Here is a 226,789-nt window from a genome sequence, read left to right as displayed (position 1 = left end):
GGGCTTCACCCGCACGCTCCAGGACGAGGTCACGGCGGGTCGCGTCGGCGAGGCCCGGATCGACGACGCGGTGTCCCGGATCCTCACCCAGAAGTTCACCCTGGGCCTCTTCGAGCGGCCGTACGCGGACACCACCCACCTCGGCCGGATCGGCTCGGCCGAGCACCGCGCCGTGGCCCGCGAGGCCGCCGCCAAGTCCCAGGTCCTGCTGAAGAACGACGGCGCGGTACTCCCGCTGAAGGCCTCGCAGAAGGTGTACGTCGCCGGGTCCAACGCCGATGACATCGGCAACCAGGCCGGCGGCTGGACCATCAGCTGGCAGGGCTCCTCGGGCCGGACCACCCCGGGCACCACGATCCTGGAGGGCATGCGCAAGGCAGCCCCGGACGCCACGATCACCTACTCCAAGGACGCCTCCGCCGCCACCGCGGGCCACGACGTCGGCGTCGTGGTCGTGGGCGAGACCCCGTACGCCGAAGGATTCGGCGACGTCGGCAACGGCCACGACCTGGAGCTCACCGACGCCGACCGGGCGGCGGTCGACACGGTGTGCGCGGCCATGCCGTGCGCCGTCCTGGTGGTGTCCGGCCGGCCGCAGCTCATCGGCGACCGGCTGGACCGCATCGACGCGCTGGTCGCCTCCTGGCTGCCCGGCACCGAGGGCGACGGCGTCGCCGACGTCCTGTACGGCAAGCGCCGGTTCACCGGCCGGCTCCCCGTCACCTGGCCCAAGTCGCAGGAGCAGCTCCCGATCAACGTGGGGGACGCCGCCTACGACCCGCAGTTCCCCTACGGCTGGGGCCTGACCACCCGCACCGGGCCTCCGGCCGGCGACGGCGAGGCCGCCCTGAAGGCCATCGCCGTCGCGGCCAGGGCGCTCCAGGCGGCCGGCCTCGGCCGCTCCGAGCAGGGCGCCGAACTGGTCGGCCGGGCCCGGCACATCGTCCAGGCCAGGATGGCGGGACACATCACCGAGGCCTCCGCGAAGCCGTTCGCCGACGCCGACCACCTGCTGCTGACGGGCGACCTCCCCGGCGCGGTCGCCAAGCTGACCGCGGCCTACCGGGCCGTCTGAGCACCGCCGGCACGGCACGACCCGGACGTACACGACGGGGCGCGGGCACACCGTCCGCGCCCCGTCATGCGTCCCGGCCCGGACGGGCCCGGTCCTGTCCCGTCCGGACGGGCCCGGTCCGGTCCGGTCCGCCGGGCGCACAGGACAGGAGCATGTGCGGTAACGGAATGTCGCGATTCGGTAACACCGTGGAAGGACCGGGAGAGTAGGCAATACCGTCTGTTGCTGCGTCAGATTCCCGCTATTCGCCAGAGTGTGGCCACCACGTGTCTTTTCACGAACGGAAGTTCATATGCCCCGTGCCTTTCTGCCTCCGGCGACGCCCGGTCCGTCCGGGGCGAGCGCGTCAGGAGCCTGACGGCTGAGGGGTTCCCCGCCGCACCGGTCGTGACCGAGGACCGACCACGCACCACGCACCACGCATGCACGGATCGACGCATCACGCACGACACATCACGCACGACGCACCAACGGGCAGGCGGGCGCGCGGACGCGCCGCTGCCGGCCGCAAGAGTGAACGGGGCCCCTCGCCATGCTTCTGGACAACCTGTCGAAACGAGCCCTGGCCGCCTTCTCGGCTCGTACAGTGGGGGACGACGGACGATTGGGCGGGGGCCTGATGGATCCACTTGTTCTGGCTGCGACGTCGGCGTCGATCGTGGGGGCCCTCGCCACCGACGCCTGGCAGCCCGTCCGGGACCGGATGGTGGACCTGGTCCGTCACGCCCAGCCCGACGAGGCCGACAACGTCTCACTGGAGCTGGAGGAGGCGCGCGAACTCATCCTGGCCGCCCGGGACGACGACGACGCCCGGGTGGAACACGAACTGACGGTCACACTCCAGCGCCGGTTGCAGGACCTGGTGGGCGACGACCCCGCGGTCGACCCCAATGTGCTGCGGCTGCTCGGCCAGCTCCTGGTGTCGTCCCGCAACACCCTCCTGTCCCAGCCGGCCTCCCTGTCGCAGCCGGCACCGCTGTCGGTGCTCACCGCCTGGGCGACACAAGGGACCGGCGTCCCCGTCCTGCCCCTGCCGGGTCTGCTGGGACCCGCCGCTCCCCTGACCCTGCCCGAGGGCGATCCCTCGGCCGTCGCCGCGGCGTGCCTGCCCGTCCCCACGGTGTTCGACCGGCTGGGCCCCGCGCGCATGCTGCCGCGCGACGTGTCGGCGTTCACCGGCCGTGAACCGGAGATGGAGCAGTTGCTGGAGGCGGCGGACGCGACCGACGAACCGTCCGTCTGCCTGGTGCACGGCATGCCCGGGGTCGGGAAGACCGCGCTGGCCGTGCACACCGCCCACCGGGTGACCGACCGCTTCCCCGACGGCCAGCTCTTCATCAACCTCCGGGGCCACGATCCCGGGGACACCCCCGCCTCGCCGTTCCAGCTCCTCGGCACCCTGCTGACGGCGGCCGGTTTCCCCGCCGGGGTGCAGCCGGCCAGCGTCCACGGTCGGGCCGGCATGTGGCGCAGCTACCTGTCCTCGAAGCGCATGATGATCATCCTGGACGACGCGGCCGACTTCTCCCAGGTGGAACCACTGCTGCCGGGCTATCCCGGGTGCCTCACCCTGGTGACGAGCAGACTCCGGCTGGAGGCCGCCGAGGTCACCAGATCCGTCCCGGTGGACGAGCTGGCCCCCGACGCGTCGGCCCGGCTCTTCGACCGTCTGCTGCGGCACCGCGGTTACGAGGGCGAGGCGGGCAACGCCCACGAGGTGGCCCGGCTGTGCGGCAACCTGCCGCTGGCCCTGGTGTTCGCCGCCAGCGTCCTGCTCGCCCACCCCACATGGCGCGTCCCGCACCTGGTCGACGACCTGTCCCGTTCCCAGCGGCGGCTCACCCGCCCGGCCGGCGGCCGCGCGCCGGTGTCCGAAGCCCTCGACACCTCGGTCCGCACCCTCGACGACACGGAGCGGCACTTCTTACGGCGGCTGGGCATGCACCCGGGCCCCGAACTGGAGAAGCGCGCGGCCGCCGTGCTGGCCGGCACCTCGGTCGAGGACGCCGACCAGTTCCTGGACTCGCTGTACCGGCACAGCCTCCTGACGGAGGTCTCCCCCGGCCGCTTCCGGATGCACGTGCTGGTCTCGTCGTACCTCCGGGCCGCGCCCGCCGAGCAGTTCGCCCGCGCCGGCGCGCCGGACGACACCGTGGACGAGGAGGAGGTGCGGAGGCGCCTCGTCGACTACTACCGCCGTACGGCGACGGCCGCCTACCTGGTGGAGACCCGGCAGGAGACGCCCGACGCCGTGCGCGGCTCGCTCCCGGAGCGCGCGCCGTCCCTCAGCGGCCCGTCCCAGGCGGCGGCCTGGCTCGCCGCCGAGCTGGACAACCTCGCCGCCTGTACGCAGTACACCGCGGACCACCCGGAGGTGGTCGCCGACCTCGCCACGGTGGTGACGGCCTACCTCCTGCGCCGGGGGGACACGGGCGTCCGGACCGCGCGGGAGCTCGTCGAGGCCGGTCACCGGAGGGTGACCAGCCGCGGTGACGTCCGCGCACAGGCGCTGTTCACGCATCTGTCCGGCCTGCTGGCCCTCGCCGAGAACGACATCGCCGCCTCGGTGGCCGACCTGGAACGGGCGGTGCGGACCAGTCTCGCCGACGGCTGGACGCTGGGCGCGGCCCGGGCGCTGTACGGCCTGTACCTGGCCCAGCGGCTGAGCGGCCGGTACGACCGCGCCCTCTCCGCCCTGGACGAGGCGGCGGAGCTGTTCACGGAGGCCGGCGACCGGTACGGGCAGCGGAAGACGTACGAGCAGGGTGCCCGGCCGGCCGACGCGCTCCCGGCCACCGGCGCCGACCGCACCGTACCCCCGCCGATGACGGTGGACTCCGTCTCCCGTCCGGCACCCGACGACTTCCTCACGCAACTGGAGAACCTGGCCCTGGGGTTGCGGGCGCGCCGCGTACCCGACGAGGCACCCCCGGGGGCGGCGTCGCGGGGGGACGTACCACGTGACACCGGCCCGGAGGAGGCCGGTCCGCACCATGCGGCCGGTTCCCGGGGCGGCGGGGACGACGAGCCGCCCAGCACCCCGACGGGCCCACCGGGGCCCGCCGACGATGAGGGAGACCACGGCGGCGGCGACGGGGACGACAGGGACGACGCGGACCTCACCGACACCGCAGCGGAGGCCGAGGCGGACCGCACCGACGACGGCGACACCGAGGACCCCGAGGACCCCGAGGACATCGACGACCGTACGGGGGACACCGGAGCCGACCTCGTGGCGCGGCGGCGCGAGACGGCCGAGCGGCACGTCCCGTCCAGCGAGGAGACGGCCGAGCGGCACGTCCTGCCCAGCGAGGAGCTGGACGCGGTGGACGCCCAGCTCGTCAACTTCTGGTTCACGGACGACGGCACCGCCGGCGATCCGCCCCTGCGGGTCGCGGAGAGACGTACCGGATGTTTCCAGGTCGGCCCCGACCACCCGGACAACCTGGCGGCCGGCGACCGGGTCGTCCCGCCCCACGACATCCCCGCCGCCGGACTGCTCACGCACTGGGTCGTCTGGTCCTCTACATGCGAACTGGCCCTCCCCGACGACGCGGACCCCTCCTTCGGTTCGGGCATCAGCGTCAGCGGCGACGCACAGCAGTGGAACGTCGACTTCACCCTGCTGATCCCGCCGCACGGCCCGTCCGAGGAACGCCCCGTCATCGTCACCCCCCGGCAGGCCGGCACCGCCCGCATCGACGCGCTGGTGCTGGTCGACGGCGACCCCTACCGCGAGCTGACCATCGAGTTCCCGGTGGACGAGGCGGACCCGGGCGAGCCGCGCGACGGGCTGCGCGCCGGCTCCCCGAACCAGCCGTCCGGCGACCCGCCCCCGGACCCGGAACCGGCCGGCCTCCCGCACCAGCGCCCGCCCGCCGCGGCGCCCCCCGCCGACGAACCGAAACCCGCGGCGGCCCAGGTCGCCCGCGCGTTATGCCCGCCGAGGAGCCCCCGCCGCCGGCACGGCTCCGTCCAGGTCCGGGCACGGCAGCACGTACCGGCCCGGGAGACCGCCCCGCACCCCGCGCAGGGCTGGCAGCGGGAGGCCCGCCGCCTGTCCCTGTACGTGAACCCGCCGGGCGTCTGGTGGTGCAGGCAGGTCACCGGCACACCCGGTGAGCAGACCGCCTCCACCGCCTGGAAGCCCCAGGCGGCGGCCCACCAGTACATCCGTGACGCCCAACTGGCCCTGGACGCCTACTGGCAGAGCCGGGCGCAGCGGTACAACGACATCACCGCGTCCGACGTCGCCAAGCGCCTCGAGGCGTTCCGCCCCAGCACGGACTGGTCGGCGCCGGGCGTGCCGTCCCTCCGGGACGAGGACGAGGAGGCGTGGCACGCGGACGCGCTCAGCCAGGAGGTCCGCGACCTGGCCCTCGCCGGACACCACCTGTTCCAGGCGATGTTCCCGGACGCCCAGCTCAGCAGGATGGTCAGGGAACTGGAGCCCGGCGACCGGCTGACCATCCACTGGGAGAACTGCGACCCCCAGCACGTGCCCTGGCCCCTGATGTATCGCGGTACGCTGCCCCGCCCCGGGCAGCCGGTGCAGGCGCACGACTTCCTCGGTCTCCGGCTGCGGATCTCCCACGTCTCGCACCCGTCGTTCGACACCACCCGGGCGCTCGACGACGACGCCGTGCGGGCGCACCTGATGTACTGGGGCGGCAAGCCGAACGACGAGACGCTGCTCGCGGCCGAGGAGCACGCGCGGGAACTGTCCGGGTGGCGCCCCAAGGTGCTGCCCGCGACGAGCGAGGGCCGCAAGGCCCAGCTCGCGGAGTTCCTGTGGGACCCCTCGCCCGTCTCCCTCATCTACGTGTTCTGCCAGGCGTCCACCGGGGCCGGCAACAAGCCCAGTCTGCGGTTCGGCAGCACCAGCGACGCCTGTGACGTCCTCCAGCTCACCGACATGGGCATCGCTCCCATGACGGACCGGCCGCTGGTCTTCATCAACGCCTGCGAGACGTCGGCCGCCGAGCACACCTACAGCAACGAGTTGCAGAACACCTTCCTCAAGCGCGGCAGCCGCGCCTACATCGGCAGCGAGTGCAAGGTGCCCACCAACTTCGCCGCCCGCTTCGCCAGTGTCTTCTTCCACTTCCTCTACACGCGCGAGCACGAGGGCTCGCCCACGTCCGCGGGCGAGGCCCTGGCCCAGACGCGCAAGTTCTTCTGGGACGAGTACCGGAGCATCGGCGGACTGTTCTACAGCTACGTCAACGACTACCACGTCCGCATCGCCAAGCCCCACGAAGTGGCCGCCCTGCACCGGCCCGATCCCCGCACACCGCAACCGCAATCGCAATCGCAACCACATCCGCAACCGCAGACCCGAGCGAGGCAGGCGTGACGACACCGCACCACCCGGACGGCGTGAGCGAGCGCTTCCTCACCGCGGACACCCGCACCCGGATGGCCCTCGTCCGGGACCCGGACACCGCACCGGCCCTGCGTGATCTCCTCGGCGACGCCGCCCACGACGAACTCGTCCGGCTGGCCGGCCCCACCCCGGCGCACCACCTCGGCGACGGCCCCGTCAACCTGGTCTTCGTCCCGGGCGTCATGGGCAGCGTGCTCGCCAGCACCGGGCTGGGCGGCATCTGGTGGCTGGACATCAGGTCCCGGCGGCGCATCGACAGCCTCGCCCTGGCCGCCGACGGCCGGAGCGACGCCCATCCGTCCTTCAAGATCCAGCCGGTCGCCGTCGACGCCTCCTACGAAGGGTTCCTGTTCGCCGCCGAGCGGAAGGACGGCATCCAGCACCTCACCTTCCCGTACGACTGGCGCAAGCCGCTCCACACCAGCGCCGACCGCCTGTACGACATGGTGGTGGCGGCTCACTCCGGCGACGGGCCCCGGGAGCCCGTCCACCTCGTCGCCCACAGCATGGGCGGCCTCGTCGTGCGCACCGCGCTGATGCGCCACCCCGATCTGTGGGACCGCGTGGGGAAGGTGGTGTTCCTGGGCACTCCGCACTACGGCTCACCGGCCATCGGCGGGTACCTCAAGAACCACCTGTGGGGGCACGAGTTCCTCACGCTGCTGCGCTCGTACCTGTCCCGTGAGACGTTCCGCTCGCTGTCCGGTGTCCTGAGCCTGCTCCCCGCCCCGGCGGGTGTGTATCCCGGCACCGGGGTCAAGGACGGACCCGAGTACGACCACCCGTGCGCCAACTTCGACCTCTACGACGCCGCCGCCTGGCGCCTCGGGCTCGGGCCCGCCCAGCACCTGGCCCTCCAGTCGCTGCTGGACGCCACCGCCCGGCACCACCACGACCTGCACGTGTGGCACCACTCCCTCGACCAGCGGCAGCGCGACCGGATGGCGGTCATCGCCGGCACCGGCTTCAACACGCTGTTCCGCCTGGCGTACAACAAGCGTCTGGGCTTCCTCTGGCAGCACATGGACCGCATCACCAGCCGTGTCCCCGACCACCCCGACCGGGACGGCGACGGGCGGGTCCCGCTCACGTCGGCGAAGCTGCCCTGGGTCGGCGAGACCCGTTACGTCAACGGCGAGCACGGCAGCCTGCCCAGCCTTCCGGACGTGCAGGAGGACGTCTGGCGTTTCCTGGCGGACCGGCCCATGCGCCTCGGCACCAGCCCGGCGGCGGCGATGGGGCGCCACCTCGCCGGGGCGTCCCCGGCGACCTCCCCCCTGGCGCTCCCCGACCCCGCCGCTCCGCGGTCCCCGGAGGACCCCGGCTACCTCGACATGACGGCTCCCACGGCGGCCGAACTCGCCGAGCTGGAAAGGCGGCTTGACGCGGGACTCCTGCCCGGCTTCATCCGGACGCGCCTGCTGTAGCCGGGCCGTCGGCCGTGGCGGGTGACGGTGGTACGGGCGGCAGGCGGTCGAGGACGATCCCGAAGTGGTCCCGGTAGGCGGCCAGGGTCTCGGCGTCGCCCTCCAGCACCCGTTCCGTGCGGCGCCCGTCGACGGTGGTGATCAGCTTGCGGCCGCTCAGCGTGGTCCGCCCGGTCCCGGTGAGGAGGGAGCAGATCAGGGACCGGGTGAAGTGCGAGGCCGGAGAGGTGCGGTGGTACCAGGCTCCGGCCGCGAAGTCGGACAGCTCGCGCGGCCGCCGCTCCAGGCGGTACTGCGGCCGCCCGTCGCGCAGGACGTCCAGGTCGCCGTCGGGGGTCTCCCGGATGTGGAACGAGCCGCCCGGGTCCTCCTGCTCGCCCCGCTCGTCCAGGGCCAGCGGGTGGTGGCTGTGGTCGCCGAACCCGACGTCCGCCAGCCACGGTCCGGTGCCGTCGTCCGTCTCGACGGCCAGCGCCAGGTGGTCGTAGGGGATGCCGGGGCGGCCCTCCTCGGCGAAGGTGCGCGCCTGGAGGAAGGCCACGCGGAAGCCCAGGGCGCGCAGCAGGGCGGCGAAGGACCCGCCCAGCTCGTAGCAGAAACCGCCGCGCCGGGCGTGGACGACCTTGTCGAGGAGCGCCTTCTCCTCCAGCACGATCTCCTCGCCCAGATGGATGGAGAGGTTCTCGAACGGCACGGTGCGGAGGTGGCGCAGATGCAGCTCGCGCAGGGCGTCGGCGTCGGGACGTGCGGGGCGCGTGGCGCCGACGCGGTGCAGGTAGGCCTCGGTGACCGGCTCGGTGATCATGGCGACAGTCTCGCCGCCGGCGCGGCTGCTGTCATGGGGCCGGAGGCCTAGGCCCTCCGGCCGGTCCGGTGGCCCGGACCGGCGCGCGCGCCCGGTCAGGGCGTGCCGCAGCCGTCGTCCTCGTCGTCCGCCGGGCCGGACGGGGGCAGCGGGATGCGGGTCTGGCCGTCGATCGGTGGCGGGGTCCGCTCGCCCAGCCGGTCCTCGAGCTCTTGCAGCCTGGTGCGCGCTTCCGGAGTCGTCATGCTTCCCTCATCACCACTTCGGCGGCCGGGAATCGTCCCGGTGGTGCCGGCCGCCCCGGTCCGGCGTCGGCCGGGCCCTTGGGTCACGGGCCCGGCCTGCGTCATGGTGCTTTCCGGCGGCCCGTCAGACGCGGTCGGCGGCGATCAGGACGTACTGGAACGAGCCGTCCTTGTAGGAGTTGATGAACGCCTCCTCGATCCCGGTGACGAGGGACGAGGTGGCCCGCAGCTCCCAGTAGGGCAGGGTCGCGGCGGTGAGGTCGACCACGGCCTGCGGGACGAGACGGTTGTCGGCCATGGCACGCAGGTACTCCCGGCGGGAGTGGATGTTGCACTCGAAGTGGGCGTTGATCTGGGAGACCCACTTGGAGGGCTGGCCGTAACGCGGGTTCCAGCAGCCGGTGATGGTGACGTAGCGGCCGCCGACCCGGAGGATGCGGGAGTGCTCGGCGAAGAGGTCGTGCAGGTCGACGTACATGCTCGACTCGTTGTTCCACGAGGCGGCGGCCTGCCCGGTCGCGAAGGGCATGTCCAGCATGTTGCACACGCGGGCGCCGACGTGGTCCTCGATGCCGAGTTCACGGGCGCGACGGTTGGCGAACTCGGCCTGCTTGGCGGACAGGGTCACGCCTTCGACCGTGCACCCGAAGCGCTGGTGGGCCATGACCATGGAGCCGCCCCGGCCGCAGCCGGCGTCGACGAGGGTGTCGTCACGGCCGATGGAACCGAGGTTGTCCAGCAGGACGTCGGTCTGTGCCGACTCCAGGCGGTGCAGCTCGGCGATCAGCTTCTTGTCGTACTCGCTGTCGGCGCTGTCGCCGAGGGCGGCGTGGTCGACCTCGCCGATGCCATAGTGGTGGTGGTAGAGCCCGTCGACGTCGCCGAGGCGCAGGTTGACGGGCCTGGCCTCCTGGTCCCAGTAGCGGGCGATGTCACCCTGGTAGGGCGACGCCGGGCCGGGGACGAACGCGGAGGTGCCGTTGGCGTTGGTGAGCTCGGTGCTGGTCACAGATGAATCCTTCTTACCAGAAATCGGGCAGGCTGTAGCGGTACGTGTTGGTCATGTGCCAGTAGTGGTTGCCGTCGACCCAGGCGGCCACGCCCCGCAGGAAGCGCAGCACGTTCGGCACGGGGCAGGCGGCGGCCAGCGCGGCGGCTTCCGCCTCGAAGGCGTGCATCAGGTCGTTGTGGACCTCGACCGCCTTGAGGTAGGCGTCCCGTTCCGAGGCGTCCTCGCGGTCGGCGATCACCACGGGCAGGTTGAGGTGCCGGCCCGGGCTGGCGAGTTCCTTGGTGTACGAGTAAAGGTCGTTGACGATGGTGGTGGCGTTGCCGGCGAGCGCGATGACCCGTTGCATCGCGGGCCGGGCGTGCAGGTCCGCCGGCAGCTCGTACCCTCCGACGGTGTCGGTGATGGTGGGGCAGGGGCGGAAGTTGTTGAACTGGCGCATGGCCAGGTACTCCCAGACCTCCGGGACATGGTCCGTCTCGGCCCATGCCGCCTCGGCGAGGTAGCCCATGTGCAGGCGGGCCATGTCGTGCCGGTACCGGTCGGCCTGGGAGGGGGTGGCCTGCTGGACGAAGTACTCCATCGCGGAGCGGTAGGCGCGCCGGGGGGCGTCCGCGTGGAGGGACTCCGCCCAGTCCGGCTCGTACTCCTTCGTGGTGTGCAGCGGGTCGAGGGCCGTGTGGGCCAGCAGCAGGCGGCTGCCGAGGCCGACGGGTGAGCCGCCGTGGTCCTCGCAGTAGCAGTCGTCGGCGGCGTTCTCGGCGACCATGAGCCGGGTGGCGAGCATCAGGTGGTCGACGGTGGGGGCGTCCGGGTGGCAGGCGACCATGTAGCGGCCGACGGAGAAGCCGTCGAACTGGTCCTCCCACTCGGGCGGGAACGCCTGGACCTCGTCCACCGCCCAGGACTTGATCCTGCGGCTGACCTCCGCGACCCGGACCGGGTCGGGTTCCGGCACCGGGTGGTGGTAGAGGCCCGGGATGGGCCGGCCCTCCGCGGCGGCCCCGGGCGACGCTGCCGGCGGAACCCCGGGCCGCTCGTCGTGCCGGAAGAAGCGCAGGCCGGCGGTGCCGAGGCCGCTGGGACCGCGCATGATCCGTTCCAGCGCGGGGTTCGCCCCCCGGACCGCTCCGGCACTCTCCAGCCCGTCCGGGACGACCGGCTCGCCGCCCGGGCCGCCGTGCGGCACGGACCCGGCGGTGGGCAGGGTGGTGGACACGGACCCGGCGGTGGGGGGCGCGTCCCCCTTGGCGGGCAGGGACACGGGCGGGGAAGGCGGGCCGGGCAGCACGGTCCGCGCGGGGGCGGCCTCGGCGGCGGCGTCGGCAGCGGCCTCGGCGCCGGTGGTGCGGGCCTGGCCGAGGACGTGCTCTCCGAAGCGGGCGGCAGCGGCGGGCAGGCTCGACTGCGCGGGAGAGAGCCCAGGTTCGGGCATCCGAAACTCCTTGCTGGGGGGGGTGGGTTGGGCCGCCCCCGGATCCCGGGCGTGCTCGCCCTCCCCGGGGGTGTCCGGGCCGTTGCGGGTGCGTCGTCGGTTCCGCTAGGGCGTGTTTCGAAAGTAGCGTCGTCCGCCCGGAGGGCGGGGCCGGGGGCGTCCGGTGCGTGCGATCGGAAGGCGGAGGGTGGGGGCACCTCCCGCGCCGCCAGGCGCGGGGGGAGAGAGCGCAGCGGGCTGCGCCGACGACCGACAACGCGGCGAGCGGGCGTGCCGGACGCCCCCGGCCAGACGGGACTTTCGACACACGCCCTAGTCGCGCCTGCGGGCGATCTGCACGTTCTCCAGCACACCGAGCGCGTCGGGCACCAGGATCGCGGCGGAGTAGTAGGTGGTGACCAGGTACGAGACGATCGCCTGCTCGCTGATGCCCATGAAGCGCACCGACAGGCCCGGTTCGTACTCCTCCGGCAGGCCGGTCTGGCGCAAGCCGATCACGCCCTGGTTGTCCTCGCCCGTACGCATGGCGAGGATGGAGCTGGTGTTCTCCTTGCTGATGGGGATCTTGTTGCAGGGCAGGATCGGGACCCCGCGCCAGGCCGGCACGTGCTGCCCGCCGACGTCGACGTGGTCGGGGTAGATCCCGCGCGCGTTCCACTCCCGGCCGATGGCCGCGATCGTCCGGGGGTGTGCGAGGAACAGCCGGGTGCCGCGGCGGCGGCAGAGCAGCTCGTCGAGGTCGTCCGGGGTGGGCGGGCCGGAGTGGGGCTGGATCCGCTGCTTGAAGGCGGCGTTGTGGAGCAGCCCGAACTCCCGGTTGTTGATCAGCTCGTGCTCCTGGCGCTCGCGCAGCGCCTCGATGGTGAGCCTGAGCTGCTCCTCGGTCTGGTTCATCGGCCCGTTGTAGAGGTCGGAGACCCGGGTGTGCACGCGCAGCACGGTCTGGGCGACGGAGAGTTCGTACTCGCGCGGGTTGAGTTCGTAGTCGACGAAGGCGCCCGGCAGCTCGGCCTCGCCGACGTGGCCGGCGGACATCGCGATCTCGGCCTCGCCGTGGCGGTTCTGCCGTTGCCGGGGCAGCGAGCTGAAGCGCCGGATGTGGTCCCGGAGGGCGGGCGCCCCGGCCATCACGGCGGCGAAGTCGGCGCGGGAGAGGGTGAGGAGCGTGCCGGAGGTCTCGGCGGTCGCCGTGCAGTCCCAGGTGGCGTCGGCGTCCAGCAGGGCGTTCTCGCCGAACCGGTCGCCGTCGCCGAGCACCGCGACGGTGACCTCGTCGCCGTACTTGCCGACGGACGTCCGGTTGACCCTGCCGTGGGCGATCAGGTGGATCCGGTCGGCGGGGGCGTCCCGCTCGACCAGGACCTCACCGGCCCGGAAGTCGCGCTGGACGCACCGGCCGGCGATCGCGGTCAGCACCTCCACGTCGTCGAAGCCGCGCAGCAGGGCCAGTTCGCCCAGCTCCCGGGGGATCACCCGGACGTCCGCACCGTCCTGGACGAACTCGATGCACCCGTCGCCGACGGTGTACGTCAGTCGGCGGTTGACCCGGTAGACGCCGCCCTTCGTCTCCACCCACGGCAGCATCCGCAGCAGCCAGCGGGAGGTGATCTCCTGCATCTGCGGGGCGGACTTGGTCGTGGTGGCGAGGTTGCGGGCGGCCCCGGTGCTCAGGCTGGACTGCCGGGGCGGCTCCGCTTGCGCTTCCGGGCGGGTCTCCACGGTCATCGGGTGGGTTCTCCTTCGCGATGGTGGTGATCGGCGGACGGGCACGCCACACACTCCCGAGGAGGAGATACGGGAGGAAAGAGGAGCAATCTCGGGGAATCCGTCCAGATCCTCGGGAACACTAACGGCCCGTGAGCTCCGCTCGCTCCCCGCGACCACGCGCATTACCTCGATGCAGTGATCTTGGTTCGCAGGGGTTTAACGGGGTCACCGGCGACATTCGGACGATCCGGCCGAGGGCATGGCGACGGGACCCGTGGCGGGTGCACCCGCACGCGGGAAGGAGGTGTACGCCAGGGGCCCGAGGGGACGGCGGCCTCGGGTGCGCCCGGCCGGGCCGTGGTGGCGGTGGATGGCGGGCGGGAGCGGTCAGACGTCCTGGACGCGCCGGAAGGGGCGGTCCGCCTCCAGGGCGAACGCCACCTCCAGGAGCGTCCGTTCGGCGCCGGGGCGGCCGGAGAACATGACGCCGACGGGCAGCCCGTCCGCCGTCACGACCGGGGCGGGGACGGAGATCGACGGTGTGCCGACGACATTGTCGAGCGGCGTGAAAGCGACGTACGCGAGGATCCGCTCGATCAGCGTGCGGTAGGGAACGACCGGGCTCAGGTGGCCGATCGGCGGGGTGGTGTGCGCGAGCACGGGAGACAGCACCAGGTCCAGTCCGCGGAACGCCGCCGCGTGCGTGCGCCCGGCGCCCTTCAGCCGCCGGAGCACGCCGGGGGTGCGCCGCCAGTTGCGCAGGTACTCCTCGCGCAGCCCCCGGCTGAGGCCGTCCATGCGGCGGCGGTCGAAGTCCGCGCCCAGGGTCCGGCCCGTGACGCCCAGGAGGAAGGACAGCATCCCCCAGTAGGTGAGGAAGTCCCCGGTGAAGCGGGGGTCCACCCGCAGTTCCACCGGTTCCACGGTGTGGCCGTGGCGTTCGAGAACGGCCACCGTCTCCGTGACGGCCGCGCGGGTCGTGGCGTCGGAGGGGACGCCGCTCGGCGAGTCCAGCAGGAACCCGATGCGCAGCCGCCGCTCCGAGGGGCCTTCGACCAGGCCCAGGGGCGGCAGCTTCGGGTTGCGCCAGTACGTCTCGGCCGCGGCGAGGAAGGCGGCGGTGTCCCGGACGGAGCGGCTGAGGATGCCGTCGGAGACGATGTCGAGGGGCAGTTGGCGGCTCTGGGCGTTGGCCAGGACCCGGCCGCGGGTCGGCTTGAGCCCCACGAGGCCGCAGCAGGCGGCGGGGATGCGGATCGATCCGCCGCCGTCGTTGGCGTGGGCGATCGGCACCGCCCCGGCGGCGACGAGCGCCGCGCTGCCGCCCGACGAACCGCCCGCCGAGAAGCCCGTGTTCCAGGGGTTGCGGACGGGCTCGGCGCCCTCGTACTCCGTGGTCGGGCTGAACCCGAACTCCGGCAGCCGGGTCTTGCCCAGCACGGTGACGCCGCTGCTGAGGAACTGCCGGGCGAACGGCGCGTGCCGGCGCGCGGCGCGCGGGGAGAAGGCCGCGCTGCCGTGGCCGGTGGGCAGCCCCAGGTAGTCGGTGTTGTCCTTGACGAAGGTGGGGACGCCGGCGAGGGCTCCGCCGGCCGGCGCCGGGTGGGCCGGGGGTTCGGCGTGCACCTGGACCGCGCGGAGCCGTTCCTCGACCGCCCGCACCCGGTCGGCGGCGGCCCGGGCCGCCTCGGCCGCGCCGACCTCACCGCGCCGGATGGCCTCGGCGAGGCCGACGGCGTCATGCTCCCCGAGGGCGTCGTCCCGGAAGGCGTGCACCGTGGTCCGTTCGTCGAAAGTCGTCACCGCTACCTCAGCCCCGGCCGTGTGGATGGTTGCCCGCCATCATTCCCTACCAGCAAGTAACGGGCGAGGGTCCCGCGCCCGTTCGTCCAGCGGCCGCGCGTGCCGGGTGAGGCAGCCCACACGACGACGGGGATCCATTAAATAGGAATATCGCATGCGCATTTGCTAGCGTCCGGACCGTGAGGCTGACGAAGTTCACCGACCTGGCGCTGCGCTCGCTCATGCGCCTGGCGGTCTCGAAGGACGGCGAGGCCCTGACCACGCGGGAGGTGGCGGAGGTCATGGACGTGCCGTACACCCATGTGGCGAAGGCGATCTCGCGCCTCCAGCACCTGGGAGTGGTGGAAGCCCGGCGCGGCCGCGGCGGCGGACTCTCGCTGACCGGCGCCGGCCGGCAGGCCTCGGTCGGGCGGCTGGTCCGGGAGCTGGAGGGCGACGGCGAAGTGGTCGCCTGCGAGGGCGACACGCCCTGCCCGCTGCGCGGGGCGTGCCACCTGCGGCGGGCGCTGCGCGACGCCCAGGAGGCGTTCTACGCCACGCTCGACCCCCTCACGGTGACGGACCTGGTGGCCTCGCCCACCGGGCCGGTACTGATCGGACTGGTCGGCCGCCCCGTGGAACGGCCCGCACCGGAATAGCCCCCGCCGGGGCGGGCCGCACGCGGACGCACGTCCGCGGCGAACCGTTCCCCTTAAATGCGAAGATCATCAACCAATTAAGGAGTCGCTGTGCTCTCCGAGCAGTCCACCCCTGTCGTCCGGGCCACCCTGCCGGTGGTCGGCGCCGCCATCGGGGACATCACGGCCCTGTTCTACCGCAAGCTGTTCGAGGCCCACCCGGAGCTGCTGAAGGACCTGTTCAACCGGGGCAACCAGGCCAACGGCGAGCAGCAGCGGGCGCTGGCGGGCTCCATCGCGGCGTTCGCGGGCATGCTGCTGGACGGACCGGACGACCGTCCGGACGCGATGCTCGCCCGGATCGCGCACAAGCACGCCTCGCTGGGCATCACCTCCGACCAGTACAAGACCGTCCACCACCACCTCTTCGCCGCGATCGCCGAGGTGCTCGGTGACGCCGTCACGCCCGAGGTCGCCGCCGCGTGGGACGAGGTCTACTGGCTGATGGCCAACGCCCTGATCGCCATCGAGGCCCGCCTCTACCAGGAGGCCGGTGCCGCCGAGGGCGGCGTCCGGCACCGCATGGAGGTGGTCGAGCGGCGCGAGGAGACGCCCGACGCCGCCTCCTTCGTCCTGCGCCGCGCCGACGGCCGCCCCGCCGGTCCCTTCCGGCCCGGCCAGTACGTCGGCGTCCAGGTCGAGTTGCCCGACGGGGCACGGCAGATCCGCCAGTACAGCCTCTCCGCCGCTCCCGGCCGGCCCGACTGGCGCATCACGGTCAAGCGCGTGGCCGGCGGCCCGGCCCACCCGGACGGCGAGGTGTCGACCTGGCTGCACGAGCACGCACGGCCGGGCGACGTGCTCACCGTCTCCGCCCCCTTCGGCGACCTGGTCCTGCCGGAGGGGGACGGACCGCTGCTGCTGGCGTCCGCCGGCATCGGCGTCACCCCGCTGCTGTCCGTGCTCGGCCACCTCGCCTCCACCGGCTCACCCCGTCCGGTGACCGTGGTCCACGCCGACCGCTCCCCCGCCGACCACGCCCACCGGGACGAGCAGGCCGCGCTGGTCCGGGCGCTCCCGGACGCCCGGCTCCACCTCTGGTACGAGCGGCCCGGCGACGGGGCCCCGCACGCGGCGGCCGGCCGGGCCGACGTCTCGGGCCTGGACCTCCCCGGCGACGTGACCGCCTACCTGTGCGGCCCGCTCCCCTTCATGCGGGCCGTGCGCGGCGACCTGCTGCGGCGCGGCGTGCCCGCCGAGAGGATCCACTACGAGGTCTTCGGCCCGGACCTCTGGCTCGCCCGGTGACGGGGACCGGACGGCGGTGGCCGGGTCACCCGGCCGGTCCACCGCCGCCGGTCCCGCCCGGGTGGGGGGCCTCGGCGCGGGCGGCGGCGCGGCGGGCGTAGGCACGGGCGATCGGTTCGGCGCTCAGCCCGTGCAGCAGGATGCTCACCATGACCGTGATCACCATGACGCGGGTGATGAACGCACCGCTCTCGTCGGGCAGTTCGACGGCCGCCAGGAGCCCGAAGACGATGGACGTCGCCCCTCGCGGCCCCATCCACCCCAGGAACGCCTTGTCACGCGACCGCATCCCCGTTCCGTGGAGCACCAGCACGACCGGGACCATCCGGACCAGGGTGACGGCGACGACGGCGTACAGCACCACCGTCAGGTGGAAGCCGTCCCAGAACTCGTCGTTCACCATCTGGCCGAAGAGGAACCACAGCGCCAGGGCCAGCAGGGCGGTCAGGTCGTCGGTCGTCTCCACCGCGTCCTCGGGCAGGTGCCGCATCGCGGGTGCCAGGCAGACACCGGCGACGAAGGAGGCGACGAATCCGTTGCCGCCCAGCGCCACGGAGAGGCTGTAGGCGGCCACCGGAACGGTCAGCACGCCCAGTCTCGCCGCCGCGGGCTGCGTCCAGCCGTGCGCCCAGGAGCGGCGCAGCAGCCACCCGGCCGCCCAGCCGACGGCCGAACCGGCGGCCACGGCCCAGCCCGCCGCGACGACCGCCTCCAGCAGCGCGTCCGTGTAGTCGGCGCTCTTGGTGTGCGAGGCGCCGGCGGCGGCCACGCACAGCAGGAAGACCGGCGAGATGATGCCGTCGTTGATGCCCCCCTCGACGTTGAGCACCTCACGCAGCCGCGCCGGGATCCGCCGGTCCCGGACGACGGCCGAGGTCGGGGCGAGATCCAGGGGGACGACGACCGTCGCCAGCACCGCCAGCACCCAGCCGGGCCGGTCGGGGAAGAACGCGAGGGCGGCCAGGAACGCGGCGCCCAGGGTGAGCGGCAGCGCGCCCCCGAGCAGACGTGTGACGGTGCCCTTCTCCCGGCCGATGGCGCCGCGGGGGACCTCGGTCGCGTCGACGAAGAGGATCAGCGCCAGGACCACTTCGACAGCGTGCTCCACGGCGGCGGTGTCATAGTCGAAGTACATCGGGGGGTCGTCCCCGCGGGTGAGCAGGATGCCGGCCACCATCATCGCGATGGGCGCCGAGATGCTCCAGCGGGCCAGCCGGTGCGACAGGACGGCCCACGTGAACAGAATGCCCGCGATGACGGTGACGGCAAGCATGACGTCCTGCGCTTTCCCGCCGGGTCCCTCCCGGCCTGCGCAGCTTAGGGCCGGACCGCCGCCCGTCCGCGCCCGCGCGCCGGGGGACGGCATGTCGCTCACTCCACCAGGACCTGTTCCGGCGGTGGCGTCGTCCGCCCCAAGGGCGGCGGGGCCGGGAGCGCCCGGCGGGCGCGGCCCGCGGTTCGGCGCGCGGCGGTTCCGTGACGGAACGACGCCGGCTCAGCGCACGGTGATCTCGTAACGGAAGAACGCCGGCTCACCGCCCGGCGTCTGCGCCGCGCCGGCCGTCGGGACGGGTACGGCGCTGGCCCTGGCCGCGGCGACGCTGCCGCAGCGGGCCAGCGGGCAGTGCAGCAGGGTCACCGTCGTCGTGCCCTCGGCGCGGGCGGTGAAGTCGAAGTACGCCGTGCCGTCGCCGCCGCCCGCGACGTCCTCGTCGGTGCCTTCGATGTCCTCGTGGGTGCCCCCGTAGGCGAGGACGTCGGCGTCCGGCGCCGGGTCGGCCAGGTACCAGTGCTCGCCCATGTAGGGGCGGGCGGGGACCTCGAGGGTGAAGTCGTCGCCGGCCGCGACGGTGATGCGGCGTTCGGCGGGTCCGTACGCGGTCGGGCCGACCACGTGGGTGACCGTGTGGCCGGCGCGGTGGGATCCGCCGGCGGCGAGGACGAGGAGGGTGGCGACGACGGCCACGGCGGCGACGAGCAGGCAGCGGGCCGTCAACGAGGCCGGTATCAGACGCTTGATCATGTCGGCCGGGAATCTAGCACGGTGGCCGGAGGTGGCGGTCCTCGGCGCGGGTCCTCAGTACGGGGCCTCCGTACGGGTCCTCACTGGAGGTCTCAGTGGAGGTCCTCCGTCTTACGGCCGCTCACCACCAGGTCGCCGTCCGGGGTGCGCCGGGCGAGCATGCCGGTGCGGAGGTAGCCGTCGGGCGTGAAGGAACGGGCGTCGTGGCCGGGCGCCCGGTAGTAACCGCGCGGAACGGACGGCCCGCGGGCGAGGAGTTCACCGGTCCGCCCGTCGGGCACGTCCTCGCCGTCGGGGCCGGCGACCCGGAGCTCGTCGTCCGGCGACAGCGGCCACCCCTGGGTGTGCGGCACCGTCCCCTCCGGACCGGCGGGCCGGGTGAGCGTCACCACCCCCTCGGGCAGGGCGAACACCCGTTGGAGACGGCCGCCCCACGCACGGGCCGTCCGTTCCGCGAGCGCCCGGTCCAGGGGTGCGCCGCCGACCGGCCGGCGGCGCGCTGTGACCCGGGGAGCACCCCACCGCCGTTCCTGACCCCGGCAGTTCAGTCCGCCCGCCCCCGCGTACGCAATGCGCTGTCCCGACCAAGGACGCCGCAGCCGCTCGGCGGAAGGACCAAGGGACGCCGCCGACCAGCGGCGACGGCCGGCAGCGGGCGGGCGGTCCGTGCCCATCTCCCGTTGTGCGGCGGGGCGTTCGGGGGGACGATGACTGCTGTCATGGAACGACCGAGTGAGATCATCGACCGCGGGGACGTGACGCTCCGGCGCTGGCGCGGGGAGCACGACGTCGCCGCGGCGTTCCTGCTGATCGAGGAGTCCCTGGAGCATCTGCGCCCGTGGATGTCGTGGGTGGCCGGCCACAGCGAGGCCGGCACCCGGGCGCTCCTGGCGACGTGGGAGTCGCGGTGGGCGAGCGGCGACGCGTACAACTACGCCGTCGTCGTGGACGGGACCCCCGTCGGGATGTGCCAGGCCCACCGTCTGCCCGGCACCGGGGGGTGGCGGGCCGGGTACTGGCTACATCCCGCCGCCACCGGGCGGGGGATCGCCACCCGTGCGACGGCGGCCGTGGTGACCGAGATGTTCGCCCTGCCGGACGTCGAGTACGTCGAGGTGGCGCACGACCTGGCCAACACCCCCAGCGCCGCCGTTCCGCGCCGCCTGGGTTTCACCGAGGTGCGGCGTGAGCGGCCGGCCCGGCCGGAGGCCCCCGCGTGCAGCGGCGTCGAGGTGGTGTGGCGGCTGGACCGCCCGGCGCCGTCCCCCGGTACGACCGGCGAGACACCCTCTGACTAAGCGGCCTTCTTCCAGATGTTCATGCCCAGTTGCAGGAAGGCGGCATCTCGCAGGGCCGTCTGCTTGACCTGGATGGTGAGCACCGCGATGTCGCCGGAGGCGTTCTTGACGCAGAGCTGGGTGCCGTCGTCCGCCGCCGCGAGCGACCAGGTGCGGTACTCGGAGCCGGTGGCGCCGCCGAGGAGGTGGCGGCAGGCCGCCAGGGACCCGGCTTTCCCGTTGAAGAGCTGCACGAACACGCTGGTGTCGCTCCGCAGCGCGCAGTCGGCGTCGTCCTCGCAGTCGAGACGGATGTCGCCCGCGCGGTCAGCGCGCAGCATCGGCTTGCGGAGGCTCAGGGAGTTCTTCTCGTCCAGCCACACGGGGGACAGTACGTGGGCTCCCGGCGCCGGGGAGGCGTTCGGGGCGGGTCCCGACGCCCGGAGGGCGCCGCCGGGGGTGGGCGGGGTGGGCGACGGAGGCGCCGTGGAGCGGGCGGACCTCGTCGGGCCGGGTCGCGGGACGGGCGCGTCCGCGGCCCGCTCGCCGAGGCCGAGGCCGAACCGGTCCCCGGCGAGCCAGGTCAGGCCCGTGAGGACGAGAGCGCCCGCCGTCACGGCGGCGGCCGTGACCATCGCGGTACGCCGTCGGCCAGCCCGGCGCCGGGCGGGTGCCAGCAACCGGGTCGCGGCCTCGGTGGACGGGGCCACCGGGGTGCGTACCGGATCCGGGACGGTCGCCTCGGGTCCGGTGACCTCGCGCCAGACGGCCGGCCCGGTGCCCGCGTCGGCGTCCGTGTCCAGTCGCCGTCGGCACCACTCGACGACCTCCGCCGGAGTGGGCCGCTCCCCCGGGTCGGGGGCCAGGCACCGGGCGAACAGCGGGCGCAGCGGCTCGGGCAGCCGGGACAGGTCGGGTTCCTCGTGCACGATCCGGTAGAGCACGACGGGTGCGATGCCGTCCCCGTACAGCGGTTCGCCCAGCGCCGCGAAGGCCGCCGTCTGGGCCAGCGCGAAGACGTCGGTCGCCGGGGTGACCTCACCGGCGGTCGCCTGCTCGGGGGCCATGAAGTGGGGTGTGCCGACGGTGGAGCCGGTGGCCGTGTACGAGGAGAGGTCGGCGCCGATCGAGATGCCGAAGTCGATCACGCGCGGACCGTCGGCGGCCAGCAGCACGTTGGACGGCTTGAGGTCCCGGTGCACGATCCCCGCCGCGTGGATCGCCTGGAGCGCCTCGGCCACGCCGGCCATCAGCCACAGCACGGCGGCCACCGGCAGCGGGCCCCGCCGTGCGACGGCCCCGGTGAGGGACGGCCCGGGCACGTACAGAGTGGCGAGCCAGGGGGGCGCGCCGTCGGTGTCGGCGTCGACGAGTTCCGCGGTGTAGGCGCCCCTGACCCGGCGGGCGGCCTCCACCTCGCGGCGGAACCGCCGCCGGAAGGCGGGGTCGTCGGCCAGTTCCGGCCGCACCACCTTGATCGCCACCGGGCGGCCGCCCCGGGTGTGCGACAGGTACACCCGGCCCATGCCGCCCGCGCCGAGCCTGGCCGCGAGGCGGTAACCGGCCACGACGGGAGGGTCGTCCGCCTGGAGCGGCTGGAACACCCCGGTGGTGCTGCTCATCGGCCTGTCGTCCCCCTGATCCCCGACCGGCCGGCGGGCCGGCCCGGGACAGAAGCCTAGACGGCCCCGTGCACCCCGCTGACCTGGGACGGGCGGAGGACGTCCAGGCCGGCGAGTTCGTCCTCGGACAGGAGCGGGTAGCCGCCGGCCGTCCTCGGCACTGTCCTGGCCCGTCGGCGTGGGCGGTGGTCAGTCGACGGAGACCATGAAGTCCAGCATCCTGCGGTTCATCTCCTCCGCGTGATCGATCTGCGGCCCGTGGCCCGTGCTGGAGATGATCTCGGCTCGGGCACCGGGGATCAGCCGCGGCACACGCTCCGCCTGCCGCTGCGGGTGCACGAGGAGGCTTCGCTTGCCGAGCACCAGATAGAGCGGAGTCCGGATGGTGGACAACTCCTCCTCGGACAGGGGAAGCGGCGCCGGACGGCGTATGCGGTAGGCGCGAACCGCCGCTCGGATCATCGCGCGTAGTTCCGGCACGACGAGGACCGGCTGTTCGAGCCAGGCCGCCAGTCGCGGGCGGAACGCCTTGGGCGCGAAGGTCGCGAAGAGGCTGGCGAAGATCCAGACGAAGAAGCGCAACCCCACCTTCTCCAGGCCGCCGGGGTCGAGCAAGGTGACCGAGGCGAGGCGACCGGGCCTGCGGTGCGCCTGGTTCAGGGCAAGCCAGCCACCGTAGGAGGAGCCGACGAGGTGGACGCGGTCGAGTCCGAGCCCGGCGAGCGTCTCATCCAGCCACTGCGCCGCATGTTCGGGCTGGTGGATGGGTTCGCGCTGCACGCTGCGACCGGGATCGCCCAGGGTATCGATCGCGTAGACCGGGCGGTCCGCGCCGAGAGCGGGGGTGTTCGGGTACCACATGGCGGAGCAGGAGCCCGCCCCGTGCACCAGGACGACGGGGGTGCGGTCCCGGACAGCCTCGTCGGCGGAGCCGTAGCGGTAGACGTGCGTCGTACCGAAGGAGGTCTCCACGTCCTCTTCCGCGAGCGCGGGCGCCCCCAGTGCGTAGACCGCGTCGCAGGCCGTGAAGTAGCGATCCCGCCAGGCATCGCTCACATAACGGCCGACATCGGCCTGGGGTCGGGCAGCGGTCTCGGGCATGGCCACCTCCAGCACTCCGGTTTTGTGATACGAACGTACCACGGAGTTGGTACAGATGTACCATCAAGGGGTTCATGGGAGCCGCAGTGGGAACGACGAGCGGAGAACCGGCCGATGCCCAAGCGCGTGGACCACGCAGAACGGCGCACCGAGATCGCCGAGGCCCTGATCCGGGTCGCCGGCCGACGCGGGCTGCATGCCGTCGGCATGCGCGATGTGGCAGCGGAGGCGGGCGTATCGCTGCGGCTGGTGCAGTACTACTTCCAGACCAAGGAGAAGTTGCTGCTTTTCGGGCTCGAGCTTCTGGCCGAGAGATTCGGGGAACGGGTCTCCGCCCGGGTACGGGCCGCCGGGAACAGCCCGGGTCCGCGCGCGATCGTCGAGGCGCTGCTGATGGCGGCGCTGCCGACGGACGACGAGAGCCGCACCTTCCACCACCTCTACACCTCATACGCGGTCCTGGCCGTGAACGACCCGGCGCTCGCGGCCCAGCCCTTCATCAAGAACCCTGATGCCGCCGAAGACGCCCTGACCGAACTCCTCCGGCAGGCGCAGGAAGCGGCACTGCTCGAGCCCGGGGTGGACCCGCGGTTGGAGGCAGCCGGCCTGCTTGCCATGTCTGCGGGACTCGGCACGAGCATCCTCGTCGGCCAGCGCAGCGCGGAGTCCGCGAACACGGTCCTGGACCACCACCTGAGCCGAATCTTCCGCACCGGTAAGGCGGTCGCGACATGAGTGACCCGAGCCCAGCAGCCGTCGAGCTGCGGACCGCCCGGCTGTTGCTGAGGCGTCCAACCGCAGCCGATGTCGACGCGATCTTCGCCGTCCACCACGATCCCGGGACGTGTACCCACAACCCGTCCGACGCGCTCGCCCGGTTCGAGGAAGCAGAGGCGCTTTATCAGCGTTGGGACAACCAGTGGCAGCAGTACGGTTATGGGTACTGGGTCGTCCGGCACCACGGCTCCGCCCAGCAGCTCGGATTCTGCGGAATCAAGCCCATGGAACTGCACGGGGCCCCGGTCCTGAATCTTTTCTACCGCTTCGCCACCTCAGCCTGGGGCCAAGGCTTCGCCGGTGAAGCCGCAGCCGCGGTTGCCACCTGGGCATCCCATCACCTGCCCGACCTCCCGCTGATCGCCCGCGTCCGACCGGCCAACGTCGCTTCTCAGCGCGTGGCGATACGCGCGGGGCTCAGCCGAGCACAGCATCTCGACACCGAGGGATACGACGGATTCGACTGGATCTACATGGCCCAGGACGCGAACAGGGCCACAGACGGGTGCGGTCACCCACCAGGACTCCGAGAGCCGAACGAAGCTCCCGGATCGATGGCGGCCACAGACCCCTGGCGAATCGATCCCACTGCCACGGCGTAGCCATCGCGGAAGCGCGCTCGCACCCCACAGGAGTCGGCGACGGCCCTGCCTTCCGGGCCCCTCCTCGCGCGGGCCGGTGCGGGTGGAGGTGGCCTGCGGGGCACAGGACCGCCCCGTAGGGTGGCCCGTGGGGCGGCGAAGATCGACCGGGTGGGAAAGCACCCTGGGGGGACGGGAACGTGGCGGGACTGGTGGGCAGATCGGCGGAACTCGAACGGCTGGACGCCGTGCTCGCCGGCCTGGGCCGTTCCGGGCCGGCGCAGGTCGTCGACGTCGTCGGTGAACCCGGCATCGGCAAGAGCAGGTTGCTCGACGAGGTGTGCGCGCGGGCCCGCCGGGCCGGGGTCACCGTCCTGCGCGGACGGGCCACCCAGTACGAACAGCATGTTCCCTTCCAGCTCTTCACGGACGCGTTCGCCGATACCGACCCCGGCGCACGGGCCGCCTTCGCCGACCCCGCCTTCGCCGAGGCGCACGCGGTGCTGCACGGCGTCCGGCCGGCCCCGGGCGACGGTTCCACCGAGAGCGCCGCCGCCCGCTTCGGGCTGCATCGTGCGATCGCCGCCTTCCTGGCGCGGCTGGGCGAGCGCGGTCTGGTGCTGGCCCTGGACGACGTGCACTGGGCCGATCCCGCGTCGCGCGAGCTGGTGGACCATCTGATCCGGCACCCCGCGCACGGAGGCGTCCTGCTGGTGGTGGCCCGGCGGACCCGGCAGACGCCGACCTCCCTGACCGCGGCGCTGACGCGCGGCGCGGACAGCGGGACCGTGCTCCACCTCCCGCTGGAGCCGCTCTCCGAGCGGGAGTCCCTCCTGGCACTCGCGCCCGACATCGCCGAGGACCAGGCCAGGCGGCTGCACGCCGCCAGCGAGGGCAACCCCTTGTACCTGCTGGCGCTGGGGCACGCCCACCGCACCGGGGCGTCCCTGCCGGGCCTCACCCCGGGCACCGCACACGACGGCGCCACGGACGCGGGGTACGCCGGGTCCGCCGCCGACGTGCCCGGTGGGCTCGCCGCGCTGCTGCTCGACGAGTTGGGCACGCTCACCGGGTCGCAGCGCCGGCTGGTCGAGGCGGTGGCGGCGCTCGGCGACCACGCCTCGTCCGCCCTGCTGGCCGTGGTGAGCGAACGGTCCGTGCGGGACGTGGAGCGGGAGACCGGGGCCCTGGTGGCGCGTGACGTGCTGCGGGCCGGGCCGGGCGGCCGGTGGACGTTGCGCCATCCGCTGGTCCGGGCCCTGGTCTACGAGAGGACCGCGCCGGGGCCGCGAGCCGCGTTCCACCGCCGCGCGGCGCGGGAACTGGCCCGCGGCGGCGCTCCCGCCACCGAGCGGGCCGGCCACGTCGCCCGCTCGATGACCGGCTGGGACGCCGAGGCGGCGGAGGTGCTCGTCGAGGCGGCCGCACGGTTCGCGTCGACGGCGCCGGCCACCGCCGCCCATCTGCTGGACGTCGTCCTGACCCATATGCCGGACACCCCCGACCGCTCCGCGCGGCGCGGCGAACTGGTGCTGGCGCGCGCACGCGCGCTCGGCGTCAGCGGGCACCTCCGGGAGAGCCGGGACCTGCTGCACACCCTGATCGAGACCGCCGGCGAGGACCATCCGGAACTGCGGACGCGGGCCGTCGCCCAGTGCGCCGTGATGGAACGGCACCTCGGCCACTCCCCCGAGGCCACCGCCCTGCTGCGCCGGGAGCTGTCCCGCGACCCCGGCCCGGCCCCCGCCCAGGCGGTCTCCCTGCGCCTGGCCCTCGGCATGTCCGCCCTGCTGACCGCGTCCTATCCACAGGCACGCGCGGACGTCGCGCAGGCCGTCGCCGTCGCCCGCGCCGACGGTGATCCCGCCGGCGAGGCGGCGGCGCTCGCGCTCGCGGCCCTGGGCGAGGCGTACGAGGGGGAGACGCAGGCGGCGGCCCGGTTCGCCGACTCCGCCGCGTCCCTCGCGGACGCGCTGACCGATCCCGGCCTCGCCGGTCCGTGCGAGGCCCTGGTCTGGCTGGCCTGGGCGGAAACCCTGCTGGAACGGTACGGCGACGCCGAGCGGCACATCACCCGGGGGCTGGGCATCGCCCGTCGCACCGGACAGCTCCACCTCCTGCCCCACCTGTTGGTGAGCCGCGCCTTCGTCCACCTCACCACGTGCCGTCTGCCGTCCGCGCTGGAGGCCGCCGAGGAGGCGGAGTCCATCGCCCGGGCGGCGGGCAGCGACGACCTGCTGGGCTTCGCCCTGGCCATCAAGACGCTGGTGCTGTTGCTGGCCCGGCCGCTGGGCGACGGAAGCGCCCTGGCCACCGGTGAGGAGGCCACCGCCGCGGCCGGCCGCGGCAGGGGCTGGTGGTCGTCGCTGGCCTGGTGCATGCTCGGGCACGCGGCCTTCGTCGGCGGCGACCCCCATCGCGCCCAGGAGGCCATCACGACGGCCGGCGGCGGCCCCGGACTGCCCCTGCTCCAGCCGTCGATCCGTCCCGGCCAGCTCGACACCCTCGCCGCGGCGGCCCTGACCGCCGGGGACGTCGAGGCGGCCGGCCGCTGGGTCGCCCAGGCCACCCGCGAGGCCGACCGGCTCGGCCTCGACGGTCAGCGGGCGGCCGCCCTGCGCGCCCAGGCCGCACTGGCCGAGCACCACGGCGGGACGAGCAGGGCCGTACGGCTCCTCGACGCGGCGACGGAGGAATACGTCCGCTGCGGACAGACCCTGTGGGAGGCGTACTCCTTGCTCCGGGCGGCGCCCCTGGTGCGGCGCACCGGGCAGGGAGCCCGGGCCGCCGCGATGTGGCACCGGGCCCACCGCATCGTGACCGGCGGCGGCGCACGCCTGCTGGTGGACCTCGCCGAACTGATCCGCCCGCAGGTGATGGCGGAGACACCCGCGCTCCCGGCGCGGCTCGCGGAACTGACCGCTCGTGAGCGGGAGGTGGCCGAGCTGGTGGCCCAGGGGCTGAGCAACCAGGAGGTCGCCGACCGGCTCCACCTCAGCCGGCGCACCGTCGAGACCCACCTGTCCTCGATCTACCGCAAGGCGTCGGTGCCGTCCCGGGCGGCCCTGGCCGGACTCATGACCCGCGTCGGCCTGGGAACGGGGTCGTGAGCTCCCCGTACAGCGCCGCCGCCACGCACACGGGACGCATCTGACCCGGCCCGGCACCCAGGGCCCGGCACCCAGAGCCCAGGGCCCAGCACCGCGCGACAGGGCGAAACCCGTAGGCGATTGCGTGTTTCCCCTGAGGCCGCTGCCCCCCGCCGCCGTCTACGTTCGACCGGTCGGACAACTCGAGCGGTGCAGAGGGGATTGCGTGAGAGGCAACACCCATGGCGTACGGAGCGGTTGGGTGCCGCTCCTGGTGACGGGGAGTCTGCTGGCCGGGTGTTCGGCCCAGGCGGCGGACGGCGGATCCCCGCGGCGGACCGGGGCGTCCGCGCACACCGCCTCACCGCGCTCCACGGCACCCCCGTCGGGCGGGCCGGCCGCCGCCCCGGTCCACACCCCCGACGCCTCCCCGGTGCCCCGGACCCCGGAGGAGGGGCGGAGGCTGGTGGAGTCGGTGGTGTTCGCTCCGGGTAACTGGGGGCGGGGCTTCGTCGCCCAGGATCCGGCCGAGAGCCGGCCGGGCACCTGGGCCGTGCTGGACGACGACTGCCGCTGGGATCGGGAGAAGGCTCCCAGGGGAGTACTGGCCGGCCTGTCCCGCTACAGCCTGCTGCCCGCCGGCGGCTCCAAGGGTGCCGTCAGGGTGACCGCCGCGGCCACCGCGCACTCCTCCGTCCTCGGCGCCGACGAACAACTGAGCACCACCCTGGAGGAAGTCCTGCGCTGCCCGGAGCAGCACCCCCGGGCCGGCGCCCGGATCACCGGGCTGAACTCGCTCGGCACCCCCTTCGGCGCCCGCGAGCAGGACTACGCCGACGACTCCGTGCTGGAGGCCGGGCAGTACGTCGAGAAGGACGGCGCGGCCCGGCCGTACCGGTGGATGGTCGCCCGGCTGGGCACGGTCGTCGTGGCCGTCTCCGTGACGGGCGGGCAGGGACACACCGAGCAGGAACTCCACCGGCTGGGCGCCGACGCCCTGGGGCAGATGCTGGCGCGCGTCCGGCAGCGCGCGAAGGAGAACTGATGGACCCGCTGCGTACCTCCGACCCGTCCGCTCTGGCGGGTCATCGGCTGCTCGGACGACTCGGCGCGGGCGGCATGGGCGTGGTCTACCTGGCCCGCTCGGCCGGCGGTTCCCTGGTCGCGCTGAAGGTGATCCAGCCCGATTACGCCGAGGACGCCGGCTTCCGGGAGCGGTTCCGCAGGGAGGCGGAGACGGCCCGCCGGATGACCAGTCCCTGGGTGGCGTCCCTCGTCGACGCGGACCCGGACGCGCCGCGGCCCTGGCTGGCCACCGCGTTCGTGCCGGGACCCTCGCTCGGTGAGGCCGTCGCGGCCCACGGGCCGCTGCCCCTGGGGAGTCTGCGCGTACTGGGGGCGCGGCTCGCCCAGGCTCTGGGGGACCTGCACGACGTCGGCCTCGTGCACCGGGACGTGAAGCCGGGCAATGTGCTGCTGGCGCTCGACGGGCCCCGGCTGATCGACTTCGGTGTGGCCCGCGACCCGCGGGACACCGCGCTCACCTCGACCGGGGTGGTGGTCGGCACCCCCGGCTTCGTACCGCCCGAACAGGTGCGGGGCACGGCCGCGCCGGCCGCGTCCGGCGACGTCTTCTCGCTCGGCTGCGTGCTGGCCTTCGCGGCCACCGGCCGTCCTCCGTTCGGCACCGGCTCGCCGGACGCGCTGTTGTACCGCACGGTGCACGACGCCCCGGACCTGGAGGGCGTACCGCGACCGCTCGCCGAGGTGGTGCGCGGCTGCCTGGAGAGGGACCCTCGGCTGCGGCCCACGGCGGAAGCGCTGTCGGAGACGCTCACGGTCGCCGTGTCCGGAACGGCACCCGATCCGCGGGAGGCGCTGCGGGCGGTGCGTCCGGCGCCGCCGCGGGACTCCGACGCGGCGGACGCGGTGGCCGACGGTGCGGCCGCGCGGACGGCTGACGCACACGTCCCCGCGGACGACGGCTGGTTGCCCGAGCCGTTGGTCCGGCTGATCGCGGAACGCTCGGCGGCCGGGCTCGCCCTGCCCGCCGTCGACGGGACCGAGGTCGACCCCACGTCCGCCGGCCCCGTCCCGCCGGACACCGCGGCCGCGCGGCCGGCGGCCGGTGCCGTCGGCAGACGCCGGCTGCTGCTCCTGGCCGGAGGCGCGGCGGTCGCCGCGGCGGGGGGTGGACTGGCGGCGTGGGCAGCGCTCGACCGTGGCGGGGAGGGCGACGCCACGCGGGCCGCCACCGGTCCGGTGCACACCCTCGGCCTGCACGCCGACCTGACGGGTGACCAGAAGGCGGTCGGACGGGCGCAGGAGCGGGGGCTGCGGCTCGCCGTCCACGAGTTCAACTCCCGTGCGGACAAGCCCTTCACGCTCGCCGTGAAGACGGTGGACGACGCGGGCGATCCGGCCCGGGCACCCGAGGCGGCCGGGGAACTCGTCGCCGACCGTTCCGTGCTGGCGGTGATCGGTCCGACCACCGACGCCACCGCCCTGGCCTCGCTGGGGACGTACGACGCCGCGTCGCTGCCGCTGATCGCGGTGACGCCCGGCGCCACCGTGCTGCAGGTGATGGACAGCCGGTCCTTCCTGCACGCCCGGGTGCCGGACACACTGCTGCCCCTCTACCTGGACGTGTACCTGCGCGGGACGGCGAAGTCGCGCACGGTCGGGATCGTCGACGACCGGGCGGCGGACGCCTACGCCTGGGAGATCAGCAGCACGCTCGCCACCGTGCTGCGCGAGGTCCCGCTGCCCGCCGTGCCCAAGGTGGTCAGCGCACTGCGCACCGACTTCGGGCCGACCCTGGACGCCCTGCTGGCGGGGGGCGCCGACTCGGTGGTCTTCGCCGGTCACCACGACCGGGCCGCGCTGCTGGCCCGGGAACTCCACCGCCGTGGCTTCCCCGGTGCCAGGCTCGCCGCGCAGGGGGTGCTCGACGCCCGGTTCCTGACCGCCGCGGGGGACGCGGCCGACGGCTGGGTGATCGTCGCCCCGGCCATGGACGCGACCGTGGCACCCGGGGCCAGGGCGTTCCGAGCCGCCCACCGCACGCTCTTCGGCGCGGAGCCGGAGCGGTACGCCGTGGAGACGTACGACGTGGCGCGGTTCGCCGTGAAGACGCTGCGGTCGCTGGGCGCCGGGCGCCGCACCCGGCAGACCCTGACGACGGCACTGCGGTCCGGGTCGCACCGGGGCATCGCCCGGAACCTCGCGTTCGCCGAGGAGACCGGGGCGCTGGTGCCCGACGGCAGCGGGGTCCACCTGTGGCGGGTCGAGGGCGGCAGGTTCGCGTACCAGGGCCCGGCGCCGTACCGGGTGGCCACGTGATGGGGCGCTGATGGAGCCGTTGCGCGGAGCCGACCCGGCCAGGATCGCGGGCCACCGGCTGCTGCGCCGCCTCGGCGCGGGCGGCATGGGCGTGGTCTACCTGGCCCGCACCGGGGGAGGTTCGCTCACCGCGGTGAAGGTCATCCGCGCCGCGTACGCGGACGACCCGGGCTTCCGGGCCCGCTTCCGCCGCGAGGTGGACGCGGGCAGCCGGGTGGCCAGCCCCTGGGTCGTCCCTCTGCTCGACGCGGACCCCGACGCGGAGTCGCCGTGGCTGGCCACGGAATTCGTGCCGGGGCCGTCCCTCGCGGAGGCCGTGGAGGAGTGCGGTCCCCTGCCGTACCGGAGTGCCCGCGTCCTGGGGGCGCGGCTGGCCGAGGCGCTGACGGCGGTGCACGGGGCGGGTCTGGTGCACCGGGACGTCAAGCCCGCCAACGTACTGCTGGCGGTCGACGGGCCGCGGATGATCGACTTCGGGATCGCCCGGCCACCGGAGGACACCGCGCTCACCGCGAGCGGGGTGGTGGTCGGCTCCCCCGGGTTCCTCTCCCCCGAGCAGGCCCAGGGGCGGGGCCGGGAGATCGGGCCGGCCGGCGACGTCTTCTCGCTCGGCTGTCTGCTGGCGTACGCGGTGACCGGCGAGCGCCCCTTCGGGTGGGGCTCGGCGGCCGAGGTGCTGGTGCGCACGGTCCACGACGAGGCGGACCTGGACGCCGTACCGGCGCCGTTGCTGCCGCTGCTGCGGGCCTGCCTGGCGAAGGAGCCCGGTGCCCGCCCCACCGTGCCCGAGATCCATGCGGCTCTGGACCGTACGGGCGAGGACGGCGGCTGGTTGCCGGAGGCGCTCACCCGGCTGATCGCCCGCCGTTCCGCCGCCGTCCTCGCTCTGCCGGCGGTCGAGGCGACCGAGGTGTCCGGCGCCCCGGCGGCCGCCGACACGGTGCCGGACGCGCGGGAACGACCCAAGGGCGTCACCCGGCGCCGTCTGCTGACGCTGGGTTCGTTCGCCGGGATCGTGGCGGCGGGCGGCGCCACGGCCGCCTGGTGGACCGCCGACCGCCCCCGCCGTACGCCGGTACGCGGGGGCGGCGCACCGCTGCCCCGGCGGGTGATCGCCCTGCACGCCGATCTGACGGGAAACGGGAAGGCCGCCGGCCTGGCGCAGGAGAGGGGCGTCCGGCTCGCCGTCGACCACCACAACTCCCGTACCGGCCGCGGCTTCGACCTCGCTCTCCAGGTGCACGACGACGCGGGCAGCACCACCCGGGCGCAGCGGATCGCGCGGCGGCTGTCGGCCGACGAGCTGGTCCGCGCGGTGATCGGGCCGACCACCGACGCCTGTGCCGAGGCCGTCCTGGAGCAGTACCGGACCGCGCTGCTGCCCATGGTCTGCGTGTCGGTCGGGCTCGACGGGGTGTCCGCCGAGAGGTACCGGACGTACGCGGCCACCCGGCCCCCCGACCGCGATCTGGCGGTACCCCTGGTCGCCCATCTCGTCCGCACCGTCCGTACGCGCCGAACGGTGCTGGTCGACGACGCGGCCGAGGGCGACGTCAGCTGGGAGCTCTGCGCGGACGTCGCCCAGGCGCTTGCCTCCGGACAGCGCGCCACGACCCGGCGCACCCTCGCCGCCGAGGGCGCCACGTCAGGCGACGTCCGTGCCCTGGCCGAGTCGGTGGCCGACTGGAGGGCGGACGCGGTGGTGTTCGCCGGAGGAGGCGCACGCGCGGCGGAACTGGCGCGAGCGCTGCGCGCGGCCGGCTGGTCGGGAGCCCGGCTGGCCACCCACCGCGCTCTCGACACACGCTTCTTCACCGTGGCCGGCGACGCCGCCGAGGGCTGGGTCTTCGCGACCACCTTCCTCGATCCCACCCGCGTGGCGGCCGCGAAGTCCTTCGTCACCGCCTACCGCCACCGCTTCGGCACCGCCCCGCCCTGGTACTCCGCGGAGGCCTACGACGCCACGCTCTTCCTGGCGCGTGCGCTGACGGCACCGGGCCCGTCCCCCGCCGAACGGGGCCCGCTCGTGAGCCGGTTGCGGGAGACCGACCACCAGGGCGTCACCAAGCGGCTGCGCTACACGGGCCCGAGCACCGGCTACGCCACCGAGGCGATGTACCTCTTCCGGGCAACCGGCGGCCGCTTCCGCTACCTGGGCCACTTCGAGGACGCCACCACCTGAGCCGCTCGGCGGGACCGATCGCGCGGGCACCCGGCGGGCGGCGCGTGCGGGTCCACACGCCTACGTACGTGCCCTACGTGGTTCTCCGGATGCCGGGGCCATGGGGCCGCTGCGATGATCACTCCTCCAGCGGTATCAGGAAGGGCAACGCATGAACCCCGGTCAGCAGATGGAATTCCACGCCTCCTGCGGGCATCTGATCTCGGCTCCGGCCGACCGGGCGGGGCTGGACGCCCGCTGCCCCTACTGCCATCACGTGGTCCGGGTCCCGCGGGCCGACGTTCCGTACGCCTCACCCGTGGCGGCTCCCGCGCCGGCTCTCGCTCCCGCGCCCGCGTCCGCGCAGGCCGGTGCCCCCGAGCCGGTCGCGCTGACGGCGCTCTACGTGACCGCGCTGATCGTCGGCCTCACCGGGGCCGGGGTCGTCTACATGGTCATGTTCGACGCGTTCTCGGAGTCCGAACTGGTCGCGATCACACCGCTGTGGTTCTTCCCCGTCGTCTTCGGGCTGTACGGCTTCGTCTCCCAGCGGCTGCTGCGCCGTATCGCCTCCGGGCGCGCCGGCACCCTGGGGGAGGCCGCCCGCATCAGCATCGACGTGGCCGGGCATTGGGCGGCCCTGGTCCTGTTCCCGTTCCTGGTACTGAAGTGGCGCAGCTCCCTGCTCGTGTCACTGGCCGCGGCGCTCTTCTGGGCCGTCCTGCTGTGGCTGTTCTTCACGGCCGTGTTCCCCCGCCTCTGAGCCCGGCTCCCATTTCGGGGCGCCGGGCCCGGCGAGTGCGACGAGGTCCGGAAGGATCCCGGCCAGTTCCTCCAGCAGCCTGTCCGGGTCCACCACGTCCGGCAGCGGGTGGTGGACGAAGCAGATCCCGTCGTTCGTCACCGAGACCGCCGGTGCGGCGAGCTCGACCAGGCGCTCCGGCAGCCGCGAGGCGTAGAACCGCTCGGTCGTCCCCGCGCGGTCGTCGCTCATCGGCAGGTACGGCGCGTCCCGGTGGAAGGTGAGCCCGAGCTCCGCCGCACTCCAGTGGCGCTCCAGCCGCAGGTTCGGCCGGCGGCCCGGCACGTCGAACACACAGACCAGCCAGTGGGCGTCGACCTTGCCCGTCAGGTTCTCGACGAACCTGGCGACGGTGACCCGGTGGTCGCCGAGCGGGCCGGTCACGGTGGTTCCGGGCCGCGCCCGCAGCAGCCACGGGAAGTGGACCGCATGACCGGCCCACCGCGCCCCGTCCTCGTCGCGCTCGACCCGCTGCCAGCCGGGACGAGCGGCCAGGGCACGCATCGCCCGGTCCGCCCTGCCGACCCGCCGGGCGGTACGGACCGAGAGGGTCAATCCGATCAGGGACGGGGCCATGATGACCGCGAAAAAGATGATCCAGCCCATGACGTGGCCCCTTCTCTCGGGTCCGGGGAAGCCCGTTCGTCCGCATCCTCGCGTCCCGGGCCGCCGCAGGACATCGGGGGAACCACGTAGAGGTCCACCGAATCCACTGCGGGCCCCCGCGTGCGGCCCCGACCGCCCGGCCCGGGGCCGCCCGGCGAGGGCTCGCGGGCGGCGAGCGGCCGGGTCGGCGGGGCCGCCGCGCCCGGCCGGCGAATCAGTCCGTCCACCTCCAGTCGGCGACTTCCGGCAGGTCGGTGCCGTACTCGCGGATGTAGGCGTGGTGGCGGGTGCGGGCGTCCTCCATGCGCTGCCGCACCACCGCGGCCTTCACCGCGAGGCCCGGAACGCGGTCGATCACGTCCATGACGAGCCGGTAGCGGTCGAGGTCGTTGCGCACGACCATGTCGAAGGGCGTGGTGGTGGTACCCATCTCCTTGTAGCCGCGGACGTGCAGGTGGGCGTGGCCGGCGCGGCGGTAGGCGAGGCGGTGGATGAGCCAGGGGTAGCCGTGATACGCGAAGATCACCGGCTTGTCCGGGGTGAAGAGCGCGTCGTACTCGGCGTCGGTCATGCCGTGCGGGTGTTCCTCGTGCGGCATCAGCCGGGCCAGGTCGACCACGTTGACCACCCGCACCGCCAGGTCGGGCAGTTCGGCGCGCAGGAGGGTGACCGCCGCGAGGACCTCTTGCGTCGGGACGTCCCCGGCACACGCCAGGACCACGTCGGGCTCACCCGCGTGCTTCTCGGTACCCGCCCACTCCCAGACGCCGGCGCCGCGCGCGCAGTGGGCGCGGGCCTGGTCGAGGGAGAGCCAGTCGAAGCAGGGCTGCTTGCCGGCCACCACGACATTGACGTGATCACGGCTGCGCAGCACATGGTCGGCGACCGACAGCAGTGTGTTGGCGTCCGGCGGCAGGTAGACCCGTACGACGTCGGGGCTCTTGTTGAGGACGTGGTCGACGAAACCGGGGTCCTGGTGCGAGAAGCCGTTGTGGTCCTGGCGCCACACATGGGACGTCAGCAGGTAGTTGAGCGAGGGGACGGGCGGCCGCCATGGGAGGTCACGGGACGTCTTCAGCCACTTGATGTGCTGGTTGACCATGGAGTCGACGATGTGGACGAAGGCCTCGTAGCAGGAGAACAGCCCGTGGCGGCCGGTCAGGAGGTACCCCTCCAGCCATCCTTGGCACAGGTGCTCGGAGAGGACCTCCATGACCCGGCCGTGCCGGTCCAAATGTTCGTCCGTATCGAGGGTCCGCTCCTGCCACGCCTTGCCGCTCGCCTCATAGACGGCCTCCAAGCGGTTGGAGGCCGTCTCGTCCGGGCCCACCAGACGGAAGTCGCGGCGTGTCGCGGTGTCCGCCATCACCTGTTCGAGCAGCGCGCCGAGGACTCGGGTCGGCTCGTGGCGGTCGGTGCCGGGCTTGTCGACGGGGACGGCGAAGCGCTCCAGAGGGGCGATCGGCAGGTCCCGGGTGAGCAGCCCGCCATTGGCGTGCGGGGTGGCCCCGAGCCTGCGCCGCCCCTCCGGTACGCGTTCCAGTACCCGGGGGCGGGGACGGCCCAGGTCGTCGAAGAGCTCTTCGGGGCGGTACGAGCGCAGCCACGCCTCCAGTTGTGCCAGGTGCCCGGGGTCGTCACGCACTCCGGACAGGGGCACTTGGTGCGCACGCCAGGTGCCCTCCACCGGCGAGCCGTCCACTTCGGCGGGGCCCGTCCAGCCCTTGGGCGTCCTGAGGACGATCACGGGCCAGCGCGGCCGGCGGGTGACGCCCTGCTCGCGGGCGGCGGCCTGGATGCCGGCGATCCGGTCCAGGGCCTGGTCCATGGCGGCGGCCATCGCCCGGTGCACCTCGGCCGGGTCGTCCCCGGTCACGTGCAGGGGGTCGTGTCCGTAGCCGCGCAGCAACGCGTCCAGCTCGTCCTGCGGCAGGCGGGACAGGACCGTCGGGTTGGCGATCTTGTAGCCGTTGAGGTGCAGAACGGGCAGCACCGCGCCGTCGTGGACGGGGTCGAGGAACTTGTTCGCGTGCCACGAGGCGGCCAGGGGCCCGGTCTCCGCCTCGCCGTCGCCGATGACGCAGGTCACCAAGAGGCCCGGGTTGTCCAGTGCGGCGCCGTAGGCGTGGGCGAGGGAGTAGCCCAGTTCGCCGCCTTCGTGGATCGAGCCGGGGGTTTCCGGAGCGACGTGGCTCGGCACGCCACCGGGGAACGAGAACTGCCGGAAGAGCCGCTCCATGCCGCTCGCGTCCCTGGGCACGTCGGGGTAGACCTCGCTGTAGCTTCCCTCCAGCCACGAGTTGGCCAGTACGGCGGGACCGCCGTGGCCGGGCCCCCAGACGCACAGGGCGTCCAGGTCCCGGGCCTTGATCACCCGGTTGAGGTGGGTGTGCACCAGGTTGAGGCCGGGGGACGTTCCCCAGTGCCCCAGCAGTCGCGGCTTGATGTGTTCGGGCCGCAGGGGTTCCCGCAGCAGGGGGTTGCGCATCAGGTAGATCTGGCCCACCGCCAGGTAGTTCGCCGCGCGCCAGTGGGCGTCCAGGGCGTCGAGCTCCTCCGCCGGCAGGGTGGTACGGGCGGATGCGCCGTCACTCATGAGCTTCTCCGTTCGTGGGCCGGACCAAGGCAAGGATGCGTCGTGTTCGTGCGTGCCGCACGGCCGGGTCACCCCAGCGTTCCGTCCCGGCCGCGGCCGGGGCAGGGGCCGGTCGGCCCCGCGGACGGTCCATGAGGTCCCCCTTCCGGGCCACGGGCCGATCATGCGCGGCGGGGGTGAAGACGACCGGAACCAGTGCCCCCGACAGAGCCCGCGGGGGCCCCGGAGGACAGTGCCGAGGTCCTGGGGTTCGCCTTCCGGGCGTACGGCGGCGCGAGGTGCCGCCGTACGCGCGGTACGGGTACTGCCCCACCGGCCCCGCCAAGGGGGCCGTCAGGCCCTGGCACCGGACGGCGGATGGGGAAACGCTTGACGTCGGAACCAGAGGATCCGGCCCCAGGGCCGCAGTGAAGGGTGCGCACGATGAACGACTACGCGCGGGATGCGGGGGTTCGCCGTGAGGTGGCGCCTCGGCATCCGACGCCGCTGTCCCGGACCGAGGCGCTGCGGCTGCTGGGGACCGTTCCCCTGGGGCGGATCGTCTTCACGCATCAGGCGTTGCCCGCGGTGCGTCCCGTCAACCACTGCCTCGACGGCGACGTCGTCGTCGTCGGCATCCACGACGGTACGACGCTCGCCTCCCTCACGGCTCCCGCGGACGGCCCGGGCCTGGTCGTGGCGTACGAAGCCGACGTGATCGACCTGGACACCCGGCTCGGCTGGAGCGTGGTCGTCACCGGATACGCGCGCCCGGTGGCGGATCCCGATCTGCTGGACCGCTACCGGTCCGCCCTCCGGCCGTGGGTGGCGGGGGCCATGGATCACGCCCTTCGCATCCGGCCCGGCATCGTCACCGGCTTCCGGCTGACGGCCGGCCCGCCGGCCGTGACCGCGCCCGTGACCGCCGGCGCCACCGGCGTACGGCTCCCCCTGGGCTGAGGGCCGCGGCCGGCCCGGAGTCAGGCGCCACCCGCGCCGCCCAGGGGGGCACGCCATACGAGCCGGGTGCCGCTCCCGGCCGATCCTTCGATCACGAACGTTCCGCCGACCGCACGCGCCCGCTCCCCGAGGTTTCCCAGGCCGCTGCGCCGGCCGCCCTCGGGGATGCCCCTGCCGTTGTCGGCCACCGTCAGGATGACCTCGTCGGCCGTGGCCTGCACCGTGACCTCCACCCGTGTCGCATGCGCGTGCCTGGCCACGTTGCTGAGCGCCTCCGTGAGCGCCGCCATCACGTGGTCCGCCACCCGCGCCGGCACATCGGTGTCCAGCAGGCCCTCCATGCTGAGCCTGGGCGGGTGGCCGAGTGCCGAGGCGGCTTCCCCGACGGCTCGGGCGATGTGTGCGCGGAGGCTGGGCCCGGTGTCCTCCTCGCGGGCCCGGAGGCCGAAGATCGTCGACCGGATGATCTTGATGGTCTCGTCCAGGTCGCCCACGGCCCGCTCGACGCGCTCCGCGGCGCCCTTGTGCTCGACCAGCCGCGCCGCGCTCTGCAGGGTCATCCCGGTCGCGAAGAGCCGCTGGATGGCCAGGTCGTGGAGGTCACGGGCGATGCGGTCGCGGTCCTCCAGCAGGGCGAGTTGCTCGGCGTCGTGCCGGCGCTCGGCCAGCTCCAGCGCGAGGGCGGCCTGGCCGGCGAAGGCGAGCAGAGGGTCGAGTTCCTCGTCCGCGAACAGCGCTCCGTCCGCGGCACGTGCCAGCAGCAGGACGCCGCGTGTGTCCTTCGCCCCGGTGCCCAGCGGCACCGCCACGGCCGGTCCCAGTCCCTCGAACCGACGGGGCCCGGCGTGGTAGCGCGTGTCGTCGGCCAGCGAAGCCGTGGTCACGGGGCTGCCGGAGGTGTACGCGGCGCCGGTCAGCGTGCCGTCGACAGGAACGACCAGGCCTCGCCGTCGGCCCTCGTCCGCTCCTGTCGCGAGCTCGACCACCAGGTCGTCGGTGCCCTCGACGGGCACCGACACGTCCGCGAGCCGGGTTCCGGTGATCTCCTGTGCACGCCGGGCGATCAGTTCGAGGACCGCGAGCCGGGGGCTGCCGGAGAGGAGGCTGTTGGTGATCTCGGCGTTGGCCTGGAGCCACCGCTGCTGGCGCTGCGAGTCCTCGTACAGCCGGGCGTTGTCGATGGCCACGCCGGCGGCGACGGAGAGGGTGGAGATCACCGACTCGTCCTCGGCGTCGAAGTCCTGCCCGCCCCGCTTGTCGGTCAGGTAGAGATTGCCGAACACCTGATCGCGGACGCGGATCGGCACGCCGAGGAACGAACGCATCGGCGGGTGGTGCGGCGGGAAACCGTATGACGCCTCATGCGTGCTGAGGTCACGCAGCCGCAGCGGTTCGGGATTGTGGATGATCTCGCCGAGCAGTCCGTGACCGGCCGGCAGGTGACCGATCTTCGCGATCTCCTCCGGTGTGAGCCCGGTGGTCAGGAACTGCGACAGCGTCCGGCCGTCCGGCCCGATGACTCCCAGGGCCCCGTAGCGCGCGTCCACGAGCTGGGCGGCGGCCTCGACGATACGGCGCAGCACCTGCGCCAAGTCCAGTTCGCGGCCCACCGAGACGACGGCTTCCAGCAGGCTGTGGACACGGTCCCTGGTCCCGCGAGCGGCGTTGATGCGTGCCTGCAGCTCCTCCAGCAGCTCGTCCAGCCGCAACTGAGGCATCCGCGACAACGACTCCTCCACGCCCACAGGCCCCTCCTCGGAGCGTCACACTCTGTCCTCCCTCCAGCCTATCCAGCCGTGTCGCTCCTCCGGTGCCGGTGGCGGAAGCGGCCGGAATCCACCGTCGGAGCCGGCGGCGAGGGCTGCCGGGCACCCGGATGACACCTGTCGTCCGCGGCCGCCGCTCGGCCGGCAGCTCCGCCGGATCGGTCAGGGATTCTCAGCGCGGTGGGCGGGGGTCCTGTTTCCGGCGGGACATCCGGGTGGCCAGGACGGCGGCCTGCACGCGGCGCTCCACGCCGAGCTTGGCCAGGAGGCGTGAGATGTTGTTCTTGACGGTCTTCTCGGCGAGGTAGAGGCGCTTGCCGATCTCCCGGTTGGTCAGCCCCTCCCCCACCAGCGCCAGGATGTCGCGCTCCCGCTCGGTGAGCCCGGCGAGTCCCGGCTGCTCCTCCTCGCGGAGGTCGCCACCGCGCAGCCGGGCCATCACACGGGCGGTCGCGCCGGGGTCGAGCAGGGACTGGCCGGACGCGACGGTGCGTACCGCTGAGACGAGGTCCGTTCCCGTGATCTGCTTCAGGACGTAGCCCGACGCGCCGGCCATGATCGCGTCGAGGAGGGCTTCCTCGTCGTCGAACGAGGTCAGCATCAGGCAGTGGAGCTCCGGCATCCGGGAGCGCAGTTCGCGGCAGACGCTCACGCCGTCACCGTCCGGCAGGCGCACGTCCAGGACCGCCACGTCGGGGCGCAGGGCGGGAACGCGAGCGAGGGCCTGCTCGGCGGTGCCGGCTTCTCCGACCACCGTCAGGTCGGGCTCGCCGTCCAGCAGGTCGTGCACACCACGGCGTACCACCTCGTGGTCGTCGAGGAGGAAGACCTTGACCGGTCCTCGCGTCGGGACGCCGGGGGTGTTGTCCGTCATCATGCGGCTCCGTCATTCCTGTCCGGTCCCCCGGGAACGGGGTCCTCCTGCAGCTTCCCTCGGACGCGGGTCGAAGGGCCAGGGCCGGACGGCCCTTCTTACGGATGTGCCCCGCGCACCGGACTCACACCTCCGGCGTTTGCCGGTGCCGGGCAGCGGCGTGCGGTCCTGTTCTCCGGCGGCCATGACGCGCCGGCCCGCTTCACCGCCGGCCGTGACGACGTGCGGCGGCAGGGCCTGGACGCCGTGCCCTTTCTTCCCCAATTCCGGTTGAAGGACCGGCTCCACGTCGCCGAGGATGGCCCGTTCCAGCTCGGCGCCTCGCTCGCGCTGCGCCGCCTGGGGCGGTACGGGCTCGTCGCGGTCGACGCCTCGCCGGACTTCCGGCACCCGGGCCACTCCGGCCTGATCGGCGCGGCCGGCGGCGAGGAGGTCGCGCTGGCCACCGGGCGCGGGCAGGACGACCTGACGGATCTGGAGGGGCTCAAGCCCTATCTGCGGGACGAGGACGTGCGGTTCTTCGGGATCCGCGACGCCTTCCGGGACGACGAGGACTGCGTCGAACTCGCCGCCCTGAAGATCCCCGTGGTGACCGTCGGCGACCTGCGCGAGTGGGGCGCGGAGGCACTCGCACGGGCCACCGCGCGGTCCTTCGCGAGCCCGGACGTGTCCGGCTTCTGGGTCCACTTGGACGCCGACGTCCTGGACCCGGGCGTCATGCCCGCCGTGGACAGCCCCGACGCCGACGGACTGCTGCCCGACGAACTCGTCGCCCTGCTGAGGCCGTTGCTGGCCTCCCCGCTCTGTTCCGGGTTCAACGTCACCATCTACGACCCCGATCTCGACCCGGACGGCACGGCGGGTGCGCTGCTCGCCGACATCGTGGTGGACGCCTTCGCCCGCTGACGACGCTCCGTCCGCGGCGGAGCGGCAGGGCCACCGCCCGCGGGCCCCCATGGTGGCGGCGCGCATCCCGGCACACAGAACTATGGTGTCCCACCACATACGCCTCTGACCTGCACGTTCCTACGGTATGGCGACACGGAAACGTCCCCGCCAACTGTCCGGAAGTGGTGTTCATGGCCGCCCCCGCATCCGCTCCACCAGACCCGAACTCGCTGAAGCGCATCGTCGCCGCGAGTCTCATCGGGACCACCATCGAGTGGTACGACTTCTTCCTGTACGGGTCAGCCGCCGCGCTGGTGTTCAACAAGCTGTTCTTCCCCGGGTCCGACCCGCTCGTGGGCACCCTGTTGTCCTTCCTGACGTACGCGGTCGGGTTCGCCGCGCGGCCGTTGGGGGCGTTGGTGTTCGGGCACTTCGGGGACCGGCTCGGGCGGAAGAGGCTGCTCGTGCTGAGCCTGCTGCTGATGGGCGGGGCGACCTTCGCCATCGGGCTGCTGCCGACGCACGCCACCATCGGTACGGCCGCGCCCGTACTGCTCACCGTGCTGCGGCTGGTGCAGGGCTTCGCCCTCGGGGGTGAGTGGGGCGGAGCCGTGCTGCTGGTGTCGGAGCACGGGGACGCGGGAAGGCGCGGGTTCTGGGCGTCGTGGCCGCAGACCGGGGCGCCGGCGGGGCAGTTGCTGGCGACCGGGGTGCTGTCCGCGCTGACGGCCCTGCTGTCCGACGAGGCGTTCGTCTCGTGGGGGTGGCGCGTTCCCTTCCTGCTGTCGGGTGTGCTGGTAGTGGTCGGGCTCTGGATCCGGCTGTCCGTCGACGAGTCACCCGTCTTCAAGGCCGCTCTGGCGCGGGCCGAGGCCCGGAAGGCGGAGTCGGCGGCGGTGGAGAAGATGCCGCTGGTCGCCGTGTTGCGCCACCACTGGCGTGACGTGCTGATCGCGATGGGTGCCCGGATGGCGGAGAACATCAGCTACTACGTCATCACCGCGTTCATCCTGGTGTACGCGACGACGTCGACCGGACTGAGCAAGCAGACCGCGCTCAACGCCGTACTCGTCGCCTCCGCCGTGCACTTCGCGGTGATCCCGGCGTGGGGGGCGCTGTCGGACCGGATCGGGCGCCGTCCGGTCTATCTGATCGGCGCGGTCGGTGTCGGGGCCTGGATGTTCCCGTTCTTCGCGCTCGTCGACACCCGGAGCTTCGGGAGTCTGCTGCTCGCCGTGACCGTGGGGCTGGTGCTGCACGGGGCGATGTACGCGCCGCAGGCGGCGTTCTTCTCCGAGATGTTCACGACCCGGGTGCGCTACTCGGGCGCTTCCATCGGGGCACAGTTCTCGTCCGTCGCGGCCGGTGCCCCGGCGCCGCTGATCGCGACCGCGCTGCTCGCCGAGCACCACAGTGCGACGCCGATCGCCCTGTACGTCATCGCCGCCGCGCTGATCACCGTGGTCGCCCTCGCGTGCGCCCGGGAGACCCGCGACCGGGACCTGGCCGCCGACGAGGCGGAGGACGAACGGGTGGTGGCGGGACGCTGAGCCCACGGGCGCTGAGCCTGCGGGACGCTGAGCCCAAGGGCGCTGAGCCCAGGGCGCTGCCCGCGGGACGCTGAACCCCCGGGCAGCGCCCACGGGCCGTGAGCACGGCCGGTCGCCCACCGGGGCGGCCGGCCGTTTCAGCGTGCGACGGCGGCGGACATCGCGTACAGCCGCAGCGCGAGCTGGATCTCCAGGGTCCGGGGCGGCGACTGCCAGTCCGGGCCCAGGAGCCGGCCTATGCGCTCCAGCCGCTGTGCCACCGTGTTGACGTGGACGTGGAGTTCGTCCTTCGTACGGACCGGGCTCATCCCGCTGGCGAAGTACGCGTCCAGCGTCCGCACCAGGTCGGTGCCCCGGCTCCGGTCGTAGGCGACGACCTCGCCGATGGTGCGCGTCACGAAGCCGGTGATGTCCCGGGTGTCGGCCAGCAGCAGCCCCAGGAAGCCCAGGTCCGAGGCGGCCGCGCCCTCGCCGGAACGGCCCAGCAGGCGCAGCGCCTCCAGGCAGCGGCGCGCCTCCTCGTACGCCGGGGCGATGGCGCCCGGGCGGGTGGCGGGCGCGTCGACCGGGGAGGAGGCGCCGACGGTGACCGGCTCGCGGAGGGTGCCGCCCAGGTGCTTGGCGGTCTGCCGGGCGAGGTCGGCCGCGCAGTCGCCCGGCCCCAGCGGAAGCAGCAGCACGGTGCCGCCGTCGCGCGCGGAGGCGAGGCCGTGGCGGGTGGCGGCCAGGTGCGAGGCGGCCGACCACAGGCGCTGCCGGTCGGCGCCGTCCCGCTCGGCGCCCTCCCGGCCGGCGCCCTCGCGGGCAGTGCCCTCCCGGACGGGGGCGTGCGGGTCCGTGGGCGGGGCGGGCCGGTCAATACGGGCCGCCAGCACCACGTGCGGAGCGTCCAGGTCGGTGCGGAGGCGCGCGGCACGCTCCCTGAGCAGGCGCCGGTCACGCTCGGGCGCGTCGAGCAGGTCGTCCAGCAATTCCCCGCGCACCCGCTGTTCGGCCTCCCCGGCGGAGCGGCGGGCGAGGAGCAGCAGGGAGGTGACCATCGCCGCCCGCTCCAGGGTCCGCTGGTCGACCGGGTCCAGGTCGGGGTGGCCGCGCAGCACCAGGGCACCGAGGGCCTCGCCGCCGGCCGACACGGCCGCCACCCAGTCGTCGCCGCGCCGGGTCGCGTGACCGTCGACGCACTCGGCGGGCAGCGGCCCCTCGGTGAACTCGACCGCCCCGTCGAGGACTTCGGCCACGGCCGCCGCCACGTCGTGGACGCCACCGCCCCGGAGCACCAGCTCGGTCAGCCGGTCGTGGACCTCCGAGGCGCGTTCGATGACACCGCTGTGGGCGCGGATGATGCCGTTGGCCCGCTCCAGCTCGGCCAGTGCCGACCGGGTCTCCGCCAGCAGGTTGGCGGTGTCGATCGCGACGGCCGCGTGCGCGGCGAACGAGCCGAGCAGCGCGACCTGTTCGCGCTCGAAGACCCGGGCGCGCCGGTCGGCGGCGAAGAGCACGCCGATCACCTGGCTGCCCAGGGTGAGCGGGACGCCCAGGATCGCCACCAGGCCCTCGTCCCGTACGCCGGAGTCGATCGCCCGGGTGTGCAGGAACCGCTCGTCGTCGAAGTAGCTCTCCGTGACGTACGGCCGGGCGGTCTGGGCGACGAGGCCGCCGAGGCCCTCCCCCATGCCGAGCCGCAGTTGCTGGAAGCGGGCCGACACCGAGCCCTCGGTGACCCGCATGTAGGTGTCACCGGCGACCGGGTCGTGCAGGCTCAGGTAGGCGACCTCGGTGCCCAGCAGCGACCGCGCGCGCTGCACGATGGCGCGCAGGACCGCGTCGAGATCGCGGAGCCCCGCGAGGTCGTGCGCGGTCTCGAAGAGCGCGGACAGCTCGGCCTCGCGGCGCCGCCGCCCCTCCAGCTCGGCCCGGACGCGCAGGGCGAGCCGCTTGGCCCCTTCGAGCGCGGCGAGCGCGGCCGGACCGGCGCCGTCGGCGCGGGCGAGCAGCACGGGCCGGTCGTACGCCTCGGCGGCCGCCCCGCGCGCGAGGAGCCCCAGGTAGACGGCCGGGTCGGCGCCGGGCTCCGGCTCACGCGGCTGTTCTTCGGACATGGTCACAGGGATACCTGTCGTACGGGTGGTCGCACCAGCCCTGTGGACGGCCGGCGGCCCGGTCAGTGCGCGGTCCAGCCGCCGTCGAGGACGAGGGAGGTGCCGGTGATGAACGAGGCGGGCGGGGAGCAGAGGTAGGCGACGGCCTCGGCGACCTCCTCGGGTTCGACGAGCCGCTTGAGCGCCGAGTCCTTGAGCATGACCTCGGTGAGGACCCGCTCGGGCGGGATGCCGTGTGCCCGCGCCTGGTCGGCGACCTGGGCCTCGACCAGTGGGGTGCGGACGTAGCCGGGGTTCACACAGTTGGAGGTGACGCCGTGGGGCGCGCCTTCGAGGGCGGCCGTCTTGGAGAGTCCTTCCAGGCCGTGTTTGGCGGCCACATAGGCGGACTTGTAGGGGGAGGCGCGCAGCCCGTGGACGGAGGAGAGGTTGACGATACGGCCCCACCCTTGCGCGTACATGTGCGGCAGCGCGCCCCTGATCAGGCGGAAGGGCGCTTCCAGCATCACGGTGAGGACGGTGTGGAAGACGTCCGGGGGGAATTCCTCGATGGGGCGGACCAGTTGCAGTCCGGCGTTGTTGACGAGGATGTCGGTGCCCGCCGCCAGGCGCTCGGCCGCGTCGAGGTCGGTCAGGTCCACCAGGTGGGGTTCGACCGGCCCGCCCGTCGTGGGCGCCGCGTCGGCCAGGGCTTCGAGGCCCGGGGCGTCCCGGTCGGCGGCCCGGACCTTCGCCCCGGCGGCGGCCAGGCGCAGGGCGCAGGCCCGGCCGATGCCGCTCGCCGCGCCGGTGACGAGCGCGGTGCGGCCGCCGAGGTCGAGGGTGGTGACGGTGTGGGGTGCGGTCATGCCTGGCACCCTATGGAGGACCGGCGGCCCGACCGATGTGGTCCGCGCCCATAGTTGGGTTCAGTCGGCCGTGGTGGCGAACCATGTGGGGGCGTCGGTGAGGGCCCGCTCGATCCGGAACAGCTCTCCGGCGCGCAGCGGCGGCAGCGCGTCCAGGGGGAACCAGCCCACCTCCAGCGACTCGTCGTCGTTGACGCGCGCCTCCCCGCCCACGGCCCGGCAGCGGAAGCTGGTGTCCATGAACTGGCACCGGTCGCCGTTGGGGTAGGTCACCGGCGGCAGCGTCTCCACCAGGACGACGCGTTCGACGACGCACTCGACGGCCGTCTCCTCGTACACCTCGCGCACCACGGTCACGGCCGGCTGCTCCCCCGGCTCCGCGATCCCGCCGATCAGCGACCAGCGGCCGTTGTCGACGCGCCGGGCCAGCAGCACCCGGCCCTCGTCGTCCAGGACGACGGCGGTGACGGCCGGCAGGAACAGGAGCTGTTGTCCGGCGGTGGCCCGCAGAGTCCGGATGAAGTCAGGAGTTGCCATGGACCCGTCCCCGGTCGGTGGCGGAGCTCCGGCGGCGTGCGGCCCCGTACGCCACCCGGCCGAGACCGGCGGCGGCGAGCAGGACCAGGAGCGCCTCGGGGAGCGTGCCCATGCGGGTCGCGGGCGTCAGGGAGGACCGCAGCGGCACCTCGGCGACCAGGGCGTCCGGGGTGAACATACGGCTCTCCCGGACGATGGTGCCGTCCGGGCGGATGATCGCGCTGACGCCGCTGGTGACGGGCACGACGACGGAACGGCTGTGCTCGACGGCCCGCACCCGGGACATGGCGAGCTGCTGGTAGGTCATCTCGCTGCGGCCGAAGGTGGCGTTGTTGCTGGGTACGGAGATGAGGCGCGCGCCGTGCGTGACGGTGTCCCGCACCGCCCAGTCGAAGGCCGCCTCGTAGCAGGTGGCGAGACCGACCTTGGTGCCGGCGAGGTCGAAGACGCCGACCTCGGTGCCGGGGCCGAAGTCACGGCTGACCCGGTCCACGTCCTTGTTGAAGATCCGCACGAAGGACCGCATCGGGATGTACTCGCCGAAGGGCTGGACGTGCCGCTTGTCGTACGTCGCGACCGGCCCGCGCCGCGGGTCCCACTGGATCAGGGTGTTGCGGAGGGGCCCGGTCTCGGGGGTGAGGACGGCCCCGACGACGGTCGGTACGCCGATGGCGGTGACCGCCCGGTCGATGACCATCCGGGCGTCGTCGTTGCGGTAGGGGTCCAGGTCGGAGGAGTTCTCCGGCCACAGGACGAAGTCCGGCCGGGGCGCCCGGCCCGCCGCGACGTCGGCGGCCAGTCGCTCGGTGCGGCGAGCGTGGTTGTCGAGGACGGCCCGGCGCTGGTCGTTGAAGTCCAGGCCGAGACGCGGCACGTTGCCCTGGATCGCGGCGACGGTCGCGGTGCCGGCCTCGGCGGTGTCCGACACCAGCGGCCGGGCGGCGAGGGCGGCGGTGACCGGTACGAGGAGGGACAGGGCGGCGGCGGCGAGGGGGCCGCGCGGGAGGGCGCCGGTCCTCCGGTACGCGCGGAGGACCCGTACCGCCTCGTGGAGGCCGAAGCCGCACAGGGCGACGGCGAAGCCGAGGACGGGCGTACCGCCCACCGCGGCGAGCGGTAGGAAGAGGCCGTCCGCCTGGCCGAAGGCGATCTTGCCCCAGGGGAAGCCGCCGAAGGGCACGCGGGCGCGTACCGCCTCGCCCGTGATCCACGCGGCGGCGGCGAACACCGGCCACGCGGGGAGCCGCGACACGGCGGCGACGAGCAGGCACGTGGCGGCGACGAGGAGCGATTCGGCGGCGACGAGCGCCAGCCACGGCCCGGCCCCGACCTCCTCGCCGGTCCATACCAGGAGGGGCAGGAGGAAGCCGAGCCCGGCGAGGTACCCCAGGCCGAAGCCGGCCCGCAGGCGCCGGCCCCGCAGCGTCCACCCGAGGAGCGCGAACCCGGGCAGGGCCAGCCACCACAGGGGGCGCGGCGGGAAGCTCAGGAACAGCAGGACCCCGGCCAGGACCGCGGCCGCCGGCCTCACGAACCGCCGCGGCAACCGGCCCCGCCGCTCATCGGGGGCGGGGGGAGGGACATCGACGGTGGTCATGGTGGCGCTCACGTGCGGAGTCTACGGCGACCACCTGTGCGAACCCCAGCGCGCTCCACGAGCACGACGCCGCCGCCCCGGCCCGGCCCGGGCTGCGGCGGGCGGCGGGGCGGCCCGGTGCGGCCGGAGGCGGAGGGGCGCAGGAGGCCTAGGGAGCGCAGGAGGCGGAGGGGCGCAGGAGGCCTAGGGAGCGCAGGAGGCGGAGGGGCGCAGGAGGCCTAGGGAGCGCAGGAGGCGGAGGGGCGCAGGAGGTGGAGGGGGCGCGGGGGGGCGGAGGGAGCGCAGGAGGCGGAGGAGAAGGCCGAGGGGACGGCGGTGCGGTGGGGGCACACGCCGCGGTCCGCGGCGTCAGGGTGGGCCCGGGGGCGGTGGGGGGCCGGGGACGGGGGTGGTACCGGGGCCCGGGGCGGGGTGGCCCGTCGGGGCCGGGCGGTGGCGGTGGCGGAGCCGGAGGCGGTGGCGGATGACGTGGACGGCGGTTTCCGCGTCGTCCACCGTGACCGTGAAGGTCCGCCCGTCGCTCAGGGTCAGGACGAGGCCCTCTCCCCGGCGGACGACCACCGCCGTGCCCTTGTCCGGCAGCCACCGGTAACCCCACCCGCCCCACTGGCACGGTGTGACCGAGGGGATGAACTCGGCGCCCGCCACGGTGTCCAGCGGGATGCGCCGGCGCGGCAGGCCCAGGTGGCCGCAGCGCACGTCGAGGGCGTGCAGGTCCACCGTGATCTCGACGTGGACGAAGGCGAGCGTCCCGAACAGGACCAGCAGCCCCGCCGCGACACAGCCGACCACCGCCATCAGCAGGGCGGCCGTGCCGGAGGCCCACGACAGTTCGACGCCCAGGGCGACGCCGAGGGCCACGCAGGCCGCGCCCGCCGCGGCGAGCGCCCACTGGGCGCGGTTGGTGGCCCGTCCGGTCCAGACGTCGGGCACCGGCGCCGCCGTCGCCACCAGGCCGGGGCCGCCGGCGGCGGGGGCCGAACCGGGGCCGGGGCCGACCGCGGAAGCGGGGGCGGGCTCCGGCGCCGGGTCCGGACCAGGGGGGAGCGGCTCGTCGCGGGAGTGGTCCCTCATGCGTAGCAGCGTACGCACGTTCCGCCACCGCGCCCCGTCGTCGGGGGCCGTCCGGACGAGCGGCCCGGGCGCCTCAGCGGGTGGTGGGCGCGGCCGCCCGGAGGAGGCGGCCCTCCGCGTAGGCGAGGGCCGCGGCGGGCAGCTCCGCCTCGCGGCCGCTGAGCAGCACCGTGAGGTCGGTGCCGGGGGTCGCGTCGGGCGCGGGGAGGGCGCCGGCGCGGCGCAGGGCCTGGGCGGCGACCGCGTCCGCCGAGCCGTACAGCTCCAGGGGCGGGTGTCCGGCGGGCCGGAGGGCCGCGCGGATGCGTTCGGCGACCAGCTCGTAGTGGGTGCAGCCCAGGACGACGGAGGTGACGTCGTCGGGGGTGAGCGCGGCGGCCGCGGCGACGGCCCGGTCGATGGCCTCCTCGTCGGCGTACTGGACCGCGTCCGCGAGGCCGGGGCAGGGCACCTCGGTGACCCGGACCGAGCCCGCGAAGTCCCTGATGAGGTTGCGCTGGTAGGGGCTGCCGGTGGTGAGGGGGGTGGCCCAGATGGCGACGGGTCCGCCGCCGGCCGCGGCCGGCTTGATCGCCGGGACGGTCCCGATCACCGGGATCGCGGGTTCCAGCGCGGCGCGGAGGGCCGGCAGGGTGTGGACGGAGGCGGTGTTGCACGCCACGACGAGCGCGTCGGGCCGGTGCGCCGCCGCCGCCCGGGCCACGGCGAGGGCGCGGGTGGTGAGGTCGTCCACCGTGCGCGGGCCCCAGGGCATGCCGTCGGGGTCGGAGGAGAGGACGAGAGCCGCGTCCGGCCGCAGCCGACGCACCGCGGCGGCCGCCGCCAGCAGGCCGATTCCGGAGTCCATGAGCGCGATCTTCACCCGGTCACCCTAGCCGACACCCTTGCGCTCCGGCCGTTGTGGGGCAGACTGCGGCGAATGAGCACCATTGCGTGGATCGCCCTGGGGTCGGTGGCCGCCTGGGCGTGGCTGCTGCTGGGGCAGGGCTTCTTCTGGCGCACCGACCAGCGGCTGCCGCGCCGCGCCGACCCGGACCGGTGGCCGTCGGTCGCCGTGGTGGTGCCGGCCAGGGACGAGGCGGAGGTGCTGCCGCTGGCCCTGCCGTCGCTGCTGGCCCAGGACTATCCGGGCCCGCTGGAGATCTTCCTGGTGGACGACGGCAGTGCTGACGGTACGGGGGACGTGGCCCGCGCCCTGGCCGTGCGGTGCGGCGGGCCCCCGCTGACGGTGACGTCGCCCGGTCCGCCCGAGCCGGGCTGGACCGGCAAACTGTGGGCGCTGCGGCACGGGATCGCCCTGGCACGCGCGCGTGGCGGGGCGGCGGCCGGTCCGGCGGGGGCACCGGCCGGCGCGGGCGGCCCGGAGTTCCTGCTGCTGACGGACGCGGACATCGCACACGAGCCGGACAGCCTGCGCGAGCTGGTCGCGGCGGCCACCACGAACGGCCTCGACCTGGTGTCGCAGATGGCGCGGCTGCGGGTGGTGACAGGCTGGGAGCGGCTGATCGTTCCGGCGTTCGTCTACTTCTTCGCCCAGCTCTATCCGTTCCGCCGCGTGAACCGGGCGGGGGCGCGGACGGCGGCGGCCGCGGGCGGGTGCGTGCTGCTGCGCACGGACACGGCGGTGCGGGCGCGCCTGCCGGAGTCGATCCGTCAGGCGGTGATCGACGACGTGTCGATGGCCCGGGAGGTACGGCGGGCCGGCGGCCGGATCTGGCTGGGGCTGGCCGACCGGGTGGACAGCGTGCGCCCGTATCCGCGGCTGGCGGACCTGTGGCGGATGGTGGCGCGCAGCGCGTACGCCCAGTTGTGGCACAGCCCGGTGGTGCTGGCCGGGACGGTGGCGGGGCTGGCGGTGGTCTACCTGGCGCCGCCCGCCGCGGTGGGTGCGGGGCTGTTCGCGGGTGACGCGGCGGCCGGTGCGCTGGGCGCGGTGGCGTGGGCGATCATGGCGGGGTCGTACGTCCCGATGCTGCGCTACTACCGGCAGTCGCTGTGGCAGGCGCTCCTGCTGCCGGTGACGGCGTCCCTCTATCTGTGCATGACGGTCGATTCGGCGGTGCTGCACCACCGGGGCCGCGGGGCCACGTGGAAGGGCCGGACCTACCCGCGTCCCGGGGCGGCCCCGTGGGCCAGGAGTGCCGGCGAGGGGTGACGGGACGTCAGGACGGGGACGTAAAGCCGGAGTCGGCGCCGCTGCGCACCTTTCCCGGCACGCGGAGTAGCGCCGGTCCGTAAGCCCGGTCCAATTTCCCTGGTGATGAGTGATCCATTTTAAGCATGGACATGCGGAACGGACGTCCGGCGATCATGCGGGGATTTCTGTACGGGCCACCTTGCCGGCCTTCCGCGATGCGCGACCGACCTGCCGGTAACCCCCCATCAGCCTGGCCTTTACACGGACCGTGACCGTTTTTCCCAGGTTCGCTCGTATTGGCGATCCGCTGCCACTCACACCGCGTAAAAGAACCTGCTTATCGGCCTCCCCATACGGCACATCGTGGGCTTACCTTATGTGCCATGACCTCCCCCCGTTCCTACGGCGGCGCTTACTACAACGCGCCGTCGTTCCCGGACACCCCGATCTACGACTCCCTCGTCGCGGAACGGGGCACGCCTCAGATCGCGCCGATCCGAGTGCCCGCCGCCTACGACACCGGCAACTCCTACCTGCCGGCGCTGCCCGCGGCCCTCCCCGCCCTTCCGGCCGCCCCCTCCCAGCCCATGCCGTCCTACGGCGGCGGGGCGTACGGCTATCCCCAGCAGGCGGCGCCGCAGCCCGCCCCGTTGCAGCACATGCCGGCGCCGTACATCCCGCAGCAGCCGACCGCTCCCCGCGGCGGCTACGGCTACCCGGGGCCGCAGCCCCAGCAGCAGCGGCCGGTCCCGGCCGGGTACGAGGCGATGCGCCCGGCGGCGCCCCGGCCGGTGCCCACGCCGTCGCCTTACGACGACCCCTACAACCGTCCCTACCAGGGCGGAGGGTACTGACCGGGCCGCTTCGGCCGGTCCGAGGGACGTCATCGGTGCTGGCAGGATGAGGCCATGCCGACTCCTGTCCTGCAAGCGCTGCACATCCGTCCGGTCAAGTCCCTCGGCGGGTCCTCACCCGTCACCGCGGCGGTCGAGCCATGGGGGCTCGCCGGGGACCGCCGCTGGATGCTGATCGACACCACGGCGAAGGTGGTCACCCAACGCCAGCACGCGCGGCTGGCGTTGGCGTTCGCCGAACAGTCGCAGGACGGCGGGCTCCGGCTGTCCGCGCCGGGCACGGAGCCGCTGACCGTCACCGTGCCGGAGCCCGCCGCGACCGTACCGGCGGAGATCTTCGGCACCACGGTGGAGGCGGTGCCCGCCGGGGAGGCAGCGGACGCATGGTTCAGCGCCTATCTGGGCGAGGCCGTACGCCTGGTGCACCTGGACGACCCGGCCCGCCGCCGCCCCATCGACCCGGTTCACGCGCTGCCCGGCGAGACCGTCAACTTCGCCGACGGCTACCCCCTGCTCGTCACCTCCGTCTCCTCGCTGGACGCCCTCAACTCCCTCATCGCCCGGGGCGACCACCCCGACGAGGGCCCGCTGCCCATGGACCGGTTCCGGCCCACCGTGGTCGTCGAGGGCACCGACCCCTGGGACGAGGACCACTGGGGCCGCCTCGCGATCGGCGAGGTCACCTTCCGCGTCGCCAAGCCGTGCGCCCGCTGCGTCGTGACGACCACCGACCAGGCGACGGCACGGCGCGGCAGGGAGCCGCTGCGCACGCTGGCCCGGCACCGCCTCATCGGCAAGAAGATGGTCTTCGGCCAGAACCTGGTCCCCGAGGGGACCGGCGCCATCCGGGTGGGCGACCCCGTGAGGATCCTCGACCGGCGGCCCTCCTCCGCCCGGTCGTCCGCCCAGCCGTCCGTCCGGCCCTCCGCGTGATCCGTCCGCCGCGCCCGTGAGGCCGCCGCGCCCGTGACGCCGTCGCGCCGCCGTGCCCGTGCGGACGTCGCGCCACCGGCCCCGTGAGACCGTCGCAGCGCCCCGCCCCCGCCCCCGCGCCGCATAGGCCGTGCCGGGGCGGGAACCCGGGAGCCCGGCACACGCGTTGACGGACACGAAGGGGGTGCGGACCCGTGCGTGCGGTCGTCGGGCTCTGGCGCTGGCGGCACAATCCCCTGTGCCGGGCCACCGATCTCACCGAGGCGTGGGTGGCGCTCGCCGCCCTGCTGCTGATCTGCCTCGCCGCCCCGGCCACCGGCTGGGTCGCCGGCGCCCTGACCAACGCCTCGCTCCAGCAGTCGGCGCGGCTCCAGCAGGAACAACGGCATCCCGTTACCGCCCGGGTGCTGGACCCCGCCGGGGGCACCCGGGCGCGGGACGCCGGGCCGGCGGGCGACCACCGCCCCCGCCGGCCGGTGGCGGCCCAGTGGACCGCGCCCGACGGCACCCGGCGCACCGGGACCCTGACCACCTCGCCGGCCGGCGCCGCGCCGGGCGACACCTTCCGGATCTGGACCGACGACCGGGGCCGGCCGGTCGACCGCCCGCTGACCGCGGCCACCGCCCGCGACCACGCCGTCCTGGCCGGCATCGGCACCATGCTGCTGACGGCCGGGCTCGTCGAGGCCGTCCGGCGGACAGTCGTTCGGGGGCTGGTCCGACGGCGGTACGAGCGGCTGGACCGGGCGTGGGCACGGTCGGGCCCGGACTGGGGCCGGACGGGGGCGGGCGGTTGACCCGCCGTCGCCAGCGGGTCGGCCGACCGGTCAACCCGCCCCCGCCGCGCGCGCTACGGTGGTGCGATCGTCCGGGAAGACGCGCGGCGCACGAGGTGGGGGCAAGGCAGCACCATGGCACAGGGCACGGTCCAGGTGACGCACACCGGCACATCGCGGTGGCGGCGCCGCACGGGCGAGTACGCCTCCCTCGCGGCGGCCCTGGAGGCCGCCGGTGACGGTGATGTCCTGACCATCTCCCCCGGCACGTACCGGGAGAACCTGGTCGTCCAGCGCGCCGTCACCCTGCGCGGCGCGGAGGGCGCGGTGGGCCCGGTGCGGATCGCCCCCGCCGACGGGGTGCCGCTGACCGTGCGCGCCTCGGCGACCGTGCGGGACCTGCACGTCGAGGGGCAGGACACCTCGGCGCCGGCGCTGCTCGTCGAGGACGGCACGCCGGAGCTGCTGGACCTGCGGATCGTGACCCGCTCGGCGGCCGGGGTGGAGGTCCGGGGCGCGGCGCGGCCCACCGTGCGGCGCTGCACGGTCGACAACCCGGCGGGCGTCGGGATCGGCATACTCGACGGCGCGGGCGGGGTGTTCGAGGAGTGCGAGGTGGTCTCGGCGGGCCAGTCGGGCGTCTCGGTGCGCGGTGGGGCGCATCCCCGGCTGGAGCGGTGCCGGGTCCACCACGCCTCGGGCGCCGGGCTGTCGGTGACGGGCGAGGGCAGCGGCCTGGAGGCCATCGGCTGCGAGGTGTACGAGATCAAGGGCAGCGGCGTCCAGGTCACGTCCAGGGCGGCGGCCCACCTCACCGACTCGTCCGTGCACCGGACCACGGCCGACGGGATCACCCTCGACACGGACGCGGTGCTGACCCTCTCCGACTGCGACATCCACGACGTGCCGGAGAACGCGGTCGACCTCCGGTCCCGTTCCGTGCTGACGCTGACCCGGTCGACGGTACGGCGGTTCGGCCGCAACGGCCTGTCCGTGTGGGACCCCGGCACACGGGTGGACGCCAACCAGTGCGAGATCCACGACAGCACCGGTGACTACCCGGCGGTCTGGGTCAGCGACGGCGCGACGGCCGTGCTCGACGCGTGCCGCGTCCACGACGTGCCGGACGCGCTGTTCGTCCTGGACCGGGGGTCGCGCGCCGACGTCGTCGACAGCGACCTGTCCCAGGTGCGCAACACCGCCGTGTCGGTCAGCGACGGCGCCACCGCCCAGCTCGACGACTGCCGTATCCGGGAGGCCTCCACGGGGGCCTGGTTCCGCGACCACGGCAGCGGCGGCACCCTGAACGGGTGCACCATCGACTCCGTGCAGACCGGGGTGATCGTCACCAAGGGTGCCGACCCGGCGATCGAGCGGTGCACGGTCACCTCCCCCGCGGAGGCCGGGTTCTACGTGTCGGCGGAGGGCCGCGGCACGTTCCACGGCTGCCGGGTGACGGACAGCGGAGGGTACGGCTTCCATGTGCGGGACGGCTGCCGGACGACGCTCCGGCGGTGCCGTACGGAGCGGTGTGCGCGAGCCGGGTACGAGTTCGGGGAGGAGGGCCCCGTGGTGGAGGACTGCACCGGTGACGAGAGCGGGGTCCTGGCCGCCTCCGCCGCGAGCACGGTGCCGTCCGCGCCCCTGTCGGCCGGCGGACTGCTCGGTACGGCGGCCTCCGCCTCCGCTCCCGTGCCGGCCCCGGCACCGGCCCCTTCCCCTGCCGCCGCCGTACGGGTGCCGGGGCAAACCACCGCCGGGCCGGAGCCGGCCGCCGTACCGTCCGTGCGCGGCTCCGACGACGTACTGGGCGAACTCGACGCGCTGGTGGGCCTGGACAGCGTCAAGCGCGAGGTGCGCACGCTCACCAACATGATCGAGGTCGGCAGGAGGCGCCGCGAGGCCGGGCTCAAGGCCGCGTCCGTCCGCCGCCACCTGGTCTTCACCGGCTCCCCCGGCACCGGCAAGACGACCGTCGCCCGGCTGTACGGCGAGATCCTGGCGTCCCTGGGCGTGCTGGAGCGCGGCCACCTGGTGGAGGTGTCCCGGGTGGACCTGGTGGGCGAGCACATCGGTTCCACCGCGATCCGCACCCAGGAGGCGTTCGACCGGGCGCGCGGCGGGGTGCTGTTCATCGACGAGGCGTACGCCCTGTCCCCGGAGGACTCCGGCCGGGACTTCGGCCGCGAGGCGATCGACACGCTGGTGAAGCTGATGGAGGACCACCGGGACGCCGTCGTGGTGATCGTCGCCGGGTACACGGAGGAGATGGAGCGGTTCCTGACCGTCAACCCGGGTGTGGCGTCCCGTTTCTCACGGACGATCACCTTCAGCGACTACGTGCCGGACGAGCTGCTGCGGATCGTGGAGCAGCAGGCGGAGGAGCACGAGTACCGGCTCGCGGCGGGGACGGCCGACGCACTCCTCAAGTACTTCACCGAACTGCCCAAGGGGCCCGCGTTCGGCAACGGCCGCACCGCCCGCCGGACGTTCGAGTCGATGGTCGAGCGGCACGCGGGCCGGGTCGCCGGGCTCGCCGAGACGAGCACCGACGACCTGACCCTGCTCTACCCGGAGGATCTGCCGGAGCTGCCCTGACCCTCGCCGGGCGGGCCAGGGTCGGCCGGCCCCTCGGGGACCGCTCCGGCCCGCTGCCCGGGCAGCGGCGCCCCGACCGGGGCGGGCGGGGTGGCCGGGAGCGGCAGCGCGGGCGGCAACCGGTCGAGCAGGACGGCCCGTTCCTTGGCGAACACCGGGTCGGCCTGGTAGTCGCCGTGGCCCAGGATCGGCTCGGGCAGCGGGTGCTCATGGGTGCGGCCGTACACCACCGGGTCGCGCAGCGCCCGGTGGTCGACCTCGGGTTTGTCGCCCTCGGCGGGGAGGTTGACCGGGCCGCCGATCGGGTCCGTGCGGCGCCACAGGTTGCGCCAGCAGTGCAGCTCCCGGTGGAGGGCGCCGAGGGGGCCGGGGCCGAAGTAGGCGGGGAACCAGCGCCCGTACAGCCGCTCCAGCGGCGATCCGTAGGTGAGCAGGGCGACCCGGCGGCGGGTGCCGGCCGGGAGCTGCCACACGGCGGCGGCGGCCAGCACGCTGCCCTGCGAGTGGCCGGAGATGACCAGGCGGCCGCCCGTGCGGCCGGTCCACGACGACATGCGCCAGGCCAGGTCGGGCACGGCCCGCTCGGCGTAGCAGGGCGGTGCGAACGGGTGGGCGGCGCGCGGCCAGAACGTCCCGACGTCCCAGAGGATGCCGATGGTGCGGCGGGCCGAGGCGTCCTTGTAGGCGCGGCGGCCCCAGGTGACGAACAGTATGAAGCCGAAGCCGATGAGCCAGGACCCCAGTGCCTGCGCCGCCTCGGCCGCGTTCTCCACGAACGGGGGGCCGCCGGTGAAGGCCCGGCCGGGCACCGTGCCGCTCGTCCAGGCGCCGGCGAGGGCACCGGCGCCCAGCAGCAGCGTGGCGCCGGAGACGATGCCTACGAGGACGGGGGCCGCGTCGGTGAGCGCGGCGCGGGCCCGGGTGGCGGCGATGCGCCGGGTACGGACGGCGTCCGGCTGCTCGCCCTCGTACTCGGCCTCCACCACGGGCGCGAGGCGGCGGGCGGTGAGCGCGGTGCGGACGGCGAGGACGACGGCGGGGACGAGCAGCAGGAGCAGCAGGACGGGGATGACGGAGGCCTGCCAGCTCAGCAGCACGGGCGGCCCGATGGGGTTGCCGCCGGTGCCGGGGGTGGCCGGGCCGTCGAGCCAGTCGGCGACGCGCTGGGCGACGCCGCCGCTCATGACACCGCCGAGGGCGCAGGCGAGCATCGCGACGGCGGGGCCGCCGAGCCCGTACAGCACCGTCCGGGCATGGGGGGCGCGCCGGTGCAGGCGCAGCGCCACGACGGCGAGCGCCAGGACGAGGACCCCCTGGGCGAGGGTGATCACGCTGAAGGTGGTGTCCCCGGGGAGGGTGCCGGTGGAGCGCCAGGCGGGGCGGGACCAGGCGGCGTAGAGGACGGCGAGGAGCAGCAGGGCGGCGGAGGCGCCGGGCAGCGAGGTGACGACGGCGCGGTCGAGCCGGTTGTCGATCCGCTTCTCGCTGCGGCCCCGGCGGCACACCACCGCCACCACGACGGCCCCGCCGAGCAGCAGGGCAACCTCCAGGGTCCGCCCGAGCGCCTCGCGGACGCCGCCGGAGGCGTGCCGGTCGTACCGGGCGGCGGCCCCGCCGACGGCCGCGGCGACGGTGAGCAGCCCGGCGGCGGTGTGCGCGGCGCGCAGCCGGGCGACGAGGCGGCGGCCGTACCAGAAGCCGGGCCGGCCCAGGGCGGGCCGCGGCGCCCGGCCGGCCGGGCCGTCGCCGTCCAGCCCGTCCCGAGGCGGGCGCTGGGCCTCGTAGGCGCTCCAGGTGCGGTTGGACAGGTACCACAGGAGGCCGACGAGGGCGGTGGGGACGAGGGCGGCGAGGGCGAGCCGGCGGCCGGGCTGGGACCACCAGCCGCCCTGGGCGGCCGACAGGAAGCCGAGCCAGGACCGGTCCCCGGCGCAGCGGGCGGACCCGGCGCACTGCCAGGCCGTCAGATCCAGGGCGACCTCGCAGGCGGCGGCGGTGAGCAGCACGGTCAGGCTGAGGGCGACGAGCCGCACCAGCACGCCGTAGAGCCGGAGGGAGGCGGCCTGCCGTTCGGCGGGCGGGCGCATCCAGTGGGCGAGGTTGACCACCATGAACGGCAGGAGCAGCAGCCATAAGGCGCGCGATCCGTTGCCGGAGGTGAGGTTGCACCAGCAGTACGCCTCGGGGACGGGCCGGCCGTCGGCGAACCGCTCCGGTTCGCGTTCCGCGTACTGGTCGGCGGTGCGCCGGTGGATCGCCGCGGTCCCGTCTCCGGTGATCCGTACGGTCCGGGGGTCGTCGAGCATCAGCTCGGGTGTGGTGCCGCCGACGCCGTGGACCAGCAGTTCCAGCGCGGCGCCGGGGCGCGTGGGCTCCTCAGTGGCAGGGGGCACGAGCGGGCTCCCCTCTCGGGTGGGGTTCGCGTGGGGTGGCGGGTGACCGGTCGTGACCGGACGTGACCAGGATCGTGGAAGGGGGGCCGGAAAGGCAGGGTTCTCACGGAATCTCCCCCGGTCCGTCGCCGGAGGGGCCGTGGCAGGATGATGACCCTTGGCCAGCGGTGGTACGAGGGAAGGACCGGCCCCAGCGGTGAGCGACAACCAGAACCTCCTCGCGGAGCAACGGCGTGCCCTGATCCTGGACGAGGTGAGGCGGCGCGGCGGGGTGCGGGTCAACGAGCTCACCCGCCGGCTCAACGTCTCCGACATGACGGTCCGCCGGGACCTGGACGCGCTGGCGCGGCAGGGCGTCATCGAGAAGGTGCACGGGGGCGCGGTGCCGTCGGCCGAGGCGAGCACCCACGAGCCGGGGTTCGAGGCGAAGTCGTCGCTGGAGCGGAGCGCCAAGGAGGACATCGCGCGGGCGGCCGCGGCCATGGCGGCGCCGGGCAGCGCGATCGCCCTCTCGGGGGGTACCACGACGTACGCGCTGGCCCAGCACCTGCTGGAGGTGCCGGACCTGACGGTGGTGACCAACTCGGTGCGGGTGGCGGACGTGTTCCACACCGCCCAGCGCTCCGGTTCGGGCGGTGCGCCCCGGGCGGGCGCGGCGACGGTGGTGCTGACGGGCGGGGTGCGGACGCCGTCGGACTCGCTGGTCGGTCCGGTGGCCGACCAGGCGATCCGCTCGCTCCACTTCGACGTGCTGTTCCTGGGCGTGCACGGTGTCTCCGTGGCGGCCGGCCTGTCGACCCCGAACCTGGCGGAGGCGGAGACCAACCGGCGTTTCGTCCGTTCGGCGCGGCGGGTGGTGGTCGTGGCGGACCACACCAAGTGGGGCACCGTGGGGCTGAGCTCGTTCGCGCGGCTGGACGAGGTGGACGCCCTGGTGACGGACGGCGGGCTGTCGGACGGCATCCGCGCCGAGATGGCGGAGCACCTGCCGGGCCTGGTCGTGGCCGGCGAGGAGGACGCGGGCTGACGCCGGGCGGGGCGGCGGCCGGGAGGGCGGGGGCCGGGGGCTTACGATCCGGGGATGGCCCTGTTGCGGATCGCGCGTGCCGTCCCGATGTCCGCCGCCGAGGCGTGGCGGCGGCTCACCGACTGGCCGGCGCACGCGGCGCTGGTGCCGCTGACCCGTGCCACGGCGATGACGCCGGGCCCGGTGCGGGCCGGGAGCCGGTTCACCATGCGCACCGGTGTGGGGCGGGTCGCGTTCGACGACCCGATGGAGGTCGTACGGTGTGAGCCGCCCGGGCCGGACGGTGCGGGCGCGGGTGTGTGCCGGCTGGAGAAGCGCGGCCGGGTGGTCGCCGGGTGGGCCGAGATCGAGGTGCGGGAGACGGCACCGGGGGCGGTGCGGGTGACGTGGACCGAGGAGGTGCGTGTACGGGGGCTGCCCCGGGCGTGCGACCCGGTGGTGGCGTTCGTGGGGCGGCGGCTCTTCGGGCGGGCCCTGTCCGGTCTTCTGGCGGACAACTGACGGGCCGCCAGCTATGGTGTGGGGCCCAGGTCGTGTCCGTGTGTGGTCCCCGTCCGCCGGGCGGTGCCGCACCACGCCCGTCCTCGCCGCCGTCACCGGCCGCCATGGCCCCGCTCCGGCGGGTGCCCCCTGCCGGGGGGTGTCCGCACGCCGTTCGTCCGGCCCGCCGGACGGAGCGGGCGGCCGGACGCGGGCGGACGCTCCGGGCGGGCGCACCACCGCACGGGCGCGACGCCATCCCTTCGCCTGCTGGAGGTACGGTCCATGGCACGCCGACTGCGCCCGGTGCGGCTCGACTTCCTCGAGTCCGCGCCCCTGCGCCTGGTCTTCGACACGGAAGTGACCGCGCCGCCCTCGGCGGTGTACCGCGCCCTGGCCGACGAGGTCGCCGACAGTCCCTCCTGGTTCACCGCCATCGCCGCGGCCCGGCCGACCGCCGGGGGCGCCGGCCGGGAGATACGGCTGCGGGGCGGTGTGGTCTTCCAGGAGCGGATCCTGGTGACGGACGCCGGTGCGCGCTACGCCTACCGCGTGGAGGAGACCAACGCCCCCGGGGTAAGGGCCCTGATGGAGGAGTGGCTGCTCACCCCGGCGGCGGGGGGCACCGGCACCCGGGTGCGGTGGACCATGGCCGCCGAGGGCGTCGCGCCGTTCCGTCTGGTGATGCGGCTGGCCCGGTCCGGTGTGGGCCGCTCCTTCCGGGACGCGATGCGCAACCTGGACCGCCGGCTGGCGTCCTCCCCGGCTCCCTGACGCACCGTCAGGCGGCGGACGGTCCGTCCGGCCAGACCCCGCTGCCGAGGAACGCGTCGATGGCGGCGGCGTACGGGGCGATGTCCAGGCCCTGTCCGGCGAGCCAGTCGTCGGAGTAGTACTTGTCGAGGTAGCGGTCGCCGGGGTCGCAGATCAGCGTGACGACGCTGCCGGTGCGGCCCTCGGCCACCATCTCGGCGACGATCTTCAGCGCGCTCCACAGGCCGGTCCCGGTCGAGCCGCCCGCCTTGCGCCCGATGGCGTTCTCCAGGGCGCGTACGGCGGCGACGCTCGCCGCGTCGGGCACCTTCATCATCCGGTCGATGGCGCCGGGTACGAAGCTGGGCTCCATCCGGGGCCGGCCGATGCCCTCGATGCGTGACCCGCAGTCGCTGGCGGCGTCCGGGTTGCCGGTGGTCCAGCCCTCGAAGAAGCAGGAGTTCTCCGGGTCGGGGACGCAGACGCGGGTGTCGTACATCATGTAGTGGACGTAGCGGGCGATGGTCGCCGAGGTGCCGCCGGTACCGGCCGTGGCGACGATCCAGGCGGGTTCCGGATAGCGCTCCAGGCGTAGCTGCTGGTATATCGACTCGGCGATGTTGTTGTTGCCGCGCCAGTCGGTGGCCCGCTCCGCGTAGGTGAACTGGTCCATGTAGTGGCCGCCCGTGGTGGCCGCGAGGGCGGCGGACTCCTCGTACATCTTCCGCGAGTCGTCGACGAAGTGGCACCGGCCGCCGTGGATCTCGATCAGCCGGATCTTCTCCGGGCTGGTCGTGCGCGGCATGACGGCGATGAACGGCACCCCGATGAGGTTCGCGAAGTACGCCTCGGAGACGGCGGTCGAGCCGCTGGACGCCTCGATGACGGGCTTCCCGGGCCGGATCCAGCCGTTGCACAGCCCGTAGAGGAACAGCGAACGGGCCAGGCGGTGCTTGAGGCTGCCGGTCGGGTGGGTGGACTCGTCCTTGAGGTACAGGTCGATGCCCCACTCCTCGGGCAGCGGGAAGCGCAGCAGGTGTGTGTCGGCGGACCGGTTGGCGTCGGCCTGCACCTTGCGTACGGCTTCTTTCAGCCACTCCCGGTAGGCCGGGTCGCTGTGGTCCACGTCGACCGTCCGGCCGGTCCGTCCTGCTTGCTCGATGGTGCTCACGCGCCGCTCCTCGTCGTTCTCCGTCCGGCCGCGTTCCCCGTCCGGCTGCCCCCACCTCGAACATACCTCCCTCACCTGCACAAACGATGACTTTGATCCCCCATAGGGAACGCTTGCAGGGTGCCCCGGCGGCCGGGGCGGGGCGGGGGTCGCACCCGCCGGGGGTACGCGTCAGGGGGGCGCACCGAGCGGGGCCGCGCGGTACGGGGGGCGCACCTCCCGGCGGGCACGCGGCGCAGGGGGCGCATCCGTCCACGCGCCCTGGCGCGGAGGCGACCACTTGTGCAGACTGACCGGCATAAACCTGCGCGAAGGGGGCTGGGTACGGCATGGCCGAGGCTGATTTCACTGCCACAGGCGTACGGATCGAGCGGTGGCCGCGTTCGCTGACCCGGGCGGGCGAGGTCCTGGTCAAGGACGGCAGGCTGGCGCTCCTCACCAGCTACGGGCGGGTGATCGACAGCGCACCGGTGCGGGCGGTGAGGGCGAGCAGGCCCTGGTTCGCGGGGCGCGAGGACGCCATGGTGGCGACCCTGAACGGTACGCGGTACCGGCTGACCATGGGCCAGCGGGACCGGAGGCCGGACGGTCCGGCGGCGACGGCGCTGGCCGGCCGCCTGCTGGAGACCGTCCGCCGCGCGGGTGCCGGCCAGGACTGACAGGACGTACAGCAGTGACGGAGGTACCGGCAGGGGCCGGGGGGTAACCGCTTGCCGCGAGTTGCGGAGCGGTCGGCCGTGGTCCACGCTGGACTGACATCACTACCCAGGGTGCACCGGCGGTGACGCTGCGATCCAGCCCGCCGGACCGAACAGCCAGCCATCTTCTGGATCCGATCTCCGTCTTCTTCCGGACCTATTTCGGGGAGTCGCAGCCGTGATCAGCCAGGCAAGCAGGCAGTGCACGGTAGAGCTCCAAGCCCTGCCGTCGCGGATCGGTCAGGTCCGCAGAATCGTTTCAGCGCAGTTGCGCTACTGGAATCTCGACGCATTGATCGAGAAGGCCGCGCTCGGTGTCACCGAGCTCCTGACGAACGTTCACCAGCACGCCCAGCCCGACAAGGTGTGCACCGTCGAGATCGAGCTGATGCTCGACCGGCTGACGGTCTCCGTCCACGACCACGACCCCCGGCTCCCCGCGGTCAACAGGTCCGACCCCATGGCCACTTCGGGGCGGGGCCTCGCCTTGATAGAGGCGTTCAGCGAGAGTTGGGGCGCAAGGCCGCAGGGCGAGTCCGGGAAGGTCGTCTGGTTCACCCTCCCGGCACCCTCGTCCTCCCCCCTGCCGATACCGCCCCTGCCCGTGTACGGGGCCGCCACCAGTGGTCCCTTCACGGGTGCGGTGCCCTTCGGGGACATGGCGGACGCGGCCGACACGGTCCGCGAACGGGCCGCCGCCCGGCCGGCCGTGGCGGGCTGACCGGGAGGCGGGCCGCCGCCGACCGGTCCGCCGGGGCCGGTGGTCAGCCCTTGCCGGGCCGGCCGGTCCCGCCCGCCGTGGCGCGGCCGAACTGCTCGTCCAGGACGGAGAGCCGGCGCCAGTACTCCTCCTCGTCGATCTCGCCCGCCGCGAAGCGGTGGCCGAGCAGGGCGATGGGCGACTGCTCGTCGGGCACGCTCCGGCCGTGGTGACGGTACCGGCGGGCGCGGCGCAGCAGGGTGACCGCGGTGAACACCACCGCGGCCCAGAACAGCGGGAAGAAGAGGGCCCACGGGCCGGGCCCGTCGTGGGCGAGCGTGGTCATGCCGGTCATCCCGATCATCTCCTCGGTGTACGTGGTCGCGGTCCGCGACGTGTTCGAGACTGCCCCCGCGGGGGTGGTCCCGTCGTCGTACGGCCGGCGACAGCCCGGGTACGACCGGCGGAGTACTCTCGCGCCGGCGGAGGGGGAAGGTCATGGGGCGAGGACCGCGGGGACGTGGTCGTGCACCGGCGGCCCGGCCGCCCGTACCGCGGGAAGCTGCGGCTCCAAGCGCGGTGCCGACCGTGCGCGTCGCCAGGACGGCCTGGTGAACCCGTCACCGCGGCGGTTGCCGGAAGCGGTGGGCGGGCACGAGCCGCACGCACGCCCCGCACGCGTGACGGGGCCGGCGGGCCGGACCGGCGGCGCACCGGGAGCGGCGTCACGTTCCCCGGTCGCCGGGGCGGCGGTTCACGCGGCGGGGCGGCCCAGGGCGGCGAGGGGGTCGTCCAGGACCGGCTGCCAGGCCAGCTCGGCCGCGCCCGCGAGGCTGTTGTGGTCGAGGGTGCAGCCCAGGATCGGCACGCCGCCGCTGCGCCCCCACAGGCTGCGGTCGGCGACGACCGCGCGGAGCCGTTCGGGGTCGGCCGCGAGGAGCTCACGGTGCAGCCCGCCGAGGATGATCCGGTCCGGGTTCAGGATGTTCACCAGGCCCGCCAGCCCCAGGCCCAGCCGGTCGATCAGCTCCTGGGCCGCCGCCCGTACGCCCGCGTCGTCGGCGTGGTCGCGCAGCAGGTCGCGGCACTGCTGGAGCAGGGAGACCTCGGGGCCGGGGGTGCGTCCGGCGACCGTGAGGAAGGCCAGCGGGTCGGCCTCGACGTCGAGGCAGCCACGGCTCCCGCAGTAGCAGGGGCGGCCCTGGGGGTTCACCGTGAGGTGGCCGACCTCCAGGGCGAGCCCCGAGCTGCCGGTGTGGAGGCGCCCGTCGAGGACGAGGGCGCCGCCGACGCCCCGGTGCCCGGTGGCGACGCACAGCAGATGCTGGGCGCCCCGGCCCGCGCCGTGCCGGTGCTCGGCCAGGGCGGCGAGGTTGACGTCGTTGCCGGTGAAGGCGGGGCCGTCGATGCCGGCCGCCCGGACCAGTCCGGCGAAGACGTCCCGCACGGGGGCGCCGGCGGGCCAGGCGAGGTGCAGCGGATTGAGGGCGGTGCCCTCCGGCTCGGCGACGGCGGACGGCACGGCCAGACCGGCCCCCACGCAGCGGCGCCCGCTCTCGCGCAGGAGTCCGGCGCCCGCCTCGACGACGGCCGCGAGGACCTGGGCGGGGTCGGCGGAGACGGTGACGCAGCCGGGTGCCGTGGCCACGATGCGGCCGCCGAGGCCGACGAGGGCGGCGCGGAAGCCGTCGGCGTGGATCTGGGCGGCCAGCGCGACCGGCCCGTTCTCGTCGACGAGGAGCCGGTGCGACGGCCGGCCCTGGGAGCCGGCGGCGGCACCGGGGCGGGAGTCGACGCGGATCAGACCGAGTGCTTCCAGTTCGGCGGCGACGGCTCCTGCGGTGGCGCGGGTGACACCCAGCTCGGCGGTGAGGACCGCTCGAGTGGGGGCGCGTCCGGTATGCACCAGTTCCAGTGCGGGCCCGAGCGCGCTGCGGCCCCTGTCCAGCCGTGATCGGGTCGTGGTCGCCTTGCCGTTCATGGGGGCGAGTCTCCCATGATCCCGGGGGCCGCCCGGCCCGGCGGTGCTGTTTCGGCCGGACGTGGACGGGTACTGCGGGCGGCAGGATCGCCGAGGCCGGGACCGCCACCGGCCGAGCTCCTGGAGGTCTCATGGCACGCCCCGACAGCGGGACGATCGTCCGGGCCCTGCTCGACGAGGAGGGCCGCACGTACGCGGAGCGGGCGGGGATCCGCCTCAAGGACACCCCCGGGCCGCTGTACCGGCTCCTCGTGCTGGCCCACCTGCTGAGCGCCCGGATCCGGGCGGACGTCGCGGTGGCGGCCGCCCGTGCCCTGTTCGACGCGGGGATGCGGGACGCCCGCCACATGCGCGACGCCACGTGGCAGCAGCGGGTGGACGCCCTCGGGAAGGGCGGCTACCGGCGTTACGACGAGCGGACGTCGACCCAGCTCGGCGAGGCCGCCGAGCTGGTGCTCGACGCGTACGGCGGCGATCTCCGCCGGCTGCGCGAGAAGGCGGGCGGCGACGTGGCGGAGCTGCGCGCGCTGCTCCAGGAGGCGCCCGGGATCGGCCCGGCCGGCGCGGACATCTTCCTGCGGGAGGTGCAGGGCGTCTGGCCCGGGCTGTCGCCGTACCTGGACGACAAGACGCTGGACGGAGCGGAGCGGCTCGGCCTGCCGGCCGACCCGGAGGCGCTGGCCCGTCTGGTGCGGAAGGAGGAGCTGCCCGCGCTGGCCGCCGCGCTGGTGCGCGCCGCGCTGGACGGGCGCGTCGTCGACCACGTCCACGGGACCGTCAACGAGACACAGGGAGGATCCGGATGACCCCCGACCGAGGAACACTTCCGCTGCCCGATTACGACGACCTGACCGTCGGCACGCTGGAGCACCGCATCCGGTCGCTCGGCGTCACGGAGCTGGACCAGTTGCTGCACTACGAGCACGAGCACGCCGACCGTGCCATGGTCGTCCAGGTCCTGACGGCCCGGAAGCGGCAACTGGACGCCGGAGCCCCCCTGTCCGGCGGCAACCCGGCCGCGCCCAGGCCCGAGGCGGCCGGCGACGCCCAGGGCGGTTCACCCGTCTCGCCCGCGACGTCGCCGGAGCCCATGAGCCCGCCGCCGCACGGCACACCCGACCAGCGGGGCAAGCCGAAGGGCGACCGCACCGGCTGAGCCGCCGGCATCCCCGGTTCCGGCGCCCCGCTCCCCGGGTCCCGCCCCGGGCGGGCGCGGGACCGGCGGCTGCGGAGCCCGCCGGGCTCCGGGTCCGGGGCGGGGGCGCGCCGGGGAACCGGGGCCGGCGGTGCTGCCGGTGGTGCGGCGCGGGCGGAACCGGGAGTGCGGGGTGACGGGGCACACGCCACCGCGCGGTGCCGGCGTGGTTGAAGGGCGCCCGCGCGGACCCCTATGCTGAGTTTGTGCCGCACCTAAACAAACTACGGACGGCCCTGCCCGGGGGGCCCGGCGGAGACACCGCCGCGCGTTCCCTGGTCCGCCTCCGCACCGCCCTGACCCTGTTCTTCGCCCTCGACGGTTTCCTGTTCGCCGGCTGGGTGGTCCGCATCCCCGCCATCAAGCAGCAGACCGGCGCCTCGGCCGGCGACCTCGGGCTCGCCCTGCTCGGCGTCTCGGCCGGCGCGGTGGTGACGATGACGCTGACCGGCCGCCTGTGCCGGCGCTTCGGCAGCCACCCCGTGACCGTCGCGGCGGGCGTCCTGCTCAGCCTGAGCATCGCGCTGCCCCCGCTGACCCACTCGGCGCTCGCGCTCGGCCTGGTGCTCCTGGTCTTCGGCACCGCGTACGGCGGCATCAATGTGGCCATGAACAGCGCCGCCGTCGATCTGGTGACCGCGCTCCGGCGTCCCGTGATGCCCAGCTTCCACGCCGCCTTCAGCCTCGGCGGCATGGTCGGGGCCGGGCTCGGCGGGCTCGTCGCGGGCGGCCTCTCGCCCACGGCGCACCTGCTCGGCCTCACGGTCGCGGGGCTGGCGCTGACGGCCGCCGCCGGTTCCGTACTCCTGCGGTACCCCTCCCCCACGGTCCCCGAGGCGGTGCCCGGCGACGAGCGCGCGCCGGGCCGGCTCGACGGCAGGTCCCGCCGGCTGGTGGCCGTCTTCGGCGTGATCGCACTGTGCACCGCGTACGGGGAGGGCGCCCTCGCCGACTGGGGGGCGCTCCACCTGGAGCAGGACCTGCACGCCCACCCCGGCGTGGCGGCGGCCGGTTACTCGATGTTCGCCCTCGCCATGACCGCCGGGCGGTTGTCCGGTACGGCGATGCTGGAGCGGCTCGGCCAGACCCGCACCCTGGTGGCGGGCGGGGCGACCGCGGCGGCCGGCATGCTGCTGGGCTCCCTGGCCCCGACGGTGTGGCTCGCGCTGCTCGGCTTCGCCGTGACGGGGCTGGGCCTGGCGAACATCTTCCCGGTGGCCGTCGCCCGGGCGGGCGCGGTCGCGGGGCCCGGCGGTGTGGCCGCGGCCTCCACCCTGGGGTACGGGGGGATGCTGCTGGGGCCGCCCGCGATCGGGTTCCTGGCCGACTGGTTCTCGCTCCCGGTCGCGCTGACGACCGTGGCGGTGCTGGCCGGCGGCGCGGCACTGATCGGGTACGCGGCGCGCGGGGCGACGGCGGCGCGCTCCGAGTGACGCACGGCCGCCGACGCGCCCGGCGGGGCCGCTGGCAGAATCGCGACATGGAGATCATGGAGCACATCAAGTCCCTCGCGGAGGAAGGCCGGTTGCTCGCCGACGCGGCCGAGGCGGCGGGGCCGGACGCGCCGGTACCGACCTGTCCCGACTGGCGGGTGCGCGACCTGCTGCGGCACACCGGCATGGTGCACCGCTGGGCCACCGCCTTCGTCGCCGAGGGGCACGCCTCGTACCACCCGGCCGAGGATCCGCCCGGCCTGGACGGGGCGGAACTGCTCGCCTGGTTCCGGGAGGGGCACGGGCTGCTGGTCGCCGCGCTGACCGGGGCCGACGACGCGCTGGAGTGCTGGACGTTCCTGCCCGCGCCCTCACCGCGGGCGTTCTGGGCGCGGCGCCAGGCGCACGAGACCACCGTGCACCGGGTGGACGCGCAGTCCGCGGCGGCCGGGCCGGTGGCGGAGGTGGCGCCGCCGTTCGCCGCCGACGGGATCGACGAGCTGCTGTGCGGCTTCCACGCCCGGGAGAAGAGCCGGGTGCGTACGCCGGAGCCGTCGGTCCTGCGCGTACGGGCGACCGACACCGGTGACGTGTGGACCCTTCGACTGTCCGACCGGGCGCCGCGGGTCGAGCGGTCCGGCGAGGGGCCCGCGGACTGCGAGGTGAGCGGCCCGGCGGCGGCGCTCTACATGACGCTCTGGAACCGGCTGCCCGACGGCACCCCGGGCACGGCCGTCTCGGTGTCGGGCGACGAGCGCCTGGCACGGCTCTGGCGGGAGACGTCCGCGGTCACGTGGTAGTCGCGGGGGCGCGGGCGCCCCTCGTCGGCGCCCCCGTCACGTGTGGGGCGCCGAGGGCCGGGCGGGACTTTCGAAACACGACTCAGGACCGCGCGGCGAGCATCCGGCTCAGCACGGCACGCTGGAGGGGCAGCACTTCGGCGTGGCGTGCGCGGCCCTCTTCGGTCAGGAGCACCCGGACTCCGCGCCGGTCCTCGCTGCACATACCGCGGGCCACGAGCCCGTCCTTCTCCAGCCGCGCGACCAGCCGCGACAGGGCGCTCTGACTGAGGTGCACCCGGGAGGCGAGCTCCTGGACCCGGTAGGCGGCGCCGCCGTCCTCCGGAGCCCCTTCGGCGAGCACGTCGAGCACCTCGAAGTCGCTGGCGCCGAGTCCGTGGGGATGCAGCGCGCGGTCCAGTTCGCACGTCGTGCGGGCGTGCAGGGCGAGCACGTCGCGCCATTGTTCCACGAGCGCGCGCTCGGACTTCGTCGCAGCCATGCACCCACGTTAGCAGGGAGGACACCGTTTGTTGCATCGGAATTAAATGCATTTGCATTCAATGCATGCGCATGTAGTGTGCTGCGCATGACCTCTCCGCTCAACGTCCCCTCCCCCACCGTGGGTTCGGCCACGGAAGACCGCTGGAGCCCCCGCCTGTGGGGCACCCTGCTGGTGCTGTGCGCCGCGATGTTCCTCGACGCCCTCGACGTCTCCATGGTCGGCGTCGCCCTGCCGTCCATCGCCGGCGACCTCGGCCTGTCGACCGCCACGCTCCAGTGGATCGTCAGCGGCTACATCCTCGGGTACGGCGGTCTGCTGCTGCTCGGCGGCCGTGCGGCCGACCTCCTGGGCCGCCGCCGCGTCTTCCTGATCGCCCTCGCGGTCTTCGCCCTCGCGTCGCTGCTCGGCGGCCTCGTGGACTCCGGCCCGCTGCTGATCGCCAGCCGGTTCATCAAGGGCCTGAGCGCCGCGTTCACCGCTCCCGCCGGTCTTTCGATCATCACCACCACGTTCAAGGAGGGCCCGCAGCGCAACCGGGCCCTGTCCATCTACACCACCTGCGCCGCCACCGGTTTCTCCATGGGCCTGGTGCTGTCCGGGCTGCTCACCGAGCTGAGCTGGCGCTGGACCATGCTGCTGCCCGCGCCCATCGCGCTGATCGCCCTGGCCGCCGGCCTGCGGCTGATCCCGCACAGCGCCCGTGAGGACCGGCGCGGCGGCTACGACGTCCCGGGCGCCGTCACCGGGACCGCCGCCATGCTGCTGCTGGTGTTCACCGTCGTCGAGGCGCCCGAGGCGGGCTGGGCCTCCGCCCGTACGCTGCTGTCGTTCCTGGCCACCGCCGTCCTGCTGGCCGCCTTCGTGACCATCGAGCGGCGCAGCGCGAGCCCGCTGCTACGGCTCGGCGTCCTCCGCTCCGGCTCCCAGCTCCGCGCCCAGCTCGGCGCCGCCGCCTTCTTCGGCTCGTACGTCGCCTTCCAGTTCATCGTCACGCAGTACATGCAGTCGCTGCTGGGCTGGAGCGCCCTCCAGACGGCGCTCGCGTTCCTGCCGGCCGGCGTGCTGGTGGCGGTGTCCTCCACCAGGATCGGTGCCGTGGTCGACCGGTTCGGCACGCCCCGGGTGATCGCGACCGGCTTCACCTTCCTGGTCGCCGCGTACGCGATCTTCCTCCAGGTCGACCTCACCCCCCGCTACGCGGCGGTCATCCTCCCCTCGATGCTGCTGCTGGGCGCGGCCTGCGCCCTGACCTTCCCGTCCCTCAACATCCAGGCCACCAACGGCGTGGCCGACGACGAGCAGGGCATGGTCTCCGGGCTGCTGAACACCTCCATCCAGGTGGGCGGCGCGGTGTTCCTCGCCGTCGTGACCGCCGTGATCACGGCGGGCGGCCACGAGGGCGGCTCGCCGCAGGCCGTGCTCGACAGCTTCCGGCCGGGCCTGGCCGTGGTGACCGCGATCGCGCTCGCCGGACTGCTGATCACCCTGACCGGGCTGCGGCGCACCCGCCGGACGGCGGGACGGTCGGTGGTCGTCGCCTCGTCGGCCGGCGCCACGGGGAAGGCCGCCGGCACCGAGGACGCCACCGCCGCGGAGCGGCCCGAGCCCGTGGGCGCACGGGACTGATCCGCCGGAGCGGCGTGGCGGCCGGTGGGCGAGGTCCTTGCCCACCGGCCGCCCGCTTGTGACACTCGGGCCATGGGGAAGCGCACGCAGGACCAACGGGACGCCATGACGGTCGAGATCGGGTACGCGCTGCTCACCGGCGCGTTCCTGGCGGCGGGGCTGTTCGTCCTGTGCGCCGCGCCGGTGCTCGTGCTGGGTCTGGAGGGCGGCGCGGCGAAGAGCGTGGCCGTGGTGGCCGCGACGGTGGCGGGACTGGGGTTCGCCTACCGGGTGGTGCGGGTGCTGTGGCGGTTCGGGGGCGGGCCGGGCGTTCAGCCCAGCCAGCCGGGCCGCACGAGCCCCGACTCGTAGGCCAGGACGACGAGTTGGGCGCGGTCACGGGCGCCCAGCTTCACCATCGTCCGGCTGACGTGCGTCTTGGCGGTCAGCGGGCTGACGACCAGCCGCCGGGCGATCTCCTCGTTCGACAGGCCCATCCCGACCAGGGCCATCACCTCCCGCTCCCGCTCCGTGAGCCCGTCCAGCCGCGCGTCGCCGGCGGGCCGCTTGGAGCGGGCCGCGAACTCCGCGATCAGCCGGCGGGTCACCCCGGGCGACAGCAGGGCGTCGCCGGCCACCACCGCCCGTACGGCGCGCAGCAGTTCGTCCGGCTCGGTGTCCTTCACCAGGAAGCCGGAGGCGCCGGCGCGGATCGCCTCGAAGACGTACTCGTCGAGCTCGAACGTCGTCAGCATCACCACCCGCACGCCGTCCAGCCGCGCGTCCTCCGTGATGCGCCGGGTGGCGGCCAGGCCGTCGAGCCGGGGCATCCGGATGTCCATGAGGACGACGTCCGGGAGCAGTTGGCCCACACGGCCCAGGGCCTCCTCACCGTCGGCGGCCTCCGCCACGACTCCGATGTCCGGCTGCGCGTCGAGCAGCGCCCGGAAGCCCGCCCGGACGAGGGCCTGGTCGTCGGCGAGCAGGACACGGATCACGGTGACTCCCGGGGGTCGAAGGGCAGGGTGGCGCGGACGCGGAAGCCGCCGTCCGGGCGCGGGCCGGCCTCGATGCCGCCACCGAGGGAGGCGGCCCGCTCCCGCATCCCGGCCAGCCCGTTGCCGGTGCCGCCCGCGTCGGTGCCGGTGGCGGGCCCGTCGTCGTCGACCCGCAGGTCGAGGCGGCCCGGCGCGTGGCGGAGGTGGACGCGGGCGGTGCGCGATCCGGAGTGGCGGACGACGTTCGTCAGGGCCTCCTGGACGATCCGGAAGGCGGCGAGGTCGGCACCGGGTGGCAGCGGGACCCGGGTGCCTTCCGTGGTCACCTCGACGGCCAGTCCGGCGCTCGCCGCCTGCTCGACCAGTTCGGGGAGCCGGTCCAGGCCGGGGGCGGGGGTGCGGGGCGCGGTACCGGTCTCTCCCGGCGTACGGAGGGTGTCGAGTACCTGGCGCACCTCGCCGAGCGCCTCCTTCCCGGCGGCCTTGATGGTGGTGAGCGCGGTGCGTGCCTGCTCCGGGTCGGAGTCGAGCAGGGCGAGGCCGACGCCCGCCTGGACGTTGATCACCGAGATGGAGTGGGCGAGGACGTCGTGGAGTTCGCGGGCGATGCGCATCCGCTCCTCGTCGGCGCGGCGCTTCTCGGCGGCCTCGCGCTCCGCGCGCCGCCGGGCCCGGTGCGCGCGGCGTTCGCGGGCGAGTTCGGACAGGGTGACGAGGGCGACGACCGACGCGGTGAGGGGCAGCTCCTGGCCCCAGGACGCGGCCGCGTCCCCGCCGGGCGGCAGGTACCGGTAGAGCCAGTGCGCGATCAGCAGGTGCCCGCTCCACAGCAGGCCCAGCGCCCACCAGGCCGCGTGGCGGTGCCCGGCGAGGACCGCGGTGAAGACGGCCACGGCGACCGTGAGCAGGGCGGGGCCGTACGGGTAGCCGGCGCCGACGTAGACGAGGGTGGTCGCCGTGACCCCGTACAGCACGGTCACGGGGTACCGGCGGCGCAGCAGCAGCATCGCCGGGCCGGCGAGCAGCAGCACCCGGCCGAGGGCGTCCAGCGGCTCCCGGCCGGGCTGGTTGCGGGCCGCGAAGGCGGTGCCGACCAGGACGAGGACGGCGAGCAGGAGGCTGGACCGCCACGGCGGCCGGGCGCCGGGGGCGTCCGCGTCCCCCGGCCAGTCCCGCAGCCAGGGCGGACCGGTGCGCCCCCGCCGGCCACGGGCGCACGGGGGGCCGTCGCCGCGGCGCCGGCGCGTCCGTCGTTCGTCGCTGTCTCGGCCTCGCATACGGCCACGCTAGACGCGGTGGGGCGGGCCGGGCGTCAGCCGTGCGTCGTGATCACCGGTACTCCCCCGGGAGTACGGCGCTCCCGCGCGCGGGCGGTGCCCCCGGGACCCGCGAAGGGGCCGGACGCGGCGAAGGTCACGGCGGCGAAGCGCTCGCCGATGCGGCGGTGGGCGGCGGCGTCCGGGTGGAGACCGTCGGGCAGCGGGAGGTCGGCGTGGTCCGCCTCGCCGTACAGCTCGCGCCCGTCCAGGACGTGCAGGTGCGGGTCGTGGGCCGCGCGCTGCGCCACGATCCGGGCCAGCTCCTCACGGATGGCGCCCAGGGTGAGTTTGCCGGCCGCGCGCTCCGCCGGATCGCCCGTGGCGCGGAAGCGCAGCCGGCCACCGGCGAGCGCGGCGGGGTCGAACGCCGCGGGACCCGGTGTGTCCTCGTGGATGGGGCACAGCAGGGGGGAGACGACCAGCAGCGGAGTGGTGGGGTGGCCGTCGCGGAGGGTGTCGAGGAAGCCGTGGACGGCGGGCCCGAACGCACGGAGGCGCATCAGGTCGGTGTTGACCAGGTTGACGCCGATCTTGACGCTGATCAGGTCGGCGGGGGTGTCCCGCATCGTCCGGGCGGTGAACGGGTCGAGCAGGGCGCCGCCGCCGAAGCCCAGGTTGACCAGCTCCACGCCGCCGAGGGAGGCGGCGAGCGCGGGCCAGGTCGTGGTGGGGCTCGCGGCGTCGGAGCCCTGGCTGATGGAGCTGCCGTGGTGCAGCCACACCCTGCGCCCCCGGTCGGCCGGAGGCTCGACCGGGGCGTCGGTGCGCAGGGCGATGAGCTCCGTGGTCTCGTTGTGCGGCAGCCAGATCTCGACGTCCTTGGCGTGGCCGGGCAGACCGGTGAAGCGGAGGGTGCCGGGCGGGCCCGGCCGGTGCTCCGCGGTACCGGTGGCCATGTCCATGGTCACGGTGTCGCCGCCGGTGATCCCGCCCTGCCCGGCGAGCCGGCCGTCGACGAGCAGGTCGTAGACGCCGTCGGGGCGGGACGGGAGGCCCGGGTAGACCCGTTTGGTGGGCCGGGCGTCCAGCTCGACGACGGTGGCCCGGGTCCGGAAGGCCAGTCGTACGCCCGAGGGCTGGGCCTCGGCCATGGCCAGTCGGCCGTCGGCGCACTGGGCGCGGGCCCGGGCGGGGAGCCGGTGCGGCAGCACACCGTGCGCGGTGCGCTCGACCTCGACGGCGCCGCGCAGGAGGTCCGCGGTGACGGGGGTGGTGATCCGCTGGTCGGTGGGGTGCATGGCGTCGGCCTGTCGGTAGGGGGTGGGGGGCGGTTCACGGGGCGGTGGGAGGCCGGGTGGTCCGGCACGGGCCGGCGGTCCGGACGGTCGCGGTGCCGGCGCCGCCGGGCGGGTCACACGGCGGGCCGGTTCCGCAGCAGGGCGTCGAGGGCGTCCGGAGTCCACGGCGCTGCCGAGCGGCCGTACCGCTTTCCGGTACGTCGGGGCCCGGCGGCGCCGGGGGTCACGCGGGCTTCGTCACGGCGGTGAACTCGACGGCCACGTCGTAGAGACCCGGGTTCGGCGTGATCGGCGCCGGCGCGTCCTCACGGGCGGCGCGGGTGCGCTCCTGGAACTCGGTGTCCGCGGTCGCGGCCTCCCAGGCCTCCCGGCTCTCCCAGTGGGAGACGTTGACGAGCTGGAACCTCGCCCCGGCCGAACGGGCCCGGTGCAGGCGGGAGTCGAGGAAGCCGGGCTTGGCGCTCATGAGGGCGGCGCGCCGCTCCCACTGGGCGACGAAGGCGTCGACCTGGTCGGCGTCGATCTCGAAGACGTTGATGAAGGTGACGGAGGAGCCGGGGGTGGCGTCGGAGGTGCGGTCTGCGGTCATGGTGGCCTCCAGGAGGGGCCGCCGCGCGCCGGACGGTCACCGGCCCGGGCAGGCCGGTGGCCCGTAACTCACCGGTCGGCACGACGAGTTGAACACGGTCACCCCACCCTAACCACGCGGCCTTGCCCGGCCGTGGCGGGGGCTGCCCGCCTCCCGCCGTCACGCGGCTCGCGCGCCCGGTCCCGCCGAGGAAGTCGAGCACCAGAGGGGTGGCGGTGCCGGCGAACTCCTCGAAGTAGGCGTGCCGCGCCCCCGGCAGGAGGTGCAGCCGGGCGCCCGGGATGCGGCCGGCGAGCAGGGGGGCGTTGGCCGCCGGGTTGAACGTGTCGTCGGTGCCGTGGACGACGAGGGTCGGCGCGGCGATGCGGGGCAGGGCGTCCCAGGCGTCGTGGCGGGCGCTGGCCCGCAGGTGGCGGCGGCGGGCGTGGGCGGGCATCGCCGGGTCGCCGAGCGTGTGGAACGTACGGCCCGGGTGGGCGTCCAGCCAGGCGGGCGTGTACATCAGCTCCAGCAGGGCGCGGCGGGCCGCGTCGGCATCCGGCTGGGTGAGGGCCCGGCGCACCTCCGGGCCGCGCTCGACGCCGTGCGGGGCGCCGGCGGACGTCACCGGGGCCCGGGCCGGCGGGCCCGCCGCCCGTGGGCGGCGGGCAGCGGGTCTACAGCCGGCGGTCCAGGGCGTCCAGGGCGCGGCGGGCGAGGGACGAGCCGCGGACGAGCCCTCCCAGGGTGGTGACGCCCCGGGTGATGTCGGCGAACGCCCGCCACGCGGGCCGGAAGCCGGTGATCGTCGCGTGCAGGAGGCCCGGCCGCTTCTCGAACATGGCGAGCATCCGCCGCCCGACCGCCATCTCCACGCCCAGGCCCGCCTTGATGGCGAACGCGTAGTTCAGCGCCTGGCGCCGGGCGTCCACGGCGTCGCCCGCCTCGGCGATCCGTACCGCCCACTCCCCCGCCAGCCGCCCGGACCTCAGCGCGAAGGAGATGCCCTCGCGGGTCCACGGCTCCAGCAGCCCGGCCGCGTCGCCGCAGACCAGCACCCGCCCGCGGGACAGCGGCGAGTCGTCGCTGCGGCACCGCGTCAGGTGCCCCGACGAGATGGCGGGCTCGAACCCGGCCAGCCCCAGCCGGGCGATGAAGTCCTCCAGGTACCGCTTGGTGGCCGACCCCTCACCGCGCGCCGAGATGACGCCCACGGTCAGCGTGTCGCCCTTGGGGAACACCCAGCCGTAGCTGCCGGGCATCGGCCCCCAGTCGATGAGCACCCGCCCCGCCCAGTCCTCCGCGACCGTGGCCGGAACCGGGATCTCCGCCTCCAGGCCGAGGTCGACCTGGTCCGTCTTCACCCCGACGTGCGCCCCTATCCGGCTGGCACTGCCGTCCGCGCCCACGACCGCCCGGGCGAGCACGACCTCGCCGTCGGCCAGCACCACGGCGACCGTGCGCCGGTCCGGTACCGCCGTGCCGTGCTGCTCGACGCGCGACACGGTCGCGCCCGTGCGCAGCTCGGCGCCCGCCTTCTGCGCCTGCTCGACCAGCCCCGCGTCGAACTCGGGCCGGTTGACCAGCCCGAACAGCATCCGCTTCGAGCGCCGCGTCCGGGCGAACCGGCCGTTCAGCGAGAAGGTGACCGCGTGCACCCGGTCCTGCAACGGCAGTTCGAACCCCGGCGGCAGGGCGTCGCGCGACGGGCCGATGATGCCCCCGCCGCACGTCTTGTAGCGCGGCAGGTCCGCCTTCTCCAGCAGCAGCACCCTGCGGCCCGCGACGGCCGCCGCGTACGCCGCGGACGCTCCCGCCGGTCCCGCGCCGACCACGACGACATCCCACACCGGCGCGGAGTTCTCGTTACCGGCGTCTGCGTTCTCGCTGCTCACGATGTGCTTCTGCTCCTGATCCCGACCCATGGCCCATGCTTGTGATCGCATCCTACGGCGCGGGCCGTCCGGGGCCCCTGTGGGAGGATCGGACGCGCGTTCGCCGTACATCGACACGCAACGCCCGACCCGCCGTCGCACCCACCAGGAGCGTGCCCATGACCGCCCAGCCGACCCGGCCGATCGCACCGATCGCCGAGACCGTCGCCTCCCTGATGCCCCGCGCCAAGGCGGAGCTGACGGAACTGGTGGCCTTCCAGTCGGTGGCGGACCCGGCCCAGTTCCCGCCGAGCGAGTGCCGCGCGGCCGCGGCCTGGGTGGCCGACGCGCTGCGGGCGGAGGACTTCCAGGACGTGTCGGTGATCGACACCCCGGACGGCTCGCAGGCGGTGTACGGCTACCTGCCCGGCCCCGAGGGCGCGCCGACGGTCCTGTTGTACGCGCACTACGACGTGCAGCCCCCGCTGGACCCGGCCGGCTGGGACACTCCGCCGTTCGAGCTGACCGAGCGGGAGGACGGCCGCTGGTACGGGCGCGGCGCCGCCGACTGCAAGGGCGGGTTCATCATGCACCTGCTCGCGCTGCGCGCCCTCAAGGCGAACGGCGGGGTACCGGTCGGCGTCAAGGTCATCGCCGAGGGGTCGGAGGAGCAGGGCACCGGCGGCCTGGAGCGGTACGCGGAGGCGCACCCCGAGCTGCTGGCGGCGGACGCGATCGTGATCGGCGACGCCGGGAACTTCCGGGCGGGCCTGCCGACCGTGACAGCGACGCTGCGCGGGATGACGATGGTGCGCGTCACGGTGGACACCCTCCAGGGCAACCTGCACTCGGGGCTGTTCGGCGGGGCGGCGCCGGACGCGCTGGCGGCGCTGATCCGCGTACTGGACTCGCTGCGCGCCGAGGACGGCTCCACCACCGTGGACGGGCTGGCGGCCGACGGCGCGTGGCAGGGCCTCCAGTACCCGGAGAAGGACTTCCGCAAGGACGCCAAGGTGCTCGACGGGGTCGGGCTCATCGGTCACGGTGCGGTCGGCGACCGGCTGTGGGCGCGCCCGGCTGTCACCGTCATGGGCATCGACTGCCCGCCGGTCGTCGGCGCCACCCCGTCCGTGCATGCCACCGCGCGGGCGCAGGTGAGCCTGCGCGTGCCACCGGGCCAGGACGCGGCGGAGGCGACGAAGCTGCTGACCGCCCACCTGGAGGCGCACACCCCGTGGGGCGCGCGGGTGACGGTGGAGCAGGTGGGGCAGGGCCAGCCCTTCCGGGCGGACGTCACGAGCCCGGCGTACACCTCGATGGCCGAGGCGCTGGGGGCGGCCTACCCGGGCCAGGAGATGCAGATCGCCGGCATGGGCGGGTCGATCCCGCTCTGCAACACGCTGGCGGCGCTGTACCCGGACAGCGAGATCCTGCTGATCGGGCTGAGTGAGCCCGAGGCGCAGATCCACGCGGTGAACGAGAGCGTGTCGCCGGACGAACTGGAGCGCATGTCGGTCGCGGAGGCGCTGTTCCTGGTGAACTACGCGGCCGCCGGGCGGGGCTGAGCGGGAGCGCGGGCCGACCGGGACCGGGGCGTTCGGCCGGCGGCCGGATCCGCTGGCGGCGGATCCGCCCTCGGCGGATCTGCCGACGGCAGAGCGGACGGCCCCGGGCGGCCGCGGGTGCCTACGCTCGCCGCATGATCGTTAACGTGGACGTCCTCGAGGTACGGCCCCGGCTGCTCATGCTGCGCTTCCCCGTGGGGCAGGCGTACGTGTGGGTGGACGGGGACGACGACCTGACGCTGATCGACGCCGGCTGGGCCGGCACGGCACCCCTCATCGCGGCGGCGCTACGGAGCCGGGGCCTGGTCCCCGAGGGCCTGCGCCGGATCGTGCTCACCCATGGCCACGGGGATCACGTGGGCGCGGCGGAGGAACTGGCTTCGCGGTACGGCGCCGAGGTGCTGGCGCACGCCCTGGACGCCCCGGTCGTCCGGGGCGAGGCGCCGGTCCCCGACCCCGTACTCCTCGACTGGGAGGTGCCGCTGTACGAGCACGGGCTGACCGTCCCGGTCGCGCCGCCCACCCGGGTGGACCGGGAGGTCGAGGACGGGGACGGGCTCGGGTTCGGCGACGGGGCGGTGGCGGTCCACACACCGGGCCACACGGACGGTTCGATGGCGGTGCACCTGCCCCGGCACGGCGTGCTGTTCACGGGCGACACGGTCGCGTCGGTGGGCCGGGTGACGCTGGGCGTGTTCCATGTGGACCGGGAGCGCGCCAAGGCGTCGGTGCGGCGGCTGGCCGGCCTGGCACCGGACACCCTCTGCTGCGGGCACGGGGACCCGGTGACCGGCGGGGCGGCGGCGGAACTGGCCGCGGCGGCGGCCCGGGACGCCGCCGCCGGCACCGTACGCCCGTAGCGTCACCCGCCGGCGCCCCGGGCGGCCGGAGGCGACCGAGCGCCGGCCACCCCCGGCGTCCCGGTGTGCCGGCCGAGCGCGCCGGAAGCCCGGCGCGTCAGCCGACCGGGACACCCGCCTCCAGGTTCAGCACCGTGCCGCGTTCGCGGGCGCGCAGGGCCCAGCGAAGCCGTTCGAAGCGGTTCGGGGGGAGCATCCCGGAGGCCTCGCCCTCGGTGACGAACCGCCAGCCGCGCAGTTCGGCGCCCGGCAGCAGCACCCGTCCGGCCTGGGCGGCGGTGAGCCGGCCGCCGTCGAAGAGGAGGCGGAGGCCGCCGTAGCCGGGCGGTTGTGGGGGCTCCCAGTCGACGAGCAGCAGTCTGGGCACGGCGTCCAGGTGGAGCCCGATCTCCTCGGCGACCTCCCGCATCCCGGCGCGGGCGGGCGGTTCGCCGCGTTCGACCACGCCTCCGGGGAATTCCCAGCCCGGCTTGTAGGTGGGGTCGACGAGGAGCACCCGGTCCTGCTCGTCGAAGAGGAGGACGCCGGCGGCGAGGGTCTCACCGGTCGGCTCCGGCGTCTGCACGATCCCGCACGCGGGCGCCGCGCCCGTGCGGATCGCGTCGGCGACGGTCCGCGCGGTCTCGGCGGGGGTGAGGCGGCTGTTGTCGACGGCGTGGGCGTCGGCGGCCAGCCAGCCGCCGAGCGCCGCCCGGTAGGGCTCGATGTGGTCGTACGCCCACTGCCGGACCCGCTCGTCGCCCTCGGGGTCGTCGTCGAACTCCACGCGACCGGCGATACGGCTGCGCAGTATCGTTTCGTCCGGTGTCAGCAGCACATGGTGCACGGCGATGCGACGGGCGGCGAGCCCGCCGAAGATCTCGTCGCGGTACTCCTGGCGCAGCAGCGTCATCGGCACCACCAGGACGCCGCCGACCTCGGCGAGCATCGCGGCCGCCGCGTCCACGACCATGCGCCGCCACATCGGCAGGTCCTGATAGTCGGTCACCTCGGCGAGCCTCTTCTGCGGCAGCAGGTGGCGCAGCGCCCCGCCGACGATCTCGGGGTCGTAGACGGTGCTGTTCGGGATCAGATCGATCAGTTCGCGCGCGGCACTGGTCTTGCCGGCGCTGAACGCACCGTTGATCCAGACGATCACGGTTCCCCCTCCTCCGTAGCCCCCAGTGGCTTGCCCGCAACACCCTGCCACGGAAACCCGCGAGGGCACGCGGGTGTCCGGCCGGGGACGGAACTGTGGCCGGGCTGTTGCGCTTCCGTCGCCGACGACGGGGCATACGGAACGTCTCACTGTATGAAGACATACCCGCACAGGCCGTAACGGCCCGGCAGGGGGTGTCGTTGGAGCAGGTGATGGACAGGGGGTGTGCGATGGCACGCATGGTGTTGGAGAGGTTCCCGGCGGGAGGCCCCCGGGGTTCGTGGCCGGCCGAGGAGTTCGCCCGGGCCCGCCGGGACGAGGGCCTGGCGGCGGAGGTCGTGATGGACATCGACGCGGACGCGTTCCTGGTGGTCGTCCCGCAGCCGCGCGGCATGGACCTCCGCGCCGATCACCGCTCGGGGCACCGCACCCCGGCCGCCGCCCACTGACCCGGCGGGCCGGGTCGCCGCCGGGCGGGGCGCCCGGCCGGTGACGCCGGTCCTTCCCGGGCGGAACCCCCGGGCGGTGACGCCGGTTCCCTCAGGGCGCGGCGTCGGACGGTGATCCGGTCCGTCCCTCATGGACGCGGCGCGGCGCCCCGTCGTAGCGGGCCCGGCGCCCGCCGGGTTCAGGCGGGGAGGCCGGCGGCCGGCGCGGGGCGGGCGGGGGTCACGGCGGCGGCCGCGCCGAGGAGACCGGCGTCGCCACCGGTGAGCGCCGGGGCGACCGTCAGGCGCCGGACGAAGGACAACGTGGCGTAGTCCCGCAGGGCCCGCCGCAGCGGGGCGAACAGGACGTCGCCCGCGCCCGCGACGCCCCCGCCGATCACCGCGATGTCGATCTCGACCAGCGTCGCCGTGGCCGCGATCCCGGCCGCGAGCGCCCGCGCGGCGCGCTCGAAGGACGCGGTGGCGACGGGGTCCCCGGCGCGGGCCGACGCGGCCACCGCGGCGGCCGTGGTGTCACCGTCCGGGCCGGGCCGCCAGCCGTTCTCCAGGGCCCGGCGGGCGATGTTGGGCCCGCTGGCGATCCGCTCCACGCAGCCGCGCGCCCCGCAGGGGCAGGGGTCACCGTCCAGATCGACACTGATGTGACCGATGTGACCGGCGTTGCCGGTGGGTCCCGGATGCAGACGGCCGTCCAGGACGAGCCCGCCGCCGACGCCCGTGGAGACCACCATGCACAGCGCGTTGTCGTGCCCACGGGCGGCACCCTGCCAGTGCTCGGCGGCGGTCATCGCCACACCGTCGCCGACCAGAGCCACGGGCAGACCGCCGACCGCCCGGCGCACCCGCTCCACCAAGGGGAACTCGCGCCACCCGGGCACGTTGACGGGGCTGACCGTACCGGCCGAGGCGTCCACCGGTCCCGCGCTGCCGATCCCCACGGCCGTGACGCCCGGCCACAGCGGCGACGCCGAGAGCTCGGCGAGGACCGCCTCGACGGCACCCATCACCGTCTCGGCGCCCTCCCGCGCCGGGGTGGGCCGCCGCACCCGCAGGCGCATGCCGCCGCCACCGTCCACCAGGGCGCCGGCGATCTTGGTGCCGCCGATGTCCAGCGCGGCGACGAGGTCGGAATGCATCGGTGTCGGATCCCCCGGTGAGAGCGTGAGCATGCGCACGGGCGCCAAAGCGGCGCGGCGCGGACGCGCGGGGCGCGACCGGCGCGGCCGGCGGACGTGCGCGGGGCGCCGTTCGAGAACGGTTCAGGAACGACCACCTAGTCTCCCCCGCGATGACAACGTTGTCCAGGGCCTATGCTCGACGCCACAGCCTTGCACACCCACCCGCACCACGGACGACGAACGACAGGACAGCGCACCGTGCCCGAGACCGCCCGCCGCCCCGCCCACCGCTACGGCAACCGGCCCACCATGAAGGACGTGGCCGCCCGCGCGGGCGTCGGGCTCAAGACCGTGTCCCGCGTGGTCAACGGCGAGGCGGGAGTCACGCCCGACACCGAGCGCCGGGTCCAGGAGGCCATCGAGGCGCTCGGCTTCCGCCGCAACGACAGCGCGCGGGTGCTGCGCAAGGGGCGCACCGCCTCCATCGGGCTGGTCCTGGAGGACCTCGCCGACCCGTTCTACGGGCCGCTCAGCCGGGCCGTGGAGGAGGTCGCCCGGGCGCACGGGGCGCTGCTCATCAACGGCTCCAGCGCCGAGGACCCGGACCGGGAGCAGGAGCTGGCGCTCGCGCTGTGCGCCCGTCGGGTCGACGGGCTGATCGTCATCCCGGCCGGTTCGGACCACCGTTACCTGGAGCCGGAGATGCGGGCGGGCATCGCGACGGTGTTCGTGGACCGGCCGGCCGGGCGGATCGACGCGGACGTGGTGCTGTCCGACAGCTTCGGCGGCGCCCGCGCCGGAGTGGAACACCTGATCGCGCACGGGCACCGCAGGATCGGGTTCATCGGTGACCGGCCGCGCATCCACACCGCCGTCGAGCGGCTGCGTGGTTACCGCGCGGCGATGGAGGACGCGGGCCTGGTGGTGGACGAGGCCTGGGTGTCGCTGGGCCCGACCGATCCGGAGCGGGTACGGGCGGCCACGGCCGCGATGCTCGCGGGCCCCGACCCGGTGACGGCCGTCTTCGCCGGAAACAACCGGGTGACGGTGACCGCCGTGCGGGAGCTGGCCGGGCGCGAGCGGCCGGTGGCGTTCGTCGGCTTCGACGACATCGAGCTCGCCGACCTGCTGGGCATCACGGTGATCGCCCAGGACGCCGCCGCGCTGGGGCGCACGGCGGCGGAGCGCCTGTTCCGGCGGCTGGACGGAGCGGACGACGCCCCGGCGCGCACCGTCCTGGACACGGTGCTCATCCCGCGCGGCTCGGGCGAGATCCCGCCCGCGTAGGAGACGGCCTCGCGACGGGCCCCCGCCCGGCCCGCACCGGCCCGCACCGGCCGGAACCGGGCGATGACCTCGCGGCGCCGGGCACGGCATCGCGACGCGCCCGGGTGAGGCCCGGCGGGTGGCCGGGTCAGCAGAGGGGCAGGCCCGGTACCGGCTGGTCGTTGGCGCCGCCCTTGATGTAGACGTCGCTGATGTACACGCCGGTGTTGCCGCTGTCGTCGTCCGTCCTGGCCCACCACACGTTGGTCCACTCCCCCGAGGTCTCACGGCGGCCCAGGTCGCTCTGGCAGTAGAAGTAGTTGGTGCCGGCGTTGAGGACGCCGGCCTCGCCGCCGTCGGCCCGGTAGGACGTGGCGGTGCGCCACACCTGGCAGTCGTACTTGCCGCCGCCGATGGAGTGGCACGCCGGGGCGGGCTCCCCGCCGCCGCCGGTGGTCGTCGTGGACCCGCCGTCGCCGGCGGTGCCACCGGTGGAGCCCGGTCGCGAACCGGTGCCCGTACCCGAGCCGGCCCCCGTCGTTCCCGCCGCGGAGCCGGTCGAACCGCCCGCGTCGGCAGCGTCCTTGCCGCCGCCCGTGGCCGCGCCGGTGCCGGAGGCGGGCGTCCCGTGCGTCGGCGTGGCGGACGTCGCGGCCGCCGGCGCGGAGGCGGCGGGACCGGCGCCGGGCGTGCCGCCGCTCGCGGCGGGGCCGGCACCGGGGTCGAGCGCGCGGCCCGGGTCCGGGCTGCCGGAGCCGTCGGCCCGCCCGCCGGCCGGCTCCCGGCCGGCCGCCACGGCCGGCTCCTCGTCGCCCATGAAGGCGTACGACACGCCTCCTCCGGCGAGCAGCACGGCGGCCGTCGCCGCCGCGACGAGCAGCTTCCCGCGGCCTCCGCGCTCCCGCTCCCGGGGAGTCACCGCGGCCGTCGGGACCGTAGCAGGCGCCCCCGGCGGAGGGACGGGAGACTCCTGGGGTGCCACGGTCGCCGGTCCGAAGCCCTGGGGCCGGTGGGGCAGGACGGTGCGCTCGGTGGGGACGTACACCGGAGCGGGCGACCCTTCGCCGGCCGTCCCGGCGTCACGGCCCTCCGCGACCGCCGCCAGCAGCCCGGCCGCGGTCGCCGCGTCCGGCCGCCGGGCCGGATCCTTGTGCATCAGCAGCCCCAGTACGGGGCCGAGGGCGCCCGCCCGGCGGGGTTCGGGCAGCGGCTCGCTCACGATCGCGGTGAGCGTGGACCACGTCGACGTACGCCGGAAGGGCGAGGCGCCCTCGACCGCCGCGTAGAGCGTGGCGCCCAGCGCCCAGACGTCGGACGCGGGGCCCGGCTGGTGGCCCTGGGCGCGCTCCGGGGCGAGGTAGTCGAGCGAGCCGACGATCTCGCCGCTGCGGGTCAGGTGCGTGGTGGAGCCGTCACCGGGGTCGTCCATGGCGGCGATGCCGAAGTCGGTGAGGACCACCCGGCCCCCGCGGTCCAGCAGGACGTTGCCGGGCTTGACGTCGCGGTGGAGCACGCCGACCGCGTGCGCGGCGTCGAGCGCCTCCAGCACCTTGGCGCCGATCGCGGCGGCCTCGCGCGGGTCCATGACGCCGCGCTCGGCGAGGACGTCGTCGAGGGACGGCCCGTCCACGAACTCCATGACGATGACCGGCCGGCCCATGTGGTCGGCGACGTCGTGGACGGAGATGACCCCGGGGTGGCGGACCCGCGCCGCGGCCCGGGCCTCGCGCTGCATCCGCAGCCGCAGATCGGCCAGCTCGTGGCCGGAGGAGTCCGTGAACGTACGGAGCTCCTTGACGGCCACCTCGCGGCCGAGGACCTCGTCGACGGCGCGCCAGACGACGCCCATGCCACCGCGCCCGAGCTGCCGGACCACCCGGTAGCGCCCGGCGATCAGTTCGTTCTCCCCCGAAGACACCGCTGCCCCGTTCCCTGTGTCGTGTTCCCGTCCGAACGCGTACAGGGTACGGGGCAGCGATGACGGGCCCCGACGGCCGCCCGCCGCTACTGGGCGGTGGCCGTCAGGTCGCCTCGGCGCGGGGCGGCGAAGCCGTCGAGGTCCGCGCGGGTCAGTCCGGTGAGGCGGGCGACCTCGTCGGTGTCGAGGGCGCCGCAGTCGATGCCGCGCAGCAGGTAGGAGCTGAGGGCCTTGGCGGTGGCGGGCTCGTCCATGACGTCGCCGCCGGCGTGGTTGGCGTAGGCCGACAGGCGGGCGGCGGCCTGTTCGAAGCCCTCGCGGTAGAAGGCGAAGACGGCCGCGTACCGGGTGGGCAGGTGGCCCGGGTGCATGTCCCAGCCCTGGTAGTAGGCGCGGGCCAGGGCGCGGCGGGTGAGGCCGTAGTGCAGGCGCCAGGCGTCGTGGACCTTCTCGGTGGTGCCGACCGGGAGGACGTTGGTGGAGCCGTCGGAGACGCGTACGCCGGTGCCGGCCGCGGCGACCTGCATGATCGCCTTGGCGTGGTCGGCGGCGGGGTGGTCGCTGGCCTGGTGGGCGGCGGAGACGCCGAGGCAGGCGCTGTAGTCGAAGGTGCCGTAGTGCAGGCCGGTGGCGCGGCCCTCGGCGGCGTCGATCATGCGGGCGACGGTGGCGGTGCCGTCGGGGGCGAGGATGGCCTGGCTGGTCTCGATCTGGATCTCGAAGCCGAGGCGGCCGGCGTCGAGGCCGTGGGCCTTCTCGAACGCCTCCAGGAGTCGTACGAAGGCGCTGACCTGCTCGGCGTAGGTGACCTTGGGGAGGGTGAGGACGAGGCCGTCGGGGAGGCCGCCGTGTTCCATGAGGCCGCTGAGGAAGACGTCGGTGGTGCGGATGCCCCGGTCGCGTACGGCGGCCTCCATGCACTTCATGCGGATGCCCATGTACGGGGCGGCCGTGCCGCCGGCGTACGCCTCGGAGACGAGCCGGGCGGCGCGGGCGGCGTCCGTGTCCTCGGCCGTGCCGTCCTTGCCGCCGTAGCCGTCCTCGAAGTCGACGCGGAGGTCCTCGACGGGTTCGCGCTCCAGCTTGGCGCGGACGCGGGCGTGGACGTCGGCGGCGAGCGCGTCGGGGAGGCCGAGGACGGCGGCGAAGGAGGCGGCGTCGGGGGCGTGCTCGTCGAGCATGGCGAGCGCCCGGTCGCCCCAGGAGCGGATGGTCCCGGCGTCGAAGGCCTCGCCGGGTACGTACACGGTGTGGACCGGCTGGCGGGTGCCGGGGTCGCCCGGGTAGCGGCGTGCGAGCTCCTCGTCGACCGGGACGAGGGAGGCGCTGATGCCCTCCCTGACCGCACCGGTGAGGCTCGTCGCCACCTTCTCCTGCTGACCCATTCCCACACCCTCCAGTTTTCCACTCCACGGAATCAACAATCCGTATGGTGAAGTTAATGGGTGTCCCGGACCTGCGTCAATGGTCGCCCCGACGACACGGGGCCGCGCGGTGGAATCCACCGCGCGGCCCCGGAGCCGGTCGTGTGCCGCGGTTCGACCGCGGCCGTCCGTGGGTCAGCCCTTGCGGGACTTGATCTCCTCGGTGAGCTGGGGGACGACCTGGAACAGGTCGCCGACCACGCCGTAGTCGACCAGGTCGAAGATCGGGGCCTCGGCGTCCTTGTTGATGGCCACGATGGTCTTCGAGGTCTGCATGCCGGCGCGGTGCTGGATCGCACCCGAGATGCCGGAGGCGATGTAGAGCTGCGGGGAGACCGACTTGCCGGTCTGGCCGACCTGGTTGGTGTGCGGGTACCAGCCGGCGTCGACGGCGGCGCGGGAGGCGCCGACGGCGGCACCGAGGGAGTCGGCGAGGTCCTCGATGATCGAGAAGTTCTCGGCGCCGTTGACACCGCGGCCGCCGGAGACCACGATCGCGGCCTCGGTCAGCTCGGGACGGCCGGTCGACTCGCGCGGGGTGCGGGAGACGACCTTGGTGCCGGTGGCCTTCTCGGAGAACGAGACGGACAGGGCCTCGACGGCGCCCGCGGCCGGGGCGGCCTCCACGGGAGCCGAGTTCGGCTTGACCGTGATGACCGGGGTGCCCTTGGAGACACGGGACTTGGTGGTGAAGGAGGCGGCGAACGCGGACTGCGTGGCCACCGGGCCCTCGTCGCCGGCCTCGAGGTCGACGGCGTCGGTGATGATGCCGGAGCCGATGCGGACCGCGAGGCGGGCCGCGACCTCCTTGCCCTCGGCGGAGGACGGGACGAGCACGGCGACCGGGGAGACGGCCTCGTGCGCGGCCTGGAGCGCGTCCACCTTCGGGACGACCAGGTACTCGGCGAACTCGGGGGCGTCGGCGGTGAGGACCTTGACCGCGCCGTGCTCGGCGAGCGTGGCGGCGGTGGCCTCGGCGCCGGAGCCGAGCGCGACGGCGACGGGCTCGCCGATGCGGCGGGCCAGGGTCAGCAGCTCCAGCGTGGGCTTGCGGACGGCACCGTCCACGTGGTCGACGTAGACGAGAACTTCAGCCATGGGACTTCAATCTCCTGCGATGCGAAGAGTCTGGGGGCGGTGAGTGGCTCGCGCGAGCCTTAGATGAACTTCTGGCCCGCGAGGAACTCGGCCAGCTGCTTGCCGCCCTCGCCCTCGTCCTTGACGATCGTGCCGGCCGTACGGGCCGGACGCTCCGCAGCCGAGTCGACCTTGGTCCAGGAGCCCTCCAGGCCGACCTCGTCGGCCTCGATCTCCAGGTCCTCGAGGTCCAGGGACTCCACCGGCTTCTTCTTGGCGGCCATGATGCCCTTGAAGGACGGGTAGCGGGCCTCGCCCGACTGGTCCGTCACGGACACGACGGCCGGCAGGGACGCCTCGAGCTGCTCCGACGCGGTGTCGCCGTCACGGCGGCCCTTGACGGTGCCGTCCTCGACCGAGACCTCGGAGAGCAGCGTGACCTGCGGAACGCCCAGGCGCTCGGCGAGGATGGCCGGGAGCACGCCCATGGTGCCGTCGGTGGACGCCATGCCGCAGATGACCAGGTCGTAGCCGGTCTTCTCGATCGCCTTGGCGAGCACCAGCGACGTGGCCATGACGTCGGAGCCGTGCAGGTCGTCGTCCTCGACGTGGACGGCCTTGTCGGCGCCCATGGACAGCGCCTTGCGCAGCGCGTCCTTGGCGTCCTCGGGGCCGACGGTCAGGACGGTGATCTCCGCGTCGTCCGCGTCCTCGGCGATCTGGAGCGCCTGCTCCACCGCGTACTCGTCCAGCTCCGACAGCAGGCCGTCGACGTCGTCGCGGTCGACGGTCAGGTCATCGGCGAAGTGCCGGTCGCCGGTGGCGTCGGGCACGTACTTCACACAGACAACGATCCTCAAGCTCACGCCGGCTCTCCTACACATCGTCATAACTGGGCTGCCTTGTTGCACGCAGCATAGGCGCCTGATGGGACGGTTTCCGCTCGGGGCGGTGGACGCCCCTCCCGAAATATTACTCGTCAGTACACCGATTGCTTTCCCGGTAAGCAAGCGCTTTGAACTGTGACCTTGCCAACGCTCCGTAACTGGGATTTCTCAGTCGCGCAGAGCGTTGAAGCGCCCTTCGTGGTAGAGCAGCGGACGCCCGGCGCCGTCCGGATCGCCGGCGACGACCTCGGCCACCACCAGGCGGTGATCACCGGCCGGGACGCGGGCGACGATCCGGCACACCAGCCAGGCCGGCACACCCTCCAGGACCGGTACGCCCTCGGGGCCGGTGTGCCAGCGCGTCGGCGCGGCGAAGCGGTCGGCGCCGCTGCGGGCGAAGGTGGCCGCGAGGTCGCGCTGGTGCTCGCCCAGGACGTGCACGCCGACGTGTCCGGACTCGGCGATGACCGGCCAGCTCGAGGAGGACGTCCCTACGCCGAACGAGATCATCGGGGGCTCGGCGGACACCGAGGTGAGCGAGGTGGCGGTGAAGCCGACGGGGCGCTCCCCCCGCGCGGTGATCACCGCGACGCCCGCCGCGTGGCGCCGGAAGGCGGAGCGGAGCAGGTCGGGCGTGGCGAGCCGGGCGGCCCGGGGGGCCGGGTCGGCGGCGAGGGACGGGACCGTCATGGGTGGTTCCTTCTTCGGGGGGCGCGGGGAGGGGGTCCGTGGCTGCTCAGACACCCGGACAGCGCGCGCTCGCGCCGCGGGCCGGGTCGACGTCCGCCCGCCCGTGGAGAAGGAGTTCCTGGGGCACGGCGTCAGCCTGACGATCGGTAGCCCGCACAGTCAAGGCCGCCCGGGGATGTGCGACGTGCGTCACGGCGGGTCACACCCCGCTACCCGGTGGGCGCCGGGTCACACCCCCGGCACCGGGGGCGGGAGGGGCGGGCGGGAGCGGCACGGGGGTCACACGGCGTGGCCGAGGGCGGCGATGACGTCGGCCCGGCGGGGCTGGCCCGCGGCCAGGCGGACGATCCGGCCTTGGCCGTCGAGCACCAGCACGGTGGGGGTACGGACGATGCCGAGGTCGCGCACCAGGCCGAGGTTGTGCTCCGCGTCGACCTCCACATGGGCGACGCCGTCGACCATCCCCGCCACCTCGGCCAGCGTGCGCCGGGTCGCGCGGCACGGCTGGCAGAAGGCGCTGGAGAACTGCACGAGCGTCGCCCGCTCCCCCAGCTCCGCACCCAGTTCGGCCGCCCCGAGCACCCGCCCGCGCCCCTCGCCCTCCCGCACTCCGCTCTCCCGTCCCTCGCCGTGCCGTCCGTCAGCCGTGCCATGCCGTCCGTCCATCCCCCGGTGCAGCGCACCGGGGGCGCACAGGATTCCCGATACAGGCATGAAACCGCTCCTGAGCGGACATGACGTGACGAGAATCTCGCTGTCCGGAGTCGTCAGGACTGGCCTGTACGGCGCACATGGTGCACGATCGGCCCCATGCCGGATACCTACGGCTGCGTAACTTCCGCCGGGAGAACCCTCCCCAGGCACTGAAGAAGGGTCTTCCTCCAGATGGCAGAACTCGTCTATCGGCCGGTCATCGGCGCCGCCCTCACGATGTTCAAGGCGCTCGACCTGAAGATCGACACTCAGGGTTCGGAGAACATCCCGCGGACGGGCGGGGCCGTGCTGGTGAGCAACCACATCAGCTATCTGGACTTCATCTTCTCCGGTCTGGCGGCACTGCCGCAGAAGCGGCTCGTGCGGTTCATGGCCAAGGACTCGGTGTTCCGGCACAAGATCTCCGGTCCGCTGATGCGGGGCATGAAGCACATCCCGGTGGACCGCGCGCAGGGCGAGGCCGCCTACCACCACGCGCTGGAGTCGCTGCGCGCCGGCGAGATCATCGGGGTCTTCCCCGAGGCGACCATCTCGCAGTCCTTCACGCTCAAGAGCTTCAAGTCGGGCGCGGCCCGGCTGGCGCAGGAGGCGGGCGTCCCGCTGATCCCGATGGCGCTGTGGGGCACCCAGCGGCTGTGGACCAAGGGGCGGCCGCGCAACTTCCGGCGCAGCCACATCCCGGTGACGATCCGGGTGGGCGAGCCGGTGGAGGCGCCGACCGACCAGTACGCGGGCGCGATCACCCGCAGGCTGCGCGAGCGGGTGCAGGAGCTGCTGGAGGCGGCGCAGCGCTCGTACCCGGTGCGACCCAAGGACGCGGCCGACACCTGGTGGGTCCCGGCGCACCTCGGCGGTACGGCCCCGACCCCGGCCGAGGTCCGCGAGGCGGGCTGACGGTACGGCCCGGGGCCCGGGTCCGGCGGCGCGGGCCCGGACCGGCGTGGGCCCGGCGCCGGCGCGCCGCACGGGCGCGTCAGACCGGCGGGCGGACCGTGACGAAGGCGCCGGGGCTGAGCTTCTCCAGGGATTCGGCCAGTTCGGCGCCCGCGGCCTCCAGCTCGCCGCGCGTCAGCGGCGCGAGGCCCTCCAGGAGGAACAGCGCGTTCACCGACCGCTCGGTGAGCCGGGTGCGGACGCCTTGGCGCCAGTTCCAGCGCCGGCAGGTGACGCCCTCGTCGTCGCACCAGACCACCTCGCCGGCCTCCGGGTGCTCGGTGACCTCCTCGCCGCCCGCGGCGGTGGCGAACGGCTCCGTGCCGGTGGCGCGGACCAGCCGCATCCCGCCGCGGATCCGGTCGGCGTCCTCGCCGCCGACCGGGACGAGGTGCGCCACGCTGACCGCGTTGTAGGCGTCGACCAGCCGGTTGATCCGGGGCAGGCCACCGTCGGCGAGGGCCCTCCTGGCGAGCGCCTCGGCGGAGTTGCGGGTACGGGACGGCTTGGCGCCGAAGGCGCCGTAGGCCGCGCGCCAGGCGGCGATGTGCGGGTCCTCGTGCGGGGCGCGGCCCCCGAGGCGCTCGGCGAGCCGCCGGGCCGCATCGTCGAGGAGGGCCGCGCTGGTCCCGTCGCTGGGCCCGTTGACCAGACCCCGGGCCTCGACGGCGAGGTGGGTGAAGCCGGGGACGAGCGTGCGTACCTCGTCGGAGACGGTGAGCGTCAGGGTCATGGTCGGGCCGTTCCGGGTCAGCGGGTGGGTGGCAGGTGCGTGGGCAGCGTGCCGTCCAGGTGGCGCCGGTCGCGGGCGGCCTTCAAGGCGTCCAGGACGACCGGATGCGGTTCAGCATACAGCACCGGATAGTCCACTTCATTGAACTCGGGTCGTACGGTGAAGGCGACCTGCTCCCGGTCGGCCCGGAACCGGGCGGCCGCACCCGGCCCGCCGCCCCGCGGATCCTGGCGCACCCAGCCCGCCCCGCCGGGGAGCCGCACCGCGACCAGACCGTGCAGGGCCTCGAAGCCCTGGTAACACAGGGCCGTAGGGATGGACCGGGCACGCAGCAGAGCTGCCAGGGCATGGCACTTGGCGTAGCAGATCCCGGTGCGCCGCTCCAGCACGTCGGAGGCGCGCCAGGTGACGCGCGGGTCGTCGGTGTCCTGCGAGTGGGGAATGGTGTCGCGGACGAACGCGAAGGCGGCCTCCGCGTATGAGTATGCGTCCGGATGATCGACGGCGAGGCGCTTCACCACCGCCCGCACCCGCGGGTGCTCATGGTCGATGACGTCGTCCGCCGCTACGTATGCGGAGAGTCGGGGCACCTGCTGGATGAGCTCCATGCTGCCCGACCATAGGCAGACGGCCGACCGGAGTCAATCACTTTCCGGTCGGCCGCATAGTTATTCACTTCTAGCCGTGCGCCATCTCTTCCTTCAGCGCCAGCAGGAACGCGTCGACGTCGTCCTCCGTGGTGTCGAAGGAGCACATCCAGCGCACGTCGCCGGCCGCTTCGTCCCAAAAGTAGAAGCGGAACCGCTCCTGGAGGCGCCGGGTCACCGCGTGCGGAAGCCGTGCGAACACGGCGTTCGCCTGCACCGGGTAGAGGATCTCCACCCCGTCGACCGCGCGCACGCCCTCCGCCAGGCGCTGCGCCATCGCGTTGGCGTGCCGGGCGTTGCGCAGCCACAGGTCCTTGGCGAGCAGCGCCTCGAACTGCACCGAGATGAAGCGCATCTTGGAGGCGAGCTGCATCGACATCTTGCGCAGGTGCTTCATGTGGCTGACCGCGTCCGGGTTGAGCACGACCACGCACTCGCCCCCGAGCATGCCGTTCTTGGTGCCGCCGAAGGACAGCACGTCGACCCCGACCGCGTTGGTGAACGCCCGCATCGGCACGTCCAGCGAGGCGGCCGCGTTGGCTATCCGGGCGCCGTCGAGGTGCACCTTCATGCCCAGACCGTGGGCGTGCTCCACGATCGCCCGGATCTCGTCCACCGTGTAGAGGGTGCCCAGCTCGGTGTTCTGGGTGATCGAGACGACCTGGGGCATGGCGCGGTGCTCGTCGTCCCAGCCGAACGCCTGCCGGTCGATGAGCTCGGGCGTCAGCTTGCCGTCCGGCGTCGGGACCGTCAGCAGCTTCAGCCCGGCCATGCGCTCGGGCGCGCCGCCCTCGTCCACGTTGATGTGCGCGGACTCGGCGCATATGACCGCGCCCCAGCGGTCGGTGAGCGCCTGGAGGGCGGTGACGTTGGCGCCGGTGCCGTTGAACACCGGGTACGCCTCGGCCGTCGGCCCGAAGTGGCTGTGCATCAGCCGCTGGAGGTGGTCGGTGTACACGTCCTCGCCGTAGGAGACCTGGTGGCCTCCGTTGGCGAGGGCGATGGCCGCGAGGATCTCGGGGTGGACGCCCGCGTAGTTGTCACTGGCGAAGCCCCGCACCGCCGGGTCGTGGCGACGCTTCGCGTCCGTCCTGGCGGTCTGGGGGGTCACGGCTTGGGGGTCAGCCACAGGCGCTGTCCATTCACTTCCCGGGCGGGCTTCTCCCAGACGGCGGCGATCTCGTCGGCCAGATCCGTGACGTCCGTGAAGCCCGCGAACTTGGCGTTCGGGCGCTCGGCGCGCATGGCGTCGTGCACCAGAGCCTTCACGATCAGGATCGTAGCCGCGGCCTTCGGGCCGTCCTCGCCGCCCGCCTTGCGGAAGGCGTCGCCGAGCGCGAGCGTCCAGGCCTCGGCCGCCGCCTTGGACGCGGCGTAGGCGGCGTTCCCGGCGGTGGGCTTGCTGGCGCCGGAGGCGCTCACCAGCACGTAGCGGCCGCGGTCGCTGCGCAGCAGCCCGTCGTGGAAGGCGAGGGAGGTGTGCTGGACGGTGCGGATCAGCAGCTTCTCCAGCAGGGCCCAGTCGGCCAGGTCCGTGGCGGCGAAGGTGGCGCTGCCGCGCCAGCCGCCGACCAGGTGGACCAGGCCGTCCACCCGGCCGAACTCCTTCTCGGTCTTGTCGGCCCACTCCCGGGTCGCGCCCAGGTCGAGCAGGTCGACGGTGTCTCCGACGACGGTCGCCCCGCCGTGCGCGTACCGGGCGGCGTCGACCGCCTCGGCGAGCCGGGCCGGGTCCGCGTCGGAGGCGACCACGGTCGCGCCGGCCTCCGCGAGCCGCAGCAGAGCGGCCCGGCCGGCCGCGCCCGCCGCTCCGGCCACCGCGATGACGGCACCCTCGAGCGGGCCGCCGTTTCCGTTGCCCTTGCCGTTCATGGTCGTCGTCTCCTCCGTACGAGAGCTCACGCGGCGACCCTCTCGGCCTTCTCGGCGGTGATGCCCTTGGTGGAGGCGATCACGTTCTTCAGCTTCTTGGAGAGGGCCTCATAGAACATGCTCAGCGGAAACTCGTCCGGAAGCACGTCGTCGACGAGCTTGCGCGGCGGCAGGCTGAGGTCGAGCGCGTCGGGGCCCTTGGCCCAGCGGGAGCCGGGGTGCGGGGCGAGGTAGTCGGAGACCAGGTCGTACGCGGCGAACCAGTGGACCAGCTTCGGGCGGTCGATGCCGTCGCGGTAGAGCCGCTCGATCTCGTCGCAGAGCTGGTTGGTGACCAGCGGGGCGCGCTCCCAGTCGATCTTCAGCGTGTTGTCGGTCCAGCGCAGCACGTCGTGCTTGTGCAGGTACGCGAAGAGGAGCTGGCCGCCGAGGCCGTCGTAGTTCCGGTTGCGGTCGCCGGTGACCGGGAAGCGGAACATCCGGTCGAACAGCACGGCGTACTGGACGTCACGGCCGTGGGGGTTGCCCTCGGCGTCGAGCTTCACGGCCTCCTTGAAGGCGGTGAGGTCGCAGCGCAGCTCCTCCAGGCCGTACATCCAGAACGGCTGGCGCTGCTTGATCATGAAGGGATCGAACGGCAGGTCGCCGTGGCTGTGGGTGCGGTCGTGGACCATGTCCCAGAGCACGAAGGCCTTCTCGCAGCGCTCCTGGTCGCCGAGCATCTCGCGGATGTCCTCGGGCAGTTCCAGACCGAGGATGTCCACGGCCGCCTCGGTGACGCGGCGGAAGCGGGCGGCCTCGCGGTCGCAGAAGATGCCGCCCCAGCTGAAGCGCTCGGGGGCCTCGCGCACGGCGATGGTCTCGGGGAAGAGTACGGCCGAGTTGGTGTCGTACCCGGAGGTGAAGTCCTCGAAGGTGATGCCGCAGAACAGCGGGTTGTCGTAGCGGGTGGCCTCCAGCTCGGCGAGCCACTCCGGCCAGACCATGCGCAGCACGACCGCTTCGAGGTTGCGGTCCGGGTTGCCGTTCTGGGTGTACATGGGGAACAGCACCAGGTGCTGGAGGCCGTCCATGCGGTTGGCGGCCGGCTGGAAGGCCAGCAGCGAGTCCAGGAAGTCCGGCACCGCGAAGCCGCTGTCGGCCCACTTGCGCAGGTCGGCGACGAGCGCGCGGTGGTACGCGGTGTCGTGCGGGAGCAGCGGGGAGAGCTGCTCGACCGCCGAGACGACCCGGTCGAGGGTGGTGTCGACGAGGGCACGGGAGGGGGCGCCCTCGGCCGTGAAGTCGATGGAACCGTCCGCCGACTGCCAGGGGCGGATCTCTTCCACGGCATTCTTGAGCTCGGGCCAGGCCGGGTGCTCGATCACCCTGGCGTCGGCGGTCACGTCCCCGCCGGCAACATCCTGCACAAGAATTTCCGTCATCACACTTCCTCCACGGGAGAACCTCGCGTCAGAGCACCGTATCCATGGGTGGTTCTCCGCCACAAGGGGAGCAGGAAGAAAATATCCTGTCCACCCCCCACTCAGGCCGCTGTTTTTCCTGTCCGGCATGGGGGAAGCAGCGTCATCCACGGATTGTCAACGGCCGTACGGGGTACCCGCACCGGTCGTCGGCATGCCTCGCCCGCACCCCGCCGGAGCACCCCCGCGACACGCCCACGCACGGGTGAAGCGGATGGCGGCACGCCGGGCGCCGCCGGTAGGACGGTGGGGTCCCGTCCCCTGCCGGAAGTCCCGTGCCATGAGTCTCCGCGCCGTCCTGGCCGCCGCCGTCCTGACCGGTTTCCTGCTGGGCGTCGCCGCGCCCGGGGTGGAACACTCCGCCTCCTCGCGCGGGACGGGTTCCGTCCCGGCCGCGGATCGTTAGGCTGCGACGGTGCCGCGGGTGGCACGGCACCGCGCGGCAACCGCCGTCGACGGAAGCGAGAAGATCTTGAGTTTCCTCACCATCGGTCATCGCGGAGTCATGGGTGTCGAACCGGAGAACACCCTGCGGTCCTTCGTCCGCGCGGAGCACGCGGGCATGGACGCCATCGAACTGGACCTGCACCTGAGCAAGGACGGCGCGCTCGTCGTCATGCACGACGCCGAGGTGGACCGGACGACCGACGGCAGCGGGCGCATCGCCGAGAAGACCCTCGCCGAGCTGCGGGAGCTCGACGCGGGGCTGGGCGAGCGGATCCCGGTGTTCGAGGAGGTCCTGGACGCCGTTCGGACGCCGCTCCAGGCGGAGATCAAGGACGTGGCCGCCGCCCGGGCGCTGGCCGAGGTGATGCGGCGGCGCGACCTGGCCGGGCGGGTGGAGGTCTCGTCGTTCCACGACGAGGCGGTCGCCGAGATCGCGCGGCTGGTGCCGGGCGTACGGACGGTGCTGATCGCGAGCCACTGGGGCGACGACATCGTGGCGCGGGCGCGGGCCGTGGGCGCCGCCACGTTCGCGCTGAACGTCCGCCGCCTCACGCTGGAGACCACGGAGCGGGCCCGCGCGGGGGGACTGCGGGTGATCGCCTGGGTGGTGAACACCCCACAGCACCTCCGGCTGGTCCGCGCGCTCGAACTGGACGGCGCGACGACCGACCACCCCGAGATCCGGCGTACCGGCCGCTTCATCGCCTGAGCGGCGGCACGGAGCCGCTGTGCGTACCACCCGTCACAGGTGTAACCGGAATGCGCTCGGGAACCCGCGACCTGGATCCGACAGGTCTTCTCGTACAGCGTGTCCCGGCCACACCGGACACCGGAACGGACGCATATGAGCAGCGGTTTCATGGGTCCGGAGGGTTACGGCTCCGACCCGTTCAGCGAGTTCCTGGCCCGTTTCTTCGGGGGCGGGTCCGGATCGTCCCCGGCCGCCGGCGGGCGGCCCATCCCCCGGTACATCGACATCGGCCGTCTGATGAGCGAACCCGCGCGCCGGATGGTGGGTGACGCGGCCTCCTACGCGGCCGAGCACGGCAGTACCGATCTGGAGACCGAGCACCTGCTGCGGGCCGCCCTCGCCACCGAGCCGACCCGGGACCTGATCGCCCGCGCGGGCGCCGATCCGGACGCCCTGGCCGAGGAGATCGACCGGACCGCCGGCGAGGGGCCCCCGCAGTCCCGGATCGCCGTGACGCCCGCCGTCAAGCGGGCGCTGCTCGACGCCCACGACCTGGCGCGGCACACGGGCGCCTCGTACATCGGCCCCGAGCACGTGCTCGCGGCGCTCGCCTCCAACCCGGATTCGGCGGCGGGGCGGATACTGAACGCGGCCAAGTTCGACCCGGGCGCCGTCCAGGGCTCCGGCCCCGGGCGCGGCGGCCCGGGCCCCTGGGTGGGCGACACCGACCAGCGGCCGGCGCCCCAGCGCGGCACGCCCACGCTGGACAAGTACGGCCGCGACCTGACCGACATGGCCCGGGCGGGCCGCATCGACCCGGTGATCGGCCGGGACACGGAGATCGAGCAGACCGTCGAGGTGCTGTCCCGGCGCGGCAAGAACAACCCCGTGCTGATCGGCGACGCCGGAGTCGGCAAGACGGCGATCGTGGAGGGACTGGCCCAGCGGATCGCCGAGCACGACGTACCGGACACGCTGCGCGACCGGCGCCTCGTGGCGCTCGACCTGTCGGGCGTGGTCGCCGGCACCCGCTACCGCGGCGACTTCGAGGAGCGGCTGAACAACATCATCGAGGAGATCCGCTCCCACTCCGAGGAACTCGTCGTCTTCATCGACGAACTGCACACCGTCGTCGGCGCCGGAGCCGGCAGCGGGGGCGGCGACAGCGGGCCCATGGACGCGGGCAACATGCTCAAGCCCGCGCTCGCCCGGGGCGAACTGCACGTCATCGGCGCGACCACCATGGAGGAGTACCGCCGCTACATCGAGAAGGACGCGGCGCTCGCCCGCAGGTTCCAGCCCATCCTGGTGCCCGAGCCGGCCCCCGAGGACGCGCTGGAGATCCTGCGCGGCCTCCAGGACCGCTACGAGGCCCACCACCAGGTCCGCTACACCGAGGGGGCGCTGAGCGCCGCCGTCGAGCTGTCCGACCGGTACCTGACCGAACGCTTCCTGCCCGACAAGGCCATCGACCTGATCGACCAGGCGGGCGCCCGGGTGCGGCTGCGCACCCACACCGACACCGACGTCCGGGCGCTGGAGCGCCAGGCGGAGCAGCTGGCCCGGGACAAGGACCAGGCAGTGGCGGCCGAGCAGTACGAGCGGGCGACGGAGCTGCGCGACCGCATCCAGGAGATCGGTGAACGGATCAAGGCGGGGCGCGGGGCCCGGCCGGCCGGGGACGGACGGGTCGTGGAGGTCACGGCGGAGGACGTCGCGGAGGTCGTCAGCAGGCAGACCGGCATCCCGGTCAGCAGCCTCACCCAGGAGGAGAAGGACCGCCTCCTGGGACTGGAGGAGCACCTGCGGCAGCGGGTGATCGGCCAGGACGAGGCCGTCACCGCGGTGTCCGAGGCGGTACTGCGCTCGCGCGCCGGCCTGGCCGACCCGCGGCGCCCGATCGGCAGCTTCCTCTTCCTCGGCCCGACCGGGGTGGGCAAGACGGAGCTGGCGCGGGCGCTGGCGGACGCGCTGTTCGGCAGCGAGGAGCGGATGGTGCGCCTGGACATGAGCGAGTTCCAGGAGCGGCACACCGTCAGCCGGCTGGTCGGCGCGCCGCCCGGGTACGTGGGGCACGAGGAGGCCGGGCAGCTCACCGAGGCGGTGCGCCGCCACCCGTACTCGCTGCTGCTGCTGGACGAGGTGGAGAAGGCCCACCCGGACGTCTTCAACATCCTGCTCCAGGTGCTGGACGACGGGCGGCTGACCGATTCGCAGGGCCGCACGGTGGACTTCAAGAACACGGTCGTCGTGATGACCAGCAACCTCGGTTCGGAGGCCATCGGCACCGGCCGGGGCGTGCTCGGTTTCGGCTCGGCGGAGTCCGGCGCGGAGGACGAGGCGATGCGGGAGCGGGCGCTGCGGCCGCTGCGGGAGCACTTCCGCCCCGAGTTCCTCAACCGCATCGACGACATCGTCCTGTTCCGGCGGCTCGACGAGGAGCAGCTCCACCGGATCACCGACCTGCTGCTGGAGGAGACCCGGCGCCGGCTGCGCGCGCAGGACGTCACGGTCGAGTTCGCCCCGGAGGCCGTCGACTGGATCGCCCGCCGCGGCCACCAGCCCGAGTACGGGGCCCGTCCGCTGCGGCGCACCATCCAGCGGGAGGTCGACAACCGGCTGTCCCGGCTGCTGCTGGACGGCCGGCTCCCGGCGGACTCGCGGGTGCGGGTGACGGTCGGCGACGGCCGGCTGGCGTTCGCCACGGACCGGCCGGGGGCGCCGGGTGACACGGGGCGCCCGCCTGGCGGGGAACCGGCCGGGCGGGAGCCGGTCGACACCGGTTCGCTGGGCAAGCCGGGGTCGATGGACCGTCCGCCGGGGTCGACCCGGAGCGACCGGGCCGCCCCTCCCGGCGGACCGGAGGGACGCGGCGGATCAGGAGGACCGGGCGAGCCGGGCGAGCCCGGTCTGCCGGGGACCGCGGCGCGGGACGTGTGAGCGGCGGGCGGCCCCCCGGTCCCGGGTCGTGTCGGCGAAGTCCCGCCCGGCCCGCGGTGTCCCTCAGGCGCGCGGCGGTACGAGGTCCTTCACCAGGAGCTCGAACTCCAGGTCGTCGCGGAGCGGGAGGCCGAAGCGCTCGTCGCCGTACGGGAACGGGGTCGTCCGCCCGGTGCGGCGGTAGCCGCGCCGCTCGTACCAGGCGATCAGCTCGTCCCGGACCGAGATCACCGTCATGTGCATCTCGCGCACGCCCCACCCGGCGGCGGCGAGCCGCTCCGCCTCGGCGATGACGCGCCGGCCCAGGCCGCCGCCCTGGAGGCCGGGGCGGACGGCGAACATCCCGAAGTAGGCGGCGTCCCCCCGGTGTTCGAGCTGGCAGCAGGCGACCAGGGTGCCCTCCCGCTCGGCGATCAGCAGCCGCGAACCGGGCGTGGCGATGACCTCGCGGACGCCCTCGGGGTCGGTGCGCTGCCCGTCGAGGATGTCCGCCTCGGTGGTCCAGCCGGCCCGGCTGGAGTCGCCCCGGTAGGCCGACTCGACCAGTTCGACGAGCGCGGGCACGTCGGCCTCGGTGGCGTCGCGGTAGGTCAGTGCGTCCGCGTCCTGGGGCAGTGCGGTGTCCATGGCTCTCCCTCGAAGCTGTCCGGGCCCTCGTGTCCGTGCGGTCCCGCCGTGCAGCGTAACGCGCCGTGTTCACGCTCCCCCGGTACGCCCCTGCGCTCGCGTGCACCCCGCCCGGGCCGGGCATCGTCCCAGCAGCCGTCGTCCCGCGAGGGGGAGGTACGTCGTGCACGGACCCGCGATGCCCGGCTGGCTGCTGGTGGCGCTGTGCCTGTGGACCGGCGCCGTCTGCCTGGCGCGGACGAGGAGCTGTACGGGCGCCGGGCGCCGGGCGGCCGTGGACGAGGCGGTGATGGGCGTGGGGATGGCCGCGATGGCGGTGCCGGCCTCGGCGGCGGGGCCGCCGCAGTGGGTGTGGACCGGGTACGCGGTGGTGTTCGGGGCCGCGGCGCTGCGGGCGCTGTGGTCGGTCCGCGGCGGTGCCGGCCACCATCTGCACCATCTGGTGGGCTCGCTGGCCATGGTGTACATGGCGCTGGCGATGACCGGGGGAGGGACGGGCCCGCACACGGCGCACGGCGGCGCCGCCGGGGCCGGGGCGGGGGGCGGGGTGCCGCTGGTGACGGGGGCGTTGCTCGTCTATTACGCGGTGTACGTGCTGCGGTCGGGCCTGCGGCTGGTGCCCGCGCCGGCCGGGACCACGGGGACGGCGGGGACGGGGACGGCGGGGACGGGGACGGCGGGGACCGTGCCCGGCGGGCGGTGGTCCGGGCCGGAGACGGCGCCGGCGTGCCGGGTCGCCATGGGCCTGGCGATGCTGGCCATGCTGGCCATGCTGGCGGCGGTATGACGGGGGCGGGGTGCGCGAACCGTGACCGGTGCTGCGGATTCCGTGGTGTGCGTCACTTGCCGCGCAAGGTCATACCGATGAGTAGTGCCCCGCTCCTATGGTGAGTCCATGCTGGTCTCCCTCGCGCTGCTCGGGCTCGGCCTTCTCACCGCCGTGGCGGCTCCGCGTCTGCTGGCGCGGGTCGACTGGCCGGAGCGCGAGCCGGTCGTGGCGCTGTGGGTGTGGCAGTGCGTGGTGGCGGCGGTGTTGCTGTGCTTCGCGCTGTCGATGACGTTCAGCGCGGCGACCGCCTGGCAGGCGGTACGGGGGCACGTGTTCGCGCCCGCCCCGCGCGCGGTGGTCGAGGCGTACGAGCTGGGCGCGGACGGGCCCTGGTCGGCCGTGCTCGCGGTGCTGCTGGCGTGCGGCGGGCTGTGGACCGGGGCGATGCTCACCCGGGAGGTGCGCAGGGCCCGGGCGCGGCACCGGCGACGGCGCGCCGAACTCCTCGTACGCTCCCCGCTGTTGCCGGGCGAGGAGCCTGGCGCCGACGCGCTGGTGCTGCTGGAGGGCGAGCGGCCGGACACCTGGTGGCTGCCCGGATCGGCGCCTCGGCTGGTCGTCACCACGGCCGCGCTGCGCCGCTTGAAAGGACACCAGTTGGACGCGGTCCTCGCCCATGAGCAGGGGCACGCGCGGGCGCGCCACCACTGGCTGCTGCACTGCTCCACGGCGCTGGCCACCGGGTTCCCGCGGGTTCCGGTGTTCGCGGCGTTCCGGAACGAGATGCACCGGCTCGTGGAGCTGGCGGCGGACGACGTGGCGTCGCGGCGGTACGGGCGGCTGACGATCGCGCTGGCGCTGGTGGAACTGAACGAGGACCGGGGGGTGTTCGGGCCGTGCCCGGCCCCGGACGCCCAGCTTCCGCACCGGGTGAACCGCCTGCTGGCCGCCGCGCCCCGCCTCACCGCCGGGCGGCGCCTGCGGCTGACGGCGGCCGCCGCGTTCGTCCCGGCGGTGCCGCTGCTGGTGGCGTTGGTCCCGGCGCTGAAGGCGCTGGGGTGAGCGGTCGCCGGGCGCTGAGGGCGCGGCGGTGAGTGGTCGCCGGGCGCTGAAGGCGCGGCGGTGAGTGGTCGCCCGGCCGTGCCGCGACGCGCCGGGTCGGCGGGCGCACGGGGATAGTCCGGGGAAGGCCGGGGAGGATCACCCCATGCACTCCCCCACCCGTTCCCGCACCCGCTCCCCTTCCGCCTCGGCCGTCGCCCTGTGGTCAGGGGCGCTCTCGGCCGTCCTGCTGGCGTTCGTCGCGGCCGAGTGGGGGCCCTTGATCACCCTGGACCGTGCGGTGGCGGAGGGAATGCACGATTCGGCGGTGCGCAGTCCGGCGCTCACGCAGGCCAACCGGATCCTCAGTGACTGGGTGTGGGATCCGTGGGCCATGCGGGTGCTGGTGGCCGTAGGGGTGGTGTGGCTGTGGCGGCACGGGGAGCGGCTGCTGGCGGTGTGGGCCGCGTCGGTGAGCGTGCTGGGCTCCGCCGTGCAGCAGGTGCTGAAGGCGGCGGTGGGCCGCGAGCGGCCGCAGTGGCCCGATCCGGTGGACTCGGCGCACTTCTCGGCGTTCCCGTCCGGGCACGCGATGACGGCGGCGGTGACCTGTGGGCTGCTGCTGTGGCTGCTGTCGCGTTCCGGCGCGGGCCGGCGCGTGCGGGCCGTGGTGCTGCTCGTCGGCCTGGTGTCGGTCGTGGGGGTGGGTCTGTCGCGGCTCTACCTGGGGGTGCACTGGGCGTCGGACGTCCTGGGCGGCTGGCTGCTGGGGACGTGTCTGGTGGCCGTCGCGATCCTGACGTACGAGCGGACGGCCGCGCGCGGAGCGGCGGGACGGGACGGGCGGGACGGGAAGGGCGCCGAGCGGCGGGGCGGCTACGTGGCCTGACCCCGCCCCCACACGTCGGTGCAGGCCGACGGGACCAGGCGATCCCCCGCGTCGCCCGGTCCGGCCGGCCTTGCCCCGAGTATATTGGCTGTGAGCCAGTCAACGCAGGAGTTAAGCATGTCCCCGCGCAGCGCATCGGTCAATGAAGAGCTGCGACGGCGTTCGCGGGAGCGGCTGCTCCAGGCGACGGTGGAGCTGGTCGCCGAGCGGGGGTACGAGGCGACGACGCTGGCGGACATCGCCGACCGGGCGGGTTCGGCGCGCGGGCTGGTGTCGTACTACTTCCCGGGCAAGCGGCAGTTGCTCCAGTCCGCGGTGCACCGGCTGATGCACCTGACCCTGGAGGCGGCGCTGGAGCGCGAGCCCCGCAGCGAGGACGGGCGGGAGCGGCTGGCGCGGGCCATCGACGCGATCCTGGGCCTGGCGATGGAGCAGCCGCTGCTGATGCGTACGCACATGGCGGGGATCCTCCAGGCGGAGGGGTTCGTCCAGGGCCCGGAGCAGCAGCGGCTGGCGTCCCTGCTGCGGGACACGGTGGACCGGTACGGCTCCCGGGACGTGGACGCCGACTATCCGCTGCTGCGGGCGCTGCTGATGGGCGCGGTCTTCGCGGTGCTGCTGCCGGGGGCGCCCATGGCGCCGGCGCGGCTGCGCGCCGAGCTGTTCCAGCGGTACGGGCTGGACTGGGAGCTGGGCGTGCCGCCGGACGGTGGTCCGTCCGGCGGCACGGGTGGGAGCGGCGGTCAGTCGTCGTCGAAGTCGTCGAAGTAATCGGGCTGCGTCTGCACGTTGAGCCGGTGCATCCGCAGCCGCTTCGCCGGGTCGGTGCGACGGTCGTCGAGCCGGAGGACGTCGAAGCCCTTGACCATGTCGTTCGAGTAGATGTGGCCGTTGTAGTAGTACGCCGACCAGGAGCCGCCGGTCACCAGCTTGTCGGTGCTGAGCGGGCCGCGCTCGAAGTAGGCGATCTCCTTGGGCCTGGTGGAGTCGGTGAAGTCCCACACCGAGACGCCGCCCTGGTACCAGGCCTGGACCATGATGTCCTTGCCCTTGACCGGGATCAGCGAGCCGTTGTGTGCGACGCAGTTCTCGGTGTCCGCCTGGTGGCGGTCGATCTTGAAGTAGCTGCGGAAGACCAGCTTGCGCTTGTCGCCCTTGCCGACGATGTCGTAGATGCCGTCGGCGCCCCGGGTGGGTCCGGTGCGCTCGTTGCAGGTGGCACCGACCCCGCCGCCCAGCTCGTCGGTGAAGACGACCTTGTCGGCCTTCTGGTTGAAGGTGGCGGAGTGCCAGAAGGCGAAGTTGACGTTGTCCTGCACCCGGTCGATGACCTGGGGGTTCTCCGGGTCCTCGATGGAGAACAGGATGCCGTCGCCCATGCAGGCGCCGGCCGCCAGGTCCTTGGAGGGCAGCACCGTGATGTCGTGGCAGCCGGTGGTCTTGGAGACGCCGGGGTTGGTGGGCGCGCCCGGGTTGCCGCCGCCGTCGGGGCCCTCGCCCGGGAAGAGGACGGGGAAGTTCACGATCGCGGCCCTCTCGGGGGCCTTGCGCGGCACCTTGATGACCGAGATGCCGTCGTGGGGCGGCCGGCAGTCGGGGAAGGCGGCGTTGGGCGAGTACGAGGAGACGTAGACGTAGACGTTCCGGCCGTCCGGCACCAGGGTGTGGGTGTGGGAGCCGCAGGCGGTCTCGACGGCGGCGACGTACCGGGGGTTGCGCTTGTCGCTGATGTCGAAGACCTTGATGCCCTCCCAGGAGGACTTCTCGGTGGCGGGCTGCGTGGTGCTGGTGCAGGAGTTGTCGCTGCGCGAGGAGTCGGTGGAGAGGAACAGGAGGTTGCCGGAGACGGACACGTCGTTCTGGGAGCCCGGGCACAGGACCTGGGCGACCGTCTCCGGAGCGGTGGGATCGCTGATGTCGAAGATGCGGAAGCCGTCGTAGTTGCCGGCGAAGGCGTAGCGGCCCTGGAAGGCCAGATCCGAGTTGACGCCGGTGAACGCCTCGCGCGGGACGTTGGCGAGGTGGGTGATGTTGGCGCTGTGGACGGTCTCGTCCACCCCGGGCACCTCACCGGAGGCGATGGCGGTCCGGGCTTCGTCCCGCTGTTGCGAGGAGACGGTGCCCGGCGGGGCGGGTGCGTCCCCGGGGTCGGGGATGGCGGCGGCGGGGCCGGCCGTCAGGAGTGTGGCGAGAAGTCCGGCCGCGGCGGTGGCCACGCCCAGTCGTCTGCGTCGCACATGAGTGGTGCGCAACGAGGTCACTGCGTCGTCCTCCCTTGTGTCCGTTCGTATCCGATCGGGTGACGGACTCCGGCAGTATCGGCCTCTACATGTACATCTCAACAGGTCCAACACAGACTTAATCGAGGAGTCCGAGCGCAGCGGCGGTCCCGGCATCACCCGTGCACTGGAGGTTTCGTGTTGAAGCGCAGCTCAAGCGTCGTGGCGGCGGTCGCCCTCACCGCCGTCCTCTCCCTGGCCGGCTGCGAGGCCGGGCCCCCGGGGGGCGGTGCCGAACCGCAGCCCAAGGCGGCGGGCGGGGGCGGCGGCCCGGTGGTGGTGGCTCCCGGCGGCCCGGGTGAGCCCGCGCGGACCCTGTCGCCGGAGCAGGCCCGTGCGGCCGTTCCGCCGGACACGCCCAATGCGGCGGATTTCGCCTATGCGCAGATGATGATCGTCCACCATGGCCAGGCCCTGGAGATGACCGCCCTCGCGGCGAAGCAGGCGGCGTCGACCCAGGTGAAGCAGGTGGCCGCGCGGATCGCGGCGGCGCAGGAGCCGGAGATCGGCGCGATGCGGGGGTGGCTGAAAAACAACGGTGGGCCCAGGCCCCACTCGGGCCACGACCACGGCACGATGCCCGGTATGGCCACCGAGGCCCAATTGACCCGGTTGCGCCAGGCGCGCGGCCGCGCCTTCGACGAGCTGTTCCTGGAGCTGATGATCACGCACCACCAGGGGGCGGTCACCATGGCCGCCGAGGTGCTGGCGCAGGGGAACGCCGTCCAGGTGGAGGAGATGGCCAACGACGTGATCGCCCAGCAGACCGCCGAGGTCGACCGCATGCGCGCGATGTGACGCGGCGACCCGCCGGGGGCCCCGGGGCCCGGGCGATGGCGAGCGGGGCGGGCGGACGTTAAGATCATCATTTACAGCGGAAAATGCATGATCCTGCATATCCGGCACTATAAACATCGGATCCTCCCCGTCCGTCGTGGCACGCGCACGCGTGCCACGGTCGGCGCACGCCGCGCCCGCCCACTCCCGCCCCGGGCGCCGCGGTGCGATCCTGGGAGTCCCTGCGGGAAGGAGCGCACCCGTGCTTCGTGTCGCCGTCGTCGGTTCCGGGCCCAGCGGGGTCTACACCGCGCAGTCCCTCGTCGAGCAGACCGCGGTACCGGGTGTACGCGTCCACGTCCTGGACCGGCTGCCGTGCCCGTACGGGCTGGTGCGCTACGGAGTGGCACCGGACCACGAGAAGATCAAGTCCTTGCAGAACAACCTCCGCACGGTCCTGGAGCACGAGCGGATCGGATTCGTCGGCAACGTCGAGGTCGGGGCGCGCGGGCTGACGCCCGAGCGGCTGCTGGAGCTCTACCACGCGGTCGTCTACTGCGTGGGCGCGGCGCGCGACCGGCGGCTGGACGTGCCCGGCGAGGACCTGCCCGGCAGCTACTCGGCCACCGAGTTCGTCTCCTGGTACAGCGCCCACCCGGACGCGGTCGCCGGCGGGTTCGTCCTCGGCGCCCGGTCCGCGGTGGTGATCGGTGTCGGCAACGTGGCCGTCGACGTGGCCAGGATCCTGGCCCGCGGCCCCGAGGAGCTGCATCCCACCGACGTACCCGAGACCGCGTTGGGCGCACTGGCCGCGAGCCGGGTGCGGGAGGTGCACATGGTGGGCCGGCGGGGCCCGTCCCAGGCCAAGTTCACCACCAAGGAGCTGCGGGAGCTGGGCGCGATGCCGCGAGCGCGGGTGGAGGTCGAGCCGTCGGACCTGGCCCTGGACCCGGCGTACACCGATCCGGCGGGGCTCCCGGCGGTCAACCGGCGCAACGTGGAGGTGGTCCGCGCCTGGGCGGGGGCAACCGGCCGGGACCCCCGGGAGCGGGTGATCCGCGTGCGCTTCTTCCTGCGGCCGGTGGAGGTGCTGGAGCGCGACGGCCGGGCGGCCGGGGTGCGTTTCGAGCGCACGGTCCCGGACGGTGCGGGCGGGGTGCGCGGGACGGGGGCGTACGAGGACGTCGAGGGGCAGCTCGTCCTGCGGGCGGTCGGCTACCGGGGGGTGCCGCTGGAGGGCTTGCCGTTCGACGCGGCGCGCGGGACGGTCCCGCACGCGGCGGGGCGGGTGCTGCGGGACGGGAGGCCGTCCCAGGGCGAGTACGTGGCGGGATGGATCAAGCGCGGCCCGACCGGGGTGATCGGCACCAACCGGCCGTGCGCGAAGGAGACGGCCGGCTCGCTGCTGGCGGACGCCCCGGCACTGGCCCGGCGGGCGGTGGCGGAGGACCCCCTCGCCACGCTGCGCACCTGGGGCCACCGGCCGGTGGAGTGGCCGGGCTGGCTGTCGATCGAGGAGGCGGAGTCGGCACTCGGCCACACCCTGGGCCGCGGCTCGGTCAAGATCCCCGACTGGAGCGGGCTGCTGGCGGCCGCCGGGCAGGACTGATCCGGTCCGGACGGACCGGTGCGTCCAGGCGGTTCGGACGGCCCTGGCGGCCCGGGCCGTCAGGGCGGACGGGGTACGGGGGGGGTCAGGCGCCGGCCAGCCGCGCCTCCTGGCCCTCGGCCGCGGCCAGGACGGTGTCCAGCAGGCCCGGGAAGAGGGCCTCCAGGTCGGTCCGGCGCAGGGCGTTCATCTTGGCCGTGCCGCGATAGGTCTGGCGGATGACGCCGCTTTCGCGGAGGACGCGGAAGTGGTGCGTGGTGGTCGACTTGGTGACCGGCAGCTCGATGTACGAGCACGCCACCTCCGTACCGGACGCCGCCAGTTCGCGGACGACGCGCAGCCGCATGGGGTCGGACAGCGCGTGGAGCACGCCTTCGAGGCGGATCTCGTCGCGCGCGGGGTGCGCGAGTGCGCGCGGGCTGGTCGCGGTGGTCACGGCGGCTCCAGGTCGGTCGGTTCCCCCCATTGTACGAGGAGCCTCGTAGTTTGACAGGTGACGTACTACGATGGTTATCGTACGAACCGTAACCGGCCCCGCCCTGACTGGAGTCCGCCGTGAGCGCACTGTTCGAGCCCCGCACCCTGCGGTCGCTGACCATCCCCAACCGCGTCTGGATGGCACCGATGTGCCAGTACAGTGCCGAGGCCACGGGGCCGGACGCGGGCGTGGCGAACGACTGGCACTTCGCCCACTACGCGGCCCGCGCCGCCGGCGGCACCGGCCTGATCCTGCTGGAAGCGACCGCGGTGGCGCCCGAGGGCCGCATCAGCCCGTACGACCTCGGCATCTGGAACGACACACAGGTCGAGGCGCTGCGCCGGATCACGGGCTTCCTCAAGGGCCAGGGCACCGTGCCCGGCATTCAGATCGGCCACGCCGGGCGCAAGGCCTCCACCGACCGGCCCTGGAAGGGCGGCGCCCCCGTCGGCCCCCAGGCGCACGGCTGGCAGCCGGTCGCCCCCAGCGCGGTGCCGTTCGACGAGGGCCACCCCGTCCCCGGCGAGCTGACGCCGGAACGGATCCAGGAGATCACCGGCGAGTTCGCGGCGGCCGCCCGGCGCGCGCTGGACGCGGGCTTCCAGGTGCTCGAGATCCATGGCGCGCACGGCTACCTGATCGGCGAGTTCCTCTCCCCGCACAGCAACCACCGCACCGACGCCTACGGCGGCTCCTTCGAGAACCGCACGCGCTTCGCCCTGGGCGTCGTCGACGCGGTGCGGGAGGTGTGGCCCGAGGAACTGCCCCTGTTCTTCCGGATCTCCGCCACCGACTGGCTGGAGGAGGCGGGCTGGACCGCCGATGACACCGTCCGTTTCGCCGCGCTGCTCAAGGAGCACGGCGTCGACCTGCTCGACGTGTCGACCGGCGGCAACGCGCCGCGCGTCCGCATCCCCGTCGGCCCCGGCTACCAGGTGCCGTTCGCGGCGCGGGTGAAGGAGGAGACGGGGCTGCCGGTCGCCGCCGTGGGGCTGATCACGGAGGCCGAGCAGGCCGAGAAGATCGTCGCGAACGGCGAGGCGGACGCGGTGCTGCTGGGCCGCGAGCTGCTGCGCAACCCGTCCTGGGCGCGGCACGCGGCGCGGGAGTTCGGCGGTGACGCGCACGTGCCGGACCAGTACCACCGCTCGGTCTGACGCGCCCGCCCCGACCAGGGCGGACGCCGCCTCCGGGCGCCGGTGTCAGTGGGCGGGTGCACACTGGCCCGTATCCGCGACAAAGGCGTCCAGGAGGTGTCGGCGATGACCGACGTACTACTGACCGTAGGCACCCGCAAGGGGCTGTTCACCGGCCGCAGGCGCGGCGGCCGGTGGGAGTTCCAGGGCCCTCACTTCAACGCGCAGGCCGTGTACGCGGTCGGTATCGACATGCGCGGGGCCACCCCGCGGGTGCTGGTCGGCGGGGACAGCTCCCACTGGGGTCCGTCGGTGTTCCACTCCGACGACCTGGGCGCCACATGGACGGAGCCGGTGCGGCCCGCCGTCAAGTTCCCCAAGGACACCGGGGCTTCGCTGGAGCGGGTCTGGCAGCTCCACCCGGCCGGGCCCGCGGCGCCCGGCGTGGTGTACGCGGGCACGGAGCCGGCCGCGCTGTTCCGCTCCGAGGACGGCGGGGAGAGCTTCGAGCTGGTCCGGCCGCTGTGGGAGCACCCGACGCGGTCCCGGTGGGTCCCGGGCGGCGGTGGCGAGGGACTGCACACGGTCGTCACGGACCCCCGGGACCCGGACGCGGTGACGGTCGCGGTCTCCACGGCCGGGGTGTTCCGCACCCGGGACGGCGGCGCGAGCTGGTCACCGTCGAACCAGGGGGTGTCGGCGGTCTTCCTGCCGGACCCCCACCCCGCGTTCGGCCAGTGCGTGCACAAGATCGCCCAGGACGCGGGCGACCCGGACCGGCTCTACCTCCAGAACCACTGGGGGGTGTACCGCAGCGACGACGCGGGCGGCACCTGGACCGACATCGGCGCGGGGCTGCCCTCCGACTTCGGCTTCGCGGCGGCCGCGCACCCGCACCGCGCCGACGTGGCGTACGTCTTCCCGATCACGGCCGACTCCGACCGGGTCCCGGCGGAGCGGCGGTGCCGGGTCTACCGTACGAGTGACGCGGGCGGGAGCTGGGAGGCCCTGTCGGACGGCCTGCCGGACGGCGACCACTACGGGACGGTGCTGCGCGACGCGATGTGCACGGACGACGCGGATCCGGCCGGCGTCTACTTCGGCAACCGCAACGGCGAGGTGTACGCCAGCGCCGACGAGGGCGAGAGCTGGCGGCTGTTGGCCTCCCACCTGCCGGACGTGCTCTGCGTGCGGGCGGTGGTCGTCGGGTGAGGCGCCCGCCCGCTGCGCCAGTAGAGTGACGGCCGTGGCAGCACGACCGTTGAAAGAAATCGTCGAGCCGGGGTGGGCCGAGGCCCTCGCGCCGGTGGCCGAACGCATCGCCGGAATGGGTGACTTCCTCCGTACGGAGATCGCCGCCGGACGCACCTACCTCCCGTCCGGGCCGAACGTGCTGCGGGCGTTCCAGCAGCCGTTCCACGAGGTCCGGGTGCTGATCGTCGGACAGGACCCGTACCCGACGCCCGGGCACGCGGTGGGGCTCAGCTTCTCCGTCGCGCCCGAGGTGCGGCCGTTGCCGGGCAGCCTGGAGAACATCTTCCGGGAGCTGCACTCCGACCTGGGCCTGCCCAGGCCGTCGAACGGCGACCTGACGCCCTGGACGCGCCAGGGGGTGCTGCTGCTCAACCGGGCGCTCACCACGGCTCCCCGCAAACCGGCCGCCCACCGGGGCAAGGGCTGGGAGGAAGTGACCGAACAGGCCATCAAGGCGCTCGTGGCCCGGGGCAAGCCCCTGGTGTCCGTGCTGTGGGGACGCGACGCCCGCAACCTCCGTCCGCTGCTCGGCGACCTCCCGGCCATCGAGTCGGCCCACCCCTCGCCCATGTCGGCGGACCGGGGCTTCTTCGGCTCCCGGCCGTTCAGCCGGACGAACGAACTGCTGGTCGGCCAGGGATCGCGGCCGGTCGACTGGCGGCTGCCGTGACGGTCCCCGCGACGGCCGGATGAGCACCGGGACCTGGGTGCTCGGCGTCGACTCGGGCGGCTCCGGACTGCGGATCGCGCTCGGGACGGCCCCGGGCGCGTCCGGCGGGGGCCGGGTCGCCGGCGGCGTCACCTCCGGCGACCCGGTGCCCGTCGGCCCGGACGGGATCGACGCGGCTCACCTGCTGGAGCGGCTCGTGCCGGCGGCCGAGGCGCTGCTGGAGCGGGCCGGGGCCGGCCGGCTCGCCGCGGTCGCGGTCGGGGCGGCCGGGATGGCGACGCTCGGGGACGCGGTGCGCGCCACCCTGCCGGAAGCGCTGCGCCATTCCCTCGGGGTGCGCCGGCTGGCCCTGGCCGCCGACGCCGTGACCGCGTACGCGGGTGCGCTCGGACAACGGCCCGGGGCGGTGGTCGCCGCGGGCACCGGTCTCATCGCGGTCGGTACGGACCTGTCCCGCTGGCGCCGCGCGGACGGCTGGGGGCATCTGCTGGGCGACTGCGGCGGCGGGGCCTGGATCGGCCGTGCCGGCCTGGAGGCCGCCCTGCGCGCCCATGACGGACGGCGCGGTGGCTCCACCGCGCTCCTGGCGCGCCTGGAGGCGGTGTTCGGCCCCCCGGCGACTCTCCCCGGCCGGCTCTACCCGCGGACCGACCGGCCCGCCGTGCTCGCGTCGTTCGCGCCCGAGGTCGGCAGGTGCGCCGCCGAGGGGGACCCGGTGTCCGCCGGCATCCTGGCGCGGGCCGCCCGGCACATCGCGGAGGCCGCGGCCGCCGTCTGCCCGCGCGAAGGGAACGGCGGGACGGACGGGGACGACGGGACGGGCGGCGCCGGGGACACGAGGGGCCACGGCGGTGCGAGCGGTGGCGGGCCCGGCGGCGGAGGAGGTGAAGTCGCGCTGACGGGCGGACTGTTCGGGATGGGCGACCCCCTCCTCGTACCGTTGCGTGCCGAACTGGCCGCCCAGCTCCCGCACGCCCGCCGGGTACCCGCCGCCGGGGACCCGCTCGACGGCGCGCTCGCCGTCGCGGGGGCCCTCGCGACGGGCACGCTCCGACTGCCGCGCGAGCCGGGCATGCTGGAGACAATCACCCCCGGACCGACGACTCGGACATAGCTGGACAGAGGGCGCCTGACCGCCCCCTCCCCAAGCGTCGAAGCAGGTAAAGCCAGTAGCATGCGGCGCCATGAGCTCCCCCACTGGGCCCGCTTCCGGCCTGCCTGTACGAATGCCGCGACCCCGACAGTCCGGGCGGCACCGTCGCCCTGAACCCGTGGCGGCCCCCGAGGGCGCGCCCGCGCTCGTCCTCGCCGTTCCCGGCACCCCTTCCGCCGCCGTCCGCGGTCTGGCCGAAGAGGTCGTGAGCATCGCTCGTTCCGAGCTGCCCGGCCTGGAGGCCGCGATCGGTTTCCTGGACGGCGACGGGGTGGAGTACCCCCTGCTGTCGGCGGTCCTGGGGCGGGCCGCGGAGCTGCGTGTCGAGCGGTACGAGCTGGCCAGGGCCGCCGGCCGCGAGGTCGCCGAGCCCCAGGGCCCGGCCGCCGTGGTCGTCCCGCTGCTGGCGGGTCCCGACCGGACGCTGACGGACCGCATACGGCAGGCCGTCGCGGACAGCGGCGCGGCCGCCGAGCTGACCGACGTCCTCGGACCGCACCCGCTGCTCGCGGAGGCGCTGCACGTGCGCCTGTCCGAGGCGGGCCTCGCCCGCGCCGACCGGGCGCGGCTGTTCACGGTCGCCACGGCGGCGGACGGCATCGTGCTGGCGACGGTCGGCGGTGAGGAGGCCGTGCAGGCGGCCGGGATCACCGGCATGCTGCTGGCCGCCCGGCTCGCGGTCCCGGTGATGGCGGCGGCGCTGGACCAGGAGGGCTCGGTGGCGGCGGTGGCGCAGCAGCTGCGCGGCTCCGGTTCGCTCCAGCTCGCGCTCGCGCCGTACCTGATCGGCCCGGAGCTGGGCGAGGGGCTGCTGGAGGAGGCCATGAAGGCGGCGGACTGCCCGGTGGCCCAGGCACTGGGCGCCTACCCGGCGGTCGGCAAGCTCGTGCTGTCGCAGTACACGACGGCGCTGGGCATCGCACCGCAGCCGCAGGGGACCCCGGTCCGCTGACGGTCCGCCGGCCCGCCCGCCGGCCCGCCGACATCGAGGGCCCGTACCGGAGACGTCCGGCACGGGCCCTTCGCGCCGCCCGGACGGCGGCACCCGCCCGTCCCCGGGCCCCGGGCCTCGGCTCCGGTAGGGCCCGGGCCCCGTTTCTCAGGTGAAGACCACACAGGACGCCGCCGGCACCTCGATCGAGCCCACCCGGCTCGGCACGCCGGTCGTGGGGTCGAGGTCGAACCAGGTGACGTCGCCGGAGCGCTCGTTGGCCACGTACAGGCGCCGCCCCGAGGGGTCCAGGGCGAGGGCACGGGGCCAGTGGCCCCCGCACGGCACGGTGGTGACGGGCCGCGGCCGCTCCCGGGTGCCGTCCAGTTCCAGGACGGCGACCGTGTCGTCCCCGCGCAGCGCCGCCCACAGGAACCGGCCGTCGGGCGAGGCGACGATCCCTGAGGGGTACGTGACGGCGTCCGCCCGCGTGGGCAGGGCGGCCGGGCGGCCCACGGGCTCCAGGGCGCCGGTGGCGGCGTCCCAGCGGCAGGCGGCGATCACGGGGGCCAGTTCGGCCAGTACGTAGACGTGGCTGCCGGACGGGTGGAAGGCGAGGTGGCGCGGACCGGTGCCCGGGCCGAGCGCGGTCTCGCCGTGCGGGACGAGCCGGCCCGTGGCGGGGTCGAGGGCGTGGACGCGTACGGAGTCGGTGCCGAGGTCCACGCCGAGGACCCAGCCCCCGCCCGGCGCGGGCACCACCTGGTGGGCGTGCGGGCCGGTCTGCCGCTGCGGGTGCGGGCCCGAGCCCCGGTGCGTCAGCACCTGGGCGGCGGGGCGTGGCGTGGCGTCCGGCGCCAGAAAGAGGGCGCTGACGCTGCCGGAACCGTAGTTGGCGGTGAAGGCGCGTCCGCCGGCGAGCGCCAGATGGGTCGGGTGCTGCCCGCCCACCGGCACCGGGGCGCCGAGCAGCCGCGGGGCCGGCCCGGTGACGTCGAAGGCCGCGAGGGCGCCCTCCTCGGTCTCGCTGACCGCGTACAGCACGTCGCCGCCGGGCGCCACGGCCAGGAAGGACGGGTCCACGACCTCGTCCGACGCGCCCGTGACGACCGGCGCGCCCGTCCGGGAGTCCACGGTGGCGGCGACGATCCCGCGCCCGCCGGCCGAGGTGAACGACCCGATGTAGGCCCGCCCCCCGTTCCGCCCGCCCGGCCCTCCGCCCCGCCACGCCTCGTCCGCCACCGCGATGCCCCTCTCCGCCCAGCCCGCCGACCTCGGTGCGCGCCCGACGCTAGCAGGTCTAGACCAACGGCGTCGCGGGTGGCGTGATCACGCCCGACCGGAACGTGGCGGCGGGCGGGGAGCGGCGGGCGGGGCGGGGCGCGGCGGCGGGCCGCAGACGGGAGCGGTGCGCGGTGCGCGGCGGGGAGCGGCGCGCGGCTACGCGCCGATCAGCGGTTCGCGCGGGGAGGTGCGCAGGGGGGTGGCGAGCTCGGTGAGCGCGCGCTCCAGGCTGTGGAGGTGGGCGAGCGCGGGTTCGGTGGCGGGCCCGGCGGCGCGCGGGACGTCGGCGGGGGCCGTGCGGGCCTCGCGGGCCCTCTCCGGCGTGGTGAGCGCCTCCACGGCCGTTTCCACCCGCCAGCAGGCGGCGGCCAGCCGGGCGTCGTGGGAGGCCTCGGGGTCGGCCGCGATGGAGGCCAGGCCCCGTACCTCGCGGGCGCACGCGTCGAGCAGGGCGAGGACCTGCCGCGCCCGGGCCTTGCGGGCCCGCAGCGGGCTCAGCGGGTGCACCAGGGGCGCCAGGGAGAGACGTACCCGCCCGAGCAGTGCCTCCAGTTCGGTGACGTGCGGGGACGGGTCGGCGCCCGGCGTCCCCGACAGGCGCGCGGCGGCCTCCGCGGTGCAGACGTGGACGCAGCGCAGGGCGCGCTGGATCCACGCGTCGGTGGTCGCGTGGGTGGTGATGGGCAGGACGAAGAGCACGGCCAGCACGGCCCCGAGCGCCCCGACACCGGTCTCCATGGCCCGCAGCGCGAGGAGGGCCGGGTCGAGCACGCCGAGGAGCCCGTACAGCGCCCCCGCCATCAGCGTGACCGACAGCATCATCCAGGTGTACGAGACGGCGGCCGTGTAGAAGATGCCGAACACGCACCCGGCGACCAGGACGGCCGTGGGCACGACGGCGCCGTCCAGCGGGACGACCACCACCAGCCCGACGGCGATGCCGATCAGCGTGCCGAGCACCCGGCGGAAGCCGCGGACCAGCGTCTCCCCGCGCGAGGTGGTGTTGACGAAGATCCACCAGGTGGCGCCGACGGCCCAGTACCACCGGTCCCCGGAGAGCATCTGGCCGATCACCAGCGCGACGGCTCCGCCGACGGTCGCCTGGACGGCCTGGCGCGTGGTCGCCCGGGCCAGGCCGCGCCCCTCGGCCGGCGGCTGCGCCGGGGGCGGGGGCAGGCGCCGCTCGTAGCACCACAGGCCGAAGCGGACGGCCGAGGAGGACAGCAGGGACAGCGCGACCGCCGCGTACAGCTCGGGGAGCTGGCCGGGCAGCGTGTGCAGGAACTGCGTGACGAAGAACGTCATGAACGCGAAGACGCCGAGGGAGTGTCCGCGCGGCCCCCAGCGGCGGGCGTACACCCCGGCCCCCAGGACGGCGAGGAAGGCCGCGTCCCGGGCGGCCGGGTGGTCGTGGAGGACGGCGGCCAGGGCGAGCACGGGGAACCCGACGGCGGGCAGCAGGGCGGTGGTGACCGCCTGAGCCCGCACGGAGGCGTCCGTGACGGTGAAGAGCGCGAGGAGCGCGGCCAGGCCACCGGTGATGGCCGCCGCAAGGGAGTGTCCGGCGAGCCCGCACACGGTCACCGCCACGCTGATGCCGAGGACGGCCCGGGTGGCGCCGCGCAACCGCAGCCGGCCCGGATCCGGAGCCACGAACACCCTCTTCAGCACAGTTTCCCGCCCCTTTCGACACGTCCGGCGCCTTCCGGCGTTCCGGCATGAAAAAGGCGCCACGGGATCCGCAGCGCCATCGACGCCCCCATGACACCACTTTCCAGCCCGATGGCTCAACTCAACCGCAGCCGACAGGGCCATTGGCCCAGGTGCATCGACAGCGGTACGGGACCGAGCGGGCCAATGGGCCAGTGCACCGGCCGACTCAAGGCGGCGGGCGGCCCCGGCCGATGGAGAAAGGCGGAAGCAGGTCGTCCGCCTGACCGGCGCCCGCGCCGGCCGCGGGAGCCCGTACGAGGGGAGTGCGCATGCCGAGCACGACGAGGTCCGGCCCGGTACCCGGCCGGCCGCCGGAGCCTGTGCCTCCGCCCGGCGGGGGCGACGGGATCGACACCAGCCGCCGGCGCGGCGGCACGCCCGCGCCGTTCGCCGTCCGCCACCGGCGGCTCGTGTGCGTCGTGGCGCTGCTGCTGATGGCACTGGCGGCGGTGGGAGGGCACGGGGTGGCCGAGCGGCTGTCCTCGGGAGGCATCGTGCCGCCCGGGGCCGAGTCGCTGCGCGCGGAGGAGGTCCTCCGGCGGGACTTCAAGGAGGGCAGGCCCGGGATGGTGCTGCTGGCCCGCACGCACGGGGCCCCGGTGGCCCGCGCGCACGGGACCCCGGTGACCCGCACGCACGGGACCCCGGGCGCGGCCGCCCCGGCCGCCGTTCCGGGTGCGGCCGCCCTGGCCCCCGTGGACGCCCCCGCGGTCGTCGCGGCGGCCCGGGCGGTCGAGCGCCGGCTGGCCGCCGAACCCGGGGTGGTCCGCGTCCGCTCGTACTGGAGCACCGGGCGGATGCCGGCCCTGCGGGCCCGGGACGGGCGCGGCGCGCTGGTCCTGGCCTGGCTCCGCGGCGGGGACCACGAGCGCGGCAGGACCGCCGAGCGGGTGGTGCCCGGCGTGACCGGACGGTTCGGGCCCCTGGAGGTGACGGCCGGGGGCGAGGCGGCCACCCGCGTCGAGGTGGCCCGCCAGGCGTCCCGTGACGCGCGGAGGAGCGAGCTGGTCGCCCTGCCGGTCACCGTGACCCTCCTGCTGCTGGTGTTCGGCTCCCTGGTGGCCGCCGCGCTGCCCGTCCTGGTCGGGGTGTTCGCGGCGCTCGGCACCACGGCGCTGCTGCGGAGGCTCGCCGACCACACCGAGGTCTCGGTGTACGCGATCAACATCGGCACCGCCCTGGCCTTCGCCCTGGCCATCGACTACAGCCTGTTCCTCGTCAGCAGGTACCGCGAGGAGCGCGCGAACGGGGCGGGCACGGCCGGGGCCCTGCACACCGCCCTGCGCACCGCCGGGCGGGCGGTGGCGTTCTCCGCCGGCACCGTCGCGTGCAGCATGGCCGCCCTGCTCGTCTTCCCGCACCCGCTGCTGCGTTCGCTCGGCTGCGCGGGCGTGGCCGTGACGGTCATGGCGGCCGTGGGCAGCCTGGTGGTGCTGCCGGCCGTGCTCGCGATGCTGGGCGACCGGCTGGACCGCCTGGACGTGTTCGCCCGGTGGCGCCGCCCCCGGCCGGACAGGGCCACGCCGCCGGGCGGTCACCGGGCGGGCCCCGGCGGCCGCGGAACGCCCCTGGGCGGGTGGGGGCGGGTCGCCGTCCTGGTGATGCGGCGGCCGCTGGTCACCGGGGTCCCGGTCGCGTGCCTGCTGGTGCTGCTGGCCGTCCCGTTCGCCGGCGTACGGTTCGCGGTGTCCGACGACCGTGTGCTGCCCGCGGGCACCGCCGCGGGGGGCGTGGGGGCGGCGCTGCGGCGGGACTTCGCCGACCCGCCGGTCGACGTCACGACCGTCGTCCTGCCGGACCTGGACGCCCGCGCCCGCCCCGGGGCCGTGGCGCTGGACCACTACGCGCGCCGGGTGTCCGCCGTGCCGGGCGTGCGGCGGGTGGACACGGCCACCGGGACCTACCGCGAGGGACGGCGCGGCGCCCGCCCGTCGCCGGCCTCCGCCCGCTTCGTGGCGCGCCACCGGGACGCCGGGGGCGCGTACCTGTCGGTGGTCACGGCCGGGGCGGCGGGGGACCCGGCCAACGCCGACCGGGTCGGGGCGATCCGTGACGTGCCGGCGCCCGCACGCGCGTGGGTGGGCGGGCCCGGCGCGAGGGTCGCCGATGTGCGCGGGGCGGTCGGGGAGCGGCTGCCGCTCGCCCTGACCCTGGTGGGCGCGTCCATGTTCGTCCTGGTGCTGGGGCTGACCCGGAAGCCCGTCCTGGCCGTCAAGGCCCTCGCCCTGAACACCCTCAGCCTCTGTGCCACGTTCGGCGCCCTGGTCCTGGTCTTCCAGAGGGGGCACCTGGGGTGGCTGGTGGGCGACTTCGCGGCGACCGGGTCCCTCGACGTGCAGATTCCGGTGGTGACCTTCTGCGTGGCCTTCGGCCTGTCGATGGACTACGAGTGCATGCTGCTGTCCCGCGTCGTGGAGGAGCACCGGGCGGGCGCGGACACGGAGACGGCGGTGGCCGTGGGCCTGGACCGCACCGCCCGGCTCTTCACCTGGTCGGCCACCATCCTGGCGGTGGTCATGGTGGCGCTGGCGACCTCCGGGCTGGTCTTTTTGAAGGCCGTGGGCGTGGGGCTGGCGCTGGCCGCCGTCCTGGACGCGACCGTGGTACGCGGCCTGCTCGTCCCGGCCGTGATGCGGCTGGCCGGCCGCGCCAACTGGTGGACGCCCGCGCGGCCGCGGAGCCGGCCGGGGCGGGATGGGCCATTGGTACCGTGAACGGTGGAAGTGCCGTACCAACAGGGGGCGACGGACCATGGCAGTGGACGAGCTGGACACCCGGATCCTCCGGTTGCTGATCGAGCAGCCGCGCACCAGCGTGCGGGAGTACGCGCGGATCCTCGGCATCGCGCGCGGCACCCTCCAGGCACGGCTGGACCGGCTGGAGCGGGAGGGGGTCATCACCGGGACGGGGCCGGTCCTCTCCCCCGCCGCGCTCGGGCACCCGGTGCTGGCGTTCGTGCACATCGAGGTCACCCAGGGGCACCTGGACGAGGTGGGTGACGCGCTCGCCGCCGTTCCCGAGATCGTCGAGGCGTTCTCGATCACCGGCGGCGGCGATCTGATCACCCGGGTCGTGGCCCGGGACAACGGGCACCTGGAGGACGTGATCCAGCGGCTGATCCAGCTCCCCGGTGTGGTGCGTACGCGTACGGAGATGGCGTTGCGGGAACGGGTGCCGCACCGGCTGCTGCCGCTGGTGGAGGCGGTGGGCCGGGCGGCCGGTCCGCAGCGCGGCTGAGCGACCGGTCCGCGGCGCCCGACGGGCGGCGGCGACGGACGGCGGCGGCGATGGCCGGGGGCGCGCGGGGGCTTGGCATGCTGGGGGCATGAGCACCTCCCGCGTCGCGGTCGTCTTCGATCTCGACGGCACACTGGTCGACAGCGAGCCGAACTACTACGAGGCGGGCCGCCGGCTCCTGGAGCACTACGGGGTCACGGACTTCGGCTGGGACCGCCACACCGACTTCATCGGCATCGGGACGCGCGAGACCCTGGAGGTCCTCAGGGAGGAGTACGGGATCGAGGCACCGGTCGACGAGCTGCTGGCCGGCAAGAACCGGTACTACCTGGAGCTGGCGCGCGCGGCGACGGAGGTGTTCCCGCAGATGCGGGCGTTCGTGGAACGCCTCCACGCGGAGGGCGTGCCGATGGCCGTCGCGTCCGGTTCGTCGCGCACCGCGATCGAGGCGGTCCTCGGCGGTACGGGGCTGGACGCCTACCTCACCACCCTGGTCTCGGCCGAGGAGGTGGAGCGGGGCAAGCCCGCGCCGGACGTGTTCCTGGAGGCGGCGCGGCGGCTCGGGGTGGAGCCGGCGCACTGCGTGGTCCTGGAGGACGCCCCGCCGGGCGCGGCGGCGGCCCGGGCGGCCGGCATGCGGTGCATCGCCGTGCCGTACGTACCGGGCACGGCCGACGACCCGGCGTTCGGCGGCGCGGAGCTGCTGATGCGCGGCGGGCAGGCGGAGTTCACGGCGGCGGCCGCGTACGACTTCGTGATGGCGGGCCGCCCGGACGCGCGCCGCTGACGGCCGGCGACCGGACCCGGCGGGGCCCGGGGCCGTCAGGAGCGGCGGACCACGCCGTTCCCACCCAAGGCCGTCATGAGCGGCGGACCTCACGCCGTTCGCACCCCGGGGCCGTCCTCGGAGCCCCGCCCGTGGCCGCTGTCGCCCGGAGCCCCGCCCCTGGCTGTCGTCGCCCGGCGTGAGCCGTCCCCGCTCCTGCCGCGAAAACACGTTGCCCGGCGGGGGCGGGGCGGGGGAGGCTGCCCGTCATGTCCGAAGCGATGACGGGCGGTTCACGTGATGTGGCCGCCCTTTTCTCCCGAGGCCGCCTGACGGCCATTCCGCGCAAGCCGGCCCGCCGCGAGCAGTTGCTGGTCCACCTCACCGAGACGCTGTTCGAGCGGGACCGGTCGTACACCGAGCCCGAGGTGAACGCGGCCCTGCGCACCGTGCACGAGGACTGCTCCGCGCTGCGCCGCTATCTGGTGGTCGGCGGGATGCTGACCCGCACCCGGGACGGCGCCGCCTACCGGCGAGCCGGATAGCGGTCAGAACCGGGCGTGGGCGGTGATGTCCGCGCCGAACCGGTCGATCATCTCCGGCGTCACGGTGGGCCGGCACTGCGCGATGGCGGCCAGGTAGTCCTCGGTGCCCGCGCCGGGCGTCCGCGACCGCTCCTGGTCGCCGAGGTCCCGCTCGAAGGCGGCCTGGGCGGCGATCCGGGCGGCGTGCTCGATGTCGGCCGGGGTGAACAGGTCGCTGGCGGCCACCAGGGCGGACACGTCCACGTCCGGCCGGCCGTCGGTGTACCGGGACCAGATCGCGGCGCGGGCGGCCCTGTCCGGCGTACCGATCGGGATGAGGTAGTCGAACCGGCCGGGGCGCAGGAACGCCGGGTCGAGGGACCGTACGGAGTTGGTGGCGCACACCAGCAGGCGCTCGTCGCCCTCGCGGAAGCGGGGGATCAGCTTGAGCAGTTCGTTGGTGACCCCGTGCATGCCGCCGGGCTGCGCGGGCTCGGTGCGTACGGGGGCGATCTCCTCCACCTCGTCGATGAAGACGAGCACCCGCTCCAGCTCGGAGATCCGGGCGAACGCGCTGCGCAGCGCCGCCGCCAGGTTGCCCCCGTCGGCCAGCCGGGACGGCAGCAGCTCGACGAAGGGCCAGCCGAGCCGGGAGGCGATGGCCCGGGCGAAGGTGGTCTTGCCGGTGCCGGGCGGCCCGAACAGGGTGATGGTGCGCGGTGGCCGGACTCCGTGCCGGGCGGCCCGTTCGGGCTGGGCGAGCGGCAGGACGACCCGTCGCTCGATGAGGTCCTTCTCCGCCTCCATGCCGGCCACCCCGGCCCACAGGTCGCCGGCGGGAAGCCGCCGCCGAGGTCCTCCAGCACGTTGGCGGCGGGCCCGTGCAGCGGCTCGACCTTCTCGAAGTAGGCCACGGCGGGCTGACGGGTGTAGCCGGCGTTGAGCAGCCCCTCGCCGACGAGTTCCTCCTCGGGCAGGACGTAGGCGATCCGCCCCACCCGGGCGGCGACAAGACGCCGCTCCAGTTCCACGAGGAGCGCGCTCGCCAGCCCCCTGCCGCGCCAGGCCGGGGAGATGGCGATGCGCATCACCCACGCGCGCTCCCCCGCCACGCAGCCGAGCGCCGCCCCGATGGGCACGCCCTGGTGGACGGCGACCACCGCGGGCTGACGGCTCGTCAGCGCGCCGATGCACTCGGCGAGTGAGAAGACGGACTCCTGTCCGAGCTCGGCCGTGGTGTCGATCAGATGGACGACCGCCGCGAGATCGCTCTCGCGGTAGTCGTGGATCAGCCAGTTCACCGGTACCACCCCTCGTCGTGCTGTTCCGGCGAGGCTAGAAGCCGCGCACCGGCCGGTTCCTGTGCCGAGGTGCACAAGGGCGGAGGGGTGACTACGACGTCCTGGACGTTGTGGTGAGCGCATCGGCGGCCGCATGACGGTGGACGCGGTGCCCGGGCGCCGCCAGGATCGCGGTGACGCACCATCTCCGCGACCGACGACGGGACGTACGAGGCATGGCGAAGCACTGGGCGGACTTCCAGTACGAGATCTACCTGAACGGGACCACCGGCGCCGTACCGCGGCTGCCCACCGATCTGACGCGCCTGGAGGAACTGGTCGAGCGGCGCCTCGGCCCCGGCCCGGCCGGTTACGTGGCGGGCGGCGCGGGCAGCGGGAGCACGGTGGCCGCCAACCGGGCGGCGCTGGAGCGGCGGCGGATCGTGCCGCGGATGCTGCGCGACGTGCACGAGCGTGACCTGTCGGTCCGCGTACTGGGCCGGGACCTGCCCGCGCCGCTCGCCCTCGCGCCCGTGGGCGTGCTGTCGATCATGCACCCGGACGCCGAGCCGGCCGCCGCGCGGGCCGCCGCCGCCCAGGGCGTGCCGTTCGTGCTGTCCTCCGCGTCCAGCACGCCCATGGAGCAGGTCGCCGAGGCGATGGGCGACGCCGAGCGGTGGTTCCAGCTCTACTGGGCCAGGGACCGGGAGGTCACCCGGTCGTTCCTGGGCCGGGCCCGGGCGGCCGGGTGCAGCGTGCTGTTCGTCACGCTGGACACACCGCTGCTGGCCTGGCGGCCGCGCGACCTGGACCAGGCGTACCTGCCCTTCCTGCACGGCGTGGGCACCGCCAACTACTTCACCGACCCGGCGTTCCTGGCGGGGTTGGCCAAGCCGGTGCAGGAGGACCCGGACGCTGCGGTGGCGCACTTCGTCGGCATGTTCGCCGATCCGGCCAAGACCTGGCCGGACCTGGCGTTCCTGCGGGAGAACTGGGACGGTCCGATCGTGCTGAAGGGCGTCCTGCACCCGGACGACGCCCGGCGCGCCGCGCAGGCGGGCATGGACGGCGTGGTGGTGTCCAACCACGGCGGCCGGCAGGTGGCCGGTGCCGTCGCCGCCGCCGACGCGCTGCCCCGGGTCGCCGAGGCCGCAGACGGCCGGCTGGCCGTGCTGTTCGACAGTGGCGTCCGGACGGGCGACGACATCTTCAAGGCGCTCGCCCTGGGCGCCGACGCGGTCCTGGTGGGCCGCCCGTACGCGTACGGGCTCGGGCTCGACGGCCAGGCGGGCGTCGAGCACGTGATCCGCTGCCTGCTCGCCGAACTGGACCTCACCCTGGCCCTGTCCGGGCACTCCACCCCCGCCGGCCCCGGCCGGGACGACCTCGTCGAGGAGACCGCGTGACCGCCCCCCGGAACGTGCTCGCCGTCGTCGCCCCCCACGTCGGCGGCCGCGCCGCCGGCGCCGCGCTCGCCTCGGTGCTCCCCGGGCACGCCCGGGTCACGGTGGTCGAGTCGACCGGCGAGGACCCGGTGGCGCTGCGCGAGGCCCATGTCGTGATCACCGCCCTGGCCCCGGTGACCTCGGCCCACCTGGCCGCCGCGCCACGGCTGGAGCTGGTCCAGTGCGCCAGTCACGGCCACGACCGCGTGGACGTGGCCGCCGCCCGCGCGCGGGGCGTCCCCGTCTGCACGATCGGCTCCAGCGACGCCGAGCGGCGGGCCGTGGCCGAGCAGACGTTCGCGCTGATGCTGGCCCTCGCCAAACGGCTGGTCCCGGCCCACGCCGCGCTCGTCGAGGGCGACTGGGCGCTGCCGCGCCTCCAGCAGTCCCTCACGGAGCTGTGCGGCAAGACGCTCGGCATCGTCGGTCTCGGGCGCATCGGCGCGGAAGTCGCCCGCCGGGCCGGCGCGTTCGACATGGACGTCCTGTACACGGGACGCCGGCGCCTCCCGCCCGAGACGGAGGCACGCCTGGGCGGGGCCCGGTACGTGGGCCTCGACGAGCTGCTGCGCGCCTCGGACTACGTCACCCTGCACGCCCCGCTGACCGAGGACACCCGTCACCTCCTCGACGCCCGGCGGCTGGCGCTGCTGAAGCCCTCCGCGTTCGTCGTCAACACGGCCCGCGGCGCCCTCGTCGACCAGGACGCCCTCGCCGACGCCCTGGAAGCCGGCCGCCTCGCCGGAGCGGGCGTCGACGTCTTCGACCCCGAACCGCCCCCGGCGTCCCTGCGCCTGCTCAAGGCCCCGAACGTGGTGCTGTCCCCGCACGCCGGGGGCGTCACCCGCGAGACGGTGGTCCGCATCGCCCTCGCCGCCGTCCGGAACGTCACCGACCACCTGGCCGGCAAGCCGCCGCGGGACGTGGTCCCGGAGGAGTGACGGGCGGCCGGCCAGGGGAAGGTCGTGCGGGAGCCACCCCCGCGCCGTGCTACGGACGCACCTGGATCAGCGCGTGGGTACCGCTCGTACGCCAGGCGGCCCCGGACCGTTCGAGGGCGTGCAGCGTTTCCTGCTCCAGGCCGACGATGACGTCGGACTTCAGGGTGCGGAGCGCCGCGACGGGTCCGGGGAAGTGGGCCGTGCGCCCGGCGAACGGCACGGTCGGGTGCCACAGCCTGTCCCCCACCAGGCGCCGGTAGTTGAGGTCGCCCTTCAGGATGGTGAGCGTGGCTGTCGCGAACTCCTTCCGCAGGTCCTCGGGCATCTCCTCGTACGGCAGAGGGGCGCAGAAAAACGGGTGGGTGCGGACCTCCAGGCTTTCCCCGGCCATGGCCTGCCAGAGTCGGCCGCCGATCCGGCCGGCCTCGCCGGGTGCCTCGGTGAGGCGGCGGAGGCAGTCGACGACGTCCGCGGTCATCGCGTCGGAGACGTAGTACGGATGGGGCTTGACGTGGAGGACGACCTGCTCGGCGTGCCCGTGTGCGAGGAGGTGGTCGATGAGGACGAGGTCGGGGATCAGTTCACGTCCCGCGTTGTCGGCCACCACGGCCACGGTGGCCGAGGCGCCGGCGGGCAGGAGCTGCCACAACGTGGCGCTGTCGTCGGCGACCAGTGCCGGGACCGCGGCGTCGGCCACGGCCGGCTCCCCCGCGGAGACCCGGAAGCCGAGGTCCGCGCGGTTGCCCCAGAGGGAGGCGTGCAGGAGGGCCGTGGCCCGCTCCCCGGCCGCGGCGCCCGCGAGCGCGTCGAGGGCCCGCAGCTCTTCCTCCACCGCGTCGCCTCGCAGCTCCGCCCGCTTGAACGGCGCGAAGGGATCGATTCCCTGCCACGGACCGTCATCGAAGTACCCGACCGCGCCGAGGAGCCGGCGGTAGAAGTAGCTCTCCGCCCACAGGAACGGGGCGTCGTACCACGAGCGCCCGAAGTGCCCCTGCCCCCAGGCCGCCCAGCGCTCGTGGTCGTGTGCCGCGGGCCCGAGCGGCTCGACCGCACCGTTGGCGGTCTCGTCCAGCAGGGCGTCGAGGGCCGCGTGCTGCCGACGGCCGTACGGGAAGGCGTCGCGCACCTGCCGGACGAGGGCGGGGTGGCGCTCGGCCAGCACGCTCCGGGCGAACGAGCCGGGCTCGTCGCCCAGGACGACCGGAGCGCCGGCCGGGCCGGCGTCGCGAACGGCCTCTTTGCCCGAGGCGCGGGAGGTCTTCTCTCTCATGGGGCCCAGACCCTTCGCATGTCGCTCATGTGGTCATGATCCCCGTCCGTCCGCGCCGACGCTTGATCGGCTCGGTCAGCCGAGGAAGCTCAAGCGCACCTGGCGGTCCGGGTTGTCCTTGTTGGTGTCGACCACGCAGACCGACTGCCAGGTGCCCAGCGCCATTTCGCCGCCCACGACCGGGATCGTGGCATGCGGGGGGACCAGGGCGGGCAGGACGTGGTCGCGGCCGTGGCCGGGGCTGCCGTGGCGGTGCTGCCAGCGGTCGTCGGCGGGGAGGAGGGTATGGAGGGCCGCCAGGAGGTCGTCGTCGCTGCCGGCGCCGGTCTCCAGGATCGCCACGCCCGTCGTGGCGTGCGGCGTGAAGACGTTCAGCAGGCCGTCCCGGCCGGCCGCCGCTTCCCGGAGGAAGGCGGCGCAGGCGCCGGTCAGGTCGTGGACGGTCTCCCGGTTCCCGGTGGTGATGCGCAGCGTACGGGTGGTGAATGCGTCGCTCATGCCCCCATGGTGTCACCGCCGCGGTGCCGTTCCGGGAGCCGGCGGGTCCGGCGAGGCCCCATGGACGCGGCGGGGCACCGGCGGTCACGATGGGGGCATGGCGATCAACGGTGCGTCAGGTCCGTGGGGTACGTCGGAGACGTCGGGCGCGTCAGGGACACCGGGTGCGTCGGGGACGCGGGGGGCGCAGGGTGCGTCGGGGGCGGTGGGGACGCGGGGGGCCTCGGGGGCGTCGGGGACGCGGGGTGCGTCGGGGGCGGTGGGGGGTCGGGGCCGGGCCGGTGGGGAGGTGCTGCCCGGTTCCGCCGACGTGGTGCTGCCCGGTTCCGCCGACGTGGTGGTGGTCGGCGGAGGGGTCGTCGGGGCGAGCATCGCCTTCCACCTGGCCGAGGCGGGGGCCGGGCGGGTGCTGCTGGTGGAGCGGGACACGCCCGCCTCCGGGTCCTCGGGCAAGCCGATCGGCGGGGTCCGGGCGCAGTTCTCGGACCCGCTCAACGTCCGCTTGGGGCAGCGGAGTCTGGAGGCGTGGCGGGCGTTCGGCGACCGGCCCGGCGCGGACGTGGGGCTGGAGACCGTCGGCTACCTCTTCCTCCTGGCGGACGAGGCCGAGGTGGAGACGTTCCGCCGGGGCATCGAGGTGCAGCGCGCGTACGGCGTGCCCAGCCGGCTGCTGGGTCCCCGCGAGGCGCACGCGCTGTGCCCGTACGTCGACCCGTCCTCGATCGTGGCCGCCGCCCACTCCCCCGCCGACGGGTACGCGCTGCCCCGGGCGGCCGTCGCCGGCTACCTGCGGGCCGCCGCCGCGCTCGGCGTGACCGTGGTGACCCGCTGCGCGGTGACCGGGATCGAGACGTCCGGCGGGGCGGTGCGCGCGGTGCGGACGACCGCCGGGACGGTCCGCACCGGGACGGTGGTGTGCGCGGCGGGCGCCTGGTCGCGGGCGGTGGGGGCGATGGCGGGGGTGGACCTGCCGGTCACCCCGCTGCGGCGGCAGATCGCTCTGACCGGCCCACTGGACCCGGCGCCGCCGCGGGTGCCGTTCACCCTCGACTACGGCTCCACGCTGTACTTCCACTCCGACGGCGCCGGCGGCCTGGTGCTGGGCCTGTCCGACCCGCGCCAGGAGCCGGGCTTCGGGCGCGAGGCCGACGACGGGTGGCTGGACCTCTTCCGCCGGGCGGCCGCCCGGCGCGCGCCCGCGCTCGTGGACGTGCCGGTGACCGGCGGCTGGGCGGGCCTGTACGAGATGACGCCCGACCGCGACGCGCTGATCGGCGAGGCACCGGGGGTCGGCCGGTTCCTGTACGCGACGGGGTTCTCCGGCCACGGCTTCCTCCAGGCACCGGCCGTCGGCGAGGTGGTCCGGGACCTGTACCTCGGCCGTACGCCGTTCGTGGACGTGGGGCCGCTGACCGCCGGCCGTTTCGAGGGTGCCGCCACCGGGGTGCGCTCGGAGGCGCACATCATCTGAGGAGTTCGCATGGTTCCCGCCTGGCGGCTGCGTGCCGCGTTCGCCCGTCGGCTCTCCGACATGTACGGCGCCGAAGTCCCGGCGTACACGACACTGCTGGAGGTCGCGGGTCAGGTCAACGACGACGTACGGAGGACGAGCGGGGCGGCGGCGGAGCGGCTCGGGAGCATCGAGCGGGTGACCGCCGAGCGGCACGGCGCGATCCGGGTCGGCACGCCGCGCGAACTGCGGCAGGCGGCCCGGGTGTTCGCGGCGCTGGGGATGGAGCCGGTGGGCTTCTACGACCTGCGGGACGCCGCCGGCAGCTCCGTACCGGTGGTGTCGACGGCCTTCCGGCCCGTCGGCGCCGAGGAGCTGGAGCGCAATCCGTTCCGGGTGTTCACCTCGCTGCTGACCTGTGACGACCCGCGGTACTTCGACGCGGACCTCCGGGCGCGGCTGACGGCCTTCCTGGAGCGGCGGGAGCTGTTCCCGCCGGAGCTGCTGGAGCTGGCCGCGCTCGGTGAGCGGGAGGGCGGGCTGCCGGAGGAGGCGGCGGAGCGGTTCCTGACGCTGGCGGTGGCCGCGTTCGAGCTGTCGCCGGAGCCGGTCGACCGGGCCTGGTACCGGGAGCTGGAGCGGGTCTCGCCCGTCGCGGCCGACATCGGCGGAGTGGGCAGCACCCACATCAACCACCTCACGCCCCGCGTCCTGGACATCGACGAGCTGTACCGCCGCATGACCGGCCGGGGCATCGCCATGATCGACCGGATCCAGGGGCCGCCGCGCTGGGACGGCCCCGATGTGCTGCTGCGCCAGACGTCGTTCCGGGCCCTCGCCGAGCCGCGCGCGTTCCGCGAGCCGGACGGGCGGGTCACGCACGGGTCGCTGCGGGTGCGGTTCGGCGAGGTGGAGGCGCGCGGCATCGCCCTCACGCCGGCGGGTCGCGCCCTGTACGACGAGCTGGTCGCCGAGCCGGCCGGGGTCTGGGCCGACCGGTTTCCGCGCACCGAACGCGAACTGGCCGTCCGGGGGCTGGGGTTCTTCACGTACGAGCCCGTCCCCGGCCGCCGCCGGGACGGCGCACGGCCGCCGGGCGACCTGGCGGGGCTGCTGGACGGCGGCTGGGTCACCGCGCGGCCGGTCGTGTACGAGGACTTCCTGCCGCGCTCGGCGGCCGGGATCTTCCGGTCGAACCTCGACCGGGACGGGCGCGCGGTCGGCGCAGGCGCGCGGGACGGGCGTCCGGGGGTCGCCGACGCGCGGGACGCGGGCCACGCCGGCGCGGGAGCGGGCACCGCGTACGACGCGGCCTGGCTGGCCGGGGCCGTGGAACGCCCGGTGCACGATCCGTTCGCCCTCTGTGCCGCCCGGCGGGACGACTCGCTGGCCCGCACGCTGCACGCACTCGACCTGCACCTCCGCGTCCACCTTCCCGAGGAGACCGTATGACCACGTCGCTGCCCACCACCGAGGAACTGCGCGCCCGCGCCGAGGGCGCGCTGCTGCGCTGCGGGGCCCGGCCGCCCGGCGCCGGGGACGGGGTGGTGTCGCGCACGCCGGTGACGGGCGGTGTCCTGTACCGGATGCCGGCCGCCTCGCCCGGCGACGTCGACGCGGCGGTCGGGGCGGCCGCGGAGGCGTTCCGCACGTGGCGCACGGTACCCGCGCCGGTACGCGGGGCGCTGGTCAAGCGGCTGGGTGAGCTGCTGGCCCGGCACAAGGAGGACCTCGCGGAGCTGGTCACCGTCGAGGCGGGCAAGATCCGTTCGGAGGCGCTCGGCGAGGTGCAGGAGATGATCGACGTCTGCGACTTCGCGGTCGGTCTGTCGCGCCAGCTCTATGGGCGGACGATGGCGTCCGAGCGGCCCGGCCACCGGCTGTCGGAGACCTGGCACCCGCTGGGCGTGGTGGGGGTGATCTCGGCGTTCAACTTCCCCGTGGCGGTGTGGGCCTGGAACACCGCCGTGGCGCTGGTGTGCGGTGACACGGTGGTGTGGAAGCCGTCGGAGCTGACGCCGCTCACGGCGCTGGCCTGCGACGCGCTGCTGGCGCGGGCGGCCGCCGACGCGGGCGCGCCCGCCGGGGTGCACCGGTTGGTCGTCGGGGCCCGGGAGGCGGGCGAGCGGCTGGCGGACGATCCGCGGGTGGCGCTGGTGAGTGCGACCGGGTCGGTGCGGATGGGACGGGAGGTGGCGCCGCGGGTGGCCGCCCGGTTCGGGCGGTGCCTGCTGGAGCTGGGGGGCAACAACGCGGCCGTGGTCACCCCGTCCGCCGACCTGGACCTGGCGGTGCGGGGCATCGTCTTCTCGGCGGCGGGCACGGCGGGGCAGCGGTGCACGACGCTGCGGCGGCTGATCGTCCACGAGGACGTGGCGGACCGGCTGGTGGAGAAGGTGGTCCACGCCTACGGGCAGCTCACGGTGGGTGACCCGTTCGCGGACGGGACGCTGGTCGGGCCGCTGGTCGACGGGCGGGCGCTGCGGGCGATGACCGAGGCGCTGGCGGAGGCGGAGGCGGACGGCGGCAAGGTGCTGACCGGTGGGGAGCGGGTGCTGGCGGAGGCGGCTCCGGACGCGGCGTACGTGCGGCCGGCGGTGGTGCGGATGCCGGCGCAGACGGACGTCGTCCGGCGGGAGACCTTCGCGCCCGTCCTGTACGTGCTCACCCACCGGACCCTGGACGAGGCCATCGCCCTGCACAACGACGTCCCGCAGGGGCTGTCGTCGAGCATCTTCACGCGCGACCAGCGGGAGGCGGAGCGGTTCCTGGCCGCCGACGGCTCGGACTGCGGCATCGCCAACGTCAATATCGGCACGTCGGGGGCGGAGATCGGCGGCGCGTTCGGCGGCGAGAAGGAGACGGGCGGCGGGCGCGAGTCGGGGTCGGACGCGTGGCGCGCGTACATGCGGCGGGCGACGAACACGGTGAACTACGGGGACGACCTGCCACTGGCGCAGGGGGTGCACTTCCTGTAGCCGGTGACGGTGGGGGCGGCCGTCGGGACCGGGGCGGCGGTCGGGACCGTCACGGCCGTTCGGACCGTCAGGGCCGTCCGGACCGTTACGGCCGTCCGGACCCGTTTCGGCCGTCCGGACCCGTTACGGCCGTCCGGACCGGGGCGGCGGGCCATGGCGGGAAGATCCACGCCCCCGCCCCGGTTGGTAGAAACATGAACAATCTTGGGGACGTGGCCGTGCCCGTGGACGTGGTGGTCGTCGGCGCGGGTCAGGCGGGCCTGTCCGCCGCCTACCACCTGCGGCGCACCGGGCTGCGACCGGACCGGGACTTCGTCGTCCTGGACCACGCGCCCCGGCCGGGCGGCGCGTGGCAGTTCCGCTGGCCGACCCTGACGTACGGCCGCGTCCACGGCATGCACGCGCTGCCCGGCATGGAGCTGACCGGGGCCGACGACAGCCGTCCGTCGTCGGAGGTGATCGGCGGGTACTTCACGCGGTACGAGGAGAGGTTCGGGCTGCGGGTGCACCGGCCCGTCGACGTCACGGCCGTACGGGAGGGGGCGGACGGGCGCCTGCTGGTGGAGTCCTCGGAGGGGACGTACGCCACCCGTGCGCTGGTCAACGCGACGGGCACCTGGGACCGGCCCTTCTGGCCGCGCTACCCGGGACAGGAGACCTTCCGCGGGCGGCAGCTCCACACGGCGGACTACCCGGGGCCGGCGGAGTTCGCCGGCCGGCGGGTGATCGTGGTGGGCGGCGGCGCGTCGGGGACGCAGCACCTGATGGAGATCGCGGAGGTGGCGGCGGAGACCACCTGGGTGACCCGCCGGGAGCCGGTGTGGCGGGAGGGCCCGTTCGGCGAGGCGGAGGGCCGCGCGGCGGTGGCCCTGGTGGAGGAGCGGGTACGGCGCGGACTGCCGCCCCGGAGCGTGGTGAGCGTGACCGGCCTGCCGCTGAACGACGCGACCCGGCGGGCGCGCGAGCGGGGGATCCTGGACCGGCTGCCGATGTTCGACCGGATCACCCCGACGGGCGTGGCCTGGGACGGGGAGGGGCCCGGCGGAGGGCGGACGCTGGACGCGGACGTCATCCTGTGGGCCACCGGCTTCCGGGCGGCCATCGAGCACCTGGCCCCGCTGCGGCTGCGCGAGCCGGGCGGCGGGATCCGCGTGGACGGCACCCGGGCCCTGCGCGACGAGCGGGTCCACCTCGTCGGGTACGGCCCGTCGGCGTCCACCATCGGCGCCAACCGCGCCGGCCGCGCGGCCGCCCGTGACATCCGCCGCCTGCTGGCCCGGACGCCGGCGCCCGCGGCCGTATGACGCCGCGGCCGCGGACCGGCCACCCCGGACCCGCCCGAGCGGCTCAGTTGGGGGTGGTGGCGCGCTGGGCGTTGAAGTCCTGGACGTTGCGCTGGTGTTCGGCGTAGTCGGCGGTGAAGCGGGTGTCACCGGGCCGGACGGTGACGAAGTAGAGCCAGTCGCCGGGCGGCGGGTCGACCGCGGCGTGCATGGCCTGCTCGCCGGGGTTGGCGATCGGCGTCGGGGGCAGCCCCTGCCGGTTGTAGGTGTTGTACGGGTGCTCCATCCGCGTGTCGTCGTGCGACGTGTCGAGCGTGGAGCGGCCCAGTCCGTAGTTGAGAGTCGAGTCCATCTGGAGGGCCATGCCCTGGGCGAGCCGGTTGTGGATGACACGGGCGACCTTGCCCATGTCCTCCGGGGTGTCCGCCTCGGCCTGGACGATGCTGGCGATGGTGACCGTCCGGTAGAGGCTCACCCCGTCGCGCTGGACACCGGCGGTGACGCGGCCCGTGCCGAACCGCTCGCGCGCGGTCCTGACCATGTAGTCGAGCAGACCGCGCGGGGTCGTCTTCTTGTAGACCGGGTACGTGGCCGGGAAGAGGAACCCTTCCGGGTTGCCCCGCGCGTCGGCCGGCAGCTTCAGCTTCCCGCTCACGGCGACGCCCCGGGTGGTGCCGGGCGGCACCTTGAGGGCCTTGTCGACCGCCTCGTAGACCTGGCCGGCCCGCCAGCCCTCCGGGACGAGCAGCATCGTCGGCTTTTCCGGGGGCGGCGGCGCGGGGGGCTCCTTGAGCAGCAGCAGCGGCACCAGCACCGCGGCGGCCACGATGACGGCCAGGCCGGCGCCCAGGGCCAGCCGGCCGCGTCGGGTCATACGGGGCCGTCCGCGCCGGGGCGCGCCGCCGTGCGGGGACTCGTTCACCATGCGGTGCACGCTAACCCGACACAGGCAGATAATCCGGCAATTCCGACATTTGCGGTCACTCGACAGGGCGAACGGAACAGGCGAACACGGGCTCGGATGTTCGCCCGAACGCATGATCGCCAGGGGTTTCCCGCACCGGTCCATGCGCGACGCATGATGCTTACGGTGCGCGAGCGACGGGCTGCAGACCGCGACCGCGCAGTCCCACACCTGTACGGAACCAAGGAGAACGCACCTCATGAACGTCATCACCGACCTGCTCGCCGGCTTCGTCCACTTCATCGGTTGGCTCGTCTGAGGGACCGTCCGCCCGGCGCCGTCGCTCCCCCGTCCCAGGGAGCGGCGGCGCCGCCGCGTCCGCCCGTACCGCCACCGTGAGCACGACGGCGGGCGGGTCAGGACACGGCCGGCTCCAATTCCGTGTCCCCACGGACCAGGGCGGCGTACCGGCCGTCGCGCTCCATCAGTTCCTCGTGCGTGCCGCGCTCGGCCACGCGCCCGGCGTCGAGGACGACGATCTCGTCCGCGCCGCGAACGGTGGAGAGCCGGTGGGCGATGGTGAGGGTGGTGCGGCCGGCCGACAGCGCGTCGATCGCCTGCTGCACGGCTTGTTCCGTGCGGGTGTCGAGCGCGCTGGTCGCCTCGTCCAGGATGAGGACCGGCGGGTCCCTGAGGATGGTCCGGGCGATGGCCAGACGCTGCTTCTCGCCGCCCGAGAAGCGGTATCCGCGCTCGCCGACGAGGGTGTCGTACCCCTCGGGCAGCGAGGCGATGTGGTCGTGGATCTGGGCCGCCCGCGCGGCCGCCTCGATCTCCTCGTCGGTGGCGTCCGGCCGGGCGAAGCGGAGGTTCTCGGCGACGGAGGCGTGGAAGAGGTAGGTCTCCTGGGAGACCACGCCGATCCCGCGGGCGAGGCTGTCGAAGTCCAGGTCCCGGACGTCCACGCCGTCGAGCGTGACGCGGCCGCCGGTGACGTCGTACAGCCGGGGGACGAGGTAGCTGAGGGTGGACTTGCCGGAGCCGGTGGGGCCGACGACGGCCAGGCTGCCGCCCGCCGGCACGGTGATGTCGATGCCGCTCAGCGTCTCGCCGCCGTTGGCGTCGTACCGGAAGTCGACGGCCTCGAAGCGGACCTCGCCGCGGATCTCCTCCAGCCGGACCGGGTCCTCGGGCTCGGTGATGTCCACCGGCAGGTCCAGATACTCGAAGATCCGCTGGAACAGGGCGAAGGAGGTCTGGATCTCCACGCCGGTCGACAGCAGGCTCACGGCGGGGCGGAACAGGCCCTGCTGGAGCGAGACGAAGGCGACGAGCGTACCGATGGAGATGGCGGGGCCACCCGCCTGGAGGGCCAGCCCGGCCGCCCAGTACAGCAGGGCCGGCATGGCGGCCATGACGATGCCTATCGTCGACATCCGCCACCGGCCGGCCATCGAGGAGCGCACCTCAAGTGCGACGAGCCGCTCGGACTCGGCGGCGAAGGACCTGGTCAGGGAGTCGGCGCGGCCCATCGTCCGGCCCAGGAGGATGCCGCTCACCGACAGCGACTCGGTGACGGTGGCGGCCATGGCCGCCATCTGCTTCTGCCGCTGGGTGGTGATCCGCTTGCGCTCGCGGCCGACCCGGCGGCTGATCCAGACGAAGACCGGCAGGAGGAGCAGCGAGACGATCGTCAGCCGCCAGTCCAGGGCGAGCATCGCGGCGACGGTGGCGACCACGGCGGTCAGGTTGGATACCAGGGACGTCGCGGTGGAGGTGACGGTCGCCTGCATCCCGCCGATGTCGTTCGCGATGCGGGACTGCACCTCACCGGTGCGCGTGCGGGTGAAGAACGCCAGCGGCATGCGCTGCAACCGGGCGTACACGGCGGTCCGCAGGTCGTGCATGACCCGCTGGCCGACCGTCGTGGAGATCAGCGTCTGGAGGACCCCGAACACGCCGGTCACCACGGCGGTGAGGATCATGCCGAGGGCGAGCAGGGTGAGCAGGCCCGTACGGCCCTGCGGGATGGCGGTGTCCAGGATCTCGCGCAGCAGGAACGGCGAGGCGACCGACACCAGCGACGAGGCGCCGACGAGCAGGCCGACCACGGCCAGCCGGCCGCGGTAGGGACGGAAGAGCCGGAGGACGCGCCGGATCGGGACCGGCGGCTGCTCCGGATCGGGTGGGGGTGGCGTCCAGGTGGACTCGGCGTGGATGCGCATGGGCTCCTTCGAAGGTACAGAGGTACAGGCGTGCGGACGAACCTTCGAAGAGCTTAGCTCATTGTTACCTTCGTTCACAGTGAGCGTGGTCCTGCTAACATCCGGGTATGGACTCCCCCGACCCCTCCCCCGACCCTGACGGCCTGCTGGCCGAGCAGCTCCTCCGGCTGACCCGGCGCCTCCACCGCAGCCAGAAGCGGCAGCTCGAGTCGGCCGACATAGCGATCACGCCCGCCCAGTCCCGGCTGCTGCGCACGGTGGCGCACTACGACCACCCGCCCCGGATGGCCGACCTCGCGGCCCGTCTCGAAGTCGTCCCCCGCGCCGTGACCAGCCTGGTGGACGGTCTGGAGGCGAGCGCGCGGGTCCGCCGCGTCCCCGATCCGGCCAACCGCCGGGTGGTGCGGATCGAGCTCACCGACGCCGGGCGGGACACGCTGCGGCAGTTGCGCACCGCGCGCCGGGCGGCCGCAGAGGACATCCTGGCTCCATTGACCGCCGAACAGCGCGAGGTGCTCGGCGGCTTGCTGACCGCTCTGGTCGACGGAGTGCCGGAGCGCCACTGCTGACGCGCGTGCCTGACGACACCGGTGTGACGGCCGCGCCCGGACGATCCGTGCCGCCTGCCGAGGGGACCGTGCCATGCCGCTGCCGGAGCCGAAACCCGACGCCCTCCGTCCCCGCACCCACCACGGCCCCTCCCACGACCGGGTGCCCGACCTGCTGGCGCACGGCTCACCCGGACGGCTGCGCGACGAGCTGACCGCCCTCCTGGGCCCCGGCAAGGTGCTGTCGCGGGTCACCGACCTCGTCGCGTACGCCTCGGACGCCAGCCCCTACCGCTTCGTCCCCCAGGTCGTCGTGGTCGCCGAGGACGTCGACGACATCTCCGCCCTCCTGTCGTACGCGCACGGCAAGGGCCGCGAGGTGGTCTTCCGGGCGGCCGGGACGAGCCTGAACGGCCAGGCCCAGGGCGAGGACATCCTGGTGGACGTGCGCAGGCACTGGGCCGGGATCGAGGTCCTGGACGGTGGCGCCCGTGCCCGCGTCCGGCCCGGCACCACGGTCGCCCGTGCCAACGCGGCCCTCGCCCGGCACGGCCGGCTTTTGGGCCCCGACCCGGCGAGCGCCGTGGCCTGCACGATCGGCGGCGTCGTCGCCAACAACGCGTCCGGGATGACGGCCGGGACGGTCCGCAACGCGTACCGGACGGTGGCGTCGCTCACCGCCGTGCTGCCCTCCGGCACGGTGGTCGACACGGCCGATCCGGCGGCCGACGCGGAACTCGCGCGCGCCGAGCCGGCCCTGTGCGCCGAGCTCCTGGCCGTCAAGGCGGAGATCGAGGCGGACCCGGACCTCACGGCCCGCATCCGCGCCAAGTACGAGATCAAGAACACCAACGGCTACCGCCTGGACGCCTACCTGGACGGCTCGACGCCCGTCGAGATCCTGCGCGGGCTGATGGTCGGCTCCCAGGGCACGCTCGGTTTCCTCTCCGAGGTCGTGTTCGACACCCTGCCGCTGGACCGGGAGGTCACGGCCGCGCTGCTGTTCTTCCCGTCCCTGCCGGCCGCGGCGGCCGCCGTGCCGCGCTTCACGGAGGCGGGCGCGATCGCGGTGGAGCTGATGGACGGCAACACGCTGCGGGCGTCGGTGCGGGTCCCCGGGGTGCCCGCCGACTGGGCGGAGCTGCCCGGTCCCACCACGGCCCTGCTGGTGGAGTTCCGGGCGCCCGACCCCGCGGCGCTGGCGGCCCGCGAGTGGGCGGCGGCCCGGGTGCTCGACGACATCGAGCTGGTGGCGCCCGTCCCGTCGGTGACCAACCGGTTCACCCGGGACGCCCGGACGATCGGCGGCTACTGGAAGGCGCGCAAGGCGTTCGTCGCCGCCGCGGGCGGTGGCCGCCCCTCCGGTACGACGCTGATCACCGAGGACTTCGCGGTGCCGCCGTCGCGGCTCGCCGAGGCGTGCGAGGCGCTGCTGGCGCTCCAGGCGGAGCACGGCTTCGACGCCGCCGTCGCCGGGCACGCGGCCCACGGCAACCTGCACTTCCTGCTGGCGTTCGACCCGGCCGACCCGGACGACGTCGACCGGTACGCGGCGTTCATGGACGAGTTCTGCAAGCTGACCGTGGAGCGGTTCGACGGCTCGCTGAAGGCGGAGCACGCCACCGGGCGGAACATCGCCCCCTTCCTGGAGCTGGAGTGGGGCCCGCGGGCCACCGAGCTGATGTGGCGCACCAAGCGGGCCTTCGACCCCGAAGGGGTGCTCGCCCCGCGCGTCGTCCTGGACCGGGACCCGAGGGCCCATCTGCGCGGCCTGAAGACGGTGCCCCGGGTGGAGCCGATCACCGACGCCTGCATCGAGTGCGGCTTCTGCGAGCCGACCTGCCCCAGCCGGGACCTGACCACGACACCCCGTCAGCGGATCGTGCTGCGGCGCGAGATGATGCGCCAGACTCCCGGCTCGCCCGTCGAGACCGCTCTCCTCGCGGCGTACGGCCATGCCGCCGTCGACACCTGCGCGGGCGACTCGACGTGCGGGCTGGACTGCCCGGTGGGCATCGACACGGGTGCGTTGATGAAGCGGCTGCGGCACGCCCGCCACTCGGCCCGGGAGGAGCGGCTGGCGGCCCTGGCCGCCCGGTGGTTCGCGGCGGTGGAGGCCTCGGCACGGCTCGCGGTGGCCACCGGGCGGCGCCTCGGCGACCGGCTGCCCGCCTCGGCGACGGCGCTGGCCCGCCGGGTCGTGCGGCCGGAGCTGGTGCCCGAGTGGCTGCCGGAGATCCCCGGCGCCGCCGCGGCCCGGCTGCCCGTCACGGAGCGGGCGCGGGCGGTCGCCGTGTACTACCCGGCGTGCGTGAACCGGATCTTCGGCGAGCCGCGGGGCCTCGCCGGGCCGTCCCTGCCCGAGGCGGTGGTCGCCCTGTCGGAGCGGGCCGGCAGACCGGTGTGGATCCCCGGCGACGTGGCGGGCACCTGCTGCGCCACCGTCTGGCACTCCAAGGGGTACGAGGAGGGCGCGCGCGTGATGGCGCACCGCGTCGTCGAGGCCGCCTGGGGCTGGACCGCGGGCGGCCGGCTGCCGCTGGTCGTGGACGCCTCCTCCTGTGCGCTGGGCCTGGCGCGGGAGGTGGTGCCGTACCTCGGCGCCCGTCACCGCGAGATGCACGCGGAGCTGACGGTCCTCGACTCCGTGGTGTGGGCCGCCGACGAGCTGCTGGAGCGCCTGACGGTACGGCGGAGGGCCGCCTCGGTGGTCGTGCACCCCACCTGCGCGATGCGGCACCTCGGGGACGAGGACCGGCTGGTGGCGCTCGCGGCGGCGTGCGCCGAGGAGGCCGTCGTCCCGGACGACGCGGGCTGCTGCGCCTTCGCCGGCGACCGCGGGATGCTCCACCCCGAGCTGACGGAATCGGCCACGGCCCAGGAGGCGGCCGAGGTGACGGCGCGGTGTTACGACGCGTACCTCTCGGCCAACCGGATGTGCGAGGTCGGCATGGAGCACGCCACCGGCCGCCCCTACCACTCGGTGCTCCTCCAGCTCGAGCGCGCCACCCGGCCGTAGGCGCCCGTGCGGCAGGCGTCCGTGCGGCAGGCGTCCGTGCGGCAGGCGTCCGTGCCGCAGGCGTCCGTGCCGCGGGCGCCCGTGCGGCAGGCGTCCGTGCGGCAGTCGCCCGTGCGGCAGTCGCCCCTCGCCGCCCTCAGGCGAGCAGGTCGAGCAGGGCGGCGCCGTCCTCCGTGAGCCGCCGGAGAGCCCGGCGGTGGAATTCGGCGCCGGGGTACGGCGGTGGACGGCATCGCGCCACTGCCCTTCCGGGAGTCCAAGCGCTCGGAACAAGAGTCCAACCGGCCCCCTTGCGTACCCGCGGCCCCGGCGGCCAGGGTCCTTCCCGGGATTCATGGACCAGCCACGCACACGAGGCACGGGAGGTTCGATGAACGACGCAGCACCCGGGGACCACGACCGGTCCCCGGAGCCGCCCAGCCGGCGCACCGTCCTGCGGACCACGGCCGCTGCGGCGGGAGCCGCCGGGCTGGGCCTCGGCGCCCCGGGCGGTACCGCCGCCGCCGCGGAGCCCGGCGCCACGGAGGCCGCCGCACCGCCGCGCCAGGGCCCCACGATGGCCGGCGTGCCGTTCGAGCGGCGCTCCACCGTGCGCGTCGCCGTCGTCGGGCTCGGCAACCGCGGCGGCAGCATGATCGACCTGTTCCTGGCCGTCCCGGGCGTGCGGGTGGTCGCCGTCTGCGACCCGGTGAAGAGCAAGACCGAGCAGGCCGTGGCCAAGGTCGTGGCCGCCGGCCATCCCTCACCCGCCGTCTACGCCCACGGCGAGGACGACTACGAGAACCTCTGCCGGCGCGGCGACATCGACCTCGTGTACGTGGCGACCCCCTGGGACCTGCACTTCGCCATGGCGAGGGCGGCCCTGCTGAACGGCAAGCACATCGGTGTCGAGTGCCCCCTCGCGATGCGCCTGGACGAGCTGTGGGAGCTGGTCGACCTCTCCGAGCGCACCCGCCGCCACTGCATGCAGCTGGAGAACTGCTGCTACGGCCGCCACGAGATGCGCGTGCTGCGCATGGCCCACGCCGGCAGGTTCGGCGAACTGCTGCACGGCGCCGGGGCGTACCACCACGACCTGCGGGGCCTGATGTTCTCGCCGACGTACTACGAGGGCCCCTGGCGCCGCCTGTGGCACACCCGGCTGCGGGGCGACCTCTACCCCAACCACGGCTTCGCACCGGTGGCCACCTACATGGACGTCAACCGGGGCGACCGCGCGGTCAGCATCAGCAGCTTCGGCACGCCCGCGCTCGGGCTGGCCGAGTACCGCCGGGCCCATGTGCCGCCGGACGACCCGAGCTGGAAGGAGACGTACGTCGAGAGCGACCGCACCATCAGCATGGTGCGGACGGCCAGGGGCCGGGTGATCCGGCTGGAGCACGACGTGTCGACGCCCCACCCGTACAGCAGGATCAACAGCCTGGGCGGGACGAAGGGTGTCTTCGAGGACTACCCCGCGCGGATCTACATCGAGCCGGACCACACCGACGACCAGTGGGGCGACTTCTCCGCGTACGCCGCCGAGTTCGACCACTGGCTGTGGAAGGAGCACGCCGATCCGCCGGGCGGGCACGGGGGGATGGACTACCTCATGGTCTTCCGGCTGATGCAGTGCATGCGGCTCGGCCTCGTCCCGGACTTCGACGTGTACGACGCCGCCACCTGGTCCGCCCCGGTGCCGCTCAGCCACGCCTCCGTCAAGGCGAACGGCGCGCCGCAGCGGATACCCGACTTCACGCGCGGCGCGTGGACGAGGCCCCGGCCGGGCCTGGACTCGGCCAGGCCGGAGTGAGCGTGCGGGGCCGGGCCCGCGGTACCGGCCGGGCCCCGCACCCACCGGTCAGCAGCGGCGGCGGTCCTCCGTCAGGGTGCCCTGGACGGTCCGCAGGGCGCGGTCGTAGCAGCCGCCGGGCCCGTACAGCCGGTAGCGCTCCGCACTGGTGCCGACGGCGTGCCGCTGGTCGCGGGGCACCCCCGTCGTGTAGGTGGCGTCGCCCGTGTAGGAGTCGTCGAGCCGTGAGCGGCGCGGCCGTTCCCCGGGGGCGAGGACCAGGGTGTCCGCGCGGTCGCCCAGGGCGAGGACGGTGCGCAGCCGGTCGCCGGCGCCGAGCGTGGTCACGCCGTCCATGGTGTACGTGCGGTCCGTGCGGGTGCGGGTGCCGCCGCGGCGCACCGTCTCGTCGTCCCGCCAGGTCGCCTTCAGCGCGTCACGGGCTTCGCCGTCGGTCCAGCGGTGGACGGAGGTGTGGGTCACGGACCGGGTCACGGTCGTGGCGACCCGGCCGTGCGAGGTGTCCAGGTACCCGGCCACGGTGAGCCGGTGGGCGGCCGCGGTGTCGAGGCGGTGCTCCGTACCGGGGCGGTACACCGGCGAGTTGACGGGCGCGCTCTCCTGGTGCCGGGTCAGCGCCCCGGTGACGACCGCGCGGCCCTCGTCCTGCCAGACGAGCACGTTGGCGGGGGTCGACCAGCCGGCCTGCCCCGCCGGTAGGCCGGCGACGGAGACCTCCACGCGGTGCGGGCGGCCGTCGTTGAGCAGGGCGGCGAACGGTGTCAGGTCGTAGCGGACGGGCTGGACGTCGAAGGCGCGCGGGCCGGGGACCACGTACCAGAGGAAGGGGTTGGACCAGCCGCCCGTCCACACCGTCGGGAAGGGGGCGGCGATCCCGGCGAGCCGTCCGTCGACGGAGATCCGCACCTCCCGGTGCGGTCCGCCGGCCGCCTTGCACGAGTAGGGCGCGGCGTCCGGGACGGTCATGTACCAGTACTCCTCGCAGCCGCCGCCGGAGCCGGTGGCGTACACCTCGGCGAGGATCCGTTCGGAGTTGCGCGGGGTGGTCAGGGCCGGGGTGGCGAGGGGTATCACCCGGTCGGGCACGTCGGCGGACGGCGCCGGTCCGCCCGCGTGGAAGGTCAGCGTCACCGTGACGTCGAGGACGCCGGTGTACGTGTCGTCGACGACGTTCCCGATGAGCATCTCCACCGGCTGCGGGCGGCGCAGGGTGTCGCTGTAGCGGGTGATGTCGGTCTCGACCGACCAGGTGATGCCGTCGGGGGACGGTTGCGGGGTGGAGGTGCGGAAGACCTCCACCCCGCCGATGGTGAGGTGGCCGAGCCGGTCGTACTGGCGTCCCTTCACCGTGCCGTCGAGCCGGAGGACGACCGTGCTCCACCGGTCGCCGCAGCCTTTGGGGGGCGTGTAGGTGCCCCGGTAGGGCGTGAAGTCGCGGAACCGCGCCCGGGCGAGGGTCATGTCGCAGGTGGGTACGCCCTCCGGCCGGGGAACGGGCGGTGCGGCGGTGAGCGGATCGCGCCAATCGGTGCCGAACTCGGCGGGAGGGTCCTGGGGCGCGGCGGGCGCCGGTGCCGCGCCGGACAGCGCGGTGACCGCCAGCACGGCGCCCATGAGCATGCCGATGACTCGTCGTTGTCCCATGGGCCGGGAGTGAAGCGCGGGGCGGGCGCCCGGCGCCAGGGGCCGGTGATGCCCCTTGGCGCGTTCTGTGCGGTCCTGCCGGAAAATCGATTGCCGTCGCCGGGTCCGGAAGGCGAATCTTGCACGGTTTCCGGCTGCCGCTCCGCGCTGCCCGCCCGTCGACGGAACCCCTGGGACGTCATGCAGATTCATCGTCTTCCGTACGCCGATCCAGGTGATCCCGACGTCAGGTCGGGCACGCGCTTCCTGCTCTGGCTGGGGCGCAACCAGCTCGGCGGGCAGGTCAGGACCCTGCTGTGGGGCCTGCTGCTGCACCTCGGCATCGCCGGTCTCCCGCTGGCCGTGGGCCTGGCGGTGCAGGCGGTGATCGAGCGCTCGGGCGGCGGGCTGGCCCGGGCCGGAGCCCTGATCGCCGTCCTGGGCGCGGCCATCGCGGTGGGCGACACGATGCAGCACCGGACGGCCGTCACCAACTGGATCACCGCCGCCGCCCGGGTCCAGCAACTGCTGGCGCGCAAGACCGCGGAGCTGGGCTCCCTGCTGACCCGCCGGGTCGCCGCGGGCGAGGTCGTCGCCGTGTCGACCGGGGACGTCGAGAAGATCGGCTGGTTCGTGGAGACCCTGTCGCGGTTCGCGGCGGCGGCCACCACGCTGGTCGTGGTCTGTGTCGGCCTGGTGGTCTACCAGCCGGCCCTCGGTGCCGTCGTCGCGGTCGGCGTGCCCGTCCTGGCGCTCGCCGCGCTGCCGCTGCTCCCCCGCGCCACCCGGCGCGCGGACGTCCAGCGGGAGAAGGCGGGCCGCGCCACCGAACTGGCGTCGGACACGGTCGCCGGTCTGCGGGTGCTGCGCGGCATCGGCGGCGAGGAGCTGTTCCTCCGCCGCTACCGGGAGGCGTCCCAGGAGGTGCGCCGGGCCGCCGTGCGCAGCGCCCGGATGTGGGCGCTGATCGCGGCGGTCCAGGTCCTGCTGCCGGGGCTGCTGCTGGTCGTGGTGGTGCTGTACGGGGCGAAGCTCGCCCTGGAGGGGCGCGTCACGGTAGGCGAACTGGTCACCGTGTACGGCGCGGTGACGCTGACGCACCACCCGTTGCGCAACTTCGAGGAGATCGCCATGGCGTACTCCTTCTCCCGGCCCTCCGCGAAGCGCGCCGCACGGGTGCTGGCGCTGACGCGTACGAGCACCACCACGGTGACGGACGCCGGCGCGCCCCCGGCGGGGGACCTGTACGACCCGGTGACCGGGCTGCTGGCCCCGGCCGGTCTGTTCACCGCCGTGGTGTGCGGCGACCCGGACGCCGCCGGGAAGCTGGCCGACCGGCTCGGCGGGCACCCCTCGGAGGAGCACGACGGCCATGTCTCCGTCCTGCTCGGCGGCGTGCCCCTGGACGAGCTGCCGCTCGACACCGCGCGCACCGCCGTCCTGGTCCAGGACAAGGACCCGGTCCTGTTGTCCGGCACCCTGCACGACCTGCTGGACGTGCCGTCGTCCGGGAAGGTGAGCGCCCGGGACGCCTTGGAGGCGGCCCGCTGCGGCGACGTGCTGGACGCGCTCGCCCAGGCGTCGGTGGAGCCGGACGGCGACCCGATGCGCACCCGGATCACCGAGCGCGGCCGGTCGCTGTCCGGCGGGCAGCGCCAGCGTCTGGCGCTCGCCCGGTCGCTGGTCACCGACCCCGGGGTGCTGGTGCTGGACGAGCCGACGTCGGCGGTGGACTCGCACACCGAGGCGCGGGTCGCGGCGGGCGTCCAGCGGCTGCGCGCCGGGCGGACGACCGTGGTGCTGGCGTCGTCGCCGCTGCTCCTGGACCTCGCCGACCGGGTGGTGCTGGTCCACGAGGGCGAGGCCGTGGCGGTGGGCACCCACCGCGGGCTGCTGGCCACCGAGGAGCGGTACCGCGCGGTGGTCACCCGTGAGACCGAAGAGGAAGTCCTTGTGGACATCGAGGAGTCGGCATGACCGCCGTGACCGGCATGGCGCCGCCCGGGTACGACCCGGCGGCCCCGCAGTCCGCGACCACGCTGCCGGTGGGCACGCCGGCGACGGTCCGGGCGTACGTCACCGAGCTGCTGCGCCGGCACCGGACGGCGTTCGTCGTGCTGGTCGCCGTCAACGCGGTGGCGGTCGTCGCCTCGATGGTCGGCCCGTACCTGCTCGGCTCGCTGGTCGACCGGCTCGCCGAGGGCGCGCGGGAGCTCTACCTGCCGTTCACGGTGGGGGCGTTCACGGTCGCGCTGGTGGTGCAGACGCTGTTCGTCCGGATGGTGCGGCTGCGGGGCGCGATGCTCGGCGAGGAGATGCTGGCCGATCTGCGCGAGGACTTCCTCGTCCGGTCGGTGGCGCTGCCGCCGGGCGTGCTGGAGCGGGCCGGCACGGGTGACCTGCTGTCCCGGATCACCACCGACATCGACCGGCTGGCCAACGCCATGCGGGAGGCGGTGCCGCAGCTCGCCGTCGGTGTGGTGTGGGCCGGGCTGCTGGTCGGCGGGCTCACGGTGACCGCCCCGCCGCTGGCGCTCGCCGTGCTGGTGGCCGCTCCGCTGCTGATCGTGGGCTGCCGCTGGTACTTCCGGCGGGCGCCCTCGGCGTACCGGTCGGAGGCCGCCGGGTACGCGGCGGTCGCCGCCGCCCTGGCCGAGACGGTCGACGCGGGGCGTACGGTCGAGGCCCACCGGCTGGGGGCGCGGCGGGTCGCGCTGTCCGACCGGCGGATCAAGGAGTGGACGGCGTGGGAGCGTTACACGCTCTTCCTGCGCTCGGTCCTCTTCCCGGTCATCAACCTCACCCACACCACGGTGCTGGCCGCCGTGCTGATGATCGGCGGGGTGTTCGTCCTCAACGGCTGGATGGACGTGGGGCAGCTGACGACGGGCGCGCTGCTGGCCCAGATGCTGGTGGACCCGGTCGGGATCATCCTGCGCTGGTACGACGAGCTCCAGGTGGCGCAGGTGTCGCTGGCGCGGCTGGTCGGGGTGCGGGACATCGAGCCGGAGAGCGGTGACGGGTCGGTGCGGCCGGACGGGCGCGAGGTGCGGGCCGAGGAGGTGCGGTTCGGCTACCGGGAGGGCGTGGACGTGCTGCACCGGGTGTCGATGGACGTGGCTCCGGGCACCCGGCTGGCGCTGGTCGGCCCGTCCGGGGCGGGCAAGTCGACCCTGGGCCGGCTGCTCGCCGGGATCTACGCGCCGCGGGAGGGGCGGGTCACCCTCGGCGCGGCCGAGCTGTCGCGGATGCCCGCCGAGCGGGTGCGGGAGCACGTGGCACTGGTCAACCAGGAGCACCATGTGTTCGTCGGCACGCTCCGGGACAACCTGCGGCTGGCGCGGACCGGGGCGCGGGACGCGGAGCTGTGGGCGGCCCTCGGCGCGGTCGACGCCGACGGGTGGGCGCGGGCGCTGGAGGAGGGGCTGGACACCGAGGTCGGTTCGGGCGGGGTGGCGCTGACCCCGGCGCAGGCCCAGCAGATCGCGCTGGCCCGGCTGGTGCTGGCCGACCCGCACACCCTGGTGCTGGACGAGGCGACGTCCCTGCTGGACCCGCGCGCCGCCCGGCACCTGGAGCGGTCCCTGGCCCGCGTCCTGGAGGGCCGCACGGTGGTGGCGATCGCGCACCGGCTGCACACGGCGCACGACGCGGACGTGATCGCGGTCGTGGAGGGCGGCCGCATCAGCGAGCTGGGCAGCCACGACGAGCTGGTCGCGGCGGACGGGGCGTACGCGGCGCTGTGGCGGTCCTGGCACGGGTAGCGGACCGGGCGGCACACACCCCGGCCCGGCCCGCGGGAGCGGGCCGGGCCGGGGTGTGTGCGGGCACGGGCCGGCGCGGGTGCCGGTGCGCCGGCCGGTGCCAGTGCCGGTGCCCCGGCACGCGGGCCCGTAACGGTGCGCGGATGCGACGGGCCGGTGCCGGCGCCGGTGCGCCGGCCGGTCAGATGACGTTGAGGGCGGCCGCGCCGCCCACCCCGCCCAGCAGCATGAACGCGGGCATCAGCACCTTGAGCTCCACCCAGCTACCGGCGCGGAAGCGCATGCCCTTCGGCGGCCCGACCGGGTACCACCGCTTGCCGCCGACCGGGATGGGCCACAGGATCGGGCAGCCCGAGACGGTCAGGGCGTCGCCGATGTCGTGGACGAGGGCGCCGAGCACGATCGGCAGGCCCAGCCACAGGTACTCCTGCCCGTCCCCGGTGAACAGCCAGTCCGCGCCGTTGCCGGGCTTGTCGAGGACGCCCGCCAGTATCCACGCGCTGGTGGCGCCCAGCAGCCACACCAGGACGTCGCTGGACATCCGGGCCGCCCGCCACAGCAGGCCCTCCACGGCGAGCACCAGGTGCACGAAGAGGATCGCCAGGACCGCCCACCGGCCCCCGGTGATCGCGAGCGCCGACGCCCCGGCGCCGCACAGCACGGCCCACACCCAGGTGTGCGTCAGCGTCCGGTGGCCGCCGCTGCGGCGGGGGTCCGCCCTCGTCCTGGTCGCCTTGTAGACGGCGTACGACAGCTTGTCGACGATCTCGCACAGCAGCTTGGAGACGGGGCCGAAGGCCCGCGAGATGGTCGCCGACTTGTGGTCGAGGTCAGGGGCGAGTGCCGCTCCGGCGCAGATCAGGGCGCCGACGACGAGCACCGGCCACGGCATCGGATGCCCCGCCGCGGCGGTCGCGGCCCCCACCCCCAGCCACGCGGCCGCCCCGGAGAGTGAGTGCGCCGGTCCCATCATGTGCGTTCCCCGCCCCGTTTGCTCTTGTCCTGCACCCCGGTCGACGGGACAGCCTACCGTTGGTGATCTTCATCCGGACGGCCGGTTGCCGCTTCCGGCCGCGCGGCAGGCAAGATGGGGGCGTGACCCTTATCGATCAGCTGCCGCCGGACGCCGACCCCGATGCCCTCTTCGAGGCCTTCTCGTCATGGGCCGAGGAGCGGGGCATCACCCTGTACCCGGCCCAGGAGGAGGCGCTGATCGAGGTGGTCTCCGGGGCGAACGTGATCCTCTCCACGCCCACCGGCTCGGGGAAGTCGCTGGTCGCGGCCGGTGCGCACTTCACGGCGCTGGCGAACGACCAGGTGACCTTCTACACCGCGCCGATCAAGGCGCTGGTGTCGGAGAAGTTCTTCGACCTGTGCAAGCTCTTCGGGACCGAGAACGTCGGCATGCTGACGGGCGACGCGTCGGTGAACGCCGACGCGCCCGTCATCTGCTGCACGGCCGAGGTGCTGGCGTCGATCGCGCTGCGTGACGGCAAGGACGCGGACATCGGCCAGGTCGTGATGGACGAGTTCCACTTCTACGCGGAGCCGGACCGCGGCTGGGCCTGGCAGATCCCGCTGCTGGAACTGCCGCAGGCGCAGTTCGTGCTGATGTCGGCGACGCTCGGCGACGTCTCGATGTTCGAGAAGGACCTCACCCGCCGCACCGGCCGCCCCACCTCGGTGGTGCGCTCGGCGACCCGGCCGGTGCCGCTGTCGTACGAATACCGGCTGACCCCCATCACCGAGACCCTGACCGAGCTGCTGGAGACCAAGCAGGCGCCGGTCTACATCGTGCACTTCACCCAGGCGCAGGCGGTGGAGCGGGCCCAGTCGCTGATGAGCATCAACATGTGCTCGCGCGAGGAGAAGGACCGGATCGCCGAGCTGATCGGCAACTTCCGGTTCACCACCACGTTCGGCAGGAACCTGTCGCGGTACGTGCGGCACGGCATCGGTGTGCACCACGCCGGCATGCTGCCCAAGTACCGGCGGCTGGTGGAGAAGCTGGCGCAGGCGGGTCTGCTGAAGGTGATCTGCGGGACGGACACGCTCGGCGTCGGGGTCAACGTCCCCATCCGTACGGTGCTGTTCACGGCGCTCACCAAGTACGACGGCAGCCGGGTGCGCACGCTGCGGGCCCGGGAGTTCCACCAGATCGCGGGCCGGGCGGGCCGGGCCGGTTTCGACACGGCCGGGCTCGTGGTCGCGCAGGCGCCCGAGCACGTCATCGAGAACGAGAAGGCCCTGGCGAAGGCGGGCGACGACCCCAAGAAGCGGCGCAAGGTGGTGCGCAAGAAGGCCCCGGAGGGCTTCGTCGGCTGGACGGAGAACACCTTCGAGAAGCTGATCGCCTCCGAGCCGGAGCCGCTGACCTCCCGCTTCCGCGTCACGCACACCATGCTGCTGTCGGTGATCGCCCGGCCCGGCGACGCCTTCCGGGCGATGCGCCGGCTCCTGGAGGACAACCACGAGCCGCGCAAGAACCAGCTGCGGCACATCCGCCGCGCCATCGCGATCTACCGCTCGCTGCTGGACGGCGGGGTCGTCGAGCAGCTCGCCGAGCCCGACGCCGAGGGCCGTACGATCCGGCTCACCGTCGACCTCCAGCAGGACTTCGCGCTGAACCAGCCGCTGTCGACCTTCGCGCTGGCGGCGTTCGACCTGCTGGACCCGGAGTCCCCCTCGTACGCGCTGGACATGGTGTCGGTCGTCGAGTCCACGCTGGACGACCCGCGCCAGATCCTCGCCGCCCAGCAGAACAAGGCGCGCGGCGAGGCGGTCGGCGCGATGAAGGCGGACGGGGTCGAGTACGAGGAGCGGATGGAGCGGCTCCAGGACGTCTCGTACCCCAAGCCGCTCGAAGAGCTGCTGTGGCACGGGTACAACACCTACAAGAAGTCCCACCCGTGGGTCGGCGACCACCCCGTCTCGCCGAAGTCCGTCATCCGCGACATGTACGAACGGGCGCTGACCTTCACGGAGTTCACGTCCTTCTACGAGCTGGCGCGCACCGAGGGCATCGTGCTGCGGTACCTGGCGTCGGCGTACAAGGCGCTGGATCACACCATCCCCGACGATCTCAAGACCGAGGACCTGGAGGACCTGATCGCCTGGCTGGGCGAGCTGGTGCGGCAGGTGGACTCCTCGCTGCTGGACGAGTGGGAGCAGCTCGCCAACCCCGAGGTGGAGACCGCCGAGGAGGCCCAGGAGAAGGCAGACCAGGTCAAGCCGGTCACGGCCAACGCGCGGGCGTTCCGGGTGCTGGTGCGCAACGCGATGTTCCGCCGGGTGGAGCTGGCCGCGCTGGACCGGCTGCGGGAGCTCGGCGAGATGGACGCGGAGTCCGGCTGGGACGAGGAGCGGTGGGCGGAGGCGATGGACGCGTACTGGGACGAGTACGACGACCTCGGCACCGGTCCGGACGCGCGCGGCCCGAAGCTGCTGGCCATCGACGCGTCCGACGAGAACGTGGCGCACGGGCTGTGGCGCGTCCGCCAGACCTTCGCCGACCCGAACGGCGACCATGACTGGGGCATCAGCGCGGAGGTGGACCTGGCGGCCTCCGACGAGGAGGGCCGGGCGGTCGTCCGCGTCACCGACGTCGGCCAGCTCTGAGAGGAACGTGGATGACCAACCCCGCCGAGAGACTCGTCGATCTGCTCGACCTGGAGCGGATCGAGGTCGACATCTTCCGTGGCGCGAGCCCCCAGGAGTCCCTGCAACGGGTCTTCGGCGGGCAGGTCGCCGGGCAGGCGCTGGTCGCGGCCGGCCGCACCACGGAGGGCGACCGGCCGGTCCACTCGCTGCACGCGTACTTCCTGCGGCCCGGCATCCCCGGCCTGCCCATCGTGTACCAGGTGGAACGGGTGCGGGACGGACGGTCGTTCACCACCCGGCGGGTGACGGCGGTCCAGCGCGGTAAGACGATCTTCAACCTGACGGCGTCGTTCCACCAGCCGGAGGAGGCGGGCTTCGAGCACCAGTTGCCCCCGCGCCTGGACTTCCCGCCGCCGGAGGACCTGCCGTCGGTGGCCGACGAGGTGCGCGACCACCTGGGGGCGCTGCCGGAGGCGATGGAGCGGATGGCCCGCCGGATGCCGTTCGACATCCGGTACGTCGACCGGCTGCGCTGGTCGGCCGACGAGGTCAGGGGCGCCGACCCGCGCAGCGCGGTGTGGATGCGCGCGGTGGGCCCGCTGGGCGACGACCCGCTGGTGCACACGTGCGCGCTGACGTACGCCTCGGACATGACCCTGCTGGACGCGGTCCGCATCCCGATCGAACCGCTGTGGGGCCCGCGGGGGTTCGACATGGCGTCGCTGGACCACGCGATGTGGTTCCACCGCCCGTTCCGTACGGACGAGTGGTTCCTGTACGACCAGGAGTCCCCCATCGCGACGGGCGGCCGAGGCCTGGCGCGGGGGCGGATCTACGACCGGGACGGCCGGCTGCTGGTGTCGGTGGTGCAGGAGGGCCTGTTCCGCCCCCTGCACGGCTGACGCCCGGGCCGGTGGCCCGGGACGCCCGGGTCAGAGGCCCGGCAGCGCGTCCTGCTCGACCTCGTGGCGGCGGGTCCTGATGGCGGGGCCCGCCGGATGCAGCTTGGCGTCGCAGGCGGGTCCGAGCCCGGTGCGGCGGGAGGCGGCCCCGGTGAGCGGCCGCCCGCACAGTCCGCACCGCACCGGGCGCGCGTCGGCGCCGGCGCTCCGGCCGGTCCCGGTCTCCGTCCCGGCCGTGGGCTCGGTGCCGGGGAGGGCCTGTTCCTGGTGCATGCCCGCCTGTCTACCAGGCGGGCATGCTTTCATCGACCCTGTCAGCGACCCTGACAGGTCCGTCCTTCGAAGAGGAGTCCCCCTCATGTCCCTGTACGACATCCCGCTGCGCACCCTGTCCGGCGACCCCACGACCCTGGCCGCGTACGAGGGCACGGCGGTCCTGGTGGTCAACGTGGCGTCCAAGTGCGGCCTGACCCCGCAGTACGAGGGCCTGGAGCGGCTCCAGAAGACGTACGGCGACCGGGGCTTCACCGTGCTGGGCGTGCCGTGCAACCAGTTCGGCGGCCAGGAGCCCGGCACCGCGGAGGAGATCGGCACCTTCTGCTCCGCGACGTACGGAGTGACCTTCCCGATGCTGGAGAAGACGGACGTCAACGGCCCGGGCCGGCACCCGCTGTACGCGGAGCTGACGCGGACGGCGGACGCGGACGGCGAGGCCGGGGACGTCCAGTGGAACTTCGAGAAGTTCCTGGTCTCCCCCCGGGGCGAGGTCACCCGCTTCCGTCCGCGCACCGAGCCGGAGTCGGGCGAGCTGGTCGCGGCGATCGAGGCGCTACTGCCCGCCTGAAATCCCTGGTCACCGGGGAGGTGCACCAGGTAGCCTCCCGGCGATGACACTTTCTTATGATCATGTGGCCGGAGACGGCCCCGCAGTGGTACTCCTGCACGCCGGCGTGTGCGACCGGCGGATGTGGGACCCCCAGTGGCCCGCCCTGAGCGCGGCCGGATACCGGCTGGTCCGCTGCGATCTCCGCGGTTTCGGCGCGACCCCCGCCCCGGACCGGCCCCACAACGATGCCGAGGACGTACGGGACCTCCTCGACGCCCTCGGCATCGAGCGGGCCGTGCTGGTGGCCTCCTCGTTCGGCGGGCGGGTCGCCCTGGAGGTCGCCGCCCGGTGGCCGGAGCGGGTCGGCTCCATGGTGCTGCTCTCGCCGGCCGTGGACGGGCACGAACCGAGTGCCGCGCTGCGCGCGTTCGGTGCCCGGGAGGACGAGCTGCTGGAGGCCGGGGACGTGGCGGCGGCGGTGGAGCTCAACGTCGACACCTGGGTGGGCCCGGAGGCCGACGAGACCACCCGGGACGCGGTCCACCGGATGCAGCGCCACGCCTTCGACGTCCAGCTCGCGGTGACGGAGGAGTTCGGGCGGATCCGCCACGAGGCCGACCTGTCCGCCGTGACCGCCCCGACGGTGGTCCTGTCCGGGGCCCATGACGTGGCGGACTTCCGCCTGATGGCCGCGGAGCTCCCGGGCCGGCTGAAGGACGCGCGGCACGTCGAACTGCCCTGGGCCGGCCATCTGCCGAGCATGGAGCGGCCGGCCGAGGTCACGGACCTGCTGCTCGGCCTGCTGCGGGAGGCGGCTCCGGCCGGAGCGTGACCCGGCCGGGCCGGGCCGTGGCGCGGGCGGCCCGGCGGCGGCGCGGCGGGGTCACGGGGTGGTGCCGCAGGCGGCCCAGAGCCCCGCGCCGGACCGCCGGGCCGCGCTCTCGGCCCGGGAGATCCGCGGCCAGTGCGCGTCGTTGGGCGCGTACAGCACGGCCCTGGCATAGCCGTCCCGGACCAGGGCCTCGTTGACGAAGACACCCCGCTCGTTCCACACGTACAGCAGGTAGCGGCCGTAGGGGTCCTTCGGGTCCTGGTCCGTCTCCGCGTTGAGGGTGCTGCCGGGCGGCAGCAGGCTCGCGGTGCGGGCGGCCGCCTCGGCGCTGAAGCAGTCGCCGTGCTCGGGGGTGTCGATCTCCAGCAGCCGGACCCGGGCGCGGGTGCCGGCGGGGATCAGCCGGCCGTCGCCCCGCACTTCGACGGTGTCGCCGTCGATCACCCGGAGGACGACCGGTCCCCGGGGCGGGGGCACGGCGGGCTGTTCGGCGGGGGGCCGGGGCAGGACCGGTTCGCGCCCGTCCGGTACGCCGGGGGGACGGGGTTCGACGCCGGCGGACCCGGGCTCGTCCTTCGCCGCTTCCAGCAGCCCGCCCAGGCCGCCGAAGGCGATGACGGCGACCAGCGCTGCCAGCAGTGCGGTGAGCCAGGGGCGCCTCGGGCGCATGTCGCCCCCTATCCGGAGGGGTGTCCTCCAGTACAGCACCCCCGGGCCCGGTCAGGCCACCGCGCTGAGGTTGTCCGCGAGCCGGCGGCGGGTGGCGCGGGCGGCCGGCAGCACGGCGAGGGCGGCCGCGCCGGCGACCGCGGCCAGGACGAGCGCCACGAGGTGGAGCGGCGGCGGGGCGTGGGCGATGCCTGCGCCGATGCCGGTGGCGTGGGCCTCGTGGTCGATCAGCCAGTGGGCGAAGGGGACGCCGAGGGCGGTGCCCAGGAGGGCGGCGGCCAGGGCGGTGCACCCGATGGCGGTGACCGTGACCGTGGTGATCTGGCGCGGGGACAGGCCGATCGCCTTGAGGGCGAGCAGGTCCCGTTCGCCGTCCCGGACGGTGCCGCCGATGGCGGTGGACAGTTCGGTGAGGCCGATGAGGGCGAGGACGGTGATCAGCCCGGCGACGACGCCGCGCAGTGCGGACAGCCGGTCGGCGGGGCTGGTGACCTCGTGGACGTCGAGCCTGCCGCGGGAGGCGGCGGTGAGCTCGGTGCCCACGGTGCGGGGGTCCGCGCCGGGGCGAAGCTGGAGCTGGTAGAGGCTGGGGCGCAGACCGGGGTCGTTCTCGCGGAGGGTGTCCAGCGAGGTGGAGACGACCCGGCCGCCGTTCTCCGGTTCGATGCTCCGCCCGACGATGTGCAGCACTTGCGGGTGACCCCCGACGGTCAGCCGCACCCAGTCGCCCACGCGGGCGCCGAGCAGGTCGAGCAGGCCCTGGCCGGCGACGGCCTCGTCGGGGCCGTGCGCGGGGCGGCCGTCGGCGATGGAGTACGGGTAGGGGCGCTCGCGGGTGCCGAGGCCGCGCAGGGCGATGGTGCCGGTCTGGCCGGGGACCAGGGCGGCGACCTCTAGGCCGGGGTGGGCGGCGGTCACGTCCCGGTGGGCCCGGAGCAGCGCGGCCGCCTCGCGGTCGGTGAGCGTGCCGTCGGGGCGGGCGGTGAGCGCGGCGGCGAGGCCGAGCTGTTCGGGGCGGCTGTCGAAGCGCTCGATGGTCGTCCAGGCGCCGAGCGCCACGGTGATCAGCAGCAGCGGCAGGGCGAGGCGCACGATGGCGGCCGGGGCGCGCCGCCCGCGTCCGAACGCCCGGTGCCAGCCGAGGACCAGCGGGGGCGGTACGCGCAGCCCGAGCGCGCCGCGGGCGGCGCCGGACAGCCCGCCGCCCGGGGCAGCGGCGGCCGGGAGCACGGGTACGGGCGGTACGCGGCCGGCCCGCCAGGCGGCCAGGCAGGTGGCCGCTCCGATGAACAGGACGGCCGCGACGGGGACGAGGAGGAGCACCGGGAGCTGGCCGGGCAGGCCCTGCCACACCTGGACGGCGTCACCGAGCCGCCCCGGCAGCCGGGCGCCCAGCGTCCGGACGACGGTGACGGCCAGGGCCGCGCCGAGCACGGCGAACGCCAGGTGCTGGACGAGGAAGATCCGTACCACCTGGCCGGGGGTGAAGCCGACGGCCTTGAGCACCGAGATGTCCCTGAGGTGGCCGCGCACCCGGGTGCTGATGGCGCCGAACACGGCCAGCGCGGCGGCGATCAGGGCGCCGAGGCCGAACAGTCCGAGGACCTGGCCGAGGAGCCGGGTGTCGCCCTGTGCCTCGGCGCGGGCCTGCTGCCAGGTGGCGACGTCGTTGACGGCGCCCGCGCCGATGGTGGTGACGGCGCGCTGGACGGTGTAGTCGGTGTCGTCGGGGTCGGCCAGCCGCAGGCCGACGACCTGGCCGGCGCTGCGGTCGCCGGGCACGGCGCGGGGCAGCGCCCAGATGGTGCCGGGCCGTTCGCCGGGCCGGTAGCGGCGTTCGGCGGTGTCGGCGGTGCCGAGGACGGTGACCGTGCGTCCCGCGACGGTGAGCCGGTCGCCGGGTTCGGCCCACAGGGCGCGGGCGAGCCCCGCTTCGAGGACGACGCCGTCGGGGGTGGCGGGGTCGAGCCAGCGGCCCGAGGTCACCAGCGGGCGGCTCGTCGCGGGCAGCCCGGGGCCGGTGGCGCGCAGTTCCACGCCGGCGCGGGCGCCGCGTGAGGCGGCGGTGGTGGTGGCGGTGCGGTACGGGCCGGCGACCGCGGCGACGCCGTCGAGGCCGGCGAGCCGGCCGGTGTCGGCGGCGGGCCCGGTGTGCAGCCAGACGTGGGCGCCCCGGGACTGGGTGAAGACCCGCTGCCAGGGGTTGGTGGCGTACCCGAACAGGGCGGTGGCGAGGAGCAGGGAGGCGACGATCCCGGCGGTGGCGGCGACGAGGAACAGTGCCTCGCCCCGGTGGGTGCGCAGATCGGCGTGCGCCCAGCGCAGCATGGCCCGCACCGCCGGTCAGTCCTTCGGTGCGTCGAGGTCGATGACGCCGGTCGGGCCGGTGCGGCGCGGTGGTGTCGCGCCGAGTTCGGCGTCGTCGGCGATCCGGCCGTCGAAGAAGCTGATCACGCGGTCGGCGGCGCTGGCGAGCCGTGCGTCGTGGGTGACGAGGACGATGCTCTGGCCGCGCCGGTGGAAGCGGGTCAGCAGCCGCATGACCTCCCGGGTGCCCTTGCTGTCGAGGCTGCCGGCGGGTTCGTCGGCGAGGAGCAGGCGCGGCTGGTTGACCAGGGCTCGGGCGAGGGCGACGCGCTGCTGTTCGCCGCCGGAGAGCTCGCCGGGCATGCTGCGGGCCTTGTTCTCTAGGCCCAGTTCGGCGAGGAGCTCCTCGCGCTCGGCGCGGGCCTGTCGGGCCGGGGCGCCGGCGAGGAGGGCGGGCAGTTCGACGTTGTCGGCGACGGTGAGGTTGGAGACGAGGTTGAAGAACTGGAAGACGATGCCGATGCTGCGGCGGCGTTCGACGGCCCAGCGTGCCTCGCTGTAGTCGTCGGTGCGCTCCCCGTCGAGCCAGAGGGAGCCGCTGTCGGGGCGCTGGAGGCCGCCGAGGAGGTGCAGGAGCGTGGACTTCCCGGCGCCGGAGGGGCCGGTGACGGCGACGAACTCGCCGTGCCGTACCTCGAGGTCGACGCCGCGCACGGCGTGGGCGGGCGCGCCTTCGCCGTGGTGGGTCTTGACGAGCCCCTCGGCCCGCAGGAGGGGTGGGGAGGTGTCGCTCACCGCAGGTCCTCCAGTTCCTCCTGGCAGCGCTCCAGCCAGTCGAGGTCGGCCTGGAGGTGGAGCATGGCGCCCTCGATCAGCAGGTGCGATATGCGGTTGTCCCGGTCTTCGGCCGCGGCCAGCTTGGAGAGGTTGCGCATGGTGTTGAGGTACTCGCGTCGCTGTTTGTTGATGAGGCTGATCTGGTCGGCGAGTCCGGTGCGCGGGGCGAGGGCGAGTTTCATGAAGAACTCGTCCCGGACCCTCGGTTCGTCGGCCGTCTCCTCGAACCAGGCGCGCAGTGCTTCCTGCCCGGCGTCGGTGAGACGGTAGATCTTCTTGTTGGGCCGGCTCTCCTGGGCGATCTCCTCGCCCTCGATGAGGCCGGACTTCTCGAGCCGGCCGAGGGTCACGTAGATCTGGCCGACGTTGGTGGGAGGGTACGCGGAGCCCAGCAGTTGCTCAAGGTCCTGCTTGAGCTCGTAGCCGTGCGCCGGGCCGCGGGCCAGGAGGGCGAGGAGGGGAAGGCGCACTCGTGCTGTCCTCCTCCGTGTGCTCCCGGTGTGATGTGGGCTCTAGTATCGCCCATGCCTAACGGGTATACATGCCCGAGACGCGGACGCCGATGTCTCGCGCCGGGTGCACTGGGAGGAACCTATGCGGTGGATACGTGCCGCGGGTAGGGGGCTCCTGGTCGCGCTGGTCGTCCTGACCGGTTACGCGGCGTCCGGCACCGCCCCCGCGGGCCGCGCGCCCGAGGGCGGGCGGGGTCCGATGACGCTGGCCACGGCCGGCGACCTCACCGGCTACCTGGGCCGGGTGCTCGACGGGTGGAACCGCGCGCACCCGGGCGAGAGGGTCACGCTGGTCGAGCTGCCGGACTCGGCGGACGAGACCAGGTCCCAGATGATCACCGATCTCCGCTCGGGCGGCGGCCGGTTCGACGTGCTCAACATCGACGTGGCGTGGACGTCGGAGTTCGCCGCCGCCGGGTGGATCGCGCCGGTGGACCGTGAGCGCTTCCCGCTGGCCAGTTTCCTGCCGCCGGTGGTGGACACGGCGACGTACGACGGGCGGCTGTACGCGGTCCCGTACGTGACGAACGCCGGGATGCTCTTCTACCGCAAGGACGTCCTCGACCGGGCGGGCGTGCGGCCGCCGCGCACCTGGGCGGAGCTGGAGCGGCAGGCCAGGACCCTCGCCCCGCGGTACGGCCTGGGCGGGTACGCGGGGCAGTTCCTGCCGTACGAGGGGCTGACGGTGAACGCCGCCGAGGCCGTGTACTCGGCCGGCGGCACGATCCTGGGCGACGAGGGCGAGCGGGTCACGGTGGACTCCGCGGCGGCCCGCGCGGGGATCGGTTTCCTGGCGCGGGGCGTGCGGGACGGCTGGATCCCCCGGGAGGCGCTGTCGTACACCGAGGAGGAGTCGCGGCAGGCGTTCCAGGAGGGCCGGCTGCTGTTTCTGCGCAACTGGCCGTACGCCTGGGCGGGCGCGTCCGGGAGGGACTCCCGGGTGGCGGGGAAGTTCGGCGCGGTGCCGTTGCCGGGGCCCCGGGGGCCGGGCACGAGCGTGCTGGGCGGGTCGAACCTGGCGGTGAGCAGTCATGCGCGGCACCCGGAGTCGGCGCGTGACCTGATCGCGTACCTCACGAGTGAACAGGTGCAGCGCCGCGTGCTGGCCGAGGGCGCCCTGCCGCCGGTGCGGGCGGCGCTCTACGGGGACCCGGTGCTGGTGCGGCGGTTCCCGTATCTGCCGGCGCTGCGGGCCAGTGTGCTGGCGGCGGCCCCGCGCCCCAAGAGCCCGCACTACGAGCAGGTCAGCCTGGCCGTGCAGGCCGTGGTGCACGACGCGATGGCGCAGCACCAGTCGCCCGAGGAAGCCGTGCGGCGGCTGGCCGGGGAGCTCGCGGCCATCGCCCGTCGCCGCTGACGTTCCCACCTCGTCACCCCCTCCCCTCTCCCTAGTTACCTGTTAGGTAGCTTTGTCATGGCCGCCTCATGAACGACGGCCCGCATATAAGGGACATACATCCTCAATTGCCGCTGGTTTCCGCACCATCGTTGACACCTTCTCGTCATGGCTACTTAACATGCATGCATAACCGCTACCCGCTCTGGATGGCGCGCACCCCTTCACGAAGAAACAGGTCAACGGGTGATGCTCACCGCTCCGGCCGACGACGGCCTCTCGCAGCACCTCACGCACCGCACGGCCCACCCCTGGTGGCGCGACGCGGTGATCTACCAGGTGTACGTCCGCAGCTTCCTGGACAGCACCGGCGACGGCATCGGCGACCTCGCCGGGGTCCGCGCCGGACTCCCGTACCTGAAGAAGCTCGGCGTCGACGGCATATGGCTGAGCCCCTTCTACCCGTCCCCGCAGGCCGACCACGGCTACGACGTCGCCGACTACTGCGACGTGGACCCCGTCTTCGGCGACCTCGACGAGTTCGGCCGGCTGGTGGGAGACGCCCACCGGCTCGGCATCAAGGTGCTGCTGGACATCGTCCCCAACCACTGCTCCAGCGAGCACGCCTGGTTCCGCGAGGCGCTCGCCGCCGCCCCCGGCAGCGAGGCCCGCGCCCGGTTCCACTTCGCCGAGGGCCGCGGCCCGGGCGGGGACGTGCCGCCCAACAACTGGCACGCCATGTTCGGCGGACCCGCCTGGAGCCGGGTGACCGAGCAGGACGGCACGCCCGGCCAGTGGTACCTGCACATGTTCACCCCAGAGCAGCCCGACCTGAACTGGCGCAACCCCGAGGTGGCCGCCCACTTCGACCACGTCCTGCGGTTCTGGCTGGACCGGGGCGTCGACGGCTTCCGGATCGACGTGGCGGCGGGCCTGTACAAGCACCCCGACCTGCCCGACTCCCCCGACCCCGAGGCCGACGCCCGCACCCGCGACTCGGTCAACCCGCTCGCCTGGAACCAGCCCGAGGTGCACGACGTGTGGCGGCACTGGCGCGCGGTGTGCGAGGAGTACACGGCCTGCGACGGCCGCGAGCGGCTGCTGGTCGGCGAGGTCTCCGTACCGACCGCCCGGGAGCACGCCAAGTACGTCCGCCCCGACGAACTGCACCAGGCGTTCTTCTTCGACCTGCTCAGCGCCCCCTGGGACGCCGCCGCCTTCCGTACGGTGATCGACGAGGCCGTCCGGGACATCGCCGGCACCGGTTCCACCGTGACCTGGGTGCTCAACAACCACGACCAGGTGCGCACGGTGACCCGCTACGGCGAGTCCGGCACCGAGGGCAGCGGCCTGGGCGCCGCGCGGGCCCGGGCCGCCGCGCTGCTGATGCTGGCGCTGCCCGGCGCCGCGTACATCTACCAGGGCGAGGAACTGGGCCTGCCGGAGGTCGTGGACCTGCCGGACGAGGTCCTCACCGACCCGATCTTCCGGCGCACCGGCAGCCGGGCCCGCATCCGGGACGGCTGCCGCGTCCCGCTGCCGTGGTCGGGGCACGCCTCGCCGTTCGGGTTCAGCACCGGCGCCGAGAGCGCCAAGCCGTGGCTGCCGCAGCCCGGCTGGTTCGCCGAGCACGCCACCGACCGGGCGCTCGCCGACACCCGCTCTTTCTGGCACCTGTACCGCGACGGGCTGCAACTGCGGCGCGGCCTGCCGCAGTTGGGCGAGGGCACGATGCGGTGGCTGGAGTCGCCGCCCGGTGTCCTGGCCTTCGAACGCGGCGACGGACTCGTCTGCGCCGTGAACTTCACCGCCGACCCGGTGCCCGCACCGGTCTCCGGCGCCCCCCTGCTGTCCAGCGGCCCTTGCCCGGCCGGCGTACTGCCCGGTTCCACCGCCGCCTGGTGGACCGGTGACCACACCACCTCGGAGGTATCACGATGATGACGCGACGACGGATGGCGATGGCGTGCTGTTCGGCGCTGACCCTGGCCCTCGGGGCGACCGCCTGCGGCGGCGACCCGGTGAGCGCGGGCGGCGGCGACAAGGCGCTCGGCGGCCAGACGCTGAACGTGGCCGGTGTGTGGTCGGGCGCCGAGCAGAAGAACTTCCAGAAGGTGCTGGACGCCTTCACCGAGAAGACCGGGGCCAAGACCCGGTTCACGTCGACCGGTGACAACGTCTCCACGGTCGTCGGGAGCAAGATCGAGGGCGGCAACGCGCCGGACGTGGTGATGGTCCCCCAGGTCGGTGTGCTCCAGCAGTTCGCGAAGAAGGGCTGGCTCAAGCCGCTCCCCGACAGCACCGTGAAGACGGTCGGCACCAACTTCGCCCCCGTCTGGGCGTCGTACGGCTCGGTCGACGGCAAGCTGTACGGCCTGTACTTCAAGGCCGCCCACAAGTCGACCGTCTGGTACAGCCCGGAGGCGTTCGAGCAGGCGGGCGTCAAGCCGCCGAAGACGTACGAGGAGATGCTCAAGAACGCGCAGGCCGTCTCCGACTCCGGCCTGCCGGCCTTCGCGGTCGCCGGTGAGGACGGCTGGACCCTCACCGACTGGTTCGAGAACATCTACCTCTCCCAGGCCGGTCCCGAGAAGTACGACAAGCTCGCCCGGCACGAGATCCCGTGGACGGACCCCACCGTGGTGAAGGCCCTGACCACCCTCGGCAAGCTGTTCTCCGACAAGAAGCTGATCGCGGGCGGCCAGAAGGGCGCGCTGAGCACCGACTTCCCCGGCTCCGTCGAGAAGGTCTTCGGCCCCGACCCCGAGGCCGGCATGGTGTACGAGGGCGACTTCGTCGCCGGGATAGCCAAGGACCAGTTCGGGAAGAAGATCGGCCAGGACGCCACCTTCTTCCCCTTCCCGGCGGTCACCGGCGGCACGGCCCCCGTGGTCAGCGGCGGTGACGCGGCCGTCGTCCTGAAGGACGGCAAGAACCAGAAGGCCGCGGAGGCGTTCCTGGACTACCTGGCGACGCCCGAGGCGGCGGCCGTGTGGGCGGAGGCGGGCGGATTCCTGTCCCCCAACAAGAAGCTGGACCTCGCCTCCTACGGTGACGACACCGTGCGCAAGACGGCCAAGTCGCTCATCGACGCCGGGGATTCGGTGCGCTTCGACATGTCGGACCAGGCACCGGCCTCCTTCGGCGGCACCAAGGGCGTCGGCGAGTGGAAGCTTCTCCAGGACTTCCTGCGCGACCCGTCGAACCCGGCGGCCACCGCGGCGGCGCTCGAAGCCGCGGCGGCCAAGGCGTACAAGGGCTGACGACCATGACCACCCTCACCACTCCCGTGGGGGCCGCGAGTCCCCGGCGGCGCGCCCAGCGCCGCCGGCGGACCATCGCCGTGGCCTTCGTCCTGCCGGCGCTGCTGCTCCTGGGCGCGCTGGTCGTCTACCCCGTCCTGTTCTCCGTCGGCCGCAGCTTCTTCGACGCGGCCGGCACCCGGTTCGTCGGCGGGGAGAACTACGCGGAGATGTTCCGCGACCCCGCGACCCTGACCGCCATCCGCAACAGCGCCATCTGGGTGGTGGTCGCCCCGACGCTGCTCACCGGGCTCGGGCTGATCCTCGCCGTGCTGGTGGAGAAGGTCCGCTGGGCCACCGCGTTCAAGCTGCTGCTGTTCATGCCGATGGCCGTCTCCTTCCTGGCGGCGGGCATCATCTTCCGGCTCGCCTACGAGGAGGACCCCGACAAGGGCGTGCTCAACGCGGCCGTCGTCGGCGTGCACGACGCGGTCGCCGGGTCGTCCTCCTACCCCGCCGCCCGTCCCCGGGAGGACCAAGGCGTCCGGAAGGCCCCGGACGGTTCGTACGGCACCGCCGAGGCCGTCCCGGCCGGCGGCACGGTGAACCTGGGACTGGTGGGCGTGCCGCCCAAGGAGATGCCCGCCGACGCCGAGCCGGCGTCCCCGGCGAAGGCGGCCGCGAACGAGCTGCGGGGCGTGGTCTACCTGGACTTCACCCCCGGCGGCGGAGGGCGGCCGGGCGAGATCGACCCCGCCGAACGCGGCCTGCCTGGCCTGACGGTGGAAGCCGTACGGGACGGGAGCACCGCCGCCACGGCGACGACCGCGGCCGACGGCTCCTTCCGCCTGACCGGGCTGGAGGCGTCGGGCACGTACACGGTCAAGCTGCCCGCCGCGAACTTCGCCCCGCCCTACGAGGGCGTCTCCTGGCTGGGACCGGCGCTGGTCACTCCGGCGATCATCGGCGCCTACCTGTGGATCTGGACCGGCTTCGCCATGGTGCTCGTCGGCGCCGGGCTGTCGTCACTGCCGCGCGACGCGCTGGAGGCGGCCCGGATGGACGGGGCGAGCGAGTGGCAGGTGTTCCGCCGGATCACCGTGCCGCTGCTGGCGCCGGTGCTGACGGTGGTGTTCGTGACGCTGGTGATCAACGTGATGAAGGTCTTCGACCTCATCTACATCATCGCCCCGGGCCCGGTGCAGGAGGACGCCACCGTCCTCGCCACCCAGATGTGGCTCGTCTCCTTCGGCGGCGGCAACAACCAGGGGCTGGGCAGTGCGCTCGGCGTGCTGCTCCTGCTGCTGGTCATCCCCGCCATGGTGTTCAACGTCCGCCGCTTCCGCAGGAGCCAGTCATGAGCGCGACCGTCACCGCACCCCCCTCGGAACCGTCCACCCCTCCTCCCCCGCCGGTCCGGCCGGCACCCGCCCGGCATCCGGGCGGCCGGCTCCGCCGCTGGCTGGCCAACGGCCTGGTACAGGCGTTCCTCGTGGTGGTCGGCCTGATCTGGATCACCCCGGTGGCCGGGCTGCTGCTGTCCTCGATGCGTTCGGCCAACGACAACGCGGCGAGCGGCTGGTGGACCGCGCTCACCAGCCCGGGGCAGTTGTCCTTCGACAACTACTCGGCGCTGCTGGGCAACGCGGGGATCACCCGGGCGTTCTGGAACACGGTGCTGATCTCGGTCCCGACGACCGTCCTCGTCGTGGTGATCGCCGCGCTCGCCGGGTACGCGTTCGCCTGGCTGGAGTTCCCCGGCCGGGACTGGATCTTCCTGCTGGTGGTGGCGCTGCTGGTGGTCCCGGTCCAGGTGGGCCTGCTGCCGGTCGCCAAGCTCTTCGGGCAGCTCGGTCTGTTCGGCACCATCCCCGGCGTGGTGCTGTTCCACGTCGCCTACGGACTGCCGTTCGCCGTCTTCCTGCTGCGCAACTACTTCGCCGACATCCCGCGCGAGATGCTGGAGGCCGCCCGCATGGACGGCGGCGGGGAGTGGCGGATCTTCACCCAGCTCGTGCTGCCGGTGGGACGGCCGGCCATCGCGAGCCTGGCGATCTTCCAGTTCCTGTGGGTGTGGAACGACATGCTGGTGGCGCTGCTCTTCGCCGACAGCTCCGCCCAGCCGCTGACCGTGGAACTCCAGTCGCAGGTGCGCCAGTTCGGCAGCAACATCGACGTGCTGGCGCCGGGCGCCTTCCTGTCCCTGATCGTGCCGGTGGTGGTCTTCTTCGCCTTCCAGCGGCACTTCGTGCAGGGGGTGATGGCCGGATCGGTGAAGTGACCGGTCCGGGTGGTACGGGCGGGGCGCCTCTCACGGGGGAGGCGCCCCGCCTCCGGTTCAGCGGATCGGCATGCCCGCCAGGGTGCGGGCGATGACCAGGCGCTGGACCTCGCTGGTGCCCTCGAAGATGGTGTAGATGGCGCTGTCGCGGTGCATGCGCTCCACCGGGTACTCGCGGGTGTAGCCGTTGCCGCCGAGGATCTGGACGGCCTGGGCCGTGACCTTCTTGGCGACCTCGCTGGCGTAGAGCTTGGACATCGAGCCCTCGGCGGAGGTGAACGGCTTGCCGGCGGTCGCCATCCAGGAGGCGCGCCAGACCAGCAGCCGGGCCGCGTCGATCTGGGTGCGCATGTCGGCGAGCTGGAAGGCGACGCCCTGGTTGTCGATGATGGGGCGGCCGAACTGGACGCGCGTCTTCGCGTAGTCCAGGGCCACTTCGTACGCGGCACGGGCGGTGCCCACGGCCATGGCGCCGACGGCGGGGCGGGACGCCTCGAAGGTGGCCATGGCGGCGTTCTTCACGCGTTCGCCGCCCGCCCTGGCCCTCTCGCGGGCGCGGGCGAGGCGCTCGTCGAGCTTCTCCTTGCCGCCCAGCAGGCAGGAGCCGGGGACGCGCACGTCCTCCAGGACGACCTCGGCGGTGTGGGAGGCGCGGATGCCGTGCTTCTTGAACTTCTGGCCCTGGGACAGGCCGGGGGTGTTCGGCGGGACGATGAAGGAGGCGTGGCCCTTGGAGCCGAGCTCGGGGTCGACGACGGCCACGACGACGTGGACGCCCGCGATGCCGCCGTTGGTGGCCCAGGTCTTGGTGCCGTTGAGGACCCACTCGTCCTTGGCCGCGTCGTACACGGCGCGGGTGCGCATGGCGGCGACGTCCGAGCCGGCGTCGGGCTCGGAGGAGCAGAAGGCGGCCACCTTGACGTCGTCGGGGGTGCCGTACATCTGCGGTATCCAGGTGCCGATCTGCTCCTCGGTGCCGTTGGCGAGGACGCCGACGGCGGCGAGGCCGGTCCCGACGATGGACAGCGCGATGCCCGCGTCGCCCCAGAACAGCTCCTCCATGGTCATGGGGATGCCGAGGCCGGTGGGGTCGAAGAACTGCTGGGCGTAGAAGTCGAGGGAGTAGATGCCGACCTTGGCGGCCTCCTGGATGACGGGCCAGGGGGTCTCCTCGCGCTCGTCCCACTCGGAGGCGGCCGGGCGGATCACGTCCTTGGCGAATCCGTGCAGCCAGTCACGGACCTGCTGCTGGTCGTCGTTGAGTTCAAAGGTGAACTCGGCCATGTTCCCTCCCGGCGGTTACTTGCGGTAACCGCAGTCTGTTACCGGTAAGTAGCCGCTGTCAACCGGCGGCTCCTGCGGCGTGAGTGTTACGTTGCGCGGGTCTTAGGGACATCGCACGGGCGGGGAGACACGCTATGGAGACCACACACCGGACCGACCAGCAGCGGTCGGCCGACCAGCGGCGACGCGAGCTGCTCGAGGCCGCCGACCGCGTGGTCCTCCGCGACGGACCGCAGGCGTCCATGAACGCCATCGCCGCCGAGGCCGGGATCACCAAGCCGATCCTCTACCGCCACTTCGGCGACAAGGGCGGCCTGTACCGGGCGCTCGCCAAGCGTCATACCGACGCCCTGCTGTCCGCCCTGCGCACCGCGCTCGACGCGCCCGCGGACCGGCGGCAGCGGGTGGAGGCGACCCTCGACACCTACCTGGCGGCCATCGAGGCGCGGCCGCAGGTGTACCGGTTCCTGATGCACCCGTCGGAGGACGGCGGCGGGGGCGGGGGGCAGCAGTCGGAGCAGGGCTTCGACATAGGCCGGCACTCGGCGCCCGTCCTCCGGCGCATGGGCGAGGAGCTCGCCCGGGTGATCGCCGAACGCGTCGACCTGGGCCCGGGCAGCGAGGCGCTGGCCCGCGTCTGGGGCCACGGCATCGTCGGCATGATGCACGCGGCCGGCGACTGGTGGCTCGGCGAACGCCCCTGCTCCCGCGAGGAGTTGGTACGCGGCCTGGCCGATCTGCTGTGGGGCCGGCTGGAGCGGGTCGACGACAAGGTGGAGGGCCCCGGCTTCTGACGGTGCACCGGCCGCGCGGGGCCCCGCTGCCGAGGGCCGCGCCCTCCGGGCGCCCCGGCCCGCGAGCCGGCCGCCTCCGACGCACCCGGCTTCCGGACGACCCGGCCGCGCGGCTCCGTCCCGTCAGCCGGACCGGGCCCAGGGGGCGCGACGCGCCGCCCGCAGGGCGCGGGTGCGGCGCCAGCCGGTGAGGCGGTCGGTGTAGACCGTGCCGTCCAGGTGGTCGCACTCGTGCTGGAGGCAGCGGGCGAAGAAGCCCGTCCCCTCGACGCGCACCGGCGCGCCCAGCAGGTCGACGCCCTCGACCACGGCGCGGTCGAAGCGTTCCGTGCCCGCCTCCAGGCCCGGCAGGGACAGACAGCCCTCGGGTCCGCGCACCGTCACCCCGTCCGCCTCCACCAAGCGCGGGTTGACGATGTGACCGAGGTGGCGGACGTCCTCGTCGTCGGGGCAGTCGTAGACGAAGACCCGCGAGGCGACCCCTATCTGGTTGGCCGCGAGACCGACCCCCTGGGCGGCGTACATCGTCGCGAACATGTCCTCGATGAGCCGGGACAGGGACGGACCGAAGTCGCTGACGGGCTCGCAGGGGCTGTGCAGGACCGGGTCGCCGAGCAGGGTCATGGCTCGTACATGGCCGGAACTGCCGGGGATCGGCCGGTTTCGCATGGCGTCCAGCGTACGTTCCACCCCTGCCGGAGGGTTCCAGCAGGTGGCGCGGTTCGGGCGCCCGGCCGGATCTCGATAGGCTGAGCCCGGACCCACGCTAGGAGGAACAAGGACGATGGCAGGACACCCTGGCAATCCTGAGCCCCTGTCGCCGCGCGCCAAGCTGGCCGTGACGGCAGGCAAGGCCGCAGCGGCGGTGTCTCGCGCGGCGGGACGCGGCAGCGGATCGGTGATCGGCGGCCGGGTGGCGCTCAAGCTCGACCCCGAACTGCTGGGGCGGCTCGCGCAGCATCTGGACGTCGTCCTGGTGTCGGCGACCAACGGCAAGACCACCACCACCCGGCTGATCGCCGAGGCACTGCGGGCCAGCGGCCCGGTCGTCTCGAACGCCCTCGGCGCCAACATGCCCGCGGGCATCACCTCCGCCCTCGCGGGCGGTTCGGACGCCAAGTACGGCGTGATCGAGGTCGACGAGAAGTACCTCGCCGGCGTCGCACGCGACGTGGCGCCCAAGGCGATCGCGCTGCTCAACCTCTCCCGCGACCAGCTCGACCGCGCCGCCGAGACCCGGATGCTCGCCGAGAAGTGGCGCGAGGGCCTGTCCGGCTCGAAGGCGGTCGTCATCGCCAACGCCGACGACCCGCTCGTCGTGTGGGCCGCGTCCTCCTCCCCCAACGTCGTCTGGGTGGCGGCGGGTCAGGAGTGGAAGGACGACGCCTGGTCGTGCCCCGCCTGCGGCGGTGTGATGCAGCGCCCGGGCGACGACTGGTTCTGCGGCGAGTGCGGCTTCCGCCGGCCCGCCCCGAGCTGGGCGCTCAGCGGCGAGCACGTCCTGGACCCGCACGGTTCGGCCTGGCCGATCCACCTCCAGCTACCGGGCCGCGCCAACCGGGCGAACGCCGCCACCTCGGCCGCCGTCGCCGCCGTGTTCGGCGTACCGCCGCAGGTGGCGCTGGAGCGCATGTACCAGGTGCAGGCGGTGGCCGGCCGGTATGACGTGGTCTCCTTCCAGGGCCGTGACCTGCGGCTGCTGCTGGCGAAGAACCCGGCGGGCTGGCTCGAAACGTTTTCCCTGATCGACCCGCCGCCGACGCCGGTCATCCTGTCCGTCAACGCCCGCGGCGCGGACGGCACGGACACCTCCTGGCTCTGGGACGTGGACTACACGCGGCTGGCCGGGCACCCCATCGTGGTGATCGGCGACCGCCGGCTGGACCTGGCGGTGCGGCTGGAGGTCGCGGGCCTGGACTTCCGGGTGTGCGAGACGGTCGACGAGGCGGTGCAGCTCTCCCCGCCCGGGCGGATCGAGCTGATCGCCAACTACACCGCGTTCCAGGACGTCCGCCGCCGCGTCGGCAACTGACCCCCTCTAAGGACATGAGCATGAGCGACAGCAGTCTGCGTCTCGTGTGGGTCTACCCGGACCTGCTCAGTACGTACGGAGACCAGGGCAACGCCCTCGTGGTGGAGCGGCGTGCCCGCCAGCGGGGCCTGGACGTGCAGCGGGTGGACGTGCGCAGCGACCAGCCCATCCCCACCTCCGGTGACATCTACCTGATCGGCGGCGGTGAGGACCGTCCGCAGCGGCTGGCGGCGGAGCGGCTGCGCCGCGACGGCGGTCTGAACCGCGCGGCCGAGAACGGCGCCATCATCTTCTCGGTATGTGCCGGCTACCAGATCCTGGGCCATGAGTTCATCAACGACCTCGGGGAGCGGGAGCCCGGCCTCGGCCTGATCGACGTGATCTCCACCCGTGGCGAGGGGGCCCGCTGCGTCGGTGACGTGCTGGCGGACATCGACCCGCGGCTGGGCCTCCCCCAGCTCACCGGGTTCGAGAACCACCAGGGCGTCACGCACCTCGGTCCGACGGCCCGGCCCTTCGCCCGGACGGTCTTCGGCAACGGCAACGGCACCGGGGACGGCACGGAGGGCGCGTACAACGACACCGTTTTCGGGACGTACATGCACGGACCGGTCATGGCGCGCAATCCGCAGATCGCGGACCTGCTGCTGAAGCTGGCCCTCGATGTGAACGCGCTGCCCCCGACCGACGACCGGTGGTACGAGGCGCTGCGCGCGGAGCGCATCGCGGCGGCCTCGCAGCCCGCCTGACGGACCGCCGTTCCCGGGGAATTGTCGGTTCGTACGACTACCGTCCAGTAGTCGGACGCTCGTTTCGGCCCCGTCACCCAACGCCGGTAGGGTGGCGGGGATCCAACCGGACGACGTGGTCCGGGAGTCGGCCCACGTTGCAAAGGTATCTCGGGCTATGCGCATTGGTGTGCTCACCTCCGGCGGCGACTGCCCCGGTCTGAACGCCGTCATCCGTTCCGTCGTGCACCGCGCCGTCGTCGACCACGGCGACGAGGTCATCGGTTTCCACGACGGCTGGAAGGGCCTCCTGGAGTGCGACTACCGCAAGCTCGACCTGGACGCGGTGGCCGGCATCCTGGCGCGTGGCGGCACGATCCTCGGCTCCTCCCGCGTCCAGCCGGCCCACCTGGTCGACGGCGTCGAGCGGGCCCGGGGCCATGTCGCCGACCTCGGTCTCGACGCGATCATCCCGATCGGCGGTGAGGGCACCCTCAAGGCGGCGAACCTCCTCTCCCAGGCGGGGCTGCCGATCGTCGGCGTGCCGAAGACCATCGACAACGACATCGCGTCGACCGACGTGACCTTCGGTTTCGACACCGCCGTCGGGGTCGCCACGGAGGCGCTGGACCGGCTGAAGACCACCGCCGAGTCCCACCAGCGGGTGCTGATCGTGGAGGTCATGGGCCGCCACACCGGGTGGATCGCGCTGCACTCCGGCATGGCGGCCGGCGCGCACGCCATCGTGGTCCCCGAGCGCCCCTTCGACATCGACGAGCTGACGGCCCGGGTCGGGGCGCGCTTCGAGGCGGGCAAGAAGTTCGCGATCGTCGTGGTCGCGGAGGGTGCCAAGCCGCGCGCCGGCACGATGGACTTCAACGAGGGCGGCAAGGACATCTACGGCCACGAGCGCTTCGCCGGCGTGGCCCAGCAGCTTGCCGGCGAGCTGGAGCGGCGGCTCGGCAAGGAGGCCCGCGCGGTGATCCTCGGGCACGTCCAGCGGGGCGGCACGCCCACCGCGTACGACCGGGTGCTGGCGACCCGGTTCGGCTGGCACGCGGTGGAGGCGGCGCACCGGGGCGAGTTCGGCATGCTGACCGCGCTGCGCGGCACGGACATCGTCATGGTGCCGCTGGCCCAGGCCGTGGAGACGCTCAAGACGGTGCCGTCGGAGCGGTACGACGAGGCCGAGACCGTGCTGTGACCTCCGCTCCGCGCTGAACCACCCGCCCCCGGTCGCAGCCGCGATCGGGGGCGGTTCTAGTCTGGACCCGCAAGCGGACAACCCAGCACGAAACGAAGCAGGAGCGCGCGGATGGATCACAGCGGGCACGGTACGCACGACATGCCCATGGATCTGCCGCCGTTCACCCTGGAGCGGGGCCTGGCCTTCTCGCCGGACTCGTTCTTCCTCGTCGGCTGTCTGCTGGCGCTGGGCCTGTACGGGTGGGGCGTGGCGCGGCTGCGCCGGCGCGGGGACGCCTGGCCGGCCGGCCGGACGGTCTTCTTCGTCCTCGGCGTGCTGACCGTCGCCCTGGTGATGTGCACGGCGCTGAACGACTACGGCATGGTCATGTTCAGCGTGCACATGGTGCAGCACATGGTGATCAGCATGCTCTCGCCGATCCTGCTGCTGCTCGGCGCGCCGGTGACCCTGGCGCTGCGGGCGCTCCCGGTGGCGTCCCGGCGCGGCGCCAAGGGGCCGCGCGAGCTGCTGCTGGCGCTGCTGCACAGCCGCTACATGCGGATCGTCACGCACCCGGTGTTCACGATCCCGCTGTTCATCGCGAGCCTGTACGCCCTGTACTTCACGCCGCTGTTCGACTTCCTGATGGGGTCCAGGCCGGGCCACATCGCGATGATGGTGCACTTCCTCGCCGTCGGCCTGGTGTTCTTCTGGCCGATCATGGGCGTGGACCCGGGGCCGCACCGGCCCGGCTACGTGATGCGGATGCTGGAGCTGTTCGCGGGCATGCCGTTCCACGCCTTCTTCGGCATCGCGCTGATGATGGCCACGGAGCCGATGGTCAAGGCGTACGAGAACCCGCCGGCGTCGCTCGGCGTCGACGCCCTCGCCGACCAGAACGCGGCGGGCGGCATCGCCTGGGCGTTCAGCGAGATCCCGTCCGTGCTGGTGCTGATCGCGCTGGTGTACCAGTGGTACCGGTCCGAGCAGCGCCACGCGGTCCGCAAGGACCGGGCGGCCGACCGCGACGGGGACCAGGAGCTGGAGGCGTACAACGCCTACCTGGCTTCGTTGCAGGCGCGCGGGCGGTAGCGCGGAGGCGCCCTGTGGGGCGACCATGGCGGTACGGCCGCCATGAGGAGGACGCGCATGTCCGGTTCCACGAAGACGATGAGCGGGCTCACCCTCGGAGCACTGGTGCTGACGACGGCGTACACGGTGGCGCTCGGCAGCAACGGCTGGCTGTGGTTCGGCTGGGTGGTGCTCGGGCTGGTGACCATCGGGATGGCGGCCACCCGCGACACCTGAGCGGCCCGGCGGGCCCGGCGCCCGGGACGGGGCACCGGGCCGGATGGCCGGACGCTCCTCGCGCGGGAGCCGCTCCGTGCCGTCTCAGACCGGGGCCCGCTCCGTGTCGCGCCGGGCGGCGGCCACCGCCGCGAGCACCAGGCCGGCGCCCAGCACGAGCAGCCCGCGCAGCCACACCTCCGGCTCCACCCGGGTGGCCAGCAGGACGCAGGAGGCCGCGCCCAGCACCGGCACCACGGTGGGCGCCCGGAAGTGCCCGGCGGTGCCCGGGTCCCGGCGCAGGACGAGCGCGGCCGTGTTGACCAGGAAGAACACCACCAGGAGCAGCAGCACCAGGGTGGCGGCGAGGGTGGCCACTCCCCCGGTCAGGGCCAGGAGCATCGACAGGGCGGTGGTGGCCGCGATCGCGACCCACGGGGTGCGGCGCCCCGGCAGCACCCTCGTCAGCGCGGCGGGCAGCAGACCGTCCCGGGCCATCCCGTAGGCCAGCCGGGAGGACATGATGCCGGTCAGCAGCGCGCCGTTGGCGACGGCGACCAGCGCGATGGCGCTGAACAGCCACACCGGTACGCCGCCCGCCGCCCTGACCACCTCCAGCAGTGGCCCGCTGGAGCTCGCGAGCGTCCCGGTGGGCACGGCGGCCGAGGCGGCCACTCCGACCAGGACGTACACCGCGCCCGCCGTGAGCAGCGCGCCGAAGAGGGCGCGCGGGTAGGAGCGCCGGGGGTCGCGGGTCTCCTCGGCGACGTTGACGGAGGTCTCGAAGCCGACGAAGGAGTAGTACGCCAGGACCGCGCCGCTCAGCACGGCCGGGAGCGCGCCCTGCTCGGCCGTGCCCAGCCGGGTGAGCCGGCCGGGGTCGCCGTCGCCCCGCAGCAGCAGCCAGGCACCCAGGACGACGACGATCGCCAGGCCGCCCAGCTCGATCACCGTCGCGACGACGTTGGCCCGGGTGGACTCCTTGATGCCGCGGGCGTTCAGCAGCGCGAGCGCCGCCAGGAACAGGACGGCGACCAGGGCGACGGGGGCGGACACGAAGGCGGTGAGGTACTCGCCGGCGAAGCCCCGGGCGAGCGCGCCGACCGAGACGACCCCGGCGGCCAGCATGCAGAAGCCCGCGAGGAACCCGGCGAAGGGGCCGAAGGCGCGGGTGGCGTAGTGCGAGGCGCCTCCGGCGCGGGGGTACTTCGTGGCCAGTTCGGCGTAGGACGTCGCCGTGAGCAGCGCCAGCGCGAGGGCCGCGGTGAGGGGCACCCAGACGGCGCCCCCGGCGTCGGCGGCGACCTGGCCGATGAGGACGTACACCCCGGCGCCGAGGACGTCCCCGAGGATGAAGAAGTAGAGCAGGGGCGTGGTGAGGGCCCGCTGGAGCGGCTGATCGTTCACTGTCGGCATGATCCCCCTCTTCCCCGGTTCCGCCGGGTCAGCCGGGACGTCCGACCCGCCGGTGCCGCGAGCCGCGGGCGGGGCCGGGGCGCCGGGGGATCAGCGGCGCATGGGGCCCCAGGGGCGGCGCTGGCGGGCGACCTCGGCCTCGGCCTCCTCGATCACGGCCAGGTCGATCCAGCAGACCGGTTCGATGTCGCACACGAGCGGCTCGTTGTCCGGGCCGCGGCCCACCTCCCGGCCGCGCAGCAGCCAGGGGCGGACGTCGCCGTCCCGGTCCCGGCGCAGGTGGCAGTAGTCGTACAGCCGGCGCGCCACCCACAGCCGCAGCGAGCGGTCGCCCCACCAGGACTCCACCTGGAGCGGGTTCGCCGACAGGCCGGGCATGGGGATGCCCGTCAGTTCGTCGACGCTGCGCGTGGAGTCCAGGTCGCGGGCGGGCCCCCGGGACCAGCGGACGTAGAGCGGCCCGCCGTGCTCGACCAGCTCGCCGAGTTCACGGAGGGAGCGCACCGTGGGCAGCTCGGTCTCCCCCTCGGCGGACGGAGGCCGGCCGGGCGTGTACGTCATGGGGTCCTACCCTCCTCGTCGTGCGGAGGACCACCGCATACCCAGCCATTCTCGGGCGACGCGCCGTTTCCCACCACGCGGCCGGTCCCGTCGTACCGCCCGGGTACGGGACCACCGCTCCGGGCCACGGCGCACACCGGCGCGCACGGCAGCACAGGGGGCGCTCTTGTGCGCGGGGCGCGCGCCCCGCGCGTTCCGCGCGCGATGTTCCAGGTTCGCCACTCGGGGAAGCCGCATGGGTGACCATACGTAAGCCCGGAGTGATCGGCCGGGCTGACGGCAGGGAGGGGATGGGACATGACCAGAGTGCTGGTCCTGCACAGTGTCAGTCTGCTGAGGTCGGCGCTGGTGGCGCTGCTGAGATCCGAGGGGGCCTTCGACGTGTTCTCCGCCGGCTGGCGCACCGCTAGCCGGCACACCGAGTCATTACGGCCGGACGTGTGCGTGGTGGACCTGGACTGTCCGGGCGCGGCGGCGCTGCTGGACGGTGCCTCGGGGACGGAGCGGGAGGTGCTCGGCGACCGGACGGCACTGCTGGTCCTGGCGTCGGCGGGGCGGCCGGGAGCGCTGCGCAGGGCGTTCGAGGCCCGCGCGCTGGGCTATGTCGACAAGCACGGCTCCCCGCACCGGCTGGTGCGGGGGATCCGCAAGGTCGCCGAGGGCGAGCGGTTCGTGGACGAATCGCTCGCCTTCGGCTTCCTGGAGGCCTCCCGGATGCCGCTGACGGCGCGCGAGCTGAGCGTGCTGGCGCGGGCGGCGGAGGGCGAGTCCATAGCGGAGATAGCGCGGGGCCTGCACCTGTCGAACGGGACGGTGCGCAACTACATGGCGTCGGCCACCCGCAAGGTCGGCGCCCGCAACCGGATCGACGCGATCCGTATCTCGCAGGGCGCGGGGTGGGTGTGAGGGAGGCCCTCCGGGTCAGGCCGCGTCGGGATGCCACATCCCGACGAGGTCCCGGTACAGGCCGGAGCGCCTGAGGAGTTCCCCGTGCGGCGCGCACCGGGCCCGGTCGCCGTCCAGGACCAGGACCCGGTCGGCCCGCACGGCGGACGTGATGCGGTGCGCGACGACGACGAGGCCGCCGGGCCGGGCGGCCAGGGCGCGCTCGGCCCGTTCCTCGGTGTCCGGGTCCAGGTGGCACGTCGCCTCGTCCAGGAGGAGGAGGGGGGCGGGCGACAGGTAGGCGCGGGCGAGCGCCAGCCCCTGCCGCTCGCCGTGCGACAGCCGGCCCGGGTCGATCACCGCGTCCGGGCCGCCGAGCCGCTGGACGAGGGGGCCGAGCCCGAGCGCGTCCACCGCCCGCCGGACCTCACCGTGGGTGGCGTCGGGGCGCAGGTAGCGGAGGTTGTCGAGCACGGTGCCGGTGAACACGTACGCCTGCTGGGGCAGCAGCGCCGGGCGGCCGGTCACGGCGACGGTGCCCGCGGTCGGGGCCAGCAGCCCGGCGAGCAGCGCGGTCAGGGTGGACTTGCCGATGCCGCTGGGCCCGACGACGGCCAGGTGCTCCCCCGGCTCGACCACCAGGTCGAGGCCGTCCAGCACCGGGCGCGCCCCGGGGCCGTAGGCGAACCGGACGCCCCGCAGCTCGGCGGCCGGGCGGGCGGCCCGCGGCCGGGCGGGCGGCAGCGGCCGTGGCGCGGGCGCCGGGGGCGGGGCCGGCACGTCGGTGAACCGCTCCAGGACGACCAGCAGCCGGGTGCCGGCCGTCCCGACCGCGGTCATCAGCGCGTCCAGGGCCGGCAGCAGCGCCTGGACGAGGTAGGTGAGCGCGCCGAGCAGGGTGCCCGCGGTGACCCCCCGGCCGAGCAGCCAGGGCGTGGCGAGCAGCAGGGCCAGCACCGGCAGCCGGCCCGCCGCGCCCAGGGCCAGGGTGCGGACGGCCGCCCAGCGGGCCAGGCGGCGGGAGAGCCGGGCCTCGGCGTCGACCAGCCGCCCGGTCCCGGCCGCGACGTGCGGTCCGGCGCCGCACGCCACCACGTCGCGCAGTCCCGCGCCCACCGCGCCGACCCGGGCCGCGAGGGCCTCGTCGGTGTCGAGGAAGGCGCGCTGCACGGCGGCCATGGGCGCGAGGGTGGCGAGGAACACCGCCAGGCCGAGCAGCAGGGGCGGGAGGACGACGAGGGTCAGCGCCGGCTCCAGGGAGGCCATGCCGAGCAGCGCGCCCAGGGCGGTGAAGACGAAGGACCGGGTGGTGAGGACCAGCCCGGCGAAGCTGTCGCGGGCGATCTCGGTCTGCTGCGTGAGCCGGGAGACGGCCGCGCCGCCGGCCGCGCCCTCCGCCCGGGCGGGGTCCGCCACCGCGGCGGCGACGGCCTGCGCCACGGCCCGGCGGACCAGCCCGTCCCGCAGCGGTTCCACCAGGCCCGCGAGTCCGGCGAACACCCCGCGCACGGCGAGCCCGCCGAGGAGCGTCCCGGCGGCGGCGACGGCCAGCCACACCAGGCCGGTGCCGGTGCGTCCGGCGAGGAACCCGTCGTCCAGCGCGCGGGCGACGCCGTACCCGCCCAGGAACGTGTGGGCCGACTCCAGCAGGGACCAGGCGGCGAGGCGCAGCAGGTCGCGTTTGCGCCGCGCCAGGAAGCGCCTGCCCTCGGGGAGGACCCGCCGTGCCGTCATCCGGCCCTCCTGTGGGTCGCGTCCGCCGGGTGCGCCGGCTCCGCCGGGTCCGTCGCGTCCCTCCGGTCCGTCGTGTCCGCCGGGTCCGTCGCGTCCGGCCCGGTCGCCCCGGTCGCCCCGCCGGTCGCGTCCGCCCCGTCCGTCGCGGCGAACACGGCCCGGTACGCCGGGTCCCGCCACAGCGTGCGGTGCGGGCCGACGGCCCGTACCCGGCCCTCCTCCAGCCACACCACCAGGTCCGCACGCGACGCGGCGGACAGCCGGTGGGCGACGACGAGGCGGGTGCCCGGCCGGACGTCCCGGGCCAGCGACCGCTCGACCTGCCGCAGGGTGACGGTGTCCAGGCCCGACATGGCGTCGTCCAGGACCAGCAGCCGCCCGGCGTGGGCGAACGCCCGGGCGAGCCCCAGCCGCTGGTACTCACCGCCCGACAGCGGGGCGTCGGCGAGCGGCGTGTCGTAACCGGCGGGCAGCCGCTCGACGAACCCGTCGGCGCCCGCCGCCCGGGCGGCGGAGCGCACGGCGCCCGGCGGGGCGGGCTCCGCCCCGAAGGCGATGGCCTCCCCGACCGTCGTGCCGAAGAGGGCGGGGCGGGAGAAGGCGTACGCGACCTCACGGCGCAGTTCCCGGGGCCCGAGCCGGTCCAGCCGCACGCCGTCGAGCAGGACGCACCCCTCGTCGGGGTCGGTGAGCCGGCCCGCGACGGCGGCGAGCAGGGACTTGCCCGCGCCCGAGCGGCCGACCACGGCGGCGGTCGCCCCGCCGGGCACCCGCAGGTCGACGCGGCGCAGCACGGCGGCCCCGTCCCGTACGACGGTGACGCCGCGCAGTTCGAGGGTGCCCGCGCCGTGGGCGGGCAGCGTGTCCGGGCCGTACGGCACGGCCGGGAGGGCGAGGATCTCGCCGGTGCGGCGGGCGGCGGTACGGCCCCGGACCAGGGCGCCGAGCGAGGCGGCCACCGAGCCGACGCCGGCCGCCAGCGCCGCGTACCGGGAGGCCGCCACCAGGTCGCCGACGCCCAGGGCACCGGAGGCCAGCCGGGCCCCGCCCACGGCGAGGACGACGGTGACCAGCAGCGGCATGAGCACGCCGCTGCGGGCGACGGCCCGGCCGTACACGCGCCACATCGTCCGTCCCTCCGCGGCGAGTTCGGGCAGCGTGGCGAGGATGCGCCGCTGTTCGCGCGCGGCGGTCCCGGCGGCGGCGATGGTGCGGGCCCCGGCCAGGGCCTCCAGGAGGCGGTCCGCCATGCCGGACTGCACGCGCTGGTAGCGGGAGACGGTGTCGGAGGAGGTGCGGGCGAAGGCCCGCAGCAGCAGGACGAGCAGCGGGACGCCGGCCAGGAACGCGGCCGCCGTCCACAGGTCGATGAGGAGCAGCGCGACCAGGGCCCCGAGCGGCGGGAGGACCGTGGCCAGCGCGCCGGCGGCGGTCGCCGGGACGGTGCCGGCCTCCGTGGCGTTGGCCGTCAGCCGGGTGGCGAGGTCGCCGGGCGCGAAGCGGGCGGCCGCGGCGTGCGGCGGGGCTCCGAGCAGCCGGTCCAGGGCGCGGTGGCGCAGCCAGGCGGTGGACCGGGCGTTGGTGGTGCCGGTCAGCAGGGCGACCAGCGCGTCGAGGATCACCTCGGCGGCGATCAGCGCGCCGCACAGGGCCACCCAGCGGGGTGCCGCCGCGGAGCCGGCCAGGAGCAGGTCGAGGCTGCGGCCGAGGACGGCCGGCTCGGCGAGGGCGGCCAGTGCGGCGGCCACGGAGCAGACGGTGATCGCCGCGGTACGGCCCGCGCTGTGCCGTACGGCGCCCCGCACCACCCGCTCGGCCCGTCGGCCACCGATCGCGGCACCCGGCCCGGACACCTCTCGGCCGCCGCCGCCCGCGCCCGGCTGCCGGCGCGGCCCGTCGCCCGACGGCCCGTCAGGCCCGGCGGCAGAGCCCGGCCCTGTAGGGGCGGCCGACCCGGTGGGGACGCCCGGCCCGGTGGCGGCGCCCGGCCCGGTGGCGGCGGCCGGCCCGGTGGGCGCGTCACCGCTGCCGGGCGCGTCCGAGGGGGCGGGGGCGTACGGGATCGAGGGGTCGGGGGGCGGGGAGGTCATGGGTGGCGGTGTCCTCCTCGGGCGGGAACGCGGAGGGTCCCGGGCGGGGTGAACCGCCCGGGACCGGCTGATCCATGGGGCCGCGCGCATTCGGCACCGCGCGACCCGACGGGTCAGTTACAGGTGGTGACGCTCAGGCTGCTGTCACCGCAGAGCAGCAGGCTCGCGCGGCTGCCCGTGGCGATGTCGCCCGTCGCCTCTTCCTTCGGGGTCTCCATCGACTGCAGGTCGAGAAGCGTCATGATCGATTCCTTTCCTTCATGGGGACGGTGTGCTCTGTTTCGGCCCCTGGCTGGGGCCGGCTCGTGGGCCGCCGGAGCGGCGGGAGGAACGGCAGGTGCGCGTGTCCGTCGGACGCGGCGCTGCCGAGGGCGAGCAGGCAGCCCGCGGTGCCCGTGGCGAGGTCCATGGACAGCCGCATCATCTGCTCGCCGGGGAAGGCCAGCCGGCCCTGGTACGGCACGGCGTGCCGGGCGAGGGCGTCGATCTGGCGGCGTACGTCGGCGGGGGCGGTTCCCGGGCCGGGCGCGGTGGTGCGGCTCAGGTACAGCACCATGCCGGCCGCGCCCCGGAACAGTCCGGGCTGGGCGTAGAAGGTGGCCTGGGCGGCCCGTACGATCTCGCGGCGCGCCCGCTCGAAGTCCGCGTCCTCGCGGTGGGCGGCGTAGTCGTCGAGCACCATCCCGATGCCGACGCTCCCGGCGCCGAGGTACGGCATGGTCCGCCACCCCTCGTCGACCTGGAGGGTGCCGCCCGCGCTGGTCACGCAGCGGGCCAGGTCGCGCCGGAGCGCGTCGGCGGCCAAGTCCAGCAGCCCGGTGTCGCCGGTGCGTTCGTACAGGCGGAGGAAGAGCAGGGCGGGGCCGGAGGCGCCGTACAGCAGCCCGGCCCGGGAGATGCCGGGCAGGGCGCCGGCGACGAGGTCGGCGCAGCGCAGGGCGGCGTCCCGCATGCCGAGCGCGTCCAGCGCGAGGCCGACGCCCGCGAGGCCGCCGTGCAGGTCGGGGGCGATGTCCTCCCACGGCCGGCGGAGCGTCAGTTCCGCCAGTTCCAGGGCCCGTTCGGGATGGCCGAGGCGGTCGAGGGTCCAGGCGACGCCGGCCAGGCCGTCGTAGAAGCCGAGGGGTGTGCCGGACTCGGGCTCCTTGGTGCGGCGCAGCAGCCACTCCTCGGCCTCCGGGCACGCTCCGGCGCCCGTCCCGGAGAGGGCGTACAGGACGCCCGCGGTGCCGTAGCCGAAGGTCAGGCCGCCGCCGGCGGTGGCGAACTGGGCGATGTCGCCGGGGAAGAAGCGGTCCTCGCGTTCCGGTGTCGCGGAGGCGAGCACGGCGCCGGCCATGGAGTCACGGCTGCGCGGCCAGTCGCCGGGCTCGACGGGCAGGTACGGGCCGTGGCCGGTGTCCCCCGCGATCTCCTCGACCGCCTCGTCGAGGAAGGCGCGCGGTACGGGGAAGTGCGCGGCCGCGATGTCGGCGAGGTGCCGGGCCTTGCCGGGGTCCAGCGGGAACAGGCTGGTCAGCGGCAGGAAGAGGGCGAGCCGGAGGCAGGCGAGGGCGTACCGGTCGACGGCGAACCCGCGCCGGTCGGGCGGTGCGACGAACGCCGGGTTGGCGACGGTCTGGCGCCGTCCCTCGTCGATGTGGGCGGCGGCCTCGAAGTCGAGGAGCGCCACGGACGTCTCGTCCTCGGACACCATGATGTTGAACAGGTGCAGGTCGTTGAAGACCACACCGCGGGCGTGCACGGCGTCGACGGCCTCCTCGACGAGCCGGTGGATCCGCAGGGCCCACTCGGTGTACTCGGCCAGTGACTCGGGCGTGGGGTCGGCCTCGATCAGCGGGTGCCGGCGGGCGAAGAAGGTGTTGAGGGGCTTGCCCTCCAGGAACTCCATCGCCAGGAAGTGGTGCTCGCCCAGGACGAACGTGCCCTTGACCTCGGGGGTGTACGGCAGTCCGGCGAGCCGTTCGAGGGCGGTCCGCTCGCGGTGCAGCCGGGTGACGGCGTCGGCCCCGTCGGCGGCCAGGCCGGCGTGCGGGCGGGCCTCCTTGAGGACGACCTTCTCGCCGGTGCGGCGGTCGTGGCCGACGTACACTCCCCCGCCGTTGGAGAAGTGCAGCGCGCTGTCGACGGTGTACGGGATGTCCGTGACCGTCACGGCGGCCCGCGCGTCCAGGTGGGGCCGGAGGAAGGCGGGGGGTTCGAGCCAGTCGGGTATCTGGAACACCGGGCCGCGCAGGTCGGGGACGAGGCGTCCGTCCGGGTCCTCGACGGCGGGGCAGAGTTCGCCGTTCTCGCCGTAGCAGTGCCGCCGGGTGAAGCTGCCGTACCGGACGTGCACCGGTCCCTCGCCCCAGCGCAGGTCGCTGAGGATGTACGGGCCGGGCTCGCCGGCGAGCAGAGCCGCCAGGTCGTCGGCGATCCGGTGGCACTGCTCGTCGCCGGCCGGGTAGACGGTGATGAACTTGCCGCTGCCGGCCCGATCGGCGTACTTGGCGTTGCGGGTGTGCAGCAGGTACCGGCTCGGGACGAACTTGAAGGCGACGCCCCGGGCGAGGCAGTAGTCCATGACGCGCTCAAGAATCGTTTCGGCGTTGTCCAGGCACGCCGATACGTGGATCTTCCAGCCCTGCGCGGGCAGCGCGGCGTCGAGGGGGCGGAGGGCCAGCCAGTCGCCGCTGCGGTGCCGGCGCCACCCTTCCGGTACCGGCGCGAGCGCCGCCCCGTACGGCGCGCCCCGCCGGTCGGTGCCCCCGGCGGACAGCCGGTACGGCGCGTCGTAGAAGTGACGGTCCGCGTCGCAGAAGGCGGCGTAGCCCTTGATCACACCTGCTCCCTCCATCGACGACGGTGACGACGGGGAAGACGGTGTCATCCCGGCCAGGGGCGGCAACAGTCACAAGCGTCAGCAACCGGCCGTGCGGAACGCATGAGTAACCTTCCGCTCCCCGGAGGCCGCCCTACGTCGCCGAGCGGCCCTCCCGGGCGACCAGGGTGAAGGAGTGTCCCGCCGGGTCGGAGTACGTCCTGACGTCCCGGGGACCGGAGTTGTCCCTGGTCTCCACCGGACGGGCGCCGAGCCCGACCGCCTCCCGCTCGGCCTCGTCCATGTCGTCCTCGGCGACCAGGATGTGCAGGTGCGCCTGGAGCGAGTCGTCGGGGCGCGGCCAACTCGGCGGCGCGTAGCCGTGGTCGCGCCGGACGGCGACGCACACGCCCTCGTGGCCCACCACCTCGATGAAGTCGGGATCGGTTCCGCGACGGGTCCGGGCGCCGAGGAGCCCGGCGTAGAAGTCCGCCAGAGCCTCGGGTTCGGCGCTGTCCAGGACCAGGACACTGCTCTTGGGTACAGTCATGACCTCCGTGTGCCCGCATCGGGGCCGCCCATCGCGGCGCGGTTCCCGGTCACGACACGCGCATCTACACTGATCCCCCTCGAACTGGTTTGTGTCCTGGTACAACGCACAGAGCCGATCCGATCCCCCGCCGACCCGGGGCAGTAGGGAGCCAGCCAGTGTTCTACTACCTGCTCAAGCACCTCCTTCTCGGGCCGGTGCTGCGGTTGCTTTTCCGGCCGAGGACCGAGGGGCTGGAGCACGTCCCGGAGGACGGCGCGGCGATCGTCGCGGGCAACCACCTGTCGTTCTCGGACCACTTCCTGATGCCGGTCGTCCTCAAGCGGCGGATCACCTTCCTGGCGAAGCAGGAGTACTTCACGGGGCCCGGGATCAAGGGCCGGCTGACCGCCGCGTTCTTCCGCAGCGCGGGGCAGATCCCGGTGGACCGCTCCGGCAAGGAGGCCGGGCAGGCGGCGATCCGCGAAGGTCTCGGGGTGCTGTCCAAGGGCGAGCTGCTGGGGATCTACCCGGAGGGCACCCGCTCGCACGACGGGCGGCTCTACAAGGGCAAGGTCGGGGTGGCCGTCATGGCCTTGACGGCGGGCGTGCCGGTGGTCCCGTGCGCGATGGTCGGCACGTTCGAGATCCAGCCGCCCGGCCAGGTCGTACCGAAGATCAAGAAGGTGACGATCCGGTTCGGCGAGCCGCTGGACTTCTCGCGGTACGCGGGGATGGAGAACGACCGGACGGTGCTGCGGGCCGTCACCGACGAGATCATGTACCGGATCCTCGCGCTGTCCGGCCAGGAGTACGTGGACGACTACGCGGCCAAGGTGAAGGAGGCCGAACAGGCCGCGCAGCGGCGGAGGTTCCCGGGTTTCCGCCGCTGAGGCGGGCCCGCGCGGGCGCGGCCGGCCGGTCGATAGGGTCGGGGTGACGAGCGACGGGACCTCCTGCCCGAAGGGACGCCGGTGAGCGAGCACCAGACGACACACGAGACGTACACGACGCACGAGACGTACGAGGCGTACGAGAAACTGATCGGCCTGCTGGACGAGCACGGGGCGTCCTACCGGGTGGTCGAGCACGACCCGGAGGGTGCGACGGAGGCGGTCAGCGCGTTGCGCGGCAACCGGCTGGAGCAGGCCGCCAAGTGCATCGTCGTAATGGTCAAGACCGGCAAGAGGACGAGGCGGTACGCCCTGGCCGTGGTGCCCGGCGACCGGCGGGTCGACCTGGGCGCGGTGAAGGCCCTGCTGGGCGGCACGTACGCCGGGTTCGCCACGCCCGAGGTGGCCGAGCGGCTGGCGGGCAGTGTCAGCGGCACGATCCTGCCGTTCTCCTTCGACCCGGAGCTGGAACTGGTCGTCGACCCGGTGCTGCTGGAGGAGGACGAGCTGTTCTTCAACGCGGCGCGCCTCGACCGCTCCCTGGCGCTGCGCACGGCCGACTATGTGGCGGTCGCCCGGCCCCGGACGGCCCCGATCGCCGAGGCGGCCGTGAGCGAGGCCTGAACGGATCTCTCACACGGTGGGCATGGGACCGGCACGGCGGGCAACACGGACCTTCACAAGTCCACCCCGGAAAGGGAGAGTTGTCATGGCCGGTTACGGCACCAGCAGTACGCACGGACACGGGCAGGCGCAGTCCCGCACCAACGGCCTCGCCATCGCCGGACTCGTCTGCGGCATCGTGGGCGTGCTGTTCTTCAACATCATCCTCGGGCCGCTGGCCATCATCTTCGGTGCGGTCGCGCTCAGGCAGGCGTCGGTCAAGAACGGCGCGGGCATGGCGAAGGCCGCGATAGTCCTCGGCATCGTCGACCTGGTCGTCTTCGGCATCCTGCTGGCGGTGGCGGCGTCCTCCGGCGGTTTCACCTGGTACGTCGGCGGCTGACGCCGCCGCCCGTCACAGGGTCGCCCGCGCCTCGTCCAGGACGCGCCGCAGCCGCAGCGCGTCCGGGGCGACCGCGGTGACCAGGACGGCGGGCCCGGCCAGCGGCGTGACGGCCGCGGTGTCCCCGATGAGCCGGGGCGCGGCGGGCTTCTCGTCGTAGGCCGGGTCCACCACGAGGAGCTGGCCCACGGCCCGGTGCCCCCCGAGGACCGCGCCGCCGTCCCAGCCGCCGGGCGCCCCCGGACCGTAGGCCAGTTCCTGGTCCAGCAGGGGGCGCCCGGCGCGGCGTACGGTCAGGCGGGTGACGAGGGTGCCGGGCTCCTCGGCGTGCCGGCCCAGGACCTGTTCCTCGCGCAGCACCAGACGTGCGGTGGCGGCCAGGTCGACCGTCGTGCGCATCCGGAGGTCGGAGCCGTGCGCGGACACCAGTTGTTCCGGCAGCCAGCGCAGTTCCGCCCCCTCGCCGACCGTCAGGCGCACGTCGTAGCGGGCGTGGCCGGCGCCCCGGCCCGGCAGGGCGACCGTCGCGGCCGCCGAACCGACGGCCAGGCGGGCCCCGTCGCGCACCTCCGCCTCGACGGCCAGCCGGTCGCCGCCGAGCGGCGCGGTCATCGCGCCGACGACGGTGACCCGGGTGTACGGGCCGGTGGCGCGGGTGCGGCGCAGGGCGAGCGGCCCGTCGCTCTCCAGCACGGGCAGGCCCGTGGGCGTGGCGACGATCCGGGCGGTGGCGTGGACGCTCATACGGTGGCGGTCCAGGCGGCGAGCCGGGCGCGCACCCAGTCGGCGACCGGCGCGACGCCCCGCTCGCCGCGCAGCGAGGTGAAGGCGACGGGCAGGTCGCCGCGCTGCGCCCGGGCGTCCCGGGCCATCCGCTCCAGGTCGGAACCGACGTACGGGGCGAGGTCGGTCTTGTTGACGACGAGCAGGTCGGCGGTGGTGACACCGGGTCCGCCCTTGCGCGGGATGTCGTCGCCGCCCGCGACGTCGATGACGAAGACCTGCGCGTCGACGAGGCCCTTGGAGAAGGTGGCCGTGAGGTTGTCGCCGCCGGACTCCACGAGGATCAGGTCGAGGGGGCCGACGGCGTCCTCCAGGTCCTCGACGGCTTCGAGGTTGGCGGAGATGTCGTCGCGGATCGCGGTGTGCGGGCAGGCGCCGGTCTCCACCGCCTGGATCCGCTCGGGCGGCAGGACCGCGTTGCGCAGCAGGAACTCGGCGTCCTCGCGGGTGTAGATGTCGTTGGTGACGACGGCGAGGGAGAACTGCTCGCGCAGTTCGCGGCAGAGGGCGGCGACGGTGGCGGTCTTGCCGGAGCCGACCGGCCCGCCGAGGCCGATGCGCAGGGCGCGGTGGGTGCCGTCGGGCCGGTGGGCGTCGGCGCTGACGGCGGCGGGGCCGTGGTGGCCGTGGTCGAGGTGCATGGCTTTCCTTGTCGTCAGGAGGCGAAGAGGCGTACGGGCCAGGCCGCGTGCTGCTCGGCGGTGATGTCGAGCAGCGGTGCCGACGCGGCGGGCAGCGCGTCGAGGCCGTCCTCGGCGGCCGCCCGTGCGGCCCGCGCCGCCCGCGCGGCCACCTGGTCCATCTCGGGTGCCAGGCGCGCCAGGACGGCGGTGGCGCGGAAGGGGTCGAGGCTCAGCAGCCGGACGGCGGCCGTGGCGGGGCCGCTGACCGTCTCGTACGCCACGCAGTGCGCGGCGTCCTCGGGGCCGAGGCCCGCGGCCCGCGCGGCGATCCCGAGGACGACGGGCTGGTGCGCCCCGCGCGGGAACACCCGTGCCAAAGCGTCGAGTTCGGGGTTCGGCCAGGTGGCACGGGCGGCCCGCAGCATCTGGCGGCCGAGCTTGCGGGCGGTGGCGCGCAGCGCGGGTGACGGGGTGCGGGCGTCGGCGGCGGCGTCGAGCGCGGCGGGGTCGTGGCCGAGGGCGGCCGCGGCGGCGAGGCCGGCCGCGGTGAGCCCGCTGGTGTGCAGGCGGCCGCGGCAGAAGGACTCCAGGTCGCGGGCGTCGCGGAGGCGTCCCGCCGTGACGGCCGGTTCGGCGCCGCCGGAGTGGGCGTGGCCACCGGCGGGGAACCGGCCGTCGGCGAGGACGAGGAGGGCGGCACGGGTCATCGCGTACTCATCAGAAGAGGAAGTAGCGCTGGGCCATGGGGAGTTCGGCGGCGGGTGCCGGGTCGACCGGCTCGCCGTCGATGGTCACCGTGAACGTGTCGGCGTCGACCTCGACGCGTGGCAGTGCGTCGTTCTCCCTCATGTCCGCCTTGGTGACCCCCCTCGTGCTGGTGATGGCCCGGAACTCCTTGGTCAGGCCCAGCCGTTCGGGGAGTCCGTCGTCGAGGGCGGTGCCGGTGACGAAGTTGAACGAGCCGGCCGCCGCCGCCCGGCCGAGCGCGCCGAACATGGGACGGGGCATGACCGGCTGGGGCGTGGGGATGGAGGCGTTGGCGTCGCCCATCTGGGCGTAGGCGATCTGGCCGCCCTTGATGACGGTCTGCGGCTTGACGCCGAAGAACGCCGGCTCCCACAGGACGAGGTCCGCGAGTTTGCCGGTCTCGACGGAGCCGATCTCGTGGTCCAGTCCCTGGGCGACGGCCGGGTTGATCGTGTACTTGGCGACGTAGCGACGCGCGCGGTGGTTGTCGGCGCGGCCGTCGCCCGGCAGTGCGCCCCGGCGCCTCTTCATGACGTGGGCGGTCTGCCAGGTCCGCAGGATGACCTCGCCGACGCGGCCCATGGCCTGGGAGTCGGAGGAGATGATCGAGATGGCGCCCATGTCGTGCAGGATGTCCTCGGCCGCGATGGTCGAGGGCCGGATGCGGGACTCGGCGAAGGCGAGGTCCTCGGGGACGGCCGGGTTGAGGTGGTGGCACACCATCAGCATGTCGAGGTGCTCGTCGAGGGTGTTGACGGTGTGCGGGCGGGTGGGGTTGGTGGAGCTGGGCAGGACGTAGGGCTCGGAGACGACCGTGATGATGTCGGGGGCGTGACCGCCGCCCGCCCCCTCGGTGTGGTACGCGTGGATGGTGCGGCCCGCGATGGCGGCGAGGGTGTCGCCGACGAACCCGGCCTCGTTGAGGGTGTCGGTGTGAATGGCGAGCTGGGCGCCGGTCTCGTCGCAGACGCGCAGGCACGCGTCGATGGCCGCCGGGGTGGCGCCCCAGTCCTCGTGGATCTTGAAGCCGAGGGCTCCGCCCCGTAGCTGGGAGCGCATCGCCTCGTGGGAGACGGTGTTGCCCTTGCCGAGCAGGCCGATGTTGACGGGGTACGTCTCCAGCGCCTCGAACATCCTGGCGAGGTGCCAGGGGCCGGGGGTGACGGTGGTGGCCTTGGTGCCCTCGGCGGGTCCGGTGCCGCCGCCGACGAGGGTGGTGATGCCGGAGGTGAGCGCCTGTTCGACGACGGTCGGCGAGATGAAGTGGATGTGCGCGTCGACGGCGCCGGCGGTGAGGATCTTGCCGTTGCCGGCGATGATCTCGGTCTCCGGGCCGATGACGAGGTCGGGGTGGACGCCGTCCATGGTGTCCGGGTTGCCGGCCTTGCCGATGCCGGTGATGCGCCCGTCGCGGATGCCGATGTCGGCCTTGACGACGCCCCAGTGGTCGATGACGACCGCGCCGGTGATGACGGTGTCCGGGGCGCCTTCGGCGCGGGTCGCGCGGGACTGGCCCATGGACTCGCGGATCACCTTGCCGCCGCCGAAGACCGCCTCGTCGCCCGAGCGGCCGGGGCCGCCGCAGCGGTCCTCCTCGATCTCGACCAGCAGGTCGGTGTCGGCGAGCCGGATCCGGTCGCCGGTGGTGGGGCCGAAGAGGTCGGCGTACACGGGCCGGGTCAGTTCAGCCATCGAGGGCACCTCCGGTACGTCCGCGCAGGCCGGGGACGACACGCAGCCCCGCGAGCGGGACGAGTTCGACGTCGACGGGGATCCCGGGCTCGAAGCGCACGGCGGTGCCGGCGGCGATGTTGAGCCGGAGGCCGTGGGCGGCCGGGCGGTCGAAGTCGAGGCCCGGGTTGGCCTCGGCGAAGTGGTAGTGGGAGCCGACCTGGACGGGCCGGTCGGCGGCGTTGAGGACGGTGAGGCGCGTGACCGGGCGGCCCTCGTTGAGGGGCACCGGTTCGTCGGCGTACAGGATCTCTCCGGGGATCATCGGCGTGGTTCCCGTCCCGTCAGACGATGGGGTCGTGGACGGTGACGAGCTTGGTGCCGTCCGGGAAGGTGGCTTCCACCTGGACGTCGTGGATCATCTCGGGGATGCCGTCCATGACGTCGTCGCGGCTGAGCACCTTGCGGCCGGACGCCATCAGTTCGGCCACGGTGCGGCCGTCGCGGGCGCCCTCCAGGATGTGGGAGGTGATGAGGGCGACGGCCTCGGGGTGGTTGAGCCTCACCCCGCGGGCCCGGCGCTTCTCCGCCACGTCGGCGGCCACATGGATGAGCAGGCGTTCCTGCTCGTGCGGCGTCAGTTGCACGTTTCACCTCACGGTCTCCCGCCCGGTGTGACCCCGGGCGCAGCGGGACACTATCCGGCTTCAACACTCTGTTGACCTGCGGGAACGAGTGTCGCGCAGAGATATTTCCAACTCGGGCAGAAGTTTTTCCGGGAGGTAAACCCGTCCTTTGCCGCCGCATGGGCAGGCAGGGCCGCCGGACGGCGACATCCGGTCTCGGCAGGGGATGGAGCGGGGGTCAGTGCCCCGGGCGGTGCGGGCCGTACGGCTCGTGTTCGGCGGCGATGCCGAAGCGGCCCCGTTCGCCCGGAGCGGACGCCGGGACGTCCTGGACGGTGGAGACCGAGCGGACCACCGGCTCCTCGGCCGGCTCCCCCGGCGCCTCGAGTCGCTCCAGGTCGGCGGCCGACACCAGGGCCACGAGCGGCTTGCCGTGGCGGGTGACGACCACGCGTTCACCGCCGTAGACGACGCGGTTGATCAGATCGGCGAGCTCTGCGCGGGCTTGCGTCACCGGAATCTCGTAGGCCATGCTCCCATCATAACGCCCTGTACATCCTGTACATTTTTTACGGCGACAGAGGAGGCATGTCATGAGCCGCACGGCGCGGTACGTCCTGCCCGGCTTCACCGAGCGCACCAGCTCCGGCACCCGCACGGTCGACCCGTACTCCAAGCTGCTGGAGGAGCGGATCGTCTTCCTCGGCACACCCCTCGACGACACCGCGGCCAACGACGTCGTCGCCCAGTTCCTGTACCTCGAGTACGCCGCGCCCGACCGGGACATCTCGCTCTACATCAACTCCCCCGGCGGTCCGGTGGAGGCCATGACGGCCGTCTACGACACCATGCGGGCGGTGCGCTGCGACGTGGAGACGACCTGCATCGGGCAGGCGGCGTCGACCGCCGCCGCCCTGCTCGCCGCCGGCACCCCCGGCAAGCGCCTGACCCTGCCGGGGGCGCGCGTCGTGATCCGACAGCCGTCCCTGGACGAGCCGCTGCACGGACAGCCGTCCGACCTGGACGTCCACGCCCGCGAGTTGCTGCGCCGGCGCGACCTGCTGGCCGGCGTCCTGGCCCGGCACAGCGGCCGGGACCGCGAGCGGGTGGACGCCGACCTGGAGCGCGACACGGTCCTCGACGCCGCCGGGGCCGTGGCGTACGGCCTGGTCGACCACGTCGTCGCGCGCCGCCGGGGCTGAGCGGTGCTGCCCCCGGAGCCCCCGCCCCTGCCCGCCCTCACCCGGGCCGAATGCGCGTTCGTCGACGGGTGGCTCGAGGTCGTCGACCTGCTGGGCCGGATCAATCCGGCGCGCGCCACCCACACCTATGGCGCCCTGCGCGCGGCGCAGGCCCTGGTCGGGCGCGCGACGGCGCTCCGTGACGCCCTGGCGTCGATGCACGAGCGCGGCGAGAGCGACGTGCATGCCCACACGCTGGCGCGGGCGCTGCGGGTGCTTGACGGCGAACGGCGCGCGAGTCGCGTGACGGTGCCTCACAATCGAGGCGTGGGACCGATGTAGCTCTCCCCCGAATGGGCTCAGGAGTACGAGAAACGCTCCCCCGTTCAGCGTACGCAACCGGACGAATTCTGTACGGCACGAGTTGCGCACCGACGCTACACGTCTGGCGGAATATCACGTTCCGGCCCTGGTACGGGGATCGTCGACGTCTCACCGCCGGGCGCCAAATCCCCCCTGTCCACCCGAATGGATCAGTCGTGAGGAGCCTCACAAACGGCCGTTTCGACTCGGAATTTCCCCTCGACATGGGTCAAGATCCCTCACGACGACAAGCCCCCGCCACCGCGGCGGGGCGGTCCGGGCGGACGCCGAGTCCTGCCGCCGCCCGGATGACTGGTCGACAGGAGTGGATCGGCAGGAGTGGAGGACCCAAGCAGTACGGGTGACCGAACGATGTTCGTCGCATCGGTCGCCCTTGGGGTGAAGCCGCGTCAGCGGCCGGGCAACTTCGCCAGTCCGAACCCGACAGGTCATCCTTCACAGGCGGCTGACGAAGGGTTGCGCAATGACCGCGCAGATTCATGTCCCGTCTCTGCTGTCCCGGGCCGGTGCCGTCTCGGCACTCGCCCTCGCCGCCGTCGGCGGCCCGGCACTGGTGCCCGGCGGTGTGTCCGAGGCCCAGGCCGCCCCGGCACACGCGACCAAGGCGCTGAACATCGCCGCGTCCAAGAAGGGCGCACCGTACGCGTACGGAGCGACGGGCCCGTCCCGGTTCGACTGCTCCGGACTGACGCTGTACTCGTACAAGAAGGCCGGCAAGTCACTGCCGCGCACGGCGCAGCAGCAGTACAACAAGACCCGCCACATCTCCGCCTCCAGCAGGGTGAAGGGCGACCTGGTCTTCTTCCACCGTGGCAGCAGCGTCTACCACGTGGGCATCTACGCGGGTAACAACAAGATCTGGCACTCACCGAAGTCGGGATCGGTGGTGAAGCTGGACAAGATCTGGTCGAAGTCGGTCTGGTACGGACGCGTCCGCTGACGCTCCGGGCATGACCCGCGGCGCGGGGGTACTCGTCCGGAATGTCCGGCGAGAGCCCCCGCACCGCGCGCAACGAGACGCCCCTGGAGCGCGCCGACCGCAACTTCGCCGAGCTGCTCCAGGAACTGCGCGTCACCCAGACCGGCGTCCAGATCCTGTTCGCCTTCCTGCTCACCCTGGCGTTCACCCCCCGCTTCACCTCGCTGGACTCCTACCAGCGGGGTCTGTACGTGGTGACGCTGCTGCTCTCCGTGATCGCCGCGGCGCTGCTGACCGCCCCCGCCGCGCTGCACCGCACGCTGTTCCAGCAGGGCGCCAAGATCCGCATCGTGGCCGTGTCGTCCCGGCTGGCCCGGATCGGGCTCGCGGTGCTGGCGCTGGCGCTCACCTGCTCGGTGTCGCTGGTGGTGGACGTGGTGCACGGCCGGCCCGAGGGCCTGGCGGCCGGCGCCTTCACCCTGGCGGTGTGCGCCGGGCTGTGGGGGCTCCTCCCCCACCTCGTGCGGCGCCGGCTCGGCGAGCGGCCGCCGCCGGAGCGGCCGCCGGAGAGCCGCACGCGGGTCAGGTCACCGGGACCGTCCAGGGGAGGGCGATCCACACGGTCTTGCCGCCCTCGGCGGTCGGGGTCACGGACAGGCGGCCACCGCACTCGGCGGCGAGCCAGCGGATGATGACCATGCCCCGGCCGTTGTCCTGCTGCACGGCCGCCGGGAGCCGGCGGGGCCAGCGCGGGTGGCTGTCGGTGACCCCGATGCGCAGTTGCTCGTCGCGTTCCAGCCTCACGTCCACCGTGAAGGTCGGCGACTGACCGAAGGTGTGCTGGACGGCGTTGGTGGCCAGCTCCGAGACGATGAGCCGTACCGTGTCGGCGGTCTCGGCCTCGCCCGGCAGGCCCCATTCCTCGAGGACGTCCGCCACGTACCTCCGGGCGGCGGAGACCGAGGCGGGAGCGCTCGGCAGAGTGACGGATGCTTCCTGATGGTCTGCCATGGCGACGCCGTCCCTTTCCCACCGGGGCCGGACTCCGACACGTACCGGATGTTCGGTGAGCTCGGCCTCGGATTGTGCTTCGCGCCAGACTGCCACTCAGGTAGCCCCTGTTGGGGCCGATCCACCAAGATATGCATATATCTGTCGCCCGAAGCGGTGAACTCTGCCCCTGAAGGCCGGATTTGGGCGGCAAACTGATGGGTTGCCCGACGTCGGGAGGAACGGTCATGCGGGGCACGCGGCACGGACCGGCGGTGCGCAGGCGCAAGCTCGGCGAGGAGTTGCGCGCCCTGCGGCTGGCCGCCGGCCTGACCAGCCGGGAGGCGGCGCGGCTGGTGGACTGGCACCAGTCGAAGGTGAGCCGCATCGAGACCGGCACCAGCGGGGTCACGGGCCCGGACGTGGCGCGGCTGCTCGACGCCTACGGGGTGCGCGAGCCGCGGCGGCGGGCCCTGCTGGAGGCGCTGGCGGGAGCGGCGGACGGCGGCGGTGCGGGCTGGTGGCACGCCTACCGGGGTGTGCTGCCGCCGCCGTACCAGGACTTCATCAGCCTGGAGGCGCAGGCCTGTGTGGCGCGCACCCTGGAGACGTCGGTCGTGCCCGGCCTGCTCCAGACGGCCGACTACGCGCGGGCGGTGACCCGGGCGGCGCTGGAGGGGGCGCCGCCGGAGACGGTCGAGTCGCTGGTGCGGGTGCGGATCGCCCGGCAGGAGGTGCTGCGCGCCGATCCCCCGCTGCGGCTGGAGGCGGTGCTCGACGAGGCGGTGCTGCACAGGCGGGTGGGCGGTCCGGGGGTGATGCGGGAGCAGTTACGGCGGTTGCGGGAGTGGGCGCGGTCGCCCCGGGTGCGGCTCCAGGTCCTGCCGTTCGCCGGGGGCGCGTACGTCGGACTCTCCGGCCCTTTCGTTATTTTCTCCTTTCCGCACATTTCTGATCTGGACGTGGTTGCTCTTGACCACCTGACGAGTAGCCTCTATCTCGAACGCACGGAAGACCTCGAGGCGTACGGCGCCGCCTTCCGCAGCATGCAGGCGTGCGCCCTGTCACCCGAGGACTCGTCGGACCTCATCGCCGGGATCGGTGACGGCGCGTAGGGAGAGGCACCCCCCATGTCTGCTCACCCCGAACACCACGACGCCCCGCGCTGGCGGCGCAGCAGCCGCAGCGTCGGCATGAACAACTGCGTCGAGGCCGCCCGCCTCGACACCGCGCGGCTCGCCGTCCGCGACTCGAAGGACACCACCAGGCCGCCACTGCGGTTCTCCGCGGCGGCCTGGACGTCCTTCGTCACCTCGCTCAAGGGATCCCCTCTCACGGGGTCCGGCTGACCGCGCCGTCCGGGGCGGTACGGAGGATCGTCGCGACCGCCGCATCGATCTGACGATCCGTCAAGTCGGCGCGGGCGGTGAGCCGGAGGCGCGAGATCCCGTCCGGCACCGACGGCGGCCGGAAGCAGCCCACCGCGAGCCCCTCGGCCCGGCAGTCGGCCGCCCACCGCACGGCCCGCTCGGGCGAGGGGGCGCGTACGGAGACGACGGCGGCATCCGGCCGCACGGCCGTCAGGCCCGCGGCCGTCAGCCGGGCGTGGAGGGTGGCCGCCACCGTCCGCGCCCGGCCGGCCAGCCCCGGTTCGGCGCGCAAGCGCCGCAGGCTCGCCAGCGCCGCCCCCGCGGCGGCCGGGGCGAGGCCCGTGTCGAAGATGAAGGTCCGGGCGGCGTTGACCAGGTGGTCGACGACCCGGGCCGGACCGAGGACGGCCCCGCCCTGGCTGCCCAGGGACTTGGAGAGCGTGAGCGTGGCGACCACGTCCGGGGCGCCCGCGAGCCCCGCCGCGTGCAGCGCGCCGCGCCCGCCGTCGCCCAGCACGCCCAGCCCGTGGGCGTCGTCGACGACCAGCGCGGCGCCGTGCGCCCGGCACACCGCCGCGTGGCCGGCCAGCGGCGCCGCGTCCCCGTCGACGGAGAAGACCGAGTCGGTGACCACGAGCGCCCGCCGTCCCGGGTGGGCGGCCAGGGTCTTGCCGACCGCCTCGGGGTCGGCGTGCGGGACGACCTCGGTGTCGGCGCGCGAGAGCCGGCAGCCGTCCACGATCGAGGCGTGGTTGCCCGCGTCCGAGACGATCAGCGAGCCACGGGCGCTCAGCGCGGTGAGGGCGGCGAGGTTGGCCGCGTACCCGGAGGAGAACACCAGCGCGGCCTCGAAGCCGCAGAACGCGGCCAGCTCCCGCTCCAGCTCGGCGTGCAGCTCGGTGGTGCCCGTCACCAGCCGCGAACCGGTGGCGCCCGCGCCCCAGCGGCGGGCCGCCCCGGCGGCCGCCGCGGTGATGTCCGGGTGGTGGGTCAGCCCGAGGTAGTCGTTGCTCGCCAGGTCCAGGACGTCCGGCACGGCCGGTCGCGGGCGGAGCGTACGGACCAGACCGGCGTCCGCGCGGCGGCGTGCCTCGGCGTCGGTCCAGTCGAAGGGCGAGTCGAACGGCGAGTCGAACGGAGCCTGGGGCATGTCTGGGTCCCTTTTGTAGACAGCGAACAGACCCTAATGGTGGTGGGGTGGCGCCGGAGTGTGGTTATACACACACTCGAAACCGAGTCTCCTGTGGAGTTCCTCCTTGGCCCGGGGCCGTGCCGTAGGCCAGGATCAGCGTCATGGACCTGCTGAACACGCTGGTGGAGAAGGGGCTTCGGCGCGAGCTGCCGACCCGCGAAGAAGCGCTCGCCGTCCTGGCGACCTCGGACGACGAGCTGCTGGATGTGGTCGCCGCGGCCGGGAAGGTACGCCGTCAGTGGTTCGGGCGGCGGGTGAAACTCAACTACCTGGTCAACCTCAAGTCCGGTCTGTGCCCCGAGGACTGCTCGTACTGTTCGCAGCGCCTGGGCTCGAAGGCGGAGATCCTCAAGTACACCTGGCTGAAGCCGGAGGAGGCGTCGAAGGCCGCCGCCGCGGGCGTCGCCGGCGGTGCCAAGCGGGTCTGCCTGGTGGCCAGCGGCCGCGGCCCCACGGACCGGGACGTCGACCGGGTCTCCAAGACCATCGAGGCGATCAAGGAGGAGAACGAGGGCGTCGAGGTCTGCGCGTGCCTCGGGCTGCTCTCGGACGGCCAGGCGGAGCGGCTGCGGTCGGCGGGCGCCGACGCGTACAACCACAACCTCAACACGTCCGAGGGGACGTACGGGGACATCACGACCACGCACACCTACGCGGACCGTGTGGACACCGTGCAGAAGGCGCACGCCGCGGGGCTGTCCGCCTGCTCCGGACTGATCGCGGGCATGGGCGAGAGCGACGAGGACCTGGTCGACGTGGTCTTCGCGCTGCGCGAGCTGGACCCGGACTCGGTGCCGGTGAACTTCCTCATCCCCTTCGAGGGCACGCCGCTGGCCAAGGAGTGGAACCTCACGCCCCAGCGGGCGCTGCGGATCCTGGCGATGGTCCGGTTCGTCTGCCCGGACGTGGAGGTCCGGCTGGCGGGCGGGCGCGAGGTGCATCTGCGCACGCTTCAGCCCCTGGCCCTGCACCTGGCCAACTCGATCTTCCTGGGCGACTACCTCACCAGCGAGGGGCAGGCCGGCAAGGCGGACCTGGAGATGATCGCGGACGCCGGTTTCGAGGTGGAGGGCACGGACACCACCACGCTGCCCGAGCACCGGTCGGACGCCGCGTCCTGCGGATCCGGCGGCGGCTGCGGTTCGGGTTCGGTGTGCTCCTCCGAGGAGTCCGCCCCCGCGACCGCCGCGACCGCCCCGGCCACCGCCGCCGGCACCGCCACCGCCGACCAGGCCCGCACGGACCTGGTGGCCGTGCGGCGCCGGGGCGCCGGCACCGACCTGGCGCCCAATGCCTGAGTTCGCCCCGGCCGAACTGATCGCCCTCGACCGGGCCCACGTGTGGCACCCGTACAGCCCCATGCCGGGCCGTACGGACCCGCTGGTGGTCGAGTCCGCCTCCGGGGTCCGGCTGCGGCTGGCCGAACCGGCGTACGGGCACGACGAGCTGGTCGACGGCATGTCGTCCTGGTGGTCGGCCGTCCACGGCTACAACCACCCGGTCCTCAACGAGGCGGCGCGTGGCCAGCTCGACCGGATGAGCCACGTGATGTTCGGCGGGCTCACCCACGAGCCCGCCGTGCGGCTGGCCACCCGGCTGGTGGAGATCACCCCCGAGCCGCTGCGGCACGTCTTCCTCTGCGACTCGGGCTCGGTGGCGGTCGAGGTCGCGATCAAGATGTGCCTCCAGTACTGGCGCTCCGTGGGCCGGCCCGCCAAGCGGCGCCTGTTCACCTGGCGCGGCGGGTACCACGGCGACACCTGGCAGCCGATGTCGGTGTGCGATCCCGAGGGCGGGATGCACGAGCTGTGGTCCGGCGCGCTGCCCCGGCAGGTCTTCGTGGGCCCGCCGCCGGCGGAGTACGAGGAGTCGTACGCCGACCGGCTGCGGTCGGAGATCGAACGGCACGCGGACGAGCTGGCCGCGGTCGTCGTCGAGCCATTGGTCCAGGGCGCGGGCGGGATGCGGTTCCACGACCCGGCGTACCTGCGGGTGCTGCGGGAGGCCTGCGACGCCCATGACGTGCTGCTGGTGTTCGACGAGATCGCGACCGGTTTCGGGCGGACGGGGGCCCTGTTCGCGGCGGAGCACGCGGGCGTGGCGCCGGACGTGATGTGCCTGGGCAAGGCGCTGACCGGCGGCTACCTGTCGCTGGCGGCCACCCTGTGCACCCCGCGGGTGGCGGACGGGATCTCGCGGGGCGAGGTGCCGGTGCTGGCGCACGGACCCACCTTCATGGGCAACCCGCTGGCCACCGCCGTGGCGTGCGCCTCGATCGAGCTGCTGCTCGGCCAGGACTGGGCCCAGGAGGTCAAGCGGATCGAGTCGGGGCTGCGCGACGGGCTGGCGGAGACCGCCGAGCTGCCGGGGGTGCGCGAGGCCCGGGTGCTCGGTGCCATCGGGGTCGTCCAGCTCGACCACCCGGTCGACATGGCGGCCGCGACGGCGGCGGCGGTCCGCGAGGGCGTGTGGCTGCGTCCGTTCCGGGACCTGGTGTACGTGATGCCGCCCTACGTCACGGGTGACGAGGACGTGGCACGGATCTGCCGCGCGGTGTGCGCGGCCGCACGGGAGGGCTGAGATGACGGTACTGGTGGTCAGCGGGACGGGCACGGAGATCGGCAAGACGGTCGTCACGGCGGCCCTCGCCTCGGTGGCGCGGGCGGCCGGACGGTCGGTGGCCGTGCTGAAGCCCGCGCAGACGGGGGTCGGCCCGGACGAGCGGGGCGACGCGGACGAGGTCGTCCGGCTGGCCGGGGACGAGGTCGTCCCGGTCGAGCTGGCCCGCTTCCCCGAGCCCCTGGCGCCCGACACGGCCGCGCGCCGGGCCGGGATGGCGCCGGTAGGGCCCTGGGAGGTGGCCGACGCCGCGCGGAAGCTGGCCGGCGAGCACGACCTGGTGCTGGTCGAGGGCGCGGGCGGGCTGCTCGTGCGGTACGACGACGAGGGCGGCACGCTCGCCGACGCGGCCGGACTGCTGAACGCCCCGGTGCTGGTGGTGGCGCCCCCCGCGCTCGGCACGCTCAACATGGTGACGCTGACCGCCGAGGCGCTGCGGGCGCGCGGACTGGTCCAGGCCGGCGTGGTCGTCGGTGCCTGGCCGGACGAGCCGGGGCTGGCGGAGCGCTGCAACGTCCGGGACCTGCCGGAGGTGGCGGGCGCGCCGCTGCTCGGCGCGGTGCCCGCGGGCGCGGGGGCGCTGGACCCGGCGGCCTTCCGGGCGGCGGCGGGGCACTGGCTCGCCCCGGCGCTGGGCGGCACATGGGACGCGGAGGCGTTCACCGCCGCGGTGGTCCGCTGACGTGCGGGCCGTCGTCAGCGAGATCGTGTTCGACTGCGCCGACCCGGCGGGGCTGGTCCGGTTCTGGGCCGCGCTGCTGGGCGGCGAGCCGGTGGACCGGAGCCCGGACTGGTCGTACGTGGAGCCCCCCGGTTTCGTGCGGGTCGCCTTCCAGCGCGTGCCGGAGGGCAAGGCCGTGAAGAACCGGCTCCATCTGGACCTGTCCGCCGGTGACGTGGCGGCGGCGGCCGGTCACGCGGTGCGGCTCGGCGCGGTGCGGGCCGGCGGGATCGTGACGGACGAACAGGGCGACTTCCAGGTGCTGCGGGACCCCGAAGGCAACGAGTTCTGCTTCGTCAGCGGCTGACGGGGGGACACTGACGGTGTCGGGTCCTGGCCCGTCCGTCCGTCTCCCAGGAGGTCCGTGATGCGGGACGCCGTCCACCACCCGCTGTTCGCCCGTTTCTACGCGCGCGTGAGCGTCGCCATGGAGGAGAGGGGCGGAATCGCCGCACACCGCCGGGAGCTGCTGGACGGGCTCGCCGGCCGGGTCATCGAGGTCGGCGCCGGGAACGGGCTGAACTTCGCCCACTACCCGGGCGCCGTGTCGGAGGTCGTGGCCGTCGAACCGGAGCGGCGGCTGCGGCGGCTGGCCGCGACCGCCGGCCTGCGGGCCGACGTGCCGGTGGACGTGGTGCCGGGTGTGGCGGCGGCGCTGCCGGTGAAGAGCGAGGCCTTCGACGGGGCGGTCGCGTCGCTGGTGCTGTGTACGGTACGGGACCTGCCGCGGGCGCTGGCGGAGCTCCGGCGGGTGCTGCGGCCGGGCGGTGAACTGCGCTTCTTCGAGCACGGGCTCGCCGAGGGGCGGGCCATGGCGACGGCCCAGCGGGCGCTGGACCGCACGGTGTGGCCGCTGCTGTTCGGCGGCTGCCACACGGCCCGGGACCCGCTGGCCGCGATCGGGGCGGCGGGGTTCGAGATCGTCACCTACCGCCGGCTGCGGATCCCGGAGAAGGGTCCGGGGGCGCCGACGTCGCCCTGTGTGCTGGGCGTGGCGCGGCGGCCGGCCTGAGCACTCCCCGGGACGGGCGGCGGTCCGGGCGGCGGGTCCGCGGGCGGCCGGACCGGTGTGCGGGGCCGGACTAGGGTTCGGGGATGACCATTCCCACGTACCTCTCCCATCTGTTCTCGCTGGACGGCCGGGTGGCCCTGGTGACCGGTGGCAGTTCCGGCATCGGCCGGTCGATCGCCGGGGCGCTGGCGCGGGCCGGGGCGAGCGTGGTGATCGTGGCGCGCCGGGAGGCGGAGCTGGCGGCCACCGTGGACGAGCTGGTGGCCGACGGCTGCCGCGCCGCGTGGGTGAGCGGCGACCTGTCCGGCCGTGCCGGGGTGCGGGCCGCCGCCGAGGCGGCGGCGGAGGTGTACGGGGAGCCCGACGTCCTCGTCAACAGCGCGGGGATCAACCTGCGCCCGCCGATGGGCGAGGTGGGCGAGGACGTCTGGGACGCCACCATGGCGGTGAACCTGGAGGCCCCCTTCCTGCTGGGTGAGCGTTTCGGTCCGGGCATGGCGGAGCGGGGCTTCGGGCGGATCATCCACGTCACCTCGCAGCAGGCGCACCGGGCCTTCGTGCGGAGCGGGGTGTACGGGGTGTCGAAGGGCGGTCTGGAGTCGCTGGCCCGCTCGCAGGCCGAGGCGTGGTCGCCGTACGGCGTCACGGTCAACACCCTGGTGCCGGGTTTCGTGCCGACCCCGCTCAACGCACGGCTCCAGGAGGACCCCGACACGATGGCGGAGCTGGCCGCGCGCACGATGGCGGGCCGCAACGGGCGGGCGGAGGACTTCGCCGGCGCGGCGGTGTTCCTCGCGAGCCCGTCCTCGGCGTACGTCACCGGGCACGCGCTCTTCGTGGACGGCGGGCTGTCCGTCCACTGAGCGCGTCCCGGTGCGGACGGCGGCGGGGCGGCCCGGTCACTTCTCCAGTTGGTCGGCCATGGCGCGCAGGGCGTCGGCGAGTTCCTTCTTGGTGGGCAGTTGCTCGACCTTGGCGTCCAGTTCGTCGATGCGCTTGGTGAGGTCGGCGATGTGGGGCGGGACGGAGGGGTCGGTGGGACCGGGGGTGGACGTCGGGTCCGGGTCCCCGCCGCCGGAAGCAGAACCGGAACCGCCGGTGATGCCGCCACCGCCGGTGTCGCCGCCGCCCGAACCGGAACCGCCGGTGTCGCCGCCGCCCGAACCGGAACCGCCGGTGCCGCCCTCGCTGTCGCCGCCCGTGGTGCCGCCGCTGTCACCGTCCGGCGGTGTGGTCGGCTCCGGGGTGGCCGTGCGCGCGGACGGCCCGGCGGCCGGGGCCTCGCCGGAGCCGCCGGCCGCGAGGGCACCGCCGATGCTCAGCACCACGGCCGCGGCGGTGCCCGCGACGGCGACGGCGATCCGCCTCGTACGTGTGTTCCGTGTGGGTGTCATGGGGCGGAACGTAACGGCACACCGGAACGGACGGAGCGGTTCCGGCGATTCCGCACAAAGGGAGTCAGCGGCTCCAGCGGCGCGGCTCCGCGGCGCTGGCGCGCACGTCCGCGCCTCCACCCTTGACCAGCCGGGCCAGGTCCCGCGCCGGCTGACGGCGGCGACGAGCGCGCCCCAGTCGGTGACCTGGGAGTCGCCCGGGTCTTCCGCAAGGGCGACCGCCCCACCGGCCACTGACCACTTTGCTGATCCTTTACCATGGGTGGACCAATTCACCCTCGATCGGAAGGTGTGAGCGTCCGCCCATGGGCGAGCCTCCCAGTAGTGGCCGTAGTCGAGATCGCGCATCCGGAGCCTCCGTGGCTGATCATGGAACGGAGGTGAACCGATGACCGAAGTGCTCCTGCTCCTCGTGGCGCTGCTGCTCTCCGTCGCATGCGGCGCGTTCGTCGCGGCCGAGTTCTCGCTGACGACGGTCGAGCGCGCCGAGCTCGAACGGGCGGTCGAGCGGGGTGAGCGGGGGGCGGCTGGCGCGCTGAAGGCCGTACGCTCCCTCACCTTCCAGCTCTCCGGCGCCCAGCTCGGCATCACCGTCACCAACCTCGTCGTCGGCATGCTGGCCGAGCCGTCCATCTCCAAGCTCATCCGGGGGCCGCTCCAGGCCCTCGGCCTCTCCGCGTCCGTGGCGTCCTCGGCGGCTCTCGTCCTCGGTACGGCCCTGTCGACGGTCGTCCTGATGGTGGTCGGCGAACTGGTCCCCAAGAACTGGGCCATCTCCTCGCCGCTCAGTGTCGCCAAGGTGGTCGCCACCCCGCAGCGGTTCTTCACCACCGCGTTCCGGCCGCTGATCAGCCACCTCAACAACACGGCCAACCGCATCGTGCGCCGGCTGGGCCTGGAGCCGGCCGAGGAGCTGGCGACCGCCCGCAGCCCGCAGGAGCTGGTGGCCCTGGCCCGCCACTCCGCGCGGGAGGGCGCCCTGGAGGCGGACACCGCCGAGCTGTTCGTCCGCACCCTGAACCTCGCCGAGCTGACCGCGGAGAACGTGATGACGCCGCGCGTCCAGGTGACCGCCCTGGAGGCCCAGGCCACCGCCGAGGACGTCGCCAACGCCACCCGCGCCACCGGTCTGTCCCGCTTCCCCGTCTACCGGGGCAGCCTGGACTCGGTCATCGGCATCGCGCACATCAAGGACGTCCTGACCGTCCCCGCCGGCCGGAGGCGCCTCAAGCCCGTCGCGGAGATCCTCCGCGAGCCGCTGCTCGTCCCGGAGTCGCTGACCGTGGACCGGCTGCTGGACAGGCTGTCGGGCAAGACGACCATGGCCGTCGTCATAGACGAGTACGGCGGTACGGCCGGCGTCGTGACGCTGGAGGACATCGTCGAGGAGGTCGTCGGCGAGGTCCGCGATGAGCACGACCCGCACGAGACACCGGACCTGGCCCCGGCCGGCGAGGACGCCGACGGGCGGGCCCTGTGGTCGGCGGACGGCGCCGCCCGCACGGACCAGCTCGAGACGATCGGCCTGCGCGTGCCGGACGGCCCGTACGAGACCCTCGCCGGACTGATGGCCACCGAGCTGGGCCGCATCCCCGCCGTCGGCGACAGCGTCGCGGTGGACGGCTGGCTGCTCGACGTGGTCGACGCCTCCGGCCGCCGCGCCGCACGGGTCCTGCTGCACGCCCCGGCGGGCGGACCGGCGAACAACGACAGCAGTGACGACGGCGGCGGCCGGCACGGCGGTGGCGGTGGCGGCGGGTACGGAGCCCACGAGGACGGGGAGGCGGGCCGATGACCGCGATCCAGTTGCTGATCGGCCTTCTGACGCTGGTCGTCAACGCGTTCTTCGTCGGCGCGGAGTTCGCCATGATCTCCGTACGCCGCAGCCAGATCGAACCGGAGGCGGAGGCCGGCGACCGGCGGGCGCGCAGCGTCATCTGGGGGCTGGAGCACGTCTCGGCGCTGCTCGCCGCGGCCCAGCTCGGCATCACCCTGTCGACCCTGGTGCTCGGTGTCGTCGCCGAGCCCGCCATCGCCCACCTGCTGGAGCCGGTGTTCGACGTCATGGGCGTACCGCACGGGCTGGTGCACCCGATCTCGTTCGTGATCGCGCTGTCCCTCGCCACCTACCTGCACATGCTGCTCGGCGAGATGGTGCCGAAGAACATCGCCCTGGCCGAGCCGACGCGCACGGCGCTGCTGCTGGGCCCGCCGCTGGTGGCGCTGGCGCGGGCGCTGAAGCCGGTGATCTTCACGATCAACGCGTTCGCCAACGCCCTGCTGAAGTTGATGCGGGTGGAGACGAAGAACGAGGTGTCGGCGACCTTCTCCGACGACGAGCTGGCCCGGATGGTCACGGACGCCGGTGACGCCGGTCTCCTGGACGACCGGGCGGCCGAGCGGCTGCACGACGCCCTGGAGCTGGGGCGCCGTCCGGTGCGGGACGTGGTGATGCCGGTCGAGCGGGTGGTGTACGCCCGGGTCGGCACCACACCGGAGCAGTTGGAGGCGCTGGCCGCCGAGTCCGGGTTCTCCCGCTTCCCGGTGATCGACTCGGCCCGGCGGATCCTGGGCTACCTCCACGTGAAGGACGCCCTGGACGCCGTCCCGCGCGACCTGCCGTTCCCGGTGTCGGCGATGCGCCCGATCGCCCGGGTTCGGGCGGCCACGCCGCTGGACGACGTGCTGACGGCCATGCGCCGCAGCCGCACGCACCTGGCGGCGGTGCTCGACGACGACGGCAAGCCGGCCGGCCTCGTCACCATGGAGGACGTGCTGCGCGAACTGGTCGGCCGCCCGGCCGCCTAGGGAGTGTCCGGCAGGGGCGGCGGGGGCGGGCACGGGTCCGCTCCCCCGCCGGCCCGTCCGGCCCGCACGGTACGATCACTCCGCCATGGAGATGAATGCCACCTACAACAGTTTCGTCGCGGTCGGCGACAGCTTCACCGAGGGCATGTCCGACCTGCTGCCCGACGGCTCCTACCGGGGGTGGGCCGATGTGCTGGCGGCACGTCTCGCGGCCCGCACGCCCGGCTTCCGTTACGCGAACCTCGCCGTGCGCGGCAAGCTGATCGACCAGATCGTCGACGAGCAGGTGGACCTGGCGGCGGCCATGAAGGCGGACGTCGTGACCCTGGTCGGCGGGCTGAACGACACGCTGCGCGCCACGTGCGACATGGGCCGGGTGCGCGGGCTGCTGGAGGAGGCCGTGGAGCGGCTGGCCCCCTCGTGCGGGCGGCTCGTCCTGATGCGCAGCCCCGGCCGCAACGGCCCCGTCATGGAGCGGTTCCGGCCGCGCATGGAGGAGCTCTTCGGGTACGTGGGCGAGCTGGCCGACCGGCACGGCGCCGTCCTCGTCGACCTGTACGGCGCCGACGTGATGGGCGACCCGCGGCTGTGGGACCTGGACCGGCTGCACCTGACCACGGAGGGCCACCGGCGGGTGGCCGAGGCGGTGTGGCAGGCCCTCGGCCTGGAGCCGGCGGAGGACTGGCGGGCGCCCCTGCCCCCGGCGGTGCCGACCGCCTGGCTGGCCCGGCGGATCGGCGACGTCCGGTTCGCCCGGCAGCACTTGGGGCCGTGGATAGGGCGCCGGCTGACCGGCCGGTCCTCCGGCGACGGGCGGCCCGCCAAGCGCCCGGAGCTGGCGCCGTACCTCCTCGACGACGGGACGCCGCTCCCGTAGTCCCGCGTTCGTAGCAAGCCACAATCCGGACCGCGGCGCCGACCTGCAGAAACCGCCAGTAGAATCTGGTCACGTGACTGCTGTGTCTGCGAAGCCTCGCATCCCGAACGTCCTGGCCGGCCGCTACGCCTCCGCGGAGCTCGCCGTCCTCTGGTCCCCCGAGCAGAAGGTGAAGCTGGAGCGCCAACTGTGGCTGGCCGTGCTGCGTGCCCAGAAGGACCTCGGGATCGAGGTGCCGGAGGCCGCGCTCGCCGACTACGAGCGGGTGCTCGACCAGGTCGACCTGGCGTCGATCGCGGAGCGCGAGAAGGTCACGCGCCATGACGTGAAGGCGCGGATCGAGGAGTTCAACGCGCTGGCGGGCCACGAGCAGGTCCACAAGGGCATGACCTCCCGCGACCTCACCGAGAACGTGGAGCAGCTCCAGATCCGGCTGTCGCTGGAGCTGGTGCGCGACCGCACGGTGGCGGTGCTGGCCCGGCTGGGCAAGCTGGCGGGCGAGTACGGCGAGCTGGTCATGGCGGGCCGCTCGCACAACGTCGCCGCCCAGGCCACGACCCTCGGCAAGCGGTTCGCCACCGCGGCGGACGAGCTGCTGGTGGCGTACGCGCGCCTGGAGGAGCTGCTGGGCCGCTACCCGCTGCGCGGCATCAAGGGCCCGGTCGGCACGGCGCAGGACATGCTGGACCTGCTGGGCGGGGACGCCGGGAAGCTGGCCGAGCTGGAGCAGCGGATCGCCGGGCACCTGGGCTTCGCCCACGCCTTCACCTCGGTCGGCCAGGTCTACCCGCGCTCCCTCGACTACGAGGTCGTCACCGCGCTGGTGCAGCTCGCGTCCGCGCCCTCGTCGCTGGCCAAGACGGTCCGGCTGATGGCCGGGCACGAGCTGGTCACCGAGGGCTTCAAGCCCGGCCAGGTCGGCTCCTCCGCCATGCCGCACAAGATGAACACCCGCTCCTGCGAGCGCGTCAACGGCCTGATGGTCATCCTGCGCGGTTACGCGTCGATGACCGGCGAGCTGGCGGGCGACCAGTGGAACGAGGGTGACGTGTCCTGCTCGGTGGTCCGCCGGGTGGCGCTGCCCGACGCGTTCTTCGCGCTGGACGGACTGCTGGAGACGTTCCTCACGGTGCTCGACGAGTTCGGCGCGTTCCCGGCGGTCGTCGCCCGCGAGCTGGACCGCTACCTGCCGTTCCTGGCCACCACCAAGGTGCTGATGGCCTCGGTGCGGGCCGGGGTCGGCCGCGAGGTGGCCCACGAGGCCATCAAGGAGAACGCCGTGGCGTCGGCGCTGGCCATGCGCGAGCGGGGCGCCGAGCGCAACGAGCTGCTGGACAAGCTCGCCGCCGACGAGCGCATCCCGCTGGACCGGGCGCAGCTGGACGCGGCGATGGCGGACAAGCTGTCCTTCACGGGCGCCGCCGCCGACCAGGTCGGGGTGCTCGTCGCCCGGATCGAGGAGATCGCCAAGCAGCATCCGGACGCCGCCGGTTACGTCCCGGGTGCGATCCTCTGACACGGGGCACACGACCCGTATGACACCTCAGGAACTCCTGGCCGCCCGTGACCGCATCGTCCCCGATGTGATCGCGGGCGGCCTGTCCGTGCTGTTCTGCGGCATCAACCCGGGGCTGATGTCGGCCGCGACGGGCCACCACTTCGCCCGCCCCGGGAACCGCTTCTGGCCCGTGCTGCACCGGTCCGGATTCACCCCGCGGCAGTTGCGCCCGTCCGAGCAGGACGAGCTGCTGCGCTACGGGCTGGGCATCACCAACGTGGTCGCCCGGGCGAGCGCGCGTGCCGACGAGCTCGACGACGAGGAGTTCCGCGAGGGGGGCCGGCTGCTGGAGCTGAAGGTGGAGCGGCTGCGCCCGCGCTGGCTCGCGGTGGCGGGCATCACCGCGTACCGCACGGCCTTCCACGAGCCCAGGGCCCGGATCGGGCCGCAGGAGCGGACGATCGGCGACACCCGGATCTGGGCGCTGCCCAATCCCAGCGGGCTGAACGCGCACTGGACGCTGGAGACGATGGCGGAGGAGTTCGCCCGGCTGCGGCGGGCCGCCCAGGACGACCGGGACGCACCCACCGGGGCGGGCGGCGGCGCCGGACGCGACTCCCGGCGCACTTCCCAGGCGGACCCGTCCTAGGGGGTGTCCCCCTAGGGCGGGTCGACGTCGGTCACGGCGGCGAGGAGCTGGAACGGCAGTTCGTCGTCCCACTGGGAGACGCCCAGGGCTATCCAGCGCCCGTCGGCCCGCCAGAGCTGGACGTCGGGCACCGACTGGCTGAGCGTGACCCACGGCTCGGGTATCTCCTCGCCGGACATGGCCCGGTCCCACAGCGACCACAGGCTGAAGACCTGCGGTGCGCCCCAGCGGGCGGTCAGCAGCGCCGCGAGGGCGTCGCGCTCCGCCTCGTACTGGTCCTCGACGGCCTCGCGGCGGGTGCCGTCGTCCTCCCAGAAGTCCTCGCTGGTGGCGAGTTCACCGATGTGGAAGCCAACACCGCTGCGGGCCCCGTCCGTTCTGCCCGACTCCCCGGGGAACGGGAGGGAGCGCAGCCGGTCGATGGCCGTCAGGTGCCGTGCGGTGGTCATGGCTCCAGTAAAGCCGCCACCACTGACAATTGGCGTTCCGTCAGGCGCACCCCGTGCGGCGGGCGGCGAGGGGGACCGTCCGCATTCCGGACGGCCCCGCGGGGCGACCCGGGGGCGGTCCGGGGGCGGTCCGGGGGCGGTCCGGAGCCGGCCCCGGGCGGTGCGCGGGGTGGTCCGCGCGGCGGCTGTCGGTGTGACCGGCGCACCAGGGGCAAGGGGTGTGACGAGGTGGCCGGATCATTGAGTACCATCCGGCAGACATCGCGCGAGCTGGGAGGACACACTGTGGGGCGGCTGACCGGCGGGGACCCGTCGCTGCTGCGGCGGATCAACTCCGCGGTGGTACTCCATGCGCTGCGGGGCGCGGACGCGCGCACGCTCACCGATCTGACCAGGATCACCGGCCTGTCCCGGCCGACCGTCGAGGGCGTGGTCGAAGGGCTGATCGGCAACGGGCTGGTGGTCGAGGCGGCGCCCGAGGTGGGCGAGGCCAGGCGCCAGGGGCGGCCGGCGCGCCGGTTCCGGTTCCGGGCGGAGGCGGGGCACCTGCTGGGCATCGAGATCGGTCCGCGCCGGGTGGCCGCGCTGATGTCGGGGCTGGACGGACGGATCATCGGTGCCGGATCGCGGGAGGTCTCGGAGACGGCCTCGGCGGACGAGCGGCTGGAGCGGGTGCGGGTGGTGGTCGCCGACGTGCTGCGGCGCACCGGCGTGGCCCGTGGCAGCCTGCGGGCCGTGGGCGTGGGGACGCCCGGGATCGTGGAGGCGGACGGCACGATCCGGCTCGGTACGGCGCTGCCCGGCTGGACGGGGCTGGCGCTGGGCGAGCGGCTGCGGCGGTCGTTCCGGTGCCCGGTGCTGGTGGAGAACGACGCGAACGCGGCGGCGGTGGCCGAGCAGTGGAAGGGCGCCGCGACCGACTCGGACGACATCGTCTTCGTCCTGGCCGGGCTGAGTCCGGGTGCGGGGTCGCTGATCGGCGGGCGGCTGCACCGGGGGTTCGGCGGGGCGGCCGGGGAGATCGGCGCGCTGCACCTGCTGGGTCAGGGCGCGACGCCGGAGACGCTGCTGTCGACGACGGACGAGCCCCTGCACCCGCTGGACGAGCAGGCGGTCGCGGAGGTCTTCGCGCTGGCGCGGGAGGGTGACGCGCGGGCGAGGGCGGCGGTGGACCGGTTCATCCAGCGGCTGGTGCACGACGTGGCGGCGCTGGTGCTGGCGCTGGACCCGGAGCTGGTGGTGGTGGGCGGCTGGGCGGCCGGCCTGGACGGTGTGCTCCAGCCGCTGCGGGACGAGCTGGCACGGTTCTGTCTGCGGCCGCCCCGGGTGGCGTTGTCGCTGCTGGGCGAGGCGGCGGTGGCGACGGGTGCGCTGCGGCTGGCGCTCGACCACGTGGAGGAGCAGCTCTTCGCGGTGGAGGGGACGGTGACGGCCCGCCGCTGAGCGACGGGCCGCGGGGTCAGGACGCGATGCCGAAGTCGCCCGCGTCGCCGAAGGTCAGCCGGCAGGTGTCGGCGCGGTACGTGGCGACGGAGACGGCGGCGGTGCGGCCGGCCGACAGGTACCGGGTGGTGACGACGAGGACGGGGGCGCCGGGCAGCCGGTCGAGCTCCTTGGCGTCGTCGGCGCGGGCGGAGCCGAGCTCGACGGCACGGTCCTGGCCGTCCAGGGTGAGCCGCTGGAGTTCGCGCAGGACGCTGCGGGCGCGGGCCGCGCCGGAGGCGTCGATGGCGGTGAGGTCCGGGACGGAGCCGGCGGGCACGTAGAGCTGCTCGGCGGCGACGGCCTGACCGTGCGTCAGCCGGAGGCGGCGCACGGTGTGCACCGGTTCGCCGGCGGCGGCCGGGTCCAGGAGGCGGGCCACGGCGGCGGGCGGGGCGGCGAGGGCGCAGTCGACGGGCTGCCAGGCCTCCTCGCCGGCGCCGGGCCACCGGGCCTGGGCGGTGGAGACGTCCACGCCCACGCGGGGCGGTGCGACGGTGGTGCCGACGCCCCGGCGGCGCTGGAGGCGGCCCTCGAGCTCAAGCTGTTCGAGTGCCTGGCGGAGCGTCGCGCGGGCGACACCGAAACGGGCGGCCAGTTCACGCTCGTTGGGCAGGATCTCCCCGACCGAGAAGTCGGTGTCCAGCGCTTCGCCGAGCACGGTCTTCAGGTGCCAGTACTTGGGCTCCGGCACCGGTTCGAGCTGCGTGGTCCCCACCCTGATCCTCCGCAATCGCCGGACTCCCGGCGGCTTTCCGTGCCTTGTTTATTAAAGGTTCCTGCACTAACCCTTGCGACCATAAAGCGGCGCACACCCTTGGTCAAGACCAATCGTCGGCCGGTTACGCAGCGGAGTCGAGCCTTGTCGCGGAGCGTTCACAGGGTGTTCGCGCACCGGCCTGCGAGGCATGGCGGCGGGCCCCGCGTCCAGGTCGGGAGGCGGGGCCCGGTCCGGCGAGGGAGGGCGAGGGGAGGGCAGTTAGGACACCAAGGCGGCGAGTTTGTCAGGATTTCTCACGATATAGATGCACTGGATGAGGCCGTCCTTGACGTCCACCTGGGTCAGCGAGTCCGGCTGTCCCTCCAGGAGCACCAGCAGCGCGGGCCCCCCGTTGACCTCCAGGGCGCGGAACTCGCCGAACGTGGCCGGATCCCGCGCCACCGCGCAGAGGAAGCGGCCGATCTTGTCGGCGGTCTCCATGACCCGCAGCGGGGCCTTGGCCTTGCCGCCACTGTCGCCGATGAGCCGCGCATCCGGGGCGAGCAGGGCCAGCAGCCCCTCCAGGTCGCCCCCCGCCGCCGCGGTGAGGAAACGCTCGGTCAGGTCGCGGCGCTCGGCGGGGTCGACGTCGTACCGGGGCCTGCCCTCGTCGACGTGGCGGCGGGCCCGGCCCGCGAGCTGGCGCACGGCGGCCTCCGACCGGTCGAGGGTGGCCGCGATCTCCGCGTACGGGAAGCCGAAGGCCTCGCGCAGCACGAACACCGCCCGCTCCAGCGGCGAGAGGGACTCCAGGACGACGAGGACGGCGAGCGACACGGAGTCGGCGAGCACCGCGCGTTCGGCGGTGTCGGGGACGGCCGGCCCGAAGTCGGTGACGAGCGGTTCGGGGAGCCAGGGGCCGACGTACGCCTCGCGGCGCGCCCGCACCTGGCGGAGCCGGTCGACGGCGAGGCGGGTGGTGACGCGGACGAGGTAGGCGCGGGGCTCGCGGATGTCCGCGTGCGCGGCGGCGGACCAGCGCAGCCAGGCCTCCTGGACCACGTCCTCGGCGTCGGCCACCCGGCCGAGCATCCGGTAGGCGACTCCGGTCAGGACGGCCCGGTGCGCCTCGAAGACGGCGGCGGCGCCGTCGGGTTCCGTCCCGGTCACGGTCCCGGTCGGGGTCGCGGTGCCGGGTTCGGTCCCGGTGTCGGTTGCCACCGTCCCATCATGCGGTACGGCGGGACGGCGGGAACGACCAGGCCCTTGAACTCGCGGCTACCGGGCGGTAATTGTTGCTGACACGGCGTCTACATCAGGGGCGCGGGGTCGGGAACAGGGAGCAGCAGCATGGCCGCACAGGTGTCTTTCCCGGTCGAGTCCTCCCGGGGGTCCGGCAGGGTGTCGCTGGAGTACGAGCGGATGGGCGACGGGGGGAGCCGTTGCTGCTGCTGCACGGCATAGGCCACCACTGGCAGGCCTGGCGGCCGGTGATGGGGATCCTGGCCGCCGAGCGGGAGGTGATCGCCGTCGACCTGCCCGGCTTCGGCGCCTCCCCCGCGCTGCCCGACGGATTCGCGTACGACCTGTCCACGGTGGTGCCGGTGCTCGGCGGCCTGATCGAGGCGCTGGGCCTCGACCGGCCGCACGTGGCGGGCAATTCGCTGGGCGGGCTGCTGGCCCTGGAACTGGGCCGGAAGAAGCTCGTACAGTCGGTGACGGCGCTCTCGCCCGCCGGCTTCTGGACGCCGGCCGAGCGGCGGTACGCCTTCGGGACCCTGCTGGCCATGCGCCGGGGGGCCACGGCGATGCCGCTGCCGGCGATCGAGTGGCTCTCCCGGTCGCCCGTCGGGCGGGCCGCCCTGACCAGCACCATCTACGCCCGGCCCGGGCGCCGTTCACCCGAGGCCGTGGTGGCCGAGACGCTCGCGCTGCGCGGAGCCGCCGGGTTCGCCCTGACGCTGGCCGCCGGGCGCGCGGTCCGGGTCACGGACGACGTCCCCGGACTGCCCGTCACCATCGCGTGGGGCACCCGCGACCGGCTGCTGCCGCGCCGCCAGGGGGTGCGCGCCAAGCGGGCCCTCCCCGCCGCCCGGCTGGTGCGCCTGCCCGGGTGCGGGCACGTGCCGATGAACGACGACCCGGCCCTGGTCGCGCGCGTCCTGCTCGACGGGAGCCGCTGACCGGCGCACGAGGACGCCCGAGCCGAGCGCGACACCCCCGCCGACCAGGGCGCTGCCGATGCCCTGGGCGAGCCCGTACGAGCCGGTGGCGACCAGCGGCGCGGTCATCGCCGCCGACACCGGGATGAGCCCGGAGAACAGGGTGGCGCGCTCGGCCCCGATCCGCTGCACGCCCATGTACCAGCAGACGAACCCGACGACCGTGACCACCGCCGCCTGCCACAGCAGGGCCAGCGCCTCCGGTCCGGTCGGCACCCGCAGCGCGTCCGCCCCGTCCATCACCAGCCCCACCAGGGCCGCCTCGGCCGCGGCGACGCCGCTCACGACGGCCGTCAGCGGCTTCGGGCCCAGCGGCCGCAGCACCGGCACGGCCAGCACGGCGAACCCGACCTCCCCCACCAGCGCCGCCACCGACCAGGCGATCCCGGCCGGGTCGGTACGCCCCCACCCCTGCACGGTGAACGCCCCGGCCGCGACCAGCAGCGCCCCGTACAGCACCGGCCGGGTGGGCCGGCGGCCGTCCAGGGCCGGCACCAGGACCGCGACCACCACGGGCGCGCAGCCGACGAAGACGCCCGGGACCGCGGGTTCCGCGGTGCGCTCGGCCGCCAGCACGGCCAGGTTGAAGCCGACCATCCCCACGGCCGCGAGCACCGCGATCCGCGCCCACTGGCGGGCGGTCAGCCGGCGCACCGCCGTGGCCGGGCCCCGGGCGACCAGCGGCAGCAGCAACAGCAGGGCCACCCCGTACCGGAGGGCCTGGCCGCCCGCGTACGGGTAGTCGCCGAGCACGCCGTTGGCGGTGAAGGAGGCGCCGACGAGGACGCAGGCGAAGGCCGCGAGGAGCGCGCCCCGCGTTCGGTTCACGTTCATGGCGTCGACGCTAGGCGGGCCGGCGGTCCCGTTGGAGGGCCACTTCCCTCCCTGGTTCGAGGACCACTTCGCGCCCGGGCGGTCCGGTCCGCCGTAGGGTCGGGAGCATGACGGAGGGATCGGGTGAACCCGGCGGGAGCGCCTGGGAGTTGCTGCTGCCGGCGGTGTCCGCGCCGTCCCGGCGGCGCGGCCGGACACTTCAGTCCGCGCTGCGGGACGCGGTCAGGTCGGGGCGGCTCGCCGCCGGGACGCGGCTGCCGTCCAGCCGGGAGCTGGCGGCCGATCTGGGGGTCTCCCGGGGGCTGGTGACGGAGGCGTACGAGCAGCTCACGGCCGAGGGGTACCTGCGCAGCGGCCGGGGGTCCGGGACGTGGGTGGGCGACGCCGTGCGGCGGGCCGCGTCGGCCGCGCGGGACCTGGCGCCGCGCGGCGCGGGCGCGCGCGTGGACTTCCGCCCCGGCACACCGGACCTGTCGTTGTTCCCCCGGACCGCCTGGGCGGCCGCGCACAAGGCGGCCCTGTCCCGGCTGCCGCACCAGGCGCTGGGCTACCCCGACCCGCGCGGGCTGCCGGAGTTGCGCACCGCCCTGGCCGGCCTGCTGGCGCGGCGGCGCGGGGTGGTGGCCGATCCGGAGCGGGTGGTGGTGTGCTCGGGCGTGGCCCAGGCGATGACGCTCCTCGGCTTCGTCCTGGGCGCCCGCGGGATGCGGACCCTGGGCACCGAGGACCCCGGGAGCCCGGAGCCCACCGCCCTGTTCGCGTCGGCGGGGCTGCGGACCGTGCCCCTGCCGCTGGACGCGGAGGGGCTCGCCCTCGGGCCACTGGCGGCCTCCGGGGTACGGGCCGTGGTGACCACGCCCGCCCACCAGTTCCCGTCCGGGATCGCGTACTCGGCGCGGCGCCGGGCCGGGCTGCTGGAGTGGGCGCGGGCGGTGGACGGCCTGGTGGTGGAGGACGACTACGACGGCGACTTCCGCTACGACCGGGCCCCCGTGGGCGCCCTCCAGGGCCTGGACCCGGAGCGGGTGGTGTACACCGGTTCCGTCAGCAAGTCCCTGGCGCCGGGGCTGCGGCTGGGCTGGATGCTGGTGCCGGAGTCCCTGGCCGACGAGGTCGTCGAGCGCAAGCGGACGATGGACCTGGGCAACCCGTCGCTCGACCAGGCGGTGCTCGCCCACTTCGTCACCAGCGGTGGCTACGATCGCCAGTTGCGGCGCTGCGGGCGCGCCTACCGGGAGCGGCGGGACGCGCTCATAGCCGCCCTGGCGGAGCACCTTCCGGGTACGGAGGTCAGCGGCATCGCGGCGGGCCTCCATGTGATCGCCCGCGTGCCGGGGCGCTGGGCGCCGCGACGGCCGGATGCGGTGGGGGACGCGGGGGCGCGCGGGGCAGCGGGCGGCGCGGAGGGGGCGTTCCTGGCCCGGGCGGCGGCGGCCGGGGTGGCGCTGCGGCCGCTGTCCGACTACGGGACGGCGCGGGCCGGCGACGGTGATGTGCGCCTGGTCCTCGGGTACGCCCATCTGACGCCGGCCGGGATCGCGCGCGGGGTGCGGCTGATGGCGGGCGGCGCACGGGGGGACGACCGGGCGGGCGGGTGACGGGCGGGGCCGTCCGATCCCCTGCGGACCAAACCGTTGAAAAGCGGACCTATATCACCAGAGGGACGCTTAACCCATCAGTCACAGAACGTTCGTGATCGCGCAACACCGCCGGGTCACAGTGGTGCCATGACGGATGCGACTCCTGTTAAGACCCCGCGCCGCCGCCACCACTGGCGGCGGGACCTCGTCGAACTGGCCGCGCTGTTCACCGCCGTGGCCGTCGCGGACGCGGTCGCGAACACCATCGTGCACGGTCCGCACGGCCCGCACCTCCTCGCCGTGTCGGCGGTGCTCCTGGTCGCGACGGCCGTGTTCCACACCTGGTGGGCCCGGCGCCACAGCCATGCCCCGCCGGCCCCGTCCGATACCGGCGGCGGCCCGGCCGCGGCCGCCGCCGAACGGGAGGCGGCGGCCGGGACGGTGCTGTGGCGCATGCGGACCACCGTGCGCGACGAGCCGGGGAGCCTGGCCGCGCTGTGCACGGCGCTGGCCCGCCTGCGCGTCGACATCCTGACCCTCCAGACGCACCCGCTGGCCGACGGGACGGTCGACGAGTTCCTGCTGCGGGCGCCCGCCCCGCTCCAGGCGGCGGCCCTGGCCCGCGAGGTCGCCGCGGCGGGCGGCACCGGCACCTGGACCGAGCGGGCCGACGCGCACGACTTGGTGGACACCCCGGCGCGGGTGCTGGGCCTGGCCACCCGTACCGCGCTCGACGCCGCCGAACTGCCGCTGGCACTGCGCCAGTTGCTCGGCCGGTGCACCATCCACTCCCTGCCCGCCGTCTCCCCGACCGGCCGCCCCACCGGTGCGACCGCACCGGTGGAGGGGGCCCTGGAGCGGGGGGACACCGTGATGCGGCTGCGCGACCCCCACGGTGGCGCCCTCACCATCGAGCGGCCGTATCTGCCGTTCACCCCCACCGAGTTCGCCCGGGCCCGCGCCCTGGTGGAGCTGGACGCCCGCCTCGGGCCGCGCATCCCGCGCAGCCAGGACGTGCTGACCCTCCCGGAGGGGAACGAGATCACGGTCCGGCGCGCCGACCAGGGCGACCTGGAGGCCGCCCGGGCCATGCACGACCGCTGCTCGGACCGCACCCTGGGCCTGCGCTACCACGGCCCGGTGGGGGACGCCCGCGGCTATCTGAACCACCTGCTCAGCCCCCGGTTCGGGCGCACCCTCGCCGTACAGACGGCGTCCGGCCGGCTGGTCGCCCTCGGGCACCTGCTGTGGGACGGCGACGAGACCGAGGTGGCCCTGCTCGTCGAGGACGAGTGGCAGCGCCGCGGCATCGGTTCCGAACTGCTGGCCCGCCTGGTGGCGCTGGCGCTGGAGGCGGGCTGCGAGAGCGTCTACGCCGTGACCCAGTCGTCCAACACCGGCATGGTCGCGGCGATGCGCGGGCTCAACCTGCCGCTCGACTACCAGATCGAGGAGGGCACCCTGGTGATCACCGCACGGCTGAACGGTGTGCCCGCGCCTCTTCCACGGCGGCAGGCCGGCCGGGCCGAGCGCTGAGCGCCTCGGTCAGGTCCCGCCACAGGTCCTCGACGTCCTCCAGGCCGACCGACATCCGCAGCAGCCGGTCGCTGACGCCCGCCGAGCGGCGGTCGTCCTGGTCCACGATGCGGTGGCTGATGGAGGCCGGGTGCTGGATCAGGGTGTCGACGCTGCCGAGGCTGACCGCCGGCGTGATCAGCCGTACCCCGGCGATCACGTCGTGCGGGTCGCCGAACACCTCGAAGGAGACCATCGCCCCGCCGATCTCCGGGTAGTACACCCGTGCGATCCGCGGGTCGGCGGCGAGACGGCGGGCCAGGTCGGCGGCAGTCGTGGCGGCGGCCCGCATCCGGACCGGGAGCGTGGACAGCCCGCGCAGCAGCAGGTAACTCGCCAGCGGGTGCAGGACGCCACCGGTGGCGAACCGCACCTGGCGCAGCCGGCCGGCGAACTCCTCGTCACAGGCCACCACGCCCGCGAGGACGTCCCCGTGGCCGCCGAGGTACTTGGTGGCGCTGTGCAGGACGATCCGCGCCCCGTGCTCCACCGGGCGCTGGAGCACCGGGGTGGCGAACGTGGAGTCGACCAGGAGCGGCACGGAGCCGCAGGCCTCGGCGACCGCCCGGATGTCCACCTCGGCGAGCGTGGGGTTGGCCGGGGTCTCGACCATCACCAGGCCGGTGTCGGGGCGGATGGCGTCCGCGATGCCCGCCACGTCCGTCCAGGTCACCTCCGTACCGAGGAGCCCGGCGGTGAGCAGGTGGTCGCTGCACCCGTAGAGGGGGCGGACCGCCACCACGTGCCGGAGGCCCATGCTCGCCCGGACGAGCAGGACGGCCGTCAGGGCGGCCATGCCGCTGGCGAACGCGACGGCGCTCTCGGTGCCCTCCAGCCGGGCGAGCGCCGTCTCGAAGCGGGCGGTGGTGGGGTTGTCGAGCCGGGCGTAGACGGGCGGCCCGTCCGGCCGGGCGCCGGTGGTGGCGAACGCGTCGATGCGCTCGGCCTCGCCCCTCGCGTCGTGCGACGGGTACGTGGTCGACAGGTCGAGCGGCACGGCGTGCAGGCCCAGGGCGGCGAGGTCGTCGCGCCCGGCGTGCACGGCTTCGGTGGCCAGCGCCCTCGGGGTGGGGAGGGCGGGCGAGGTGTCGTAAGACAGGGCATCCATGGACCGCACTGTGAACATGTACCGGGCGGTAGCCGAAAATCGCCGTGTTACGTTCGGCGAATGACCGATTCTGTCGTGTTGGACACGGTCGATCTGCACATACTTCGCCTTTTGCAGAACGACGCCCGGACCACCTACCGCGAGCTCGCCGCCGAGGTCGGAGTCGCCCCTTCCACCTGTCTGGACCGGGTGGCGCGGCTGCGGCGCACGGGTGTCGTGCTGGGGAACCGGCTGCGTCTCGATCCGGCCAAAATCGGCCGGGGTCTGGAGGCGCTGCTGCTGGTGCAGGTGCGCCCCCACCGCCGCGAGCTGATCGGCCCGTTCGTGGAGCGCATCCGCGCCCTGCCGGAGTCGCGCGCCCTGTTCCATCTGACCGGCCCCGACGACTACCTGGTGCACGTGGCCGTGTCCGACCCCTCCGACCTGCAACGACTGGTGCTCGACGAGTTCACCTCGCAGCGGGAGGTGGCCCGGGTGGAGACCCGGCTGATCTTCCAGCAGTGGGAGTGCGGGCCCCTCCTGCCGCCCGGCGCGCCCGCTCATTTGTCAGCCGACCGGGACGGATGAGGGTGACGACAAGGCCCGTGGCATACCAGGATGGCCTCATGCCAGAGACCTCCAGCAGCGCGCTCCCCCGCATGGTCGCCGACGCCTATGTCGACGCGCTCGTCGACCTCGACCCGATCACCGGTACGTACCTGGGCGTCCGGAAGAGCGCCGGACTCCTTCCGGACCTCTCCCCCGCCGGCCAGGAAGAGGTCGCCCGGCTGGCCCGTGACACGCTCGCCCGGCTCGACGAGGCCGAGCGCCTGCCCGGTGCCCGCGCCGGCGTGGAGCGGCGGTGCGGGCGTCTCCTGCGGGAGCGCCTCACCGCCGAACTGGCCGTCCACGACTCCGGCGAGGGACTCCGCGCGGTCAGCAACATGCGCTCGCCCGTGCACCGGGTGCGCATCGTGTTCACCGTGATGCCCACGGAGACCGGGGACGACTGGAGGGCGGTCGCCGAGCGGCTGCGCGCCGTGCCGGCCGCGATCGAGGGGTACCGCGCGTCGCTCGAACTCGGCCTGGAGCGCGGGCTGCCGGCCGGTCCCCGGGCCACCGCGACCTTCATCGGGCAGCTCACCGAGTGGGTGGGCGCGGAGGGGGCGGGACGCGGCTGGTTCGAGGAGTTCGTGACGGCCGCCCCCGCCGGGTCGCGCTCGGAACTGGACCCGGCGGCGCGCGTCGCCACCCGGGCCCTGGCGGACCTGCGCGACTGGATGCGGGACGTGTACGCGCCGGCGGTGAAGGGCGCGCCCGACACGGTGGGCCGGGAGCGCTACGCCCGCTGGTCGCGCTACTTCAACGGCAGCGACTGCGACCTGGACGAGGCGTACGCGTACGGCTGGAGCGAGTACCACCGGCTGCTGGCCGAGATGCGGGCCGAGGCGGAGAAGATCCTGCCGGGCGCCGGGCCGTGGGAGGCGCTCGCCCACCTCGACGAGCACGGCACCCACATCGAGGGCGTCGAGGAGGTGCGGGTCTGGCTCCAGCGGCTGATGGACGAGGTGATCGAGGCCCTGGACGGCACGCACTTCGAACTCGCCGAGCGGGTGCGGAGGGTGGAGTCCCGGATCGCCCCGCCGGGCGGAGCGGCGGCCCCGTACTACACCGGCCCGTCCGAGGACTTCTCCCGCCCCGGCCGCACCTGGCTGCCGGTCGACGGCGAGACCCGCTTCCCGGTGTACGACCTGGTGTCGACCTGGTACCACGAGGGCGTGCCCGGCCACCACCTCCAGATCGCCCAGTGGACGCACGTCGCCGACCGGCTGTCCCGCTACCAGGCGACCGTCGGTGTCGTCAGCGCCAACGCGGAGGGCTGGGCGCTGTACGCGGAGCGGCTCATGGACGAGCTCGGCTACCTGCCCGACCCGGAGCGGCGCCTGGGCTACCTGGACTGCCAGATGATGCGCGCCTGCCGGGTGATCGTGGACATCGGCATGCACCTGGAGCTGGAGATCCCGGCGGACTCGCCGTTCCACCCCGGCGAGCGGTGGACGCCCGAGCTGGCGCAGGAGTTCTTCCAGCGGCACACCAGCCGGCCGCCGGCCTTCGTCGAGAGCGAGCTCACCCGCTACCTGTCGGTGCCCGGACAGGCCATCGGCTACAAGCTCGGCGAGCGCGCCTGGCTGCTGGGCCGGGAGAAGGCCCGCCTGGCGCACGGTGCCGCGTTCGACGCCAGGAAGTGGCACATGGCCGCGCTGTCCCAGGGCCCGCTGGGGCTGGACGACCTGGTGGAGGAGCTGGCCCGGCTCTGACGGGGCGCGCGGGGCGCGTGCCCCGGCGGGAGTACGTGGGGGCGTGCGCGCGGGGCGCGGGCCGGGCGGGCGTACACATGGGGCGTGCGCGTGGGGCGCGGGGCGCCGGACGCCGGTCAGCAGCCGCAGTCGCCGGCGACGACCGGGGCGGTCAGCGGGTCGGCGTCGCTCTTGCGGACGCCCTCCCAGGTCTCGTACGCGAAGCCCTCACGGACCCAGTACTCGAACCCGCCGAGCATCTCCTTGACCTGGTAGCCGAGTTCGGCGAGGGCGAGGGCCGCGCGGGTGGCACCGTTGCAGCCCGGGCCCCAGCAGTACGTGATCACCGGCACCGACCGGTCGAGCAGCCGCTCCGCCTGCTGCGGGACGAGTGCCGTCGGCAGGTGGACCGCGCCGGGGACGTGGCCCTGGTCCCAGGACTCCGTCGAGCGGGAGTCCAGCACGACGAAGCCGGGGTCGCCGCCGGCCGCGAGCGCCGAGGCGACGTCCGAGACGTCGGCGTGGAAGGCGAGGGACGCGGAGAAGTACGCGGCGGCGGCCGCCGGTGAGGCGGGCGGGACGCGGAGGACGGGGTTGGCGGGGGCGGGGGCGCTGGTGTTCGGTGTCGTCGTCATGTCCGGAAATCTACGGCTCGTCGATCATTCCGGTGAAGTGACGATCCACGGAGCTCGTCTTGTCCGGCCGGGGATTCCCCTGCTATTCCTCGTGCATGACCGCGTATTCCCCGGACGCCACCGACTGGCGCATCCTCGCCGCCCTCCAGGACCGGGGCCGGGCCAGTTTCGCCGAACTGGCCCGTACGGTCTCCATGTCCGCCAGCGCCGTGACCGAACGGGTCCGCCGGCTGGAGGAGGCCGGGGTCATCGCCGGGTACACCGCGGTCGTCGACCCGGAGAGCCTCGGACTGCCGATCCTGGCCTTCGTGCGGCTGCGCTACCCCCACGGCAACTACAAGCCGTTCCACGACCTGCTGGACACGACGCCGGAGGTGCTGGAGGCGCACCACGTGACGGGCGACGACTGCTTCGTGCTGAAGGTCGCCGCCCGTTCGATGCGGCACCTGGAGGAGGTCTCCGGGAAGGTCGGCGCGCTGGGATCGGTGACCACGAGCGTGGTCTACTCGTCGCCCCTGCCGCGCCGCCCGGTCAGCCGCTGACCGCTCCCCCGCCGCGCAGCCGCACCGTCGAGCCGCCGCGCTCCTTGACGACCTCGAGCTGGACCGGGATCCGGCGGCGCAGGTCGGCGACGTGGCTGACGATGCCCACGCTGCGGTCGCGTTCGCGCAGCGAGTCCAGCACGTCGAGCACCTCGTCGAGGGTCTGGTCGTCGAGGCTGCCGAAGCCCTCGTCGATGAAGAGCGTGTCCAGCCGAACGCCGCCGGCCTCCTCGGTGACGACGTCGGCGAGGCCCAGGGCCAGCGCCAGGGACGCGAAGAAGGTCTCCCCGCCGGAGAGCGTCGCGGTGTCCCGCTCGACGCCCGTCCAGGCGTCGACGACGTGCAGTCCGAGACCGGCCCGCCTGCCGCCGGCCCGGGCGTCGGAGTGGACGAGGGTGTACCGGCCGGACGACATGCGGGCCAGGCGTGCCGTCGCGGCGGCCGCCACCTGTTCGAGCCGGGCCGCGAGCACGTAGGACTCCAGCCGCATCTTGCGCTCGTTGTCCGCGGACGTGCCGGCGGTGAGCGCCGCGAGCCGCGCCACCCGCTCGTAGTCCTCGCGCAGCGGGCCCAGGCGCCGCACCTCGGCGGCGGCCTGCCGGGACAGCCGGTCCAGCTCGGCGCAGCGCTCGCGGTGGGCGGCCAGGGCGGCGTCGGCGTCGCGGGCGGTCCGGTCGGCGGCGGCGTGGGCCGCGAGGGCGGCGTCCGGGTCGGCGGGCGGGCGCTCGGCCGCGGCCCGCGTCCCGGGCTCGGCGAGCCGGTCGGCGACGGCGGCCGCCTCCGCCTGCCAGGCGTCCAGCCGCCGCTGGAGGTCGCGGTGGGCCGCGTCGTCGAGCAGCGCGGCGGCCGCGGCGGCCGGGGTGTCGAAGCCGGCCCGGAACGCGGCGTCGGCGAGCCGGCCGTCGGCCTCCTTGAGACGGCGGGCGGTGTCCTCGACGGTACGCACCGCCTCGGCGGCCTCGGTGAGGCGGGCGATCCGGTGCTCCAGGGCCGCGGCGTGCCCGGCCACGGCGCCGCCCGGGACGCGGGCCAGCTCGGCGTCCACGGTGGCCTGCTCCCGGTCGAGCGCCTCGCGGCGCGACGTCCGGGCGGCGGCCCGGCGCTCGACCTGCCGGCGCACCTCCAGCCTCCGCAGGTGCTCCTCCTCGGCCCGGTCCAGCGCCTCGCGCGCCGCGTGCGCGCCGCCGGCCTCGTCCCGCGCCTCGGCGTACGCGTCCTCCAGCCGGGCGACCTCGTCGGCCAGTACGGGGACGGAGGGCTGGTCACCGGCCGCGCCCGGGCCGCCCGCGGGGGCCGCCGGATCGTCGCCCGGGGCCCGCTCCGGCCGGGCGCCGGCGCCCGATTCCGGTGCGGCGCCGGCCGGCCGGGCGCCGGCGCCGGAACGCCGGGTGCCGTACCCGGCGACCTCGGCGCGGGCGGCCGTCAGCGCCTCCTGGGCGACCGCGAGGGCGCGTTCGGCCGCCGAGCGGGTCTCGTCCGCCCGGGTGTGGGCCGCGTAGGCGGCGTCCTCCGTCGTCCGGTCGACGTGCCCGGCGCCGGCGCGGGCGGGTGCCGGGTGCTCCGCGGAACCGCACACCGCGCACGGTTCGCCGGCCGTGAGGGCGGCCGCCAGTTCCGCGGCGATGCCCCGGAGGCGGCGCTCGCGGAGGTCCAGCCACCGCTCGTGGGCGGCGTTGGCCTCCTCCCGGGCGGCCGCCAGGCGGCCGGCGGCCTCCTCGGCGTCCCGTACCAGCGCGTCGCGCCGGCGGGCGGCGGCGAGCCGGCGGCGGGCGGGTTCCAGGCGGCCCGCGAGGTGTTCGGCGCGGGTGGCGGCCTCCCGGGCGGCCTCCACCCGGTCCAGGAGGGCGCGGCGGGTGGTCTCCCAGCCGGCGAGCCACCCGTCCGCGTCGTGCAGGGCCTCCTCGTCGGCCCGGGCCTGCCGGTCCAGCTCGTCGCGTTCGCGGGCGAGTTCCCCGGCGCGGCGCTCGGCCCGGCGTGCGGTGTCGAGGCCGCCGAGCTCCTCGCGCAGGGTGCCAGCGCGGGCGGCCAGCCGCTCGGCGCCCGCCTCCGCGAGCTCGGCGGGGAGCCCGGCGACGGCCCGTTCGTGCGCCGCGCGGGCCGCCCGGTGCTCCCGTTCGGCGTCGTCGCGCAGGCTCAGCGGCCCGGCGACCCGTTCGGCCTTGCGGCCCCGCTCCAGGCGGGCCTGCCAGCCGTCGCGCTCGGCCCGCCGGGCGTCCAGCTCGGCGCCGCGCCGCCGGGCGTCCTCGTACCGCCGCTGCCGTGCGGCCAGGTCCCGTTCGTCGTCGAGGGCCTGGCGCGCGGCGGCCCGCCGGTCCTCGGCGGCCAGCAGGGCCAGTCCGGCGGCGTCCAGCGCCTCGCGGGCGCCCGACCGGGCGACGGCCGCCCAGGACAGCACGGCACCGGCGAGGCCGGGGTCGCCGGGCCTGGCGTCCGGGGCGGGGCCCTCGGCGGCGGGGCCGGCGGCCTGGACCATCCGGTGGGCGAGGGCGAGGAGCCGTTCGTCGCCGTCCTTGACCTGCTGCTCGGCGGCGCGCCGGAGTTCGGCGAGGCGCTCCTCGACGGCGGCGAAGCGCCGCGTGTCGAAGAGCCGGCCGAGGAGCTTGCCGCGTGCCTCGGCGTCGGCCCGCAGGAACCGCGCGAAGTCGCCCTGTGGCAGCAGCACCACCTGGCAGAACTGGTCCCGGCTCATGCCGAGGAGCTGGGTGACCTCCTCGCCGATCTCCTGGTGAGAGCGGCTGAGGCCCTTCCAGGTGCCGCTCGCCGGGTCGTACTCCCGCAGCCAGGACTGGGCCTTCTCGGTGGTGAAGCCGCCGCCCCGCTTCTTGGGGCGCGGCTGGGCGGGCCGGCGGGTGATCTCCAGCCGCCGGCCGGCGACGGTCAGGTCGAGGACCACCTCGGTGGGGGTGCCCACCGGGGCGTGGTCGCTGCGCAGGGACGTTCCCGGGCTCTGGCGGGCGCCGGGCACCGCTCCGTACAGGGCGTAGCAGACGGCGTCGAGGACGGAGGTCTTGCCGGCGCCGGTCGGTCCGTGGAGCAGGAAGAGGCCGGCGCGGGAGAGCGTGTCGAAGTCGACGGTCCGGGTGGTGCCGAAGGGGCCGAAGCCGGTGATGTCGAGCCGGTGGAGCCTCATCCGGCCACCTCGCGCCGGGTCATCCCGGTCCGTACGTCGTCGAAGGCGCGCAGCAGCGCCGCCCGTTCGTGATCGTCGGGGCCGGCGCCGCCGCGTACATGGGCGACGAAGTCCTCGGCGATCTGGTGGTCGTCGCGGCCTTGGAGGCGCTGCGCGTAGGAGGCGCCGGGGTCGTCGTCGGGCCGTTCGGGGGCGAAGAGGAGGCTGAGGGTGTGGGGGAAGCGCTCGGTGAGGCGGGCCATCGGTTCGGCGGGGCGGACCGGGTCGGTGAGGGTGGCCTCGACCCACGAGTCCTCGTGGCGTTCCAGCGCGGGGTCGGCGAGCAGGTCGTCGAGCCGTCCCCGGACGCGGGCGAGGCGGCGGGGCACCGGGCAGTCGACGCGTTCGGCGCTGACCGTCCCGTCACCGTCGAGGTCGACGAGCCACATCGTCTTGCGGTGGTCGGTCTCGGAGAAGGAGTAGGCGAGGGGCGAGCCGGAGTAGCGGACCCGTTCGGTGAGGGTCTGGCTGCCGTGCAGGTGGCCGAGGGCCACGTAGTCGACGCCGTCGAAGACCCCGGCGGGGACGGCGGCGACGCCGCCGACGGTGATGTCGCGCTCGCTGTCGCTGGGCTCGCCGCCCGCGACGAAGGCGTGGGCGAGGACGACGGAGCGGGTGCCGGGCGGGCGGCCGGAGAGGTCGGCGCGCACCCGTTCCATGGCGGCCGTGAGGACGGCCTGGTGGCCGCTCTTCTCCGCGCCGAGCTGATCGCGGACGAGCGCGGGTTCGAGGTACGGCAGTCCGTAGAGGGCCACGTCGCCGTGGGCGTCCGGGAGGAGGACGGGGGTGCCGATGCCGGCGGGGTCGGTGCGGAGATGGATGCCGGCCCGTTCCATGAGCCCGGCGCCGACGCCGAGCCTGCGGCCGGAGTCGTGGTTGCCGGAGATCATCACGGTGGCGACGCCCGCCTCGGCGAGCCGGTGCAGGGCGCTGTCGAACAGCTCCACGGCGGGCAGCGGCGGCACGGCCCGGTCGTAGACGTCCCCGGCCACCAGGACCACGTCCACGTCGTGCTCGCGGACCGTGGCCACCAGGTGGTCGAGGAAGGCGGACTGCGCGTCGAGCAGGCCCACCCGGTGGAACGACCGCCCCAGGTGCCAGTCCGATGTGTGCAGCATCCTCACGGCGCCGCTCCGACCTGCATGTGTTCCGCTCCTCCGCCCCCGGGGCCCCCACGGGCACCTCTGTGCACCCCGTACACGCTAACGGTGCGCGGCACCCCCTACGTCACGGACCTCTTTTTTCACCGGTGGGCGGGGGCGGCGGCCGACCGTCGCCGGGGCGGCGGGCCCGGCCGGTGCCGGGGCGGCGGGCCCGGCCGGTGCCGGCCCTTCGGGCGGTGTCAGGCGTCCCCGTACGCCTCGCCGCCGAGGTCCAGCCGGGCGGTGCCGGCGGTCGTGTCGGCGAGCCAGGCGCGGAAGGCGTCGACGTCGGCGTCGGGCAGCCCGATCCCGATGGTGACGGCCTCGGCGTAGCGCACGTCGCGGATCGCGCGGCCGGTGGCCCGCAGGTCGTTCTCCAGCTTCCCGGCGCGCTGATGGTCGACGGTGACGGTGGCGAGGCGGAAGCGCTGCCGGGTGAGGGTGCCGAGCGCGTCCAGGGCCTCTCCGACCACACCGCCGTAGGCGCGGATGAGGCCGCCCGCGCCGAGCTTCACGCCGCCGTAGTAGCGGGTGACGACGGCGACGGCGTACCGGACCTCGCGGCGCAGGAGCATCTGGAGCATGGGGACGCCGGCGGTGCCGCCCGGTTCCCCGTCGTCGCTCGCCTTCTGCACGGCGGCGTCGGCGCCGATGACGTACGCGAAGCAGTTGTGGGTGGCGGCCGGGTGCTCCTTGCGGACGCGTGCGACGAAGTCCTGCGCCTCCTGTTCGGTCGCGGCGGGCGCGAGGGCGCAGATGAAGCGCGATCGGTTGATCTCGGTCTCGTGCACGCCCGCGCGGGCGACGGTCCGGTACTGCTCCTGCATCCCCCAACCCTATGCGTACGGGTGCGCGGGAATCTCCGGCGGCGTCCGGCGGTTGGCGCGGGTGGACCTGAACCCCACGTGATCCACGCGCAGGAGGCGGACGTGACCGGCGAGGCGGAGACCATCGCGAAGATCCTGACCGAGTCCGGGGACACCTGGGCGGTGGTGGGACTGTCCGGCAACCGGGCCCGCGCGGCCTACGGGGTGGCCGCCGTCCTCCAGCGGTTCGGCAAGCGGGTGGTGCCGGTGCACCCGAAGGCCGAGACGGTGCACGGCGAGCGGGGGTACGCCTCGATCGCGGAGATCCCGTTCCCGGTGGACGTCGTGGACGTGTTCGTGAACAGCCGCCTGGCCGGCGCGGTCGCGGACGAGGCGGTCGCGAAGGGCGCCAAGGCGGTGTGGTTCCAGCTCGGGGTGGTCGACGAGGAGGCGTACGAGCGCACCCGGGCGGCCGGGCTCGACATGGTGATGGACCGCTGCCCCGCGATCGAGATCCCGCTGCTCAGCCCGCGCTGACGCCGGGTCCCAGGCGCTCGAGGACGACCGCGCCCGGCAGTCGCTCCAGGGCCTCGCCGGGCACGGCCGGCTCGCCCCGGCGCCGGCCGCTGCCCGGAGGACGGGGGCGGCCGGCCGTCTCAGCGTACGGGCGGGATGGAGACCGCCATGGTCATCTCGACGGTCTCCTCGCCGTCGTTGCGGTACGCGTGCGGGACGTTGGACTCGAAGACGGCGGAGGTCCCGGCGGGCACCGGGTGGTGCACCCCGTCGACGACGAGGGTCAGTTCGCCGGCGGTGACGTGGAGCAGCTCGGTGGTGCCGTCCGGGTGCGGGTCGGAGGCGCTGACGTCGCCGGGCACCAGCGTCCAGGCCCACAGTTCCAGGGGGCCGCGGGCCTCGGCGCCGACGAGGAGGGTGGTGCTGCTGCCCTTGTCGGTGGACCACATCCGTACCGCCTGTTCCTGGGGCACGAGGCGGACGTGCGGGCCCTGTTCGTAGTCCAGGAGCGTGGTGATGGACACGCCCAGGGCGTCGGCGAGCTTGACGGTGGTGCCGACGCTGGGGTTCGTACGGGCCTGCTCGATCTGGATGATCATGCCGCGGCTGACGCCGGCACGGGCCGCGAGCGCGTCGAGCGTGAAGCCGCGCTCACCGCGCCAGCGCTTGAGGTTGCGGGCGAGCGACTGCGTGAGCTGGTCGAGGTCCGACACATTCCGTCCAATATTCTGGATGACAGAGTTCAATGGATTGCACTACGGTGTGGTGCACCCCCATGTTCACCGCACTGTACTGCGAGGATGTCATGACAGCACTGTTCGCCCTGGCCACCAGCCTCCTGTGGGGGCTGGCCGACTTCGGCGGCGGCCTGCTGACCCGGCGCGCGCCCGCCCTGACCGTCGTGCTCGCCTCGCAGACCATCGCCGTCGCCGTGCTCGGCGCGGTGGTGCTCGCGACGGGCGGCTGGAGCGAGGCGGGGCCGCAGCTCTGGTACGCGGTGGCGGCCGGAGCGGTAGGACCGGCCGCCATGCTCGCCTTCTACAAGGCACTCGCCCTCGGCCCGATGGGCGTGGTCTCCCCGCTGGGCTCGCTCGGCGTGGTCGTCCCCGTGTCGGTGGGCCTGCTGGTCGGCGACCGGCCCGGGCTGCTCCAGTTCGCCGGCATCGGGGTGGCCGTCGCCGGCGTCGTCCTGGCGGGCGGGCCGGAGCTGCGCGGGGCGCCGGTGCAACGGCAGGCGGTGCTGCTGACGCTGGTCGCGGCGTTCGGTTTCGGTTCGGTGATGGCCCTGATCGCGGAGGCGTCCACGACCCTCACCGGACTGTTCCTCGCCCTGTTCGTGCAGCGCGTGACCAATGTCGCGGTGGCCGGGCCGGCCCTGTGGATCTCGGTGCGGCGGGGCGGGCGGGCCCTGCCTGAGGACGGCGGGATGCGGGTGCTGTGGGCGTCGGTGCCCGCGCTGGCCTTCGTGGGCCTCGCGGACGTCGCCGCCAACGGGACGTACGCCATCGCCGCGCAGCACGGTCCGGTCACCGTGGCCGCCGTGCTCGCCAGCCTCTACCCGGTGGTGACGGCCCTCGCCGCCCGGGGCGTCCTCGGGGAACGGCTGCGGGCGGTGCAGGCCGCGGGGGCGGGGCTGGCCCTGGTCGGCACCGTGCTGCTGGCAGCCGGCTGATCAGGCGCTGTCGAGGTCCAGTTCGGCCAGCGCGGCGAGCTGCTGGGACGTGACGCCCTCCGGCACCGGCACCGGAGCGGGCGTGCGCAGCGGCGGCTGCCAGCCGCGCTCGGCGTCCCAGCGGCGTACGACCCGCGCCGGCGCGCCGGCGACCACCGCGTGGTCGGGCACCTCGCCCCGGACGACGGCCCCCGCGGCGACCACCACGTTGCGGCCGATCCGGGCGCCGGGGAGGATCACCGCGCCGGTGCCGAGCCAGCAGCCGGGGCCTATCTCCACCGGCGCCGAGCGCGGCCACTGGCGTCCGATGGGCTCGTCGGGGTCGTCGTAGCTGTGGTTCGTCGAGGTGATGTAGACGTACGGGCCGCAGAAGGTGTCCGACCCGATGGTCACGGCCGCGTCCGCCACGACATGGCTGCCGCGGCCCAGGACGACCCCGTCGCCGAGGGTCAGTACCGGGTCCGGCCCGAGGTCGAGGCCGGGCAGCATCCCGGCGGTCAGCGTGACCTGCTCGGCGATGATGCAGTGGTCCCCCAGCTCGATCCACTCCTCGCCGAAGACCGTGCCCTGCGGGAACGCCAGCCGGGTACCGGGACCGAGCCGGCGGAACCGCAGCCGCCCGGGGTGCTCGGCGGTCACGGCACCCGTCTCCTGCACCCAACGCCAGCCGCCCTGCACGGCCCGGCTGAGGACCCGGCGCCGCCACGCGGCCAGGGAAGAGAACGTGTTTCTGTTCTTCGGCACCCGGCAACCGTAATCGGCCGGGTCACGAGCGGCCCGCAGCGCGGTCTGTGATGTTCGCCCCACCGTCGCCGCCGCGTCGGGGGTCGCTTACGGTTCCCCTGGCGCGACTTCCGCAACACGAGGAGCAGGCGATGACAGAGCGGGCGTTGATCACCGGGGTGGCCGGCAAGGAACCGGACGTCCATCCGGACGCGTTCGCGGCCCCGACGTCCGTGGTGGTCGGCGAGGTGACGATGGCGGCGGGGGCGAGCGTCTGGTACCACGCGGTGCTGCGCGCCGACTGCGGGCCGATCGTCCTGGGCGCCGACAGCAACGTGCAGGACAACTGCACCGTGCACGTCGACCCCGGGTTCCCCGTCACGGTCGGCGAGCGCGTCTCGGTCGGGCACAACGCGGTGCTGCACGGTTGCACCGTCGAGGACGACGTGCTGGTCGGGATGGGCGCGACGGTGCTGAACGGGGCCCACATCGGCGCCGGCTCACTGATCGCCGCGCAGGCCCTCGTCCCGCAGGGCATGCGCGTCCCTCCGGGCTCGCTGGTCGCGGGCGTGCCCGCCAAGGTCAAGCGGGCGCTCACGGACGAGGAGCGCGAGGGGATCAAGCTGAACGCCGCGATGTACCTGGAGCTCGCGCGGGCCCACGGGGCCGCCCACCCGTCCTGACGCCCCCGGGGGCTCAGTCGGTGGTGGCGGCGGCGGGGGCGGTGGCCGCCCGGGCCTCGGCCTCGGCGG

Annotated in this window: 202 protein-coding genes, 4 pseudogenes and 1 riboswitch (2 of these 207 running past the window's edge); of the genes and pseudogenes, 112 read left to right on the top strand and 94 right to left on the bottom strand. The window is 74.3% G+C overall.

The annotated features are described in order from the left end of the window. From ACF068_RS09135 to ACF068_RS09125, 3 genes are all read left to right on the top strand, one after another. Positions 1–1,075, top strand: the final stretch of a protein-coding gene (locus ACF068_RS09135; RefSeq protein WP_392273526.1) for a glycoside hydrolase family 3 N-terminal domain-containing protein. 2,015 nt of this gene lie to the left of the window's left edge; only the last 1,075 of its 3,090 coding nucleotides appear in the window; its start codon lies off the left edge, out of view; it ends in the stop codon at positions 1,073–1,075. Between the two features lie 619 nt (positions 1,076–1,694). Next, positions 1,695–6,431 carry an ATP-binding protein gene (locus ACF068_RS09130; protein WP_392273525.1) on the top strand — a complete coding sequence of 1,579 codons (4,737 nt, stop codon included), beginning with the start codon at positions 1,695–1,697 and terminating at the stop codon, positions 6,429–6,431. Continuing rightward, positions 6,428–7,888, top strand: a complete 1,461-nt coding sequence (locus ACF068_RS09125) for an alpha/beta fold hydrolase (RefSeq protein ID WP_392273524.1) — start codon at positions 6,428–6,430, stop codon at positions 7,886–7,888. Before ACF068_RS09130 ends, ACF068_RS09125 begins: the two co-directional genes overlap by 4 nt. Here ACF068_RS09125 and ACF068_RS09120 read toward each other — a convergent pair. From ACF068_RS09120 to ACF068_RS09095, 6 genes are all read right to left on the bottom strand, one after another. Next, positions 7,866–8,693 (bottom strand): arylamine N-acetyltransferase, encoded by an 828-nt coding sequence (locus ACF068_RS09120; protein WP_392273523.1) that lies wholly within the window; start codon positions 8,691–8,693, stop codon positions 7,866–7,868. The genes ACF068_RS09125 and ACF068_RS09120 overlap by 23 nt on opposite strands. A 95-nt stretch (positions 8,694–8,788) precedes the next feature. Continuing rightward, positions 8,789–8,938, bottom strand: a complete 150-nt coding sequence (locus ACF068_RS09115; RefSeq protein ID WP_392273522.1) for a hypothetical protein — start codon at positions 8,936–8,938, stop codon at positions 8,789–8,791. 124 nt (positions 8,939–9,062) lie between these two features. Then, entirely contained in the window at positions 9,063–9,947 is an 885-nt protein-coding gene (locus tag ACF068_RS09110; protein ID WP_392273521.1) for a geranyl diphosphate 2-C-methyltransferase, read from the bottom strand. Between the two features lie 13 nt (positions 9,948–9,960). After that, positions 9,961–11,382 (bottom strand): family 2 encapsulin nanocompartment cargo protein terpene cyclase, encoded by a 1,422-nt coding sequence (locus ACF068_RS09105; RefSeq protein ID WP_392273520.1) that lies wholly within the window; start codon positions 11,380–11,382, stop codon positions 9,961–9,963. A gap of 312 nt (positions 11,383–11,694) precedes the next feature. Continuing rightward, positions 11,695–13,107, bottom strand: a complete 1,413-nt coding sequence (locus ACF068_RS09100) for a family 2B encapsulin nanocompartment shell protein (RefSeq protein ID WP_392273519.1) — start codon at positions 13,105–13,107, stop codon at positions 11,695–11,697. Positions 13,108–13,476: 369 nt separating this feature from the next. After that, entirely contained in the window at positions 13,477–14,892 is a 1,416-nt protein-coding gene (locus ACF068_RS09095; RefSeq protein WP_392273518.1) for an amidase, read from the bottom strand. Positions 14,893–15,071: 179 nt separating this feature from the next. Between ACF068_RS09095 and nsrR the strand changes: the two genes are divergently transcribed. Then, on the top strand, positions 15,072–15,530 hold the full coding sequence (gene nsrR / locus ACF068_RS09090) for a nitric oxide-sensing transcriptional repressor NsrR (protein WP_392273517.1): 459 nt from the start codon (positions 15,072–15,074) through the stop codon (positions 15,528–15,530). 90 nt (positions 15,531–15,620) lie between these two features. Then, complete coding sequence (locus tag ACF068_RS09085) at positions 15,621–16,817, top strand: globin domain-containing protein (RefSeq protein WP_392273516.1); 1,197 nt, start codon at positions 15,621–15,623, stop codon at positions 16,815–16,817. Positions 16,818–16,842: 25 nt separating this feature from the next. Here the strand turns inward: ACF068_RS09085 and ACF068_RS09080 are convergent, their stop codons facing one another. From ACF068_RS09080 to ACF068_RS09070, 3 genes are all read right to left on the bottom strand, one after another. Continuing rightward, positions 16,843–18,090 carry a cation:proton antiporter gene (locus ACF068_RS09080; protein ID WP_392273515.1) on the bottom strand — a complete coding sequence of 416 codons (1,248 nt, stop codon included), beginning with the start codon at positions 18,088–18,090 and terminating at the stop codon, positions 16,843–16,845. A gap of 222 nt (positions 18,091–18,312) precedes the next feature. Further along, complete coding sequence (locus ACF068_RS09075) at positions 18,313–18,840, bottom strand: protease inhibitor I42 family protein (protein ID WP_392273514.1); 528 nt, start codon at positions 18,838–18,840, stop codon at positions 18,313–18,315. 92 nt (positions 18,841–18,932) lie between these two features. Next, positions 18,933–19,514, bottom strand: coding sequence for an AMP-binding protein (locus ACF068_RS09070; protein WP_392273513.1), 582 nt, complete (start codon positions 19,512–19,514; stop codon positions 18,933–18,935). A gap of 45 nt (positions 19,515–19,559) precedes the next feature. On the opposite strand from ACF068_RS09070, the gene ACF068_RS09065 reads away from it, so the two are divergent. Then, positions 19,560–20,138, top strand: coding sequence for a GNAT family N-acetyltransferase (locus ACF068_RS09065; protein ID WP_392273512.1), 579 nt, complete (start codon positions 19,560–19,562; stop codon positions 20,136–20,138). On the opposite strand, the gene ACF068_RS09060 is transcribed toward ACF068_RS09065, so the two are convergent. Together ACF068_RS09060 and ACF068_RS09055 are read right to left on the bottom strand one after the other, a co-directional pair. After that, positions 20,135–21,739 (bottom strand): serine/threonine-protein kinase, encoded by a 1,605-nt coding sequence (locus tag ACF068_RS09060; protein ID WP_392273511.1) that lies wholly within the window; start codon positions 21,737–21,739, stop codon positions 20,135–20,137. The genes ACF068_RS09065 and ACF068_RS09060 overlap by 4 nt on opposite strands. 189 nt (positions 21,740–21,928) lie before the next feature. Continuing rightward, positions 21,929–22,840, bottom strand: a complete 912-nt coding sequence (locus tag ACF068_RS09055; protein ID WP_392273510.1) for an alpha/beta fold hydrolase — start codon at positions 22,838–22,840, stop codon at positions 21,929–21,931. A 114-nt stretch (positions 22,841–22,954) separates the two neighbouring features. Here ACF068_RS09055 and ACF068_RS09050 point away from each other — a divergent pair, with 114 nt between their 5' ends. The 7 genes from ACF068_RS09050 to ACF068_RS09020 all read left to right on the top strand — a co-directional run bounded on the left by ACF068_RS09050 (position 22,955) and on the right by ACF068_RS09020 (position 33,553). Then, positions 22,955–23,575 carry a TetR/AcrR family transcriptional regulator gene (locus ACF068_RS09050; RefSeq protein WP_392273509.1) on the top strand — a complete coding sequence of 207 codons (621 nt, stop codon included), beginning with the start codon at positions 22,955–22,957 and terminating at the stop codon, positions 23,573–23,575. Then, the gene (locus tag ACF068_RS09045) at positions 23,572–24,219 is read left to right on the top strand and encodes a GNAT family N-acetyltransferase (protein ID WP_392273508.1); all 648 of its coding nucleotides are present in this window, start codon (positions 23,572–23,574) and stop codon (positions 24,217–24,219) included. The genes ACF068_RS09050 and ACF068_RS09045 overlap by 4 nt, the downstream gene beginning before the upstream one ends. A 179-nt stretch (positions 24,220–24,398) precedes the next feature. Continuing rightward, positions 24,399–27,308 (top strand): helix-turn-helix transcriptional regulator, encoded by a 2,910-nt coding sequence (locus ACF068_RS09040; RefSeq protein WP_392273507.1) that lies wholly within the window; start codon positions 24,399–24,401, stop codon positions 27,306–27,308. Between the two features lie 205 nt (positions 27,309–27,513). Further along, the gene (locus ACF068_RS09035) at positions 27,514–28,332 is read left to right on the top strand and encodes a hypothetical protein (protein ID WP_392273506.1); all 819 of its coding nucleotides are present in this window, start codon (positions 27,514–27,516) and stop codon (positions 28,330–28,332) included. Then, a complete protein-coding gene (locus ACF068_RS09030; RefSeq protein WP_392273505.1) occupies positions 28,332–30,629 on the top strand; it encodes a bifunctional serine/threonine-protein kinase/ABC transporter substrate-binding protein in 2,298 nt (765 codons plus the stop codon). Before ACF068_RS09035 ends, ACF068_RS09030 begins: the two co-directional genes overlap by 1 nt. A gap of 10 nt (positions 30,630–30,639) precedes the next feature. Then, positions 30,640–32,811: a bifunctional serine/threonine-protein kinase/ABC transporter substrate-binding protein gene (locus tag ACF068_RS09025; RefSeq protein WP_392273504.1), complete on the top strand. Its 2,172-nt coding sequence runs from the start codon at positions 30,640–30,642 to the stop codon at positions 32,809–32,811. Positions 32,812–32,962: 151 nt separating this feature from the next. Further along, entirely contained in the window at positions 32,963–33,553 is a 591-nt protein-coding gene (locus tag ACF068_RS09020) for a hypothetical protein (protein ID WP_392273503.1), read from the top strand. On the opposite strand, the gene ACF068_RS09015 is transcribed toward ACF068_RS09020, so the two are convergent. Continuing rightward, a complete protein-coding gene (locus ACF068_RS09015) occupies positions 33,482–34,198 on the bottom strand; it encodes a hypothetical protein (RefSeq protein WP_392273502.1) in 717 nt (238 codons plus the stop codon). The two genes, ACF068_RS09020 and ACF068_RS09015, sit on opposite strands and share 72 nt — an antisense overlap. A gap of 214 nt (positions 34,199–34,412) precedes the next feature. Then, positions 34,413–36,794 carry a phosphoketolase gene (locus ACF068_RS09010; RefSeq protein WP_392273501.1) on the bottom strand — a complete coding sequence of 794 codons (2,382 nt, stop codon included), beginning with the start codon at positions 36,792–36,794 and terminating at the stop codon, positions 34,413–34,415. Between the two features lie 423 nt (positions 36,795–37,217). Here ACF068_RS09010 and ACF068_RS09005 point away from each other — a divergent pair, with 423 nt between their 5' ends. Then, on the top strand, positions 37,218–37,733 hold the full coding sequence (locus ACF068_RS09005; protein WP_392273500.1) for a pyridoxamine 5'-phosphate oxidase family protein: 516 nt from the start codon (positions 37,218–37,220) through the stop codon (positions 37,731–37,733). A 20-nt stretch (positions 37,734–37,753) separates the two neighbouring features. Here ACF068_RS09005 and ACF068_RS09000 read toward each other — a convergent pair whose 3' ends face one another. Continuing rightward, on the bottom strand, positions 37,754–39,451 hold the full coding sequence (locus ACF068_RS09000; protein ID WP_392273499.1) for a GAF domain-containing protein: 1,698 nt from the start codon (positions 39,449–39,451) through the stop codon (positions 37,754–37,756). 220 nt (positions 39,452–39,671) lie between these two features. Beyond that, a complete protein-coding gene (locus tag ACF068_RS08995) occupies positions 39,672–40,373 on the bottom strand; it encodes a response regulator (RefSeq protein WP_392273856.1) in 702 nt (233 codons plus the stop codon). A gap of 297 nt (positions 40,374–40,670) precedes the next feature. Here ACF068_RS08995 and ACF068_RS08990 point away from each other — a divergent pair. Continuing rightward, positions 40,671–41,279: pseudogene (locus ACF068_RS08990) on the top strand (arginase family protein); the annotation flags it as partial. 173 nt (positions 41,280–41,452) lie between these two features. Further along, positions 41,453–42,811: an MFS transporter gene (locus tag ACF068_RS08985; protein ID WP_392273498.1), complete on the top strand. Its 1,359-nt coding sequence runs from the start codon at positions 41,453–41,455 to the stop codon at positions 42,809–42,811. A 137-nt stretch (positions 42,812–42,948) separates the two neighbouring features. On the opposite strand, the gene ACF068_RS08980 is transcribed toward ACF068_RS08985, so the two are convergent. The 6 genes from ACF068_RS08980 to ACF068_RS08955 form a co-directional block, all read right to left on the bottom strand. Beyond that, positions 42,949–44,910 (bottom strand): helix-turn-helix domain-containing protein, encoded by a 1,962-nt coding sequence (locus ACF068_RS08980; RefSeq protein WP_392273497.1) that lies wholly within the window; start codon positions 44,908–44,910, stop codon positions 42,949–42,951. A 62-nt stretch (positions 44,911–44,972) separates the two neighbouring features. After that, positions 44,973–45,758, bottom strand: coding sequence for a 3-hydroxybutyrate dehydrogenase (locus ACF068_RS08975; protein WP_392273496.1), 786 nt, complete (start codon positions 45,756–45,758; stop codon positions 44,973–44,975). 60 nt (positions 45,759–45,818) lie between these two features. Further along, positions 45,819–46,295, bottom strand: a complete 477-nt coding sequence (locus tag ACF068_RS08970) for an NUDIX domain-containing protein (RefSeq protein WP_392273495.1) — start codon at positions 46,293–46,295, stop codon at positions 45,819–45,821. Beyond that, a complete protein-coding gene (gene lnt / locus ACF068_RS08965) occupies positions 46,282–47,904 on the bottom strand; it encodes an apolipoprotein N-acyltransferase (RefSeq protein WP_392273494.1) in 1,623 nt (540 codons plus the stop codon). Before lnt ends, ACF068_RS08970 begins: the two co-directional genes overlap by 14 nt. Positions 47,905–48,240: 336 nt before the next feature. Further along, positions 48,241–48,966 (bottom strand): hypothetical protein, encoded by a 726-nt coding sequence (locus ACF068_RS08960; protein ID WP_392273493.1) that lies wholly within the window; start codon positions 48,964–48,966, stop codon positions 48,241–48,243. A 73-nt stretch (positions 48,967–49,039) separates the two neighbouring features. After that, positions 49,040–49,828, bottom strand: coding sequence for a glutamate racemase (locus tag ACF068_RS08955; RefSeq protein ID WP_392273492.1), 789 nt, complete (start codon positions 49,826–49,828; stop codon positions 49,040–49,042). Between the two features lie 57 nt (positions 49,829–49,885). Here ACF068_RS08955 and ACF068_RS08950 point away from each other — a divergent pair, with 57 nt between their 5' ends. From ACF068_RS08950 to ACF068_RS08930, 5 genes are all read left to right on the top strand, one after another. After that, positions 49,886–51,121, top strand: a complete 1,236-nt coding sequence (locus ACF068_RS08950; RefSeq protein ID WP_392273491.1) for a glycosyltransferase — start codon at positions 49,886–49,888, stop codon at positions 51,119–51,121. A gap of 365 nt (positions 51,122–51,486) precedes the next feature. Continuing rightward, entirely contained in the window at positions 51,487–51,957 is a 471-nt protein-coding gene (locus ACF068_RS08945; RefSeq protein WP_392273490.1) for a DUF6643 family protein, read from the top strand. A gap of 54 nt (positions 51,958–52,011) precedes the next feature. Further along, the gene (locus tag ACF068_RS08940; RefSeq protein WP_392273489.1) at positions 52,012–52,890 is read left to right on the top strand and encodes an MOSC domain-containing protein; all 879 of its coding nucleotides are present in this window, start codon (positions 52,012–52,014) and stop codon (positions 52,888–52,890) included. Between the two features lie 194 nt (positions 52,891–53,084). Then, positions 53,085–53,687 carry a hypothetical protein gene (locus ACF068_RS08935; protein ID WP_392273488.1) on the top strand — a complete coding sequence of 201 codons (603 nt, stop codon included), beginning with the start codon at positions 53,085–53,087 and terminating at the stop codon, positions 53,685–53,687. Positions 53,688–53,801: 114 nt separating this feature from the next. Continuing rightward, entirely contained in the window at positions 53,802–56,264 is a 2,463-nt protein-coding gene (locus ACF068_RS08930) for a right-handed parallel beta-helix repeat-containing protein (RefSeq protein ID WP_392273487.1), read from the top strand. On the opposite strand, the gene ACF068_RS08925 is transcribed toward ACF068_RS08930, so the two are convergent. Further along, entirely contained in the window at positions 56,234–58,657 is a 2,424-nt protein-coding gene (locus ACF068_RS08925) for a hypothetical protein (protein WP_392273486.1), read from the bottom strand. The two genes, ACF068_RS08930 and ACF068_RS08925, sit on opposite strands and share 31 nt — an antisense overlap. Positions 58,658–58,853: 196 nt before the next feature. On the opposite strand from ACF068_RS08925, the gene ACF068_RS08920 reads away from it, so the two are divergent. The 3 genes from ACF068_RS08920 (at position 58,854) to ACF068_RS08910 (ending at position 60,938) form a co-directional block, all read left to right on the top strand. Next, positions 58,854–59,684: a DeoR/GlpR family DNA-binding transcription regulator gene (locus ACF068_RS08920; RefSeq protein WP_392273485.1), complete on the top strand. Its 831-nt coding sequence runs from the start codon at positions 58,854–58,856 to the stop codon at positions 59,682–59,684. Between the two features lie 54 nt (positions 59,685–59,738). Beyond that, complete coding sequence (locus ACF068_RS08915) at positions 59,739–60,185, top strand: SRPBCC family protein (protein ID WP_392273484.1); 447 nt, start codon at positions 59,739–59,741, stop codon at positions 60,183–60,185. A gap of 264 nt (positions 60,186–60,449) precedes the next feature. Beyond that, entirely contained in the window at positions 60,450–60,938 is a 489-nt protein-coding gene (locus ACF068_RS08910) for an SRPBCC family protein (protein WP_392273483.1), read from the top strand. Between the two features lie 7 nt (positions 60,939–60,945). Here the strand turns inward: ACF068_RS08910 and ACF068_RS08905 are convergent, their stop codons facing one another. Beyond that, positions 60,946–62,088 carry a PLP-dependent cysteine synthase family protein gene (locus tag ACF068_RS08905; protein WP_392273482.1) on the bottom strand — a complete coding sequence of 381 codons (1,143 nt, stop codon included), beginning with the start codon at positions 62,086–62,088 and terminating at the stop codon, positions 60,946–60,948. A gap of 329 nt (positions 62,089–62,417) precedes the next feature. Here ACF068_RS08905 and ACF068_RS08900 point away from each other — a divergent pair, with 329 nt between their 5' ends. Then, a complete protein-coding gene (locus ACF068_RS08900; RefSeq protein WP_392273481.1) occupies positions 62,418–62,747 on the top strand; it encodes a hypothetical protein in 330 nt (109 codons plus the stop codon). A gap of 217 nt (positions 62,748–62,964) precedes the next feature. Further along, the gene (locus ACF068_RS08895) at positions 62,965–63,507 is read left to right on the top strand and encodes an ATP-binding protein (protein ID WP_392273480.1); all 543 of its coding nucleotides are present in this window, start codon (positions 62,965–62,967) and stop codon (positions 63,505–63,507) included. Positions 63,508–63,550: 43 nt separating this feature from the next. Here the strand turns inward: ACF068_RS08895 and ACF068_RS08890 are convergent, their stop codons facing one another. Continuing rightward, positions 63,551–63,832 (bottom strand): SHOCT domain-containing protein, encoded by a 282-nt coding sequence (locus tag ACF068_RS08890; protein ID WP_392273855.1) that lies wholly within the window; start codon positions 63,830–63,832, stop codon positions 63,551–63,553. 408 nt (positions 63,833–64,240) lie between these two features. Further along, positions 64,241–65,467 carry an ROK family protein gene (locus ACF068_RS08885; RefSeq protein WP_392273479.1) on the bottom strand — a complete coding sequence of 409 codons (1,227 nt, stop codon included), beginning with the start codon at positions 65,465–65,467 and terminating at the stop codon, positions 64,241–64,243. Positions 65,468–65,598: 131 nt separating this feature from the next. On the opposite strand from ACF068_RS08885, the gene ACF068_RS08880 reads away from it, so the two are divergent. From ACF068_RS08880 to ACF068_RS08865, 4 genes are all read left to right on the top strand, one after another. After that, entirely contained in the window at positions 65,599–66,273 is a 675-nt protein-coding gene (locus ACF068_RS08880) for an endonuclease (protein ID WP_392273478.1), read from the top strand. Beyond that, entirely contained in the window at positions 66,270–66,623 is a 354-nt protein-coding gene (locus ACF068_RS08875; protein WP_392273477.1) for a hypothetical protein, read from the top strand. Before ACF068_RS08880 ends, ACF068_RS08875 begins: the two co-directional genes overlap by 4 nt. Positions 66,624–66,868: 245 nt before the next feature. Then, positions 66,869–68,095, top strand: coding sequence for an MFS transporter (locus ACF068_RS08870; RefSeq protein ID WP_392273476.1), 1,227 nt, complete (start codon positions 66,869–66,871; stop codon positions 68,093–68,095). A 47-nt stretch (positions 68,096–68,142) separates the two neighbouring features. After that, positions 68,143–68,895, top strand: a complete 753-nt coding sequence (locus tag ACF068_RS08865; RefSeq protein WP_392273475.1) for a maleylpyruvate isomerase family mycothiol-dependent enzyme — start codon at positions 68,143–68,145, stop codon at positions 68,893–68,895. An 82-nt stretch (positions 68,896–68,977) separates the two neighbouring features. Here ACF068_RS08865 and ACF068_RS08860 read toward each other — a convergent pair whose 3' ends face one another. After that, positions 68,978–69,376, bottom strand: a complete 399-nt coding sequence (locus tag ACF068_RS08860; protein WP_392273474.1) for a MarR family winged helix-turn-helix transcriptional regulator — start codon at positions 69,374–69,376, stop codon at positions 68,978–68,980. An 87-nt stretch (positions 69,377–69,463) separates the two neighbouring features. On the opposite strand from ACF068_RS08860, the gene ACF068_RS08855 reads away from it, so the two are divergent. Both ACF068_RS08855 and ACF068_RS08850 read left to right on the top strand, forming a co-directional pair. After that, positions 69,464–71,005, top strand: coding sequence for an MFS transporter (locus ACF068_RS08855; RefSeq protein ID WP_392273473.1), 1,542 nt, complete (start codon positions 69,464–69,466; stop codon positions 71,003–71,005). Between the two features lie 72 nt (positions 71,006–71,077). Next, positions 71,078–71,356 carry a DUF6332 family protein gene (locus ACF068_RS08850; protein WP_392273472.1) on the top strand — a complete coding sequence of 93 codons (279 nt, stop codon included), beginning with the start codon at positions 71,078–71,080 and terminating at the stop codon, positions 71,354–71,356. Here the strand turns inward: ACF068_RS08850 and ACF068_RS08845 are convergent. The 6 genes and pseudogenes from ACF068_RS08845 to ACF068_RS08820 form a co-directional block, all read right to left on the bottom strand. Continuing rightward, the gene (locus ACF068_RS08845; protein ID WP_392273471.1) at positions 71,317–71,982 is read right to left on the bottom strand and encodes a response regulator; all 666 of its coding nucleotides are present in this window, start codon (positions 71,980–71,982) and stop codon (positions 71,317–71,319) included. The genes ACF068_RS08850 and ACF068_RS08845 overlap by 40 nt on opposite strands. Beyond that, positions 71,979–73,259: a sensor histidine kinase gene (locus ACF068_RS08840; RefSeq protein ID WP_392273470.1), complete on the bottom strand. Its 1,281-nt coding sequence runs from the start codon at positions 73,257–73,259 to the stop codon at positions 71,979–71,981. Before ACF068_RS08840 ends, ACF068_RS08845 begins: the two co-directional genes overlap by 4 nt. 35 nt (positions 73,260–73,294) lie before the next feature. After that, complete coding sequence (locus ACF068_RS08835) at positions 73,295–74,539, bottom strand: GDSL-type esterase/lipase family protein (RefSeq protein WP_392273469.1); 1,245 nt, start codon at positions 74,537–74,539, stop codon at positions 73,295–73,297. Between the two features lie 223 nt (positions 74,540–74,762). Further along, positions 74,763–75,128 carry an antibiotic biosynthesis monooxygenase family protein gene (locus tag ACF068_RS08830; RefSeq protein WP_392273468.1) on the bottom strand — a complete coding sequence of 122 codons (366 nt, stop codon included), beginning with the start codon at positions 75,126–75,128 and terminating at the stop codon, positions 74,763–74,765. Between the two features lie 187 nt (positions 75,129–75,315). After that, positions 75,316–75,732: pseudogene (locus ACF068_RS08825) on the bottom strand (alpha/beta fold hydrolase); the annotation flags it as partial. A gap of 52 nt (positions 75,733–75,784) precedes the next feature. Then, a complete protein-coding gene (locus ACF068_RS08820) occupies positions 75,785–77,002 on the bottom strand; it encodes a geranylgeranyl reductase family protein (RefSeq protein WP_392273467.1) in 1,218 nt (405 codons plus the stop codon). Between the two features lie 158 nt (positions 77,003–77,160). Here ACF068_RS08820 and ACF068_RS08815 point away from each other — a divergent pair, with 158 nt between their 5' ends. Beyond that, the gene (locus tag ACF068_RS08815) at positions 77,161–78,546 is read left to right on the top strand and encodes a dipeptidase (RefSeq protein WP_392273466.1); all 1,386 of its coding nucleotides are present in this window, start codon (positions 77,161–77,163) and stop codon (positions 78,544–78,546) included. A 134-nt stretch (positions 78,547–78,680) separates the two neighbouring features. Beyond that, positions 78,681–79,406 carry an MBL fold metallo-hydrolase gene (locus tag ACF068_RS08810; RefSeq protein WP_392273465.1) on the top strand — a complete coding sequence of 242 codons (726 nt, stop codon included), beginning with the start codon at positions 78,681–78,683 and terminating at the stop codon, positions 79,404–79,406. 97 nt (positions 79,407–79,503) lie between these two features. Here the strand turns inward: ACF068_RS08810 and ACF068_RS08805 are convergent, their stop codons facing one another. Continuing rightward, positions 79,504–80,544 (bottom strand): NUDIX domain-containing protein, encoded by a 1,041-nt coding sequence (locus ACF068_RS08805; RefSeq protein WP_392273464.1) that lies wholly within the window; start codon positions 80,542–80,544, stop codon positions 79,504–79,506. 230 nt (positions 80,545–80,774) lie between these two features. On the opposite strand from ACF068_RS08805, the gene ACF068_RS08800 reads away from it, so the two are divergent. Further along, positions 80,775–80,993 carry a hypothetical protein gene (locus tag ACF068_RS08800; RefSeq protein ID WP_392273463.1) on the top strand — a complete coding sequence of 73 codons (219 nt, stop codon included), beginning with the start codon at positions 80,775–80,777 and terminating at the stop codon, positions 80,991–80,993. A 179-nt stretch (positions 80,994–81,172) separates the two neighbouring features. Here the strand turns inward: ACF068_RS08800 and ACF068_RS08795 are convergent, their stop codons facing one another. After that, positions 81,173–82,129 carry an ROK family protein gene (locus ACF068_RS08795; protein WP_392273462.1) on the bottom strand — a complete coding sequence of 319 codons (957 nt, stop codon included), beginning with the start codon at positions 82,127–82,129 and terminating at the stop codon, positions 81,173–81,175. 240 nt (positions 82,130–82,369) lie between these two features. Between ACF068_RS08795 and ACF068_RS08790 the strand changes: the two genes are divergently transcribed. Then, complete coding sequence (locus ACF068_RS08790; protein WP_392273461.1) at positions 82,370–83,398, top strand: LacI family DNA-binding transcriptional regulator; 1,029 nt, start codon at positions 82,370–82,372, stop codon at positions 83,396–83,398. Between the two features lie 127 nt (positions 83,399–83,525). On the opposite strand, the gene ACF068_RS08785 is transcribed toward ACF068_RS08790, so the two are convergent. The 6 genes from ACF068_RS08785 to ACF068_RS08760 all read right to left on the bottom strand — a co-directional run bounded on the left by ACF068_RS08785 (position 83,526) and on the right by ACF068_RS08760 (position 90,087). Further along, positions 83,526–85,295 carry a protein kinase gene (locus ACF068_RS08785; RefSeq protein WP_392273460.1) on the bottom strand — a complete coding sequence of 590 codons (1,770 nt, stop codon included), beginning with the start codon at positions 85,293–85,295 and terminating at the stop codon, positions 83,526–83,528. Positions 85,296–85,381: 86 nt separating this feature from the next. Further along, positions 85,382–86,680, bottom strand: a complete 1,299-nt coding sequence (locus ACF068_RS08780) for a DUF6986 family protein (RefSeq protein WP_392273459.1) — start codon at positions 86,678–86,680, stop codon at positions 85,382–85,384. A 174-nt stretch (positions 86,681–86,854) separates the two neighbouring features. After that, on the bottom strand, positions 86,855–87,817 hold the full coding sequence (locus ACF068_RS08775; RefSeq protein WP_392273458.1) for an electron transfer flavoprotein subunit alpha/FixB family protein: 963 nt from the start codon (positions 87,815–87,817) through the stop codon (positions 86,855–86,857). A 59-nt stretch (positions 87,818–87,876) separates the two neighbouring features. Then, positions 87,877–88,662 carry an electron transfer flavoprotein subunit beta/FixA family protein gene (locus tag ACF068_RS08770; RefSeq protein WP_392273457.1) on the bottom strand — a complete coding sequence of 262 codons (786 nt, stop codon included), beginning with the start codon at positions 88,660–88,662 and terminating at the stop codon, positions 87,877–87,879. A 189-nt stretch (positions 88,663–88,851) separates the two neighbouring features. Next, positions 88,852–89,373, bottom strand: a complete 522-nt coding sequence (locus tag ACF068_RS08765; protein ID WP_392273456.1) for a flavin reductase family protein — start codon at positions 89,371–89,373, stop codon at positions 88,852–88,854. A gap of 279 nt (positions 89,374–89,652) precedes the next feature. Next, positions 89,653–90,087 carry a TlpA family protein disulfide reductase gene (locus ACF068_RS08760; protein ID WP_392273455.1) on the bottom strand — a complete coding sequence of 145 codons (435 nt, stop codon included), beginning with the start codon at positions 90,085–90,087 and terminating at the stop codon, positions 89,653–89,655. A 171-nt stretch (positions 90,088–90,258) separates the two neighbouring features. On the opposite strand from ACF068_RS08760, the gene ACF068_RS08755 reads away from it, so the two are divergent. After that, positions 90,259–90,981 carry a lysophospholipid acyltransferase family protein gene (locus tag ACF068_RS08755; RefSeq protein WP_392273454.1) on the top strand — a complete coding sequence of 241 codons (723 nt, stop codon included), beginning with the start codon at positions 90,259–90,261 and terminating at the stop codon, positions 90,979–90,981. 79 nt (positions 90,982–91,060) lie between these two features. On the opposite strand, the gene ACF068_RS08750 is transcribed toward ACF068_RS08755, so the two are convergent. The 5 genes from ACF068_RS08750 to ACF068_RS08730 all read right to left on the bottom strand — a co-directional run bounded on the left by ACF068_RS08750 (position 91,061) and on the right by ACF068_RS08730 (position 95,696). Then, positions 91,061–91,753 carry a B3/4 domain-containing protein gene (locus tag ACF068_RS08750; protein WP_392273453.1) on the bottom strand — a complete coding sequence of 231 codons (693 nt, stop codon included), beginning with the start codon at positions 91,751–91,753 and terminating at the stop codon, positions 91,061–91,063. Between the two features lie 17 nt (positions 91,754–91,770). After that, a complete protein-coding gene (locus tag ACF068_RS08745) occupies positions 91,771–92,361 on the bottom strand; it encodes a transglutaminase family protein (RefSeq protein WP_392273452.1) in 591 nt (196 codons plus the stop codon). A gap of 70 nt (positions 92,362–92,431) precedes the next feature. Continuing rightward, complete coding sequence (locus ACF068_RS08740; protein WP_392273451.1) at positions 92,432–93,511, bottom strand: threonine aldolase family protein; 1,080 nt, start codon at positions 93,509–93,511, stop codon at positions 92,432–92,434. Further along, on the bottom strand, positions 93,508–94,272 hold the full coding sequence (locus ACF068_RS08735; protein WP_392273854.1) for an SDR family NAD(P)-dependent oxidoreductase: 765 nt from the start codon (positions 94,270–94,272) through the stop codon (positions 93,508–93,510). Before ACF068_RS08735 ends, ACF068_RS08740 begins: the two co-directional genes overlap by 4 nt. Before the next feature lie 26 nt (positions 94,273–94,298). Next, positions 94,299–95,696: a DUF6421 family protein gene (locus ACF068_RS08730; RefSeq protein WP_392273450.1), complete on the bottom strand. Its 1,398-nt coding sequence runs from the start codon at positions 95,694–95,696 to the stop codon at positions 94,299–94,301. Positions 95,697–96,015: 319 nt separating this feature from the next. Here ACF068_RS08730 and ACF068_RS08725 point away from each other — a divergent pair, with 319 nt between their 5' ends. From ACF068_RS08725 to ACF068_RS08715, 3 genes are all read left to right on the top strand, one after another. Then, complete coding sequence (locus tag ACF068_RS08725; RefSeq protein ID WP_392273449.1) at positions 96,016–96,141, top strand: hypothetical protein; 126 nt, start codon at positions 96,016–96,018, stop codon at positions 96,139–96,141. 66 nt (positions 96,142–96,207) lie between these two features. Then, on the top strand, positions 96,208–96,891 hold the full coding sequence (locus tag ACF068_RS08720) for a glycerophosphodiester phosphodiesterase (RefSeq protein ID WP_392273448.1): 684 nt from the start codon (positions 96,208–96,210) through the stop codon (positions 96,889–96,891). A gap of 135 nt (positions 96,892–97,026) precedes the next feature. Then, positions 97,027–99,813: an ATP-dependent Clp protease ATP-binding subunit gene (locus ACF068_RS08715; RefSeq protein WP_392273447.1), complete on the top strand. Its 2,787-nt coding sequence runs from the start codon at positions 97,027–97,029 to the stop codon at positions 99,811–99,813. A 63-nt stretch (positions 99,814–99,876) separates the two neighbouring features. On the opposite strand, the gene ACF068_RS08710 is transcribed toward ACF068_RS08715, so the two are convergent. Then, complete coding sequence (locus ACF068_RS08710) at positions 99,877–100,440, bottom strand: GNAT family N-acetyltransferase (RefSeq protein ID WP_392273446.1); 564 nt, start codon at positions 100,438–100,440, stop codon at positions 99,877–99,879. Between the two features lie 163 nt (positions 100,441–100,603). Between ACF068_RS08710 and ACF068_RS08705 the strand changes: the two genes are divergently transcribed. The 4 genes from ACF068_RS08705 to ACF068_RS08690 all read left to right on the top strand — a co-directional run bounded on the left by ACF068_RS08705 (position 100,604) and on the right by ACF068_RS08690 (position 103,910). After that, the gene (locus tag ACF068_RS08705; protein WP_392273445.1) at positions 100,604–101,227 is read left to right on the top strand and encodes a DUF5134 domain-containing protein; all 624 of its coding nucleotides are present in this window, start codon (positions 100,604–100,606) and stop codon (positions 101,225–101,227) included. A 108-nt stretch (positions 101,228–101,335) separates the two neighbouring features. Next, entirely contained in the window at positions 101,336–102,271 is a 936-nt protein-coding gene (locus ACF068_RS08700) for a M56 family metallopeptidase (protein WP_392273444.1), read from the top strand. Positions 102,272–102,416: 145 nt separating this feature from the next. Further along, positions 102,417–103,139, top strand: coding sequence for a phosphatase PAP2 family protein (locus ACF068_RS08695; protein WP_392273443.1), 723 nt, complete (start codon positions 102,417–102,419; stop codon positions 103,137–103,139). A gap of 117 nt (positions 103,140–103,256) precedes the next feature. Beyond that, the gene (locus tag ACF068_RS08690) at positions 103,257–103,910 is read left to right on the top strand and encodes a TetR/AcrR family transcriptional regulator (RefSeq protein WP_392273442.1); all 654 of its coding nucleotides are present in this window, start codon (positions 103,257–103,259) and stop codon (positions 103,908–103,910) included. Here ACF068_RS08690 and ACF068_RS08685 read toward each other — a convergent pair. Beyond that, entirely contained in the window at positions 103,883–105,400 is a 1,518-nt protein-coding gene (locus ACF068_RS08685; RefSeq protein WP_392273441.1) for an LVIVD repeat-containing protein, read from the bottom strand. The genes ACF068_RS08690 and ACF068_RS08685 overlap by 28 nt on opposite strands. A gap of 159 nt (positions 105,401–105,559) precedes the next feature. On the opposite strand from ACF068_RS08685, the gene ACF068_RS08680 reads away from it, so the two are divergent. Together ACF068_RS08680 and ACF068_RS08675 are read left to right on the top strand one after the other, a co-directional pair. After that, entirely contained in the window at positions 105,560–106,216 is a 657-nt protein-coding gene (locus ACF068_RS08680; protein WP_392273440.1) for a DUF305 domain-containing protein, read from the top strand. A 241-nt stretch (positions 106,217–106,457) separates the two neighbouring features. After that, the gene (locus tag ACF068_RS08675; protein ID WP_392273439.1) at positions 106,458–107,804 is read left to right on the top strand and encodes an FAD-dependent oxidoreductase; all 1,347 of its coding nucleotides are present in this window, start codon (positions 106,458–106,460) and stop codon (positions 107,802–107,804) included. Positions 107,805–107,889: 85 nt separating this feature from the next. On the opposite strand, the gene ACF068_RS08670 is transcribed toward ACF068_RS08675, so the two are convergent. After that, positions 107,890–108,240, bottom strand: a complete 351-nt coding sequence (locus ACF068_RS08670; RefSeq protein WP_392273438.1) for an ArsR/SmtB family transcription factor — start codon at positions 108,238–108,240, stop codon at positions 107,890–107,892. Positions 108,241–108,359: 119 nt separating this feature from the next. Between ACF068_RS08670 and ACF068_RS08665 the strand changes: the two genes are divergently transcribed. The 5 genes from ACF068_RS08665 (at position 108,360) to ACF068_RS08645 (ending at position 113,447) form a co-directional block, all read left to right on the top strand. After that, entirely contained in the window at positions 108,360–109,439 is a 1,080-nt protein-coding gene (locus ACF068_RS08665) for an NADH:flavin oxidoreductase/NADH oxidase (RefSeq protein WP_392273437.1), read from the top strand. Positions 109,440–109,544: 105 nt separating this feature from the next. Next, a complete protein-coding gene (locus ACF068_RS08660; protein WP_392273436.1) occupies positions 109,545–110,630 on the top strand; it encodes a WD40/YVTN/BNR-like repeat-containing protein in 1,086 nt (361 codons plus the stop codon). Positions 110,631–110,664: 34 nt separating this feature from the next. After that, positions 110,665–111,342, top strand: a complete 678-nt coding sequence (locus tag ACF068_RS08655; protein WP_392273435.1) for a uracil-DNA glycosylase — start codon at positions 110,665–110,667, stop codon at positions 111,340–111,342. A gap of 19 nt (positions 111,343–111,361) precedes the next feature. After that, complete coding sequence (locus ACF068_RS08650; protein WP_392273434.1) at positions 111,362–112,456, top strand: N-acetylglucosamine kinase; 1,095 nt, start codon at positions 111,362–111,364, stop codon at positions 112,454–112,456. A gap of 70 nt (positions 112,457–112,526) precedes the next feature. Next, the gene (locus tag ACF068_RS08645; protein WP_392273433.1) at positions 112,527–113,447 is read left to right on the top strand and encodes a sirohydrochlorin chelatase; all 921 of its coding nucleotides are present in this window, start codon (positions 112,527–112,529) and stop codon (positions 113,445–113,447) included. A 147-nt stretch (positions 113,448–113,594) separates the two neighbouring features. Here the strand turns inward: ACF068_RS08645 and ACF068_RS08640 are convergent, their stop codons facing one another. Further along, positions 113,595–114,668, bottom strand: a complete 1,074-nt coding sequence (locus ACF068_RS08640) for a lactonase family protein (protein WP_392273432.1) — start codon at positions 114,666–114,668, stop codon at positions 113,595–113,597. Positions 114,669–114,866: 198 nt separating this feature from the next. Continuing rightward, positions 114,867–116,381: an FUSC family protein gene (locus tag ACF068_RS08635; protein ID WP_392273431.1), complete on the bottom strand. Its 1,515-nt coding sequence runs from the start codon at positions 116,379–116,381 to the stop codon at positions 114,867–114,869. Between the two features lie 311 nt (positions 116,382–116,692). Between ACF068_RS08635 and ACF068_RS08630 the strand changes: the two genes are divergently transcribed. From ACF068_RS08630 to ACF068_RS08615, 4 genes are all read left to right on the top strand, one after another. After that, positions 116,693–119,137, top strand: a complete 2,445-nt coding sequence (locus ACF068_RS08630) for an MMPL family transporter (protein ID WP_392273430.1) — start codon at positions 116,693–116,695, stop codon at positions 119,135–119,137. A 37-nt stretch (positions 119,138–119,174) separates the two neighbouring features. Next, positions 119,175–119,660 (top strand): Lrp/AsnC family transcriptional regulator, encoded by a 486-nt coding sequence (locus tag ACF068_RS08625; protein WP_392273429.1) that lies wholly within the window; start codon positions 119,175–119,177, stop codon positions 119,658–119,660. 88 nt (positions 119,661–119,748) lie between these two features. Beyond that, on the top strand, positions 119,749–120,447 hold the full coding sequence (locus ACF068_RS08620) for an HAD family hydrolase (protein WP_392273428.1): 699 nt from the start codon (positions 119,749–119,751) through the stop codon (positions 120,445–120,447). Positions 120,448–120,695: 248 nt separating this feature from the next. Next, positions 120,696–120,971, top strand: a complete 276-nt coding sequence (locus tag ACF068_RS08615) for a DUF2087 domain-containing protein (protein ID WP_392273427.1) — start codon at positions 120,696–120,698, stop codon at positions 120,969–120,971. Between the two features lie 3 nt (positions 120,972–120,974). On the opposite strand, the pseudogene ACF068_RS08610 reads toward ACF068_RS08615, so the two are convergent. Further along, positions 120,975–122,251, bottom strand: a pseudogene (locus ACF068_RS08610) (ATP-binding protein). A 215-nt stretch (positions 122,252–122,466) separates the two neighbouring features. Here ACF068_RS08610 and ACF068_RS08605 point away from each other — a divergent pair. Together ACF068_RS08605 and ACF068_RS08600 are read left to right on the top strand one after the other, a co-directional pair. Beyond that, positions 122,467–123,636, top strand: a complete 1,170-nt coding sequence (locus tag ACF068_RS08605; RefSeq protein ID WP_392273426.1) for a lactate 2-monooxygenase — start codon at positions 122,467–122,469, stop codon at positions 123,634–123,636. Beyond that, positions 123,633–124,616 (top strand): 2-hydroxyacid dehydrogenase, encoded by a 984-nt coding sequence (locus ACF068_RS08600; protein WP_392273425.1) that lies wholly within the window; start codon positions 123,633–123,635, stop codon positions 124,614–124,616. Before ACF068_RS08605 ends, ACF068_RS08600 begins: the two co-directional genes overlap by 4 nt. A 49-nt stretch (positions 124,617–124,665) precedes the next feature. On the opposite strand, the gene ACF068_RS08595 is transcribed toward ACF068_RS08600, so the two are convergent. Next, entirely contained in the window at positions 124,666–125,886 is a 1,221-nt protein-coding gene (locus ACF068_RS08595) for a damage-control phosphatase ARMT1 family protein (protein WP_392273424.1), read from the bottom strand. 75 nt (positions 125,887–125,961) lie between these two features. After that, positions 125,962–126,384 carry a YjbQ family protein gene (locus ACF068_RS08590; protein ID WP_392273423.1) on the bottom strand — a complete coding sequence of 141 codons (423 nt, stop codon included), beginning with the start codon at positions 126,382–126,384 and terminating at the stop codon, positions 125,962–125,964. Between the two features lie 289 nt (positions 126,385–126,673). Between ACF068_RS08590 and ACF068_RS08585 the strand changes: the two genes are divergently transcribed. From ACF068_RS08585 to ACF068_RS08570, 4 genes are all read left to right on the top strand, one after another. After that, on the top strand, positions 126,674–127,855 hold the full coding sequence (locus tag ACF068_RS08585) for an NAD(P)/FAD-dependent oxidoreductase (protein ID WP_392273422.1): 1,182 nt from the start codon (positions 126,674–126,676) through the stop codon (positions 127,853–127,855). A gap of 9 nt (positions 127,856–127,864) precedes the next feature. Beyond that, a complete protein-coding gene (locus ACF068_RS08580) occupies positions 127,865–129,286 on the top strand; it encodes a 2-oxoadipate dioxygenase/decarboxylase family protein (protein WP_392273421.1) in 1,422 nt (473 codons plus the stop codon). Further along, complete coding sequence (locus ACF068_RS08575) at positions 129,283–130,812, top strand: aldehyde dehydrogenase family protein (RefSeq protein ID WP_392273420.1); 1,530 nt, start codon at positions 129,283–129,285, stop codon at positions 130,810–130,812. Before ACF068_RS08580 ends, ACF068_RS08575 begins: the two co-directional genes overlap by 4 nt. A gap of 194 nt (positions 130,813–131,006) precedes the next feature. After that, positions 131,007–132,116 (top strand): NAD(P)-binding domain-containing protein, encoded by a 1,110-nt coding sequence (locus ACF068_RS08570; RefSeq protein ID WP_392273419.1) that lies wholly within the window; start codon positions 131,007–131,009, stop codon positions 132,114–132,116. Between the two features lie 43 nt (positions 132,117–132,159). Here ACF068_RS08570 and mltG read toward each other — a convergent pair whose 3' ends face one another. Continuing rightward, entirely contained in the window at positions 132,160–133,020 is an 861-nt protein-coding gene (gene mltG, locus ACF068_RS08565) for an endolytic transglycosylase MltG (RefSeq protein ID WP_392273418.1), read from the bottom strand. A gap of 395 nt (positions 133,021–133,415) precedes the next feature. Then, complete coding sequence (locus ACF068_RS08560; RefSeq protein ID WP_392273417.1) at positions 133,416–135,224, bottom strand: ABC transporter ATP-binding protein; 1,809 nt, start codon at positions 135,222–135,224, stop codon at positions 133,416–133,418. A 107-nt stretch (positions 135,225–135,331) separates the two neighbouring features. Between ACF068_RS08560 and ACF068_RS08555 the strand changes: the two genes are divergently transcribed. From ACF068_RS08555 to ACF068_RS08545, 3 genes are all read left to right on the top strand, one after another. Continuing rightward, positions 135,332–135,793, top strand: a complete 462-nt coding sequence (locus tag ACF068_RS08555) for a MarR family winged helix-turn-helix transcriptional regulator (protein WP_392273416.1) — start codon at positions 135,332–135,334, stop codon at positions 135,791–135,793. A gap of 73 nt (positions 135,794–135,866) precedes the next feature. Then, positions 135,867–138,791, top strand: a complete 2,925-nt coding sequence (locus ACF068_RS08550) for an FAD-binding and (Fe-S)-binding domain-containing protein (protein ID WP_392273415.1) — start codon at positions 135,867–135,869, stop codon at positions 138,789–138,791. Positions 138,792–139,161: 370 nt separating this feature from the next. Then, positions 139,162–140,583 (top strand): Gfo/Idh/MocA family protein, encoded by a 1,422-nt coding sequence (locus tag ACF068_RS08545; protein ID WP_392273414.1) that lies wholly within the window; start codon positions 139,162–139,164, stop codon positions 140,581–140,583. A gap of 48 nt (positions 140,584–140,631) precedes the next feature. Here the strand turns inward: ACF068_RS08545 and ACF068_RS08540 are convergent, their stop codons facing one another. Continuing rightward, the gene (locus tag ACF068_RS08540) at positions 140,632–142,227 is read right to left on the bottom strand and encodes a peptide-N4-asparagine amidase (RefSeq protein ID WP_392273413.1); all 1,596 of its coding nucleotides are present in this window, start codon (positions 142,225–142,227) and stop codon (positions 140,632–140,634) included. A 180-nt stretch (positions 142,228–142,407) separates the two neighbouring features. On the opposite strand from ACF068_RS08540, the gene ACF068_RS08535 reads away from it, so the two are divergent. Continuing rightward, a complete protein-coding gene (locus ACF068_RS08535; RefSeq protein WP_392273412.1) occupies positions 142,408–144,183 on the top strand; it encodes an ABC transporter transmembrane domain-containing protein in 1,776 nt (591 codons plus the stop codon). A 5-nt stretch (positions 144,184–144,188) separates the two neighbouring features. Further along, positions 144,189–145,970, top strand: a complete 1,782-nt coding sequence (locus ACF068_RS08530; protein ID WP_392273853.1) for an ABC transporter ATP-binding protein — start codon at positions 144,189–144,191, stop codon at positions 145,968–145,970. Positions 145,971–146,151: 181 nt separating this feature from the next. Here the strand turns inward: ACF068_RS08530 and ACF068_RS08525 are convergent, their stop codons facing one another. After that, entirely contained in the window at positions 146,152–146,943 is a 792-nt protein-coding gene (locus ACF068_RS08525; protein WP_392273411.1) for a metal-dependent hydrolase, read from the bottom strand. 122 nt (positions 146,944–147,065) lie between these two features. Between ACF068_RS08525 and ACF068_RS08520 the strand changes: the two genes are divergently transcribed. Further along, the gene (locus ACF068_RS08520) at positions 147,066–149,588 is read left to right on the top strand and encodes a DEAD/DEAH box helicase (protein ID WP_392273410.1); all 2,523 of its coding nucleotides are present in this window, start codon (positions 147,066–147,068) and stop codon (positions 149,586–149,588) included. 11 nt (positions 149,589–149,599) lie between these two features. After that, positions 149,600–150,472, top strand: coding sequence for an acyl-CoA thioesterase (locus tag ACF068_RS08515; protein WP_392273409.1), 873 nt, complete (start codon positions 149,600–149,602; stop codon positions 150,470–150,472). A 30-nt stretch (positions 150,473–150,502) separates the two neighbouring features. Here the strand turns inward: ACF068_RS08515 and ACF068_RS08510 are convergent, their stop codons facing one another. Next, positions 150,503–150,745: a DUF6011 domain-containing protein gene (locus ACF068_RS08510; RefSeq protein WP_392273408.1), complete on the bottom strand. Its 243-nt coding sequence runs from the start codon at positions 150,743–150,745 to the stop codon at positions 150,503–150,505. A gap of 85 nt (positions 150,746–150,830) precedes the next feature. Between ACF068_RS08510 and ACF068_RS08505 the strand changes: the two genes are divergently transcribed. Beyond that, positions 150,831–151,316 (top strand): glutathione peroxidase, encoded by a 486-nt coding sequence (locus tag ACF068_RS08505; protein WP_392273407.1) that lies wholly within the window; start codon positions 150,831–150,833, stop codon positions 151,314–151,316. A gap of 43 nt (positions 151,317–151,359) precedes the next feature. Beyond that, on the top strand, positions 151,360–152,130 hold the full coding sequence (locus ACF068_RS08500) for an alpha/beta fold hydrolase (protein ID WP_392273406.1): 771 nt from the start codon (positions 151,360–151,362) through the stop codon (positions 152,128–152,130). Positions 152,131–152,181: 51 nt separating this feature from the next. Here ACF068_RS08500 and ACF068_RS08495 read toward each other — a convergent pair whose 3' ends face one another. Genes ACF068_RS08495 through ACF068_RS08480 form a run of 4 tightly spaced genes read right to left on the bottom strand, consistent with a single transcriptional unit; the run spans position 152,182 to position 156,413 of the window. Then, positions 152,182–152,799, bottom strand: a complete 618-nt coding sequence (locus tag ACF068_RS08495) for a thermonuclease family protein (RefSeq protein ID WP_392273405.1) — start codon at positions 152,797–152,799, stop codon at positions 152,182–152,184. 51 nt (positions 152,800–152,850) lie between these two features. Further along, positions 152,851–155,136 (bottom strand): FtsX-like permease family protein, encoded by a 2,286-nt coding sequence (locus ACF068_RS08490; protein ID WP_392273404.1) that lies wholly within the window; start codon positions 155,134–155,136, stop codon positions 152,851–152,853. A gap of 6 nt (positions 155,137–155,142) precedes the next feature. Next, positions 155,143–155,901 (bottom strand): ABC transporter ATP-binding protein, encoded by a 759-nt coding sequence (locus ACF068_RS08485; protein ID WP_392273403.1) that lies wholly within the window; start codon positions 155,899–155,901, stop codon positions 155,143–155,145. Beyond that, a complete protein-coding gene (locus ACF068_RS08480; RefSeq protein WP_392273402.1) occupies positions 155,898–156,413 on the bottom strand; it encodes a PadR family transcriptional regulator in 516 nt (171 codons plus the stop codon). The genes ACF068_RS08485 and ACF068_RS08480 overlap by 4 nt, the downstream gene beginning before the upstream one ends. A gap of 124 nt (positions 156,414–156,537) precedes the next feature. Between ACF068_RS08480 and ACF068_RS08475 the strand changes: the two genes are divergently transcribed. The 5 genes from ACF068_RS08475 (at position 156,538) to ACF068_RS08455 (ending at position 163,314) form a co-directional block, all read left to right on the top strand. Beyond that, a complete protein-coding gene (locus tag ACF068_RS08475; protein WP_392273401.1) occupies positions 156,538–157,812 on the top strand; it encodes an ABC transporter substrate-binding protein in 1,275 nt (424 codons plus the stop codon). Positions 157,813–158,040: 228 nt separating this feature from the next. Further along, positions 158,041–159,732, top strand: coding sequence for a glycoside hydrolase family 13 protein (locus ACF068_RS08470; protein ID WP_392273400.1), 1,692 nt, complete (start codon positions 158,041–158,043; stop codon positions 159,730–159,732). After that, complete coding sequence (locus ACF068_RS08465; RefSeq protein ID WP_392273399.1) at positions 159,729–161,054, top strand: ABC transporter substrate-binding protein; 1,326 nt, start codon at positions 159,729–159,731, stop codon at positions 161,052–161,054. The genes ACF068_RS08470 and ACF068_RS08465 overlap by 4 nt, the downstream gene beginning before the upstream one ends. Before the next feature lie 5 nt (positions 161,055–161,059). Then, positions 161,060–162,394 carry a carbohydrate ABC transporter permease gene (locus ACF068_RS08460; protein WP_392273398.1) on the top strand — a complete coding sequence of 445 codons (1,335 nt, stop codon included), beginning with the start codon at positions 161,060–161,062 and terminating at the stop codon, positions 162,392–162,394. Then, positions 162,391–163,314 (top strand): carbohydrate ABC transporter permease, encoded by a 924-nt coding sequence (locus tag ACF068_RS08455; protein WP_392273397.1) that lies wholly within the window; start codon positions 162,391–162,393, stop codon positions 163,312–163,314. Before ACF068_RS08460 ends, ACF068_RS08455 begins: the two co-directional genes overlap by 4 nt. Before the next feature lie 57 nt (positions 163,315–163,371). Here ACF068_RS08455 and ACF068_RS08450 read toward each other — a convergent pair whose 3' ends face one another. Then, positions 163,372–164,598, bottom strand: coding sequence for an acyl-CoA dehydrogenase family protein (locus ACF068_RS08450; protein WP_392273396.1), 1,227 nt, complete (start codon positions 164,596–164,598; stop codon positions 163,372–163,374). 134 nt (positions 164,599–164,732) lie between these two features. On the opposite strand from ACF068_RS08450, the gene ACF068_RS08445 reads away from it, so the two are divergent. Further along, positions 164,733–165,392 carry a TetR family transcriptional regulator gene (locus tag ACF068_RS08445; protein WP_392273395.1) on the top strand — a complete coding sequence of 220 codons (660 nt, stop codon included), beginning with the start codon at positions 164,733–164,735 and terminating at the stop codon, positions 165,390–165,392. A 123-nt stretch (positions 165,393–165,515) separates the two neighbouring features. On the opposite strand, the gene def is transcribed toward ACF068_RS08445, so the two are convergent. Continuing rightward, positions 165,516–166,061, bottom strand: a complete 546-nt coding sequence (def, locus tag ACF068_RS08440) for a peptide deformylase (RefSeq protein WP_392273394.1) — start codon at positions 166,059–166,061, stop codon at positions 165,516–165,518. Between the two features lie 115 nt (positions 166,062–166,176). Here def and ACF068_RS08435 point away from each other — a divergent pair, with 115 nt between their 5' ends. From ACF068_RS08435 to ACF068_RS08415, 5 genes are all read left to right on the top strand, one after another. Further along, positions 166,177–167,424 (top strand): MurT ligase domain-containing protein, encoded by a 1,248-nt coding sequence (locus ACF068_RS08435; RefSeq protein WP_126887077.1) that lies wholly within the window; start codon positions 166,177–166,179, stop codon positions 167,422–167,424. A 20-nt stretch (positions 167,425–167,444) separates the two neighbouring features. Next, entirely contained in the window at positions 167,445–168,173 is a 729-nt protein-coding gene (locus ACF068_RS08430) for a type 1 glutamine amidotransferase (protein WP_064067135.1), read from the top strand. Between the two features lie 157 nt (positions 168,174–168,330). Beyond that, complete coding sequence (locus ACF068_RS08425; RefSeq protein WP_392273393.1) at positions 168,331–169,356, top strand: 6-phosphofructokinase; 1,026 nt, start codon at positions 168,331–168,333, stop codon at positions 169,354–169,356. Between the two features lie 111 nt (positions 169,357–169,467). Continuing rightward, positions 169,468–170,430: a cytochrome c oxidase assembly protein gene (locus tag ACF068_RS08420; protein WP_392273392.1), complete on the top strand. Its 963-nt coding sequence runs from the start codon at positions 169,468–169,470 to the stop codon at positions 170,428–170,430. A 57-nt stretch (positions 170,431–170,487) separates the two neighbouring features. Beyond that, the gene (locus tag ACF068_RS08415) at positions 170,488–170,646 is read left to right on the top strand and encodes a hypothetical protein (RefSeq protein ID WP_392273391.1); all 159 of its coding nucleotides are present in this window, start codon (positions 170,488–170,490) and stop codon (positions 170,644–170,646) included. 84 nt (positions 170,647–170,730) lie between these two features. Here the strand turns inward: ACF068_RS08415 and ACF068_RS08410 are convergent, their stop codons facing one another. Both ACF068_RS08410 and ACF068_RS08405 read right to left on the bottom strand, forming a co-directional pair. Next, positions 170,731–172,032, bottom strand: coding sequence for an APC family permease (locus ACF068_RS08410; RefSeq protein WP_392273390.1), 1,302 nt, complete (start codon positions 172,030–172,032; stop codon positions 170,731–170,733). Between the two features lie 99 nt (positions 172,033–172,131). Beyond that, positions 172,132–172,602, bottom strand: coding sequence for a DUF6098 family protein (locus ACF068_RS08405; protein WP_392273389.1), 471 nt, complete (start codon positions 172,600–172,602; stop codon positions 172,132–172,134). Between the two features lie 297 nt (positions 172,603–172,899). On the opposite strand from ACF068_RS08405, the gene ACF068_RS08400 reads away from it, so the two are divergent. Continuing rightward, positions 172,900–173,508: a LuxR C-terminal-related transcriptional regulator gene (locus ACF068_RS08400; RefSeq protein ID WP_392273388.1), complete on the top strand. Its 609-nt coding sequence runs from the start codon at positions 172,900–172,902 to the stop codon at positions 173,506–173,508. Positions 173,509–173,523: 15 nt separating this feature from the next. Here the strand turns inward: ACF068_RS08400 and ACF068_RS08395 are convergent, their stop codons facing one another. The 5 genes from ACF068_RS08395 to ACF068_RS08375 all read right to left on the bottom strand — a co-directional run bounded on the left by ACF068_RS08395 (position 173,524) and on the right by ACF068_RS08375 (position 180,664). After that, positions 173,524–175,221: an ATP-binding cassette domain-containing protein gene (locus ACF068_RS08395; RefSeq protein WP_392273387.1), complete on the bottom strand. Its 1,698-nt coding sequence runs from the start codon at positions 175,219–175,221 to the stop codon at positions 173,524–173,526. Continuing rightward, positions 175,218–177,311, bottom strand: coding sequence for an ABC transporter ATP-binding protein (locus ACF068_RS08390; RefSeq protein ID WP_392273386.1), 2,094 nt, complete (start codon positions 177,309–177,311; stop codon positions 175,218–175,220). Before ACF068_RS08390 ends, ACF068_RS08395 begins: the two co-directional genes overlap by 4 nt. 113 nt (positions 177,312–177,424) lie before the next feature. After that, positions 177,425–177,553 carry a SapB/AmfS family lanthipeptide gene (locus ACF068_RS08385; RefSeq protein ID WP_073755677.1) on the bottom strand — a complete coding sequence of 43 codons (129 nt, stop codon included), beginning with the start codon at positions 177,551–177,553 and terminating at the stop codon, positions 177,425–177,427. Further along, positions 177,550–180,135 (bottom strand): class III lanthionine synthetase LanKC, encoded by a 2,586-nt coding sequence (gene lanKC / locus ACF068_RS08380; RefSeq protein ID WP_392273385.1) that lies wholly within the window; start codon positions 180,133–180,135, stop codon positions 177,550–177,552. The genes ACF068_RS08385 and lanKC overlap by 4 nt, the downstream gene beginning before the upstream one ends. A 133-nt stretch (positions 180,136–180,268) precedes the next feature. Beyond that, on the bottom strand, positions 180,269–180,664 hold the full coding sequence (locus tag ACF068_RS08375) for a VOC family protein (protein ID WP_392273384.1): 396 nt from the start codon (positions 180,662–180,664) through the stop codon (positions 180,269–180,271). A gap of 158 nt (positions 180,665–180,822) precedes the next feature. Between ACF068_RS08375 and ACF068_RS08370 the strand changes: the two genes are divergently transcribed. The 3 genes from ACF068_RS08370 to ACF068_RS08360 all read left to right on the top strand — a co-directional run bounded on the left by ACF068_RS08370 (position 180,823) and on the right by ACF068_RS08360 (position 182,542). Then, positions 180,823–181,536: a lysophospholipid acyltransferase family protein gene (locus ACF068_RS08370; protein WP_392273383.1), complete on the top strand. Its 714-nt coding sequence runs from the start codon at positions 180,823–180,825 to the stop codon at positions 181,534–181,536. Between the two features lie 81 nt (positions 181,537–181,617). Continuing rightward, on the top strand, positions 181,618–182,160 hold the full coding sequence (locus ACF068_RS08365; RefSeq protein WP_392273382.1) for a YbaK/EbsC family protein: 543 nt from the start codon (positions 181,618–181,620) through the stop codon (positions 182,158–182,160). Between the two features lie 85 nt (positions 182,161–182,245). After that, positions 182,246–182,542 carry a DUF4190 domain-containing protein gene (locus ACF068_RS08360; RefSeq protein WP_392273381.1) on the top strand — a complete coding sequence of 99 codons (297 nt, stop codon included), beginning with the start codon at positions 182,246–182,248 and terminating at the stop codon, positions 182,540–182,542. 12 nt (positions 182,543–182,554) lie between these two features. On the opposite strand, the gene ACF068_RS08355 is transcribed toward ACF068_RS08360, so the two are convergent. The 7 genes from ACF068_RS08355 to ACF068_RS08325 all read right to left on the bottom strand — a co-directional run bounded on the left by ACF068_RS08355 (position 182,555) and on the right by ACF068_RS08325 (position 187,524). Continuing rightward, the gene (locus ACF068_RS08355; protein WP_392273380.1) at positions 182,555–183,286 is read right to left on the bottom strand and encodes an urease accessory protein UreD; all 732 of its coding nucleotides are present in this window, start codon (positions 183,284–183,286) and stop codon (positions 182,555–182,557) included. After that, positions 183,283–183,966, bottom strand: a complete 684-nt coding sequence (gene ureG, locus ACF068_RS08350) for an urease accessory protein UreG (RefSeq protein WP_392273379.1) — start codon at positions 183,964–183,966, stop codon at positions 183,283–183,285. The genes ACF068_RS08355 and ureG overlap by 4 nt, the downstream gene beginning before the upstream one ends. Before the next feature lie 14 nt (positions 183,967–183,980). After that, positions 183,981–184,655, bottom strand: coding sequence for an urease accessory protein UreF (locus ACF068_RS08345; protein WP_392273378.1), 675 nt, complete (start codon positions 184,653–184,655; stop codon positions 183,981–183,983). A 10-nt stretch (positions 184,656–184,665) separates the two neighbouring features. Continuing rightward, a complete protein-coding gene (locus ACF068_RS08340) occupies positions 184,666–186,387 on the bottom strand; it encodes an urease subunit alpha (protein ID WP_392273377.1) in 1,722 nt (573 codons plus the stop codon). Then, the gene (locus ACF068_RS08335; protein WP_392273376.1) at positions 186,380–186,691 is read right to left on the bottom strand and encodes an urease subunit beta; all 312 of its coding nucleotides are present in this window, start codon (positions 186,689–186,691) and stop codon (positions 186,380–186,382) included. Before ACF068_RS08335 ends, ACF068_RS08340 begins: the two co-directional genes overlap by 8 nt. A 19-nt stretch (positions 186,692–186,710) precedes the next feature. Then, entirely contained in the window at positions 186,711–187,013 is a 303-nt protein-coding gene (locus ACF068_RS08330; protein WP_073755663.1) for an urease subunit gamma, read from the bottom strand. 217 nt (positions 187,014–187,230) lie between these two features. Continuing rightward, positions 187,231–187,524 (bottom strand): type II toxin-antitoxin system Phd/YefM family antitoxin, encoded by a 294-nt coding sequence (locus tag ACF068_RS08325; protein ID WP_392273375.1) that lies wholly within the window; start codon positions 187,522–187,524, stop codon positions 187,231–187,233. A 61-nt stretch (positions 187,525–187,585) separates the two neighbouring features. On the opposite strand from ACF068_RS08325, the gene ACF068_RS08320 reads away from it, so the two are divergent. From ACF068_RS08320 to ACF068_RS08305, 4 genes are all read left to right on the top strand, one after another. Then, on the top strand, positions 187,586–188,194 hold the full coding sequence (locus ACF068_RS08320; RefSeq protein ID WP_392273374.1) for an ATP-dependent Clp protease proteolytic subunit: 609 nt from the start codon (positions 187,586–187,588) through the stop codon (positions 188,192–188,194). A gap of 3 nt (positions 188,195–188,197) precedes the next feature. Next, a complete protein-coding gene (locus ACF068_RS08315) occupies positions 188,198–188,515 on the top strand; it encodes a hypothetical protein (protein WP_392273373.1) in 318 nt (105 codons plus the stop codon). 296 nt (positions 188,516–188,811) lie between these two features. Then, positions 188,812–189,016, top strand: a riboswitch (cyclic di-AMP (ydaO/yuaA leader). Positions 189,017–189,020: 4 nt separating this feature from the next. Next, complete coding sequence (locus ACF068_RS08310; RefSeq protein WP_392273372.1) at positions 189,021–189,497, top strand: C40 family peptidase; 477 nt, start codon at positions 189,021–189,023, stop codon at positions 189,495–189,497. Positions 189,498–189,538: 41 nt separating this feature from the next. Next, complete coding sequence (locus ACF068_RS08305; RefSeq protein WP_392273371.1) at positions 189,539–190,168, top strand: DUF6328 family protein; 630 nt, start codon at positions 189,539–189,541, stop codon at positions 190,166–190,168. Here the strand turns inward: ACF068_RS08305 and ACF068_RS08300 are convergent. After that, positions 190,059–190,487, bottom strand: a complete 429-nt coding sequence (locus ACF068_RS08300; protein WP_392273370.1) for an ATP-binding protein — start codon at positions 190,485–190,487, stop codon at positions 190,059–190,061. The genes ACF068_RS08305 and ACF068_RS08300 overlap by 110 nt on opposite strands. Positions 190,488–190,714: 227 nt before the next feature. Between ACF068_RS08300 and ACF068_RS08295 the strand changes: the two genes are divergently transcribed. After that, complete coding sequence (locus tag ACF068_RS08295; RefSeq protein WP_392273369.1) at positions 190,715–191,581, top strand: helix-turn-helix domain-containing protein; 867 nt, start codon at positions 190,715–190,717, stop codon at positions 191,579–191,581. A 15-nt stretch (positions 191,582–191,596) separates the two neighbouring features. Beyond that, positions 191,597–191,815, top strand: coding sequence for a DUF397 domain-containing protein (locus ACF068_RS08290; protein ID WP_392273368.1), 219 nt, complete (start codon positions 191,597–191,599; stop codon positions 191,813–191,815). Here ACF068_RS08290 and ACF068_RS08285 read toward each other — a convergent pair. Next, positions 191,799–192,986, bottom strand: a complete 1,188-nt coding sequence (locus ACF068_RS08285; protein ID WP_392273367.1) for an 8-amino-7-oxononanoate synthase — start codon at positions 192,984–192,986, stop codon at positions 191,799–191,801. The genes ACF068_RS08290 and ACF068_RS08285 overlap by 17 nt on opposite strands. 143 nt (positions 192,987–193,129) lie before the next feature. Between ACF068_RS08285 and bioB the strand changes: the two genes are divergently transcribed. The 6 genes from bioB to ACF068_RS08255 all read left to right on the top strand — a co-directional run bounded on the left by bioB (position 193,130) and on the right by ACF068_RS08255 (position 198,243). After that, positions 193,130–194,326 (top strand): biotin synthase BioB, encoded by a 1,197-nt coding sequence (gene bioB, locus ACF068_RS08280; protein ID WP_392273366.1) that lies wholly within the window; start codon positions 193,130–193,132, stop codon positions 194,324–194,326. Next, positions 194,319–195,608 (top strand): adenosylmethionine--8-amino-7-oxononanoate transaminase, encoded by a 1,290-nt coding sequence (locus ACF068_RS08275; protein ID WP_392273365.1) that lies wholly within the window; start codon positions 194,319–194,321, stop codon positions 195,606–195,608. Before bioB ends, ACF068_RS08275 begins: the two co-directional genes overlap by 8 nt. A 1-nt stretch (position 195,609) precedes the next feature. Continuing rightward, entirely contained in the window at positions 195,610–196,329 is a 720-nt protein-coding gene (gene bioD, locus ACF068_RS08270) for a dethiobiotin synthase (RefSeq protein ID WP_392273364.1), read from the top strand. 1 nt (position 196,330) lies between these two features. After that, the gene (locus tag ACF068_RS08265; RefSeq protein ID WP_392273363.1) at positions 196,331–196,675 is read left to right on the top strand and encodes a VOC family protein; all 345 of its coding nucleotides are present in this window, start codon (positions 196,331–196,333) and stop codon (positions 196,673–196,675) included. A gap of 60 nt (positions 196,676–196,735) precedes the next feature. Then, positions 196,736–197,380: a class I SAM-dependent methyltransferase gene (locus tag ACF068_RS08260; RefSeq protein WP_392273362.1), complete on the top strand. Its 645-nt coding sequence runs from the start codon at positions 196,736–196,738 to the stop codon at positions 197,378–197,380. Positions 197,381–197,463: 83 nt separating this feature from the next. After that, a complete protein-coding gene (locus tag ACF068_RS08255) occupies positions 197,464–198,243 on the top strand; it encodes an SDR family NAD(P)-dependent oxidoreductase (RefSeq protein ID WP_392273361.1) in 780 nt (259 codons plus the stop codon). Positions 198,244–198,279: 36 nt separating this feature from the next. Here the strand turns inward: ACF068_RS08255 and ACF068_RS08250 are convergent, their stop codons facing one another. Next, complete coding sequence (locus tag ACF068_RS08250) at positions 198,280–198,774, bottom strand: hypothetical protein (protein WP_392273360.1); 495 nt, start codon at positions 198,772–198,774, stop codon at positions 198,280–198,282. 388 nt (positions 198,775–199,162) lie between these two features. Here ACF068_RS08250 and ACF068_RS08245 point away from each other — a divergent pair, with 388 nt between their 5' ends. From ACF068_RS08245 to mug, 5 genes are all read left to right on the top strand, one after another. Next, the gene (locus ACF068_RS08245) at positions 199,163–200,569 is read left to right on the top strand and encodes a hemolysin family protein (RefSeq protein WP_392273359.1); all 1,407 of its coding nucleotides are present in this window, start codon (positions 199,163–199,165) and stop codon (positions 200,567–200,569) included. Beyond that, on the top strand, positions 200,566–201,582 hold the full coding sequence (locus tag ACF068_RS08240; RefSeq protein WP_392273358.1) for a hemolysin family protein: 1,017 nt from the start codon (positions 200,566–200,568) through the stop codon (positions 201,580–201,582). The genes ACF068_RS08245 and ACF068_RS08240 overlap by 4 nt, the downstream gene beginning before the upstream one ends. Before the next feature lie 85 nt (positions 201,583–201,667). Further along, positions 201,668–202,459 (top strand): SGNH/GDSL hydrolase family protein, encoded by a 792-nt coding sequence (locus ACF068_RS08235; RefSeq protein ID WP_392273357.1) that lies wholly within the window; start codon positions 201,668–201,670, stop codon positions 202,457–202,459. Positions 202,460–202,532: 73 nt separating this feature from the next. Further along, positions 202,533–203,975: an adenylosuccinate lyase gene (gene purB / locus ACF068_RS08230; RefSeq protein WP_392273356.1), complete on the top strand. Its 1,443-nt coding sequence runs from the start codon at positions 202,533–202,535 to the stop codon at positions 203,973–203,975. 19 nt (positions 203,976–203,994) lie between these two features. Further along, a complete protein-coding gene (mug, locus tag ACF068_RS08225) occupies positions 203,995–204,606 on the top strand; it encodes a G/U mismatch-specific DNA glycosylase (RefSeq protein WP_392273355.1) in 612 nt (203 codons plus the stop codon). An 11-nt stretch (positions 204,607–204,617) separates the two neighbouring features. Here mug and ACF068_RS08220 read toward each other — a convergent pair whose 3' ends face one another. Then, entirely contained in the window at positions 204,618–205,055 is a 438-nt protein-coding gene (locus ACF068_RS08220) for a hypothetical protein (protein ID WP_392273354.1), read from the bottom strand. 285 nt (positions 205,056–205,340) lie between these two features. Here ACF068_RS08220 and ACF068_RS08215 point away from each other — a divergent pair, with 285 nt between their 5' ends. Then, positions 205,341–206,498: an ROK family protein gene (locus tag ACF068_RS08215; protein WP_392273353.1), complete on the top strand. Its 1,158-nt coding sequence runs from the start codon at positions 205,341–205,343 to the stop codon at positions 206,496–206,498. A 16-nt stretch (positions 206,499–206,514) separates the two neighbouring features. Here ACF068_RS08215 and ACF068_RS08210 read toward each other — a convergent pair whose 3' ends face one another. From ACF068_RS08210 to ACF068_RS08200, 3 genes are all read right to left on the bottom strand, one after another. Further along, the gene (locus ACF068_RS08210) at positions 206,515–207,255 is read right to left on the bottom strand and encodes a GntR family transcriptional regulator (RefSeq protein ID WP_392273352.1); all 741 of its coding nucleotides are present in this window, start codon (positions 207,253–207,255) and stop codon (positions 206,515–206,517) included. Between the two features lie 261 nt (positions 207,256–207,516). Beyond that, the gene (locus ACF068_RS08205) at positions 207,517–208,407 is read right to left on the bottom strand and encodes an RNA polymerase sigma-70 factor (protein WP_392273852.1); all 891 of its coding nucleotides are present in this window, start codon (positions 208,405–208,407) and stop codon (positions 207,517–207,519) included. Positions 208,408–208,547: 140 nt separating this feature from the next. Further along, positions 208,548–208,694, bottom strand: coding sequence for a hypothetical protein (locus tag ACF068_RS08200; protein ID WP_392273351.1), 147 nt, complete (start codon positions 208,692–208,694; stop codon positions 208,548–208,550). Between ACF068_RS08200 and ACF068_RS08195 the strand changes: the two genes are divergently transcribed. Next, on the top strand, positions 208,680–209,420 hold the full coding sequence (locus ACF068_RS08195; protein ID WP_392273350.1) for an alpha/beta fold hydrolase: 741 nt from the start codon (positions 208,680–208,682) through the stop codon (positions 209,418–209,420). The genes ACF068_RS08200 and ACF068_RS08195 overlap by 15 nt on opposite strands. A 36-nt stretch (positions 209,421–209,456) precedes the next feature. On the opposite strand, the pseudogene ACF068_RS08190 reads toward ACF068_RS08195, so the two are convergent. Beyond that, positions 209,457–210,293: pseudogene (locus ACF068_RS08190) on the bottom strand (DMT family transporter); the annotation flags it as partial. A 107-nt stretch (positions 210,294–210,400) separates the two neighbouring features. On the opposite strand from ACF068_RS08190, the gene ACF068_RS08185 reads away from it, so the two are divergent. Next, complete coding sequence (locus ACF068_RS08185; RefSeq protein WP_392273349.1) at positions 210,401–211,891, top strand: PLP-dependent aminotransferase family protein; 1,491 nt, start codon at positions 210,401–210,403, stop codon at positions 211,889–211,891. A gap of 129 nt (positions 211,892–212,020) precedes the next feature. After that, complete coding sequence (locus tag ACF068_RS08180; RefSeq protein WP_392273348.1) at positions 212,021–213,409, top strand: GNAT family N-acetyltransferase; 1,389 nt, start codon at positions 212,021–212,023, stop codon at positions 213,407–213,409. On the opposite strand, the gene ACF068_RS08175 is transcribed toward ACF068_RS08180, so the two are convergent. Then, positions 213,342–214,556 carry a trans-sulfuration enzyme family protein gene (locus ACF068_RS08175; RefSeq protein WP_392273347.1) on the bottom strand — a complete coding sequence of 405 codons (1,215 nt, stop codon included), beginning with the start codon at positions 214,554–214,556 and terminating at the stop codon, positions 213,342–213,344. The genes ACF068_RS08180 and ACF068_RS08175 overlap by 68 nt on opposite strands. Before the next feature lie 60 nt (positions 214,557–214,616). Here ACF068_RS08175 and ACF068_RS08170 point away from each other — a divergent pair, with 60 nt between their 5' ends. Together ACF068_RS08170 and ACF068_RS08165 are read left to right on the top strand one after the other, a co-directional pair. Continuing rightward, positions 214,617–215,123 (top strand): Lrp/AsnC family transcriptional regulator, encoded by a 507-nt coding sequence (locus tag ACF068_RS08170; protein ID WP_392273346.1) that lies wholly within the window; start codon positions 214,617–214,619, stop codon positions 215,121–215,123. 38 nt (positions 215,124–215,161) lie between these two features. Then, a complete protein-coding gene (locus ACF068_RS08165; RefSeq protein ID WP_392273345.1) occupies positions 215,162–216,853 on the top strand; it encodes a DUF885 domain-containing protein in 1,692 nt (563 codons plus the stop codon). Positions 216,854–216,969: 116 nt separating this feature from the next. On the opposite strand, the gene ACF068_RS08160 is transcribed toward ACF068_RS08165, so the two are convergent. Then, positions 216,970–217,467 carry a rhodanese-like domain-containing protein gene (locus ACF068_RS08160; RefSeq protein WP_392273344.1) on the bottom strand — a complete coding sequence of 166 codons (498 nt, stop codon included), beginning with the start codon at positions 217,465–217,467 and terminating at the stop codon, positions 216,970–216,972. Between the two features lie 95 nt (positions 217,468–217,562). On the opposite strand from ACF068_RS08160, the gene ACF068_RS08155 reads away from it, so the two are divergent. Beyond that, complete coding sequence (locus ACF068_RS08155; RefSeq protein ID WP_392273343.1) at positions 217,563–218,009, top strand: Lrp/AsnC family transcriptional regulator; 447 nt, start codon at positions 217,563–217,565, stop codon at positions 218,007–218,009. Here the strand turns inward: ACF068_RS08155 and ACF068_RS08150 are convergent. From ACF068_RS08150 to ACF068_RS08140, 3 genes are all read right to left on the bottom strand, one after another. Beyond that, the gene (locus tag ACF068_RS08150; protein WP_392273342.1) at positions 217,999–221,139 is read right to left on the bottom strand and encodes an AAA family ATPase; all 3,141 of its coding nucleotides are present in this window, start codon (positions 221,137–221,139) and stop codon (positions 217,999–218,001) included. The two genes, ACF068_RS08155 and ACF068_RS08150, sit on opposite strands and share 11 nt — an antisense overlap. After that, positions 221,136–222,302 (bottom strand): exonuclease SbcCD subunit D, encoded by a 1,167-nt coding sequence (locus tag ACF068_RS08145; protein ID WP_392273341.1) that lies wholly within the window; start codon positions 222,300–222,302, stop codon positions 221,136–221,138. Before ACF068_RS08145 ends, ACF068_RS08150 begins: the two co-directional genes overlap by 4 nt. Before the next feature lie 218 nt (positions 222,303–222,520). Beyond that, positions 222,521–223,147 (bottom strand): YigZ family protein, encoded by a 627-nt coding sequence (locus ACF068_RS08140; RefSeq protein WP_392273340.1) that lies wholly within the window; start codon positions 223,145–223,147, stop codon positions 222,521–222,523. A gap of 102 nt (positions 223,148–223,249) precedes the next feature. On the opposite strand from ACF068_RS08140, the gene ACF068_RS08135 reads away from it, so the two are divergent. After that, a complete protein-coding gene (locus ACF068_RS08135; RefSeq protein WP_392273851.1) occupies positions 223,250–223,663 on the top strand; it encodes a CoA-binding protein in 414 nt (137 codons plus the stop codon). Between the two features lie 119 nt (positions 223,664–223,782). Here ACF068_RS08135 and ACF068_RS08130 read toward each other — a convergent pair whose 3' ends face one another. Beyond that, positions 223,783–224,355 carry a helix-turn-helix domain-containing protein gene (locus ACF068_RS08130; RefSeq protein ID WP_392273339.1) on the bottom strand — a complete coding sequence of 191 codons (573 nt, stop codon included), beginning with the start codon at positions 224,353–224,355 and terminating at the stop codon, positions 223,783–223,785. Positions 224,356–224,447: 92 nt separating this feature from the next. Between ACF068_RS08130 and ACF068_RS08125 the strand changes: the two genes are divergently transcribed. Then, positions 224,448–225,314 carry a DMT family transporter gene (locus ACF068_RS08125; protein WP_392273850.1) on the top strand — a complete coding sequence of 289 codons (867 nt, stop codon included), beginning with the start codon at positions 224,448–224,450 and terminating at the stop codon, positions 225,312–225,314. On the opposite strand, the gene ACF068_RS08120 is transcribed toward ACF068_RS08125, so the two are convergent. Beyond that, positions 225,315–226,058, bottom strand: coding sequence for an acyltransferase (locus ACF068_RS08120; RefSeq protein WP_392273338.1), 744 nt, complete (start codon positions 226,056–226,058; stop codon positions 225,315–225,317). It lies immediately after the preceding gene. Positions 226,059–226,189: 131 nt separating this feature from the next. Here ACF068_RS08120 and ACF068_RS08115 point away from each other — a divergent pair, with 131 nt between their 5' ends. Beyond that, positions 226,190–226,720 (top strand): gamma carbonic anhydrase family protein, encoded by a 531-nt coding sequence (locus tag ACF068_RS08115; protein WP_392273337.1) that lies wholly within the window; start codon positions 226,190–226,192, stop codon positions 226,718–226,720. A 13-nt stretch (positions 226,721–226,733) separates the two neighbouring features. Here the strand turns inward: ACF068_RS08115 and ACF068_RS08110 are convergent, their stop codons facing one another. Further along, positions 226,734–226,789, bottom strand: the end of a protein-coding gene (locus ACF068_RS08110; protein ID WP_392273849.1) for a DedA family protein. 601 nt of this gene lie beyond the right edge of the window; the window shows 56 of its 657 coding nt (coding positions 602–657); its start codon lies beyond the right edge, outside the window; it ends in the stop codon at positions 226,734–226,736.

This window comes from Streptomyces sp. NPDC016309 (genome assembly GCF_043077235.1).
Classification (GTDB): domain Bacteria; phylum Actinomycetota; class Actinomycetes; order Streptomycetales; family Streptomycetaceae; genus Streptomyces.
Note: the sequence above shows the minus strand (reverse complement) of the source record. Positions and strands in the feature narration are given on the sequence as shown.

Coding starts and splice junctions, on each gene's coding strand:
- ACF068_RS08840 (WP_392273470.1), bottom strand. CDS start 73,259: ATGCGAGGCCGAGACAGCGACGAACGACGGACGCGCCGGCGCCGCGGC.
- ACF068_RS08875 (WP_392273477.1), top strand. CDS start 66,270: ATGACCCCCGACCGAGGAACACTTCCGCTGCCCGATTACGACGACCTG.
- ACF068_RS08180 (WP_392273348.1), top strand. CDS start 212,021: ATGACGGATGCGACTCCTGTTAAGACCCCGCGCCGCCGCCACCACTGG.
- ACF068_RS08750 (WP_392273453.1), bottom strand. CDS start 91,753: ATGACCCTGACGCTCACCGTCTCCGACGAGGTACGCACGCTCGTCCCC.
- ACF068_RS08450 (WP_392273396.1), bottom strand. CDS start 164,598: ATGGCCGAGTTCACCTTTGAACTCAACGACGACCAGCAGCAGGTCCGT.
- ACF068_RS08970 (WP_392273495.1), bottom strand. CDS start 46,295: ATGGCAACTCCTGACTTCATCCGGACTCTGCGGGCCACCGCCGGACAA.
- ACF068_RS08985 (WP_392273498.1), top strand. CDS start 41,453: ATGGCCGCCCCCGCATCCGCTCCACCAGACCCGAACTCGCTGAAGCGC.
- ureG (WP_392273379.1), bottom strand. CDS start 183,966: ATGCACCTCGACCACGGCCACCACGGCCCCGCCGCCGTCAGCGCCGAC.
- ACF068_RS08900 (WP_392273481.1), top strand. CDS start 62,418: ATGGCCGAGGCTGATTTCACTGCCACAGGCGTACGGATCGAGCGGTGG.
- ACF068_RS08715 (WP_392273447.1), top strand. CDS start 97,027: ATGAGCAGCGGTTTCATGGGTCCGGAGGGTTACGGCTCCGACCCGTTC.
- ACF068_RS08460 (WP_392273398.1), top strand. CDS start 161,060: ATGACCACCCTCACCACTCCCGTGGGGGCCGCGAGTCCCCGGCGGCGC.
- ACF068_RS09055 (WP_392273510.1), bottom strand. CDS start 22,840: ATGCCCGAGACCGCTGCCCGACCCCAGGCCGATGTCGGCCGTTATGTG.
- ACF068_RS08335 (WP_392273376.1), bottom strand. CDS start 186,691: ATGATCCCCGGAGAGATCCTGTACGCCGACGAACCGGTGCCCCTCAAC.
- ACF068_RS08185 (WP_392273349.1), top strand. CDS start 210,401: ATGACGGAGGGATCGGGTGAACCCGGCGGGAGCGCCTGGGAGTTGCTG.
- ACF068_RS08620 (WP_392273428.1), top strand. CDS start 119,749: ATGAGCACCTCCCGCGTCGCGGTCGTCTTCGATCTCGACGGCACACTG.
- ACF068_RS08385 (WP_073755677.1), bottom strand. CDS start 177,553: ATGACGCTTCTCGACCTGCAGTCGATGGAGACCCCGAAGGAAGAGGCG.
- ACF068_RS08555 (WP_392273416.1), top strand. CDS start 135,332: ATGGACTCCCCCGACCCCTCCCCCGACCCTGACGGCCTGCTGGCCGAG.
- ACF068_RS08975 (WP_392273496.1), bottom strand. CDS start 45,758: ATGACCGCACCCCACACCGTCACCACCCTCGACCTCGGCGGCCGCACC.
- ACF068_RS08155 (WP_392273343.1), top strand. CDS start 217,563: ATGACCGCGTATTCCCCGGACGCCACCGACTGGCGCATCCTCGCCGCC.
- ACF068_RS08340 (WP_392273377.1), bottom strand. CDS start 186,387: ATGGCTGAACTGACCCGGCCCGTGTACGCCGACCTCTTCGGCCCCACC.
- ACF068_RS08390 (WP_392273386.1), bottom strand. CDS start 177,311: ATGACCTCCCCGCCCCCCGACCCCTCGATCCCGTACGCCCCCGCCCCC.
- ACF068_RS08780 (WP_392273459.1), bottom strand. CDS start 86,680: ATGGGTCAGCAGGAGAAGGTGGCGACGAGCCTCACCGGTGCGGTCAGG.
- ACF068_RS08550 (WP_392273415.1), top strand. CDS start 135,867: ATGCCGCTGCCGGAGCCGAAACCCGACGCCCTCCGTCCCCGCACCCAC.
- ACF068_RS09130 (WP_392273525.1), top strand. CDS start 1,695: ATGGATCCACTTGTTCTGGCTGCGACGTCGGCGTCGATCGTGGGGGCC.
- ACF068_RS08755 (WP_392273454.1), top strand. CDS start 90,259: ATGGCAGAACTCGTCTATCGGCCGGTCATCGGCGCCGCCCTCACGATG.
- ACF068_RS08355 (WP_392273380.1), bottom strand. CDS start 183,286: ATGAGCGTCCACGCCACCGCCCGGATCGTCGCCACGCCCACGGGCCTG.
- ACF068_RS08860 (WP_392273474.1), bottom strand. CDS start 69,376: ATGGCTGCGACGAAGTCCGAGCGCGCGCTCGTGGAACAATGGCGCGAC.
- ACF068_RS08865 (WP_392273475.1), top strand. CDS start 68,143: ATGGAGATCATGGAGCACATCAAGTCCCTCGCGGAGGAAGGCCGGTTG.
- ACF068_RS08125 (WP_392273850.1), top strand. CDS start 224,448: ATGACAGCACTGTTCGCCCTGGCCACCAGCCTCCTGTGGGGGCTGGCC.
- ACF068_RS09060 (WP_392273511.1), bottom strand. CDS start 21,739: ATGAGCAGCACCACCGGGGTGTTCCAGCCGCTCCAGGCGGACGACCCT.
- ACF068_RS08945 (WP_392273490.1), top strand. CDS start 51,487: ATGACCTCCCCCCGTTCCTACGGCGGCGCTTACTACAACGCGCCGTCG.
- ACF068_RS09025 (WP_392273504.1), top strand. CDS start 30,640: ATGGAGCCGTTGCGCGGAGCCGACCCGGCCAGGATCGCGGGCCACCGG.
- ACF068_RS08525 (WP_392273411.1), bottom strand. CDS start 146,943: ATGATGGGACCGGCGCACTCACTCTCCGGGGCGGCCGCGTGGCTGGGG.
- ACF068_RS08535 (WP_392273412.1), top strand. CDS start 142,408: ATGCAGATTCATCGTCTTCCGTACGCCGATCCAGGTGATCCCGACGTC.
- ACF068_RS08615 (WP_392273427.1), top strand. CDS start 120,696: ATGTCCGAAGCGATGACGGGCGGTTCACGTGATGTGGCCGCCCTTTTC.
- ACF068_RS08165 (WP_392273345.1), top strand. CDS start 215,162: ATGCCAGAGACCTCCAGCAGCGCGCTCCCCCGCATGGTCGCCGACGCC.
- ACF068_RS08800 (WP_392273463.1), top strand. CDS start 80,775: ATGGCACGCATGGTGTTGGAGAGGTTCCCGGCGGGAGGCCCCCGGGGT.
- ACF068_RS08850 (WP_392273472.1), top strand. CDS start 71,078: ATGGGGAAGCGCACGCAGGACCAACGGGACGCCATGACGGTCGAGATC.
- ACF068_RS08400 (WP_392273388.1), top strand. CDS start 172,900: ATGACCAGAGTGCTGGTCCTGCACAGTGTCAGTCTGCTGAGGTCGGCG.
- def (WP_392273394.1), bottom strand. CDS start 166,061: ATGCGAAACCGGCCGATCCCCGGCAGTTCCGGCCATGTACGAGCCATG.
- ACF068_RS09065 (WP_392273512.1), top strand. CDS start 19,560: ATGGAACGACCGAGTGAGATCATCGACCGCGGGGACGTGACGCTCCGG.
- ACF068_RS08995 (WP_392273856.1), bottom strand. CDS start 40,373: ATGACGGACAACACCCCCGGCGTCCCGACGCGAGGACCGGTCAAGGTC.
- ACF068_RS08175 (WP_392273347.1), bottom strand. CDS start 214,556: ATGGATGCCCTGTCTTACGACACCTCGCCCGCCCTCCCCACCCCGAGG.
- ACF068_RS08545 (WP_392273414.1), top strand. CDS start 139,162: ATGAACGACGCAGCACCCGGGGACCACGACCGGTCCCCGGAGCCGCCC.
- ACF068_RS08650 (WP_392273434.1), top strand. CDS start 111,362: ATGAGCACCGGGACCTGGGTGCTCGGCGTCGACTCGGGCGGCTCCGGA.
- ACF068_RS09075 (WP_392273514.1), bottom strand. CDS start 18,840: ATGATCAAGCGTCTGATACCGGCCTCGTTGACGGCCCGCTGCCTGCTC.
- ACF068_RS08815 (WP_392273466.1), top strand. CDS start 77,161: ATGACCGCCCAGCCGACCCGGCCGATCGCACCGATCGCCGAGACCGTC.
- ACF068_RS08415 (WP_392273391.1), top strand. CDS start 170,488: ATGTCCGGTTCCACGAAGACGATGAGCGGGCTCACCCTCGGAGCACTG.
- ACF068_RS08915 (WP_392273484.1), top strand. CDS start 59,739: ATGGCCCTGTTGCGGATCGCGCGTGCCGTCCCGATGTCCGCCGCCGAG.
- ACF068_RS08855 (WP_392273473.1), top strand. CDS start 69,464: ATGACCTCTCCGCTCAACGTCCCCTCCCCCACCGTGGGTTCGGCCACG.
- ACF068_RS09000 (WP_392273499.1), bottom strand. CDS start 39,451: ATGCCTCAGTTGCGGCTGGACGAGCTGCTGGAGGAGCTGCAGGCACGC.
- ACF068_RS08630 (WP_392273430.1), top strand. CDS start 116,693: ATGCCGAGCACGACGAGGTCCGGCCCGGTACCCGGCCGGCCGCCGGAG.
- ACF068_RS08300 (WP_392273370.1), bottom strand. CDS start 190,487: ATGGCAGACCATCAGGAAGCATCCGTCACTCTGCCGAGCGCTCCCGCC.
- ACF068_RS08960 (WP_392273493.1), bottom strand. CDS start 48,966: ATGAGGGACCACTCCCGCGACGAGCCGCTCCCCCCTGGTCCGGACCCG.
- ACF068_RS08140 (WP_392273340.1), bottom strand. CDS start 223,147: ATGCAGGAGCAGTACCGGACCGTCGCCCGCGCGGGCGTGCACGAGACC.
- ACF068_RS08810 (WP_392273465.1), top strand. CDS start 78,681: ATGATCGTTAACGTGGACGTCCTCGAGGTACGGCCCCGGCTGCTCATG.
- ACF068_RS08395 (WP_392273387.1), bottom strand. CDS start 175,221: ATGACGGCACGGCGGGTCCTCCCCGAGGGCAGGCGCTTCCTGGCGCGG.
- ACF068_RS08220 (WP_392273354.1), bottom strand. CDS start 205,055: ATGACCACCGCACGGCACCTGACGGCCATCGACCGGCTGCGCTCCCTC.
- ACF068_RS08930 (WP_392273487.1), top strand. CDS start 53,802: ATGGCACAGGGCACGGTCCAGGTGACGCACACCGGCACATCGCGGTGG.
- ACF068_RS09050 (WP_392273509.1), top strand. CDS start 22,955: ATGCCCAAGCGCGTGGACCACGCAGAACGGCGCACCGAGATCGCCGAG.
- bioB (WP_392273366.1), top strand. CDS start 193,130: ATGGACCTGCTGAACACGCTGGTGGAGAAGGGGCTTCGGCGCGAGCTG.
- mug (WP_392273355.1), top strand. CDS start 203,995: ATGACACCTCAGGAACTCCTGGCCGCCCGTGACCGCATCGTCCCCGAT.
- ACF068_RS09010 (WP_392273501.1), bottom strand. CDS start 36,794: ATGAGTGACGGCGCATCCGCCCGTACCACCCTGCCGGCGGAGGAGCTC.
- ACF068_RS08435 (WP_126887077.1), top strand. CDS start 166,177: ATGGCAGGACACCCTGGCAATCCTGAGCCCCTGTCGCCGCGCGCCAAG.
- ACF068_RS08160 (WP_392273344.1), bottom strand. CDS start 217,467: ATGACGACGACACCGAACACCAGCGCCCCCGCCCCCGCCAACCCCGTC.
- ACF068_RS08660 (WP_392273436.1), top strand. CDS start 109,545: ATGACCGACGTACTACTGACCGTAGGCACCCGCAAGGGGCTGTTCACC.
- ACF068_RS08950 (WP_392273491.1), top strand. CDS start 49,886: ATGAGCACCATTGCGTGGATCGCCCTGGGGTCGGTGGCCGCCTGGGCG.
- ACF068_RS08115 (WP_392273337.1), top strand. CDS start 226,190: ATGACAGAGCGGGCGTTGATCACCGGGGTGGCCGGCAAGGAACCGGAC.
- ACF068_RS08690 (WP_392273442.1), top strand. CDS start 103,257: ATGTCCCCGCGCAGCGCATCGGTCAATGAAGAGCTGCGACGGCGTTCG.
- ACF068_RS08515 (WP_392273409.1), top strand. CDS start 149,600: ATGACCAACCCCGCCGAGAGACTCGTCGATCTGCTCGACCTGGAGCGG.
- ACF068_RS08455 (WP_392273397.1), top strand. CDS start 162,391: ATGAGCGCGACCGTCACCGCACCCCCCTCGGAACCGTCCACCCCTCCT.
- ACF068_RS08405 (WP_392273389.1), bottom strand. CDS start 172,602: ATGACGTACACGCCCGGCCGGCCTCCGTCCGCCGAGGGGGAGACCGAG.
- ACF068_RS08700 (WP_392273444.1), top strand. CDS start 101,336: ATGCTGGTCTCCCTCGCGCTGCTCGGGCTCGGCCTTCTCACCGCCGTG.
- ACF068_RS08885 (WP_392273479.1), bottom strand. CDS start 65,467: ATGAACGGCAAGGCGACCACGACCCGATCACGGCTGGACAGGGGCCGC.
- ACF068_RS08445 (WP_392273395.1), top strand. CDS start 164,733: ATGGAGACCACACACCGGACCGACCAGCAGCGGTCGGCCGACCAGCGG.
- ACF068_RS08470 (WP_392273400.1), top strand. CDS start 158,041: ATGCTCACCGCTCCGGCCGACGACGGCCTCTCGCAGCACCTCACGCAC.
- ACF068_RS09115 (WP_392273522.1), bottom strand. CDS start 8,938: ATGACGACTCCGGAAGCGCGCACCAGGCTGCAAGAGCTCGAGGACCGG.
- ACF068_RS08605 (WP_392273426.1), top strand. CDS start 122,467: ATGGCGAAGCACTGGGCGGACTTCCAGTACGAGATCTACCTGAACGGG.
- ACF068_RS08260 (WP_392273362.1), top strand. CDS start 196,736: ATGCGGGACGCCGTCCACCACCCGCTGTTCGCCCGTTTCTACGCGCGC.
- ACF068_RS08765 (WP_392273456.1), bottom strand. CDS start 89,373: ATGACGGTCCCGTCCCTCGCCGCCGACCCGGCCCCCCGGGCCGCCCGG.
- ACF068_RS08910 (WP_392273483.1), top strand. CDS start 60,450: ATGGCACGCCGACTGCGCCCGGTGCGGCTCGACTTCCTCGAGTCCGCG.
- ACF068_RS08730 (WP_392273450.1), bottom strand. CDS start 95,696: ATGACGGAAATTCTTGTGCAGGATGTTGCCGGCGGGGACGTGACCGCC.
- mltG (WP_392273418.1), bottom strand. CDS start 133,020: ATGGTGAACGAGTCCCCGCACGGCGGCGCGCCCCGGCGCGGACGGCCC.
- ACF068_RS08475 (WP_392273401.1), top strand. CDS start 156,538: ATGCGGTGGATACGTGCCGCGGGTAGGGGGCTCCTGGTCGCGCTGGTC.
- ACF068_RS09005 (WP_392273500.1), top strand. CDS start 37,218: ATGAACGACTACGCGCGGGATGCGGGGGTTCGCCGTGAGGTGGCGCCT.
- ACF068_RS08375 (WP_392273384.1), bottom strand. CDS start 180,664: ATGACTGTACCCAAGAGCAGTGTCCTGGTCCTGGACAGCGCCGAACCC.
- ACF068_RS08245 (WP_392273359.1), top strand. CDS start 199,163: ATGACCGAAGTGCTCCTGCTCCTCGTGGCGCTGCTGCTCTCCGTCGCA.
- ACF068_RS08625 (WP_392273429.1), top strand. CDS start 119,175: ATGGCAGTGGACGAGCTGGACACCCGGATCCTCCGGTTGCTGATCGAG.
- ACF068_RS08170 (WP_392273346.1), top strand. CDS start 214,617: ATGACCGATTCTGTCGTGTTGGACACGGTCGATCTGCACATACTTCGC.
- ACF068_RS08710 (WP_392273446.1), bottom strand. CDS start 100,440: ATGGACACCGCACTGCCCCAGGACGCGGACGCACTGACCTACCGCGAC.
- ACF068_RS09100 (WP_392273519.1), bottom strand. CDS start 13,107: ATGACCGTGGAGACCCGCCCGGAAGCGCAAGCGGAGCCGCCCCGGCAG.
- ACF068_RS08325 (WP_392273375.1), bottom strand. CDS start 187,524: ATGGCCTACGAGATTCCGGTGACGCAAGCCCGCGCAGAGCTCGCCGAT.
- bioD (WP_392273364.1), top strand. CDS start 195,610: ATGACGGTACTGGTGGTCAGCGGGACGGGCACGGAGATCGGCAAGACG.
- ACF068_RS08590 (WP_392273423.1), bottom strand. CDS start 126,384: ATGAGCGACGCATTCACCACCCGTACGCTGCGCATCACCACCGGGAAC.
- ACF068_RS08360 (WP_392273381.1), top strand. CDS start 182,246: ATGGCCGGTTACGGCACCAGCAGTACGCACGGACACGGGCAGGCGCAG.
- ACF068_RS08320 (WP_392273374.1), top strand. CDS start 187,586: ATGAGCCGCACGGCGCGGTACGTCCTGCCCGGCTTCACCGAGCGCACC.
- ACF068_RS09020 (WP_392273503.1), top strand. CDS start 32,963: ATGAACCCCGGTCAGCAGATGGAATTCCACGCCTCCTGCGGGCATCTG.
- ACF068_RS08345 (WP_392273378.1), bottom strand. CDS start 184,655: ATGACCCGTGCCGCCCTCCTCGTCCTCGCCGACGGCCGGTTCCCCGCC.
- ACF068_RS08495 (WP_392273405.1), bottom strand. CDS start 152,799: ATGCGCCCGAGGCGCCCCTGGCTCACCGCACTGCTGGCAGCGCTGGTC.
- ACF068_RS08235 (WP_392273357.1), top strand. CDS start 201,668: ATGGAGATGAATGCCACCTACAACAGTTTCGTCGCGGTCGGCGACAGC.
- ACF068_RS08760 (WP_392273455.1), bottom strand. CDS start 90,087: ATGCCTGTATCGGGAATCCTGTGCGCCCCCGGTGCGCTGCACCGGGGG.
- ACF068_RS08890 (WP_392273855.1), bottom strand. CDS start 63,832: ATGACCACGCTCGCCCACGACGGGCCCGGCCCGTGGGCCCTCTTCTTC.
- ACF068_RS08795 (WP_392273462.1), bottom strand. CDS start 82,129: ATGCATTCCGACCTCGTCGCCGCGCTGGACATCGGCGGCACCAAGATC.
- ACF068_RS09105 (WP_392273520.1), bottom strand. CDS start 11,382: ATGCCCGAACCTGGGCTCTCTCCCGCGCAGTCGAGCCTGCCCGCCGCT.
- ACF068_RS08560 (WP_392273417.1), bottom strand. CDS start 135,224: ATGCGCATCCACGCCGAGTCCACCTGGACGCCACCCCCACCCGATCCG.
- ACF068_RS08430 (WP_064067135.1), top strand. CDS start 167,445: ATGAGCGACAGCAGTCTGCGTCTCGTGTGGGTCTACCCGGACCTGCTC.
- ACF068_RS09030 (WP_392273505.1), top strand. CDS start 28,332: ATGGACCCGCTGCGTACCTCCGACCCGTCCGCTCTGGCGGGTCATCGG.
- ACF068_RS08980 (WP_392273497.1), bottom strand. CDS start 44,910: ATGTCCGAAGAACAGCCGCGTGAGCCGGAGCCCGGCGCCGACCCGGCC.
- ACF068_RS09015 (WP_392273502.1), bottom strand. CDS start 34,198: ATGGGCTGGATCATCTTTTTCGCGGTCATCATGGCCCCGTCCCTGATC.
- ACF068_RS08880 (WP_392273478.1), top strand. CDS start 65,599: ATGGCACGCCCCGACAGCGGGACGATCGTCCGGGCCCTGCTCGACGAG.
- ACF068_RS08465 (WP_392273399.1), top strand. CDS start 159,729: ATGATGACGCGACGACGGATGGCGATGGCGTGCTGTTCGGCGCTGACC.
- ACF068_RS09070 (WP_392273513.1), bottom strand. CDS start 19,514: ATGGGCACGGACCGCCCGCCCGCTGCCGGCCGTCGCCGCTGGTCGGCG.
- ACF068_RS08425 (WP_392273393.1), top strand. CDS start 168,331: ATGCGCATTGGTGTGCTCACCTCCGGCGGCGACTGCCCCGGTCTGAAC.
- ACF068_RS08290 (WP_392273368.1), top strand. CDS start 191,597: ATGTCTGCTCACCCCGAACACCACGACGCCCCGCGCTGGCGGCGCAGC.
- ACF068_RS08250 (WP_392273360.1), bottom strand. CDS start 198,774: ATGACACCCACACGGAACACACGTACGAGGCGGATCGCCGTCGCCGTC.
- ACF068_RS09080 (WP_392273515.1), bottom strand. CDS start 18,090: ATGCTTGCCGTCACCGTCATCGCGGGCATTCTGTTCACGTGGGCCGTC.
- ACF068_RS08305 (WP_392273371.1), top strand. CDS start 189,539: ATGTCCGGCGAGAGCCCCCGCACCGCGCGCAACGAGACGCCCCTGGAG.
- ACF068_RS08310 (WP_392273372.1), top strand. CDS start 189,021: ATGACCGCGCAGATTCATGTCCCGTCTCTGCTGTCCCGGGCCGGTGCC.
- ACF068_RS08695 (WP_392273443.1), top strand. CDS start 102,417: ATGCACTCCCCCACCCGTTCCCGCACCCGCTCCCCTTCCGCCTCGGCC.
- ACF068_RS08420 (WP_392273392.1), top strand. CDS start 169,468: ATGGATCACAGCGGGCACGGTACGCACGACATGCCCATGGATCTGCCG.
- ACF068_RS08725 (WP_392273449.1), top strand. CDS start 96,016: ATGAGTCTCCGCGCCGTCCTGGCCGCCGCCGTCCTGACCGGTTTCCTG.
- ACF068_RS08295 (WP_392273369.1), top strand. CDS start 190,715: ATGCGGGGCACGCGGCACGGACCGGCGGTGCGCAGGCGCAAGCTCGGC.
- ACF068_RS08285 (WP_392273367.1), bottom strand. CDS start 192,986: ATGCCCCAGGCTCCGTTCGACTCGCCGTTCGACTCGCCCTTCGACTGG.
- ACF068_RS08275 (WP_392273365.1), top strand. CDS start 194,319: ATGCCTGAGTTCGCCCCGGCCGAACTGATCGCCCTCGACCGGGCCCAC.
- ACF068_RS08580 (WP_392273421.1), top strand. CDS start 127,865: ATGGTTCCCGCCTGGCGGCTGCGTGCCGCGTTCGCCCGTCGGCTCTCC.
- ACF068_RS08240 (WP_392273358.1), top strand. CDS start 200,566: ATGACCGCGATCCAGTTGCTGATCGGCCTTCTGACGCTGGTCGTCAAC.
- ACF068_RS08500 (WP_392273406.1), top strand. CDS start 151,360: ATGACACTTTCTTATGATCATGTGGCCGGAGACGGCCCCGCAGTGGTA.
- ACF068_RS08830 (WP_392273468.1), bottom strand. CDS start 75,128: ATGACCGCAGACCGCACCTCCGACGCCACCCCCGGCTCCTCCGTCACC.
- ACF068_RS08540 (WP_392273413.1), bottom strand. CDS start 142,227: ATGGGACAACGACGAGTCATCGGCATGCTCATGGGCGCCGTGCTGGCG.
- ACF068_RS08745 (WP_392273452.1), bottom strand. CDS start 92,361: ATGGAGCTCATCCAGCAGGTGCCCCGACTCTCCGCATACGTAGCGGCG.
- ACF068_RS08510 (WP_392273408.1), bottom strand. CDS start 150,745: ATGCACCAGGAACAGGCCCTCCCCGGCACCGAGCCCACGGCCGGGACG.
- ACF068_RS09120 (WP_392273523.1), bottom strand. CDS start 8,693: ATGATCACCGAGCCGGTCACCGAGGCCTACCTGCACCGCGTCGGCGCC.
- ACF068_RS08645 (WP_392273433.1), top strand. CDS start 112,527: ATGAGCTCCCCCACTGGGCCCGCTTCCGGCCTGCCTGTACGAATGCCG.
- ACF068_RS08505 (WP_392273407.1), top strand. CDS start 150,831: ATGTCCCTGTACGACATCCCGCTGCGCACCCTGTCCGGCGACCCCACG.
- ACF068_RS08575 (WP_392273420.1), top strand. CDS start 129,283: ATGACCACGTCGCTGCCCACCACCGAGGAACTGCGCGCCCGCGCCGAG.
- ACF068_RS08255 (WP_392273361.1), top strand. CDS start 197,464: ATGACCATTCCCACGTACCTCTCCCATCTGTTCTCGCTGGACGGCCGG.
- ACF068_RS08570 (WP_392273419.1), top strand. CDS start 131,007: ATGAACAATCTTGGGGACGTGGCCGTGCCCGTGGACGTGGTGGTCGTC.
- ACF068_RS08735 (WP_392273854.1), bottom strand. CDS start 94,272: ATGAACGGCAAGGGCAACGGAAACGGCGGCCCGCTCGAGGGTGCCGTC.
- ACF068_RS08835 (WP_392273469.1), bottom strand. CDS start 74,539: ATGCACCCCACCGACCAGCGGATCACCACCCCCGTCACCGCGGACCTC.
- ACF068_RS08595 (WP_392273424.1), bottom strand. CDS start 125,886: ATGAGAGAGAAGACCTCCCGCGCCTCGGGCAAAGAGGCCGTTCGCGAC.
- ACF068_RS08150 (WP_392273342.1), bottom strand. CDS start 221,139: ATGAGGCTCCACCGGCTCGACATCACCGGCTTCGGCCCCTTCGGCACC.
- ACF068_RS09045 (WP_392273508.1), top strand. CDS start 23,572: ATGAGTGACCCGAGCCCAGCAGCCGTCGAGCTGCGGACCGCCCGGCTG.
- ACF068_RS08775 (WP_392273458.1), bottom strand. CDS start 87,817: ATGGCTGAAGTTCTCGTCTACGTCGACCACGTGGACGGTGCCGTCCGC.
- ACF068_RS08940 (WP_392273489.1), top strand. CDS start 52,012: ATGCCGACTCCTGTCCTGCAAGCGCTGCACATCCGTCCGGTCAAGTCC.